Source organism: Rhizobacter koreensis (genome assembly GCF_013366375.1).
Lineage (GTDB): Bacteria > Pseudomonadota > Gammaproteobacteria > Burkholderiales > Burkholderiaceae_C > Schlegelella_A > Schlegelella_A koreensis.
In genome coordinates this window covers 1-181,464 of record NZ_JABWMJ010000012.1, presented here as the reverse complement: position 1 = coordinate 181,464, position 181,464 = coordinate 1, and the positions used below count along the sequence as shown (strand labels likewise).

The window sequence follows — 181,464 nt, the reverse complement described above, 5'->3', positions numbered from 1 at the left end:
GTACAGGGGCTCAACCGGGGCGCCTCCGGCGGCCTGGCAGGGGCCCGGGATTGAAGAACTTCAAACCGCAGCCAATCCACTTAACTCAGGCCGCTGCGTGTTCAAACCAGCGGAGCCGGCTCTCACGTTCGACGTGAACAAGCACATCGAACCCAAGTACATCCTCAGCGTGATGCAGAAATATCCGGCGCTGTTTGCCGACCTGCAGCCCATCCCTGCGGACGTCGCGATCAAGCCGGGTTACACGTTCAAGCCCTGAACGGGTTCTGCCCGGGACCGTCGGCCGTGCGGCGGGTCCTGGAAGGCATGCCGAGAAGCGGTGCCTGAAGATCGAAGGGGACGCCGAGGTTGGCGTCCCCTTTTCGCTCTTCTCACATGGGTATGCCGCCTGAACTCACGGCTGGTGCTGGCCAACTGGCAGCGTCCGGGTTCAGGCCCCTACCGCCAGCGAGATGCGAACTGGCATGGTCGTCATCGATGCATCGCCCATGGCGCCGTCCTGAAGAAAGCCGGCGCCGGCGTCGGGATGAGGCAGTGCTGCGGCACCCCGCAGCACTGCCTATGGACTGGATCCGACGGCAGGCCGTCGCGGCCCGACGCACAGGATCGGCGCAGCTGGTTCGATGAGAGCGTCCGACCGGCCCCGGACCGAGGACTTCGCGCGGCCGATCGACCCTCAGCGAATGAACTGGTCGATGTAGCCCTCGCCGAGGCCCACGGCGCGGTAGTGCGCGCGGCACTTGTCGATGCGCGTGAAGACATCGTCGTAGCCGGTGCAGCGCCCATCGGGATCGCAGTAGATCATCGCCCCGTTGACCTGGAACAGCGTGATCATCTCGTCCACGTGCGGATCGACGACCAGCGTGTGGGTTTCGCCGGGCGCTTCATAGACATAGCCTCCTTCGCGCGCAACCCAGTCGTGCTCCAGATAGCGCCACTCGCCTTTCAGCACGTAGCCGTGCACCGGCTGGGGATGCCGGTGCCGCGACAGAACGCCGGCGCGTCGAACGCGCAGCAGGTTCATCCAGTACCCGCGCGAGGCCGACAGACACAGCGGCCGGAACCACACGTTGTCCTCTACCGGGACCCAGATACGCTCGTCGTGCGGAATCACGTCGGGCACCAGCAACTCGGGCGGCGACTCCTTGGGCATCGGGTGTCGATAGGGTTGCCACTTGTCATCCATGAGAGCCGCTCCGTCGAAAGGTCGGTTGAAGAGTTTGGGAAAGGTCAAGCAATGAGGTAGCCGCCGTCGACCGGCAGCACGACGCCGGTGACGAAGCGCGCCCCGGTGCTCGCGAGGAACAGCACCGGCCCGGCGATGTCCTCGGGTGTGCCCCAGCGGCCCATCGGGGTGCGCGCCAGGATCGGCGCCGCTCGCGCCGGGTCGTCCTGCAGCGCCTGCGTCAGCGGTGTGGCGATCCAGCCGGGCGCAATCGCATTCACCCGAATGCCGTCGGCAGCGAAGGCGATCGCCAGGCTCTTCGTGAGCTGCGCAATGCCGCCTTTGCTGGCGCTGTAGCCGGGCACCAGGCCGCCGCCGAAGAAGCTGAGCATGGACGCGGTGTTGACGATGCAGCCGCGCCGCTGCGCCAGCAGCGGCCGCGCACTGCTGCAGCAGCGCATGGTACCGACCAGGTTAATGTCGACCACCTGGGCGAACACCGTGGGGTCGTGCTCGGCGCCGCGCCGGATCACGCCGGCACAGTTGACGAGCACGTCGAGTGATTCGAGGCCGCCGATGAGTGCCTCGACCGCAGCACCATCACGCACGTCGAGAGGCGCAAGCGACGCGCCGGCCAGCGCCGGCTCATCGCGCGCGGCCGCCACCTCGTCCGGCGTCGCACCGGTGATCGTCACCGCATCGCCTGCGGCGACGAAGGCCGCGCCGATGGCCGCGCCAATGCCGCTGGTGCCGCCGACCACCAGCACCCGGCGCGGGTCCGTCTTTTCGTTCAGCATCGTGATAGCTCCATTGTCGCTGCGCGTTTCATGATGCCGTACTTGAAGAGGTTGGACGGGTGAAGGTCCTGCGCCGGGTCCGCGGTCACGCCATCCGCGCTCGCGACTGGTCGAGCGAACATGCATCAAGCGGGGTGAACAGATGGCAGGCCTTAGCTGGGCGTGCATCTGAGATACAGCAGAACCGGCTCAACCGGTGGCGGCGCGCGGGCCGGCCTGACCGGCCAGGACGGTGCCCCGGGAACGTGCCGTGAGCCGAACATCCATTCGCCAGCGCGGCACCGTCGGCGGCTATGCCGCCCGGCCTCCCGGCCTAGCCGCGGCCGATGAACGGCATTTTCGTGGCCATGATGGCCATGGACTGAACATTCACATCGAGCGGCAGGTTGGCCATGTGCAGCACGGCTGCGCCGGCGTACTTCACGTCCATCATCGGCTCGGTGCTCATGCCCGTGGCCAGTTCGGTGAGCGCATTGCCGATGTCGATCTGACTTCCGGCGATGTCGTGATCGCGGCCATCGAGCGAGATGGACTTGGTCAGGCCAGTGACCGCATGCTTGGTGGCGCTGTAAGCCACCGACAGCGCCCGCGGCACGTGCGCCGAGAGCGACCCGTTGTTGATGATGCGGCCGCCCTTCGGGGTCTGCGCCTTCATGATGCGGATGGCGTGCTGGGTGCACATGAACATCGCCACCAGGTTGAGGTTCACCACCTCGCGGAAGGTCTCGATCGGCAGGTCTTCCATCGGTACCGCGGGAGCGCCCATGCCGGCGTTGTTGAACAGCACGTCAAGCCGGCCGAACTTGCTCTTCACTTTGGAAAACACTCGCTCGACGTCGGCATCCCGGGTGATGTCGGCGGCCAGCACCAGCGCGCGATCCTCCGCGCCGGATTCGGCCGCGGTCTTCTCGAGCATCTCCCTGCGCCGGCCCACCAGGCCGACGTGGTAGCCGTCCCTCAGCAGCGCGAGCGACGCGCACTTGCCGATTCCGCTGCCCGCGCCCGTAACGATGGCGACTCTTTTTTGTGTCATCACTGCTCCTCCATGAGTGTGGAAATCAGACGGCGGCAATCACTGTGCTAATCGTTGTGTAAAACGCCGCGGCGTCGCGGCCTTGCTCGCGGCGCCCGTCGATCGAACTTCGTGGCGACCGAAGCACTCGTGACGATCGGCGCCCCGTCGCCCGGTCGGTCACGATCGAGAGGTCAGACCGTTCGTCGCTTTGACCGGACTGCCGGTTGCCGGGAATGAGCGCTAGTTGTATCACGAGCCGGTCGTGATTCCGTCCGCCTGGCGCTTCCGGTTCATTTAACCTGCCGCCGACCGAGTGCGTTGCATGCTTCGCGCCCCAGCAGATGTCGTGCACTCTGTCGCTGTGCACGGCGTCTGGCGAGCGCGATGAGTCGCCACCCGCAGGGGAACGCAGTGCGCCCGCCTCGCGACCGCTCATCTGCGAACTGCTTCATCGACGGTCCCGAAGTGTGGATCGGACTGGCCATTCCAGGGTTGTGCAATGGTTATAGCGACATCACATCTTCTCAGTTGCGGCGCGGGCAAACACTGAGGCGCCCCGCGGGCACAGACGGCAACACTGCGAGCACTTGCTGTGGAGCAAGTCTCTACGGCGGTCACGATGGAAGCCCCTTGCCACCTTCGTGAACTGCCATGGACTTGTCAAACCTGCGCCGCTTCAGAAACTCAAAGAGGAGACCGTAAATGGAAGTCAACCGTCGCTCATTACTGAAGGGCGCTGCCGGCATCGCCGCCGCAGCAGGGGTGGGCAGCACCACCCTTGCGCCGAACCTTGCCCAGGCCCAGAGCGGCACCGCAAAGTACATGGCCGACGTGGTCATCTGCGGTGCCGGCGCAGCGGGCCTGGCCGCCGCGGTTCGCGCCAGAGAACTGGGCCTCTCGGTCGTCGTCCTCGAGGCGCAATCGCGATTCGGGGGACGCATGATCGTCAACTCGGGCAACATTCCGATCGGGGGCGGCTCCCCTGCCCAGATGTTGGCCGGCCTTGGGGACACGCCGGACATCCTGTATAGGGATCTGACCGACTGGACCGTCGTCCAGCCGAACGGCTTTCCGAGCTACCGCTACAACGACCACGAGGTCATCCGGTGGTATGCCAACTTCAACACCGGCCTGCAAGACTTCCTGAGCCGCAACGGGGTCGTGTTCACAAGAACCACGCCCGACAACACCGGCGGCAACGAAGTCGGCAACTCGTTCAACCGGATGATGCACACGGCCCTCCTGAAATACGAATCGGCGCGGACTGGACTGGTGGGAAGCGGGTCCGGAGCGACGACGTCGGAAGGGCCTGGGGCCGCTTATCCGCTCTACAACTCGGCCGTGGCAAAGGGCGCGACGATCCTGCTGAACTGCCGTTTGCTGACGCTGGACCGGGCCAAAGGGGCCGGGGGGGTGGCCGGGGTCACGGCTTCATATAACGGCGGCACCATCCAGATTCAGGCACGCAAGGGCGTCTTCATTGCGACCGGGGGCGGGCAAGGGAATCAGCATTACCGCCAGATGTTCGATCCACGTCTCGGGGCGGAGTACATCAGCGTCGCCGGCGAGCCCTGGTCGTTCCAAGACGCCAGCGGCATCTTCGCAGGGATGAACGTCGGCGCGGCCATCGCGGGCGCGTACAACCACATGGCCGAGATCGGCACCAACGTCACCAAGGCGGGCAAGGTCGGAACGCAGCATAACTACACGTTCCTCAATTGGGGGCTGCAGAGCAAACCCTTCTTGGAAGGAAAGGTGAAAGCCACGGGAATCACCGTGAACTTCCAGGACGGCATCTTGATCAAGGCCAAGGCGGGCCTTGATCCCCAGAACCAGAACCTCCGCTTCTACAACGAAATGGCCGGTCAGTTCCCGACGAACAGCGCCGGACAGGTTCCCTCGTACACGCAATGGGACTACAAGAACCTCGCGAAGCTCGCCTACAACCCCGAAGCGAACGCCTTTCTCGACGCCGCCTTGGCTTCACCCGGCGACGGCATGAACGGCGGCGGGCCGATCTGGTTCATCTTCGATGACGCTGCCCGGCAGCGCAGGAACATGAATGTGAATCCGCCTGTCGTCGATCCGGATGGATTCTTCTTTTCGGCAAACACGCTGGAAGAGCTGGCGGCGAAGATCGTCATGCCGCAGCAGCGGATTCCCGTCTCGCCGGCGGCCTTGGCCGCCACCGTGGCGCGGTACAACAGCTATGTGGGGGGTACGGACAACGACTTCGGCAAACCCTCCCCGCAATTCAGGATCGAGAGGGGCCCCTTCTATGCCGCCTGGGCGACGCCGACGCTCCACGATGCGAGGTCGGGCCTGCGCATCAATGGCAAACGCGAGGTCCTCGACTTGTCCGGCAAGCCCATTCCCGGCCTCTACGCCGGCGGCGAAGCGGCCGGCGGGTTCAGTCAGCACGGGATGGGTCGAGCAATGACGGATGCCTTGATCGCTATGGCGTCCGTCGCTACCCGTACGGTGTAGCAGGTTGCCAGCATGCCGGCCGTAAGGTCGGCATGCGGTAGCTGTTCGGCTGGGGGCCCGGCGAGCTTACAGGCGCGGATCGCAAAGGACTTGTCCCTTGCGCCGCGCTTTTGTTTTTGCTGCCCACGGCAGCCTCGTTTGAGTTCGGTCAAGCGCGACAAGCAGCCGCAAGGATATTCAAATGGACCGGGAGATGATCGAGCAGAGCGGTGGGCTCGTGCCTGGGTCGCGCAATCGTTATAGCGACATCACATCTTCTCAGTTGCGGTGCGGGCAAACACTGACTTGCTGCGCTAGCAAACTGCAACACTGCGAAGACCTGCAGCCGAGCAAGTCTCTACGGCGGTCACGATAAGGAAGCTGTACCTTCGACTGCCCTATCAATCAAGAGCCTCCATGGTGGGCCAGATCTGGGCGTGCGGTGATTCATTTTCAAGCAAGGAGAAGAGCGTGAGAAATATCTGGAAAGGTGGGTTGGCTATCCTGGGTGCGATAGCGATCAACACCGTGGCGATGACGCAAGCTCATGCCCAGAATTACTGGTCGCCAAGGATCGTGGCGTCGCCTTACGAGATCAATGGTTTCCTTAACAAGGAAGTTACGACGGTGGCTGACGTCAAGGCGGGTAAAGACCCCTTGGTAAGCTGGCGCCAGAAGGTCGTCGAAGGCCAGAACCTGAGAGCCTACTACGTGGGTTTGAAGGTAGGCGATTCGACGAGGAAGCGCTTGTCGTCGGATCACCGCATTGGCTTCATCGTCTGGGAGGGTTCGATTGAAGTCACCGTCCAGGGTCAGCCGACGCTTATGGCCAAGAAGGGGACCATGATCCAGGTTCCGGCCCGCCTGGAGTACCAGTTGAAGAACGTGGGCACGACGCCGTCGCTGCACTTCGAGGTCTTCCCCAAGGAAATGGAAGATTTCCCCACCCTGATTTACCCGGAAACCGCGGCAACGGTGTCCGCGCTGCCGCCAGGCCAGCAGTGGACCTTGAGTCAAATTGGTGCGCCCGATACGTTTACGCGATTGCCCGCCCAGAACGCGAACTTCAACTTTTTCCGCCACTATCTGGACAGCCCCTCCTCCGGGGAATTCGTCAGGGATGACCGGTTCTTCATGAACGCCATCCGCGAAAGGGGTAACGCGAACGCTCCGACGAACCCAGACATCGGACATTTCCACGTCTATGGTGAGGAGTTCTGGTTCGTCATCGAAGGTACGGTCGGCTTCTTGAAGGAAGGCTCCCCATACTCGTTCGCGGAAGCGGGCAGCATCATCTACAACCCGCCGATGCGCTGGCACAGGATGGGGACCCATGGGACCGACTTCGGGACGCGGATTGCCATCAACGGCTATCGCTACGGTGCTCATCACCTCCCACGGCCGAACAACACCGCCAGCACCAACCAGTTCGCATTCACGGTCGTCAACACGCCGCCGACGACCACGCCGATGCTTCCGAACCCGACGACGAACGGCTGGTACCTCCAGCCGACGGTAAAGCTGCCCGCCTATCCGGACGCGAACAGCACCGAAGATGGCATGGCCTACACCGAGTACTGGCTCGACGGTGCTCCGACACCCGTCCGGTATACGGGCCCGTTCCAGATCAGCGGCAACGGCCAGCACACCCTTGTGTACCGTTCGGTGGACCAGGCGGGCAATGTCGAGGATCCCAAGGCGGTGACGCTCGCCGTCGTCAATCTTCCGCCGCTCACCCTGCAAGTGGTGCCCAGCATCTTGAATCTTCGCGCCGGTGGACTCGTAACCACGGTCATCACCGTTCCTGCGGGCTACGACCTGCGCGCATGGGGGGTGGCTGACATCCGCGCGCAAGGCTCGCCTGCAGTGTCCGCGGCGTACTCAGCCGACGGCCGATCGATCGTTGCGACATTCAACAAGGCGGCCTTTGCAAGCGTCCCTGCCGGCAGTGGCGTCAACATCACGGTCACCGGGCAGTTCAACTACAACGGCGCGCAGGCGCCACTGGCGGCGAGCACTCTGGTGCAAGTAATTCGGTAGGCATTGATCCGTCGCCGGCCCTTGCCGGCTTGGATCGTCCGGACCCTCACCGCAGCGGCGGCGAACTGATTCATTTACGAAGTTAGGAGAAGAACGTGAGAAATTTTTGGAAAGGTGGATTGGCTATCCTGGGTGCGATAGCGATCAGCACGCTGGGGGTCACCGAGGCTCTTGCACAGGCCAGAGCCTGGACGCCAAAGCCGACAGTTCCGCCGCCGTACGTGAGCCCGCACAAGCCGTTGACGAAGGTGAGCGACGTCCTCGCGGACAAGAACCCGTCGGTAAGCTGGCGCCACCAGGTCGTCGATGATTCCAGCCTGAAAGCCGCGTGGGTGGGCTTGAGGCCAGGTGATGTGACGAGGACGAGGCGGGTGGCGGATCACCAAACCGCAATCATCGTCTGGGAAGGGTCGGTTCAAGTCGCCATCCCGGGTCAGACGACGTTTACCGCCACCAAGGGTCAAATCATTCGGGTTCCGTTGCGCAACAACTTTACCCTGACGAACGTGGGTTCAACGCCGTCGCTGCACTTCGAGATCTTGAATGCAAGGCGTGTCGTCATTTATCCGGCAGCCGACGGAAATAGTCTGCCACGGCCCCCTCAGGGCACCGAGTGGTACCAGACCGCCGAAAACTTCGGCTCGAATGCCCAAAGCTATGCGACACAGGGCCAGCCGGTTTCCCGCAACTTCATTACTACCCCAGGAAGCTTTCTGATGGTAAATGATCCTCAGTTGATCGTTCAGGCCATCCGCGGCATGCCTCCGCCCACAGACCCGGCGCACTTCCATCTGCATGGTGGTGAATTCTGGTTCGTCATGGAGGGTCAGATCGCCTCCTCGATCGAAGGCCTGAACCCCTTTGTCGCAGACGCGGGCGATATCGTCTATGTTCCGAAGGGCCGCTCGCACCAATGGTCCCACGCTGGTGCTGGGTTCTCGACGGCGGTGCAAATCAGCGGCTTCCCCGTGGGTTCACCCAATGTCCCAGTGAGCCCCCAACCCCCTGTCCCGCCACTGGAGCCTTGATCCGGAAACTGGACCAGGCAACTGTTCCAACCGGCGGCCCGCCCTCATCGCGAGGGCGGGCCGCTCGCGTCTGCTGCACCGGACTCGGCCTGCGGCTCATGAATCGTTCGAGACGAAATCCGTTCAAGCGACTCGCGGGCGGCCGTGCCGCGGCCGGTCTCGCCCAAGCGGCGCTCACCGCCAAGCCGGGCGACAAAGCCTTCGATCCATCGCTCAGGAACGGTCGGCTCGAGTCGACGAACAACACGTTGCGTGTGCGGCGCGGCGAGGGGACGAGCTGAGGTTCTCCACCGACCGCCCGATCCAGCTCCATCTGCACGGCTACGACATCAAAGCCGGCGCGTCCCCGGCGTGGTGGCTCTGCGGATGGTCCTGCCAAGGCGATCCAGAGCCAAGTTCCCATCCTCGCGCTGATGGTGGCGTATACGACGCTGGGCCCGTGGATTCTTGCTCAGCGGTGGTCGAATCAGGGAACAGCCGCGCAGTCAGCGCTTCGCGGCCGGCGGATCCTCTGACTGCCTCTGCCGCTGTATCTCCGCCTGGAAGTCCGGGTCGCTCGTCGACCAGTGGATGTGCACGATGCGAAAGTTCGCGCCGCTGCGGCGCAAGATCACCGTCTCGAGGGTGGTGTGGTCGATCGGTCTGCTGTCGACCGTCTTGCCCGTCACCCGGTAGGTGCTCAGTACCCAGCCATCGTTACCCTCGCCACCGGTGCGGCGCGATTCGAGCTTCCACGACGTCGCCCTGGCGAGGTCCATGTCATGAGGCATGTGACGCAGCCCGTAGGCCTCGACTGTCGGGTCCACCAGGCCGAACTCGTACACCACCAGTCCGCGATCCAGGAGTGAAAGGGCGCCCGCCGTGTCGAGGTTGCGCAGGGCTTTGTGGAACGCGTCGACCACGTCGGAGGGGGTGCGGCCGCCTTCTTGCGCCATCAGGCTCGAAGAAACGACGAGCAGGAACGCAGCGACCGTGCCGCTCCACTTCATTTGGTGGGTTCCCCCGAATTGTTGATGGGCTCCGCCGAGTTGATGTCCTCCACGATGAACATATCGTTAATCGCAACGCCGTCCAGCGGAACATCGAGCGCTTTCACCACGAACTCGTGGTCGGTGTTGCTCATCACCTCGAACGTCTTGGCAAAGCGCTCGCCTCCGACGAACGTCAGCCGCCAGCCGCGCAGCTTGCCCGGGGGGAAGTTGGCCGGCGCGTAGTAGGGGCCGACTTGCCGCGCGCGAAAGCGGTGGACGCCGCCGTTGCCGTCCGGCGCGCCGATCTCCGTCACCAGGCCGCCCAAGCGCGGCACCGCCGGGCTGAATGCGATGTCACTATGACTCGCATACAGGGTGCCGGAGGCAAGCAGCGCGATGATCATCGACGCTGCGGCGATTGCTCTTCCACGCTTCACTGAGGTCCTCTCCTGTCGAGGGCGAGCTTGGCCCCCGTTCAGGCGGCCGTATAGGCGGTCTTGACGGTCGTGTAGAACTCCGCGGCGTAGCGGCCTTGCTCGCGTGGTCCGTAGCTCGAGCCCTTGCGGCCGCCGAAGGGCACGTGGTAGTCCACACCCGCGGTCGGCAGGTTCACCATCACCATGCCGGCCTGCACGTGGCGCTTGAAGTGCGTGGCGTACTTGAGCGAGGTCGTGGCGATGCCGGCGGAGAGGCCGAACTCGGTGTCGTTGGCCAGGGCCAGCGCCTCCTCGTAGTTCTTCGCGCGGATGACGCTCACCACGGGCCCGAACACCTCTTCGCGGTTGATGCGCATCGGTGCCGTGGTCTCGGCGAACAGGGCAGGGCGCATGTAGTAGCCGGGCGCACCATCGCTGTTGCTGTCGATCGCCTCGCCACCCGCCACCAACCTGGCGCCTTCGGCCTTCGCGATCGCGACGTACTCGAGGTTCTGCGCGAGCTGCTTGTCGTCGACCACGGGGCCGATGTCGGTGCCCTTCTTTCGCGCGTCGTCGACCTTCAGCGCTTTCATCTTTTCGGCCATGGCAGCGATGAAGCGGTCGTGAATGCCTTCGGTGACGATCAGGCGAGAGGAGGCCGTGCAGCGCTGGCCGGTGGAGAAGAAGCCGCTGTTCAGCGCCGCGCTCACCGCGACGTCGAGGTCGGCATCGTCGAGCACCACCATCGGGTTCTTGCCACCCATCTCGAGCTGGAACTTGGCCATACGCGCGATACAAGCCTGCGCGATGCGCTGGCCGGTGGCGACCGAGCCGGTGAAGCTGATTGCGTTTACGCGCTTGTCGTTCAGCAGCACCTGGCCGACTTCGGAGCCGCGGCCCATCACCAGGTTCAATACGCCGGCCGGGAGGCCCGCGCGGTGCAGGATGTCGGCGATGGCCCAGGCACTGCCCGGCACGAGATCGGCCGGCTTGATCACCACGGCGTTGCCGCAGGCGAGGGCCGGAGCGATCTTCCAGGCGGGGATCGCGATGGGAAAGTTCCAGGGCGTGATCAGGCCCACGACGCCCATGGGCTCGCGGGTGACTTCCACGCCGACACCCGGGCGCACGGAAGGAACCACCTCGCCGCCGATACGCAGCGCTTCGCCCGCGAAGAACTTGAAGATGTTGCCGGCCCGTACCACCTCGCCGATGGCCTCGGGCAGCGTCTTGCCTTCCTCGCGGGCGAGCAGGTCGCCCAGTTCTGCCTTGCGCGCGAGGATCTCGGCGCCGGCGGCGTCGAGGATGTCGAACCGCTGCTGCGGCGTGGACAGGCCCCAGGCGGACTGCGCCTGAGTGGCTGCGGCGATCGCCTGTGTAGCTTGGGCCGCGTCGGCCTGCGCGAACTCGCCAACGACGTCGCGCGTGTCCGAGGGGTTGATGTTGCGCGAGACGCGAGCGCCTTCGACCCACTCGCCGCCAATGAGGTTCTTAAACATGTCCTGCTGCTTCCTTACATGCTCGCTTCGAGCATCGCTTCGTAATCGGTGTCGGACGCAACGCGTGGATTGGTCCGATGGCTGTGGTCCTTCAGGGCGCCCCGGACGATGTCGGGGAACATCGCCCGCGTCACGCCCAGTTGGGCCAGGCCCGTGGGCATGCCGAGCCGCTCGGTCATCGCGCGCACCGAGGGCCCCACCTCGGCCCCGCTGGCCAGGCCCATCGTCTGGGCCAGCCGGTCGAGCTTGTTTTCTTTACGCACCGAGTCGGCGGGCTCGTTGAAGGCAATCACGGCCGGCAGGAAGATCGCGTTCAGCGTGCCGTGGTGCAGCCGCGGATTGATGCCGCCGAGCGAGTGGCTCAGGCTGTGCACGCAGCCGAGCCCCTTCTGGAACGCCAGCGCGCCTTGCATCGACGCGCTCATCATGTTCAGCCGCGCGTCGCGGTCGCTGCCGTCGCGCGTTGCACGCTCGATGTGGCGCCATGCGCGCCACAGCCCATCGAGCGCGATGCCGTCCGCAGGGGGGTTGAATGCCGGCGCGAGGAACGTCTCGATGCAATGCGCGATCGCATCCATTCCCGTCGCCGCCGTCAGCTGCGGCGGCAGGCCCATCGTCAGCGCCGGGTCGCAGATCGCGACCTTGGGCACGACGAAGGGCGAGATCACGCCAACCTTGCGGCCGTCGTCGAGGATGAGGATCGCGCCGCGGCCCACTTCGCTGCCGGTGCCGGCCGTCGTCGGGACGGCGATGACGGGTGCCGTGCGCGAGGTGATGCGATCGAGCCCGCCTTCGATCACGGCAAAGCTTTGCAGCGGGCCGTCGTGTGTCGCGCACACGGCGACGCCCTTGGCCAGATCGATGGACGAGCCGCCGCCCACGGCGACGATGCCGTCGCAATTGCCCTCCCGGTACGCGGCCACCGCCTCGCGCACGGCAGCCTCGTTCGGGTTTGACGGCGTGCCGTCGTAAAGGGCGACCGGGCCCTCATGCGCGAGCGCGTCGAGGACCGTGTCGATGATGCCCGCCGCTTTCACGCCCCGGTCCGTCACGATCAGCGGACGGCGGATGCCGAACCGCTCGCATTCCTGTCTGAGCAGGCCGATGGCGCCGAACTCGAATTGGATCTGAGTGATGTAATTGATGAGTGCCATGGCAGTAAGTATTAGCAATGAGCGTTCCTTATAGCACGAGTCTGCCGAAACCACCATCAATTGCAGTCGCGTCGACCATCGCCTGGGCGAGTGCGTCGAACGGCCGATGCCGAATGCTTCAGGACCGGCGACTGAGCAATTCGTCGATCAGCAGTTTCGCGGCGGGCTGAGCCGGCGCCCCCTTGCGGGTGACGAGCTCATAGGGTTCGCTTTGCGATGTCAGGGCCAGCGGCAGGATGCACGACATCTCGTGGTGCGCGAAGAACTGCGCGACTTCGATCGACACCAGAGCCACGAACGACGGGTTGGCCTGCAGCAGCGCCAGCGTCGCGAACGCGGAGGTCGTCTCGAGCAGGTGCTGCGGAAACCGAATTCCGCAGTTGCGAAATTCGCCTTCGAGCAAGACCCGCATCGGCATGTTCGCGCGGTACATCACCCATCGGTATGGCGCCAGCTCGTGCAGGGTGACTTTCTTCGCCCGCCGCAGCGGATGGCCGACGTTGGCGATCACCGCGAGCGTTTCCTCCTGCAGCCTGACGCTGTCGTAGACCTGCGGTGCCTGAGTGATGGACGTGCGGCAGATCGCCAGGTCGAGCCGGCCGGCATCGATCTGTGCCAGCAGGGCGGCGCTGGTGTCCTCGACGATCTCGACGGACAGGTCGGGCTGCCGGCCAACGAGCACGGAAACGGCATTGGTGAGCAGCGGCACCGCGCCCATGATGACGCCGGCTGCCACACGACCGCCCTGGCCGCGCAGAACGCCGACGATCTCTTCGCGCAGGTGTGCGAGATCGGTCTGGATCAGGTGCGCATAGCGGATCACGCAATGCCCCACCGCATTGGGCTCGAGGCCCCGGTTGGTGCGAACGAACAGCGGTGTACCGAAGGTCGTCTCGATCTCCTGCAACGCCTTGCTCGCGCCCGGTTGCGTCAGCGCGACCTGCTGCGAAGCCTTCAGCAGCGAGCCGTGCTCGCCGAGCGCAACGAGAAGCCGCAGCTGTTTCACGTGCAGCCGGGAAATGATCGATTGGAGCGGTGGAATCATGCCTGGGTTGAGCAAATTTTATAGCGACATCACATCTTCTCAGTCGCGGCGCGGGCAAACACTGAGTCGCCGCGCGGGAGCCCACTGCAACACTGCGGGCACTTGCTGCTGCCCGATTTTCTACGGCGGTCGCAATGAGGAAGCCAGACCGGCCGCCCCGCAGCCATACAAGCCCGAATGATGGGCTAGGGCTGGGCGCGCGTTGATTTACAAGTTCGGAGGGGAACGTGAAAAATCTGTGGAAACGTGGTTTGGCTGTCCTGGGTGCGATAGCGATCAGCACGGTGGGAATGACGCAAGCTCATGCGCAGCAGACGTTCGGCTGGGCGCCGAAGCCCGCGCAGCTGACGCCCTACACGGGCGTGAACCAGCCGTTGACGAGGCTGAGCGACGTCATCGCCAACAGAGACCCCGCGGTCAGCTGGCGCCAGAAGATCGTCGACGAGCCCAACGTGTCCGCTGACTATGTGGGCATGGCGGTCGGTACTGAAACCAGGCCGAGTCTGTCGGCGGATCACCGCACCGCTTTCATTGTCTGGGCGGGCGACATCGAAGTCACCATCCAGGGTCAGCCGACGTTCATGGCCAAGAAGGGGACCATGATCCAGGTTCCGCACCGCAACGAGTACAAGCTGAAAAACGTGGGCACGGCGCCGTCGCTCCACTTCGAGATCTACGTTACGGACCATACCGACCTCTACCTTCAAAATTCGGCCACGCTGCCCCCGCCACCCGCGGGTGACGCGTGGTACCTGAGCCGCATCGATGCCCCGGATGTCTGGACGCGACCCGGCCAGCCGACTAAGCCGGTCTTCCGCCACTATCTGGATTCGCCCTCGGCTCAGGAATTCGTCAACAACGATCGCCTGTTCGTCAACGCCATCCGCGGGCAGTCGACATCCCTTCCCCCCGCGACGGACCTCGGCCACTTCCACGTCTATGGTGGTGAGTTCTGGTTCATCATCGAAGGCACGATGGGCTACCTGATCGAAGGCATGCCCTACTTCACCGCAGGCCCGGGCGATGTCGTCTATGCCGCGAAGGGCCGCTGGCACCGGGCGGGGAACCATCCCAATACCGGGCTGGGGACGCGAGTGGCCATCAATGGCTATCCCAGAGGTGCGCATCTCTGGCAGCAGACAAACCCACCCGCAGTGCCCCCGGTACAAGTCCTGCCGCCGTCGACGAGGGCGGCGCTCTCGTCGATTACATCGAATGGCTCATACCTCCAGCCGACAGTCACGCTCAGCGGGTACCCCCACGCGGACAGCCCCTCGGATGACTTGGAATATTCCGAGTACTGGCTCGACGGTGCCCCGCAATCGACCCGGTATGCGGGCCCCTTCCAGATTCGCGGCAACGGCGTGCACACGCTCAGCTACCGCTCGGTTGACAAGGCAGGCAACGTCGAGCCGCCCAAGACGCTGGCGGTCGGAGTCATCGATCTTCCGCCGCTCACCCTGCAAGTGGTGCCTAGCACGCTGAATCTTCGTACTGCCGCCGGCTTGGTCACCACGGTCATCAGCGTCCCTGCTGGCTACGATCTGCGGCAATGGGGAGTGAGTGATGTCCGCGCGGAAGGTACGCCTGCAGTGTCCGCGGCGTACTCAGCCGACGGCCGGACGATCGTCGCGACCTTCAACAAGGCGGCTCTCGGAAGTGTTCCTGCCGGCAATCAAGTCAAGATCACCGTCACGGGGCAGTTCAGCTACAACGGAGCGCAGGCGCCGATGGTAGCGAGCGCTCAGGTGCAAGTGATTCGGTAACACGGGTCCGCGTCCGGCCCCACCGGGCGCCGATCTTCGCCGCGGACAGTGCAGCGGGGCCGTCGCGGTCCCGCTGCCATTGAGGATGCCTGGATTGCCGCGTGCCAAGTGCGGGGTCACCGAGCCTTGGCAACTGCCCGTTGTGCCGACGACTCGAGGCGGTACTCGGTAAGACTTGTCGATTCAGGGCACCCAATGCACTTGCGGCACCTGGTTGATCCTGAGTCGTCGCTCGAAGAGTCTGTGCGGCCACTCGACAGCCGGTCAGGGCTGCGTTGCGCGATCGTCGAGACAGATGAAGGTTCGGGAGGCCCGTGCGAGGCTCGGGCAACTGCGCGACGGAAATGGTCCGACAATTTACAGCACGGATCGTGCACCCCGATGGCGGTTATGGGCGCTTTCGCAATGTACCGGGTCCGACTCGGCAGCCGCTGCCGATCTACGGGTCATGTCCAAATGCCGCTCTCACCCGTCATCAGTTAGTGCGTTTCAGGATTGCGCGCCTAGTCAGCATTCTCAGTCTCGCGCAATGCCGCAACGATCATGACCACCGAACGTGTGATTCATCGACGGGAAAGGTTTCTCTCGTCGTGGCTGCCTCTCCAGGGCGTACTTCGCCGTCTCGAACCTGCGTCGGCTCATCGTGGCCTTGCTGTAGATGCCTCGTCAGCCGCATGCGCGCTGGGCCTTCGCGTCAATCGATCAGCTCTCACTAGGGCAAACGTGATGTCGGTGAGTCTTACAGGTTCGACCGAGCTATCAGACTGGAACTAGAGCTTGTCGGTGTCTTGCCGGGCGTAGTCCGATGATGGCGTGGATTGGCATGGACATTGCGTTACGTATTTCATTGCAGCATTGGAGGCGATCATGAAGAAGATGTTGATGGTGGCAGGGGTCTTCTTGGCTCTTGTTCTGGACGGAGCGGCCGCGGCCCCGATCGTCTTCACGAACGCTCAGTACGACACCACCGCTGTCGCATTGACGAACGGCGGGATGGCAGACGTCAATTCCGCCGCAAGCCCATCTCCGCTCCCGCTCGTGAGTACGGCCACCGTCGTGGGGCCGAACGACTTTGCCAGTTCCGTCGGGCTCGCTGCAGATGGGCTGCTGGTGACGTCCGCGGAGGCTGACAGCTTCGCAGGCGCAGCCGGCGCAAGCGCCGTCGCCCAGGCGCACCTCGTCGGATCCTTCCTGGGAGGCGGCCCGCTCATTCTCTATTTCGATTTCGACAGCATCACGTCTGCGATAGGTGGTGGAACTGCGGCGGGGACCTTGTTCGTCACGGTCACGAATACGCTCGGCAGTTCGACGACGACCCTGTTCAACGACCTCTTCGCTGTCGGCGCGAACGACATCACGCTCGAGTTGTTCTCGGCCGGCGGCATGAACACGATCGACCTCTTGTTGTTCAGCGAGGCAGCCTCCACCGGTGCGGGCCAGGCGGCGCAGAACTTCGCGCAGGTGACCTTCAGCGGCACGATTCCACTGCCGTCGAGCATCCTGCTGGTGATCGCAGCGATGGCGGCGATGCTCATCGCGCGGAATAGGGCGGCGGGCGTTTGAAGTGGCACCCGTCGGAGGTACCGGCCGCTGGGGAGTGATGTTGGTGAGCTGCACGTCGAAGGCAGATCACGTCTTAGCCGGATGGTGACCGCGGCGCGCAGCGGGCGTTTCCGGCGCCCTGAACTGCGCCGCAGTTCTCGGGAACCGAGCCGGGCCTTCGGTGCCCGGCGACAAGCACAGCATGATCACGGAGCATTTACATGAAGATGAATCTTCCTAGCTTGGTGGCGTTCGTAGCGCTGACCCTTGGCGGGTCGCTCGATGCGAACGCCGGTTTTGTTGATGTCAACCTGGCCGGCTGGAAAGCACTCGGCGCTTTCGACGCGTCGGATGACAGCGAGAACACCAGGTTGGTGATCGATCTGGGACAGAGCGCCACCATCACCGGGTTCGAGTATTCGAATTTGAGACTCACAACCAGTGGCGATAGCTGGTTCAGCGAGTTCGTTATCTCGGTGAATAACACCGGCAATACGCAGTGGCTCGACTGGCGGCCCAGCACAACGGAGGCTGGCGGCAGCCTCGGCCCCATTTCAGGATCCTTTGGCGGCACAACGGGTCAGGGCGGGCCGTATGGGGCCGGTGGGCCGTTCACGCTGATCGACGGGAGGATCCTCGTCACTACCTACCTGTCGTACTTCATCGATCCGGTGGGCGTCACGGTTCAGTCTGGAAATCTGCGCGTCAACTTCATTCCCGAGCCGGCGACCTACGCGATGGTCGCTTTCGGACTCGTTTGTCTTGCCGGCCTAGCCGGGGTTCGCCGGTCGCAGCAAAGCAACTCTTAGGTCGCTGCCACGGGTCCCTGACGGGCGTTCCGATGCTGGTTGCGAGATCCAGCCGGTACGCGGATTCGAACAGTACCGGGACAGGCATGGCCACTGCGTTGGCCATGCGACCGATCACTGTGCGCGTTCGCCGCGGCGGTCGAAAGCGAAACTCTCCGACCGTTGCCCAGATGCCGGCGGCCTGGTGCGAACCGGCGCTGCCACCCGCGCCGAACCGTCGCCGTCGACGGGCCCGCGCCACCAACGGCGTGCTCACACGGCCCTCGAGGTGTGTGCGCGCCGCGTCGGACGGCGCCAGCGTTTCCGACTCGTCTCATCAGGGCCGGCTCCCACGAGTCGACGATCCACGTGGCTTGGCGACATCTTGTCCGCCGCGTGCCTCGGCGCTCGGCTCGGGGTCTGTACCACGAAGCCACCTTCAACGCTTCGTTGCCGAGGGCGGCTTCGTCCGGCAGTGGACGCCTTCAGCCACGAATGCACGAGCCTGGCGGTGAGCGGTAACCGGGACGTCCGCAAGTAGGGTTCGTCAGCCAAGCGCAATACGGCGCCTGCTCCGTGGATACGGCGATCGGTTCGTTGCGCGAGCGAACCGTATCGCAGCATCTGCGGAGCTGATGCGGCCTGGGCGAGCCGCCCCGACATCGCCCGGCAGTGGACTCGCGCAGAGCGCTGCATCGGATTGCCCGCAGATCCTGGTCGTCGATCAGCCGATCTCTCGACCGACGTTCAACCCCTTTCGAACACCATGCGCCATCGTCTCCTCATCCAAGAAGGCGCCTTGTCGCCGACCCTCCAGGCCCGTCTCCAGGAACGATACGAGACTCAGCAGCTACCCCGGCCCGGCGCGGAGCGGGACGCCTTCCTGGCTGCCAACGGGAAAGGCTGGGAGGCGATTGCGACCACCGCGGGCTACGGCTGCGATGCCCAGCTCGCCTCGTCGCTCCCGGACCTGAAGGTGGTCTCGAGTTTCGGGGTCGGGCTTGACAAGTTCGACCTCCCTGCATTGGCCGAGCGCGGCATCGTGGTCGGCTACACGCCCGATGTGCTCAACGATGCCGTGGCCGACCTCGCCTTCGCTCTGTTGCTGGCGCTTTCTCGCCGCATCGTGGAAGCCGACGCATTCGTACGGCGCGGCGATTGGCCGAGCAAGCCGTTTCCGATGGCGACCCAAGTGGCCGGCAAGAAGCTCGGCATCGTGGGTCTGGGCCGCATCGGCTCGGTCGTCGCGCGGCGCGCCTCTGGCTTCGACATGGAGGTGCGCTATCACAACCGCAACCCGGTCGCCGGCAGCCCCTTCGTGCATGAGCCGACGGCCCGGGGCCTGGCGCGGTGGGCCGACTTCCTCGTCATCATTGCAGCCGGCGGCCCGCAGGCGCGGCACCTGGTAACCCGCGAGGTGCTGGAAGCGCTGGGCCCTCGCGGCTACTTGATCAATGTGTCGCGTGGATCGGTCGTCGACGAGGCTGCGCTCATCGACCACCTGCAGCAAAAACGCATCGCAGGTGCCGGGCTCGACGTCTTCGAAACGGAACCTCAGGTACCGGAAGCCCTCAGGCAGCTCGACAACGTGGTGCTGGCTCCCCACATCGGGAGCCAGACCGAGGAAACGCGTGAGGCGATGGCTCAACGCGTCATCGACAACCTGGAGGCCTACTTCGCCGGCCGGGCGCTGCCGAGCGCGGCGTGAGTCCAAGCCTCTAGCCACATCGACGCTCCGAGCCCCTTGTATCGCTCGGCCGGATCCGCCCTCGCAGACGAAATGCTCAGGCCGCCGAGCCGCGATCGCTCACCGGACGCCGAGGCAGACCCGTCAATACGTCGCGCGCCCGCCCGACAGATCGAACACGGCTCCGGTGCTGAACGAGCACTCCTGCGACGCCAGCCAGGCCACCATCGCGGCGGCCTCGTCGACCTCGAGGAGGCGACCCATCGGGATCTTCGACAGCATGAAATCGATGTGGGCCTGGGTCATGGTCTCGAAGATCGCCGTCTTCGCTGCTGCGGGCGTGACCGCGTTGACCAGCACGCCGCGGGTGGCGAGTTCCTTGGCGAGTGACTTGGTCAGCGCGATCAGGCCCGCCTTCGACGCGCTGTAGTGCGAGGCGTTCGGGTTGCCTTCCTTGCCGGCGACCGATGCGATGTTGACGATGCGGCCGTAACCCGCGTCGATCATGTGCGGCACGACCGCGCGGCACGCGAGATACGGGCCCACGAGGTTGACGTCGATCACGCGGCGCCATACGTCGGGGGCGAGCTCCCAGGTCGGCGCGTTGCCGCCGGTGATGCCGGCGTTGTTGACGAGGACGTCGATGCGGCCGCGCGAGCCCATTGCAGCCGCGCTCGCGGAGACGAGCGCCTCGGCGTCGGTGACGTCGACCGCGCACGTGTCGACGCTGCCGCGCTCCGCCAGCGTCGCGCGCGCCGATTCGAGGCGCGCGGCGTCGGCGTCCCACAGCACGACGGTGGCGCCCGAGGCGAGCATGCGCTCGGCGATGGCGTAGCCGATGCCCTGGGCGCCGCCGGTGACGATGGCGACGCGGCCCTCGAGATCGATCCGGTTCACGCCGACCCTCCGTTCGCCGGCAGGCCTGCGAGTGCCGCGCTGCCGTCCGGTGAGGCGCGCTGATCGTCGATGTATTGCCGGATGATCGCGGCGAAGTCGTCATCCGGGTGCAGACCGAGCCGCGCGGCGCGGGTGGCCGTCGCGCCCGCCGGCCAGTTGGCGACGATGCCGGCGATCACCGGATCCGGCACGAAGCGAACGCGGTTGCGGACTTCGCGCCCGGCGACCGCTTCGAGTGCATCGAGCATGTCGGAGACGCGCGCGTTGACCGCCGGCAGATTGAGCGCGAGCCGCCCGCCCAGTGCTTCGCGGCTGGCTTCGTAGACGGCGATCAGCCCGTCGACCGTGCGAGCCGGCGAGGTGAGCGGGTGCGACACATCGGGGCCCACCGGGCAGATCGACTCCACGCCCGCGAGCGGCTCGCGAATGATCCCCGAGAAGAACGACGACGCCGCGCCATTCGGCCGGCCCGGTCGCACGGTGACGGTCATGAGGCGCGCCGAGCGGCCGTCGATGAAGCCCTTGCGCGTGTAATCGGCAATCAGGTACTCGCACATCAGCTTGTGCGTGCCGTACGAGGTCTGCGGCGCCGGCAGCGTGGTGTCGTCGACGCGCGCCGGCAGCGGCGACGAGGGATCCGGGCCGAACACGGCCACCGAGCTCGAGAACACGAGCCGCGGCACCGGCGCGCCGGCGGTCACGCCGCCGCGCAGCGCGTCGAGCAAAGCCCGCGTCGTGTCGAGGTTCGAGCGGAGCCCCAACTCGAAGTCGGCCTCGCACTCGCCCGATACCGCCGATGCGAGGTGGAACACGCCGTCGAAGCGGTCGGCGGCGAACCCGGGGCAGAGCTCCAGCAGCGGGCCGATGCGCGCGTCGACGCGCGGGTCGCGCGCGAGGTCCGGGGGAAGGGGCACCTGGTCGGTCAGCACCGTCTGGTCGATGCGCTGCCCTGCAAGCCGCTCGCGCGCGAGCAGCGCGCGGGCGAGTCGTGCCCCGATGAATCCGCCAGCGCCGGTGATGAGAAGCTTCACGAGACCTCCGGGTCGAGAATTGCGGGTCGTGGTGTGTCGAACGCGCTCGTGCGAGGCGTTCGCCAGCGCGGTTCAGCGGCCCCAGCGCAGCACGAGCGGATCGAGACGCCGCGCCACCTCGACGAGGCCGGCGCGGGTGGCGGGGTGGAGCGCCGGCAGCGGGTGGCGCGGCGCGTCGCACGCGATCACGCCGCCTTCCTTCATCAGCGCCTTGCAGGCGAGCAGGCCGCACTGCCGATTCTCGTAGTTGATCAGCGGCAGCCAGCGCTGGTAGAGGTCGAACGCCTCATCGCGCCGCCCTGCGGCGTAGGCGTCGACGATCCGGCGGATGCCGTCGGGGTAGCCGCCGCCGGTCATTGAGCCGGTCGCGCCGGCGTCGAAGTCGGGGATCAGCGTGATCGCTTCCTCCCCGTCCCAGGGGCCTTCGATCGCCTCGCCGCCGAGCCGGATCAGCTCGCGCAGCTTCGACGCCGCGCCGGCCGTCTCGATCTTGAAGTACGCCACCTGCTCGATCTCCGTGGCCAGGCGCGCGAGGAACGCTGCGCTCAGCGGCGTGCCCGCCACGGGGGCGTCCTGGATCATGATCGGGATTCCGATCGCGTCGGATACGCGGGCGTAGAACTCGTGGATCTGCGGCTCGCCGACGCGGATGGTCGCGCCGTGATAGGGCGGCATCACCATCACCATTGCCGCGCCGAGATCCTGGGCCTGGCGGCTGCGCTCGGCACAGACGCGGCTCGAGAAGTGGGTGGTGGTGACGATCACCGGCAGCCGGCCGGCCACGTGGGCGAGGATCGTGCGGGTCAGCTGCTCCCGTTCGGCATCCGAGAGGACGAACTGCTCCGAGAAGTTCGCGAGGATGCAGAGGCCCTGCGAGCCGGCGTCGATCATGAAGTCGACGCAGCGCTTCTGGCTTTCGAGGTCGAGCTCGCCCGACTCGGTGAACGTCGTCGGCACGACGGGAAAGACGCCCCGGTAGCGCGCTTGGGTCATGGCGAGTGCTCTCGAAGTGGGACTACGGGTCGTGGTCGATCGGAAGGCGCGCGGGTCGCCGGTTCGGTGCGCCGTTCGACGTGCGTCAAAGCTGCTGCAGCCGGTAGCGTTCGAAGATGTCGAGCAACTCCTGGCTCGCGCGCTCGCGGTGCGCACGGTTGACTTCGACGGCACCGGCGACGTCGCCCTTGCGCAGCATCTCGACGAGAGCCAGGTGCTCCTTGGCCGACGTCTCGAGGCGGGGCCGCAGGCGCACGGAAAACATGAGCGCCCGGTGCGCGCGGTCACGGTACTGTTGCAGCGCCTCGACGAGCAGGCGGTTGCCGGCAGCCTCGATCAGGTACTTGTGGAACGACTCGTCGGCCCGCGCCCATGCTTCGAGATCCTTCGCCTTCAGGGCCAGTGTCATCTCGCGGGTCGCGTCGACCAGCGGCTTCAACTCGGCCGGCGTCAGCCTGCGGCGCGCCACGAGCTCGACCGCGCACGATTCGAGCGCCGTGATGACTTCGTAGATCTCCTTCATGTCCGTGGCCGACACCGGCAGGACCCGCATGCCATGGCGCGGAATGATCTCGATCAGGCCTTCGTTCTGCAGCCGTATCAGCGCCTCGCGCAGCGGCGTGCGGCTGATCCCGAGTTCGGCGGCGAGGTCGCTTTCGAGCGCCTGCGCCCCGGGCTGGTAGACGTTCTCCAGGATGCGGCGGCGGATCGTGTCGTAAGCGTGGTCGACCAGCGACGGCGCGAGGGCGCTCGGAGCCGACTTGAGCCGAGGGTTCGACGGCCCGCTCACGACCAGCAGCGACTTCGACCGTTCCGGGTAATTCATGAGAACCACGCTCTACGAGACGGCGCCGAACGCGCCGTCCGTGATTGTGCTGGAGCCCTTGCGGCGCTTGCGATGACGAGGTCCAAGCGATCAGCGGCGGGTCGAAGTGCGTGACGCCGTTGGCAGCCCGCGACGCGACGCGTCAGCCGTTCCAGGCGACGACACGCTGGCGCTGCTGGCCGAGGCCGCCGATTCCGAGCGTCACGACGTCGCCCGGCACCAGCCAGCGCGGCGGCTTCATGCCCATGGCGACGCCCGGCGGCGTGCCGGTGGTGATGATGTCGCCCGGCAGCAGGGTCATGAAGCGGCTGATGTACGACACCAGCGTCGCGCAGCCGAAGATCATGGTCCGGGTGCTGCCGCGCTGGCGCGGCTCGCCGTTGACGTCGAGCCACATGTCGAGCGCCTGCGGGTCAGGCACTTCGTCGGTGGTCACGAGCCAGGGGCCGACCGGACCGAAGGTGTCGCAGCCCTTGCCGCGGTCCCATTGCGAGCCGCGCTCGAGCTGAAAGTCGCGCTCGGACACGTCGTTGACGACGCAGTAGCCGGCGACGTGTTCGAGCGCGCGTTCCTCGGGCACGTACTGCGCGCGGGTGCCGATCACAATGCCGAGTTCGACCTCCCAGTCGAGCTTGGTCGAGTCGCGCGGCTGCACCGTGTCGTCGTTCGGTCCGCACAGGCACGACGTCGCCTTCATGAAGAGGATCGGTTCCTTCGGACTCGGCATGCCCGACTCCGCGGCGTGGTCCGAATAGTTGAGGCCGACGGCGACGAACTTGCCGATGCCGGTGAAGGGCACGCCGAGCCGGGGCTCGCCGTCGACGAGCGGCAGCGAGGCCGGATCGATCGCGCGCAGGCGCTGGAGGCCGCGTGGCGAAAGCGCCTCGGCGTCGAGGCTTGCGACGTGGGCCGAGAGGTCGCGCATGCGGCCGTCGGCGTCGAGGATGCCGGGCTTCTCGGCACCGACAGGGCCGTATCGCAGAAGTTTCATCGTGGGTCCTGTTGAATGCGGATCGTGGTCTTACAGGGTCATCCCACCGTCCACGAAAACGGCCTGACCGGTCATGAACGACGACTCGTTCGACACGAGGAACACGAAGGTCTCGGCGATCTCCTCGGCGGTGGCCAGACGTCCCATCGGCTGGCGGTCGATGAAGTTCCGGCGCGCTTGCGCCGGGTCGGCGAACGCGTTGATGCGATCGCCGAGCGACGGCGTGTCGACAGTGCCGGGGCACACGCAGTTGCAGCGGATGTTCTGCTTGACGTGATCGACGGCCAGCGCGCGGGTGAAGCCCGCGACCGCCGCCTTGCTCGCTGCGTAGGCGAGCCGGTTCGGCGCTGCCTTGTTCGCGCCGAGCGCCGAGGCCATGTTGAGGATCACGCCGCCGCCCGCGGCGATCATCTTCGGCAGCATCGCCTTGGTCAGAACGAACATGCTGCGCACGTTGAGGTCGAAGCTGAAGTCCCAGTCCGCGGTGCTGCACTCGAGAATGGTTCCCTGGTGCACCGTGCCGGCGCAATTGAAAAGGATGTCCACGGCGCCGATGCGTTCGACCGCATCGACGACCGCTGCGTCGTCGAGGACGTCGAGGACCTGGATGGTCACGCCGTCGAGCGCGCCGAGCGGGTCGAGCAGCGCTCCGTCGCGGTCGGTCGCGATCACGCGCGCGCCTTCGCGCGCGAAGGCGCGCACGGCTGCGTTGCCCATGCCCTGGCCGGCGGCGGTCACGAGGGCGGTCTTGCCCTTGAGGCGGTCGCTCATGAAGCTTCAGTGGTTGTCGCGGGGAACGAACGCACCGCGCTTGCCGACCAGGAAGTCGAGGTCGGCGCCCTGGTCGGCCTGCAGCACGTGGTCGACATAGAGGCGCCAGTAGCCGCTCTCGAGGGGCAGCGGCGGGCGCTTCCAGGCCCGCATGCGCTCGGCGAGTTCCTCGTCGGAGATGTCGAGGTGCAGGCGGCGGTTCGGAACATCGAGTTCGATGAAGTCGCCGTTGCGCACGGCGGCAAGAGGCCCGCCGTCGGCGGCTTCCGGTGCGGTATGCAGCACGACGGTGCCGTACGCGGTACCGCTCATCCGGGCGTCGCTGATGCGCACCATGTCGGTGATGCCCTTGCGCAGCACCTTGGGCGGCAGCGGCATGTTGCCGACCTCGGCCATGCCCGGGTAGCCCTTGGGGCCGCAGTTCCGCAGCACCAGGATGCAGGTCTCGTCGACGTCGAGGTTCTCGTCGTCGATGCGCGCGTGGAAGTCGTCGATCGTGTCGAACACGACCGCGCGGCCGCGGTGCACCATCAACGCCGGCGTCGCGGCGCTCGGCTTGATGATCGCGCCGCGCGGGGCGAGGTTGCCGCGCAGCACGGCGATGCCGGCGTGGTCCTTGAACGGCGCTTCGAACGACTTGATCACCTCGGGGTTGTAGTTCTCGGCGTCGGCGATGTTGGCGCCGACGGTCTGACCGTTCGCGGTGACGGCGTCGAGATGCAGGTGCGCGGCGATCTCCTTCATCACCACCGGCAGGCCGCCCGCATAGCAGAAGTCTTCCATCAGGTGCTTGCCCGACGGCTGCAGGTTCAGCAGGCACGGCAGAGTGCTCGCGAGCCGGTCGAAGTCGGCGATCTCCAGCGGCACGCCGAGCCGGCCGGCAATCGCGATCAGGTGGATCACCGCGTTGGTCGAGCCGCCGATCGCCGCGAGTGTCTTGATCGCGTTCTCGAACGCTTCGCGGGTGAGGATCGTCGACAGCCTCTGGTCCTCGTGGACCATGTCGACGATGCGCCGGCCGGCATTGCGTGCGAGCACGTTGCGGCGGCCGTCGACCGCCGGATAGGCCGCGTTGCCCGGCAGGCCGAGACCGAGCGCCTCGACCATCGAAGCCATCGTGCTCGCCGTGCCCATCGTCATGCAGTGGCCGTGGCTGCGGTGCATGCAGCTCTCGGCCTCGAAGAAGTCCTGCAGCTTCAGGGTGCCGGCGCGCACCTGCTCGCTCATGCTCCAGACGCCGGTGCCCGAGCCGAGCTCCTGGCCGCGCCACTTGCCGTTGAGCATCGGCCCGCCCGAGACGCCGATCGTCGGCAGGTCGACGCTCGCGGCACCCATCACGAGCGACGGCGTGGTCTTGTCGCAGCCCATCAGCAGCACCACGCCATCGAGCGGGTTGCCGCGGATCGACTCCTCGACGTCCATGCTCGCGAGGTTGCGGTAGAGCATCGCGGTCGGCCTGAGCAGCGTCTCGCCGAGCGACATCACCGGAAACTCGAGCGGAAAGCCGCCCGCTTCGTAGACGCCGATCTTCACCTGCTCGGCGAGCACCCGGAAGTGCGAGTTGCACGGGGTGAGTTCGCTGAAGGTGTTGCAGATGCCGATGACCGGCCGGCCATCGAACTGGTCGTGCGGGACGCCCTTGCCCTTGACCCAGCTGCGGTACGCGAAGCCGTCGCGATCCTGCCGGCCGAACCATTGCTGGCTGCGCAGGTCCTGGGGTTTCTTCCTTGGTTTGTCTTGATTGCTCACGCAGTTTCTCCGTTATTCCTTGACTGAACCGGTCAGACCCGACACGTAGTACTCGACGAAGAACGAGTACACGAAGGCGACCGGCAACGAACCGAACAGGGCGCCCGCCATCAGCGGACCCCAGTGGTAGACGTCGCCCTCGACGAGCTCGGTGACCACGCCGACGGGCAGCGTCTTGGTCTCCGACGACGAGATGAACGTCAGGGCGTAGATGAATTCGTTCCACGATAGCGTGAACGCGAAGATGCCGGCCGAAATGAGGCCCGGCACCGCGAGCGGCAGCACGATCTTGGTGAGGATCTGCCAGCGCGTCGCGCCGTCGATGAGTGCGCACTCCTCGAGCTCGAACGGGATCGAGCGGAAGTAGCCCATCAGCAGCCAGGTGCAGAACGGGATCAGGAAGGTGGGGTAGGTGAGAATCAGCGCCCAGCGGGTGTCGAAGAGGCCGAGCTTGAACACCACGTCGGCGAGCGGAATGAACAGGATCGACGGCGGCACCAGGTAGGCGAGGAAGATCGCCAGGCCCGTCTGCTTGGAGCCCTTGAAGCGCAGGCGCTCGATCGAATACGCCGCGAGAACCGAGGCGAACAGCGAGAAGCCGGTCGCCACCACCGACACCAGCACGGTGTTCCACAGCCACTGCGGGAAGGCGGTGTTGAACAGCAGCTTCTCGAAGTGGGCGAGCGTCGGTGCGACGACCCAGAACGGGTTGCCTTCGCGGGACAGCAGCTCGGTGTTGGGCTTCACCGACGTGATCGCCATCCAGTAGAACGGGAACAACAGGACGACGACGAAGGCGAGCAGCGGCGCGTAGACCTTCACGACCCGCGACATGCGGGTATCGAGGAACCCCATGCCCCCCGTGTCGGTGGCCGAGCTCATCGGTCGGTTCCCCCTTGTTGCCAGGCGCGGCGCTGCAGCCCGAAGAAGCTGACCATGATGGCCGCGAGCAGGAACGGCACCATCGCGATCGAGATCGCCGCGCCCTCACCGAGCGCGCCGCCGGAGATGGCGCGCTGGAACGACAGCGTGGCCATGAGGTGCGTGGCGTTGAGCGGCCCGCCCCGCGTGATCACGTAGATGAGCTGGAAGTCGGTGAACGTGAACAGCACCGAGAAAGTCATCACCACCGCGATGATCGGGGTGAGCAGCGGCAGCGTGACGTAGCGGAACTGCTGCCAGCGCGTCGCCCCGTCGATCGCCGAGGCCTCGTAGTACGACGGCGAGATGGTCTGCAGCCCCGCGAGCAGCGTGATCGCGACGAAGGGCACGCCGCGCCACACGTTGGCGGCGATGACGGCGAAGCGGGCGTTCCACTCCTTGCCCAGGAAGTCGATGTAGGCGTCGATCCAGCCGAGCTTGACCAGCACCCAGCTGATGATCGAGAACTGCGAGTCGTAGATCCACCAGAACGCGATCGCCGACAGCGCCGTCGGAACGATGTACGGCAGCAGGATCACCGCGCGAAAGAAGGTCTTGAAGCGGATGTTGCGGTTGAGGAGCAGGGCCAGCCAGAGCCCGAGCCCGAACTTGAGGACGCTCGCGACCGTCGTATAGAAGAGCGTGTTGAAGAGCGCCAGCCGGGTCACGCTGTCGCCCCAGAGGAACTCGTAGTTCTCCAGCCCGACCCATTGCCCGGACCGGCCGACCTTGGCGTCGGTGAAGCCGAGCCAGGTGCCGAGCCCGAGCGGGTAGGTCAGGAAGATCAGCAGCAGCAACGCGGCGGGGCCCATGAAGATGAGGCCCAGGCCGTTGCGGCTGTTCTGGAGACGTTCGAGCATGCTTGAGCGCCTTCCCGCGTGGGGAAAGGTCGGGTGGTGAGCCAGCCTCGGCCGGCTCAGGGGCAGGAAAGCGGGACCGTCGGGTTGCACGTCGGCCTGACCCTCTGCCCGAGGGCGGAGGAAGGCGGACCGTGCAACGAGGCTGACGGCGCCCGGTGCGTCAGACCCGGTAGTACCGCTCGGCTCGCTTCTGCGCGCGCTCCATCGCTTCCTTCACCGACTTGGAGCCGCTGACCGCCTCGGCCACCATGTTGACGACGATGAAGTCGGCCGCCGCGCCCGCCGAGGCGTAGCCGAGCTTGCCCGCGTAGCCCGCCGGTCGCAGGTTCTTCACCGAGTCGCGATACGGCGTGTGCTTGGGGTCGACGGTCCAGATGTTGCCCTTGGCATAGGCGGCAAGCGCCGGCGCGACGTAGCCGCCGGCGCCGGTCTGCCAGGGGTCGAACTGCTCCTGCTCCATCATGAAGCGCAGGAACTCCTTCGCGGCCTGCGGGTACTTGGTGTACTTCATGATCATCTGGTTGAAGTACAGGTGCGACTCGGTCGGCGTGCCGACCGGCCCGATCGGGAACACCGCATGGTTGATGTCCGCGGACATCTCCTTGACCTTGGGGTCGGCCGAGTTCTTGGCCGCGTAGTAGATCGAGATGCCGTTGTTGGTGAGCGCGATCTGGCCGTCGAGGAAGGCCTTGTTGTTGTTCGGGTCGAGCCACGACAGCGTGCCCGGGATGAAGGTGGCGTAGAGCTCCTTGCCGTATTCGAGCGCGCGCGCGGTCTCGGGGCTGTCGATGACGACCTTGTTGTTCTGGTCGACGAGCTTGCCGCCGAAGGCCCAGACCAGCCAGTTGCACCACAGGCCGTCACCGGTGGCGTTGCCGAGGGCCATGCCGCCCGGCGTTCCCTTCTCCTTGAGCGCCTTCATCAGCTTGAGGAAGTCGTCGGTGTTCTTCGGGAACGTGTCGAAGCCGGCCGCCTTGACGGCGCTCTCGCGATAGACGACCAGCGAGCCGGAGGCGCCGAGCGGGATGGCGATCCACTTCTTGCCGTCGGGCTTGTTGAACTGCTGCGCGGCGGGGTACCAGCCGCCGTACTTCTTGCCGAGGTACTCGCCGAGGTCGGTCACGTCGAGCAGCTTGTCGGGGTAGAGGTTCGCGTCGTCGTTGGTCGACAGGATGATGTCGGGGCCGGCACCGGTGTTGGCGGCGACCGCCGCCTTGGGCCGCACGTCTTCCCAGCCTTCGTTGTCGACCCGGACCGGGATGCCGGTCTTCTCGGTGAACTTCTTGACGTTCGCCATGTAGGCGTCGATGTCGCCCTGCACGAAGCGGCTCCAGCGCAGCACCCGCAGCGTGGCGCCTTTCTCGGGCTTGTAGGTCAGCGTCTGCTGCGCCATGACGTGCGGCGCGAACAGCGTGCCGCCGGTGCCCAGGGCTGCCGCAGCGGCCACACCGGCCGAACCTTCGAGGAACTTGCGTCGATTGAAATCACTCACCGGGGTCTCCTTCCGTTTGCGTGTTCTGGGGTCGGGATCGGGTGGCGGTCGGGGCGTGATCACGCCGCGAGCCGGACGCCGCTGCCCGCATCGAAAAGATGCGCGCGACGGACGTCGGGTTGCAGGAAGATGGTTGAATCGGGTGCGAAGTCGTGGCGCTCGCGGAACACCACGGAGAGCTCCGCGCCTTCGTGCCGGCACGCGACGAAGGTGTCGGCGCCGGTCGGTTCCACGACGACGACCTTCGACGGGATCCCGCGATCGCCGAGCGTGAGGTGCTCCGGCCGCATCCCCATGATCACAGCTTGACCGTCGACGCCGCCGACATGCGCGGGCGCATCGAGGCGCGTGCCGTCGCCGAGTTCGACCCGCGCCGCGCCGGCCTCGTGGCGCAGCGTGCCGGGCAGGAAGTTCATCGCCGGCGAGCCGATGAAACCCGCCACGAAGGTGTTGGCCGGATAGTCGTACAGCTCGAGGGGGCTGCCGGTCTGCTCGATGCGGCCGTCCTTCATGACGACGATCTTGTCGCCCATCGTCATGGCCTCGATCTGGTCGTGCGTGACGTAGACCGAGGTGGTGGCCAGGCGCTGGTGCAGCTCCTTGATCTCGCTGCGCATCGCCACGCGAAGCTTGGCGTCGAGGTTCGACAGCGGCTCGTCGAACAGGAACACCTGCGGGTCGCGCACGATCGCGCGGCCCATCGCGACGCGCTGGCGCTGGCCGCCGGACAGCTGCCGCGGGTAGCGGTCGAGCAGGGGGGTGAGGGCGAGGATCTCGGCCGCACGCGCGACCTTCCTGTTGATCGTCGCCGCGTCCTCCTTGGCGAGCATGAGCGAGAAGCCCATGTTCCTGCCGACCGTCATGTGCGGATAGAGCGCGTAGTTCTGGAACACCATCGCGATGTCGCGCTCTTTCGGCGGCAACTCGTTGATGCGGCGCTCGTCGATGCGGATCTCGCCGGCGGTGATCTCCTCGAGCCCGGCGATCATCCGGAGCAGGGTCGACTTGCCGCAACCCGATGGGCCGACGAGCACCGTGAACGATCCGTCCGCGATGTCGATGTCCACGCCATGCAGGATCGGGGTGGCGCCAAAGTTCTTCCTGACTCCGCGAATCGTGACACTTGCCATCGGCTGCTGGGTCGCGCCTGCGGAGCGCGACTCGGGTTCTGGGGGCGATGGCGTGGGAGTATCGACAGCCACACCCTGCCACAACAGGGGGGAACCCCTAGACGACACTGCGTTCGACAGCGTATACATTGTTTCGCGCGTCGTGACGCACATGCGATGCGCCCGTCGCAGCTGGAACTTCGTCACTGGGGCCGACGCGGGAAGCGATCGGGTCCCTGATGCCGTGGCAGCTTCGCGATTCCACCAAGAGGAGACCACAAATGCACAGAGTGCATCAACGCATCTTGTCGTTCCTGATGCTCATGGTTCTGTCCATGAGCAGCTCGCTGACCCTCGCCTACACCGTGCCCGAACTCAAGGCCGCGATGCAGGATGCCAACGGGTTGCCGTCGCCCACGAACGTGGACGAGCGTGCGGCACGCGGCAACTACCTTCCGTACACCGGCTACTTCGAGGAGACCTACACCACCGGCGCGGCGGCCGGCCGCAAGGCGCGCTTCTACATCCCGCAAGGCAGCTTCGTGCGGAACTACTTCCTCGCGATCGCGCTGCCGAGCGGAACCGACGTCGAGACGTTCCTCGTCAACAGCGGCTGGATCGACGTGGCCGACGCCAAGCGGATGCCCCTGATCATCCTGATGCCGAACGGCCCGCAGTGGGGCACGTTCGCGCAGGAGCGCGGCTATGTCGGGCAGGTGCTCGACGGCTACACCTCGGGCCGTCGCTGGTACTCCGTCTACGGCGAGTTCTATCTCGTCGGCTACGGCAACGGCGGCGACATCCTTCAGCAATGGGCCGGCGAAAACCCGCTGTTCGTGATCAGCCAGGCCTACTTCGACTCGGCGGTCGATGCGAACGCGCTTGCAGCAGCCGGCGAATACTTCTACCTGCCCGGCAATCAGCAGGCGATCACCTCGCCGGCGCCGGGCGTCAGCGCGCCCGGGGCCGGGGTGCCTTGCGGCAACACCTTCCAGTGCGTGAAGAAGAAGGACATCCCGATCCCCACCGACCTGTATGGCCTCAACACGCCCGCCGGTGCGATCGCGTACTGGAAGTACGCCAACGAGTGCAGCGCCACCGTGATGGCCGGCGCCGGCCCGCTCGGCGCCGACGTCTGCCAGCAGAACAAGGTGAACTCGAAGGCCATCGCGACCGGGGTGAGCAGCGTGGTCTCGCGCGTGTCGGTGCTGAACGCCAACGTCAACTACGTCGACCCGCGCGTCACCCAGCAGGTCTACGACAGCCTGGCGCGGTATACGCGCTACACGAACTCGTCGGCGTGGAGCAACGCGCTCGGCTGGCGCTTCGATTGGCAGCAGAAGGGCATCGAGGTCGTCGACATCATGCGCCCGGAAGGGGGCCGCGACGTCAAGCGCCAGTACTTCGTCTACGTGCCGGCCAAGGCGAAGGACAAGACCGCGTACCCCAACGGCGCTCCCATCGTCTATGCGTTCGGCGGCAACGGCAACAACGCGTTCCAGTTCTTCGAGTCGAGCCAGTACGTCGAGCTCGCCGATACCTACGGCTTCAGCTTCGTCATGCCGAGCGAGCACACCTCGACCAACGGCGTGACCACGACCTGGAGCGTCAACGAGAACGACTATCAGTTCGTGCTCGCGGTCATGGCGCAGGTGAACGCCAAGTACGGCCAGTACATCGACGCAAAGCGCATCTTCGCCGTCGGCCACTCGCAGGGCGGCCAGATGACGAACTTCCTGTCGCAGCGCGACCCCAACCTGTTCACCGCCTACGCGGTGATGGCCGGCGTCGCGGTGAACTTCCCCGCGGGCACGCCACCGGCGCCGATGTACGGCATCTACGGCGAGTACGACTCCGTCAGCCCCACCGGCAACCGGACCAACTGGCTGCGGCGGAACGGTCTGAACGAGGCCGCCGGCATCGTCACCGACCCGTTCGACCTGCCGTCTCGATTCGACAACCCGATCCAGTACCTCATCTACCCGAACACCGCGCAGTACCCAGGCAACAAGTTCGTCACCACCACCTGGTACGACGCCAACGGCATTCCGATGTTCGCCGACACCCTGGCCTACGGCCGCGAGCACAACAACACGGTGCCCGACTTCCGGCGCATCTGGACCCAGTGGTTCTCGCGCTGGGGCCGCGATCAGAACGGCAACCGGAGCTACGCGCTCACCACGCCGCCGGAGTCGCTTGCGCTGCAGATCGTTCCGAGCACGTTGAACCTGCGCACGACCGCCGGTCTCGTCACCGTGCTGATCGCCGCTCCGGCCGGCAGCGACCTGCGTGAATGGAACATCAGCGGCGTCAGCGCCGGCGGCGCGCCGGCGGTGTCGACGGCCTACACGAGCGACGGCCGCTCGATGGTCGTGACCTTCAACAAGGCGCAGCTCGGCAGCCTGCCGACCGGCGACAACGTGCCGGTGACGGTGAACGGCCAGATGACCCGCTACGGCTTGCAGTGGCCGATGAGCGTGGCCGCCACGGTGCGGGTCATCCGGTAGCCGCAAGCGCGCGGGCCGCGGCGCCGGGGGTGCTCGTCACCCGCGCGCCGCGCGGCCGGGCGGAGCGGCACTTCGGCACCCGCAGGCGCGGGTCGGGTGGTCGACCGCTCCCCGACGGGGCGCGCGCGAAAGGCCCGTCACGAGCGAAGGCAGGAGAGCCGTTGCGTCTCCTGCACTTCAGCGAAGTTTCGACGCAACGACGTTCGACTCGTCGTCCCGCTGACGCTGATCGGCCGCTTCGACCGACGGTGAGTCGACCCGCATGGATGCCACGGCCGTCGCGGTCGTGAACGAAGGGGCACTGCTGATGAAGACACTCAGAACGATGACGACGGCCGCGCTGCTGGCATGCGCGGCGCTCGGCGCACACGCTGCGCCGCTGATCTACTCGAGCAGCCAGTTCGCGGCCGACGCGGTCGCCGTGGCCGGTACGGTGGCCGACGTCGATTCGAAGACGAGCCCGCCCGATGCGGCGCCGCTGGTCAGCTCCGCCGTCGCCACGAGCGGCGGCAACTTCGCATCGGCGCTCGGCTTCGCAGGTGGCGGCCTGCTGGTCGCGCAGTCCGAGGCGAGCAGCGGCGGGCAGGCCACCAGCGCGGTGGGCACGGCCTCGTTCGAGGGCCTGTTCAGCCTCGATCGCGCCGGGCACCTGAAGTTCTTCATCGACCTCATCGACGAAGACTTCACCGACGCAGGTCAGTTCTCCGACGCGTCGCTGTTCTTCACGCTGACGTTCGAGGGCACGACCTACGCGAACCTGCTGCTCACGGGAGCCGACGACCCGTTCTCGCTGCAGATCAATCTGCCCGGCGCGGGCACCGGCATGTTCAGCCTGCTGCTGGCCAGCGAGGCAAGCGCACTCAATGGCAATGCCGCCAACTTCGCGCAGGCCCAGTTCGTCGTGACCGTGCCCGAGCCCGGCACGATCGCGCTGCTGCTCGGGGCCGGGCTGGTCGGTTGGGTCACGCGGCGCCGCCGCGGCGAGCGGGCGCTGACGACGGCCTGATCGCGACGCGGTCGAGCGCGGCACGCCTGCGAAGGGCGCGCCGCGCGTTCAGCCGCGCGTTCATCTTGGTACTGCGCTGCGCAGCCGTGGGTCGGCGCCGGCGGCTGCTGGCCGGCGCAACGTCAAGCTGGTGTGCGGCCTGCTGTACATGCCGGCACGACCGGCGTAGGCTCCGCCGCCGGGGTCTGCGTCATGACGCAAGGCAAAGGGATCGAGGCCAGCCCCACCGGTCGCACGATCCTGCCGAACCCGCTCGCGCGGTTCGTGCGCGCCGGCCCGTGCGAGCCGGCAGCGTTCGAAGCCGGCGCCGGTTCCGCGTCCGCCCTTCAACGATCGGAGGCTCCGATGTTCCGTCTGCTCACCAGCATCTCGGCCGGCGAACTGTTCAAGCGACAGCTGCCGGTGTTCCTGGTGTCGTTCCTGATCGCGGAGCTCTTCTACAAGTTTCACAGCTTCACGCTCGAGTGCGCGGCGTTCCTGGCGACGTGGTTCGTGCTCGACGGCGCGCTGCAGCTCGTCACCGGTGCGCGCCGGCCGGAACGCTTCGAGCGCTGAGGTGATGCGGCCCGGCTCGCATCGTCGCGGGCGCCGCTGGCGAGAAGACGTGCAGAGCCGACGCGCGTACCGACGGCGCCTGTAGCAGCGGCGACCTCCGGACGCACTGCCGCTTGCGGTCCGGATGCCTTCCCGTCGTTTCGAGTGTGCGGCGCAGGAGCAAGGCTGATGGCCGACGGCGTCGTCCCCGAGTACGTGCAGTTCGTCGCCCGCGAGCGCGAGGCGGGCCGGCTCGCTGCGCCGCGCCCCGCGATGCGTGAGGGCGAGGTCTTCGACGCCGTGTTCGTCGAGCGCGCCAGGCTCGCCGAGTTCGCCCGTGTCGCCGCGCGCCGGAGTGCCGGGCTGGTGCGGCCGAGCGCTCGCCACGAGATCGTCTGGGTCGATGGCGCGAACCAGCTCGCGGTCGATCTGGCGAAGCTCGACGTGCGTCTCGACGAGGGGCAGATCCACGTGCGCGTGCCGGTGCGCTGCGACGAGGTCGGCTCCGCCGAGGTCGTCGTGCTGTTCGTCGTCGGCTCCGACAAGGAGCCGGCCGGCCTCTACGCGGCCACCAGCAAGCGCCCCGTAGGCCCCGAGCTGGTCGTCGACCTCTGGGGCGATGCGCTCGTCGCGTTCGCGTGGCAGTGCGTGCTCGGCATGGTGAGCGGCATCGCCGCGGCCACGGGCAAGGACGGTCGCGGCAACCTGCTGGTTCCGGTCGAGATCGTGGCCGGCCCGCGCGGCATCGGCATCGTGCCGATGGCGCGCCACCGCTTCGCCGGCTCGAGCGGGCTCAAGCCCGCCGCCGTCGCCCGCCGCTGAGGAGCCCGCGTGGCGGTCGGCAAGAGCGATCTCGGGGTACTCGGCGACCTCGCGGTCGCGCTCGGCATCTTCAGGGCCGACGGCAGCCCCGACCCCGACTGGCTGTCCGACCCGGCAGCAGCGCTGAAGTCGATGCTGTCGAACGGCGATCAGCGCCGCGCGTTGATCGCGTTCGTCGATGCGGCGCTCGGCGGCGCCGACCGCAGCACCGAAGCCGGCGTGATCTGGCTGCCGCTGATCGAGGTGCCCGATCCGCCGCTGCTGTTCGCGCTCATCCTCGACGAGGGCCGTGCCGACGGGCTGCACGTGGGGCTCGGCATCCGGGTGCGCACCGCGCCGCCTGCGCCGGTGTCGAGCACCACCCTCGCGGTGCCGCTGTTCCGGGTGACGAAGGAGGGCGGCCCGCCGGTAGGCGATCCGCTGCTGCTCGGCAGCAACGACGGCCGCATCCGCATCGCCACGCGAGTGACGCTCGACGCGGCCGCGCCGGTGCCGGGGCAGGCGCGGCTCGGCGGCATCGGCCTCGAGATCGACGTGCCGACCGGCACCGGCGGGTCGAACCGGCCACTGTTCGCGCTCGCGCTCGACGGCCTGCAGCTGCCGGGCGCGACAGCACCGCAGGACGTGCGACTCGCGGCCGACGGCGCCGGCGGCGGCGACGACGCGGTGCTGGCGCTCGTCCTCGGGCTCGTCAAGGCGCAGGCCGATGCCGCCGCCGCGTCGCCGCCCATCGCGGCGCTCGGCGGCCTGCTCGGCCTGCGCAGCGGCGACGCGGTGCCCGATTTTCCGGTCGCGGCGCTGCTCGCGCACGGACCCATCGCCCTTGCCGAGTGGGTGCGCGGCATCTTCAGCGCCGCGCCGAGCCGCGCCGACTGGCTGGGCCATCTCGCGAGCCTGCTCGGCGCGACGCCTTCATCCGATCGCGTGACGTTCACGCTCGGCAGCGCGAACGTGGTGCTCGGCCTCGAACTCGACGCCGGCCCGAGCGGCAACCCGCGCCTCACGCCGACGCTTGCCGTCGATCTCGGCAACGCAGCGACGCGCGTCGAGGCCCGTGCCGGGCTGTTCCGGGTCGATCTGGTCAGCGGCGCGGCCGTCGCGCTGCCCAGCCTCGGCGTGTGGGCCGCCGCCGGAAACGGGGCGAGCCCGGTGCTGGATCTCGCCACGCCGACCGTCGCGCGTGCCGAGACGCTGCGCATCGGCTTCGCGCTCGATGCGGCGAGAAAGCCCGTCTTCGTGCTCGCGGCCGACCGGGTGCTGCTCGGCAGCCAGGCTTACCCGACGCTCGACCTCAGCTCGCCCGACGCGGTGATGGACGCCGCGGGCGCCAGCGTCGAGGCGATCGCGAGCGACCTGCTCGGCGGGCTCGGCGACGCCCTCGGCATCGCGCGACGCCTGATCGGCCTGGACCCGCCCACCGGCGTCGCTGCGGTGACGCTGCCCGCGTTGATGGCCGACCCGGTCGACGCGGTCGCCGGCTACTGGCACCAGCTGATCGGCGTACCGGCCGCGGTGACCGAGGTGCTCGGCGAACTGCGCAGCGCGCTGGCCGACGCAAGCGAGGCCGCGGGAGCGGTGCGGGGCGCCGGCACCCAGGCCGACCCGTGGCGGCTCGCGCTGATCGGGCCGCTCGGCCTCGAGGTCGCGGTCGATGGTGCGACGCTGCACCTGGGCCTCGCGACGGTCACGAACGTCAACTCGCTCGGCGGCGGCTGCACGGTCGTCACGACGCGCTTCGCGGCGCGCCTCGCGCGCATCGACCTCGCGGCGCGCCGCGGCGAACTGCTGCCGGGCGTCGCGGCGTCGCTCACCGTGCGCGAGCGCGGCGTCAGCCCGCCCCAGGCTCGCCTGCAGCTCGGTGGCGGGCTGGCGCTGCGCGCCGACCACGTGGGCCTCGCCTTCGGCTGGTCGCCGGCCACGCGGCTGACGGCCGAGCTGGTCGCGCCGCACCTGGTGCTCGAAACCGACACGCTCGAGCTGCCGATCGCCTTGCCGCAGGTCGCCGCCGACGGATCGGTGACGCTGCCGCCGGAGGGCTGGGACGGCGTCGAGGCGCTCGTCGGCCCTCTCGGGCGCCTCGCGGGCGGGCTGCTCGGGCGCGTCGTCGACGCGTTCGGCTGGGCCGGTGACGGCGTTCGGCCGGGCGGCGATCCCGACCGCTTTGCGCGCCTGCGACTGGCGGACTTGGCGGTCGACGCGCGTGCCGCGCTCGCGGGCTGGCTGCCGCGACTGGCGCTCAGCGACCGTGTCGGCGACGCGATGGCGCTGCTCGCCGACCTGTTCGCGACCACCTCGGCCGGTGCCGGCCGCTTCGCGCGCGGCGTCGTCGAAGGCACCGGCCATCCGGACGATCCGTACCGCTTCGGCCTCGGCGCCCATCTGCCGAACGTCGCGCTCTGGTTCCCGCCCGCCGGGCTCGACCCGGCGCTGTTCGGTGCGCCCGTCAGCCTGCGCGACTGGCGCCCGGGTTTCGACGGGCTCGGACCGTCGGCGCTGGCCGCTGCCTTGCGCACCGAAGCGGCCGCGGCGCGCGACGTTCGCGAGCTGGTGTTCGGGCGCGACCTCGACGGCGGCCTCGCCGCGCTGGCGCAGCGCTGGCTCGGCGGCGACGGCCGCATCGTGCCGCCGGCCGTCGCACCCGACGGCATCGGCGTGCGCACGCTGGCGGTCGGTGCGGCCCAGCTCGTTTCGACGTTCGACGGCGAGCGCGAGCTCGGGCGCGTGCCGACGACCACCGTCTACGTCGCGCTGGCGCAGGACCGCATCGCGCCGCCTCCGGGCGCACGGGTGGTCGACCTCTCGACGCCGGGACTCGCGGCGTCGATGTTCCCGGGCCCGGCCGCGCTCGCTGCGGGCGACTGGTACGTGCAGCTCGGCTCCCGCGCCGACTGCCGGGGCGCCGACGGCGCGAGCGACGGCACGCCCGAGCAGGCGGCGCGCCTCGCCCGCGTGCTCGACGCGCTGGCGCCGGTGTCGGGCAGCGACATCGCCGTGGTCGCGTTCGCCGGCGCCGGCCACGCCGCTCGCCTGGCCGTCGACGCACAAGCCGCGGTCGCCGACCTGCTGCTGCTCGGCACGCCGCTCGCGGCGATTTCGCTCACCGCCGTCGCGATCCAGCCGACTGCCGACGCGCTGCGCCTGCTGCATCGGCTGCTGCCGGCGGTCGATCCCGACGAGCCCGACGACGCCGACCTCGCGCTCGGTCGTGCGCTGGTGCAGGCGCTGATGGAACTCGCGCCGCTGCCGGACCCGGGCGCCGACCTGCGCCCCGCGGTGCTGCCGGCGCCCGCCGTGCGCGCGGGCCTGCGTGTCCAGGCGCTTTTCGGCGAGGTCGATGCGGCCGCGATCGCGCGCGCGATGACGGCGATCGTCGCGGCGGGGCTCGCCGGGCGCGCGCGGGCGCGCAGCGCGAGCGAGCCGCCATCCGCCACCGGCGTCGAGGCGGGGCTGCGCTGGACGCTGCCCGAGGTCGCGAGCGGCAGCGTCGCGATCGGCGGCTTCGCGTCGCTCGCGTTGTTCGGATTCGACGCCGACACCGCTGCCATCAGCAGACCCGGCGACTTGCGCGTCACGCTGCGCATCACCGACCGCATCGGCTGGCTCGCCGCGTCGCCCGACCTGGAGCTGCGCGCGCTGACCCTCGAGTTCGCGGTGCTGCTCGCTCGCGGGGAAGGCGCCGCAGCGAGTGGCCGCACGCGCCTCGTCCTGCACGACGCGCGCGTGTTCGGGCAGAGCTGGGAAGCGCTGGTGGTCGGCGCCGGCGACCTCGGCGCTGCAGGTGTCGGCGAAGCGGTGCTGCCCGAGGCGCGGGTGCTGGTCTCGGCGGCGCTCCAGCGCGTGACGTCCGACTTCGAGGGCGCGGCGTCGCGCGCGCTCGCGGACCTGCTGCGCGTGCTCGGGCTCGTCGCGCCGAACGGCGGCGTGGTGGCGGGCGCGCTCGACCAGCTCGTCTTCGACCCCGCGGGGCTGCTGCGCCAGCGTCTCGCGATCGCCGCCGACGAGGTGCAGGCGGCGCTCGGGCTGCTGCTCGGGCCCGCGCTCGCGGCCGGCCTCGACCTCGCCAGTCGCCGCGTGCACGTGCAGGGCGGCGGCGCGGACGCGACCCGCGGCGGCGGCCGCTTCGGCTGGCAGGCGGACCTGACCGCGAGCTTCGACGGCGCGGCGCCGCGTCTGAGCGGCAGCTTCGCGATCGGACCGAGCGCTGCGTTGCCGACCACCGGCGGGCTCCAGCTGCGCGGCAGTCTTGCCGCCGGCCAACCGCCGGCGCTCACGCTGCACTGGCATGCCGCGGGCGGCGCCGGCTCGCGCAGCGCCGCGCTGTGGCCGCAGCCAGACGGGGCGGCGCTGCTGCGCATGCTGGCCGGAGCGGCGCCGGCGATCGGCGGGCACGTTGCGCTCGAAATGCTGCGCGGGCTCGACGCCAGCGCGCGCCCGCTGATCGATGCGGCGCTCGACGCCTTCGGCATGCTCGACGGGGCGGCGGGCGATGCGGAGCGGGCGCTGCGGCCGCTCGCCGGTCTGCTTGCCGACCCGGCGGGTTGGCTGTCGAGCGCCGGTTCGCTGGCGGCCAGCCCGCTGAAGATCCAGACGCTGTGCGACGCGCTGCGGCCCCTGACGGGCGCTGCCGGCTCGCCCGGCGGGCCGCTTCGCCTGGCGACCGGCGTCGCGCTCCGCGTCGTGGCCGACGGCGCCGGCGCGAGGCTCACCCTCGGAGTCGATCCGACCTCGTGGACGGCGGCACCGGGCGGGGCGGCGCGCCTTTCGGCCGGCGTCGCGGCAAGCCTGCGCATCGGCGTCGGCAGCGCGCCGGTGCCGGGCCTCGATCTGTTCGTCGGCGCACCCGGCGCCGGCGTCGAACCGGGCCGGTGCGCGGTGCACGTTCGCACCGGCGCCGGCGGGCTCGAGGTGTTCGCGCGGCCGACAAGCGGTGCGGACATCGCGCTGCTGCCGTTCGCGGGCTTCGGCGCGCTCAGTGCGGTCGCCGAGGCGGCGCTGCCGTTCCTGCTCGACAAGCTGGCCGCGACGCCGGCGCCGGTCGGCCCGCTTGTCGGCGAACTCGGCGACGCGCTGGCGTTGCGCACCGGCACGCCGCCGGGCTTCGACCGCGCGCGCCTGCAGGCGTGGGCCGCCGACCCGGCCGGCGCGCTCAGCGGTGCGGTGCCGACGCTCGCCAGCCACGGCCTGGCAGCCCTGGCAACGCGCGTGCAGCCGTTCGTTCCGGCGGGCGTCGCCGTGACGGCGAGCGCCGGCGCGCTCGGCGTCAGCGTCGCCGGGGTGTCGCTGAGCTGGTCGCCGACCGCCGGTAGCCTCGCGCTGGCCGCCGACGCGATCGCGGTGCCGGGCGTCGAGCACCTGGCGTTCAAGGTGGTGGCGAGTGCGGCGGGGCTCATGGAGTTCACGCTCGCGCTGGGCCCGGCCGACATCGACGCCGGCGGCGTGCGCATCCGGCCGTTCGTGGCGGTCAGCGCCGGGCTCGCGCCGCCGCTCGGGCGGCGCGTCGCAGTCGGCCTCGCGGTCGACGACACGCACCGCCTGGCGTCGCGCTGGTCGCTCGACAGCGGCAGCTTCGCGCTGACCGCCAGCGACGGCGCGCTCGCCGCGCCGGTCGACAGCGCCGACGCGGTGCAGGTGGCGTTGCGCACGGTGGAGGTCGCCGCCGACCTCGTCGCCACGGTCGCGCTGGCGCAAGCGCCGGTGCAAAGCCTGCTGGGTCGGCGGCTCGGGGCCACGCCCACGGACGACGTGCGCGCGCTGCTGCGCGGCGTGCTGCTCGTCGACCAGCCGAGCCCGAACGCGCTGATCGGCGGCGCGTTCGACCCGGCGGCATGGCCGGCGCGCCTGCGGCGACTGTTCGGCAACCTCGCGGGCCTCGGCATCGTGGTCGATCTCGGCGCGCTGACGATCGCGTTCGCCAAGGGCGGGAGCAGCAGCGACGTGATCGGCCTGCGCCTCGCGGTCGACGACCGCTTCGAGCTGATCTCCGGCGACACCGTGCTCTGGCTCGAGAACGACGATCGCTGGATCGTCCCCGACCCGAGCGCCTCGAGCGACGGGGGCCTGTTCGTCGGCTTCCTGCGCGACGGCGCGCTCGAGTTCAGGCCGACGCTCGTCGTCGAAGGCGTCGGGCTGCGCCTCGGACGACGCTCGGGGCCGCTGCTCGACGCCGGCGTGACGCTCGAATCGATCGCGCTGCACGCTTACGCAGAGATCGACGCGGCGGGCGGGGGCAGCCCGTTCAAGGGCGGCGGGCTGCAGATCCAGTTCTCGAACCTGGCGGTCGGCGCGGCGGGCGGGGGCGGCAGCAACCGCATTGCGCAGGGACTGCTGCGCGACACCGGGCCGAAGCCGCCGAGGCCGGCGTTCTCGCCGGCGCTCGCGATCCAGAAGCACGGCAGCGGCCCGCTCGCCGTCACGCTGTCGGCAGGCGAGGGCGCGGGCCCGTGGTGGGTCGCGATCCAGAAGGGCTTCGGGCCGCTCTATCTCGAGCAGGTCGGGTTCGGGGTCACTCATCCCGGCGGGCGCGTCGAGCGCGTCTCGCTGCTCATGGACGGCTCGGTGTCGCTGTTCGGCCTGACCTGCGCGGTCGACGACCTCGAGATCACCTACATCGTCTCGAACGGCGCGTTCTTCGATCCGAACAGCTGGTCGATCGACCTCGCCGGGCTCGCGGTCGCCGCCGACATGGCCGGCGTGTCGCTCACCGGGGGGCTGCTCAAGCAGAGCGGGCCGCAGGGCATCGAATACCTCGGCATGCTGCTCGGCCGTTTCGCGGTGTACGGCCTCACGGTGTACGGCGGCTACGGCGAAGGCAGGGACGCCCAGAACGACAAGTTCACCGCCTTCTTCGCGATCGGCGCGGTCAACGGGCCGATCGGCGGGCCGCCGGCGTTCTTCCTCACCGGCATCGGCGGCGGCTTCGGCATCAACCGCAAGCTCGTGCTTCCGGCCGACCTCGCGCGCTTCGGCGAATACCCGCTGATCCAGGCGCTCGACATCGCGGCCAGGCCCAGCGACCCGATGGCGCTGCTGCGCCAGCTCGGCAACCACTTCCCGATGAACAAGGGGACGTTCTGGTTCGCGGCGGGCCTCGCGTTCAACAGCTTCGCGCTCGTCGACGGCATCGCGGTGGTCGGAGTGCAGGTCGGCGACGGGCTCGACGTCAACCTGCTCGGCCTCGGCCGGATGGCGCTGCCGCGGCCCGAGGCCGCGCTGGTCTCGATCGAGGTCGCCCTGCTGGTGCGCTTCTCGAGCCGCGAGGGCGTGCTCTGGGTCCAGGGCCAGCTCACCGACAACTCGTGGCTGCTCTACCGCGACGTCAAGCTCACCGGGGGCTTTGCCTACGTGATCTGGTTCAAGGGCGAGCACGCGGGCGAGTTCGTGTTCACGCTCGGCGGCTACCACCCCGACTTCCGCCGCAACGGCTACCCAGTGGTGCCGCGCCTGGGTCTGCGCTGGAGCATCGGCAGCGCGATCACGATCAAGTCCGGCACCTACTTCGCCCTCACCAGCGAAGCGCTGATGGCGGGCGGCGACTTCGAGGCGTCGGCCAAGATCGGGCCCGGCTGGGCCGAGCTGACCTTCGGCGCGCACGGCATCGTCTTCTTCGACCCGTTCAGCTACGACGTCAAGGCGTACGTGCGCATCCGCGCCGGCGTCACGATCGACACCTGGCTGTTCGGTGTGATCACGATCTCGGTGAGCCTGGGCGCGCGCATCCACGTGCAGGGACCCGACTTCCGCGCCAGGGTCACCTTCGAGGTCGGGCCGGTCGAGCTGACGTTCCGCTTCGGCGACGCCGACCGCGCGCAGCTGGAGCCGCTCTCGGCGCAGGCGTTCGTCGCCAAGTACCTCGACGCCGCCGACAACGGCAAGGCGCGCCCGCACGCGGTGATGACGAATACCGGCGCGCTGCCGAGCAAGGGCGAGCAGAGCACGCCGGACGGCTCGGCGGCGCGCCCGTTCGTGGTGGTGGTGGAGTTCTCGATCACGCTGACCAGCCAGGTGCCGGCGACCGGCGTGCGCCGCGTCGGCGCGCCGGTGACCCGGCTCTTCACCTCGCACCCGCCCAGCCGGGCCCTCGGCGTCGCCCCGCGCAAGATCGGGAGCGTGGAGCCGGAGCTCAAGCTGACCTGGCTGCGCAACGGCGTGCCGCAAGCCTGGCCGTTCGTCGACAGGGTGCGCCCGTTCGGGCGCTTCCCGCTCGGCATATGGGGCCAGCCGCAGGACCCGAACCAGCCGAAGATCCCGAAGGGCGAGATGGTCGACGCGCTGTCGGAGCTCGACATCGCCTGCGTCGCGTCGCCCTCGGGTGGCGGGCCCGAGATCGCCTACCACCAGGTCGAGATCGGGCCGCGGAGGCCGCTGCCGTTCTCGCGCAAGCCTGCCGAGGTCAGCGCGATCCGCGGCGTCGCCGATGCGGTGAGCGCGCTGGTCGCGGTACCCGCCAGCGTCGACGCTGCCTTCTCGACGGCGACGCGGTTCCTCGGTCGAACGGCGTCGCCGACGGCACTCGCGGCGCTGCGCGGCGAGCGCCAGGCGCCGCCGCTCGTCGGCACGCTCACCGAAGGGCTCGAGTCCGCCGTCGCGACCGTGGTGCCCGCGATCGGCGCGGCGCGACCGGCCAAGGTGTTCGACCATTTCGTCGATCCGCCGGTCGCGGTGGCGCTGCTCGCGCCGGCGGCGCTGGCGCTCTCGGCGGCGCCCGAGCGCGCGCTCGCGCGCACCACCGTCAAGGGCTCGGACAAGGCGTGGCGGGTGGCGGCGCCGACGCTCGCGAAGGTCGAGGCCGAGCGCAGCCGGTCGATCGCCGCCAGGCTCGTGCGGGTCGACGATCCCGCGGTCCCCACCGGCGGCCTGGTGCCGGGCGCGGTGACCGCGATCCGGACCGGCACCCTGATCGCCGCGCGCCAGGTGCCGCCGACGGCGCCGGGTCACGCCCCGAGCGCGCTCGTCGCCCGACCCGGTGCGGCGCTGGCCGAGCCGCTGGCCGCGTTCGGCGCCGCGCTCGCGGCGCCGGCGCTGCGCGGCAAGCGGGCGGCGGCGCGCGCTCCCAACGCCGGCGCGACGCTCGCCGCGGGGCAGATCGCGGTGCTGGCGCTGCCCAACGCCCATGCCGACGCCGCGACGGACGCCGCCCGCCCGCGGCTCGTCGTGCGCGCGGCGCTCGCCCGCGTGGTGCTGGTCGACGCCGGCGGCGCGCGTCTCGCCGACGTGATCGCCGGGCCGGGTGCATCGACCGACGCCGTCGAAATCGTGCGTGGCACCGAGCGCATCGTCGCGATCGGGCTCGGCGCCGCGCCGTCGGCGCGCTCGGCCGACCGGGCGGCGACGCAGCGGGCGACGCGGGCACTGGCGGCGGTGCGCGCGGCGGCCGACGCGACCGCGGCGCTGGTCGGCTGGCACGCCGGCACCTCGATGCCGTATGCCGGCTCGGGTGTCGCGGTCGGGCCGGGCGTCGTCGTGCACGCGTCGGGCGAGCCCCTTGCGCTGCATCGCGAGCGGCGCGCCGCCGGGTGGGTCGGCGGCGTCGAGCTCGCGCAGGGCGTGAGCACCGTCGCGACGACCTTCGCGGCGCCGGTGCGCACGGTGCTGATCGCGCTCGACGACCCGAGCGCGGCGGGCGCCCCGCTCGCCGACCGGCAGCTGCTGCTCGGCCTCGACGGCGCGACCCGCGTACGCGACGCCGGCATCGAGCGTGCGCCGGTGCTGCTGAGCGCCGACAACCGCAGCGTGCTCGCCTACGACGTGCGGCCCGACGCCGCCGAGGCCGAGCGCGTGACCCAGCCCGTGGTGGTGACGGTGGCGAGCCGGCGTGACTGGTCGCTGGTCGGCGTCATGGGGTCGGCGTCGCTCGACGCCGCCGGCGCGATCGCGCTGGTCGCCGCGCGCGGCCTCGACGCGGCGCTCGACCCGCTGGTGCCGCCCGCACCGCCCGGCAGCGTCGCGCCGGCCAGCGTGCTCGCGTGGGACGGGCCGGTGCGCAGCGATGCCGAGCGTGCGCTCGCGCGCGCCCGCGCAACCGCGCGCGCCGCCCCCGACGCGCTGCCGCGTGCGCTCGGCGCCCGACGCGCCGCCCCCGACGCGCTGCCGCGTGCGCTCGGCGCCCGACGCGCCGCCCCCGACGCGCTGCCGCGTGCGCTCGGCGCCCGACGCGCCGCCCCGAACGACGCCCGTGCATCGCGGGCGCGCGCCCGCGCCATCAAGACCTGACTTCCTGCACCGCCATGCCCAAGACCGGTCACTTCATCCTGCATTCGAACGTCATGCCGCCGATCACCGCCGGCCGCTACGAGCTCGTCAGCGAGATGAGCGGGGTGCCGTTCGAGGTCGAGCCCGAGCACACGCACTTCCACGTCGCGGCGCCGCGCTACACCATGCCGCCCGAGCAGATCCTGTCGAGCTTCCCGCCGGCCAACGCCGAGGGCGCGTTCGGCGACCGCCTGCCGCAGATCGTGCTGAAGCGTCGCACCCTGCCGTGGGAGCGCAACCCAGCCGGCGGCGCCGGCCCGTCGCCGGTGCCGTGGCTCGCGCTCGTCGTCGTTGCCGAGGGCGAGGCCGAGCTCTCGGGAGCGACGCCGGTGGCCGACTGCGTCACGCCGGGTCTGCAGCCGCCGCTGCCCGACCCTGCCGACAAGGACGTCGAGCAGGGTCTGTACCTCGCCGTCACCGAGACGGTGGTGAAGAAGATCTTCCCCTGCGAGCAGGATCTGCCGCTGCTCGCTCACGTGCGCGAGGTCGACGTGCACGACACCGAACTCGCGAACGGCGACGACGACGGCTTCCTCGCGGTCGTGCTCGCGAACCGGCTGCCCGTGTTCGACGCGGCGAGCGGGCGCGCGGTGCGCTACATGGCGTGCCTCGTCAACGTCGAGGGTCAGCTCGCGGCGCTGCCGAAGCCACAGCCGCCGGTGCCGGTGTTCGAGTGGGCGCTCGCGCAGGACTGGAGCGTGCTCGCGCTGGCCGACGCCGCGGGCGGGCCCGACGTGCAGGTCATGGGCGGCAAGGGGCAGGGCGTGCCGCTCGAGGCGCTGCCGCGCGCCGGGCTCGCGCGCGCGGCAGCCGGCGCTGCAGGTCCCACGGCGCGCGACGCCCCGGCGGGCGTGCCGGGCTCGGCGTTCGCGCGCTTCGCCGCCGCCGGACCCGCCAGCCCGGTCGGGCAGGCGCTCGACGGCGCCGGCGCGCTCGACGAGCCGGCGATCGCCGCGCAGTGGACCTCACGCGGCGTATCGCCCGCGACCCAGACCATCGCCGCCGCCGCGCTCGACCCCGACGCGACCCGCCTCGTGCGCAGCACGATGGGCATCGGCTTTCGCTATCCGATCCAGATCCACGCGCGCGAGAAGGTGTTCCGCTTTCCGGTGCTCGCGCACTGGTCGTTCACCACCAACGAGGGCGCGACCTTCGAGACGCTGCTGCAGGACGTCGACGTCGGCCTGCTCGGCGCCGCGCCGAACCCGACGCCCGCCAAGGCGACCTTGCCCGGACAGCCCGAGCCCGCGTCGCCGCCGCCGCGGCCGGAAGGCCCGGAGGTCGTCGAGACCGGCCACATCGGACTCGACCACACGACGCGGCGCGGCGACGCGGTGCGCGCCTGGTACCGGGGCCCCTGCGTGCCGTTCCCGACGCCGCGTCACGCCGGCACGCAGCCCGACGCTGCGGCCGACGCGGCGCTGCCGCTCGCGCACAGCGCCGATCAGCTGCGCCGCACGATCCCCGACGGGCGCGAGGACCTCGCGCTCGCCGCGGCGTTCGAGATCGGCCGCCTGCTCGCGCTGTCGCAGCTCTCGGTCGTGTCGGCGCTGATGCGCTTCCGGGCCGAGCAGTTCGGCGCCGGGCGCGTGCGCGAGCTGCTGGCCGAGGTGCTGCCGTTTCCGCTGCCGCCGGTCGATGGCGTGGCGCACACGCGGCCGGACCTCGGTCGCTTCGTCGCGCTCGAGATGGTCGGCACGCTGGCACAGAATCCGTCGACCATGCTCGGCCCGCGCCGGCCGATCGCCGACCCGGGCCGCCCGCTCGAGGTCAAGGGCGAGCTCGACACGGTGATCGCCGCCGGCCTCGGCATCGACCTCGCCGCGTTGACCAGGCGCGCGGCCGGCGTCGGCGTGCTCGCCGCGCTCGAAGAGACCGCGGTGCCGCTGGCGCTGAAGCCGGAGCAGGCGACCGGTGGCGCGGCGACGCTGGCGGCCCTGAAGGGCGCGCTGCAGGGCGAGCTCGCGCGCACCCTGCGCGTCGCGCTTCCGCAGGCGGCGGCCGGGCCGGTGATCGGCGCCGGCGCGCCGGTGCGCGGCGCGCCGCGCACCGCGCCGGCCGATGCGCTCGACCAGCTGATCGCCGCGGCGATCGACGATGACGACGAGGAGGTGCAGCCATGAAGTCCGTCATCGGCGCGCAGGTGGCGCTCAAGGCCGCGACGCTGGCGTCCAAGCGCTACGCCGACGTCGCGATCGACGACGACCCCGACGACGGCCTGCACGTGGTGCCGGGCGAGCTGCGTCGCTTTCTCGCGCGCCTGCGCTTGCTCCACGGGGTGCCGTTCTCGTATCTGGTGCCCGACGCCGAGCTGCTGCCGCCCGAGTCGATGCGCTTCTTCTACATCGACCGCGCGTGGACCGATGCTCTCGTGCAGGGCGCGCTCTCGGTCGGCACGGTGTCGAGCGCCGATCGGGCGCTGCTCGAGGCGGTCTACCCGCACATCCGCGACGAGGTCGACGAGGCCGAGCGCACGCTGCGGCGCCCGGCCGGGCAGGAGCGGCTCGAAGGCGCCGGCGGCACCATCACGGGTTTCCTGATGCGTTCGCGCGCGGTCTCCGGCTGGCCCAACCTGCACGTGCGCGCCTACGCGGTCGACGTCGTCGCCGACGACGCGCTCACCACCGCGGCCGAATCCGACCCCAGCCGGCTCAAGGTGCTGCGCATGGAGCGCCTCGCGCCGGCGGTGCTGCTGGTGCTGATCGACGGCGTGCCTGCGGTGGTGCACGTCGAGGAGCCGCGCCAGGGCATCCAGTTCGGCGCCCGGCTCGACGCCGGTGCGCCGCCGTCGAAGCGCGCCGCGCGGGTGCGCTTCCGCGACAAGAACACCGGCAACCTGGTCGGCGCGCCCGATGCGCCGCTCACCGACGCCAACTCCGTGCCGGTGCCGTTCCGCGCCGGCGCGCCGGGTGTCATCGACCTCGCCGAGCTGAACAGGCGTCTCGCGAAGAAGGCGCCACCGGTGCCCGCCGAGGCCACGCCGACGCTCGCGCCCAACGAGTTCGCGCTGCAGATGCTGCGCTTCCCGTATCGGCAGGTGTTCGGCGACCCTGCCAACACGCAGGGGCGGCGGTTCTTCGGCCTCGACACGTTCAGGCCGAAGGTGTCGCTCGCGACCTGGCAGGCCGCGGTCAAGAGCAACCTGGGGCTGTGATGGCGACCCGCAAGCAGGCGGCCGGAAAAGGTCCGACCAAACCCGCGGCGGCGCCGAAGGCGGGCGCGGTTCCGGCCGAGGTCATTCGCGAGGCGGTGCGCGGCAAGCGCTTCCTCGCTGCCGACCGCACCGCCCTCGACGTCGCCGAGATCGCGACCTGGGACCGCTACCTGCTGCGCGAGAGCCGCCTCCTGGTGCCGATGGACGTCCAGGCGCTCTACGTGCCGCCCGGCGACGCTGAGCCGATGGTGCGCCTGCCGATGCTGGTCGCGAACGTCGACGGGGCGCCGGTCAGCGACCCGGAGGCGGGCTTGCCCGACCCGTTCGATCCGGGCCTGCCGCGCCCGCCTGGGGTGCATCTGCACTGGGCCATGCCCGACGCGTTGCTGCGCGGCAGCCTCGCCGAGCGCCCGGATGCAGGCACCAACCGGCTCGCGCTCCCGGTGCTGCCCGACCGCTTCGTCGTGCTGCGCATCCTGCTGCCCAGGGGCGGGTCGGAGCCGGTGCTGACCGGCTGGGTGATCGAGGCCGATCGGGCGGTCGCGGTGCCGCTCGCCGAGTGGCGCGAAGGCCGGGCGGCCGCGGCGGCGGCGCCTGCGGGCGCCCCGATCGCCAGGGCCGATCTGACCGGGACCGTGGGCGGCTCGCTCGCCTGGGCCGGCATCTACGACGCGGTGCTCAACCGCTTCGCGTTCCACGACCCGCTGGCCGACCTCGGCGTCGGGGCGCCGCAGGGCGTGCATGGCGACAGCGCGGCGTACGTCGTCGCGGGCTGGTGGAGCGACCCGGCCTTCGATCCGCTCGACGCCGCGCGCAGCGACGCCAGCCTGCACGAGCTGCTCGAAGGCCTGCGCTGGCGCCTGATGGCCGAGTGGGGCGACGCCAACGCCGAGCGGGCGCGCCAGCAGCAGCAGGACGAGCTCCGCCGCTCGCTCGGCCTGGACACCGCGACCCGCTGGGACATCGAGCGGCCGAGCAAGGTCGCTGCGCGCGCCGCGCCCACGGGCGCGCCGTTCGTGCCGGTCGACAAGACGCTGGTGGTCGCCGACACGATGAAGGTCGCGTCGGCATTCGCGGCGGACGCCGGCCGCCGCTTCGTCGCGCCGGCGTGGCAGCTGCGCTCGTCGCTGCTGCACGGCAGCGTGTACGGCGTGCCGGTCGCCGGCGTCGTCACGGTCGACCGGCGCCCGGCGCCTGGCGACGTCAGCGCGGCTTTGGGGCACCACGACGACGACCTGCTCGCCGCGTTCGCGTCGGCCGCCGGCGCGAGCGCCGAGCAGCGTCGCGCCACCGAGCGCCTGCTCGCCGCGTTCACGGCGCAGAAGGTCTCCGGCCTCGGCAGTGCCGACGGCCTCGTGGCGCTCGAGGAAGCCGAGCACGCCGGCGCGTTCGCCTCGCTGCCGTCGGGCAGCGCGGGCACCGATCGCTTTCTGCAGCGCGTGCAGACCGGCGGCGCGGGCGGTCTCGGCATCGGCCGGCGGCGCGCCGCCGATGTGGTCGGCCTCGCGATGCAGAGCGCCGCGCTCGGCAGGGCCGCCGCAGCGCCGGCTCCGTCGCCGGGCGCCCGCGGGCCGGCCCTCGCGCGCGACAGTGCCGCGTTCGCCGCCGACCTGGTGTTCGCGACCAAGGCCAAGCCGACGCTGATCGAAGCGGGTGCGGCGGTGATCGCCGATCTCGCGCGCTCGCGCGTCGGCGAGGTGCTCGCACCGACCGAGGCGCGCGTGGTGACGCGCCCGGCGCCGCGCTGGACCTTCCCGAGCGAGCCGATGGTGGCGCTGCGCGGTGCCGGGCGCAGCCTGCGCCACGGGAACGACGGCCGCGGATCGGCCGACGGCAAGCTCACCTGCCGCTGGCCCACCCACACGATCACCGAGATCAGCGGCGTGATCGCGCCCGACCGCTTCATCCGCTCGCTCGGCAACGGCAGCGTGCCGGGCGAGGTCCTGCTGCTCGCGCGCGAGGCGCTGCTGCACGACCCGTACCACGACGACTGGATCGCGGCCGCACTGGCGCCTGCCGGCGCGGCGCGGGCGAGCGTGCTGACGCGCCTCAAGGCCGAGTCGGCGCTGCGCTTCGGCGCCGACGGCATCTACGACGGCAGCACCGCGGCACTCGGCCCTAAGCCGCCGCGCGCCGGTCGCGGCAGCCGCGCTGCCGCTCAGCCGCCGGGCGCCGGCGTGCGCGAGCAGCAGACGCGCGTCGCCGACGAGCTGCGGCGCTTCTCGCTCTACCGCGGCGCCGATCCCGACCTGGTGGCGGTCACCGCCTGGGCGCAGCCGTGGGTGCCGCTCTGGCTCGAGTGGCAGGTCGCGGTCGACGGCGTCGACCCGGCGACGCTCGCCGGCTGGCGCCTCGGTGCGGTCGACGTCGAGCACACCGGCGCCCCGATCGACGGCGCGACCGTCACGCTGCGGGGGCGCGCGCTGCTGACCACCGGCGCGGCGCGGACCCTGCACGACGCGATCGATGACTGGCTGCTGAAGGAAGAGGCGCTCGACAAGCCCGGCGCCGGCGGCGGACTCGTCGACGAGGCGACCGAGCAGGCCTACCGCGACCTCGACACGGCGGTGCGCCATCTCGATCTCGTGACCGCGGCGCTCGACGGCGTGCGCACCCAGCTGCTCGGCCTGCCGGTGAGCGACGGCCTGCGCCGCTCGACGAGCGACGGCAGCCTCGTGAACCCGGCCCCGGTCGCTGCGCCGGCGCTGCTGCTCGCCGGCGCCTTGCGCCTCGAGCGCGCTCGGCTGGTCGACGCCTTCGGCCGCACGCTCGAACTGCCGGCCGGCGCGCTCGCCAACGCCATGGTGCCGACGCGGGCCACGCTCGCCGCGCACCCCGGCGCGCTCGCGATGCCGCCGCGCCTGCTGCGCCCGGCGCGCTGGCTGTTCCGGCTGGTCGACGCCGCGACGCCGGTCGGCGCCGAGGGCATCGAGGCACGCGTCGATCAGGTCGACTCGACGCTGCAGGTCAACCCGGTCGCCGGCTTCCTGCTGCCCGACCACCTCGACGAGAGCCTCGAGGTGTTCGGCCTCGACGGCGCGCCGCTCGGCGAGCTGCTGCACGAGGCGGTGAGCGGCGGGGTGGTGTGGGAGATCGCCGCCGGCCGCAGCGGCCCGGCCGACGCGGGCCCGCACCACGACCTGGCGCCGCCGCAGCGCGCGCTCGGCGACTTCGCCGCCGCGCTGGTGGCGGCCGACAGCGCCGCTCGCGGCGGTCGTGCGCTCGCCGGGAGCAGCCTCAAGGAGAGCGCGCTCTCGGCGCTGCTGCGCGCGATCGACACCACGCTCTGGACCGTCGACAGCATGGCCGCGCTCGGCAGCGAGCACGTCGCCGGGCTGGTGGGGCGGCCCATCGCGGTGGTGCGCGCGCAGCTTCGCCTCGAGCTGATGCCGCCGACCGACGTCGACCTCGGCGATCCGGCGCGTGCCGCCGAGTGGGCCGCCGCCGAGCAGGCCGCGCAGCGCCACGCCTTCGCGGTGCGCATCGGCGAACTCACGCGCAGCGACGACGGCGTGCTCGGCTTCTTCGTCGACGACGACTACACGCGGCTGCGCCTCGTCGACAAGGCGATCGCGGCGACCGCCACCGCGGCCGGGCGCAGCCGCGGCCAGCTCGGCCAGCATGCGAAGACGTCGGACATCGAGGTGCCCGATCCGATCGAACACCCGTACGTGTTTCGCGCCGACGAGGCCGACACGCTCGAGCTGCACATCGGGCAGACCGTGACGCTGACGATCCTCATGCATCCGTCGGGCAAGGCCACCCTGAGCTCCGGCATCCTGCCGCGCAAGGCGCTCGCGCTGGCCCGCGACTGGGTCGGCAAAGGCCTGGCCGCGATCGCCCCGTCGCTGCGCACCGGGCCGGTGCTGGTCGAGACCGACCTCGACGCCGAACGCCAGCTGCGCCTGCCGAAGGTGAGCGTGTTCGGCAAGGACCAGAACTTCCTGTGGCGCGACACGCCGGCGAGCTGGCGCACCGACGCCATCCTGGCGGCGACGCAGACGGCGCTGATGCCCGACGAGCCGCCGGCGCTGCGCGAAGGCTGGATCCGCGTCGCGCCGCCCAAGCCACCGGAGCCGGGAGGCTCGACGTGAGCCGCTACGACTGGCCGGCCGACGGCCGCGCCGGCGCGCGCAAGGACGACGACTCGAGCGGCCGGCGTCGCTTCATGGCGCGGCGGCGCCAGGACTTCGACCCCGACGGGGCCATCGGGGCGGCGCGCGGCGAGCGCTCGGCGGGTGGCCCCGCGAGCCGGGCGCCCGCCAGCTCGCGCACGCACCTGTGGATCCCGCTCGGCCCGCAGGTGGTGCTGCAGTCGAGCGCGGGATCGCCGCGCATCAGCGGCCGCATCAACGCGCTCGCAGTGCATCCGCAGGGCGAGCGGCTCTATGCGGCGTCGGCCAACGGCGGCGTGTGGTACTCGGGCGACGGCGGCGCGCACTGGCGCTCGCTCGCCGGTCTTGCCGCGACCGCCACCGCCGGCATCGTGCGGCCGGCGCACCGCAACTCGTGCCACGCGATCGCGGTGCAGTTCGGCGTCACCGAGCTGAGCGACGAGGTCTGGGTCGGCACCGGCGAGGTCAGCACGCCCCTCGACGGCCAGCCCGGCAGCTCGCTGGGCGGCGTCGGCATCCTGCACGCGCTGCACCCGGCCGTGCCCGACGAGCCCGACCCGTGGAAGATCGAGGCGACCAACCTTGCCGGCAGCGGCGTCTACCGGATCGCACTCGAGCCGGGCGGCAGCAGGGTGCTCGCGGCGACCCGCATCGGCCTTTTCCAACGCCCGGCAGGTGGCGGCCTGAACGCGCCATGGGAGCTGGTGCAGGCGGCGCCGTTCGACGCCTACCGCGGCGCGTGCAGCGACGTGCTGTGGACGCCGGCGGTGCCCGGCGGCGCGCCGGCGCGCGTCTGGGTGTGGATGATGAGCGGCAGCGGCGCCGGGCTCTATTGCCGCGACATGACGTCACCGCCCGCCGCTGCGTTCGCACGCGTCGCGTTCGCCGCCGGCAGCCCCGCGGGGACCGCGTACCAGGCGCTGCGCGGCGCGCTCGCGGCGTCGACGCCGCCGAGCCAGGTGTGGGCGGTCTCGGACGCTGGCAGCAACGTGCCGCCCGCCTTGTTCCGCGTGTCCAACACCGCGGCCGCGCCGGCTGCCGCGCCGATCGTCGTGACGCAGGACATCCTCGGGCGTCAGGGCGACTACGACATCGCGATCGACGTCGATCCGGCGGACCCGAACCGGGTCGTGCTCGGCGGCAGTTTTTTCGATTTCACGACGGCCGAGAACGTGAACGTGACCAACGTGGCCGCCGCGATCCTCGTCGGCCACGTGGCGGCGAGCGGCGGCGCGCTGCGGTTCGGCCAGCCGAACCCCGCGTCGACGCTCGGCCTCGGCACCCACCCGGACGTCCACGGCGTCTACTTCAGCAACGCAGGGGCGCGCCTGTGGGCCGCCACCGACGGCGGCGTGTCGCGCTCCGACCGCCACCAGGACGGCGCGGGCGGCGCGGCGCCCACGGTCGCGGCGTTCTACCCGCGCAACGAGGGCCTGCAGGTCGTCGAGAGCAACTACGTCGCGCACAACCCGGTCGCCGAGGGCTGCGTCGCCGCCGGGCTGCAGGACAACGGCAGCGTGCTGCGCCTCTCGAGCAGCGTGTGGAAGCCGGTGCCGCGCATGTCGGGCGACGGCGGCGGGCTGCTGCCGCGCCCGATCAACCCGGAGCACTGGATCTGCCAGTACACCAACGGCAACTGGTCGACCTCGGACAACGTGCTCTCCGATGGCGACATGCTGCGGCGCGGCGCGGTCTCGTCGAGCAACGAGCTGAACGGGTCGGCGTTCTATTCGACCGCGGCCGGCATCGCGACGACGCGCCCGTCGGCGGCCGCGACGCACCAGGTCGGCCAGGTGATCTTCGGCACGACGCGCGTCTGGTACACCGAAGAGACGCGTGCGCTCGCCGGCGCCCCGGCGCCGACCGCGCTCGGCGCGGCCTGGTTCACGCTGCCGACCGGCACCGACCCGCTGCCGGGCGATGCCAACGCGGGCCTGCGCGCCAAGCAGGACGATTTCGGCCAGCAGATCACGGTCTGCCGGTGGCAGGACCGCGACGTCGCCTGGGTGCTCGGCGAGGGCAAGCTGATGCGCTACGCGCGCGTGCCGGGCTCCGACGACGGCGGGCCGCCCGGCACCTGGAGCCGCGAGACCATCATCGTCAAGGACTCGGCGAGCTCGCGGCGCCGCGAGGACCCGCTGCGCGCGTCGGCGGTGTGGACCGATGTCGCGGTCAACCTCGACCCGCCGGCCGCGCCCGGCCAGCCACCACGCGCGCACGGCAGCAAGGGCGCGGTCTACCTCGGCAACATCGGCAAGCCCGGCGACGCCAACGTCGACACGCTGTGGTGGTACGACGGCAGCGGCAAGTGGTTCAAGACGGGGCTGCGCACCGACAGCGCGGGGGTGCCGGCGCCGGTGACCGCGATCGTCTGCGATCCGGCGTTTCCGGACGAGGTGTACGTCGGCACCACCGTCGGCGTGTGGCGCGGGCTGCGCACCCAGATCGACAACGCCGACCCGGCGTGGACCTGGAGCCAGCGCGTCAACGGCCTGCCGGAAGCCGCGGTCGAGGACCTCGCGATCTTCAACGATGGCCAGGTGCGCCTGCTGAGGGCAGCGATCGCGGCGCGCGGCGTGTGGGAGTTGCGCCTCGACCAGCCCGACGTCGTCGACCTGACCTACCTGCGCTGCCACCAGGACGACCTGCGTCACCGCCCGACCGCGGTGGCGCTGCAGAACGACGGCCGCACCGCGCGTTCGTGGCACGGCAGCCCCGACGTGCGGCCGCGTGCGGTCGCCACCGCGATCGCGCGACCGGCCAACCTGCCGTGGGGCCGCCAGGCCAGCGCGGCGCCGGTCATCAACGCGTTCCAGCGCCAGCCGCTGGCGCGCTTCCAGGCCGCGCTGCGCTCGGCGCGCAACGACCCGCGGGTGGTGCCGAACGGGCGCTGGGACAGCTACTTCAGCGAAGTACTGCGCGACCTTGGGGCGCCGGTGGTCGTGATTCCGGCCGCCGGCGCGACGCCGCAGCGCGCGGTGCCCACGATCGACAACGCGCTGTGGGACGCGACCATGGTGGCGCCGCATGCGACCCGGAACCCGTGGGGCGACGGCGCGCCGAGCGAGGCCGACCTGATCGACTTCCACGGCGAGGTACCCGAGGGCCAGGTCGGCGCGGCGTCGATGACGTTCGCGCGCAGCCGCGCAATCGTCGACGTGGTGGTGCATCACCGCGGGCTGCTCGAGCGCCCGGGCGCCGACGTGCGCGTGGTGCTGCTGCGCTGGAGCGGTCCGGCGGCCGCAGTCGCCGGCAACCCCGCGACCTGGACGCTCGGCGATGCCGCGGGCAACGTGCCGTGGACGCTCGCGGTGAACCAGGTCCTCAACAGCGACGCCGGCACCACGGCCATCGCGTTCGGCGGCGGCTGGAGCTTCGTGCGGACCGCCGGGCAGACGCGCCTCTGGAAGACCCCCGGCACGCAGACGCTCGACGCGCTGAACTCGGCGACCGTGCCCTTCGAGGTCGACCTGGTCACCGGCGTGCCGGCCGGCCGCGTGGTGGTGCTGGTCGCGGTGCTGCGTGCCGGCGTCGGCGCGTCGGCCGACGTCGCCTTGCCGGCCGCGATCACGCTGCCGCAGCTCGCTCTCACGAGCCCGAACGTGGCGGTGCGTTCGCTGCACCTCACGCCGTAGCCGGCGCGCGACGCTCCGCCAGGCGTCAGGCGGTCGCGTCGCCCCTGACCCAGCGCGCCAGCACGTCCGCCGGCAGCGGCGGGCTGAACAGGTAGCCCTGACCCTTGCGGCAGCCGAGCGCGTGCACGCTTGCCGCCTGCGCGGCGGTCTCGATGCCTTCGGCGACCGTTCCCATGTGCAGGCTCTCGGCGACACGCACGGTCGCCTCGATCAGCACCCGGTGGTGCGCGCTGTCGACGGCCTGGCTGACGAACGAGCGGTCGATCTTCACCACGCCGACCGGCAGCAGGTGCAGGCTCGCGAGGGACGAATAGCCGGTGCCGAAGTCGTCGAGCGCCAGGCTGAGGCCGAGCTCGCGCAGCTCGTGGAGGCTGGCCTGCACCGCCTGATCCTGTGCGGCGAGGCTCTCGGTCACCTCGAGCTGCAGCTGGCGCGGGTCGATGCCCGTCTCGCGCAGGATCGCCGCCACGCGCGCGGTGAAGCCCGCCTCGCGCAGCTGCCCGCGCGACAGGTTGACGGCGAGCAGCCGAGGCGCGTCGTCGGCGAGCTCGCGCTGCCAGGTGACGAACTGGCGGCACGCCGCTTCGAGGACGAACGCGCCGAGCTCGCCGATCAGGCCGGATTCCTCGGCGACGCCGATGAACTCGATCGGCGGCACCACGCCACGCGTCGGGTGCTGCCAGCGCACCAGCGCCTCGACGCCGGCGTTGCGCTCGACCGCGAGCGAGCCGGGCGGCCCCGCGAGCCCGACCACCGGCTGGTAGACGACGAACAGCTCGCCGAGCTGCAGCGCGCGGCGCAGATCGGCCTCGATCCCGCCGCGGCGTGCCGCGCGCTCGCGCATCGCCGGCTCGAAGCGAGCCGGCCGGCCGCCGCCGGCGCGCTTGGCCTCGACCATCGCGATGCTCGCGTCCTGCAGCACCGCATCGGCATCGCCGTGCGCGTCGGAGCCGGCGAGCACGCCCATGCTGAGCGCGCAGTGCAGCTGGCGCCCACCGAGCGGGTACGGGCGGTTCAGCGCATCGAGCAGCCGCTCGGCGATCGCGTCGAGGTCGCCGGCGCGCCGTACGCCGCGCACCAGCACGACGAACTCGTCTCCGCCGACTCGTGCGGCGACGCTGTCGCCGCGGGCGCGACCGACCGCGTCGCCTTCGCGCAGCGTGCTGCGCAGGCGCCCGGCAATCAGGTTCAGCAGTTCGTCGCCGGCAGCCGGGCCGAAGGCGTCGTTGATCTGCTTGAAGCGGTCGCAGTTGAGGAAGAGGACGGCGTAGCCGTCGCCCGCCGCGCCCATCGCCGCCTGGATGAGGTCGCGGATCGCGGCGCGGTTCGGCATCTGCGTCAGGGCGTCGACGCGGGCGGCGGCGCGCAGCCGCGTCGCCAGCACCTTCTGCTCGCGCTGCACCTCGCCGGTGATGTCGGTGATCATCGCCATCAGCCGTGCGTCGTCGAGCTTGAGCAGGCTGAACGACAGCACCTGCGGTTCGGCCGAGGCCGCGCCGGCGGCGACGCTGAGGCGCGTCGAGTCGCAGATGAGCCCGCTCGGGTCGCTGCAGCGGGCGACCGCGTCACCGAGGTCCGGCAGCACGTGACGGAGGGTCGCGAACAGGTTGTCGAGGCTGGCGTCGCGCGCGAGCGGCATCAGCAGGTTGGCCGCCATCGGGTTGATCATCTCGATCGAGCCGTCGCGCGCGAGCTGTGCCAGCCCCACCGGAGCACGGTAGAGAAACTGCATCAGCGCTTCGTGCGCGGCGTCGGCCGCCGCCGCCGCCGGCCCTTCGCTCGGGCTCAGGAGGTCGGTGATCACGTTGCCCAGCACTCGACCCGGTTGCGGCCGGCACGCTTGGCGGCGTAGAGCGCCTCGTCGGCCCGCCGCAGCAGCGCATCGACGCCGGTCACGTCGGGCGCCATCGTCGCGACGCCGACGCTCAGCGTGACCTGCACCGGTCCGCCCTCGGCCATGGTCGAGCGGGCCGCGACCGCGGCACGCAGCGCGTCGGCGGCGGTGACCGCGCCCTCGAGGCCGGTCGACGGCAGCAGCACGGCGAACTCCTCGCCACCGATGCGCGCCACCACGTCGACTTCGCGGAACAGGGTGCCGAGCGTGAGGGCGACGTCGCGCAGCACCGCGTCGCCGACCGCGTGGCCGCGCGCGTCGTTGACCGCCTTGAAGTGGTCGATGTCGACGTAGAGCAGCGACAGCGGGCGCGGTGCCCGCGTCCAGCGTGCGAACTCGAGCTCGGCGAGCTCGAAGAAGGTGCGCCGGTTGGCGACACCGGTGAGGTGGTCGCAACTGATCGCGCGTCGGTGCTCCTCGGCCTTCACCCGCTTGTCCGTGATGTCGCGCAGCACCAGGCAGTAGCCGGCGTCGTCGGCGGGAGCCGGGCGGTCGGTGCTGCCTGCGCTCTCGGGTAGCACCGCGAGCATGGCGCTGCACCAGAAGCGGCTGCCGTCGGCCTTGAGGCGCCAGCCGTCGTCGAGACTCCAGCCGTTCTCGTCGGCCTCGGCGAGGCGATCGGCGACTCGCTCCGGCGTCATCGAGCCGGGCGGGTAGAAGAGCGCGTACGACGCGCCGATCACCTGCTCGCGGCTGAAGCCGGTGACGCGGCCGATGCTGTCGTTCCAGTCGTCGATGCGGCCGTCGCGGTCGAGCGAGACCAGCGCGTAGTCGCTCACGCCGGTGAGGATGGCATTGAGCCAGGCCTCGTTCTGGCGGGCGAGCCGCTCGCGCCGTACCTGCTCGGTGATGTCGCTGAGCACGGCCATCAGCCGGTTCGAATCGAGCTTGACCAGCGTCAGCGCGAGCATCTGCGGGTCCGATCGACCCGGCACGCCGGCGCTCACCTGGATGCGCAAACCGTCGCAGATCACCCCGCGCGGCGCCGGGTAGGCGTCGACGCGGGCGCGCAGGTCGGGCGCGACGCCCTGCAGCGCGCCGAACAGGTTGCTCAGGTCGCCGAAGGGTGCGAGCGGCATCAGCAACTGCGCGGAGATCGGGTTGATCATCCCGATCTCGCCGTCGAGGCGCGTCTGCACCAGCCCGACCGGCGCGAGGTAGAGGAACTGGATCAGCGCCTCGTGGTCCTCGGCCGTGGCATCCGCCAGCGACATCACGCCGGCCGCAGGACCAGGACGTAGCGCAGCGCCGCGCCGGGCGCGGCGAGCAGGCGCAGCTTCACCTTGACCGGCTTCATGCGCAGCGTGAGCACGTAGTCGATGGTGACGTCGAGCGCCTCGCCGAGCATCATCGCGTCGTCGAGGCGCTGCGCGACCATGAAGTTGTTCATGCACGGGGCGACGCTCGTGAACATCGGCTGGCCGAGCACCCGGTGCGGACTGAGGCCCGCCATGCGCGACTCGGGCGCGTTGTAGCGCCGCACGGCACCGTCGGCGTCGATGCCGATGACGCCGAAGTCGAGGTCGTCCAGGGTGTCGTCGTTCATGGCGTCGATCGCCGGCAGGGCGTCGACGGCGTCGAATGCAAGGGTCAGGACCGCGCTCATCTTTCAACTCCGAAAAAGCCGTCGGCATGACGGCGCGCCCTGCCTTTCGGCCGATCGGGCGCGTTCTGGAGGTTGGGCGACGCGCGGCGAGACAAAACGCACGCGGCGTGCCGCGCGGGCGCGTGGCCGGCGCAGGTCGGGCTGGGCGCGGCGCCCGTCGAACGCCAGGATCGCGCTCGCGATCGGCGCCGGGCGGCAGGCGATGCCGGTCGCCGACGCCGCGACAGTCTTGCCGGCAGGGCCGGCGCAAGCGCTGCGCAGCGGATCGGCCGACGCAGCGTGCCGTGTTCGACGCCGGCGCCCGCGGCGAGCGCGCGCACGGTGGGGCGGGGGGACCCGCTCGCGTTCGGCGGCGCCCGCATCGAGGCGCCGATCTGGTCGGTGTTCCGGGCCTTCACGCGGCGATCGACCGAGCCGGGCGGCCGCTAACCTCGCTCCACCTCGCCAATCCGCGTTCCGCCCGGCGCGCCCGAACCCTTGAACTTTCTCGTTCCCAGCTACGACCCGTGGGTGGTGTTCGGCTCGATCGCCGTCGCCGTGCTCGCGTCCTACGTGGCACTCGACCTTGCCGACCGCATGCGCGGGCAGGAGCGCACGGCCGGCCTCGCATGGTGGGGCGGCGGCTCGGTCGCGCTCGGCAGCGGCATCTGGTCGATGCACTTCGTCGGCATGCTGGCGTACTCGGTGCCGATCGACCTGCGCTACACGTACGGGCTCACGCTGCTGTCGTGGATCGCCGCGGTCGCGGTGTCGGGTGTCGCGCTCTTCATCGCGAGCCGCGGGCGCCTGACGGTGCGGCGCCTGGTCGCCGGATCGACGGCGATGGCGGCCGGCATCTGCGCGATGCACTACACCGGCATGGCGGCGATCGACGTCGCTCCGGGCATCGTCTGGAACGTGCGCCTCGTCGCCGCGTCGATCGGCATCGCGATGCTGGCGTCGGCGGGCGCGCTGCTGGTCTTCTTCGGCCTGCGCACGTTCTCCGGGAACGAACGCCGGCTCCTCATGTTCGGCCTGCGCCTCGCCGCCGCGATCGCCTTCGGGCTCGCCATCAGCGCGATGCACTACACCGGCATGGCCGCCGCGAGCTTCGTCGAGGGCAGCATCTGCCGCAGCATCGACACCGTCGGCGGCGACGGCCTGGGTGCACTGGTCGTGCTCTCGTCGGGTCTCATCCTCGGCCTCACCCTGTTCACCTCGGCGCTCGACCGGCGCCTGCGCGACACCAGCGTGCGCCTCGCCGGCTCGCTGATGATCGCCAACGAGGAGCTGCAGCGCCTTGCGCTGCACGACGCCTTGACCGGTCTGCCGAACCGGGCCCTCTTCGAGGACCGCATGGCGCACGCGGTGGCGCGGCATCGCCGCGAGGCCACGCGTGCCGACGAACGCCATGCCGAGCGGCTGGTGGTCATGTTCATCGACCTCGACGGCTTCAAGCCGATCAACGACTCGTTCGGGCATGCCGCCGGCGACCAGCTGCTGGTCGAGGCGGCGAGCCGGCTGCGCGAGGGCGCGCGCGAGGGCGACACCATCGCCCGCATCGGCGGCGACGAGTTCGTGCTGCTCGCCGAAGGGGTGTTCAGCACCGACGACGCGGTGCGCACCGCGCGCCGCGTGGTCCATGCCATCGGCTTGCCGTTCAACCTGGGCGGTCGCCAGGTCAGCGTCTCGTGCTCGGTCGGGATCGCGGTCTATCCGGACCACGGCCCGCCCGAGCGTCTGCTCGCCAACGCCGACGCCGCGATGTACGCGGCCAAGCAGGGCGGCGGTTCGCGCCACGTGCTGTACGAGGCGCGCATGGAAAGCGACGCGCGCGATCAGGTCGAACTGCAGGCCGACCTGCGCAGCGCAGTCGCACGCGGCGAGTTCGAGCTGCATTACCAGCCCAAGGTCAACAGCCAGCGGCGTCGCATCGGCAGCGTCGAGGCACTGCTGCGCTGGCACCATCCGACGCGCGGCTCCATCCCGCCGAACGTGTTCATCCCGATGGCCGAGCGCTTCGGCCTCATCGGCGCGATCGGCGACTGGGTCGTCGACGAGGCCTGCCGGCAGATCGCCGCCTGGGCCGACCAGGGCCTGCGGATGCGCGTCGCGATCAACGTCTCGCCGCACCAGCTGCGCCAGGGCAACCTCGTCGAGCGCATCGAGGCGGCGCTCGCGCGCCACGCCGTGGACCCGGCGCAGCTGATGTGCGAGATCACCGAGTCAGCCGCGATGGAGGACGTGAGCGAGACCCAGCGCGCGTTCGACGGCCTGGCGCGCGCCGGCGTGTTCCTCTCGATCGACGACTTCGGAACCGGGTACTCGAGCCTGAGCTATCTGCGCCAGCTGCCCGCGCGTCAGCTCAAGATCGACCGCAGCTTCATCCAGGACCTCGAGACCAGCGGCGACGCTCGCGCGGTGGTCGACGCGGTGATCCGCCTCTCGCACGCGCTCGGCTTGCGCGTGGTCGCCGAAGGCGTCGAGACGGCGGGGCAGTCGGAGATCCTGATCGATCTCGCCTGCGACGAGCTGCAGGGCTACTTCTTCGCCAAGCCGATGAGCGCGGACGCGCTGGTGGGCTGGGCTCGCGGCGAGCGGCCGCGCGGAACGGTCGACTTCTCGCCGTCGATGCTGCTCGACCAGACGGTGTTCGGCTGAGCAGGCCGGGGGCGATGCGGGTGCGTCAGCGCAGCGGCGGGTGGCGGAGGGCGCGGGGTCGCGAGGCGCGGCGCCCGCGAGCGCTCAGCGCGGGCCGGCCGGCCGGAAGCCGTGGTCGCGCTCGCCCGGGGTGGTGTGCAGCAGATCGCCGGCGCGCACGCGGCGGACCGACCACATGTAGTCGCGCATCGCCAGATCCATGTCGCGGATCGCCTTGCGGATCGCGCCGAAGTCCGGGCGCGGCGTTCCCGGCTTGTCGAGCAGATCGAGAAGCCGGTCGACCTCGCTGCGCCACGCCGCGTAAGGCTCTTCCAGGCTTCGTCGGCGTACTTCCATGCCCATGCCTACCTCCAAACTGATGGGCCGCCTTTTACTGCGCCGTCCTTCGTGCGACGGCAGCGCAGGCAGCGCGAGCGTGGCAAATGTCTCACATGCGGGCGCCGCGGGAGCCCGGTCCGACCAATGGACGCGTGAACGCAACGCCGGCTGCAACAATCGGCTACACCCGTGCGGCGCGCCCCCTCGCTGCCGGCAGCGTGCGGAGGATGACGCCGCGTGACCGAAACGACCGCGATGGAACCGTTCACCTACAAGGGCTACCGGCTGACCGTGACGAGCGTTGCGCTCGACACCGGCTTCAAGGCATCGGTGGCGATCGTCGGGCTCGAGGGCGGTCGCCTGCGCTCGCAGCGCTTCCTCGACGTCGAGCCCTGCGACGAGGAAGCCGACGCCATCGCCTCCGCGGTGGTCGAGGCCGAAGCCTGGATCGACCGCGAGGGCGGCGCGGTGCGCAGCGGCACCCACACCGGCTTCCTGCCGCTCGACTGAGCGTTCCCGCCGGGCACCGTCAGCCGCGCGCCGGCAGCACCGTGCCGCGGCAGGCGCCGAAGCCGATGCGCGCCGCGCCCGGCGCTTCGCACCAGCCGCGCAGCTCGACCGTGTCGCCGTCTTCGACGAACGTGCGCGTCTCGCCGTCGGGCAGGGCGATCGGCTGCTTGCCGCCCACCGTGAGTTCGATCAGCGCGCCGGCCTGATCGAGCGTCGGCCCCGAGAGCGTGCCGCTGCCGAACAGGTCGCCCGGCTGCAGGTTGCAGCCGTTGACCGTGTGGTGGGCGACCATCTGGGCGATCGTCCAGTACGCGTGCCGGTAGCTCGTGCGTGCCAGCGAGAAGCCGACGGCACCGCTCTGCCGCATGCGCTCGGTCTCGAGCACGACCTCGAGCTGCAGGTCGATCGCGCCGTGCGCGCGGTTGGCCGGCGAGTCGAGATAGGGCAGCGGCTGCGGGTCGCCCTCCGGCCGCTCGAACGCCACCCGATACGGCGCGAGCGCCTCCAGCGTGACGATCCACGGCGAGATCGTCGTCGCGAAGTTCTTCGACAGGAACGGCCCAAGCGGCTGGTACTCCCAGGCCTGGATGTCCCGCGCCGACCAGTCGTTGAGCAGGCACACGCCGAACACGTGCGACTCGGCGCCTTCGATCGCGATCGGCTCGCCGCTCGCGTTGCCGGTGCCGACGAAGATGCCGAGCTCGAGTTCGTAGTCGAGGCGGCGGCTCGGCCGCAGCGCCGGTGCCGACTCGCCCGGCAGCATGGTCTGACCGATCGGGCGCGGGAAACGCTGGCCCGAGACGGCGATGCTCGACGAGCGGCCGTGGTAGCCGATCGGGACCCACTTGTAGTTCGGCAGCAGCGGGTTGTCGGGGCGGAACTGCCGGCCGATGTTGGTCGCGTGGTGGACCGACGTGTAGAAGTCGGTGTAGTCGCCGATGCGCGCGGGGACCGCGTATTCGGCATCGGCTTGCGCCACCAGCAGCGGCCCGAGCGCCGCCTCGCGTCCGGAGCCGACGCGCAGCGCGCGCGACAACGCCAGGCGCAGCGCCGACCAGGCGGCCGGGCCGAGTGCCATCAGCGCGTTCAGCGTGTCGCCGGCCGCGGCCTGCGCCGCATGCGCCGCGCTGCCCTCGAAGACGCCGGCGCTCGCCGCGGCGCCGAGGTCGACGATGCGGTCGCCGATCGCGACGCCGCCGCGAAACGGCTCGTCGCTGCCGGCGCGCCGGAACACCGCGAACGGCAGGTTCTGGATCGGAAAATCGGTGCCGGCGGCGTTGGCCGAGTCGACCCAGCTGGTGAGCGCCGGATCGTGGGTTTCGTTCAGTGCGTGCATGGGGGGCCTCGGTTCGGGTTCAGCGGCGCGTCGGGTCGAAGTGCTTCTCGAGCCCCTGCCAGCAGCGGAAGTACTCGTGCTGCAGCTGGGCCGATTCGAGCGCGTGGCGCGACACGCGGATCAGCTCGGGCGTCTCGAACATGAACGCCATGGTGTCGGACACGCGATGTGGCTGCGTGGTGTCGGAGCGGCTCGCCTTCTCGAAGGTGTCGGCGTCCGGCCCGTGGCCGCTCATGCGGTTGTGCAGCGACGCGCCACCCGGCACGAAGCCCTCGGCCTTGGCATCGTACGCGCCATGAATGAGGCCCATGAACTCGCTCGCGAAGTTGCGATGGAACCAGGGCGGCCGGAACGTGTTCTCGGCGACGAGCCAGCGCGGCGGAAAGATCACGAAGTCGAGGCTGTCGACGCCCGGGGTGTCGCTCGGCGCCTGCAGCACCAGGAAGATCGACGGGTCGGGGTGGTCGTAGCTGATCGAGCCGAACGTGTTGAAGCGGCGCAGGTCGTACTTGTACGGCGCGTAGTTGCCGTGCCAGGCGACCACGTCGAGCGGCGAGTGGCCGATGCGCGCGCGCCAGAGCGCGCCGTCGAACTTGGCGACGAGCTCGAAGTCGCCCTCGCGGTCCTCGTAGGCGGCGACCGGCGTCTGGAAGTCGCGCGGATTGGCCAGACCGTTCGAGCCGATCACGCCGAGGTCCGGCAGGCGCAGCAGCGCGCCGAAGTTCTCGCAGACGTAGCCCCGCGCGGCCTCGCCGTGCAGGTGGACCTGGAAGCGCACGCCGCGCGGGACGACGACGATCTCCTGTGGCTCGACCTCCAGCACGCCGAGCTCGGTCGCGATCGTCAGGGTGCCCTGCTGCGGCACGATCAGCAGCTCGGCGTCGGCGTCGTAGAAGAAGCGCTCCATCGATCGGTTGGCCGCGTAGAGGTGGATCGCGCAGCCGGCGTTGCCCCCCATCGTGACCAGGCCGTCGACGAAGTCGGTCGGCTCGGTCGGCAGCGGGAGCGGGTCCCAGCGCAGCTGGTTCGGCGGCGTCGCGACCTCGTCGAAGCGGTTGTGCAGCGCGCCCGACGGCAGCGGCTCGAACGGGAGGTGCACCGCCGCCGGCCGGATGCGATAGAGCCACGAACGACGGTTCGAGTGACGCGGCGCGGTGAACGCGGTGCCCGAGAGCTGCTCGGCGTAGAGCCCGTAGGCCGCGCGCTGCGGCGAGTTGCGGCCGATCGGCAGCGCGCCGGGCAGCGCCTCGGTGGCGAACTCGTTGGCGAAACCGCTCATGTACTGCAGCGGCTGGCGGTCGTTGAGGGTCATGGCGTCACCTCCGGAGTCAGGTTGCGGGCCGCCTCGTCGACGAGGCGCGACACCACGTCCGCGTCGCCGATGCGGACCGTGGCGAGCAGCGCGAACCGGGCGAGAAAGAGCGGGGCGTCGGCCTCGCCGAGCGCCGTCATCGTCGTGCAGAGGCGCGTGTAGATGGCGTCGAGTTCGTTATCGAGCATGGCAGGTCCTCGGTTCACGGATCGAGCGCGTGCTCGATCGCGGCAGCGACCTCGTCGGCGGGCGGCGCCTCATGCCAGCGCGCGAGCACGTGGCCGTCGGGCCGGACGAGGTAGAGCGTGCCGACATCGGCACCGTACATCGGAAAGAGTCGCCCGGTGTGATCCCAGGCGTGTTCCCCAGAGCCGGCCGCGCCGAGGTGGCGCGCCACCGCCACGACCCGCAACGGCACGCCGCGCGCGGCGAGGCGCTCGGCGAGCGCCGTCAGCTCGGCGGGCACGCGGGCGTCGTCGCCGAAGGCGAGGGCGGTGAAGCAGGTGCCGATCAGGTCGGTGAGGTGCCCTGCGCGCGGCACCGTCCGCTCGCCGTTGGCGAGCATGACCGGGCACTCGGGCAGCACCGCGCCCGGTTTCGGGCCGGCACTGAACGCCGCCGAGCGCCCGGGGGCCGCATTGAGCGGCGAGTCCGCGTAGGTGATGGCCGAGGTCTGGCGCGGGTTGATCAGCGAGCGCACCTCCGGGTGATCGATGGCGAGGCCGAGCACCGCCTTGCGCATGAGGTCGAACGCGAACGACGGCGGCGCCATGAACTCGGTGCTCTTGGTGCCGTAGCTCAGGTTCTCGTGGGTGGCGGCCACGCGCTCGTCGGAGTAGCTCTCGAGCAGGCGCTCGGAGGCGACGCCCTTGACCACGAGCGCGAGCTTCCACGCCAGGTTGTCGGCGTCGTCGATGCCCGAGTTGGCGCCGCGCACGCCGAAGATCGGCACCAGGTGGGCGGCGTCGCCGGCGAACAGGAAGCGGCCGTGCCGGTAGCGGTCGAGCGTCAGCGCATTGGCCTTGTAGATCGTGATCCAGATCGGCGACCAGGCGCTCGTCTCGCCCATCATGTCGAGCAGGCTCTGCACGCGCGGGAGCACGTTCTCGGGCTTGACGGCCTCGCCCGGGTCCTCGTCGTCGCGCACCTGGTAGTCGATGCGCCAGACGTTGTCGGGCTGCTTGTGCACGAGCACCGTCGAGCCCGGGTTGCACGGCGGGTCGAAGTAGGCGAGGCGCTCGGTCGGGCGGCTGCTGTCGAGCAGGATGTCGACGATCACGTAGCGGCCTTCGTAGCTCGTGCCCTGCAGCGCGAGGCCGAGCGACTCGCGCACGAAGCTGCGGCCGCCGTCGGCGGCGACCACCCAGTCGGCTTCGAGCCGATACTCGCCGGCCGGCGTCGCGATGGTCAGGCGTGCGCCGTCGGCGAGGCGCTCGACCGCGGTGACGCGGCTTTGCCAGCGAATGTCGATCAGCTCGCTCTGCTCGGCCTTGTCGAGCAGGATCTGCTCGATGTGGTACTGGGCCAGGTTCACCATCGGCGGCAGCTTCTGGTTCTCGTCCTGCGGCATCAGGAAGTGCAGCACCTCCTGGTCGCGGTAGAAGCTGCGCCCGCCGGTCCACGGCAGGCCGATCTCGAGGAACCCCTCGGCGGCGTCGAGGCGATCCATGATCTCGAGGCTGCGCCGCGAGATGCAGATCGCGCGGCTGCCGGAGCAGACCGACTCGTCGGCCTCGAGCAGCACCACCGGCACCCCGTGGCGGGCGAGACCGAGCGCGGCGGTGGTGCCGACCGGGCCCCCGCCGACCACCACCACGGGATGCCGGCGCGGCTCGACGCCGCCTTCGAGTGCCGGCAGCGCCGCGGCGTGCGGCACCGGCGTGAAGGGGTAGGGAACGAACTCGGGCTGCGCCATCGCGGCTCCTGGTTTGGTTGTGCGCGCAACCATTATTGGGCGTCTCGCCGCGCCGCGCAACGGGTCCGGCGCAATTCGTTGCGGCCGCAACCAACTCGGGGTACATTCGTGCAGCGCCGCCGCCCGCGGCGACCCTCCACCTTCGCACCAGGAGCCGAACCATGCATGCTCGACGAATCCTCCTCAAGACGCTCGCCGCGGCCGCCGTGCTGCCGTCGGTGGCGTTCGCCGCCTATCCCGAGCGCCCGATCGAGTGGGTCGTTCCATATCCGGCCGGCGGCGGCACCGACGTGGTCGCGCGCACGCTTGCCGAGCCGATGGGCAAGACGCTCGGTCAGACCATCATCATCAACAACAAGCCGGGGGCGGGCACCAACATCGGCGCCGACTACGCCGCCAAGGCCAAGGCCGACGGCTACGTGCTCCTGAGCGCCGACACCGCGACGCTGGCGGCCAATCCGTTCCTCTACACGAAGCTCACCTACAACGTCGAGAAGGACTTCGCGCCGGTCGGCCTGATGGCGCGCTTTCCGCTGATCCTGGTCGTCAACCCGAACGTGCCGGTCAAGAACCTCGCCGAGTTCACGGCGTGGGCCAAGCAGCAGCAGGCCGGCGTGAGCTACGGCACCCCGGGCGCGGGCAGCCCGCACCACCTGGCGACCGAGCTGTTCCGCGAGCGCACCGGCGTGCCGCTGGTCCACGTGCCGTACCGCGGCGCCGCACCCGCGGTGCAGGACGTCCTCGGCGGGCAGATCCCGATGATGTTCGTCGACACCGCGAGCGGCTACGCGCACATCCAGTCCGGCAAGCTCCGCCCGATCGGCGTCGCGAGCCCCAAGCGCGTCGCCGGCTTCGACAACATTCCGACGCTCGCGGAGCAGGGCCTCAAGGGGTTCGAGGCGTACGCCTGGCAGGGTCTCGTGGTGCCGGCCGGCACCCCGCAGGACGTGATCGCCAAGCTCAGCACGGCGATGCTCGACGCGCTGCGCAGCACGCCGGTGAAGGCGCGCTTCCAGACGCTCGGCCTCGAGGCGATCCCGAGCACGCCGGCCGAGATGGCCGCCTACGCCAGGAGCGAGCGCGAGAAGTGGGGCCGCGTCATCAAGGCCAGCAACATCCGACTGGACTGAGCGTGACGCGCAGGAAAGGTCCGGGCTTCGCGCTCGACCGCACGGTCACGCACCGCCTGCACACGCTGAACAAGCTGACCGACCAGGCGACCCAGCTCGCCTACACCGAAGCGACCGGCCTTCCGCTCAGCGATGCCCGCTGCCTGGGCGCCATCGGCGCCTTCGCGCCGCTGTCGGTGAACGAGCTCGCGCGGCGCAGCAACCTCGACAAGGGGCAGGCCAGTCGCGCCGCCCAGTCGCTGGTCGATCAGGGCCTGGTTCGCAAGGAACCGAGCCCCGACGATGCACGCAGCGTCGTGCTCTCGCTCACCCGCGAGGGCGGCAAGGTCTGGCAGCGCGTGATGGACGTGATCGCGCGCCGCAACGAGCAGATCACCGCCTGCCTCGACGACGCCGAGCGAGCCGCGCTGACCGACCTGCTCGACAAGCTGCTCGCGCACGCGCACGTGCTGGCGGCGTCAGGCGGCGGCGAGGAGGACTGACGGCGCCCTCGCGTTGGCGGCCATCGCGTGGCTGCCGCGAGGGTCGGGCCGGAGCAGGCGGGTACTCGAACCCGCTGGGTCATCGGGCGCCGCCACGGGCGGCACCTTGCCAGAGTCGTCACGCGAGCCCGCCCGCTTCGGAAAGGTCGGACCGCTGGCGAATCGCGCCGTCGGCGATCATGGCGAGCTCACCGTGGCCGGAGCGCGCTGCCGGGCAGGGGCACCGACTGAAGGATCAGCCGCGGTTCTCGAACACGCCGAGCTTGCGCTGCAGCGGGGTCTCGTCGGCCATGAAGAGGAAGGCGGGCTTGACGCGGTCGGGGTTGGCGAGCGTCACCGCCGAGTAGCCGGGCGCGCAGCAGGTGTCGGCCTCGGCGAGGCGGAACGAGCGGCCCTCGATCGTCGCGTCGACCGCGCCTTCGATCAGGTGGAATACCGCCGCCGGCGAGCGCACCGGCAGGCGCAGCTGCTGGCCCGGCCGCAGCATCAGCGCGTAGTAGCCGAGGATGTTCTGCACCGGCGCGCCGCTCTCCGGGTTCACGAAGGTGACCTGCACGCTCTCGAGCGCCGGCTGGTCGGCCGCGAGGGCCTCGAGGGCCGCGCGCGTGCGCTTCCACGGGTAGCGCAGCATGGGATAGGCGTTACCCGAGCGCTCGAACACCGTGGTCGGCACCACGCCACCTTGCGCGTAGCCGCGTTCGCTCGAGGCCTGCACGTCCTGGCGCGGCCCGTCGACGTGGTACGACGCTTCCATGTAGTAGACGAGCGGAAGGTCGAGCACGTCGAGCCAGACCACCGGCGCGTCGCCGTCGTGGCCGTGCTCGTGCCAGAGCCCGGTGGGTGTGAGGATCAGGTCGCCGCGGCTCATGGGGCACTTCTGGCCGTCGACCGTCGTGTACGCGCCTTCGCCCTCGACGATCATGCGCACCGCGTTCGGCGTGTGGCGGTGCGAGGGCGCCCACTCGCCGGGCAGCAGGAGTTGCATGCCGAGATAGATCGCCGAGCTCGCCTGCATCCTGTCGAGGCCGTGGCCCGGGTTGGCGAGCACCAGCACGCGGCGCTCGGCCTTCTCGATCGGCGTGAGCTCGCCGGCCTTCAGCAGCAGCGGGCGGATCGCCTCGTAGGCCCAGTGCGTGGGCTGGGTGCGCGGCTGCGGCGTGCCGGCGGGGATCAGCGCGCGCAGGCTCGGCCAGAGCGGCACCAGGTTCTGCTCGCGCATCGCCGCCACGTAGTCGGCGGGGAGGTCGGCGAGGCTGCCGAGTTCGTTCATCGCAGAATCTCCACAGGTTGGGCTCAGGTGGCGCCGCTCAGACAATTCGCGACGTTCCAGCCGTACAGCCATTCGAGCGCATCGTAGAAGCGCTCGGGCGACCGGCCCTTCCAGAGGTCGTTGCGCACGAGGCGCTCGACGCCCCGGGCGTGGAAGATGCGGCCCATCTCGCGAGACGACAGCACCACGCGGGCGGTGCGGGCGACGCGCGCGCGTTGGTAGAGGTCGAAGGCACGCGCGAAGTCGTCGTCCGCCACGCGCAGCGCTTCCCCGAGCGTCACCGCGTCTTCCATCGCCATGCAGGCGCCTTGCGCGAGGTATTGCAGCGTCGGGTGGGCGGCGTCGCCGAGCAGGGTGACGAGCCCGTGATTCCAGTTGTCGATCGGGTCGCGGTCGGCGGTGGCCCAGCGCTTCCAGTCCTTCGGCAGGTCGATCAGCTGGCGCGCGCGCGGGCAGATGCCATCGAAGTAGCTCTGCACCTCGTCGCGGCTGCCTTCGCGCACGCTCCACTCCTCGCGCTCGCGGCTGTGGAACGTGACCACCACGTTGTACTGCTCGCCGCCGCGCAGCGGGTAGTGCACGAGGTGGCAGTTCGGTCCGACCCAGATGCTCGCCGCGTTCCACTGCAGGTCGACCGGAAAGTCCTTGCGATCGACGACGGCGCGATACACCACGTGGCCCGACACGCGCGGCGGGTCGCCGACGAACTGCTGGCGCACCGCCGACTTCACCCCGTCGGCGCCGATCAGCGCGCTGCCGCGATGGCGCTCGCCGGCGCCATCGATCACCGTGACGCCGGCGTCGTCCTGCTCGACACGTTCGACGCGCGTCGACGTCGCGACCTGGATGCGATCGCTCGCCTGGGCGCCTTCGAGCAGCGAGCCATGGACGTCGGCGCGATGGATCACCGCGTAGGGGTTGCCGAAGCGTTCGCGGAACGCCGCACCGGTGGGGATGCGGCCGACCAGCGTCTCGTCGAGCGCGTCGTGCATCACCATCTCGTCGGTGTAGACCGCCCTGGCGCGCGCGATCTCGCCGACGCCGAGCGCGTCGAAGGCGGCGAAGCCGTTCGGCCCGAGCTGGATGCCGGCGCCGATCTCGCCGAGCTCGGCCGCTTGCTCGAGCACCTTCACCGTGAAGCCGCGCCGCACCAGCGCAAGCGCGGCGGCGATACCGCCGATGCCGCCGCCGGCCACCAGCACCGGCAGCGCGGCGTTCGTCGTTCCAGCCGTCATCGTGTCTCCTTCAGCCGGGCAACCGCAAGGCGACCACTATCGAGCGGGCGAGTGCCGGCGTCGAGCCCTCGGCCCATATACTGCCTATTGCAGAACGCAATAGACCTGCGCATGGCCAAGCTCGATCTCGATTGGCTCGCCGTCTTCGTCGAGGTCTACAAGACGCAGAGCGTGTCGCGTGCCGCCGAGCGGCTGGGCATGGCGCAGGCGAGCGCGAGCATCGCGCTCAACAAGCTGCGCCGCCACTTCGACGACCCGCTGTTCAGTCGCACCTCGCGCGGCATGGAGCCGACACCGCGCGCGCGCAGCATCCACCCCGAGATCGTCGAGGCGCTGCAGCGCCTCGAGCGCGCGCGCGGCGCGCCGGAGGCGTTTGCGGCCTCCGCGGCGACGCGCGAGTTCCGCATCGGCATGACGGACATCAGCGAGGTGGTGCTGCTGCCGACGCTGGCGAACCATCTGCAGCGACACGCGCCCGGGCTCACGGTCGAGGCCGAGAAGATGTCCGTCGAGAGCCGGCGCCGGCTCGAAGCCGGCGAGATCGACCTCGCGGTCGGGTTCGCCCCCAACCTCGAGGCGGGCTTCTACCAGCAGGCACTCTTCGAGCAGAGCTTCGTCTGCCTTGCGTCGGCCGATCACCCGCGCGTGCAGTCCGCGATCGACCGGCAGGCGTTCGTGGCCGAGAGCCACATCGTGGTCACCACGTCGGGCACCGGCCACACCATCGTCGACAAGCTGCTCGCGCGCGAGCGCCTCGAGCGTCGGGTCGTGCTGCGGGTGCCGAGCTTCCTCGGCGTCGCCCGCATCGTCGCTCGGACCGAGCTGCTCGTGATCGTGCCGCGGCTGCTGGGCGAGACGCTCGCGTCGCAGGAGCGCATCCAGGTGCTCGAGCCCCCGCTGCGCCTGCCGGCCTACAAGGTGAAGCAGCACTGGCATGAGCGCTTCAACGCCGACCCCGGCAACCGGTGGCTGCGCCGCACGATGGCCGAGCTGTTCTCGGGCGTGCAGGCGCACGCAGGCGCCGGCGCCGAAGGCGGTGGCCGCGGCGCTCGTTCTTCGGTCTGACCAACCCCCGTCGCCGGCAAACGCAATGATCTTGTCAAACTTCGCGGTTTGCGCGTGAGACTGCTTCCGATGAACGCGGCCCCGACGGCGGACCGCGGCAGGGTGCGAGAAGGCGCGCACGGCAGGCTCGTTCCGCGCGACCGATGGAGAAGGAAGTACCGGGCGTGACGTCCCGAAGCCCGCCACTCGCGCGTCACACCGAACGGCCTCAGTGGAAACCCTTGCACTCGCGGCGCGCGCCGGGGTGGCGCACCTGCCTGTCGCCCGAGCCGGTGCCGTTGCTCCGGCTCTGGCACGGATCATGCAGAAAACCGTCGTCGGTCGGACCAATCCACCGTCGACTGCAGGGGAGGGCACACGCACATGACCTGACACGATCGGCACGGCTTTCTCGCAGTACACACAAGACACGCATCCAATGCGCACCGGAGGATCTCAATTGAAGCACCCCTTGATCGTGGCAGCCGCGGCCGCGGCGCTGACGCTCGGCGCCATGTCGTCGCAGGCGGCGGTGATCACCAGCTCGTACAGCTCGCTGGGCGGCAATTCGTGGCTGGCCAACCTCACCGTGACGAACGACGGAAATCCGACGACCTTTGCCGGTTTCACCGTCGACTTTCCGAACGCGACCAACCTTGCGCTGGTCTCGTCGCCCGCCAACTGGGACAGCCTGATCTTCCAGGCTGATCCCAGCCTGCCCGACTTCGGGTATCTCGACAGCATGGCGCTCGGCAGCCTGCTCGCCGTAGGCCAGTCGGTCGGCGGCTTCGGCGTCTCGTTCTCGCTCGCCGGCGGCGCCAGGCCCGGCTCGCTGCCGTTCATGCTCTACGACGCCAACTTCAACCCGGTGGCGGCGGGCAACACGACGATCGCCGCGATCCCCGAGCCCGCGACGGCGCTGCTGGCCGCTCTCGGCCTGGCCTTCGTCGGCCTGCGCAACCGCCGCCTTTCGGTCAAGACCCGCCAAGCTGCCGAGGAGGTGACCGCATGAAGACCATGAAGTTCAAGCCCACCCTGATCGCTGCCGCCTGCATCGCGATCACCGCGTGCGGCGGCGGCTCGTCGAACGGCACCGTCAGCGGCGCCGCGGCCGACGACACCAAGACCGCGCTCGCCGTCATCGGCGGCGGCACGAGCACCGTGCTCGCCGATGGCCGCGAGGTGACGCTGAAGATGGTCAGCGAGACCCGCGTCAACCGCAACGTCTACGACTACGTCTACAACATCGTCCTGAAGAACAACGCCACGGCACTCACCAACGGCGTTGCGACTCTGACCGGCGCAGGCAACGGTACGACCGTTCTCAAGGGCACGGTTCCCCTCGGCGAGGTGGAAGCCAGCGGCACCGTGTCGCCGTACGGCACCATCACGCTGCGTCACGATCGTGCGGTGGCGTTCAACGCCGGCGCGCTGGTCTGGTCGGTCACCAACTCGACCGCACCGGTGAACCGCCTGAGCATTCCGACCGACGTCGCCTCGGCGGCGTCGAAGATCGCGAACGACCCGCAGGTGCGCGCGCTGCTCGACGAGCAGAGCACGCCTGCGATGACGAAGTATCGCTGGAACACCTTCCTCGAGCTGGTGCGCGTGCCGTCGCCTTCGCGCGAGGAGTACCGCTCGGCGGCAGAGATCCACAGCCGCATGGTCAACGAGTGGGGCTTCTCGCCTTCCGAGGTGATGACGCGCAACGACGGCTTCCTGGCGGGATCCGACGTCAACATCGTCGACGGCCTGCCGGTCTACAACGCGTGCGTGCAGATCAAGGGCTCGTACTCGAGCCGCCCGGACGCGCAAAGCTACAAGGGTCAGTTCCCGAAGGTGGTTCTCGAGGGCCACATCGATGTCGTCAACCCGGAAACCCAGCCTCCGGCAAGCGACCCGTGGAACCACATCAAGCTGCAGCCCTACGCGCAGGCTGTCGTCGAGACGCCCGCGCAGCTGGCCGCCATCCCGGCCGAGCTCGCGTTCAACACCGCTGGACGGATCGTCGAGGACGCGAACTACAACGTCGCGAGCCAATGGTTCGCGAACAGTACCGCCGCCCAGAACGGCGGCGGCGTCCGGATCTACGTGCCCGGCTACATCGACATGATGAGCAGCACCGTGAACGGTTTCCTGCTGGCCTCGGCGATGAAGCGGCACGGCATCAAGCCGGTCTACGACATCTGGGTCTGCGGCAGCGCAGGCGAGGAAGGCAAGGGCAACCTCGCCGGCATGAAGCAGCTGTACGGCTTCGAGCAGGACCTCGGCACCGGCTCCAACCCGCTCAACGTGGTGGCCAACTTCGGTCTCGAAGGCGGCGGCATCCTGAACTTCCTCGGGAGCTATCGCTACGAGATGAAGTTCAGCGCGCCGACCAACCCGGGCCCGAACCAGCCGAGCGCCGTCGAAGCGATGGCGGCGACGATCGCGCGGATCGCCGACGTCAAGACGCCGGACGAGCTGCGCCCGGGTGCCCCGCGCACGACCTACACGGTCGGGCGGGCGAGCTGCGAGCCGGTTCCGGCCGGCAGCACCGTGGTTCCCAGCTGCTCGCTCGAGGTCGACATGCGTTCGCCGAAGGTCGAGACGCTCAACGAGATTCGTGACGTCATCGTTCCGTTGTTCCAGGCCGGAGTCACGGCCGAGAACGCGCGCGTCGGTGTCGCCAACGGCACCCCGCAAGGCATCGGCCTGCAGCAGATGTGGTATGGCCTTCGCCCGGCGTACGTCGCGACCAGCTACGACAGCCCGGCCACGTATGCAGGTCTGCAGTCGGCGATCGCGACGGGACAGAGCACGTCGACGACGGTGAGCACGGGTTCGTCGAGCATCAACGACAACGTGCCGGCCAACACCGGTATTCCGACGTACCAGTTCAGCTTGAACTCGACCGCTGCCGGAGCGGGTACCCACGCCTTCTGGGAGTGGGCCACGCGCGGCAACCCCGCGACCGAAGTGTCCAAGATGCACCGCGTCCTGACCGGCATCCTGACGGTCGCCGGCTTCCATGCTGCCGACGGCACCATCGTTCAACCGGCAACGGGCCCGATCGGGCGCCGCACGCGCGAAGCGGCGCGCTGAGCCAAGGAGTCAACACATGAGAAAAGCACTTCGTTCGTTGGTGTTCGCCGGGCTTGCCGCGGCAAGCCTCTCGGCCTTCGCGCAGCAGACCGGCGGGCTGCGGGTCGACTTCCTCGGCCCCGGCGGCCACAGCAGTGGCAACTACGGCCGTACCAGCGCGCTGCACGCCGCAGCACGCTCGGTGATCCTGATGCAGCAGGCGCTGCCGGCCGGCAGCTATCGCTTCACCAACCTCACCGGTGGCAACTCGGTCAACAGCATCGCCTCCGACGGCTTGATCGAGATGCGGCTGACCGCGGCCAATGCCTCGGCGTACCAGTCGCTGGTGACGGCGGCGACCAACGCCGCCAATGCCGGCGCGGCGGCCGAGAACGCGTTCCGCAACGTCAAGGTCGGCGACCTGACGAGCGGCGCACCGGCCTGGATCCGCGTCGAGGTGACGCCCCAGCCGTAAGCGGCTAGTCCGCTGAAACGAACAGGCGTGGGTCACCCCCACGCCTGTTTTCCTTTCCGGCGCGGAAATCGTTCCGGGCCCGCCAGCGCGCCGCGCCCCGCCGTGCAAGGCCGCCGCCACGGCGGAGCGATTCGGCAATCCCGTCGACCGGCTCGCGGGCGCGCTGCCGGCCGCTCACAAGCGAAAGCCGAGCGCCCTCAGCTCGCTCTGCGCGGCGGGGTCGGCGAGCAGCGCGAGGAAGGCCTGCACGCCGGGCCGCTCGAGCCGGGCTCGCGGCACGATGAAGTCGTAGTGCTCCTCCTGCATCGGGATGAAGCCGAGCCCGTACTGGCGCGCCACCGTGTCGATCGCCACGCCCCAGTCGGCGCGGTGCTGCTGCACGGCGGCGGCGACGGCGTTGTGCGACCTGGTCTGCACGCCGAAGCCGGGCGGCCGCCGTGCGCCGAGCAGGCGGTCGACGAGCACGCGCGTGCCGCTGCCGGCATTGCGGTTGACCATCGTGCAGTCCGCATCGGCGAGCGCCGCCGCGACGGCATCGTCGACGCCGCGACCCTCGAAGCGCGTGTCGCCGGGGCGGAACACGATGCCCTGGAGGCGCCGGTAACCCGGGATCAGCGTCACCGTGTCGTCGAGCAGGTGCCGGTTGTAGCCGCTCCCCTGCGGGTCCATCAGGTGCACGCTGGCGACGTCGCATTCACCGCGCGCCGCCGCCCTGGCGCCGCCCATGCTGCCGACGTTCAGCGTCTTGGCCCGCAGCCCCTGGCGGACCAGGCGGCCGACGAGCGCATCGAGCCCGACGCAATGACTGCCGATGACGACGAGGTCGGCCGCCTCGAGCTCCTTGCCGAGCAGCTGCACCGCCACCGCGCTGCCGCTCTCGACGATCTCGGTGTGCTGGTCGATGGTGATGAAGCCGTCGGCGTGGCTGAAGGTGGTGACCGAGCCCGAGCCTTTGCCCATCGGGTAGGCGGCCAGGCCGTCGTCGCGCTGCACCAGGCCGACCAGCAGGTACTCGGTGCGCCCGCGCTCGGAGTTGACGCGCATCGGCAGCGTCGACTCGACGCTGTGCCGGCGCTCGGGCGGCAAGCCGCCGAAGGCACGGATCACCGGCGCGACGAACTCGTGGAAGGTGAAGATTGCCGAGGTCGGAAACCCGGGCAGGATCACCACCGGCTTGCCGTGGCTCACCGCCAGGCAGATCGGCTTGCCCGGCTTGAGCGCGACCCCGTGAGCCACGATTCCGGGCGACCCGAGCCGGCTCGCCACCCGGTACGACAGGTCGCCGGCGCCCTTGGAGGTGCCGCCGGACAACAGCACCATGTCGTGCGCCAGCGCGGCGTCGAGCGCGGCGACGAGCGCCGCCTCGTCGTCGCGCACCACGCCGAGCGGCACCGGCTCGCCGCCGAGCTCGGCGACTGCCGCGGCGACGATCGCGCCGTTCGAGTCGTAGATCGAGCCCAGCGGCAGCGGCGCCCCGGGCGCGACGATCTCGTCGCCGGTCGAGATGATCGCCACGCGCGGACGCCGCCACACCCGCACCTCGGCGATGCCGATCGCGGCGAGCACGCCGATCTCGCGCGACGTCAGCGGCTGCCCGGCACGCAGCACGGTCTCGCCGCGCGCGATGTCGGTGCCGGCGTAGCTGACGTTCTCGCCCGCGGTCACCGGCCGCGCGACCGCGACCCGGCGCGTGCCGTCGGCGTCGCTCGCGACGTCGGTGTGCTCGACCATCACGACGGCATCGGCGCCCCGCGGCAGCATCGCGCCGGTCGCGATCACGCTCGCGCGGCCGGCGCTCACCACCGCGCGAGACACCACGCCGGGCGAGAGCACCTCGCGATTGAGGACGAGCCGGCGCACGTCCTCCTCGCCGGCACCGAAGGTGTCGGCCGCCTGCACCGCGAAGCCGTCGACGTTCGAGCGGTCGAAGCCTGGCACGTCGACGTCGGCGATCACGTCCGCGGCGAGCACGCGGTTCAGCGCGCCGGCGAGCGTCACCGTCTCGTGGCCGAGCGGCTCGAGCCTCAGGTGACGGCGGAAGCGCTCGGTCGCCTCGTCGCGCGTGATGACGGTGAGGAACTGAGTCTGCCGGCCGTCGGCCGTGCGTGGCGGATCGAGGTCGCTCATCGAGGCTCAGGTCGGGTCGTAGAGGAAGACGTCGACATCGGCGCCGGGCGCGATCCCTTCGCTCTCGGCCGGGACGACCACGAAGCCGTCCGCACGCGTGGTCGACGACAGCACCGACGCGCCGCTCAGCGCCAGCGGCTCGACCTCGCCCGCGCGGATGCGCACGCGGCAGTAGTCGACCCGGCCGATCGCGGAGACGATCTTGCGGGCGACGTGCAGGCGTCGCTGCGGGTACGGCCATGCTGGCGCACGTCCGCCGAGCAGGCGGACCGCGCGGCCGGCGAAGAAGTCGTACGCGGCGAGGCACGACACCGGGTTGCCGGGCAGCAGGAACACCAGCGCGTCGCCCACGCGTCCGCAGCCTGCGGGGCTCGACGGCCGCATCGCGACGCCGTGGATCGCGAGCTCGCCGGCTTCGGCGACGAGGCGAGGGGCATGGTCCTCGGTGCCGACGCTCGAGCCGCCCGAGACCAGCACGACGTCGGCGCCCGGCGCGGTGATGGCGTCGCGAATCGCCATCGGGTCGTCGCCCGTGCGCAGGTGGCGCTCCAGGGCGCCGCCGTCGCGTGCGACCAGCCCGCGCAGCATCGCGGAGTTGGCGTCGAAGATGTCGTGGAGGCCCTTGTCGCGACCGGGCGCGACGACCTCGTTGCCGGTGACGACGATGCGCACGCGCGGCGCGCGGTGCACCGTCACCGCGCCGATGCCGAGCGACCCCAGCACGCCGGCATCCTGCGGCCGCAGGCGTCGCCCGGCGCGCAGTACGACCGCACCGCGGGCGATGTCCTCGCCGACGCGGCCGACGTGCTTGCCGGGCCCGAACGCCATCGACGTCTCGATGCCTTCGGCCGTGTCGCGCACGTACTCGGCGGGGATGACGGCGTCGGCGCCCGCTGGCAGCGGTGCGCCGGTCATGATGCGGACCGCGTCGCCGGTCTGCACGGTGCCGGCGTACGGTTGGCCGGGCAGCGCGCGGCCGATCACGCGGAAGGCGAGCGGGTTGTAGTCGCTCGCGCCGACCGTCTCCTCGCCGCGAACGGCATAGCCGTCCATCGCCGAGCGCTCGAACGCCGGCACGTCGACCGCGGCGACGACGTCGGCCGCGAGCACGCGGCCGCTCGCATCGTCGACGGCGACCGGCTCGGCGGCCAACGGCTGGGCCGAGCGGTCGATCCATTGCCACACGTCGCCGACTTCTGCGCGCCGCGTGAAGCCGCGCATGCGGACGTCGTCGGGTCGCGCGGCGGTGTCGCCGCGGGCTGCAGGGCCGGTCATGGTCGTGGAAAGCGGGCGTGCGTGGTCAGCCGAGCAGTCTAAGGAATCGCTGCCGGCGCGCGAGAGTGGTTCCACGCAGGCGCTCAACGCAGGCACCCCTCGGGGCCAGGCGCCACGCGCCCGCACGCGAGCGGCGCGCGCGTCCCGTGCTTGAACGCCGCACGGCGGGCGGCGATCGCACGCTGCGGCACGGCGCGCCACGAACGCACCGGCTGTCGCGCCGCGCGCAACAGCCGCACAATGGTCGGGCCGTTCACTGCCTCTCGAGTCCATGCTGCCGATCCGACGCGCGCTGCTGAGCCGCCTGTTCGCCTTCCTCTTCGCCGCGGCGTGGGCCACGGCGGGTGCGACTGCGCACGCCCAGGAGCGCTTCATCGTCATGGCGTCGACGACGTCGACCGAGCAGTCGGGGCTGTTCGGGCATCTGCTGCCGGCGTTCAAGCGCGCCACCGGGATCGACGTGCGCGTCGTTGCGGTCGGTACCGGACAGGCGCTCGACGCCGCACGGCGCGGCGATGCCGACGTGGTGTTCGTGCACGACCAGGCCGCCGAGGAGAAGTTCGTCGCCGAAGGCTTCGGCCTGAAGCGGCTGCCGGTCATGTTCAACGACTTCGTCCTCATCGGCCCGAAGGCCGACCCGGCCGGCATCCGCGGCAACGACACGGTCGCGGCGCTCAGGAAGGTGAGCGCAAGCGGCGCGCCGTTCGTCTCGCGCGGCGACAAGAGCGGCACCCATGCGGCCGAGTTGCGCTACTGGCGCGAGGCGGGCATCGACATCGGCGCTGCCAAGCCGGCGGGCTACAAGGAATGCGGCTGCGGCATGGGGCCGGCGCTCAACATCGCCTCGTCGACCGAGGCCTACCTGCTCGCCGACCGCGGCACCTGGCTCAACTTCAGGAATCGCGGCGACCTCGCGATCCTGGTCGAGGGCGACAAGCGGCTCTTCAACCAGTACGGCGTGATGGTCGTCAACCCGGCCCGGCACCCGCACGTCAAGAAGGACCTCGCGCAGGCGTTCGCCGACTGGGTGGTATCGCCCGCCGGCCAGGCGGTGATCGCGAGCTACCGGATCGGCGGCGAGCAGGTGTTCTTCCCGAACGCCGGCGGATGAGCGACGCGGCGCCTGCGCTTGCAGGGCCGCACGCGCGAACCACGCGCCATGAAGGCGTCACGGCTCGGCCGCGGGGTTCCACGTCGCCGCATCGGCTCGAATTTTGCCGCGGCGCCGGCGCGAGGCGAGGGGCAGCAAGCGCAGGAGGGTGGCGCGTGAAACGGGTGGGAGCCGCGGCAGTGGCCGCGATGATGGTCTGGGCGCCGGCGGCGGTTGCCGCCGACAGCGCCGACGTGCGAACGGCGTGGTTCGTCGAGGGCGGCACGAACCCCGACGCGCAGAGCCTGCGCGTCGGTCTGATGCGCGACTGGACGAGCCAGTGGCGCTTCGGTGGCGTGCGGCTTTCCGGCTTCACCGAGGTCGCGATCGGGCGCTGGCGGGTCGAGCGCGAGGCGCGCGCCGGTCGCGCCGGGTTCACCGTCGGCGGCATCACGCCGACGCTGCGGCTCTGGTTCGGCGACAGCGCCGGGGCGTTCGTCGAGGGCGGCATCGGCGCGAACCTCATCGGCCCGCGCTACCGCAAGCGCGACGACCGCTTCAGCACCGTCTTCAACTTCGGCGACCACCTCGGCGTGGGCTGGCGCTCGGCAGCGCCCGAAGCCTGGGAGGTGTCGCTGCGCTACGAGCACTACTCGAACGGCAGCATCAAGCAGCCGAACCCGGGCGAGAACTTCGTTCAGCTGCGCGTCGGCCGCGCGTTCTAGCTCGCCGCGGCGGGACCCAACGTCAGGCCGCGAGCTCGACCACCAGCCGCCGCACGTCGCCCGGCAGGAAGGGCTTCTCGATCAGGTGACGCCCGCTCGCGCCGACGAAGTCGCGCAGCGACGCGGTCAGCATGTCGCCGGTGATGAAGACCACGCGCGCGGCCTGCGCGGGCCAGCGCCGCTCGATCTCGCGATAGAGCGCGCGCCCGTCGAGGTCGGGCATCCGCATGTCGGCGAAGATCACGTCATAGCGCTCGGCCGCCATGCGGGCGAGCGCCTCGCGTCCGGTTGCCGCCGTCACCACGCGATGGCGCGCCTGGCTCAGGATGTCGACCAGCGTCTCGCGCACCTCCTCCTCGTCGTCGACGATCAGGATGCTGCGCGCGCCCGCGTCCTCGCGCGTGAGCGAGGGCGCGCTCGAGCGCTCGCCGGCCGCGTCGCCGAGCGGCAGCGTGATCAGGAACGCCGCGCCGGCGCCATCGGGCGCCTCGATCGTGAGGCTGCCGCCGTGCGCCTCGACGATGCCCTGGCTCACCGCGAGGCCCACCCCGGTGCCGGTGCCGACCGCCTTGGTGGTGAAGTACGGCTCGAACACGCGGGCGCGCAGCGCCTCGGGAATGCCGGGGCCGCTGTCGGCGACGCGCACCAGCACCCGCGCTCGTGCCGCGTCGAAGCGCGACTCGATGCGGATGCGCCGCGAGCCGGCGTGGTCCTGCAGCGACTGCTGGGCGTTGATCACGAGGTTGAGCAGCACCTGGTGCAGCTGATCGGCGTCGGCGTGGATGGCAGGCACGTCGTCGGCGAGCGCGAGCTCGAGCGTGATGCCGCTCGCGCGCACCGCGTAGCCTGCGATGTCGAGCGCCGCACCGATCACCTCGTTGATCGCGACCGGGCCGCGCTGCGGCGGCTGCTGGCGCGCCATCGCGAGGAAGGTGCGGACGATGCGCGCGCAGCGTTCGGCCGCACTGCGGATCTTGGCCGCCGCCGTACGGATCGACGGGCTGCCTTGCTCCTCGAGCAGCACGGCGCGTGCGACCACCACCGAGAGCGGGTTGTTGAGCTCGTGCGACACGCCGGCGAGCAGCGAGCCGAGCGCGGCGAGCTTCTCGCGCTGGTACGACGATTCGCGCTCGCGCGCCAGCTCGGCTTGCGCGCGCTTTTTCTCGGTGATGTCGCGCGCCAGCGTGAGCAGGCGATCGCGACCGGCAATCGTGACGCGCTTGCCATGGACCTCGTGCCAGCGCAGCTCGCCGCTCGCCGTGCGGCAGTGCCAGTCGATCGACATCGGCTCGCCGGCGGCGGCGCGGGCGAAATGGCGCATCGCGCCTTCGTGCGTGTACGGCGGTTCGCCCGCGCTGAGGTCGCCCAGGCGCAGCCGCAGCATCGCCTCGCGCGGATAGCCGAAGTCGGCGCAAGCCTTGGCGTTGACGTCGACGATGCTCGCGGTGTCGATGTCGTGCACGAAGATGGCGTCCTCGGCGGCGTCGAAGATGGCGCGGTAACTCGCCTCCGACGCGCGCAGGGCGGCGTCGGCGCGCTGGCGCTCCGTGATGTCGGTGGCGATGCCGCAGACCGCGTACGCCGCGCCGTCGGCGTCGTGCAGCGGGAACTTGATCGAGATGTAGGTGTGCACGCCGTCGTCGAGCGGCACCGCCTCCTCGAACTCGAGGGTTTCGTTGCGCTCGAGCACCTGGCGGTCGTGCGCGCGATACGCCGCAGCGCGCTCGGCTCCGCGCACCTCGGCGTCGAGCCGTCCCACCACGTCGGCCGACCTGAGCCCGAACACGCGTTCCCACTGCCGATTGACGAAGAGATAGCGGCCCTCGGCGTCGCGCGCGAAGATCACCGCGGTCGAGTTGTTGAGGATCTGCTGCAGGCGCTCGTCGCTCGCCTCGAGCTCGCGCTGCACGCGCGCACGCTCGGCGAGGTCGTCGCGCAGGCGCGTCTGCGTTTCGGCGACCTGCACCGCCATCGCGTCGAACGCACGGCCGAGGCGGCCGAGCTCGTCGTCGCCCGAGAGGCCGCTGCGCACGTCGAGGCGGCCCGCGGCAAGTGCCTCGGCGGCGCGCATCAGGCGCGCCGTGCGCCGCGTCAGCAGGAAGTGGAACACCGCCCACATCACGAGCGCGAGCGCGGTCACCCAGCCGGCCCAGTAGAGCGCCTGGCGCATCACCTGCTCGCGCGCCTCGGCCTTGTAGCGGACGAGGTCGTAGGCGACGAGCAGGCTCCCGCTGCGCGACGGCCGCAGCTCCTCGCCGCGGCTGCCGAGCAGGATCGCCGCGTGGCCGAGCAGCGAGCGTCCGCCCGGTCCGGTCTCGATGCCGGCGCGGCGTTCGCTGAGCGCGCCCAGCACTTGGCCGAGGCCGATCTGCGGCAGCACCTCGGCGATCGGCCGGCCGAGCCAGGCGCGCCGCGTCGCAGTGGTGACGCGGTCGTGCTCGTCGGTCAGCACGGCGACGATCACGTCGTGGTTGTGCGCGAGCACCGCGATCTCGTACTGCGCCGAGGGGGCGTCGCCCTTGAGCAGCAGGTACTCGAGCGTGCTCTGCAGCCGCGAGAGCTCCTGAGCGAGGCGCTTCCTGCTGTCTTCCTGCGCCACCTGCTCGGCCTGCGGCACGTGCACGAGCAGGTTCACCGCCGACAGCACCGCCGCGAACAGCAGCAGGATGAGCGGCACGGTGAACTTGAGCGAGGTCATGGCGGCGGCCGCGGCAGACGGGTCAGCGGCCCGGGTGCGAGCAGGCTCTCGATGTCGACCGGCGCGCGCAGCAGCTTGGCGTCGAGCATCAGCGTCATCAGCCGGCGACCGCTGGCGGCGAGGCTCGGCGTCGGCCCGCCGAGCATGGCGAGGTTTTCCTCGCGCGAGGGCACGTGCAGGCCGCGCTGGCCGGCGAGGAACTGCTCGGCGCTGGTCTGCTGGCGGATGCCCATGCGCCGGGCCGCATCGCCGGGCTCGCGGCGCATGAAGTCGACCGCGCCGAACCAACCGGTCAGCAGCGCCTGCACCGCCGGCCCGCGCTCGTCGAGCACGCCCTTCCTGATCGCGATCAGGTCCACGATCTCGCCCGGGATGCGCGTGCTGTCGAACAGCGTTCGGCCGCCCGCCCGCAGCAACTGCGTCCGATACGGATCGAACGTGACGGCGGCGTCGACGAGGCCCTTCTCGAACGCCGCCGGCTGCTCGTTCGATTCGAGGTGCACCACCTTCACGTCGCCGGCCTGCATGCCCGAGAGCGCGAGCGCGCGGCTCAGCACGAAGGCGGGCAGGGCACCGCCTTCGACCGCGATCGACTTGCCGGCGAGGTCGCGCATCGTCTTCATGCCGGCGCGGCCGACCACCGCATCGGCGCCGTGCGAGACGTCGACCACCAGCACGGCCCGAGGGTCGAGGCCATCGACGGCGAGTCCGAACAGCTCGTCGAGGCTGATCACCATGCCGTCGATCGCCTGGTTGCGATAGGCGCGCAGCACCTCGCTCGCCGACGGGTACTCGACCAGCTGCACGTGCAGCGGGTCGAGCGTGCCGAGCTCGCGCGCGAGGTAGAGCGGCTCGCTGCCGATCCACACGTTGGTGCCGATGCGCAGCGCCGGCGGCTGCGGGCGCGTGCATGCCGCGAGCAAGGCGAGCAGCAGCGCGCCGAGCAACGCGGCGCAGAGCCGCGCCAGCGGGGGCGTGCGCGCGCTCACCTCAGGTGCCCTCCGGCACGAAGACGTAGCCCTCGTTGCGCACCGTGCGGATGAAGCGCGGGTGCTCGGGGTCGGGCTCGATCTTCTTGCGCAGGCGCATCACGCGCAGGTCGACGCTGCGGTCGAACGGGTCCCATTCGCGCGGCCGGCCGAGATTGAGGATGCGCTCGCGCGAGAGCGGACGGTTCGGGTGGCGCGCCAATGCCTGCAGCAGGTCGAACTCGAGCGGCGACATCGCGACCTCGGCGCCGCTCTCGTCGGTGAGCCGATGGGCGGTCAGGTCGAGCACGCAGCGACCGACGCGCACGCGCTCGGCACCGATGTCGGCGCGGTGCGCGGCGGCCGTGCGCCGCAGCACGCTCTTGATGCGCGCGGCGAGCTCGCGCGGATCGAACGGCTTGGCCACGTAGTCGTCGGCGCCGACCTCGAGGCCGACGACGCGGTCGATCACGGTCGAGGCCGACGTCAGCATGATGATCGCGACGTTCTCGTAGCGCTCGCGCAGGTGGCGCGCGAGGCTGAGGCCGTCCTCGCCCGGCATGTTGATGTCGATCAGCGCCAGATCGATCGGGTGCCCGGCGGCGTGCGCGCGCGCCGCGCTCGCGTTCTCGGCACCGACCGTCGCGTAGCCGTGCGCGGTGAAGTACTCCTCGAGCACGTCGCGCACGTCCGGCTCGTCGTCGACGACCAGGATCGTTGCCTTGGGATCTGCCTCGTGCGCCTGCATCCGCTCCTGCTCCGCTGAGGTGTCGACCGCCACGGCGCCTTCGAATCTTCCGAAGGAGCCAGACCGCTGCGGCGTCGGCGCGAGCATAGGACGGCGCCCGCCGCGTGGATAGACGCCGCGGGCGCCGCTGATACGAACGAAACAAATCGGCCGCTCCCCCTTCTGCGGGGCGCTGCTGAAACAGACGAAACACGCAGCCGCGGGACGCGACACGCGGCTGCGACGTCGGCTGCCTAGATTGACGGCACGCCGCACCCATGGCAGCGCGGCACGCATCGCGAGCGGTTCCGTCGCTTCATCGACCAGCGCCCGCGGTGCGCCACCCACGTCATCGGAGTCATGTCCCGTGAGCACGCACGATCCCCGCGGCTGCCCCGTCTCCGGCAGCAATCCGATCGCCCGTCAGGCCTACGAGCGCGCGCTCGCCGCGTTCGTGGCGTGGCGCACCGACAGCGACGATCCGCTCGCCGCAGCGCTCGAGGGCGCGCCGCGCTTCGTGATGGCACACGTGCTCGCCGCGTGCAAGCTGGTCGGCAGCCGCGATCCGCGCCGGGTCCGCTCGGCGCGCCCGGTGCTCGAGCTCGCGGCCGCGTTGCCGGCGAACCCGCACGAGCGTCTGCACATCGCCGCGCTCGAACGCATCCTCGACGACGACTACGAAGGCGCCGCCGGCGTGCTCGGGCAGGCACTCGACGCCCGGCCGCGCGACGTGCTCGCGCTGTCGATGGCGTGCGGCATCGACTACCTGGGTGGCGCGACCACGCGCATGCGCGAACGCGTCGAGCGCGTGCTGCCGGCGTGGCCCGACGACCTGACCGGCGCGCATGCGGTGCGCGCGATGCACGCGTTCGCGCTCGTCGAGTGCGGCGAGAACGCGCGCGCCGAGGACGCCGCGCGCCACGCGATCGCGCTCGAGCCCGGCAACGCGCGCGCGCACCACGCGATGGCCCACGTCTTCGAGATGACCGATCGACCCGAGGCGGGCGCGCGCTGGTTGAACGCGCACGCCGCACTCTGGAGCGAGCGCACGGTGGTCGCGACGCACTGCTGGTGGCATCTGGCGTTGTTCCATCTCGCATCCGGAGATGCCGGCGCGGTGCTCGCGCACTACGACCGCCGCATCCGCGCCGGCGGGCTCGTCGACGTCGCCGACCTCATCGACGCCGCGGCGTTGCTCTGGCGGCTGCGCCTGAAGGGCATCGACGCCGGTGCGCGCTGGCGCGAGCTGGCTGCGGCGTGGGAGTCGCACGTCGACGACGCGTTCTGCAGCTTCAACGACCTGCACGCGATGCTCGCGTTCGTCGGCGCCGGCGATTGGTCGCGCGCGCGTTGTCTCGAGCAGGCGCTCGCGCGCCGCCAGTGGCTGCCGACGCGGCACGGCGAGAGCACACGGCAGCTCGGCCTGCCGGCGTGCCGCGCGTTGATCGCATTCGGCCGCGGCGAGCACGCGCTCGCGATCAGCCTGCTCGCGAGCCTGCCGGCGCACCTGCATCGGCTGGGCGGCAGCCACGCGCAGCGCGACGTGCTGCACCTCACGTTGCTGCAGGCGATCGAGTCGATCCGCCGTCCGGCGCCGCGCGCGCAACACACGAAACAGGAGCGGCCGCCGCGCGACATCCGCCTGCCATACGCGCTGCCTAGATTGGTCGTACCGAACGAAGTCGCCGAGGCCACGCCATGAAGACCACCACCTGCTGCCGACGCTCTCGACCGTCGCGCTGGCGTGTGCGTCGGCCGCGCTGCTGGTCGCGAGCCCGCCCGCCGACACACGCGGGCCCGGCGAACGCCTTGCGCTCACCCGCATTTCCGCCCTGACGTCCGAGGAGGAACCGACCATGGATGCACGCACGATCGACCCGACCCACGAGCGCATGGTCTCGCTGCGCAACGACGAGCTCGCCCGCATGAGCGGGGCGGCGCGGCTGTGCGTGACGCGTGGCCTGCTCTGGCTCACGCTCGACCGCCAGCCCGACGACCACATGCTGCGGCCCGGCGACCGCTTCACGCTGCCTCGCGGCGCGCATGCGCTGCTGCAGGGGCTCGCGGCCGACACGCGCGTGCTCGTCGTCGAACCGGCGCCGTCGGCGCTGCAGCGCGCGGCGAGGACGCTGCAAGTGGCGATGCTGCGTGTCGCCGGAGCGACACCGTGAGCGCCCGCATCGAGATGCCGGCGACGCGCGCCCGCTACCCCGGTGCGCTGATCGACCGCCTCATGCTCGCCGACGACCGCTGCGTGGTGGTGCGGCCGGTGCTCGCGATCGACGCGCCGGCCGAGCAGGACTTCGTGCGTGCGCTGTCCGTCGACTCGCGCCACAAGCGCTTCCTTGCCGCGCTCGTCGAGCTGCCGCCGACGCTGCTGCGCCAGATGACCGACGTCGACCACGAGGCGCATGTCGCGATCGTCGCCGAGGCGCTCGACGAGGCCGGCGACTCGATCGGCATCGTCGCCGACGCACGCTACGTGTGCGACGGCGACACCGCCGAGTTCGCGATCGCGGTCGCCGACGCGTGGCAGGGCGTCGGCCTCGGCCGTGCGCTGATGCAGCGCCTGCTGCGCTACGCGGCACGTCACGGCGTCGCCACGCTGGTCGCCGACATGCTCGTCGGCAACACCGCGATGTCGAGCCTGGCCACATCGTTCGGCGGCCGCCTCGTGGCGTCGCCGTATGGACCGGGCGTGACGCGCGCGCGCATCGAACTCGCCCGCGCCGCCCGTGCGTTCGCGCCGACCGCGGTGGCTGCACGCGCGGGCCGCGCGCCCTCCGGGGCGACTGCGGCGGCGTGACGCGGCTCCCGATGACCCCGGCCGGCGGCCAGCCATGTCCCGCAGCATGGCCGCCGGTTTTCGACTCGACGCTGCGGGACTGCTTTCCCGAACTGAAGGATCTGACCATGAAGCGCTATGTGATCGAACGCGACATTCCCGGCGTGGGCCAACTCGACCGCGCCCAGCTCAAGGACGCCTCGGCGACTTCCAACGCCGCCCTCGAAAAGCTCGCCGGCAAGGTGCAGTGGGTGCAGTCGTACGTCGTCGACGACAAGACCTTCTGCATCTACCTCGCCGACCACGAGGCGTCGGTGTACGAGCACGCCCGGTTGAGCGGCTTTCCCGCCAGCAAGGTGAGCGAGGTGCGCAGCGTCATCGAGCCGATGACCGGCTACTGAGCGCCCGCCGCCCCGCCTGACGCCGCGGCCGTCGGTCGTGGCGGGCGGGCCGGCCCTTCCGCCTTCACGGAGACCACCATGAGACTTCCTGCAACCCTGTACGGCGGCGTCGCCTACACGATCTTTCTCGTCACCTTCCTCTATGCGATCGGCTTCGTCGGCAACGTCGTCGTGCCGAAGTCGATCGACGCCGGCCTGCCGGCAAGCGCGGCCGAGGAGTCGCTCGCGCTCTCGCTGCTCGTCGACGTGCTGCTGCTGGGCGTCTTCGCGATCCAGCACAGCCTGATGGCGCGGCCGGCGTTCAAGCGCTGGTGGACCCGCGTCGTCCCGCCCGTCGTCGAACGCAGCACCTACGTGCTGCTGGCGAGCCTGGCGCTGCTCGTGCTCTTCCTCGAATGGCGGCCGATTCCCGGCACGCTCTGGGATCTGCGCGCGACGCCGCTCGGCTGGGCCCTGGCCGGAACGAGCGCGCTCGGCTGGGCGCTGGTGCTCGCGTCGACGTTCCAGATCGACCACTTTGAGCTGTTCGGCCTCAAGCAGGTGTGGCGTCATTGGCGCGGGCGCGCCGCCGCCGAGCCCGAGTTCCGCGTACCGCCGTTCTACCGGCACGTGCGGCATCCGATCTACGTCGGCTTCATGCTCGCGTTCTGGAGCACGCCGGTCATGAGCGCCGGGCACCTGCTGTTCGCCGCCATGACGTCGGCCTACATCCTGGTCGGCATCGCTTTCGAGGAGCGCGACCTCGTTGCCCAGTTCGGCGATCGCTACCGGGCATATCGCCGCGAGGTCGGCATGCTGCTGCCGCGGCTCGGCGCCGCCGGTGCTCCGGTGCACGAGCGTGCCGAGCCGCACCCGCCGGCGCGCGACGACCTGCGCGAGGCCCGCACGTGGATCAGGTGGTGGCTCTGAGACGTGCCTTCAGCAGCGTCGGGAACGCGCGTGCCCAGCGCGCGTTCGCACCCGACGGATGCGGCACCGGGCAGAGCGTCAAGCGGCGCACGGTCGCGTCGGGCATGTCGAGCACCACGTCGAGTTCGGCCTCGTACGTGTCGGCGCGGGTCCGGAACGCGTCGAGCTCGCGCCGCAGCGTGGCGTCCCCGAGTCCGAACCAGCCGAACGCTGCCTCGCCGAACGCGATCACGCGCCGGCCCTGCCAGCCGGCGAGCAGTTCGAGCAGTGGCGGTCGGCAGCGGCGCCGTACCGCCAGGCTCCACGGCCGGTTGCCGAGCGGCTTGAACGGCACCGTGTTCATCCAGTAGACGTCGGCCGCATCGGCCCCGAGCTCGCTCAGCACCGCACGAATGTTCTGACCCGCCGGCCCCACGAACGGCTGCTGCAGCCGCACTTCCTGCTCGCCCGGGTCGCGCCCGAAAAAGCACCAGCGAGCCTGCGGCGCGCCGAGGCCGAGCACCGGCTCGTGCGGGTGGCGATCGTGGCGGCGGTAGCACTCGACGTCGATGCCGTCGAGCGTGGCGGCGATCGCGCGCAGGTCGTCGAGCGGGCCGGGCGATGGCATGCGCGATTCTGGCGCGCGCTCGGCTGCGCACTGCGCGGGACGGTCCGGATCACGGTGGGCGAGCGCACCCGGCTCGCGGGGCGGACGAATGGTCCTGGCGAGTCTGGGCAGGTCGGCAGCACGAGCGGTGACGTCGCCGCGCCCGGCGCACACCGACGCTGCGACCCGCCCGAGCCGGTGGCTGCGCCGGCGATGGCGTTGGGATGCGTCGCGACGCTCGCCAGCCGGCGAGGGGACAATGGCGCCGCCCGCGAACCCGCGGCTCCGCGTCACCCCGCGGTCTGCACCGCGCCACATCGGCGTCGCTCGTCGCCCGGCTTGCCCTGCGCTCGGGCGGCAGCATGCGCAGCCCGCTCCGCGAGCCCTCGCTTTCCTGCATGAAACCGCCCCTCCCATCCGCGCCGCTGGCGTCGGCGCTTCCTGCCGACGCGGTGACGCCCGTGGCGCCGGCTCCGCTGGCGCACCCGACCTCGCGTGCGGCCGCCTTCCTGCGCAGCTTCTGGCCCGCTCCGGTCCACGTCGACGCGCGCGAGCGCTGGCGCACGATCGCCGGCGCCGGTGTCGGCATCGCGTTCGTGGCGATCGGGATTGCGCTGCTCGGGCGCGCGGGCTTCGGGCTCTTTCTCGTCGCGCCGCTCGGCGCGAGCGCGGTGCTGGTGTTCGCGACGCCGGCCAGCCCGCTCGCGCAGCCGTGGAGCGTGGTCGGCGGGAACGGCATCGCGGTGCTGGTCGGCGTCGCCTGCGCGGCGTGGATCCCGGAGCCGCGACTCGCGGCTGCGTTCGCGGTCGCGCTCGCGATCGCCGCGATGTTCGCGCTGCGCTGCCTGCACCCGCCGGGCGGTGCGATGGCCCTCTCGATGGTGCTTGCTCACAGCACGCACTGGACGGCGCGCGATCGCGCCGGTGCTGACCGGTTCGTTGCTGCTCGTGCTCGCCGGCATCGCCTACAACCACGCGACGGGTCGCCGCTACCCGCACGCCCAGCAGCCGGCGGCTCCGGCCGCGTCACGCGCGCCCGGCATGCGCCTCTCGGCCGAGGACCTCGACGCTGCGCTCGCGCGCTACAACCAGGTGCTCGACGTCAGCCGCGACGACCTGGAGGACCTGCTGCACGAGGCCGAGCAGAACGCCTACCGGCGCAGCCTCGGCGCGCTGCGTTGCGCCGACGTGATGACGACGCCGCCGGTCACGGTGAGCGCGGCGACGGCGCTTGCCGACGCGCGCCGGCTCATGCGAGAGCGCCGCATCAAGGCACTGCCGGTGGTCGATGCGCGTGGCGCCATCCTCGGCATCGTGACCGCCGCCAACCTTGCCGATGGCGCCGAGACGCGCATCGCGCGCGGGCGCGTCGGCGAACGTCTGCGCGGCATGCTCGGCCGCTGGAGGCCGGCCGCGCCGGAGCCCGAGGGCGTGATCGGCGACGTGATGACGCGCACGGTGCGCGTCTCGAGCGCCGATCGGTTCGTGGTCGATCTGCTTCCGCTGTTCGCGGCCGGCGGGCACCACCACCTGCCGATCATCGATGCCGAACGTCGCGTCGTCGGCGTGATCACGCAGAGCGACCTGGTGCGCACGCTGGCGCGATCGCTCGCGCTGGTCGACGGTGCGCGCTGACGCCGGGCGCCTGTCGCCGCGTCAGAGGAAGCGGCGATAGAGCAGCTCGACGCGACGGCCTTCGGGCACCGAACCGAAAACCGAACGCGAGTTGCCGCCGTAGTGCAGGTACTGCAGCGCGACCTCGTTGCTGCCCCAGTGGTAGCGCGCCTCGGTCCACATCTCGCGGCTGTGCGTCTCCCACTCCTGGCGCACGAAGCCCGACACGTCGAAGTTGCGCATGCCGAGGTCGCGCCAGTTCGCGTACACGAAAAGGGCGCGGCGAACCGGTAGCTCCTGGTCGCGCTGGCTCGTGCCGAGCAGTGCCAGCGCATTGAACGGGCCGGCGCCGCGGTAGGCCCGCCACTGGCCGCGCCGGGGAGCCGCGCTGTTGTACTCGGCCTCGGCCGTCAGCGAGAGGTTGAAGCTCGTGGTGTAGGTGAGGCCGGCAGCCGCACGCTGCTGCAGATGCTTGTGCGCACGGTCGTCCTGCACCTCGTCGATGAGGGAGCGCGAACGCCCGGCCGCGTACTCGAAGAACGCGACCGTCGAGCTGTTCACCACGCTCGAGAGGTTGAGGCCCACCTGCACCGGCTGGTCGTCGCCGCCGTGCAGCAGCACCTGCGGGCTGAACTGCGAGCCGAGCTTGTACGAGCCCGCCAGCAGCCACCGGTTGCGGAAGTTGGTCGAGCCGGCGTCGATCGCGAACGTCGAGTCGTTCGGCTTGTCCGAGAGATACGGCGAATACACCGCCGACAGCGAGCCGTCGCTCCAGAGCTTCTGCCCCTGCAGAACGAACGTGCCCTGGCGGTTTTCGCGCAGGCTCACCGGGTCGCGGGTGACGATCGAGCGCTGCGCGCCGAAGCGGAAGAAGTCGGTCGGGTTGTAGCCGAGCGCCGCTCCGTAGCGCAGGTTGACGCGTCCGAGGTCGGCGACCACGTCCGGGCGCACCTGCCAGCTCAGGTACGCCTCGCGCAGCGTGTTGATGTTGGTCTTGCGGGGCGGCACCGACGAACGCCCGAGGTCCAGTCGGTCCGAGAACACGGCGCGCAGACCCGGCGCCAGCGTGCCGTCGTAGCGCAGGTCGAGCGAGAGTCGGCCGCCTTCGGTGCCCGACTCGTGCCCGGGCTCCCAGCTGCGCGAGACGCCTGCCTCGCCGAACACGCGCCAGCTGCGCTGCGGCTTGGCCGCGACCTCCTTGGTGTTGTCGGCGAGGTCGAGCGCGTCGGCGTCGGCGCCGCCCGGCGCCGGCGCCGGCTCGGCCGCGAGGGCCACGGTGGTGGCGAGGGTGAGGGCGCCCAGCGCCGCGGTGGTTCGAAGCATCGTCATTCCGGTTTGAAGCGCGGCAGATAGTCGCGCTGCAGCCACGCGTCGGGGACGTTGCGCGACGCGAAGTCGCTGTAGCGCATCACGGTCACCCAGTTGGGATCGAGGCCGTCGATGATGACGACCTCCGTCGGCCGCTCGGCGCCGAGCTGCGACTGGAACTTGCGGTAGTACGCGGTCTTGAGCTGGCGGCCGCTCTCGGCGTAGTAGAGCGCCTTCACGGGGCGCGCGGTGCCGACCTCGATCCACATCTCGATCTGGTTGTAGGTGACGTCGGGCGAGCGCTCCGTCAGGCGCAGCTTGTAGCAGCGCCGGTTCACCTTCTCGCCGTCGACGAGATCCTCTTCGCCGATCAAGGTGGCGGTGTAGTCCTTGGCCAGGTTCACCGTCACGATGTCGCCGTTGGCGGCCTGGCCGAGCAGGCGCTGCTGCGGCGAGAGCCGGATGCTGGCCTTGCTGGCCGGGTCGTAGAACCAGAGGTCGTTGCCGTTCTTGAGCAGCAGCTTGTCGGCGTCGCGCGTCGGCTCCACGAAGCGAATGAGGCTGCGGAACTGACCGCTCGCCGGATCGGACTTCGAATAGACCTCGAGCGTGTTGCCTTCGGTTTGCTTCTTGTTGCGGTATTCGATCAACTGGACCGTCACGCCGAACGGCTTGGGCGGGTTGCGGACGTTGTCGCTGGCGGCGAGGATGGCCTGCGCGTCGACCGCGGCGAACGCGGTGGCCGATGCACAGGCCACCGAAACGCCGAGCAGTGTCGTGCGGGCGTGGCGAAGGGCCAGGGTGAGGAGCTTGCTCATGATGGTTCAGACGTGTCGAAGGGCGTCGACGATGTTCATGCGCGAGGCGCGGGTCGCCGGCAGCAGCGCCGAGAGCGACGCGACGGCGATCAGGCCGAGGGCGCTCCCGAGCATCATCATGTGCTCGCCGGCGACCTGCGCGGCAAGCGGCGAGGGCTCGACGCCGCCGGGCGGCATCCAGGTCAGCCCCATGAAGTTGATCACCCACGCGAGCGCGACGGCCGCGCTGAGTCCGACCACCGAGCCGATCGCGCCGAGCACCATCGCCTCGGTCAGGAACAGCTTGCGGATGCCGGCGCGGCGCAAGCCCAGCGCGCGCACGGTGCCGATCTCGACCGTGCGCTCGACCACCGTCATGCTCATCGTGTTGCTGATCGTGAACAGCACCACCGCGCCGATCAGCGCCGAGATGAAGCCGAAGATCGCCGCGAACATCCCGAGCGTCTGGCCGTAGAAGGGGTTGAGCGTTTCGTAGTCGATGATCTCGAGCGGGTTGTCCTTGAACGTGGTCTCGAGGATCTGCTGCAGGCGCTCGCGTGCCGCCGGCACCTGCCGGGTGTGATGCAACTGCAGCGCGATCGCCGTGGCTCTCGGTGCGGACTGACCGAACACCAGCTTCTGCGCCTGCGCGAGATGCATGGTGACGTGCACGTCATCGAGCTCCTTGATGCCTTGGAACTCAGCGCGGACCACGTTCACCGCGGCAACGTTCGGGGCACCGCGTGCACCCGCGGCGAGGATCTCGATGCGCGGTACGCCGCTCGCCGCCGCCGCGGGCCCGGCTGGCTTGGCGGCCGGTGCCGAGAGGCCGGCGATGTCGTCGGGAAGGTCCGCCCCCTTCGCCGCGGCCGGCGGCGGCGCGCTGTCCGACGGCGGCGCGGCGACACAGTTTGGCACCTCGAGCGCACCGCAGAGCTGCAGCACGCGGGCGACGCCGGTGCCGATCACCGCCGAGTCGGGCCCGGAGCCGGAGAGAGCGAGTCGGCTCGGCACCAGTCGCAGCCGGTAGTCGTTCCACTCGCGCATCAGGTTCTGACCCTGCACCTCGTAGCCGCTCACGAACACGGTGCGCGACACGCCCGCGGCGAAGTTGCCGGCGATGCCGCCGAAGTTGAGCACCGGCGTGCCCACGATCAGCATCGGTGCGAGCACCGGGTCGGCGCGGACCGTCTTCAGGATGCGTTCGTAGTCGGCGATGCCGTACGCTGCCGGGTCACCGCTGCCGTACAGGAAGTAGCCCTTGCGCTGGATCTGAAGGTGCCCCGAGCGCTGCACGTATCCCGACTGCAGCTGATACGTGATGTCGCGGACGAAGCCGCCGAACAGCAGCACCGCGACCATGCCGAGCACCATCGCGAGCAGCGTCATCAGCGAACGGCGCCGGTTGCGCATCAAATTGCGCAGAGCGAGCGAGAACGTGTTCATGCGCCGAGCTCCCGCTGTAGCGTGCGTCGCTCGATGCCGGTGATGCGGCCGTCCTGGATGTGGATCGCGTCGTCGGCGGCGTCGAGCAGCTTCGGGTCGTGCGACGAGAAGACGAACGACACCTGGTAGCGCCGCTGCATCTTGCGCATCAGCTCGAGGATCTCGACGCCGGTCTTGCTGTCGAGGTTGGCGGTCGGCTCGTCGGCGAGCACGAGCTGGGGCTTGCGCGCGAGGGCACGCGCGATCGCGACGCGCTGGCGCTGGCCCCCCGAGAGTTGCCCGGGCCGGTGCGCTCCCTTGTCGGCAAGACCCACCGCGTCGAGCAGCTTCCTGACGCGGCGGTGCCGCCGCTCCTTGGGCATCTTGGCCATCAGGAGCGGGTACTCGACGTTCTCGAACGCGCTCAGCACCGGCAGCAGGTTGAAGTTCTGGAAGATGAAGCCGAGCTGCTTGGCGCGGAAGTCCGAGAGCGTGTCGTCGTCCATGGTCTGCACCGCCTTGCCGCCGACCATGATGGTTCCGCTGTCCGGCCGGTCGATGCAGCCGATCAGATTGAGCAACGTCGTCTTGCCGCTCCCGGACGGGCCCGACAGCACCGTGAAGCGGTTCGGCAGGATCACCAAGTTGATGTCGGTGAGCGCCGGCACGTCGACGGCATCGAGCTGGTAGGTACGGGCGACGTTTTTCAGGACGACAGGATGCATCGAGCTTTCGGCGGCAGTCCGATTCGAACAACTGCGAAGTAGAACATCATCCGGCGCGGCTTCGCCGCCCGCAGTAGGCGGAAAAGGCACTCGACACGCCGGGGTGCAACAAGCTGTGTCGATGCGGCCGTAGCGCAGCTCGGCTCGGACTGCAGAAGCGCTACAGCTCGGCGCCGCATCGGGCGAGGGCTGGCGTGCGCAACGCGCGGGCGAGCGCCTGCACGAATGCTGTATATTCATACAGTATGGACGCGCGAGATCGCCTGCCGCCCGAACCGTCGCCCGAGCCCCGGCTGCCCCGCGCCAGCCCGCTGAAGGGGCGTGGCACCGCGTGGCTGATCGAGCACCGTTTCAAGCCCGAGCATGCGGAGCGCTTCGACGACGGCTGGGGCACGCTCGACCAGGACGCGAGCGAGGAGCGGCTCGCCCCGGACACCACGGTTGTCGAGGAACGCGTCAACAGCATCGTCTCGAGCAACGACTCGCCCGACCTCGCGTTCGACCTCTCGGTGAACCCGTATCGCGGCTGCGAGCACGGCTGCGTGTACTGCTTCGCGCGGCCGACCCACAGCTACCTCAACCTCTCGCCGGGCCTCGACTTCGAGACGCGGATTATCGCCAAGGTGAATGCGGCCGAACGCCTGCGCGAGGCGTTCATGAAGCCGTCATACGTGGCCAAGCATCTCAACGTCGGCTCGGCGACCGACGCCTACCAGCCCGTCGAGCGCCGGCTCGGCATCACGCGTTCGGTGATCGAGGTGCTCGCCGAGTGCTCGCACCCGTTCTCGCTGGTCACCAAGTCGTCGGGCATCGAGCGCGACCTCGACCTCATCGCGCCGATGGCGGCGCGGAAGCTCGCCGCGGTCTACGTGTCGCTGACCTCGCTCGACCCCGCGCTCGCGCGCATCCTCGAGCCACGCGCGGCGGCGCCGCATCGGCGCCTGCGCACCATCGAGGCGCTCGCCAGGGCAGGCATTCCGGTCGGTGTCAGCGTCTCGCCGATCATTCCGTTCATCAACGAGCCCGAGATCGAGCGGCTGCTCGAAGCCGCGGCGTCGGCGGGTGCGCGCGCCGCGTTCGGCATCGTGCTGCGCCTGCCGTGGGAGGTGAACCCGATCTTCCAGCGCTGGCTCGACGAGCACTTCCCCGACCGCGCGGCGCGCGTCATGGCGCGCGTGCGCGAGATGCGCGGCGGCAAGGACTACGACGCGCGCTGGGGCAAGCGTATGAAGGGCGAGGGTGTGTGGGCCGAGCTGCTGCAGCAGCGCCTGAAGAAGGCGATCGCGCGCAATCGGCTCGACAGCTCGCGCATCGAGCTCGACGTCACGCAGTTCCGCCGGCCGACCCGGGCCGCGCCGGCAGGCAAGGCAGGGGCGCAGCAGGATCTGTTCGGCTGAACGCCGATGTCTCGCGCGCCGGCAGTCGCTCGAAGCGGCGTCGCGGCGAGCGCGAACACATCCGACCTCAACGGATCGGCGTGAGCCGCTGCGAGCGGGCCCTCGTCAGGCCTTGAACAGGTCCTTGACGCGATCGCTCCAGCTCTTGGCGCTCGGCGAATGACGATCGCCCGACTTGCGGAACGACTCGTCGAGCTCCTTCATCAGCTTCCTCTGGTGCTCGGTCAGCTTGATCGGCGTCTCGACGCTGATGTGGCAGTACAGGTCGCCGGGATAGGTCGAGCGCACGCCCTTGATGCCCTTGCCGCGCAGGCGGAACGTCTTGCCGTGCTGCGTGCCTTCGGGCAGCTCGACCTCGGCGCGGCCGCCGAGCGTCGGCACCTCGACCGTGCCGCCGAGCGCCGCGGTGGTGATGCCGACCGGAACCGTGCAGTGCAGGTCGTCGCCGTCGCGCTCGAAGATGTCGTGCTGCTTGACGCGGATCTCGATGTAGAGGTCACCGTTCGGGCCGCCGTTGGGGCCGGGCTCGCCGTTGCCGCTCGAGCGGATGCGCATGCCGGCGTCGATGCCGGCCGGGATCTTCACCTCGAGCGTCTTGTTCTTCTTGATGCGGCCCTGGCCATGGCAGGTCGGGCACGGCTCGGGGATGATCTTGCCGCTGCCGTGACACTGCGGGCATGTCTGCTGGATGCTGAAGAAGCCCTGCCGCATCTGCACCGTGCCGCTGCCGTGGCAGGTGGTGCAGCTGATCGGGCTCGTGCCGGGCTTGGCCCCGCTGCCCTTGCACGTGTCGCACGGGTCATAGGCCGGGATGCGGATCTGGGTTTCCTTGCCCGCGGCTGCCTCCTCCAGCGTGATCTCCATCGCGTAGCTGAGGTCTGCACCGCGGTAGATCTGCTGGCCGCCGCGGCGCTGTCCGGCGGCGCCTCCGAAGATGTCGCCGAAGATGTCGCCGAAGGCCTCGGCAAAGCCGCCGAAGCCTTCGGCACCGCCCCGCCCCATGCCGAGGTTGGGGTCGACGCCGGCGTGACCGTACTGGTCGTAGGCCGCGCGCTTTTGCGGATCGGAGAGCATCTCGAAGGCTTCCTTGCACTCCTTGAACTTCTCCTCGGCCGCCTTCGAGCTTTCACCCTGGTTGCGGTCCGGGTGATGCTTCATCGCCAGCTTGCGATAAGCCTTCTTGATGTCGTCGTCGGAGGCGTTGCGCGGCACCCCCAGCACTTCGTAATAGTCTCGCTTGCTGCTCATCTGCAATCACGCTCCGGATGATCGTGGCCCCAAGGGCATGTCGTTCGCTGGTGCGCAAAAAGCCGGTTCGGGCTTCGGCGCATGCCCAAGCCCGAACCGGCTCCCGCGAAGGAAAGGGACTCAGCCCTTGTTGACTTCCTTGAAGTCGGCGTCGACGACGTTGTCGTCGTTCGCCGGCCGCGCCGATCCGGCACCGGCTGCGCCAGCGGCCCCCGCCGCCTCAGCGGCACCGGGCTGGCCGGCCGCGCCAGCCTGCGCCGCCTGCTCGGCGTAGACCTTCTCGCCGAGCTTCTGGCTTGCGGCCATCAGGGCTTCGGTCTTGGCCTCGATCACCGACTTGTCCTCTTCCTTGAGCGATGCCTCGGCATCCTTCAGGGCCGACTCGATCTTCTCGCGGTCGCCCGCCTCGAGCTTGTCGCCATGCTCGCCCAGGCTCTTGCGCACGCTGTGGATCGCGGCGTCGGCGGCGTTGCGCGCCTGGATCAGCTCGATCTTCTTCTTGTCGTCGGCCGCGTTCAGTTCGGCGTCCTTGACCATCTGCTCGATCTCGGCTTCCGACAGGCCCGAGTTCGCCTTGATGGTGATCTTGTTCTCCTTGCCGGTCGCCTTGTCCTTCGCGCCCACGTGCAGGATGCCGTTGGCGTCGATGTCGAACGTGACCTCGATCTGCGGCATGCCGCGCGGCGCCGGAGCGATCCCTTCGAGATTGAACTCGCCCAGGCTCTTGTTGCCGGACGCCATCTCGCGCTCGCCCTGATACACCTTGATCGTCACCGCCGGCTGGTTGTCCTCGGCGGTCGAGAAGGTCTGCGAGAACTTGGTCGGAATGGTCGTGTTCTTCTGGATCATCTTCGTCATCACGCCGCCGAGCGTCTCGATGCCGAGCGACAGCGGGGTGACGTCGAGCAGCAGCACGTCCTTGCGGTCACCGGTGAGCACCTGGCCCTGGATCGCGGCGCCGACGGCGACCGCCTCGTCCGGGTTGACGTCCTTGCGCGGCTCCTTGCCGAAGAACTCCTTGACCTTCTCCTGCACCTTCGGCATGCGGGTCATGCCGCCGACCAGGATGACGTCGTCGATCTGGCTCGCCGACACGCCGGCGTCCTTGATCGCGGTGCGGCACGGCGCGATGGTGCGCTCGATCAGGTCCTCGACCAACGCTTCGAGCTTGGCGCGCGTGAGCTTGATGTTGAGGTGCTTCGGGCCCGACGCATCGGCCGTCACGTACGGCAAATTGATGTCGGTCTGCGAGCTGTTCGAGAGCTCGATCTTGGCCTTCTCGGCGGCTTCCTTCAGGCGCTGCAGCGCGAGCACGTCCTTCGACAGGTCGACGCCTTGCTCCTTCTTGAACTCGGTAATGATGTAGTCGATGATCCGCTGGTCGAAGTCCTCGCCGCCCAGGAACGTGTCGCCGTTCGTGGACAGCACCTCGAACTGCTTCTCGCCGTCGACGTCGGCGATCTCGATGATCGACACGTCGAACGTGCCGCCCCCGAGGTCGTACACCGCGATCTTGCGGTCGCCCTTGTGGGTCTTGTCGAGGCCGAACGCCAGCGCGGCCGCGGTCGGCTCGTTGATGATCCGCTTCACATCGAGGCCGGCGATGCGGCCGGCGTCCTTGGTCGCCTGGCGCTGCGCGTCGTTGAAGTACGCCGGCACCGTGATGACGGCCTCGCTCACGGCCTCGCCCAGATAATCCTCGGCGGTCTTCTTCATCTTGCGCAGGATCTCGGCCGAGATCTGCTGCGGCGCGAGCTTCTGGCCGCGCACCTCGACCCACGCGTCGCCGTTGTCGGCGGCGACGATCTTGTAGGGCATGAGGTCGATGTCCTTCTGGACTTCCTTCTCCGTGAACTTGCGTCCGATGAGGCGCTTGACCGCGTAGATGGTGTTCTTGGCGTTGGTGACGGCCTGGCGTTTGGCCGAGGCGCCGACCAGGATCTCGCCGCCTTCCTGGTACGCGATGATCGACGGCGTGGTCCGCGCACCTTCGCTGTTCTCGATCACCCGAGTCGTGTTGCCTTCCATGATCGCCACGCACGAGTTGGTCGTGCCGAGGTCGATCCCGATGATCTTGGCCATTTGTTGTTCTCCTAGAGATGAATGTCGAATGCGTTCGAAGTAGGGCAGCAGGTCGGCTTTTTCAAGCGGCGCCGCCGGCGCGTCAGGCGGCTCCGCTGACCGTGACGAGGGCCGGCCGCAGCACCCGGTCGGCGATCAGGTAGCCCTTCTGCAGCACGCTGACCACGGTGTTGGCTTCCTGGGCGGCAGGCACCACGCTGATCGCCTGGTGCTGGTGCGGGTCGAAGCGGGTGCCGGCGGTCGGGTTGATCTCGACGACCCGGTTGCGCTCGAGCGCGCTGGTCAGCTGGCGCAGCGTGGCGTGAACGCCTTCGAGCACCTGTTCGGACGTCGCGTTGGGGATCGCCAGGGCCGCCTCGAGGCTGTCGCGCACCGGCAGCAGGCTCTCGGCGAAGGTCTCGACCGCGAACTTGCGCGCCTTGGCCACCTCTTCCTCGGCGCGGCGGCGGATGTTCTCGGTCTCGGCCTTGGCGCGCAGGTACGCGTCGGACAGCTCGGCCAGGCGGGCGTCGAGGTCGACGGTCGGTTCGGCCTGAAGCGCGGCGTCAGTCGGCGGTGCTTCGCCTTCGGCGGCGGGGTTGGGTTGGTTGAAGTCGTTCATCCGGCCGACGTGAGGCGGATCCCCTTGCTTTCAAGAGGGGCATGACACGAAATTTTCCGGCTCGGCTCGAGAGGGCCGGGGCACGCCTCAGTCGGGGTCGACCGACGCGCTCCAGCGATTCCAGTCGGCGAGCTGGCGCCGGTCGCGCTTGGTCGGACGGCCGCTCTCGAACGCCGCCGCGGGCTCCGGCGCGAGCTTGCGCGCGGCGACGTACGCCTCGCGGGCGGCGATGCTCTCGGGCGTCTCGGCATAGAGCGTCTGCGCAACCGGCGCCGGGCCGCGCACCGCCGACACCGCGGCGACGACAAACGTCCGGGTGAGCGCGCCGTCGCGCAGCTCGATGCGGTCGCCGGCGCGGATCTCGCGTGCCGGCTTGGCGAGGATGCCGTTGACCCACACCCGGCCCTTGTCGACCACCTCGGCGGCGAGCGAGCGCGTCTTGAAGAAGCGCGCCGCCCACAGCCACTTGTCGAGTCGCACGCCGGAGGAGGGTTCTGCCGCTGCCATCGCGCGATTTTCGGGCAAGCGGCAGACCCGTTCCCGGAGCGGGCGTCGTTCGCGTTTTCACCTAGAGGTGACCCTCTGGTGAGCAGGGTGGCCGGCTGGAGAATGGGCCGATCCCAACTTCGCGACTCCACCATGCGTCGAGACACCTTCCTGCGCACCCTGGTCGCGCTGGGCGCCGCCGGCACGCTGCCCGGCCTGGCCCGCGCCGCCGCCAACCTCAAGATGATGATTCCGGCGAACCCGGGCGGCGGCTGGGACCTCACGGGCCGCGCGCTGGGCAAGGCGCTGCAGGACGCGGGCGCGGCGTCGGTGACTTTCGACAACAAGGGCGGCGCCGCGGGCGCGCTCGGCCTCGCGCAGTTCCTCAACTCGAAGGGCGACCCGAACGCGTTGATGACCATGGGCGCCGTGATGCTCGGCGGCATCATCACCAGCAAGCAGCCGGTGACGCTGACGCAGGCGACGCCGCTGGTGCGCCTGACGAGCGAATACAACGTCTTCGTGGTGCCGGCGAATTCGCCGCTCAGGAACATGAAGGACGTGGTCGAGCAGCTCAAGAAGGACCCCGGCAGCGTCAAGTGGGGCGGCGGCTCGCGCGGCTCGACCGAGCACATCGCCGCGGCGATGCTGGCCCGCGAGGTCGGCGTCGACCCGTCGAAGATCAACTACGTGGCGTTCCGCGGCGGCGGCGAGGCGATCGCGGCGATCCTGGGCGGCAACGTCACGGTCGGCGGCAGCGGCTACAGCGAGTTCGCCGAGTACATCAAGAGCGGCAAGATGCGGCCGATCGCCGTCACGTCGGAGACCCGCATCAAGGGCATCGACGTGCCGACCATGAAGGAGCAGGGCTACAACGTCGTGATCGGCAACTGGCGCGGCGTGTACGGCGCACCCGGCATCACGCCGCAGCAGCGCAAGGAGCTGATCGACCTGATCGTCAAGGCGACCCGGCAGAAGAGCTGGACCGAGGCCGTCGACAAGAACGGCTGGACGCCGGCGCTGATGACCGGCGACGAGTTCGAGCGCTTCGTCGACAACGAGTTCGCCAGCCTGCGCGCGGTGATGGCCAAGTCGGGAATGATTTGAACGCGCCGCTTGCGATCGGCATCGGCACGCTGGCGGCGGCCCTCGCGATCGGCGTCGCCGCGAGCACCATCTCGTCCGAAGCGGTCTATTCGGGCGTCGGCCCGAACTTCCTGCCGTGGGTGGTGGCGGCGATGCTCGCCATCAGCGGCGTGCTGCTGATCCGCGAGGCGCTGACCGGCGGCTTTCGCAATCGCGAGGAACCGTCGGGCGCGGCGCACGGCTACTGGCCGGGCTTCGTCTGGGTCTCCGTCGCCGTGCTGGTGACCGCTGCGCTGATCACGCGGATCGGCTTCATCCTCAGCTGCACGCTCTGCTTCGTGCTGGCGGTCCGCGGCTTCAAGGCGGCCGAAGGGCGGCTCGACCTGGGCGTGCGCGCCTGGCTCGTCGATGCCGCCGTCGGTTTCGCGATCGCGGCCCCGGTGTTCTGGATGTTCACGCAGCTGCTCGGGCTCAACCTGCCCGGGCTCACGTCCACCGGCTGGATCTGACCGGCACCTTCACTTCAGGGCACGACCGTGGACGTCTGGAACCAGCTGCTGCAGGGCTTTGTCACCGCCGGTACGCCGATCAACCTGATGTGGGCGCTGCTCGGCTGCACGCTCGGCACGGCAGTGGGCGTGCTGCCCGGCATCGGCCCGGCCACCGCGGTGGCGATGCTGCTGCCCATCACCGCGAAGGTCGACCCGACGGCGTCGATGATCTTCTTCGCGGGCATCTACTACGGCGCGATGTACGGCGGCTCGACCACGTCGATCCTGCTCAACACGCCCGGCGAGTCGGGTTCGCTGGTTACCGCGATGGAGGGCAACAAGATGGCCAAGAGCGGGCGCGCCGGCGCCGCGCTCGCCACCGCCGCGATCGGCTCGTTCGTCGCCGGCACCATCGCCACCATCCTCGTCACGCTGTTCGCCCCGGTGGTCGCCGCCTTCGCGATCCGCCTCGGCCCGCCCGAGTACTTCCTGCTGATGGTGCTCGCCTTCACCACGGTGAGCGCGGTGCTCGGACAGAGCACGCTGCGCGGGATGGTCGCGCTCGCGATCGGCCTGTTCTTCGGCCTGATCGGGCTCGACCAGATCTCGGGTCAGCCGCGCTACACCGGGGGCGTTCCGGAGCTTATGGACGGCATCGAGGTGGTGCTCATCGCGGTGGGCCTGTTCGCGGTCGGCGAGGCGCTCTACATGGTGCTCTACGAGGGGCGCACGGTCGAGACGCAGAACCCGCTGAGCAAGGTCCACATGACCGCACTCGAGTGGCGCCGCTCGTGGCCGGCATGGCTGCGCGCGACCGCGATCGGGTTCCCGTTCGGCACCATTCCGGCGGGCGGCAGCGAGATCCCCACCTTTCTCAGCTACGCCGCCGAAAAGAAGCTCTCCAAGCACCCGGAGGAGTTCGGCACCAAGGGCGCGATCGAGGGTGTCGCCGGGCCCGAGGCCGCCAACAACGCGGCGATCACCGCCACGCTGATCCCGCTGCTGACACTGGGCATCCCGACCTCCAACACCACCGCGATCCTGCTCGGCGCATTCCAGAACTACGGCATCCAGCCCGGTCCGCAGCTGTTCGACACCAACGCCGCCTTGGTGTGGGCGCTGATCGCGTCGCTCTACATCGGCAACGTGATGCTGCTGGTGCTGAACCTGCCGCTGGTCGGCATGTGGGTCAAGCTGCTGAAGATCCCCAAGCCCCAGCTCTATGCCGGCATCCTGATCTTCGCGACCGTCGGGGTGTACGGCATGCGCCAGTCGGCGTTCGACCTGGTGCTGCTCTACGGCATCGGCCTCCTGGGCGTGCTGATGCGCCGCTTCGACTTTCCGACCGCGCCGGTGGTGGTCGGCATGATCCTCGGCCCGCTCGCCGAGGCGCAGATGCGCAACGCGCTCTCGATCGGCGAAGGCCATTGGGGCGTGTTCGTGCAGCGCCCCGGCTCGCTCGTGCTGCTGGTGATCATCGCAGCGGTCGTGCTGCTGCCGCGCCTGATACGCGTCGCGCGTGGAAGAGGGCGCGCGGCGGCGCCGCTCGACGTGCCGAAGGCCGGCCCCGAAACCTAGTCGGCGGCGCCGAGCGCGAGCGCGCGCTCTCGCGAGCGCGCCAGTTCCGCGGCCGCCGGAACCGCGGTCGGCCAGCCGCCGAGGTGGGCGATCGCGACGTCGGCGAGCGCCGCGATCCACGGGTGCCGGTCGTTGAGACAGTCGATGTAGTGGAACTCGCTGCCGCCGGCGCCGAGGAACGCCGCGCGCACTTCCTGGTTGATCTCCTCGAGGGTCTCGAGGCAGTCGCTCGTGAAGCCCGGGCACATCACGTCGACACGGCGCACGCCGCGTCGCGCCAGCTCGACGAGGGTCGGCTCGGTGTACGGCTGCAGCCACTCGGCGCGCCCGAAGCGGCTCTGGAAGGTGACGACCAGCTCGTCGGCGCCGAGCTCGAGCCGCTCGCCGAGCAGGCGCGCGGTCTTGTGGCACTCGCAGTGGTAGGGGTCGCCGCGCAGCAGGGTGCGCCTGGGGACGCCGTGGAAGCTGAGCACCAGCTTCTCGCCGCGCCCGGCGCTGCGCCAGTGCTCGGCGACGCGCGCTGCGAGGGCGCCGATGTAGCCGGCATCGTCGTGGTAGCGGTTGACGAAGCGCAGCTCGGGAAGCGCGCGCACGTCGCGCGTCCACGCAGCGACCGCATCGACGACGCTCGCCGTGGTGGTGCCCGAATACTGCGGGTAGAGCGGCAGCACCAGGATGCGCGTCGCCCCGAGCGCCTTCAGCTCGTCGAGCACGCGGGGAATCGACGGACTGCCGTAGCGCATCGCGGGGCGCACGGTCACTGGGTGACCGCGCTCGCCGAGGTAGCCGCCGAGCAGCGTCGCCTGCTTCTCGGTCCACACCTTGAGCGGCGATCCCTCGGGCGTCCAGATCGTCCGGTACTTGGCGGCCGAGCGCTTGGGGCGCACGCGCAGCACGATCCCGTGCAGGATCGGCCACCACGCCAGGCGCGGGATCTCGACGACCCGTCGGTCGCTCAGGAACTCGGCCAGGTAGCGCCGCACCGCGGCCGGTGTCGGCTCGTCGGGAGTGCCGAGGTTACAGAGGACGATGGCCGTGCGCGCTGCGCTGCCGTGCCGGAACGCCGGCTCGCTCGACCCGCTCATCGGGCCGTCACTTGACGCCGAACTCGAATGACGGCTGCGGCTGCGTGTCGGCGAACTTGAGCACCTCGAAGCGCACGCTCGGGCTGGCGAAGTCGGACGGCGGGGTGCCGAGCCCGATCACGCCGCTGCCGTGCAGGGTGCAGGTGCCGCGCCTGAGGCTGATCATCTCGGGGTCGTTGTCGAAGCGCACGTAGGTGCCGTTGTAGCTGAGGTCGGTGAGCTGGAACGTGCCGCCGTGCCAGTCGATGCGCGCGTGCGAACGCGACACGCGGTCGTCGTCGATGATGTAGGTCGCCTGCGGGCTGCGGCCGAGCACCACCGGCAGCGCGGTGCCCGCGAAGATGCGGTTGAGGTCAAGCCAGACCAGGCGGATCGCCTCGGGCTCGGGTGCGCTCGGCGGGATGTCGCCGAAGGCGGTCGCCGCGCTGTCGCCGAAACGGCGTGCCGCCTCGAGGCGGTGGACGTGCACCGGCTCGACGCGGCCGCGCAGCTGCATGCGGTCGAGGCTGCGAAAGCGCGCGCGCTCCCATTCCTCGAGCCCGGCGACGACGCCCGCGGTCGCGAGCGTTTCGTTGTCGCCGGCATGGTCGAGCAGGCGCGCCGCGACGTTGACGGCGTCGCCGAAGACGTCGCCCGACATCTCGACGACCTCGCCGTGGGCAAGCGCGACCTGGAGCTTGAGCGGCACCGTGCGCCAATCCGGGTCGGTACTGCCGCTTTCTCCGGTCGCGCCGATGCGGGCCAGCGAGTCGTGCATGTCGTCGGCCGCCGCGACGCCGGCCGACGCGGTGGGGAAGGTCGCCATCAGACCGTCGCCGAGGGTCTTCACGACGTGGCCGCCGTGGACCCGCACGATGCGGCCGAGCAGCGCGACGCTCTGGGTGACCACCGCGGTGGCGTCGGTGTTGCCGAGCGTCTCGTACATCGCCGTGCTGCCGCGCAGGTCGGCGAACAGGACGCTGCACTCGAACACCCGGGTCATCTCAGTGCGCGTGAGGAAGGCATTGCGGTCGAGTTTATCGCGCCGCCCGTGACGGATGTCGCAATCGGCGTGCCCGCAAACCCCACCAACGCAGACGGCGCCATCCGGCGCCGTCTGCCTTACAGCGTGTCGAGGTACGTGCGCAGCTTGTCCGAGCGGCTCGGGTGCTTGAGCTTGCGGATCGCCTTGGCCTCGATCTGGCGGATCCGCTCGCGCGTCACGTCGAACTGCTTGCCGACTTCCTCGAGCGTGTGGTCGGTCGACATCTCGATGCCGAAGCGCATCCGCAGCACCTTGGCCTCGCGAGGCGTCAGCGAATCGAGGATGTCCTTGACCACGTCGCGCAGGCCGGCCTGCATGGCGGCCTCGATCGGCGCAGTGTTGTTGGTGTCCTCGATGAAGTCGCCCAGATGCGAGTCGTCGTCGTCGCCGATCGGCGTCTCCATGGAGATCGGCTCCTTGGCGATCTTCATGATCTTGCGGATCTTGTCCTCGGGGATCTCCATCTTCTCGGCGAGCGTCGGCGCGTCCGGCTCGAAGCCGAACTCCTGCAGGTGCTGGCGCGACAGGCGGTTCATCTTGTTGATCGTCTCGATCATGTGGACCGGGATGCGGATGGTCCGCGCCTGGTCGGCAATCGAGCGGGTGATGGCCTGCCGGATCCACCACGTCGCGTAGGTCGAGAACTTGTAGCCGCGGCGGTATTCGAACTTGTCGACCGCCTTCATGAGGCCGATGTTGCCTTCCTGGATCAGGTCGAGGAACTGCAGGCCGCGATTGGTGTACTTCTTGGCGATCGAGATCACGAGGCGCAGGTTCGCCTCGATCATTTCCTTCTTGGCGTCGCGCGAGGCCTTCTCGCCCTCGTTCATGCGCTTGTTGATCTTCTTGAGGTCATCGAGCGGTACGACGGCCTTGACCTGCTGGTCGCAGAGCTTCTTCTGCAGCTCCTGCACCGCCGGCAGGTTGCGCGACAGGACCGCGCTGTAGCCCTTCCCGGACGACGCTTCCTTCTCGGCCCATTTCAGGTTCAGCGCGTTCGGCGGAAAGTGCTTGATGAAGTGCTCCTGCGGCATGCCGCACTTGTCGACCAGGATCTTGCGCAGCTCGCGCTCGTAGCGGCGCACGTCGTCGACCTGCGAACGCAGGATGCCGCACAGCTTCTCGATCGTCTTGACGGTGAAGCGGATGGTGCGCAGCTCGGACGAGATCGCCTGCTGGGCGCGCGCGTAGGCGGCCGAGTCGTAGCCTTCCTTCTCGAAGGCCTTGCGCATCTTGTCGAAGTTCGCTTCGAGCGAATCGAACTTGACGAGCGCGGCGGTCTTGAGCTCCTCGAGCTTCTTGGTCAGCGCCTTGCTGCCGCCCTGGCCGTCGTCGTCGTCTTCCTCGTCGAAGAAGTCGACGTCTTCCTCCGCCACGTAGTCGTCGGCTTCATCCTCCGAGACGAAGCCGTCGACGACCTCGGAGATCTTCATCTCGCCGCTGCGGATCTTGGCGGCGTAGGCCAGGATCTCGGCGATGGTCGTCGGCGACGCGCTGATCGCGTACATCATGGCCTGCAGGCCGCCCTCGATGCGCTTGGCGATCTCGATCTCGCCCTCGCGCGTGAGCAGCTCCACCGTGCCCATCTCGCGCATGTACATGCGCACCGGGTCGGTGGTGCGGCCGAACTCGGAGTCGACGGTCGAGAGCGCCGCCTCGGCGGCTTCCTCGGCCTCCTCGTCGGTCGCGGTGGTCGCGCCGCCGCCGGCGATCAGTAGCGTGGCCGCATCGGGCGCCTGCTCGTAGACCGCGATGCCCATGTCGTTGAGCATCGAGACGATCGCCTCGAGGATCTCGTGGTCGACCAGTTTCTCGGGCAGGTGATCGTTGATCTCCTGGTGCGTCAGGAAGCCGCGCGTCTTGCCCATCTTGATGAGCGTCTTGAGCTCCTGACGGCGCTTGGCGACTTCCTCTTCGGTGAGCGCGGTCTCGTCGAGCCCGAACTCGCGCATCAGCGCGCGCTCCTTGGCACGCGACACCTTCATGCGCAGCGGCTTGGCCTTGGGCTCGGCCTTGGCGTCGGCGGCGACTTCGGCCACCGCCTCGACGACCTCCGGCTCGCCTTCAAGGTCGCCCTCGATGTCGGCCAGGTCGACGTCCCCGAGGTCGGCCTTCGGCAGCGTCTCTTCGACGGGCTTGCCCTTCTTCGCCGGCTTGGCCTTGGCCTCGGCCTTGGCGGCCTTGGCCGGCGCCTTGGCCGCCTTCGGCTCGGCCTTGGCGCTCGCCGCCTTCGTCTCCTTCGTCTCCTTGCCGTCGACCGGCTTGGCGGCCGCGGCCGACGGGCCGGACTTCGACGGGGTCGTGGCGGCGGACGTGGGAGCGGCGGTCTTCTTGGCGGTCATGCGGATTCCTCGAGCGGTGGCGGCGTGCGGGCACGCCGGGTCAATCGGCTAGGTGCGCGCGGTTGGGCGCAATTCAAGTCAGCGGGTCGGCGACGAACGGCAGGGCAGCGCCGCGCGTGGCGCAGCGTCGGGCCATTCGGCGGCGTGACAAGCTGGCGTGCGCCAGCCGTTGGATGCAGTCCTTGCGGGAAAGGGTGGCCTTGGGATGCAACCTTCGTTCGGAAGGTGGCCGGGGCCCGGAGGTGCTGCCGTCACTCGTGCCGCGAAAAGCCGAGGATTATACCTCGCGGCGCAGGATTCATGCCTGCGAGCGCGGTAGCGGAGCGCGGCCCCGCGCCGCGACGAGTCGCGACGCCGGACGACGTGTCGGCGAGGCGCTGTGGCGAGCCACACGACGAGCCGGCAACGGAGGACGGCGCCGCCCGTCGACCCGGCCCGGCAGGCTGCGTCTGCAAGGGGCACGGCAGCGTTGCGAGGCTTGTCCCGGCGGCAGCTTGGACAAGCCTCGCGCCTCGCCTGCTGCCCCTCGCCGGCCCGACGCGGGGAGCCTCTCTGCCGCCCAGGCTCCTAGAGCCTGCCCAGGAGACGCAGCGCCTCCCGGCTTTCCGCCGCGCGCCGGATTTGGCCGATCGAGCTGCGCAGGTCGTCGAGCAACGGCTCGATCGAGGGATCCTCGGTGTCGACTAGGGCGAGGGCGGCGGCGCCCCAATCCTGCTCGGCGACGCGCTCGCGCAGCACCGCCCACGATTCCGGCCCGTGCTCGGCGAGGTTGCGATCCACGAAGCGGAACGCCTCGCCGTGCCAGCCGGGCTGTGCGCACAGCAGGTCGCGGTCAGCAGCGCCGAGCAGGTCCCACCAGGCGCTCTCGAGAAGCAGCAGCCACACCACGCGGTCGTGCGGCTGGCGCATCACAGAGCGCGGACGCGGCGCGCGGCCGCGCGGCGGGGTCCACGCGGGTGCCGGCCTCGTGACCGACGCGGGAGGCGCCGACGCGCGCGGCAGGCGCCACTCGGCGGCGAGTTCGTCGAGCGGCATCGAAGCGGCCGCCGCGATCTCGGCGAGCACCTGGCGCCGCAGCACGCCCGCGGGCAGCAGCGCCCACAGCGGCTTGGCGTTGGCGACGAAACGCGCCCGACCCTCCGGGGTGTCGAGCGTCGTGCCGTCGCGCGCCTGCTCGAGCAGCTGCTTGGAGAGGGGCACCGCACCGGCGACCTGCTCCTCGAACGCCGCGGCGCCGTGCTCGCGCACGTAGCTGTCGGGGTCGTGCTCGGCCGGAAGGAAGAGAAAGCGCACGGTGCGGGTATCGGTCGCGTGCGGCAGGCTCGCCTCGAGCGCGCGCGCGGCCGCGCGCCGGCCGGCGGCGTCGCCGTCGAAGCTGAACACCACCGAATCGGTGAAGCGGAACAGCTTGATCAGGTGGTCGGCGGTGCATGCCGTGCCGAGCGTCGCGACCGCATTGCCGAACCCCACCTGCGCCAGCGCGACGACATCCATGTAGCCCTCGACCACGAGCGCGTAGCCGCGCTCCCTGAGCGCCGTGCGCGCCTCGTGCAGGCCGTACAGCTCGCGACCCTTGCTGAAGATCGGCGTCTCGGGAGAGTTGAGGTACTTCGGCTCGCCGTGGTCGATGACGCGGCCGCCGAAGCCGATGATCTCGCCGCGCACCGAGCGGATCGGAAACATGATCCGGTCGCGGAAGCGGTCGTAGCGCTTGCGCGCGGCGGAATCGTCGGCGTCGCCCTGCGCGATCACGAGGCCGCTCTCCTCGAGCAACGGGTCGTCGTACTCGGGAAACACGCTGGCAAGGCTGCGCCAGCCTTCGGGGGCGTAGCCGAGCCCGAACCGGGCGGCGATCTCGCCCGAAAGGCCGCGCCCCTTGAGGTAGTCGATGGCACGCGGGCTGGCGCGCAGGTGGCGCCGGTAGCTGTCGGCGGCGCGTGCCAGCACCTCGCTCAGCGTCGCCTGGCGCTTCTTGCGCGCCTGCGCCTCCTCGCGCTCGGCGGGGCTGGCGTCGTCCTCGGGAACGCTCATGCCGACCTGCTGGGCGAGATCGCGCACCGCATCGATGAAGCCGAGCCCGACGTGCTCCATCAGGAAGCCGACGGCGTTGCCGTGCGCGCCGCAGCCGAAGCAGTGATAGGTCTGGCGCGTCGGGCTGACCGTGAAGCTCGGCGACTTCTCGGCGTGGAACGGGCACAGGCCCTTATGGTTGACGCCCGCCTTCTTGAGGTCGACCGAGCGGCCGACCACTTCGACGATGTCGACGCGGGCGAGGAGGTCGTGGACGAAGCCGGGCGGGATCACCGCCGAAGTCTAGGTCGCGCGCCGGCGGGAGCGGCTGGGCTCGACGGGCCACGAGGCGCGGCGCGGTGCCGCGCGGCCGGCGGCACCCGTTCGACGCGCGCCGCGGATCAGACCGCGAAGTCGCTCAGCTTGCGGCCGGTGGCGAGCGCCGCCTTCAGCCACTTCGGTTGCAGACCGCGACCGCTCCAGGTCTCGCCGGTGGAGGCGTTGCGGTACTTGGCGGCGACCTTGGTGCCGCTGCGACTTGCCGCCTTGGGCGTGCCGCGACCTTTCAGGTCGGCGTCGGTGAGCCCATATTCGGACATCAGTTCGCGGACTTTCTGGATTGCCGCGGACCGCTCCTCTTTCTTGGTCTGTTCGATTTCCCGATCGAGGGCTTCCTTCTGGGCAAGCAATTCCTTGAGAGTCGTCACGGTGTTTCCTTGGAGTCGTGGGTGCGATCGGGGCGCAATTCTAGTCAAACCGCGCCGTCGCGCAAACTCCCGCAAATCGATCCGTGCCGCCAATCACGCGCTCGGCGGCACATAGCCGGCGGGCTGTTCGGCGCCGCCGCCGAAAAGGAAATTCTCCATCTGACGCGCCAGATACTGGCGGGCCCGCTGGTCGGCGAGGTTGAGCCGGTTCTCGTTGACCAGCATCGTCTGATGCTTCATCCACATCTGCCAGGCTTCCTTGCTGATCGACGCGTAGATGCGCTTGCCGAGCTCGCCCGGGTAAACCAGCGTGTCGAGCCCTTCGGCTTCCTTCTTCAGCAGGGCGCACTGCACCATTCGAGCCATTTCGTTCTCCAGACCGGCGGCAAATCGCCGCCAAAGCGCCCGATTATCGGCGTTCAGCCGAGCTTCTTCACGAGTACCTGCGAGCGCCGGTCCCAGTTGTATTTGCGCTTGCGCGCCTCCGGCAGCCAGTCGGCGTCGACCTGCACGAAGCCGCGCTTGATGAACCAGTGCATCGTGCGGGTGGTGAGCACGAATATGCTGTCGAGGTTCATCGCCTTGGCGAGCTGCTCGATCCGCTTCAATATCCGCTCGCCGTCGCCCTGGCCCTGAACCTGCGGAGATACCGTGAGCGCCGCCATCTCGGCGGTTTTCGACTCGGGATACGGATACAGCGCCGCGCAGCCGAATATCACGCCGTCGTGCTCGATGACGGTGTACTTCTCGATGTCGCGCTCGATCTCGTTGCGGTCGCGCTTGACGAGGGTGCCGTCGCGCTCGAACGGCTCGATCAGGTGCAGCACGCTGCTCACGTCGTCCGGCGTCGCCTGGCGCAGGCTCTCGAGCTTCTCGTCCACCACCATGGTTCCGATGCCGTCGTGCGTGAACACCTCCATCAGCAGCGATCCGTCGACCGCGAACGGCAGGATGTGCGAGCGCTCGACGCCACCCCGGCAGGCGCGCACGCAGTGCTGCAGATAGAACGCCGGGTCGGTCGAACGCTCCGGACGCGGCAGCAGCGAGAGCAGGCGTTCGGCGTCGGCCAGCGCGAGTTCGGTGTCGATCGGCGTCGACGGATCGTCGACCACCTCGTGGATGCCCGGGATCTCGGTCACGAACAGCAGCTTGTCGGCCTGCAGCGCGACCGCCGTGCTGGTGGCGACGTCCTCCATCTGCAGGTTGAACGCCTCGCCGGTCGGCGAGAAGCCGAACGGCGACAGCAGCACCATCGCGCCGATGTCGATCGCGCGGCGGATCGCGCCCGAGTCGACCTTGCGCACGATGCCGCTGTGCATGAAGTCGATGCCGTCGACCACGCCGACCGGCTGCGCGGTGAGGAAGTTGCCCGACACCACGCGGACGATCGCGTTCGCCATCGGTGTGTTGGGCAGCCCCTGCGAGAACGCCGCCTCGATCTCGAAGCGCAGCTGGCCGGCGGCCTCCTGGGCCGAGTCGAGCGCCACCGGGTCGGTGATGCGCACGCCGTTCTTGAAGCGCGACTCGTGACCCTTTTCCTTGAGCTGCGCGGTCACCTGAGGGCGAAAGCCATGCACCAGCACGAGCTTGATGCCCATCGCCTGCAGGATCGCGAGGTCCTGGGCGAAGCGGGCGAGCTTGCCGGCGGCGATCAGCTCTCCGGCGATCGCGACCACGAAGGTCTTGCCGCGGTACGCGTGGATGTGCGGTGCCACGGTACGGAACCACGGCACGAACGTATGGGGGAAAACGAGGTTCACGGCACGTGCTCCGGGCCCGAGGCGAGCGCGGATTCTGGCACGCGCAAATCGGTGCCGAGGGCAGCCGTGCCGGCTGCGCGACCTGCACGGGCAGGCGGCGCCTGCCGCCTGCCGCGCACGCTCGATGCGGCTACTTGTAGAGCACCTGCGGCAGCCAGAGACCGATGCCGGGGAACGCGTAGAGCAGCACGATCGCAAGGATCTGGATGCCCATGAACGGCAGCATCCCCGCGAAGATCTGGTTCAGCGTGACGTGCTTGGGCGCGACCCCCTTCAGGTAGAACGCCGACATCGCGACCGGAGGACTGAGGAACGCGGTCTGCAGGTTCAGCGCGACCAGCAACCCGAAGAACAGCGGATCGACGCCGAACTTGTCGAGCAGCGGGATGAAGATCGGCATGAAGATGACGATGATCTCGGTCCACTCGAGCGGCCAGCCGAGCACGAAGATGATGACCTGGCTCAGCACCAGGAACTGCGTCTTCGTGAGGTTCATGCCGAGCACCCACTGCTCGACGAGCGCCTGCCCGCCGAGCAGCGCGAACGCGGCTGAGAAGATCGCCGAGCCGACGAACAGCCAGCACACCATCGCCGAGGTCTTGGCGGTGAGGAACACCGACTCCTTGATCATCCCGAGGTTGAGCTGACGGTACGCGGCGGCGAGCAGGAAGCCGCCGAACGCGCCGACCGCCGCCGCCTCGGTCGGCGTCGCGAGGCCGAACACGATCGAGCCGAGCACCGCGAGGATCATGATGAGCAGCGGGAAGAACGACGCCAGCAGCATCTTGAAGATCTCGAGGCGCGACAGGCTGAGGAGGGCGTAGTACGCGATCAGCGCGGCCGTCGCGGCACCGAGGCCGATCCAGTAGCCGGTGCCCGGCCCCTGCGCCGTGCCGGCCGCCCGAGCGTCGCCCATCCCGCTCGTCCGGCCAGCGCCGCCAGGCTCGGCGAGGCCGCCGTTGTCGGCGCTCGGTGCCGTGGCGCCCGCCGCGCCGGGCGGCTGGGCGAGCCCGCCAGACGAGGGCGTTTCGGCCACGCTAGCGGACGGCGGCTCGGCAAGGCCTCCGCCGGCCGGGGGCTCGGCCAGCCCTCCCGATGGCGGCTCCGCGAGACCGCCGCTGGCCGGCGGCTCGGCGAGACCTCCCGAATCTGTGGCCGACGGCTCCTGCAGCCCACCGGCATTGCTGCCGCTGCGGCGTTCCTCGCCGATCTGCTGCAGGCCGCCCGTTTCGGCCGCCGGCGGCGCGGAGACCGCGACCTCGTAGCTCATGAGCGCAGCGATCACGAACAGCAGCAGCGGCAGCAGCGCGACCAAGAGCTGGCGCAGCAGGTAGCTCAGCGGCACGTTGTGGTTGCGCCGCCCCTTGATCGCGCGCATGAGCGCCGGCAAGGCGCGCTGCTCGCCGCGGCCGCCCGCTTCGACGGTCGGCGCCGGCAGCGGCACGTGGCGCTGCTCGGCGGTGAGCGGCGGCGCGAGGCTGGGCTTGATCTTGGCCACGATGATCACGTAGACGATGTAGAGCCCGGCGAGCATCAGCCCGGGAAAGAACGCACCGGCGTAGAGCTGCACCACCGAGACGCCGGCGGTCGCGCCATAGACGATCAGCAGCACCGACGGCGGGATCAGGATGCCGAGGCAGCCGCCGGCGGTGATGGAGCCGGCGGACACCCGCACGTCATACCCTGCACGCAGCATCTGCGGCAATGCCAACAGGCCCATCAGCGTGACGACCGCGCCGACGATGCCGGTGGCGGTGGCGAACACCGCGCAGGTGACGAGCGTCGCCACCGCGAGCGACCCCGGCACGCGCGCAAGCGCCAGGTGCAGGCTCCCGAACAGCTTCTCGATGAGGTTGGCGCGCTCGACCAGATAGCCCATGAACACGAACAGCGGGATCGCGATCAGCACGTCGCTGCTCATCACCGAGAACACGCGCTGCACCATCAGGTCGAGCGTCTGCGTCATCGCCCCGCTCGCCGTCTGCCCTCCGGAGTGGTAGGCGAAGTAGGCGAACAGGATTCCCATGCCCATCAGCGTGAACGCCGTGGGGAAACCCAGCATGATCGCGACCACCACCAGCGAGAGCATCAGCAGCCCGATGTGGCCGTTGGTGATCACGGGCGCCGTGAGCATCATCGTGACGGCGCCCGCCACGATGATGCCCATCAGGATGAAGCCGAACCAGAGTTCCTTGCGCAGCTTCATCACGCACCCTCCTGCCGCTGGGCGGGCGGAACGTAGCGCTCGATGGCGTCGACGTCGACGTCCTTGGCGTGGACCATCTCCTTGAGCTTGTCGACGTCGACTTCCTCGACGTCCTCGTCGCGAGACGGCCAGTCGCCGCGCTGCAGGCAGAGCACGCAGCGCGCGATCTCGACCAGCCCCTGCAGCAGCAGCACGGCGCCGGCGAACGGAATCACGAACTTGAATGGATAGACCGGCAGCGGGTCCGCGTTGAACGTCTGCTCGCGCATCGCCAGCGAGTCGTTGGCGTAGTGCCAGCCGGCCCAGGTCATGGCCACGAGCCCTGGCAGGAAGAACACGATGTAGAGCGTGAAGTCGATCGTCGCCTGGGTGCGCGGACGGAAGAACCCGTACAGCACGTCGCCGCGCACGTGTCCGCTCTTGCTGAGCGTATAGGCGCCCGCGAACATGAAGAGGGTGCCGTACAGCATGATCTGTGCATCGAGCACCCACGCATGCGGCTTGTTCAGGACGTAGCGGGAGAACACCTCGGCGGAGATCAGCAGCGTCAGCAGGACCACGGTCCAGGCGAAGAGCTTGCCGATCCACGTCGAGAATCGATCAACGGTAAGCAGGAGTTGCTGCATCGAACGGTTCCGGCAGAAGTGGATGCGAAAAAAAACGGGGGCGCCGCGCGGCGCCCCCGCTGTTCGCGCGAGGCGACGGAAATCGGGCGATCAGGCCTTCTTGCCGCCGCGGGCGAAGTAGTGGTTGTAGGCCATGCGGTAGTCGACCGTGTAGTCGCTGTGCCAGGCGCCGGCACGCTCGGCGAACGCGCGCTGCGAATCGATCACGCGCTTGAACAGCGGGTTCTCCTCGCCCTTCTTGGCCACGATCTTGTCCCACGACGCGAGCTGCGCGCGCAGGATCGAATCGGGCGTCTTGTAGAACTTGACGCCGGCCTTCTTGAGCTCTTGATAGTCCTGCGAGTTGCGATGCACGGCCTTCCAGCTCATGTCGGCGCTCGCGGCCTGCACGGCGTAGTCGATGATCGACTTCAGCTCCTGCGGCAGCGCGTTGTACTTGCCGCGGTTGAACAGCACCTCGAACTGCTCGTTGCACTGGTGGAAGCTCTGCAGCATGCAGTTCTTCGCGACGTCGGGAAAGCCGAGCACGCGGTCGCTGGACGCGTTGTTGAACTCGGCGCCGTCGATGAGGCCGCGATCCAGTGCCGGAACGATCTCGCCGCCCGGCAGCGGGTTCACCGCCGCGCCCATGTCGGTGTACATGTCGACCGCGAGACCCACCGTGCGGAACTTGACGCCCTTCAGATCGCTGGCGTTCGCGACCGGCTTCTTGAACCAGCCGAACGGCTGAGTCGGCATCGGGCCGTACAGGTACGACACCACGTCGATGTTGATGCTCTTGTAGATTTCCTCGAGCAGCGCCTTGCCGCCGCCGTAGTTGTGCCAGGCGAGCAGCATGTTGGCGTCCATGCCGAAACCCGGGCCCGAGCCCCAGAGCGCAAGCGCCGAGTTCTTGCCGTAGTGATAGGCGACAACGCCGTGACCGCCGTCGAGCGTGCCCTTGGCGACGGCCTCGAGCAGCTGGAACGCCGGGACGACCGCGCCGGCAGGCAGCACCTCGATCTTGAGCCGGCCGCCGGCCATGTCGTTGACCTTCTTGGCGAAGTCCTGCGCGTACTCGTGGAAGATGTCCTTCGACGGCCAGGTGCTCTGGAAGCGCAGGCTCGTGGTCTGCGCGCGCGAGACCATCGGCGCGGCAAGCGCTCCAGCGGCGCCGGCGCTGACGGCGGCCTTCTTCAGGAAGCGGCGACGCGGCGCCGGCGCGGTGGTTTTCTCGGTCACGTGGATTCCTTGTCTCGTACGGGGAAGAAGCGCGCCGGGCAGTCGCCTGGTGCGGGCGGGGTCTTGCAGGACCTGCCGACTCGAACGGCCCACACGCGTGGAAAAGTTGTATGCAGCAGCGTGGGCACGTGCGCAATGTCGGGCAGCCGATGCGCGCCCGCAATCAGGGAAAAGCCTCCTCGGCGTCGTCGACGCGCCGTCGGTCACGATCGGCATGGAGAACCACCCCCGGGATAATGCGGACCCATGTCCGCGTCCGATTCGAGCGTTCCTTCCGCCGCCGCGGGCGCGGTCGACGTTGCCGACGGCAGTCCGCGGGCAGGCGTGCGCCGGCGTCGTGACCCTGCGGCCGGCAGCGACGCTGCGCCGGCTGAGCGCGCCGCCGTGCCGCGCCGCGCGTCGCTGCCGCGCATCGAGTTTCCCGACGCACTGCCGGTCTCGCAGCGACGCGACGAGATCGCGGAGGCCTTGCGCGAGCATCAGGTGGTCATCGTCGCCGGCGAAACCGGCTCGGGCAAGACGACGCAGCTGCCGAAGATCGCGCTCGCGCTCGGCCGCGGCGTCGCCAACACCGGCAAGCTGATCGGCCATACGCAGCCGCGCCGCATCGCCGCATCGAGTGTCGCCAAGCGCATCGCGGACGAACTGCAGACGCCGCTCGGCGAGGTCGTCGGCTACAAGGTGCGTTTCCAGGACCGGCTCGCCGGCGACGCCAGCGTCAAGCTGATGACCGACGGCATCCTGCTCGCCGAGACGCAGAGCGACCCGCTGCTGCGCGCCTACGACACGATCATCATCGACGAGGCGCACGAGCGCAGCCTCAACATCGACTTCCTGCTCGGTCACCTGCGGCAGATCCTGCCGCGTCGCCCCGACCTGAAGGTGGTCGTGACGTCGGCGACGATCGACGTCGAGCGCTTCGCCGAGCACTTCGCCTCCAGCGCCGGGCCGGCGCCCGTCATCCAGGTGTCGGGACGCATGTTCCCGGTCGAGGTGCGCTGGCGGCCGTTCGAGGAGCGCCGCGACTTCGACCTGGCCGATGCCATCGTCGAGGCCGTCGACGAGCTCTGGCGCGCCGACGCGGCCGGGGCGCGCGGCGGCGACGTGCTCGTCTTCCTGCCGGGCGAGCGCGAGATCCGCGACGCTGCCGAGCGCCTGCGCAAGCATCACCCGCCGGGCGTCGAGATCGTGTCGCTGTTCGCGCGCCTCAGCCAGCAGGAGCAGGACCGCGTGTTCGAGCCGCATGCGGCGCGCCGCATCGTGCTCGCGACCAACGTCGCCGAGACCTCGCTCACGGTGCCGGGCATCCGCTACGTGGTCGACTCGGGACTGGCGCGCGTCAAGCGCTACAGCTACCGCAACAAGGTCGAGCAGCTGCTGGTCGAACCCATCAGCCAGTCGTCGGCCGGCCAGCGCGCCGGCCGCTGCGGGCGCGTCAGCGAAGGCATCTGCATCCGCCTCTATGGCGAGGACGATTTCGCCAAGCGGCCGCGCTTCACCGACCCCGAGATCATGCGGGCGTCGCTGGCGGGCGTGATCCTGCGCATGAAGTCGCTCGGCCTCGGCAGCGTCGAGGACTTCCCGTTCGTCGAGCCGCCGCCGCGTCGTGCGATCGCCGACGGCTACCAGCTGCTCAACGAGCTCGGTGCCACCGACGAGCTCAACGAGATCACGCCGGTCGGCCACGAGCTCGCGCGCCTGCCGCTCGACCCGCGCGTCGGCCGCATGATTCTCGAGGCGCGCCAGCGCGACGCGCTGGCCGAGGTGCTGGTGATCGCCGCCGCGTTCAGCGTGCAGGACGTGCGCGACCGCCCGCTCGAGCAGCAGGCGGCCGCCGACCAGGCCCACCGGAAGTTCGACGACGAGCGCTCCGAGTTCGTCGGCGACCTGAAGCTCTGGGCCTGGCTCGAGCAGTCGCGCGGGCGGCGCGCCGAGTTCGCCGGCGCCCTTGCGGCGAGTCTCGCCACGGCGATGCCGCCCGGTCGCAACGGCGCAGCGGGCGCAGACGAGCGACGCCCGCCGTCACGCGCCCGTGCCGACGCACCGCCGCGCCATGCCGGGACTGCCGCCGCAACGGCGAACGTCGACGCGCCGCAGCACAAGCTCTCGAACCGCCAGCAGGAGCAGCTGCTGCGCGAGCACTTCATCTCGCCGCGTCGCGTGCGCGAGTGGCGCGACATCCACTCGCAGCTGCAGACGGTGGTCGCCGAGCACCGCTGGCGCATCAACGCGAGCCCGGCGACGTACGAACAGATCCACCTGTCGATGCTGTCGGGGCTGCTCGGCAACGTCGGCGTCAAGAGCGACGAGGACGATTCGTACCTCGGCACGCGCGGCATCCGCTTCCATCGCCACCCGGGCGCGAATCTCTCCAAGAAGCCGGGCCGCTGGATCGTCGCCGCCGAGCTGGTCGAGACGACGCGCCTGTTCGGGCGCGGCATCGCGGCGATCGAGCCGCAGTGGCTGCCGCAGATCGCCGGCCACGTGATCAGGAAGCAGCTGCTCGAGCCGCACTGGGAGAAGAAGGCGGGCGAGGTGGTCGCGCTCGAGCGCGCGACGCTGTACGGCCTCGTCATCTACAACAACCGGCGCGTCAACTTCGGCCTCGTCGACCCGGTGGCGGCGCGCGAGATCTTCATCCGCGAGGCGCTGGTCGAGGGCGACTGGGAGACGCGTCTGCCGTTCTTCGCGGCCAATCGCAAGACCATCGCGCAGGTCCAGGAGCTCGAGCACAAGTCGCGGCGCCAGGACGTGCTGGTCGACGACGAGCTGATCTTCGCGTTCTACGACCAGCAGCTGCCCGACAACGTCTACAGCGGCCCGACGCTCGAGCGCTGGTACCGCGACGAGGTCAAGCGCCGCCCGGACCTGCTGGTGCTGAGCCGCGACGAGCTGATGCGGCACGAGGCCGCCGGCATCACGAGCGCCGCGTTCCCGAAGACGATCCGCCTCGGCGGCATCGACTGCAGCGCGACCTACCTGCACGAGCCGGGCGACCCGAAGGACGGCGTCACCGTGACGCTGCCGATCTACGCGCTCAACCAGGCGAGCGAGGAACGCGTCGAGTGGCTGGTGCCCGGCATGCTGAAGGAGAAGGTGCTCGCCCTCTTCAAGAGCCTGCCGCAGCGGCCGCGCGCGCGCCTCCTGCCGCTGCCCGAGAGCGCCGAGGCGTTCATCGCCGCGAACCCGTTCGCGACCGGCAGCCTGGTGGACCGGCTGCTCGAGTTCGTGCGCGACAAGACCCAGCTCGACGTCAAGCGCGCCGACTTCAAGCAGGAGCAGCTCGCGCCGCACCTCTTGATGAACCTGCGCGTGGTCGACGAGAACGGGCGCCAGCTCGGCACCTCGCGCAACCTCGCCGCACTCAAGAGCGAGCTCGGCGGCGCAGCGCGCTCGGCATTCCAGGCGCTGGCGGCGCTGAAGCTGCAGGGCACGGCGGCGTTGCCCGCAGCGAGCGCGGGCGCCGGCGGGCTTCAGGCGCCCGTCAAGACCGCGGCCACGCCCGGTGCCCGCCCGACGCCCGGTGCCGTCCGAACGCCGCCGCCCGGCCGCACCGCGCCGCCGCCGCGTGACGGCCCCGCGGCGTCCGCAGCGCCGGCGACCCCGCACGCGCCGGCAGCCGGCGAGCCGGCGCGCTATACGTCGTGGACCTTCGGCGAACTGCCCGAGCTCATGGAACTGCGCCAGCGCGGCCAGGTTCTGGTCGGCTTTCCCGCGCTGATCGACCATGGCACGCACGTCGAGATCGAGGTGTTCGACGAGCCGGAGGTCGCCGCGGCCCGGCACCGCGCGGGCCTGCGGCGCCTGGTCGCGCTGCAGATCCGCGACGTGCTGAAGACGGTCGAGAAGAACGTGCCCGGCCTGCAGCAGATGGCCGTCGCCTACATGCCGCTCGGCACCTCGGACGAGCTGCGCACGCAGATCATCGAGCGCGCGCTGGACCGTGCCTTCCTCGGTGATCCGCTGCCGACCGATGCCGCGGCGTTCACGCGACGCATCGCCGAGGGGCGGCCGCGGCTGACGCTCATCACCAACGAGATCGCGCGCAGCGTCGCCGAGATCCTGACCGAGTTTGCGACCGCCCACCGCAAGCTGAAGGACGCGCGGCCGCCCAAGGACGTCGCCGACGACATCGCGGCGCAGCTCGGCCGGCTGGTCGGCAAGCGCTTCGTGCTCGAAACGCCCTGGGAGCGCCTGGCCCATCTGCCGCGCTACTTGCGGGCGATCGTGATGCGACTCGACAAGCTGCGCGCCGATCCGGCGCGCGACGCCGAGCGGCTGGCCGAGCTGCGGCCGATCGAGCAGCGCTACCTGCGCTACGCGGCCGACCGCCGCGGCGCGCGCGATCCGCGCCTCGAGGAGTTCCGCTGGCTGCTCGAGGAACTGCGCGTGAGCCTCTTCGCGCAGGAGCTGCGCACGCCGCAGCCGGTGAGCGTCAAGCGCCTCGACAAGGCGTGGGCGCAGCTCACGTCGTAGGCTTGCGTCGATGAACGCGCCCAAGCTCCCCGTGCAGTGGCAAGCCCGTGCCGGCGGTGCGCTGCAGGCGCTGCGCGACGCAGTGCGGCCCGAGGTCGCGCGCCATGGCGCGATTCCGACGACCGCGTCGGAGCTCGACGCGGTCGCGCAGCGCTGCCAGGCCATGGTGCGGCGCCGTGCGCTGGTCGCCGCCGGCGTCGCGGTGGTGCCGGTGCCGGGGCTCGACTGGCTGGTCGACGTCGGCACCGTGGCCAAGCTCAGCCGCTCGATCAACGAGGCGTTCGGCCTCGGCCCGGCGCAGATCGCGCGCCTCGCGCCGAACCGCCGCGAAGCCGTTTACAACGCGATCTCGGCCGGCGGCGGTCTGCTGGTCGGCAAGCTCGTCACGCGGGGGCTGGTCCTGAGGATGCTCAAGCTCGTCGGCGTTCGTCTCACCACGCAGCAGGCCGCCAAGTGGGTGCCGATCGCGGGACAGGCGGTCTCCGCGGCGCTCACCTACAGCGCGCTGAAGGCGGTCTGCGACGAGCACATCCGCCAGTGCATCGAGGTGTCGCGGCAGCTCGCGCAGCTGCCGGCGCCGCCCGCGGGCGACGCCGCGGCTCGCGCCGACGGGGCTCCGGACGAGACGAACCCGTGAGGGCACGGCGGTCGTGAGCGGTGCGCGTCGCGGCGTCGCCGCGCGCGGAGCCGACCGTCTCGCCCAGCGGCTCAGCGCCGCTCAGAACGGCAGCAGCGCGACGCCTGAACTGCGCTCGACGAACCACGCCGCGGCCAGCAGCATCGCCGCGCACGATCCGCCGCCGATCACGACACGCCGGTAGCCGTCGCGCGCGCGCAGCGTGAACAGCAACGCGGACGTCACGGCGACGATGAGCAGCTGACCGGACTCGAGCCCCAGGTTGAATTGCAGCAGCGCCAAGGCGAAGCCGGGGCCCGGCAGGTCGAGCTCGGCCAGCACGCCGGCAAAGCCGAAGCCGTGGATCAGCCCGAACACGAAGGCGACCACCACGCGCCGCACCGGGAAGATCGGCACCACGTTGTCGAACGCCGCCAGCACGATGGTGAGCGCGATCGCGGGCTCGACGAACGACGCTGGCAGGGTGACGTGGCCGAGCGCGGCGAGCGCCAGGGTGATCGAGTGCGCGAGCGTGAACGCCGAGACGATGCCGACGATCGGCCACAGCGCCTCGGACAGCCGCTCGACCGGCTGCCAGCCGTGCTCGCGACTGCGCCGCATCACCGCCGGCAGCAGCAGGCAGAGCAGGAACAGCACATGGTCGTAGCCGGTCAGGATGTGCCGGATGCCGTCGGCGAAGAAGCCGCCCGGCGCCGCTGCCCGCGTCGTGGCCCACGCCGTCGCAGGGGCGGCGAGGACAGCGGCAAGGATCGTGAAACGGGCGGCGGGCACGGACCGATCGATCATGGCGCCGCACGTGCGCTGGCGCGAACGAGCGACGTCGAAGGAGGTTGCAGGCTCCCGCAGCAGCTGTGTGGCCGGGCGGCGGCTTGCGAGCGATCGAGTGATGGTCGGGGCGGCGGGATTCGAACTCGCGACCTACTGGTCCCAAACCAGTTGCGCTACCAGGCTGCGCTACGCCCCGACGAAGCGGCGATTGTAGGCGCCGCCTCTGCCGCGCCGGGCGGCGCTGCCGTTCGCGGCCGCGCGTGTGGCCGCTTCCGCTCCTCTCTCTGGGGACATGAGCTGGAAAAACCGCTGCCCCGACCGCGACGCGCACCTCACGCGGTGTGCGGCTCCCGCAGCTCGTGGCCGGCCTGCCGCGCCACGCTCGCGGCGCCGGTGAGAGCGAGCAGCGCCATCACGACCGCCACCCCGATGTCGGGCCAGGCGGTGCCGGTGCCGACCACGCCGAGGGCAGCCAGCAGGACGGCGACGTTGCCGATGGCGTCGTTGCGCGAGCAGAGCCAGACCGAGCGCATGTTGGCGTCGCCCGTGCGGAAGCGGTAGAGCAGCCAGGCGACCCCGACGTTGGCCGCGAGCGCCGCGAACCCGACCACGCCCATGGTCGCGGGCTCCGGCACCACCCCGGTCTGCAGATTCCACACGGCCTTGCCGAGGACGAACACGCCGAAGCCGGCCATGCATGCGGCCTTGAAGAGCGCCGCCTTGGCGCGCGCCGAGAGCGCCATGCCGAGCACGAACAGCGACAGCGCGTAGTTGCCGGCGTCGCCGAAGAAGTCGATCGAATCGGCGAGCAGCGAAATCGATCCGGAGCTCCACGCCGCCAGCAGCTCGGCGATGAACATCGCGGCGTTGACGACGAGCGCGATTACGAGGGCCTTGCGGTAACGCGGATCGACGCCGGGAGAGGGCGGGGCGGAGCAGCAGTGGGCGGACATGGCAGTGCAGGGCGAGTCGGAGTGGCACCATTGCAAACCCTGTAGCCGATACGGGGTCAAGCAGCAGGGGTTTCGTGATGAGGATCGGGGAGCTGGCGAGCCGGGCGGGGTGCGATGTCGAGACGGTGCGCTTCTACGAGCGTGACGGTCTGCTCGAGGCGCCGGCGCGCGACCCCTCGGGCTATCGCCGCTACGACCGGCGCCACCTGCAGCGCGTGCAGTTCATCCGCCACTGCCGCTCGCTCGACATGCCGCTGGCGGAGATCCGCCGCGTGCTCGGGTTTGCGGCGACGCCTGACGCCGCCTGCGGGCACGTGGACGAGCTGCTCGATGGGCACATCGCGCGGGTGCGCGAGCGGCTCGAGGCGTTGCGCGCGCTCGAGGCGCAGCTGGTGGCGCTGCGCAGCCGTTGCGACGGCGACGCCTCGCACACCTGCGCGATTCTCGAGTCGTTCCAGTGCGACGCGGCGCTGCACGGGGCGGCGTGCGGTGGCGGCGCCGCCGCCACGAAGCGGGTCGCTGCCGACGATGCAGCGCAAAGCTCGACGCCACGCACCTGACCGGGTGAGCGCCACCGCCGGCGTCTCCTACAAGGCTTTCGACCACGAGAAGCAACCGAGCGCGACCGCCGAGTTGCTGACCAGCAGCGCGCCGCTGCCGTAGAGCCTCCAGGCGGCGCGCGGCTCCTTCATCGAGACGGCCCAGAGACCGCCCGAGCGGTCGACCCAGCGCACGCGCGCATCGACGCGTGCCAGCGCGTCGAACGCCGCCACCGGGCTGACGCCGGGTGCGAACAGCACCATCACCTGGTCGCCGTCTCCGGTCGGCAGGGCCGCGACCGGGCCGGCAACAACCGCCGCGAACGCGAGGGCGGTGGCGGCTCGGCGTCCGCCGGCCGACGAGCCGGTGTCGCCGCGGCGCACGGCGAGCCAGCCCAGCACCATCGGCAGCACGCCGAACACGGCGAACCAGGCCAGATCCCACAGCAGCGGGTCCGGCGAGTCGACGCGGATGCGGTGGATGCCGGTGATCCAGTGGGAGAGCAGCGCGTCGACGACGTGCCAGAGGCCGAATCCGATCAGCGCCTGGGCCCACAGCGAGCGGCCGACGCCGGGCGCGTCGAGCACGCGCCGGCGCCGCCAAAGCGCGACCAGGGCGCCGGCCGCGATCAGGTACATGAGGGCGTGGAAGAGGCCGTCGGCCAGCACCTGCGTTCGCATGTCGCGCACGGCGTCGACGTTCGACAGCAGGTGGTGCCACTGCAGGATCTGGTGCAGCAGGATGCCGTCGAAGAAGCCGCCGATCGCAACGCCGAGCAGCAGCGCCGGCCAGCGCGTCGCCGTGGGGGTCGGGGTCGAAGTCGAGCTCATCGCGGCACTCCAGGGTGGAACGCCCGGGCGCGGCAATCGGTACGCCCGCGCACCACGGTCGGGTCCGTTCGTGCTCGGCGCTCTCCGGGCTCGGCACGAGCGCGACGCCGCGGCGATCCCCGGTCGCGCACCTCCGTGCGGCCGCGCCGGCTACGGCTGCCCGAACAACGCGTGCAGGATGCGCGCGAAGTCGGTGTTGTCGTGATACCCGCGAAAGCGCTCGGCGCCCGGCCCGATCGCGCCGACCACCACCGGCTCGGTGGTGTGGCCCGAGGTGCCCCAGTAGATGCCGCTCTGCCGCGCCACCATGCGGCCGAGCGCGTTCTGCACCGGGTAGCTGTGGTTGCGCTCCAGGAGCTGGCGCTTGACGATCGCCTCGCGCAGGTCGTCGTCGAGCCGGAAACCCGGGAAGTGCTTGCCGACCAGCTTGTCAATGTCGGCGGGGCTCGGCGCCTGGCCGAGCGTGTCGAGCGCCTTCTCGAGCGAGATCGTGACGCCGGCGAGCAGCTTGAGGTGCTCGTTCGCGGAGTAGAAACGGTTGCGCGAGGTCACGTCCCTGAGGTCGCGCTGCGCGTAGGTGACGCTGAGGCCGCCCGTCTCATGGTCCCCGGTGACGACGATCAGGGTGTCGGGGTGGCGCTTCTGGAATTCGAGCGCGACCCGCACGCCTTCGTCGAACGCCCAGAGGTCGCGCATCAGCGCGGCGGCGTCGTTGCGGTGGCCGGCGGTGTCGGTGTTCTCGTTCTCGGCGAACAGGAAAAAGCCCCGCGGGCTGCCTTCGAGCGCCTTCAGCGCCGCGGTCACCATGTCGGCGTACGACGGCTGCGTGGTCGGGGCGCGGTCGATCTCGAAGTCCATCGCGTCGTCCGAGAAGAGGCCCAGCACGCGCGAACCCTGCACGCCGCGCAGGTCGGCCGCGGTGCGCGCGACCGCGTAGCCCTTGCCGACGAACGCGGCGAGCACATCGCGGCCGTCCTTGCGCTTGCCTCCCGGCGCACGCTCGGGCAGGAACTGATCGCTGCCGCCGCCGAGCATCACGTCGGGTTCGAGCGCGAAATACTGGTCGACGATGTCGGCGTGGTTGGCGCGGTTGCGGGTGTGCACCGAGAACGCCGCCGGTGACGCGTCGTAGATCTCGGCGGTGGTGACGAGGCCGATCCGCTTGCCCGCGGCCTTGGCCACTTCGGCGGCGGTGCGCTCGGGCTTGCCGTCGGGGCCGACGCCGATTGCGCCGATCGTCGTCTTGACCCCGGTCGACATGGCCGACGCGGTCGCCGCCGAGTCGGTGGCGAATGCTTCGTGGGGATGTGTTGTCAGGAAGCCGGTGCTGCCCTGCGCGAACACCGTGTCGGTGACCGCGAAGCCGGCGTTGCGCAGCACGCGGCTCGAATAGCGCCCGAACTCCCACTGGGTGGCGGCGACGCCGTCGGCGTAAAGGACGATCACGTTCTTCGGCCCGCCGGCGCTGCCGGTCGGCGTTGCACACGAGACGAGAACGCTGGCCACGGCGACGAGCAGCCACCGCACGATGGGGATCGAGAACGTCATGCTGGGTCTCCTGATGTCTTGTTGTGATGCGCGACGGCGCGGTCGGGCGCTGCGTGCGGCGCCGCGCCGGCACCGAGCCGTTCGACGCCGGACCATTCTGGCGCCGCTCCGGGCGCGCGCAAGCCGCGGCACACCCTCGGGGAGCGCTCGCCGATCGGGGTCGTCGTGGCGATCACCCGAGCATCGGCGGCGGCGACGGCCATGCCAGGTCGGGGCAAGGCGAACCCATAGCCTGGCGTATCCTGCGACATCCATGCGATTGGCCGAGTTCATCGATCAGGACAGGGAGCAGATCCCGGGCGAACGGGAGTCGTTCGCGGCCACGCTGCCGCCCTCGGCCAGGGGACTCGACTCGAAGGTGCTGCGCGATGACCCGTCGCAGATCCTCGACGCCGGCGTGCTCGACCTGAAGCCGCCTCGGACCGCCGAACAGGCCGACGAGAGGCCGCAGGGCAGGGCGGTGCAAGCTCGTGCGACGGACGAACGGTGTTCAAGGTCCTGCCGCGGACGCCAGCCTCATGACGCTCCCGGCCGGCGTGGCCAGGGTGGCGCCGCATCGGGGCGGCTCTCGCTAACCTGACCACTAGAACAAGACCCTCGCGCTTTGAACGGCACGACCCTCGACCGACCGGTTGCCCCGTACGGGACGTGGCGGCGCTTCGTCGCGCAGATCGCCGCACTCGGCGCCGGGCTGGCGGGCGTCAGCGTGCTGCTCGGCTGGGCGTTCGACGTGCCGGCGCTGCGCAGCGTCATCCCGGGTGCGGTCCAGATGAAGGCCAACACGGCGGTCGCGCTGCTCGCCTCCGCCATCGCCCTGGGAGGGGCGCTGCACGAAGGGCGGTCCGCGCGCCGCGCCGCGGCGCTCGTGCTTTCGGGCTTCGTCGTGCTGGTCGGTGCACTCACGCTCTGGCAGTACCTGGCGGGCGTCGACCTTCGCGTCGACGAGTTGCTGGTACGTGATACCGGCAACGCCTACAACCCCGCCAAGGGACGCATGTCGCCGTACACGGCGGGAGCGTTCGTCGCGCTCGGTGTGGCGACCGGCCTGCTCGCGCTGCGCCGGGGCCCCCGCATCGTGCAGGTCGCGTCCGGGCTGGTTTCCGGCGTCGGCGTGACCGCGATCACGGGCTATGTATGGAACGCCAGCGACATCGTGACCGACCGGGTGGCGCCGCCGGTGGCGCTCAACACGGCGCTCGCGTTCGTCCTGCTTGGCGTGGCCACGTTCCTGCTGGCGACCCGCGCGCGCGGCCAGCCCAGCCGTCAACGCGCCCGCATCGAGGCGCTGCTCTTCGCCGCGTTCATCCCGGCGCTGCTGCTGGTGTTCGTCGGCGGCGGCGTCACCTACCGTGCGGCGGCCGACTTCGCGAGCACCGCGGCGCTGGTCGCCCATACCCAGCAGGTGCGGGGCGAGCTCGGCCGCCTGCTCGCGGTGATCACCGACGCCGAGGTCGCGGCGCGCAACTTCCTGGTGACGCGCGACCCGTCGTTCCAGCGCCGGCTCGACTCGACCTCGCTCGAGGCGCGCTCGCGCGGGTCGGCCCTGCGCGAAATGGTCGCCGACAACCCCGCGCAACAGGCACGCGCCGAAGCGCTGCAGGGCTGGCTCGACCTGCACCTGGGCGCGCTGCGCGAGCGCCTGGGCACGGCGGCCAACGACGACGCGGCGGTGCGCGAGCGCCTCGCCTCGTATGCGCGCTCCGACGTCGACCAGCGGGTGCGCCGACTGATCCGCACCATGGACGATGTCGAGCACGGCCTGCTCGAGAGCCGCCTCAGCCGCTCGGAGGCACAGCGCGCCGCCGCCGTGCAGATGCTGCTCGCGACCACGCTGCTCGCGGGGCTGGTGGTGCTCGTGCTGTTCCGCAGCATCCGCCGCGAGATGGACGCCCGCCGCATCGCCGAGGACGAGCTGCGGCAGTCGAACACCGACCTCGAGAAGGCGCGCCTCGACTCGGAGGCGGCGAGCCGTGCCAAGTCGGCGTTCCTGGCCAACATGAGCCACGAGATCCGAACGCCGATGAACGCCATCATCGGTCTGACCTATCTGATGCGGCGCGAGGCCAGCGACGCGACGCAGCGCGACCGCCTCGAGAAGGTCAACGACTCGGCGCAGCACCTGCTGCAGCTGATCAACGACATCCTCGACATGTCCAAGGTCGAGGCCGGCAAGATGGCGCTCGAGCAGACTGAGTTCAGCCTCGAGGCGCTGGTCGCGTCGGCGACCGAGATGGTCGGCGGCAAGGCGCGCGAGAAGGGCCTCGAGCTGATCCTCGACACCGCCGACCTGCCGATGCGGCTCGTCGGCGACCCGACGCGCCTCTCGCAGATCCTCATCAACCTGCTCTCGAACGCCGTCAAGTTCACCGAGCATGGCTGGGTCCGGCTGCGCGCCAGCGTGGTCGCCGAGGAGGACAGCTCGATGCTGGTCCGCTTCGAGGTGCAGGACACCGGGCCGGGCATCCCCGCCGAGCGCCAGGCCGTGCTGTTCAAGCCGTTCGAACAGGTCGACAGCTCGATCTCGCGCCAGCACGGCGGCACCGGCCTCGGCCTGGCGCTCACGCGCGAACTGGCGCGCGCGATGGGCGGCGATGCGGGGGTGAGCAGCTCGCCCGGCGCCGGCAGCACTTTCTGGGTGACGGTGCGGCTCGGCCGCGGCAGCGCGGGTGCATCGGGCGGCGTGGTGTCGCTGCGCGGTCAGCGCGTGCTGCTCGTCGACGACTTGCCGGAGTCGCTGGTCGTCATCGGCGAGCGGCTGCGCTCGATGCAGGTCGAGGTCGAGGCGTGCGCGAGCGGCATTGAGGCGATCGAGCGGGTCCAGCAGGCGCGCGCCGAAGGACGGGGCTACGACGCGCTCGTCGTCGACTGGCAGATGGAGCCGCTCGACGGGCTCGAGACGCTCGGCCGGCTGCGTCGGGTGTGGGGCGGCTCGACGCCGCCGGCGCTGATGATCACCGCGTTCGACGATCCGTCGCTGGTGCGACGCGCGGCGGCGGCGGGCTACGAGCAGGTGCTGCTCAAGCCGATCACCGGCTCGGCCTTGCACGATGCGCTCGCCGAACTGTTGCGCCGCAGGGTCGTGCCACGTCACGCGCTCGCTCCGACCTCGAGCGCCGAGACGCGGCTGCGCGAGGAGCACGCCGGCCGGCGCATCCTGCTGGCCGAGGACAACCCGCTGAACCGGCTGCTGGCCGAGGAGATCCTGCGCGGCGTCGGCCTCGTCGTCGAGACCGCGGGCGACGGCGTGCGGGCGGTCGAGATGGCGACCGCCGGCGACTACGACCTCGTGCTGATGGACATGCAGATGCCGCGCATGAGCGGGCTCGAGGCTACGCGCGCGATCCGCTCCGCGCCCGGCCTCGCAATGCCGATCATCGCGATGACCGCGAACGCCTTCATGGAGGATCGAGAGGCGTGCCTCGCGGCCGGCATGGACGACCACGTCACCAAGCCCGTCGACCCCGACACGCTGTTCACCACGCTGCTGCGCTGGCTGCCGGCGCCGCAGCGCGACACCGCGCGCGGCGACGACTCGGTGCGGCCTGACGCCGCCAAGCGGTCGCTGGCGCGCCGCCTCGAAGGAGTCGACGGCCTCGACGTCGCGGCCGGGCTGCGCCACGTGTCGAACCAGCCGGCGGTGCTCGAGCGCGCGCTGCAGTATTTCGCCGCGTCGTATCGCGGCGGCCTGCCCGAGTTGCTCGACGGCAGCGGCGACGACACCGAGGTGCGGCTGCGCTGGCAGGCCGTGTGTCACTCGATGCGCAGCGCGTTGCAGAGCGTCGGTGCGTCGGCGCTCGCCGAGCAGATGATGCGTCTTGAGGCCGATCTGAAGGCGAGCGTCGCACTCGAGCGACTCGCCGACCGCGCACGCGCGATCCACGAGGCCGTGAGACGCCTGGCCGACGAGCTCGCGACGCGGCTCTGACGCATGCTTCAGGCAGGCGGCATCCGGAGCGCCGCCGCGGTTCGGTCAGACCAGCTGGCTTGCGACCAGCCGGGCGACGCCGGTGTACAGAGCCTCCAGTTGCGCCGCGGTCGGCGCGCCTGCGCGCGTGTAGACGCTCACCACGAGCGGCCCTCCCGACGCCGGCCAGATCACGGCAATGTCGCCGCTCGCGTCCTTGCCGTTGCTGCCGGTGCGGTTCGCGATCGGCCAGCCCGGCGGCAGGCCGGCGCGCAGGCGGTTGGCGCCGGTGCGGCAGTTCAGCATCCACTGCGTGAGCCGCTCGCGCGAGGGCGGCGCGAGCACGTCGCCCAGGACCATGCGGCGCAAGGTCGTCGCCATTGCCGCCGGTGTGGTGGTGTTCTCCGGTCGCCCCGGCGGCGTGCGGTTCAGCAGCGGCTCGCCGTCGTCGAGCCGCGAGACCGTGTCGCCGATGGCGCGCCAGAACGCCGTGAGCGCCGGCGGTCCGCCGACCCGCGCGAGCAGGAGGTTGGCGCAGGTGTTGTCGCTGAGCTCGACCGCGCCCCGGCACAGCTCGGCGATCGAGAGCGCGCCCTTGGCGAGGTTCTCGCGCGCGAGCGGCGCGTGCTCGTGGAGATCGGCCGCGCCGTACCGAATGGTCTGCTCGAGCGTCATGCGCTTCGCGTCGACGCGCTGGAGCACGAGGGCGGCGAGCGAGGCCTTGAACGTGCTGCACATGAGAAAGCGCTGGTCGGCGCGCCACGCGAGCGTGGCGCCGCTGGCGAGGTTCTCGGCATGCATGCCGACGCGTCCCCCGGTCGTGCGTTCATAGGCCTCGAGTTCCGAGGCCACCGCCGCCCACGCCGGCCAGCTCGCCAGAGAAGGCAGGGCGGCCAGACAGGTGCGGCGACTCAACATCGCCGGACCCTCCGGGGAGGCGACGCGCGGCGCGCGCGAGCAAGGAGTCGCCGCATCGCTATCCCTTCACCTGCACCGACTTCACGTTGACGAATTCGCGAATGCCGAAGTCGGCGCACTCGCGGCCGAAGCCCGAGTGCTTGACGCCGCCGAACGGCATCCGGGAATCGGAGCGAACGTTGTCGTTGACGAAGCTCATGCCGGCGTCGAGTTCCTCCGCCGCGATGCGCTCGCCGCGCGCCAGGTCGCGCGTCAGCACGCCCGAGCCGAGGCCGAACTCGCTGGCATTGGCGATCCGGATGGCGTCAGCCTCGTCGGCGGCCTCGATCACCGCGGCCACCGGGCCGAACACCTCCTCGTCGTGCGCCGGCTGGCCGGACCGCACGTCGGTGAGCACCGTCGCCGGGTACCACGCGCCCGGGCGATCGGGCACCTGTCCGCCGAGCAGCAGCCGGGCGCCGCCGGCGACGCTGCGCTGCACCTGCTCGTGCACCTGGTCGCGCGCATCGACGCTTTGCAGCGGGCCGAGCCGGGTCGCCGCATCGCGCGGGTCGCCGATCACGTAGCCGCGCATCGCCTCGACGAGAGCCGCCTCGAACGCCTCGCGCAGCGGCTTGACGACGATGAAGCGCTTGCCGGCGATGCAACTCTGACCGGCGTTCACCATCCGCGCCGCGGCGCAGACCTTCGCAGCGGCCGCGGCGTCGGCGTCCTCGAGCACCAGGTAGGCGTCGGAACCGCCGAGCTCGAGCACGCACTTCTTGAGCCGACCGCCCGCGATCGCGGCGACGCTGCGGCCCGCCGCCACGCTGCCGGTCAGCGTGACGGCGGCGATGTTCGGGTCGCCGATCAATGCCTCGATCGCCTCGCTCCGGACCAGCACCGTCGCGAACAGGCCCTCCGGGAAGCCGGCCTCGCGAAAGACGGACTCGATCGCGAGCGCACAGCCCGGCGCGTTGCTCGCGTGCTTGAGCACGCCGCCGTTGCCCGCCATCAGCGCGGGCGCGGCGAAGCGGAACACCTGCCAGAACGGGAAGTTCCACGGCATCACGGCGAGCACCACGCCGAGCGGGTTGAAGGTGACGAACGCGTTGGTGCCTTCGATGTCGACGGGCTGGCGCGCCAGGTACCGCTCGGCATGGGCTGCGAAGTGCTCGCAGGCCCCCGCGCACTTCTCGACCTCGGCGCGACCGTCGGTGACGGTCTTGCCCATCTCGCGCGTCATCAGATCGGCGTACTCGTCGCGGCGCTTGCGCAGCACCGCGCCGGCCGCGCGCATCAGCCGCGCACGCTCGTCGAACCCGGTGCGCCGCCAGGCCCGCTGCGCCGCGGCGGCGCGTGCCGCTGCTTCGGCCGCCTGCTGCGCGCTGTGCCCCGGATACGAGCGCCCGGGCTCGAGCGTCGCGGGGTCGACGGTCCTGAACTCGTGGATCGCATCGCTCATCGTTGCTCCTTTCGTCGTGCGCGAGCGCACGGCAAGCAGCCGGCCCGCGCGTCCGTTCGCACGAGCCGAGACGGGCGAGCGCGTCGCTACTGCATCGAATGCAGCCCGATCATGTTGCCCTCGGTATCGGTCACCAGCGAGATGAAGCCGTACGGCCCGATCGACATCTTGGGCTTGTGGACCTGACCGCCATTGGCGGCGGCGCGGCCTTCCTCGATCGCGCAGTCGTCGCACATGAAGTAGACGATCGTGCTGTTGCCGCCCGCGGGCATGCCGTCCATGCGGACCAGCGCGCCGGCGGCGCCCGTCGCCTCGCGGCTGCTGGGGAATGCCCACATCTCGATCTCGGGGCTCGGCAGCTGCTCGAGCGTCGTCCCGAGCACGGCCTCGTAGAAGGCGCGGGCGCGCCCGCTGTCCTCCACGTAGATCTCGAACCAGCCGACAGGGTTGCTCTTCATCGTTGACTCTCCGGGGGTGAAACGCGGCAGCGCCGCAACGGGGAAGCGGACCGATCAGCGCCGGCGCGGCGTCTTCGCGTCGTGCTTGCGCCAGTAGACGAACTCGTCCTCGTGGACCTCGAAGTCGAGCTCGGCGACACGCGCGTGCAGGCGCTCCTGCACGTCGGCGACGGCCTTGTTGTAGATGCTGGGGCCGATCTCCTCGAGCATGAAGCCGAGCAGTGCGCCCGCGGTGACGTTGCCGGCCGGCTCGTCCATGTTCTCGCGGAACCAGCGTTCGATCGAGAGGATGGCCTGCTGGCGGTCTTCCTTCGTGAGTTCGATGCTCATCGCGAGTGTCCGAAGGGTGGGTGTGGAGCGAACGCGCGGATCGCTCGCATCGAGCAGGTTCGACGCTCAGGACGCCTGCACCGCGGCCGTGAGTCGCGCACGTTCGGCGGCGTCGATCACCTGCGGCTCGCGCGCGGGCACGCCGCTGTCATCGAAGAACGGGTTGCGGCGCCAGCGCCCGCTCCAGCGCGCGGGGACCATGACGCGCAGCAGGCGCAGCATCGCGACGGTAGCGGCAACCGGCGTCGCCGTCACCTTGCGGCGTGCCGACCCTGTGTTGATGCGCACCCGCGCCGCTCCGAACGCGGCATCGAGCGGCTGCTCGTCGAGGCAGCTGTGCACGAGGCCGAGGTAGTGCACGCGCGCGTCGCGCGGCGTGTTGCCGATCGGCGTCATGCAACAGCCCGCGTACCAGCGCAGCAGGCCGCGCGGCGAGAGCGACATGCACGCGAGGCGCTCGAGGCCCTGCTCGAGGCGCACGCGCGAGGGCGCGATCGCGACGATGTCGCTGCCGCCGGCGGCGTCGAGCACGCGCCCGGGATCACCGAGGAAATGCGCATAGGCCTGGCAGTCCTTGCAGTAGCAGACGGCGCGCGCGGCGGTCGCCGGCAGCACGAGGTGCCCGCGCAAGGCGCCGCAGCGACAGCGGAGCGGATGGTTCATCGGCGCGAGCGTAGCGTGAGGATGGGCGCAGCGCACGGGGCGCTGCGTTCGTCGAACAAGTGGTCGAGCCGCCAGCTCGGCGCTCCGAACGACGGCGACCTAGAATCGCCCGCTGGCTTTCGGGGTCGGCGCGAGTCGACGCCGCGGCGACGTCGGCCGCCCCGGTCACCGCCATCGGCGCCGAGAGGCTTCCCGACCCGTTCCTGCACAGCCCGTAGCTCAACTGGATAGAGCACCGACCTTCTAAGTCGGATGTCGGGGGTTCGAGTCCCTCCGGGCTGGCCACCATCCACCCTCGGCCGCTCAGCGCCGCGTCACCGTCCCGTCGATGCATTCGGTGCCGATGCCGAGGTCCTCGAGGTGCACCCGCGGTGGGCGCCATGGCCGACGCGCGTCGTCTGCAACAGCGGCCGAGGCTGCCCGCGGCCGGTGCGCGATGATGCACGCATGAACCCGCATCCCCGCCGCTTCGTACTTGCCGGGCTCGCGGCCGGCGCCGCGGCCGCGGCGCTCGCCGCGAGCGGCTGCGCGAGCGTGCCCGCGCGGTCGTGGGAGTCGCGTCTTAGCGGTGACGCGATCGTGCTGCTCGGCGAGGTGCACGACAACCCCGCGGGGCATCGGCGCCGTCTCGAGGTGCTCGAGCGCGCGTTCGCGGCCGGCTGGCGCCCGGCGCTCGCGATGGAGCAGTTCGATCGCGAGCGGCAGGGCGACATCGACTCGGCGCGCCGCGAGCGTCCGGGCGACGCCGCGCACCTGATCGCGCGTGCGACGGGCCCGGGCGAGCCGGGCTGGGACTGGGCGCTGTACCGGCCCCTGGTCGAGCTCGCACTCCGCCACGACGTGCCGCTGATCGCCGCGAATGTTTCCAACGCCGACACGCGCCGCATCGTGCGCGAGGGTTACGGCGCGGTGTTCGGCGCGGCCGAGCGTGCGGCCGTCGGCCTCGACGCCGCGCTTGCGGCCGACTTGCAGCAGGGCCAGGAGCGCGCGATCGACGCCGGCCACTGCAACGCCTTGCCGGCCGCGCTGCTGCCGGCGATGGCACGCGCCCAGTTCGCGCGCGACGCGGTGATGGCTGCGTTGCTGCGTGCGCGGAACGGCGGCGTCGTGCTGATCGCCGGCAACGGCCACGTGCGGCGCGACCTCGGCGTGCCGCGCTGGCTCGGTGCGAGCGGGCGCGACGTCGTCAGCGTCGGCTTCCTCGAAGCCGGCGACGCGGCAACGCCGGCGCAAGCGTTCGACGCGGTGGTGCGCTCGCCGGCCGCCGAGCGCAGCGATCCGTGCGCGCGCTTTCGGGCCGCGCCGCCACGCTAGACGGAACTCGCCGCATCAGATTCGCGGGCGGTTGCAGCAGGTTGACGACACCACGCTGCGTTGCCGCAGCCGCATGGTCACCACGGTCGTCACCGCGTCCGAACTGCGCAGCACCGTCCCAGGTATTCGCGCCTCGGCTCGACGGACAACCCCGAGCGACCGCGACTCAGCGCCGCTCGTACTGCTTCGCCCCGAACAGCACCTCGCGTTCGGCGTCGGTCCGCGTCGGCTTGCGGCGGTCGGCGAGCACGGCGACGCCGCGCTGCACCGCCGGGCGCGCGGCGATGCGGTCGAACCATTCGCGCAGGCGCGGGTAGTCGGCCCAGTCCACGCCCTGGTTCTCGGCCGAGCGCAGCCACGGGAAGATCGCGATGTCGGCGATCGTGTAGTCGGGCCCGGCGATGAACGCGCTGCGCTCGAGCCGCTTGTCCATCACGCTGTAGAGGCGCCTGGCTTCGTTCGTGTAGCGGTTCACCGCGTAGGTGATCGACTCGGGCGCGTAGAGGCGGAAGTGGTGCGCCTGGCCGAGCATCGGGCCGACGCTCGCCATCTGGAACATCAGCCACTCGAGCACCTCGTAGCGCGCCCGTTCGCCGGTGGGCATGAAGCGCCCCGTCTTGGCCGCGAGGTACAGCAGGATCGCGCCCGACTCGAACAGGGCGATCGGCTCGCCGTCGGGGCCTTCCGAATCGATGATCGCCGGGATCTTGTTGTTCGGGCTGATCGCCAGGAACTCGGGCCGGAACTGGTCGCCGGCGCCGATGTCGACCGGCGTCACCACGTAGGGCAGCCCGCACTCCTCGAGCATGACGTGGACCTTGTGGCCGTTCGGCGTCGGCCACGAGTGCACTTCGATCATCGGCGGCTCCCCGCGCGGGCGACGGCCCGCGGCGCGGTCACTCTAGCGGACGCGCGGCGGATCGGCAGCGCCGTGCCGAACGGCTCGGCTCAGGCCGGCGCGTACTTGCCCAGCTCGAGCTTGGCGATCGCGTTGCGGTGCACCTCGTCGGGGCCGTCGGCGAAACGCAGCGTGCGCGCGCTCGCGTAGTAGCCCGCGAGCGGGAAGTCGTCGGAGACGCCGCCGCCGCCGTGCACCTGCATCGCCCAGTCGATGACCTGGCACGCCATGTTGGGCGCGACCACCTTGATCATGGCGATCTCGGCCTTGGCGCCCTTGTTGCCGGCCATGTCCATCATCCACGCCGCCTTCAGCGTGAGCAGGCGCGCCATGTCGATGCGGCAGCGCGCCTCGGCGATGCGCTCGCGGGTGACGCCCTGCTCGGCAACGGTCCGACCGAACGCGACGCGCGACGACGCGCGCCGGCACATCAGCTCGAGCGCCCGCTCGGCCAGACCGACGAGCCGCATGCAGTGGTGGATGCGCCCGGGGCCGAGGCGCCCCTGCGCGATCTCGAAGCCGCGTCCCTCGCCGAGCAGGATGTTGCTCGCCGGCACCCGCACGTCCTTGAAGTCGACCTCCATGTGGCCGTGCGGCGCGTCGTCGTAGCCGAACACGTTGAGCGGGCGCAGGATCGTGATGCCGGGTGTGTCGGCCGGCACCAGGATCATCGACTGCTGCTGGTGGCGCGGCGCGTCGAAGTCGGTCTTGCCCATGAAGATGAAGATGCGGCAACGCGGATCGCCGGCGCCGCTGGTCCACCACTTGCGCCCGTTGATGACGTACTCGTCGCCCTTGCGCTCGATGCGCGACTCGATGTTGGTCGCGTCGGACGAGGCGACCGCCGGCTCGGTCATCGCGAACGCGCTGCGGATCTTGCCTTCGAGCAGCGGCTCGAGCCACTGCTGCTTGTGCTCGGCGCTGCCGTAGCGCTCGATCGTCTCCATGTTCCCGGTGTCGGGCGCCGAGCAGTTGAAGACCTCGGAGCTCCAGGGCACCCGCCCCATGATCTCGGCGAGCGGCGCGTAGTCGCTGTTCGAGAGGCCGAAGTCGCGGCCACTCGCCTGGCCGTGCTTGCCCCCGGCGGTCGGCGGCAGGAACAGGTTCCAGAGCCCCTGCTCGCGTGCCTTCGGCTTGAGTTCCTCGAGCAGCTGCAGAGGCGTCCAGCGCTTGCCGGCCTTGGTGTTGGCCTCGATCTCGGCTTCGTAGCGTGCCTCGTTCGGATAGACGTGCTCGTCCATGAAGCGCAGCAGGCGCTCGCGCAGTTCCTGCGAACGCGGCGAGTAGTCGAAGTCCATGGCGTGTCTCCTCCTTCGGTGTGCTGCGGGCGCTGCGGCGGCTGCGCCCGCTAAGCCTGTTGTGCGATGCGCCAGCCCATTTCGGCCAGCGGACGGGCCCCTGCCGCCGACTGGCGTGCCTGCGCGCTCGACGCGGTGCCGATCTCGACCCGCTTGGCGATGCCCTGCAGGATGCCGGCCATGCGGAACAGGTTGTAGGCGAGATAGAAGTTCCAGTCGGCCATCACCGCGTCGGGGTCGGCGCGGCCGGTGCGCTCGCAGTAGCGCCGCACGTACGCCTTCTCGGTGGGGATGCCGAGCGCGTCGAGGTCGAGCCCGCCGATGCCGCGGAACGATCCGGGCGCGATGTGCCACGACATGCAGTGGTAGCTGAAGTCGGCGAGCGGATGGCCGAGCGTCGACAGCTCCCAGTCGAGCACCGCGACGATGCGGTTCTCGGTGGGGTGAAAGACGACGTTGTCGAGCCGGAAATCACCATGCACCACCGAAACCTGCGAGGTGTCGCGCGCGCTCTCGGGGATGTTCGCCGGCAGCCACTCGATGAGGCGGTCCATCGCGTCGATCGGCTGCGTGATCGACGCCTGGTACTGCTTGGTCCAGCGCGCGATCTGGCGCTCGAAGTAGTTGCCCGGCTTGCCGTAGTCCGCGAGGCCGATCGCGTCGACGTCGGCGTTGTGCAGCGCCGCGATGGTGCGGTTGAGCGCATCGTAGATCTCGCCACGCGCCGCCTTGTCGTAGGCCGGCAGCGACTGGTCCCAAAGCACCCGGCCTTCGATGTACGACATCACGTAGAACGCGCGTCCGATCACGCTCTCGTCCTCGCAGAGCAGCAGCATCTCGGGCACCGGCACCTCGGTCGCGCGCAGCGCCCGCATCACGCGGAACTCGCGCTCGATCGCGTGCGCCGACGGCAGCAGCTTCGCCACCGGCCCCGGTTTGCTGCGCATCACGTACGATCGCGCCGGCGTGATCAGCTTGTAGGTGGGATTGGACTGACCACCCTTGAACTGCTCGACCGTGAGCGGCCCGAAAAAGCCGTCGAGGCGCTCGCCCAGCCAGGACTCGAGCGCGCCGACGTCGAACGCGTGCGACTCGGCGACCGGCTTGGTGCCGGCGTTCGCTTCAGGCGCTGGCGCCGGCTGGTTCATGTCGCCTCCACATCGGGCTGGGCCTCAGGGCGACGAGAACTCGGGCGGGCGCTTGGCGATGAACGCCCGCAGCCCCTCGTCGCCATTGGGATGGAACAGGTTGTCGATGAAGTGCTCGCGCTCGCAGGCGAGCTGCTGGTTCAGCGTGCGGCCCGGCGCCTGGTTGACGAGCTCCTTGGCGCTCGCCAGTGCGTTGGGCGCCATCGCGCACAGCCGCTCGGCGATCGCCATGCTGTCCGTGAGCGCCGAGCCCGGCTCGGCCACCGCGTTGACCAGGCCCATCGCGTGCAGCGTGGCGACGGGAACCGGGTCGGCGAGCCAGACAAGCTGCTGCACCAGTGCGCGCGGCAGCGACTGCAGCAGGTGCCAGCTCGTGCCGGCGTCGGGCGAGAGGCCCAGCTTGGCGTAGCTCAGCATGAAGCGCGCCTCTCGCGAGGCGACGATCATGTCGGCGGCGAGCGCGAGGCCGAACCCCGCGCCGGCGGCAGCCCCCTCGACCGCCGCGATCACCGGCTTCGGAAACACGCGGATCGCCTCGACCAGCTGGTGCAGGCGATCGATCATCTGGCGCTGCGTGTCGCGCCCCGCGGCGCGTCGCTCGATCAGACCCGAGACGTTGCCGCCGGCGCAGAAGTGATCGCCGGCGCCGCGCAGCACCACCACGCGCACCGCGGGGTCCGATTCGGCGACGCCCAGCGATTCGATGCCGGCCGAGATGACCTGCGCCGAGAGGGTGTTGCGAGTGGCCGGATCGCTGATCGTCAGCACCAGCACCGGCCCGATGCGCTCGGTCAGCAGTTCGGAAGGCATGCCGGGTCGCTCGGGAACGAGCCGCGCGAGCATCCGCGCGACGGTGAAGGAACGGCGAGGTCCATCGGAACATTGTGGCATCGCGACCCCCGCTCACGCCCTCGGGCTACCCCGCGGCGTCGGCTCTCGGGCGCGCCGGGGGTGCGTGTTAGAGTCTTTTCGGGCCAGCCCTCGACGATGCGCAACGCTTCGCTATTCCTCACGCTGGGATTGATCGCCTGCTGCGGGTTGCCTCACGCGGCAAGTGCCGTCGGCGCCGCTCCACCCGCGTTCGCAAGCCCCGCTGCACTCGAAGCACCGGCCCGACTCCCGCGAGCCGCAACCGACGAGCCATCCGTCTACCGCGTCGCGCAGGCCGCACCGGCGGCTGACCCGGCTGCTCCGGACCCGAGCCGCGCCACGAGGAGTGCGACCGACGCGATCGACGCGACGCGCATCCGCGATCTCGAAGCCGAGGTCGCGCGCCTGCGCCGCGACCTTCAGGCGGCGACCGGCACCCTCGAGGAGCTGCGCGGCCACGCCGGAACCGGCGACGCCGGTTCGGGCTTGTTCCAGCTCATCGGCGGGTTGGTCCTGCTGTGCGCCGCGGTCGCGGTCGGCTGGTGGCGCGGCCGCCGTCAGATGGTTCGCGACGCGGTGGCGAGCGGCGCACATACGGTGCCGCGCACGACTGCGACGACGAAAGCCGCCGACCTGAGCGCGGCCCCGGCGTCCGCACCGACTCCACTGCCGACGCCGGCCGCAGCGCCGCGCGACAGCGCGGCTGCCACCGAGCCCGGGCCGGCGTCGAGCGGTCCCGTCGATCTCGGTACCTCGCCCGGCCGCCTGATCGCGCCGGCTGCGGGCGAACGCGCATCGCGCCGCGGCGAGCTGGCCGAAGAAGCGCCTGCGGCGAACGAGGCCACGCCCGCCAAGCCGAAGCGCGGCCGCGTCAAGGTCGGCGACCCGAGTCCGGCCGCTCGCGCGGAGGCACGCGCGCTCGCCGAGCGCTACCGCGCGAGCATCGAGAGCCAGCGCAACGAGGCGCCGTCGTCCACGAGCCCGGCGACGCTGAGCGGCGGCGCCTCGACCTTCGCCGCCACGGGCGCGCTCGACACCGGCACCGATCCCGCGCTCGACGAATGGATCGACCTCGAGCAGCAGGCCGAGTTCTTCGTCGTGCTCGGCGAGGACGCCACCGCGATCCAGCTGCTCGACGACCACATCGCGGCGAGTGGCGACAGCCCGCTGCCGTACCTGAAGCTGCTCGAGATCCACCGGCGCCGCAACGATCGCGAGTCGTACGAGCGCACCCGCGAGGCGTTCAATGCTCGCTTCGAGGCGCTGGCTCCCGGCTGGTCGGTCGACGGCAGCTCCGGCCGCGCGCTCGACGAGTACACCGACACCCTGGGCGAGCTGCAGGCGGTGTGGAGCGACCCCGTCGCTGCGGCGGGCCGGCTCGACGAGATGCTGTTCCATCGCAGCAGCAGCGACGGCGAGGCGTTCGACTTTCCGGCATACCGCGACCTGCTGTTCCTTCACGCGATCGCGCGCGATCTCGCCGGTCCGCGCGCTCCCGAGCGCCGTTCTTCCGCGTCGCGCGACGAAGTTGTCGCGTCGCCTTCCGAGCCGCTCGAGATCGATCTCCTGCTGCCGCTCGACGAGGATGCGGCGGTGATCGCGAGCGGGCCGATCGAGCCGGTGCTGTCGACCGATGCGGCGGGCGGCCACACCGCCACCGAGGCGCGCGCCGACGGTGCCGCCAAGCCGCGCGACGACGGCGCGCTCGACCTCGACGTCTCGGGCTGGGGCGAGGACGGCGGCCAGGCGCAGGTGCTGCACACCCACCGCGCGACGGGCGCCGATCGCGCGCGCTGAGCCGGCGCTACAGCGCCGCGAGCCGGTCGAGCGCGAGCTGCAGCGTCTCGTCGCGCTTGGCGAAGCAGAGCCGGACGATCTGCTGCTCGAAGGCGTCGGCGTAGAACGGCGCGAGCGGGATCGCCGCGACGCCGATGTGCTCGGTCAGCCAGCGGCAGAACGCGACCTCGTCGAGATCGCTCACCGCGCGGTAGTCGACGCACTGGAAGTAGGTGCCCGCACTGGGCAGCGGCACCAGGCGCGTGCGCGCGAGGCCGGCGCGGAACAGGTCGCGCTTGTGCTGATAGAACGCCGGCAGCTCGAGGTGATGGCGCGGCTCGGCCATGTAGCGGGCCAGGCCGTGCTGCATCGGCGTGTTGACGCAGAACACGTTGAACTGGTGGACCTTGCGGAACTCGTCCATGAGGGCCGCCGGCGCCACCGCGTAGCCGATCTTCCAGCCGGTCACGTGGTAGGTCTTGCCGAAGCTCGAGATCAGCACGCTGCGCTCGGCGAGTCCCGCGAAGCGCGCGACGCTCTGATGCGCCGCACCGTCGTAGACCATGTGCTCGTAGACCTCGTCGCTGATGACGAGCACGTCGGTCGGCGCGAGCAGGTCCTCGAGGCGCTGCATGTCGGCCGCGCTCCACACCGTGCCGCTCGGGTTGTGCGGCGAGTTGACGACGATGGCGCGCGTGCGCGGCGACAGCGCGGCGGCGATCGCGTCGAAGTCGGGCGCGAACGTTCCGGCCGCGAGCTTGACGTGCACCGGAACACCGCCCGCCATCGTGACGGCCGGGTCGTAGCTGTCGTAGCACGGGTCGAGCACGATCACCTCGTCCCCGGGGTGTACGAACGCGAGGACCGCGGTCAGGATCGCCTGCGTCGCGCCCGCCGTGATCGTGATCTCGCGCCCCGGGTCGTAGCTGCGGCCGTAGCAGTCGGCGACCTTGCGCGCAACCGCCTCGCGCAGCTCGGGAATGCCGGCCATCGGCGCGTACTGGTTGAGGCCGCCGTGCAGCGGGGCGCTCACCGCGTCGAGCAGCGCCGGGTCGGCGTCGAAATCCGGAAAGCCCTGGCCGAGGTTGACCGCACCGCGCTGCTGCGCGAGCGCCGACATCACGGTGAAGATGGTCGTGCCGACGTTCGGCAGACGGCTCGTGAAGGCTGGCGTTCGCGCGGGGAAAGCCCGCGATTCGGGTGTGGTGCTGCTCACAGCTGGTAGTTCTCCGGGTCGCCGTTCATCGCCCGCGTGACGAGGGCACGCGTCAGCCGGTCCGACATCATCTCGGCGAACGCATAGACGAAGTTGCGCAGGTAGGCGCCGCGCTTGAACGCGATCTTGGCGACGTTCTGGCCGAACAGGTGACCGGCCGGCCGCGCGACGAGGTCGCCGCCGGACGGCTCGTCGCGCATCGCGATCTCGGCGACGATGCCGACGCCGAGGCCGAGCCGCACGTAGGTCTTGATGACGTCGGCGTCGATCGCCTCGAGCACGATGGTCGGCTTGAGCTGGCGCGTGGCGAACGCCTGGTCGACGCGCGTGCGGCCTGAGAACGAGGGGTGGTACGAGATCAGCGGCTCGGCGGCGAGGTCCTCGAGCGTCACGCGCTCCTGCTGCGCGAGGCGATGGCCGGCCGGCAGCACGATGACGTGCTGCCACTCGTAGCAGGGCAGGGTGACGAGGTCCTCGAAGTTGCCGAGCGACTCGGTGGCCAGGCCGATGTCGGCGACCTCCTCGACCAGCATCCGGCCGACCTGCTCGGGCGTGCCCTGGTGCAGGCTGATGTTGACCTTGGGGAAGCGCTTTCGCATCTGCGCCACCGGCACCGGCAGGAAGTAGCGCGCCTGGCTGTGGGTGGTCGCGATCGACAGCGTGCCGGCGTCCTGCTTCGAGAACTCGTCGCCGATGCGCTTGAGGTTGCCGACCTCGCGCATGATGACCTCGATCGACTTCAGCACCTCGCGGCCCGGCTCCGTGATGCGGCGCAGGCGCTTGCCGTGGCGCGCGAAGATGTCGACGCCGAGCTCGCCTTCGAGTTCGAGGATCGCCTTCGAGACGCCGGGCTGCGACGTGAAGAGCGCCTTGGCCGTCTCGGTGAGGTTGAGGTCGCGGCGAACCGCCTCCTGGACGAACCGGAACTGATGAAGGTTCATATTCCCCGCGGGTGAGCGCTTGCCGGCGACGGTCGCGGGCGATTATTCATCAGCCTCGGGCGGCGCCGTGGGCTCGGCGAGGTCGCGCCGGCCGCTCGCCGCGGCGCCGAGCGCGGCCGCCGCGATGGCGTTGATCACCGACGGCAGCTCGCCCACCGGCGGGTGCAGCCGCCAGTGCTGGGTCGGCAGTTCGGCTTCGAGCTGCGCCAGCAGCTGCGGGAGGTCGCGCCGGATGTGGCCGCCTGCGCCGAGGAAGAGCGGCACGATGTCCACGTCGGTGCAGCCGCGCGCCGCGAGCTGCCGCCCGGCCTCGAGCAGGCTGGGCGCCATCAGCTCGAGATAGGCGAGCACGACGTCGAGCGCGGGGTCTGCGGCGCGGGCGCGTGCCGCGACCGCTTCGAACGGCTCGGCCCAGCGCGGGTCGCGCGCGCCGTGCGCGAAGAGGACGAGGCCGCGGCTCATCGATAGCGCACCAGGAACCAGAACGCGAGCATCGAGAGCGTCAGGTACGCAAGGCCCGGCGTCACGCCGACGACCCACGGTTCCCAGTTGCCGAGCATGCCGAGGTGACGGAACACGTTATTGACGAGGATGAAGCTGATGCCGAGCATGATGCCGCCGAACACCTTGAGACTGACGCCGCCGGCACGCACGCGCAGGTAGGCGAACGGCAAGGCGAGGCCCATCATCACCAGGCACGCGAACGGGTAGAGCGCGCGCCGCCAGAACTGGATCTGGTGCGCCTGCGCGGCCTGCTCGTTGGCCGACAGGTGGCCGATGTAGTGGTAGAGGTCGAGCGTCGACATCGTGCTCACCGGCAGCACCGCGGCGGCGACGACGTCCGGCCGCAGCGTGCTCGCCCAGCGCAGCTCGGCGACCTTCTCGGCGTGAACGCGACCGCGCTCGGCGGCGTCTTCCCAGCGCGTGACGGCGACGTCCTCGAGCACCCAGACGCCGTCGCGACCCACGCTCGCGCGCGCTGCCGCGTAGCGCCGCAGCAGGCGGCCGTCGGCGTCGAACTCGAACACGCGGACGTCGCGCAGGCGCGAGCCACCCTCGGCCTGCCGGACGTTGATCGAATAACTGCGTGCGCCCTCGGCGGTGTCGGCGTGCTCCTTCAGCCAGGCCCCGCTGCCGCCGAGCCCCATCCTGCCGGTGCGACTGGCGCGGAAGTCGCTGGCGAGCCGCTCGCTCGGCGGCGCGACGTAGTCGCCGATTACGAAGGTGAGCACGCCGAAGGCCATACCGAGGCTGGCGAGCAGCCAGAGCGCGCGCCCGGGGCCCAGACCGCTGGTGCGCAGGATCGTGTACTGCGATGTCTGCGCGAGCCGCGCAAGCGCGTAGATGGTGCCGATCAGCACCGCGATCGGCGCCAGCTCGTAGAGGTGCGCGGGCAGCTGCAGCAGCGAGTAGAGCGCCGCGCCGCCGACCGTGAAGCCGCGCGCGTCGGTCGAGCGCAGCTCGTCGACGAAGTCGATGAAGAAGAACAGCGACGCGAACGCGGCGGCGACGAAGGCCACCGCCGAAACGATGTCGCCGTTGAAAAGACGCCGGACCGTCTTCACGCAGCGCCTGCCGCCGCGCCGGCGCGCGCGCGCGCGTGCATGCGCGGCAGCAGCGGGCGCCGGCTGTTGCGGTGCTCGCGCCAGCCCAGCACGAGGAGCGCGATCACGAACGCACTGCCGTGCGCGGCGGCGAGCGTGACGCCGAGCGAGGCCTTGCCCGACGCGATCCAGGCCGTCGTCAGGTTGATGAGGTTGTAGTAGACGAAGAACGTGAGCAGCGCGAACAGCAGGTTCCAGTTGCTCGCGTGACGCGGGTTGGCGGCGGACATGCCGATGCCCAGCAGCACCAGGTTGAACGCGCCGAACAGCAGACCCAGGCGCCAGGCGAGCTCGCCGAGGTTGCGCGGCGTCGGCTCGCGCACCAGGTCGAGCGACGCGCGCGCGCGCACCGGCAGCTCGGTCGCGCTTGCCGGGATGCGCTCGCCGGTGAGCGCCCGGTAGTCCTCGAAGCGCGCCAGCGTGGCGTCGCCGGTGCGCGTGTTCTGCTCGTTGCGCTGGCCGCGCGTCAGCACGATGTAGCGGCCATCACGCTCGACCTCGATGCGGCCGGTGTTGGCGGTGGTGACGGACTCCACGTCGTCGCCGTGCGCGAGCACGAACACGTTGCGGCCGGCGTTGACCGACTCGGCCGGACCCTCGTAGAAGAACACGCGCGAGCCGTCGCCCGACGTCTGGAACTGACCCGGCGCGACGCGCGAGATGTCGGGTCGCTGCTCGAAGCGTTCCTTCAGCAGCGCGCTGCGCTCGTTCTGCCAGGGCCAGACGAAGAGCGCGAGCAGCGCGATCACCACCAGCACCGGCGCGCTCATCGCGAGCACCGGGCGCACGAAGCGCGCGAGCGAGACGCCGCTCGCGAACCAGATCGTCATCTCGCTGCTGCGGTACATGCGGCCGAGCGTGCCGACCACCGCGATGAAGAGCGAGAGCGCGAGCATTGTGGGCAGGTGGCCGAGCGCGACGTAGCCGAGCAGCAGCACCACGTCCTGCGCCGCGACCTTGCCGACGGCAGCCTGCCCGAGCGTGCGGATGAACATGATCGTCAGCACGATGGTGAGGATCACGACGAGGGTCGCGCCGAAGGTCTGGGCCAGCTCTCGGCGCAGGGAGGAATCGAATAACATCGCCCGCTCTTTGACTGCGCGGGCGATTATGGACTTCCGTCACCAGATCACGCAGCCGGCAGCCCTTGCGGGTCTGACGCTCGATACGCTGGTGCTGATCGTCCGCGGCGATGGAGTCGATCCCGCGCTGCCGCCCGCCTTGTCGACGCTCCTGAACGACGCGATCGAGCAGGGCGACCTGCAGCTCAAGAAGGGCAAGTCCATCTACATGCACCGCCCCGCGGGCGTGAAGTCGCCGCGTGTGGTGTTCGCGGTCGCCGGCGACACGTCCGCCAAGGCGTTCAAGGCCGCCGTCGCGAAAGGTCTTTCCGAGCTCGCGTCGAGCGGCGCCGTGCACGTGGGCATCGGCTGGGCCGGCGAAGGCGAGCTCGGCGAGGCGCACGCGGAGGCGCTGATCGCGGCGGCCGGCGACGCCACCTACGTGTACCGCGAGACCAAGCCGAGCGCTCCGCCGGCGCGTCCGCTCAAGAGCATCACGCTGCTCTGCACCAGGGGCGACGCGAAAGCCGTGCAGCAGGGACTGCGCCGCGGTCGTGCGATCGCGGCCGGCGTCGCGCTCGCCCGCGAGCTCGGCAACCGTCCCGCGAACCACTGCACGCCCACGGTGCTGGCGAACGAGGCGACGCGCATCGGCACCGAGTTCGAGCTCAAGGTCGAGGTGCTCGATCAGAAAGCGATCGAGAAGATCGGCATGGGCTCGTTCCTGGCGGTGGCGCGCGGCTCGGCCGAGCCGCCGCGCTTCATCGTCGCGCGCTACGACGGTGCGCCGAAGGGCGAGGCGCCGATCGTGCTGGTCGGCAAGGGCATCACCTTCGACAGCGGCGGCATCTCGATCAAGCCCTCGGGCGAAATGGACGAGATGAAGTTCGACATGAGCGGCGCCGCGAGCGTGCTCGGCGCGTTGCGCGCGATCGCCGAGCTCAAGCCGCGCCTCAACCTCGTCTGCCTGGTGCCGACTTGCGAGAACATGCCCGACGCGCGCGCGATGAAGCCGAGCGATGTCGTGACGAGCCTTTCCGGTCAGACCATCGAGGTGCTGAACACCGACGCCGAGGGGCGCCTCATCCTGTGCGACGCGCTGACCTACGCCGAGCGCTTCAAGCCCGCGGCGGTGGTCGACGTCGCGACGCTGACCGGCGCCTGCGTGGTCGCGCTCGGCTCGCATCATTCGGGGCTCTTCACGCCCGACGAGGAGCTTGCCGCGCGCCTCGTCGACGCGAGCCGCGCGGCGCTCGACCCGTGCTGGCGCATGCCGCTCGACGACGAGTACGACGATGCGCTCAAGAGCAACTTCGCGGACGTCGCCAACGTCGGCGGTCGGCCGGCCGGCGCGGTGACGGCGGCGATGTTCCTGCGCCGCTTCGCCGGCAACTTCCGCTGGGCGCACCTCGACATCGCCGGCACGGCGTGGAAGGGCGGTGCCGGCAAGGGCTCGACCGGCCGCCCGGTCGGGCTTCTCACGCACTTCGTGCTGTCGCACGCGTCCTGAGACCTGCGCGGCAGGGCCGCGACGCGATGACCGAGATCACGTTCCACTTCAATGCCGCCGATCGCACGTCATACGCCTGCCGGCTGCTCGACGAGCTGCTGAAGAAAGGCGGCCCGGTGGTGGTGTGCGCGCCGGCGCCGCTGCTCGATCGCTTCGACCGCCAGCTCTGGACCTTCGACCCGGAGGCCTTCGTGCCGCACCAGCGTGCCGATCGTGCCGACGCGGTTCCCGAGCCGCTGCAGGCATCGACCGTGTGGCTGCTCGAGGACGCCCGGCTGGCGACGCGCCACGAGACGCTGCTCAATCTGCACGACCGCACGCCGCCCGGTTTCGAGAGCTTTGCGCGTGTGGTGGAGGTCGTGTCGCAGGAAGCGGACGACCGCGCGGCCGCGCGCGAGCGCTGGAAGCACTACGCGAGCCGCGGCTACCTGATCGCCCGACGGGAGGTGGCTGCATGAGCCCGCGGCGTCCGCCGGTGCCGCGGGGCGTGCCGACGCTGACCGACGTGGTCGAGTGGCCGGCGGGCCCCCCGGCGGAGGCGACGACGTCGGCCGAGCCGGTGCCCCGGCCCGAGGCAGGGCTCGAAGGCGCGTCGTCCCCGCAGGCCGCGGTGCCGCCGGGCGACGTGCCGACGCTGACCACACCGCTGGCGAACGCCGCCGACCTTCCGCTGCGTGTCGGGCAGCCGGAGGCGGCAGGCGGGGCGCCGGAGGCCGCGGCCGCATCGCGGACGGACGCGTCGGCGCGGACGGAGCCAGGATCGGCCGCGGACCTTCCGGCGTCGAGCCCTCGAAGCGCCACAGGCGCTGCCGAGTCGGCGCCGGGGCCGTCAGGGCTCGCGTCCGAGCGATCCGCCGCCGACGCCGAAGCCGGTTTCGTCGAGCGTCGCCGCCTCGAGCGCCGGCACGCCGACCGCCGCGCCGGCGCGCCCGAGAGCGCCGGCTGGGGTCGGCGCGGCACCGACAGCGCCTTCGGGGCGCTTGCCGCACCGGACGATCCGCTCGTCGTGCGCGTGCTGGCCGAGGTGGAGGCGCAGGTGGAGCTGATGCTCGAGGTGCGCCTGCGCGAGGTGCTCGCGCCGATCGTCGCGCGTGCCGGCGACGCCCTGGTGCGCGACGCGCGCCAGCAGCTGGCGCAGACCTTGCGAGAGGTCGTCGAGCGGGCGGTCGCCAGCCAGCGCGGGCGCTACTGACGAGCCGTTTGCCCGGCGCGGCGCGGCGCCGTCGATCAGGGTCGATCTGCAGCTGTCAACGGGACCTTTTCGGTTATCGTTTTCCGCTTCGGTCGTGGCAGACGGCGCGCCCGGAATCCATTCCAATCGGAGGTATCGAATGCAGATGAAGTTCAACGTTCTGTGCGCCGCGGCTGCGCTGATGCTGGCCGGCGCCGCGTCGGCGCAGGACCTGGTGGTTCGCATCGGCCACGTCGGCCCCACCAGCGGCGGCATCGCGCACCTCGGCAAGGACAACGAGAACGGCGCCCGCATGGCCATCGACGAGCTCAACGCCAAGGGCGTGACGATCGGCGGCAAGAAGGCGAAGTTCGAGCTGCTCGCCGAAGACGATGCGGCCGACCCGAAGCAGGGTTCGGCGGTCGCCAACAAGCTGGTCGACTCGCGGGTCAACGGCGTCATCGGCCACCTGAACTCGGGCACCACCATTCCGGCGTCGAAGATCTACAGCGCGGCCGGCATCCCGCAGATCTCGCCGTCGGCGACCAATCCGCAGTACACCCGCCAGGGCTTCAAGACCGCGTTCCGCGTGGTCGCCGACGACGTGCACCTGGGCGGTACGCTCGGTCGTTACGCCGTGCGCGAGCTCAAGGGCAAGTCGATCGCGGTGATCGACGACCGCACCGCTTACGGACAGGGCGTCGCCGAAGAGTTCGCCAAGGCGGTCAAGGCGTCGGGCGGCAGCATCGCGAGCTCGCAGTTCACCAACGACAAGGCGACCGACTTCACCGCCATCCTCACCGCCGTCAAGGCGACCAAGCCCGACGTCGTGTTCTACGGCGGCATGGACGCGGTCGCGGGCCCCATGCTGCGCCAGATGAAGCAGCTGGGCATCAACGCCAAGATGCTCGGCGGCGACGGCATCTGCACCAGCAAGCTCCCCGAGCTCGCCGGCGGCGCAATGGCCGACAACCAGGTCATCTGCGCCGAGGCGGGTGGCGTCGAAGGCACCCAGAAGGCCGGCATGGACGCTTTCCGCGCCGCCTACAAGAAGAAGTTCGGGATCGACGTGCAGCTCTACGCGCCGTACGTCTACGACGCCGTCAACGTCATGGTCGCCGCGATGGTCAAGGCCGGCTCGGCCGACCCGAAGGCCTATCTGCCGGTGATGGCCAAGACCGACGGCTACAAGGGCGTGACCGGCACCATCTCGTTCGACGAGAAGGGCGACATCAAGAACGGCGCGCTCACGCTGTTCACGTACAAGGGCCCGCAGCGCACCGAGATCAAGGTCGTCCGCTGATCGACCCGTCGAGCGCCTTCGGGCGCTCCCTGCGAAAAGGCGCCCCACGAGGCGCCTTTTTTCTTGCCGCCGAGATGCGCCTGCCAGGCCCATCACGGCGAAAGGAGGAGCCCGGGGCAGGGTGCCGGGCGAGCCGCTCGCGTCAGAGCGCGGCGTCCTTCAGCTTCTTCATCGCGCGCACCTTCAGCTTTACCGACGCGGGTTTGGCCTTGAAGGTGGTCTCTTCCTTGGTGAAGGGGTTGATGCCCCTGCGCGCCTTCTGGGCCGGGGTGGCGACGGCGGTCACCTTCAGCAGGCCCGGCAGCACGAAGCTGCGCGCGCCCTTCTTGCCGATCGACGCGATCATCGCGTTCTCGAGCGCCGCCATCACCGCCTTCACGGCACGCGGCTCGACGCCCGTGGTCTCCGCCAGGTGATTGGTCAGACCAGTCTTGTTGAACGCCGCCTTGATCGGCTTCATCGCGCCGCTGGCTGCCTTCGGCGCAGCCGTCTTCGACGCGACCGGCGCGCTCGCCTTCTTGGCTGTCGCCCGCGGACCAGCCGCCTTCGTCGCGACCTTGGTGGCAGTTGCCTGCTTGCGCGATGCGGTCTTGCTCGCGGTCTTGATGGGCGCCTTCTTTGCAGTTGCCATGGTGTGCCGTGAATCCGTCGGGATCGTTGAGGGATCGCGATTCTAGGTTCCGCACGCGAGGCTTCGTGCGCACCGCAGCGCGCGGCCCCCGAGCGCTGCGTCGGACGTCATCGCCCAGCGTCATTGACCCGTGCTGACGATCACGTCGCGGCTCCACGCGAGACCTGGCGAAACCGCGGCCGCAAGCTGCGCCACGCACGCGGCGCGACCGAACAGTCAGGCCTTCGAAGGCACCGACCTCGGCGCGCGCCTGGGCATGCTGGAGATCACGAGGTACACGCCGCCTGCGATCGCAACCCCGAAGAACCAGCCGTACACGCCCCACCATGCGGGCAGGAGCGACGTGAAGTTGGGCAGGATGCTCGAGAACAGCGCGCCGATGCCGGTCGCGACGAGCGCCTTGATGTTCCACCCGCCCTGATAGCGGTACTCGCCGTCCTCGCGATACAGCGCCTCGACGTCGACGTTGCCCTTGGCGATGAGGTAGTAGTCGACCAGGATCACGCCGAGCAGCGGGCCCATCGTGGCGCCGATCGCGCCGACGAACGCGGCGGCGTTGCCTTCCCACGGCGCGAACGGGTAGAGCACGAGCGCGATGCCCGCGGCGATGTAGCCGCCCTTCTTGAAGTCGATGCGGCGCGGAAAGACGTTCGCGAAATCGAACGCGGGCGAGACGAAGTTGGCGACCACGTTGATGCCCAGCGTCGCCACCGCGAACGTGAGGGCGGCGAGCAAGGCGAGGAACCAGCTGTCGAACTTGGCCGAGATCTGCTCGGGGTGCAGCAGCACCTCGCCGTAGACCTTGTAGGCCGCGATCGTGGTCACCCCGGCGACCAGCGAGAAGAGCAGCAGGTTGATCGGCAGGCCCCACAGGTTGCCCTTGCGGACGGTCGCCTTGTCCGGGGCGTAGCGGGCGAAGTCGCAGAAGTTGAGATACAGCGCCGCAAAGTAGGTGACCCAGGTCGCGGCGACCGCGAGCAGGGCGCCGAGCGAGCCCGGCGCGCCGGTCACGCCTGCATCCTTGGTCTTGGCGACCAGCACCTCGGTCGGGATGGCGTGATCGAACGAGAACCCGCCGGCCTTGATGCAGAGCCCGACCGCCAGCACCAGCATCGCCACCCAGACGGCCGGGCCTGCCCAGTCCTGGAACTTGCGGACCGTCTCCATGCCGTTCTGGATGATCAGGAGTTGCAATGCCCAGACGACGACGAAGCAGGCCACCTCGAGTCCCGAGTGACCGAGAAAGCGCGTCGACGTGTGGAACGCCATGAAGCTGTCGGTGCGGGTCAACAGCGCGACGATCGCGCCCGAGGCGGCAGCTGTCTGCGCGCCGTACCAGAAGCACGCGACGATCGCGCGCACCAGTGCCGGCAGGTTGGCGCCCCACACGCCGAACGATGCGCGCGCGAGCACCGGGTAGGGAACGCCGGTCTTCACGCCGGCGTAGCCGACGAGGTTCATCAGGAAGAAGATCACCAACGAGCCGAGGCCGATCGCGACGATGAAGTTGGTGAAGCTTCCGCACAGCAGGAACAGGCTCGCGGCGAGGTAATAGCCCCAAAGACTGTGAACGTCCGAGGTCCACACGTTGAAGATGCTGAAGGCGCCCCAGTTGCGCTCCTTCACGGGCGCGAGGTCCTCGTTGTAGAGGTCGGGTGACGGATTGCGTACTTCCATGTTTCCTCCTCGTTGATCGACGTGCGAGACGGCGCCACCCTGCACGCCGCGGGCAAGGGCCCGCTGGCAGTGCGAGGTTGCTGAACGACAGCGTCGAGAGTGTCGTCCGGCCGCAGCCGGTTGGCACGCAAGATCGGGACCCGGCAGCTGCGCTCGTGCGGCCGCGCGCGTTGTCGTCACTGCCGTGAGCGGGACGATCGGCGTGAGCGCGCGCGGTCACGCCGCAGCGAGTGCGCGGGAATGCCGCGAGGGGAGGACGTGCAGCGAGGGAAGGGAGGCGCGCGAGGGAAGGGAGGCGCGCGAGACGCGATCGGCGGCGGCGACGCGCCAGCGCTGGCGGAGAGGGCGACAGTCACATCGTGCAGCACTCCTCCTATGTGCCGCGTGCGGGCGGGAAAGGATGAGGTAGCCACATACCCCCAGCTGTACCCCCTTCCTCTTTGCCATGCGTGGGGCACCCGCGAGCAATCTGGAGGGCTCCATGCCGAGAGGGGCTAGGGGGTCACCAGCCCTTACTTGGTCGACGGTCTGCAAGTACCGGCCAGGGTATATACCTACCGTCAAATCAGGCCGACTACGTCGGCGTGAACTGAGGCGGCCCTTCCCGTGCCAAAGGATCGCGGGCCTGATGTCCGTCGCGGGTACACGACCGACGCCCGCTTGACGACCTGGCCGGCGCGTCGCGCGCAGCGCTGCGCGTTGCTTCCTCCCGCGCCGGCCAGATCGTCACCTCCGGCACCCGCCACGCCCGCAGCCGGGCCGCCTTCTTGGAAGTGCTCGCCCCAGCTCGTCCGCCGCGCCAGTCGCTCTCGCTTGGTGTCACGTCGGCCGCGGAGTCGCCGGCGCTCCGGATCATGGGCGGGCGCCTGCGCGCGGCCGCTCTGCGCCAGGGGACCTGTCACAGCGTCCGCTTCTGCTGCGGGCCTCTGTTCTTGTACCAGCCGTTCGCGCCGGGCTGACCCACCGCGCTCCCCCAGCTGCGCCCCCGTCCCGTTGTGAGGGGGACTGGTGGGGGATCTTCAATGCGGTGGGCCGGGTAGCCGGCTCATCGCTTCGGCTGCTTCTTCCCCCACCCATCCCCAACCCCTTCCCGTGAGGGAAGGGGCCATGCCCACCCTCCGCCCGCCCGTGGGCGGGAACGAGAGGTTTCCAAGCAAAGGTGGATCGTTTGAAGAGCCGGGCACCGGGTCTGGCTCGCGCCGCCTTCGTTCGAGGAGATCAGCATGGCATTCGTCAGAGTCGAACAGAGGAACGCCCGCCTGGCTTCGGCCATCCGGCTCGAGCAGGTCAACGGCCGCGACGGCCTCGTCGCGCGTGGGACCGTCAACGTCATCAGCAACGTGCGGCGCGGCAGCGAGCCCGAGGAGGCGACCGCCATCCCGTGGACGCTCTGGGGCAAGCAGGCCGAGAACGCGGCCGAGTACCTCGGCAAGGGCTCGCGCGTGAACGTCGTCGGGCGCCTGCGCAACAACAACTACACCGACGCCAGCGGGATCACCGTCTACGGCTACGGCATTACCTGCGAGGAGATTGACTACCTCGACAGCAAGGCCGAGGCGGAGGCGCGCCGCGCCCGGCAGGCCAGCACCCCGCCCAAGGCACCTGCGGGGCCCGCCACCCCGAGCGACGACGACATCCCGTTCTGAACCCCAGGGGGCGAGTGATCTCGCCCGCGCACCAGGAGCCATCCATGAACACCACGCCCAGCCTTGCGACCCGCTTCACTCGCAGCGCCCAGGTCGTCCGCAGCGACCAGCCGCTTTCCGAAGACACGATGCGCCGCGCAGCCCCGTCGATCTTTGCCGAGGGCAAGCACGCCAGCCGGTCCGAGCGCTACACCTACATTCCGACCATCGAGGTGCTCCGCGGCCTGCGACGGGAGGGTTTCGAGCCCTTCATGGTCGCTCAGGGCCAGAGCCGGATCGAGGGCAAGACCGAGTTCACCAAGCACTTGATTCGGATGCGCCACGCCGGCCAGGTCAGCACGCGGCCCGAGGCCAATGAGGTCATCCTCATCAACAGCCACGACGGCGCGAGCGCGTACCAGATGCTCGCCGGCGCCTTCCGGTTCGTCTGCTGCAATGGCCTGGTGGTCGGCAGCGTCACCAATGACATCCGGATCCCGCACAAGGGCAACATCCAGCACGAGGTGATCGAGGGCGCGTTCCGGGTGCTCGACGATTTCCAGGCCGTGGATGCCTCGATCGACGGCATGAAGGCGCTCGAGCTGAGCCGCGAGGAAGAGCGAGCTTATGCGACCGCGGCGCTGACGCTGCGTTTCGGTGAGCGGAGCGAAGGCCAGCCGCCCGCGCCGGTGACACCCGACCAGTTGCTCGAAGCACGGCGGCCGGAGGACGTGGGCCACAGCGTATGGTCGGTGTTCCAGCGCACGCAGGAGAACACGATGCGAGGCGGGCAGACAGGGCGGGGCGACGCAGGACGACGGCTGCAGACGCGCGCGGTCCGCAGCATCGATCGCAGCGTGAACCTGAATCGCGCGCTGTGGGTGCTGGCTGAGGAGATGCGCAAGCTCAAAGGCTGATCAGGTGGGGTGCCAGACTCCGACTTGAGTGCGGCACCCCTGCAAGCCGACGGGCGCTCGCCGGCGCTGCCGGCTGGGCCGGCCAGGCGCGCAGCCATCGAGGGTGCGGAGCCTGGCTGCTGTCATTCGGGTGCTCGGCGCAGCGGTCGGCGGAGCCGACGTCGGCTCGAGTCACCGGGATGCGGGTTCGCAGGGCTGATGCGCGTCGATGGCACCACCACGCGCGACTCAGGTCCCCGCTCCGCCGGGTCCGCACGCATGCGCGACGAGCGCCCACGTGCCGGCAGAGGCTGCCGCCGCCGTGGCCGCGTGCGTCAGCCAGCGTAGCCACGGTCGCCCCGCTTGTTGCTCCAGCCGGCGCAGCGGAGCGGCTGCGCCGTGCAGCGCGGGCTCGAGCTCCGAACGAAAGAGCTCCCGTGCGGCTGCGCTCATCGCGCGGATCTGCGCTTCGGTTGTGCGATTCGCGGCTTCGTCGGTGCGCGCCAGTATGTATTTCACGGTCTGGAGCTTGGCCTTTTCGGCCAGGGCGACGATGTGGCTGTCGAACGCGGCAAGCTGTGCGAGGAGGGACGCCTGGGCAGCGGTCATGTTGTCGGTGGACTCGGTGAACGTCGGTCGCAGCGCCTCGACGCGGTCAAGCAATCGCGCCACATCACCGACAAGGTCGGCGAGCAGTGCTTCGCGAAGGGTCGCCGGGTGGTTCATGGCGCCGCCAGCGGCTGGGTCTGCTTCGTAGAAGGGGCGCCCTGATCCTGCTCGAGCCCGAGCGCGGCGAAGCACGCATCGAGCTGAGGCATGACGCCGCAGGCGAGTCGGCGGGTGGCTAGCTTCTGTGCCAGCGCAAGCCGTTCGGGGGCCTGTTTCGCCTGAACGATGAGCGCCTTGTAGTCCGTTTCGTCACAAGCGAGCCGATACAGATCTGCGCTGGACCCGTCGATCCGTGCGTAGATCTCGTTCGTGCCAAGGGCGCAGGCGATGTTCGCCGTGGCGATCGGCTGCTCCCTGAGGAAGGCGAGGAGGGTATCGAATGCGGGCGCGACGGCGGTCTCGTCCTCGACCATATTGAAGACCAGCTTGAGGCGGGAGGCGGCAACGCCGATTCCCGCCAGCTCAGCCAACGTGGCGATGGTGTCCTGCTGCTGCTTGAGAGCAGGCACCGTCGGAACAACGAAGCAGTCGAAGTCCTCGTGACTGCCGCGATAACGGTGCATCAAGCCGAGCAGCTCCTCGACGTTGCTGGCGCCGACGTCCACCACTGCGCTCGGGACGGTCTGCAGATACTCCTGCAGCTCGCCGAACTGCCTGCCTCGCAGCGCCTGACCTGCGCCTTCCCCCGCGTTCAGGCTCTCGACCATGATGAGCTCGGCGCCCGCAATCCGCGGCAGCAGCAGATGCCTGGCGATGGTCGTCTTGCCGACGTTGCCTGAAAAGTTCATGACGGCGATCTTCATGACTGATTCTTTGAGCGAAATAGTTGGTTGGTGATTCGGTTGCGCATGAAGTCCTCCGCGATCTCCTTTCCGCTGCGCCGATCAGCGAAGGCGCCGCCGACTAGTGCTGCAGCAGAGTTGTCAGACGCCTGGTGCGACTGGGAAGCGGATGCGGGAGTGCTTAACCGTGAGGTGGGGTGCGCTTCGCGCCGGGCAGCTTCTCTTTGGACCGTGCTTAGGCTTACGACGACACCGGCGCTGGCCAGCGCCGCGCGAATCGCCTCGAGCGTGTAGCCCTGCGCGCGAAGGTGCGCGATCTCCGCCGCGAACTCCCGCGCCTTGCGCGTACTTCGCCCAGGCGGTTGAGCGGGAACAAGCCGCACGTCACCGCTCCCCCTCGTTTCGGGTGCATCGCTTTGTCGGTCGCAGTTCACCTCCGTGCGGCGGCTGTTCGGTCTCAGTTCGCATGTGTTCGCTCCTTGATCGCTTGGCGAACGGTCTCGGTGCGCTCGCTGTTCAGCTCTGTTCGGACCTGTGTCGGTCTCTGTTCAAGTGGCGCAATCTTGGATGCTCTTGATGCCAAGTCGAGCGCTGAAATTGATCCCCAAATCAGCGCGCCAAGGGCGTGGGTCTGACTCAACACTGACTACATTGGTGAGTGCAGGATAGGCGCCAGTGGCGCCAGTTGTCCGACACGCTCACGCCGTCGGGAGGTTCGGATGCAAACGTTGCCGCGCGACCGAATCACGATCGATCTTCAGGGGCTCAGGGCCGCGCTTGTGGAGCGCGCCAACGCCGCAGGTCAGTCGCCCTCCGAGTTGGTCCGCCAGCTGCTAGCCGCTGCTCTGGGGCGCGGCGGGCCGGCGGACATTGCTGCGCCGGCGCTGCCTGAGCATCACGCTCGCCGAGCGCGCGCGCGCGTCTTCCTTCGGATGAGTTGCGACGACGCGGTTCTCCTGCGAGACCGCGCCAGGCGGGCAGGGATGCCGCCCGGTGAGTACGTTGCAACGCTGATCGCTGAAGTGCCTGCGGTCGCCGCGGCTACAAGCTGCACCGATCAACGTGCCGCTCTGATCGCTTCGACGGCCGAGCTCGCCACGCTCAGCCGGAGCCTCAGCCAGCTGAACGCCGTGCTTCGGCGTGGCAGCGTGCCGGCGCTACAGGAGTACCGCGCGGCGCTCGAGGCGTTGCTTGTCGACGTCCGCCGCCACCTCGCGCTCGCTTCGGGCGCGCTCGCGGGCTTGGAGCCGCCGCGCGGCAGGCGCGGCGCAGCCTCTGCCAATCAACTGACCTGAAGGAGGCGTCATGACCCAGCCAGCCAACGTCGACGGCGTCCTGATCCAGTGGGGTGACCGGCTCTTCTACCCGGGGAACCGCACCGTCCCCGCACGCCGGGAGCCGCGTCTCAGAGGGGGCGCCCACCAAGGCGCCGCGGCGATCCGTCAACGCATCGAGGCAACGGCTCTCCGCCGCGCGCCCCAGGTGATGGTCAAGGTCACGGGAGGTGGACGTGGCATGTGCGCGATCGCCGCGCACCTGCGCTACATCAGTAAGAACGGGCGCCTGGAGATGGAAGACGAGCGGGGTGAGCAGATGCAGGGGAGGGAGGCGCTGCGCGAGGTCGCCGACGACTGGCGCTTCGGCGGGTCCTACATCCCGGACGTCGCTGAGCGACGCGAGGCGTACAACATCATGCTCTCCATGCCGCGCGGAACAGACCCGCTAAGCGTGCAGTGGGCGGCGCGCGAATTCGCACGGGTGGAGCTGGCCGATCACAAGTACGTGATGGTGCTCCACGATCACCAAACCAACCCTCACGTGCACATCAGCGTCCGCGCCGAGTCCAAGCACGGCAAGCGCCTGAACCCTCGCAAGGCGGACCTGCACCGCTGGCGCGAGACCTTTGCCGAAAAGCTGCGCGAGCGAGGGATCGAGGCCGAGGCGACGCGCCAGGCCACTCGGGGGCACAGCCGGAACTATGAGCCGATCTGGCGTGTCAAGGCGGCCGAGGAGGGACGCCTGCGGGTCGGCAGGGCTGTGTCGAAGTCGAGCGCTCCGGCCAAGAACACCCGTGCTGAGGCACTGAAGGCTTGGATGCAGATTGGGCGGGCGCTAGCCGAGACGCGCGAGCCGCGCGATCTCAGGCTGGCTGCATCGATCAAGTCGTTCCTCCAGGGCGTGCCGACATGGTCGAGCAGGCGGCCAGACGAGCCGACGCGGGTGCCTTCCGCGCCATTCCGTGCCCCGGCTAGTCAGGGCCGAGATGCGCCTCTCGATCGCGGCGAGCGCTGAAGCGCCTGTCGTGGAACGCCGCGGGCGGCTCCGTGCGTAGGCTGGCCTGCCTCCAAGCTGCCGCTCACCAACGTCTCAGAACGGCCATGAGGAGTCACTCGACGTTGCGCCGGTAAGCTGCCTCTCGGAAGCCCGATCGACCCTTAGCAGCCCATTGCCTTCGACCAGAGCAGTCGTCGACGTTTCTGGAGCTGACCGCGACTTGACCATCCGCAAAGCAGACCCAATCGGCGACTGCACATTACGTGTTGCTGCGGTCGGCGGCCTCTTCGACGCCTCATCTTGACGAAATCTTGATGGCGGCGCCGCCAATCTTGGCAACCTCTTGACGCCGTACGGCCGAGCATTCGAACGTACGAATCGGAGGGTGCATGGACATCGCTTATCTCATCGCTGCAGGCGCCTTCTGGGCGGCCATCGTCGCCGTCGCAAGGGGTTGCGAGCGCCTGCGGAGCCGCAAGGGGGCAGCATGACTGGCTGGGATGTCGCGGGTGGCCTGATCGCCATCGGCCTGCTGATCTACCTGCTCGCCGTGTTGCTGCGGCCGGAGGACTTCTCGTGAACGCGCCCGCCTGGATGCAGTTGATCGCCTACTTGGCGACGCTGCTGCTGCTGGCCTGGCCGCTTGCCCGGCTGATCGAAGCGGTGATGCAAGGCCGCTTCGCCTGGGGCCGGCGCATCGAGGCCCCGCTGTTCCGTGTGGCCGGTGTCGACGCCGAGCGCGAGCAGCCGTGGCTTTCCTATGCCATCGGGCTGCTCGTGTTCAACGGCATCGGCGTGCTCGCGGTCTATGCGCTGCAGCGTCTGCAGGCCGTGCTGCCCCTGAACCCCCAAGGCATGGCCGGGGTGTCGCCGGACTCGGCCTTCAACACCGCGATCAGCTTCGTCACCAACACCAACTGGCAGGGCTACGGCGGCGAGTCGACGATGAGCTATCTGACGCAGATGCTGGCGCTGACGGTGCAGAACTTCCTGTCCGCGGCGACTGGCATCGTCGTCGTCGTCGTCCTGATCCGCGGCTTCGCGCGCCACTCGGCGCGGGCCATCGGCAATGTCTGGGTCGATCTGACGCGCGCCACGTTGTGGATCCTGCTGCCGCTCTCGTTCGTCTTCGCGCTCGTCCTCGCCGGTCAAGGCGTGATCCAGAACTTCAAGCCCTACGAGACCGTGCAGACGATCGCGGTGCAGGCGTGGCAAGAGCCCAGGCTCGGCGCCGGCGGCCAGCCGATGAAGGACGCCGCGGGCCAGCCGGTGATGGAGGACAAGGCAGGACAGACGCAGACGCTCGCGATGGGGCCGGTCGCGTCGCAATTGGCCATCAAGATGCTGGGCACCAACGGCGGCGGCTTCTTCAACGCCAACTCCGCGCACCCGTACGAGAACCCGACCGCGGTGACCAACTTCCTGCAGATGCTGTCGATCTTCCTGATCCCGGCAGCGCTGGTGTTCGTGTTCGGGCGCGTGGTGGGTGATCCGCGCCAGGGCTTCGCGGTGCTGGCGGCGATGACGCTGGTCTTCGTCGCCGCCGTGGTCGCCACCACCATGGCCGAGCAGCAGGGCAACCCGGCCCTCGCCGCGCTCGGGGTCGACGCCTCGGCCGGCAACATGGAAGGCAAGGAGGTGCGCTTCGGCACCAACGCCTCGACGCTGTTCGCCGTCATCACCACCGCCGCGAGCTGCGGCGCGGTGAACTCTATGCACGACAGCTACACGCCGCTCGGCGGTCTCGTGCCGATGGCGATGATGCAACTCGGCGAAGTGATCTTCGGCGGCGTCGGCGCGGGCCTCTACGGCATGCTGGTGTTCGCCATGCTGGCGGTCTTCATCGCAGGCCTGATGATCGGCCGCACGCCCGAGTACCTCGGCAAGAAGATCGAGGCGTACGAGATGAAGATGGTCTCGATCGCCATATTGGTCACGCCGTTGCTCGTGCTGGTGGGCACCGCGGTCGCAGTGATCGCCGAATCCGGCCGCTCCAGCATCCAGGATCCGGGGCCGCACGGCTTCTCCGAGGTCCTCTACGCCCTCTCGTCCGCAGCCAACAACAACGGCAGCGCTTTTGCCGGTCTGTCCGCCAACACCCCGTTCTACAACATGCTGCTCGCCGTCGCGATGTGGTTCGGCCGCTTCGGCGTGATCGTGCCGGTGCTCGCGATCGCCGGTGCGCTGGCCGCCAAGAAGCGACTCGAGGTGACCGGCGGCACGTTGCCGACGCACGGCCCCTTGTTCGTGCTGCTGCTCGTGGGCACGGTGCTGCTGGTCGGCCTCTTGAACTACGTGCCGGCCCTGGCCCTGGGACCCGTCGTCGAGCACCTGATGCTGCACGCCGCCAAGTGAGACACGCGCCATGACCCGCAAGACCCTGACCCTGTTCGACCCGGCGCTGATGGCCCCGGCCGTCGCCGACGCCTTCAAGAAGCTCGACCCGCGCGTGCAGTGGCGCAACCCCGTGATGTTCGTCGTCTATGTCGGCAGCGCCTTCACCACGGCGCTGGCCGCGGCCAGGCCCGACGTCTTCACGATCGGCGTGGCGGTGTGGCTGTGGTTCACCGTGCTGTTCGCCAATTTCGCCGAGGCGCTGGCGGAGGGCCGCAGCAAAGCGCAGGCCTCGTCGCTGCGCGGCTTGAAGAAGCAGACCTGGGCGAAGAAGCTCGAAGGCGAGTACCGCCGCGGCGAGCCGCGCACCTCAATGCACTGGCACCCGACCGAGGCCGACAGCCTGCGCAAGGGCCACATCGTGCTCATCGAGGCCGGCGACACCATTCCCGCCGACGGCGAAGTGATCGACGGCGTCGCCTCGGTCGACGAAAGCGCGATCACCGGTGAATCGGCGCCGGTGATCCGCGAATCGGGCGGCGACTTTTCGGCGGTGACCGGCGGCACCCGGGTGCTGTCGGACTGGATCGTCGTACGCGTCGTCGTCAACCCGGGCGAAACCTTCGTCGACCGCATGATCGCGATGGTCGAGAACGCGAAGCGACAGAAGACGCCCAACGAGATTGCGCTGACCATTCTGCTGGTCGCGCTGACCATCGTCTTCCTCGGGGTGGTCGTGACGCTGCTGCCGTTCTCGGCGTTCGGCGTGCAGGCCGTCGGCGCCGGCCAGCCGGTCAGCCTCGTGATTCTCGTCGCCCTGCTGGTCTGCCTGATCCCGACGACGATCGCCGGGCTGCTGAGCGCCATCGGCGTGGCCGGCATGAGCCGGATGATGCAGGCCAACGTCATCGCCACGTCGGGCCGCGCGGTTGAAGCCGCCGGCGACGTCGACGTGCTGCTGCTCGACAAGACCGGCACCATCACGCTCGGCAACCGCCAGGCCAGCGCGTTCATCCCCGCCGCAGGCGTCAAGGAAGCGGCCCTTGCCGACGCGGCGCAGCTCGCGTCGCTGGCCGACGAAACTCCCGAGGGTCGCAGCATCGTCGTGCTGGCCAAGCAGAAGTTCCAGCTGCGCGAGCGCGACGTCGCCGCACTCGGCGCGAGCTTCGTCCACTTCACCGCACAGACGCGGATGAGCGGTGCGGACCTGCAGGACTCGGCCGGCCGCGCGCGCCTGCTGCGCAAGGGCGCGGCCGACGCGATCCGCAAGCACGTGGAGTCGCTGGGCGGCAGCTTTCCGCCGGCACTACAGGCCACCGTCGACGACGTCTCGCGCCGCGGCAGCACGCCGCTCGTCGTGGCCGACGATGCGCGCGTGCTCGGCGTGGTCGAGCTCAAGGACATCGTCAAAGGCGGCATCAAGGAGCGCTTCGCCGAGCTGCGCCGCATGGGCATCAAGACCGTGATGGTGACCGGCGACAACCGTCTCACGGCCGCGGCGATCGCGGCCGAGGCCGGCGTCGACGACTTCCTCGCCGAAGCCACGCCCGAGGCCAAGCTCAAGCTGATCCGCGAGCATCAGGCCGCTGGCCGGCTGGTCGCGATGACCGGCGACGGCACCAACGACGCCCCCGCGCTGGCGCAGGCCGACGTCGCGGTGGCGATGAACACCGGCACCCAGGCCGCCAAGGAGGCCGGCAACATGGTCGACCTCGACAGTAACCCCACCAAGCTGATCGAGATCGTCGAAACCGGCAAGCAGATGCTGATGACGCGCGGCTCGCTGACGACGTTCTCGATCGCGAACGACCTTGCGAAGTATTTCGCCATCATCCCGGCAGCCTTCGTCGCCACGTACCCGCAGCTCGGCGCGCTCAACGTGATGCAGCTCGCGAGCCCGACGTCGGCGATCCTGTCGGCGGTGATCTTCAACGCGCTGATCATCGTCGTGCTGATCCCGCTCGCCCTGAAAGGCGTGACCTATCGCGCGGTCGGCGCGGCCACGCTCCTGCGCCGCAATCTGCTGGTCTACGGACTCGGTGGCGTGATCGTGCCGTTCATCGGAATCAAGCTGATCGACGTCGTGCTGGCCGCACTCGGCCTGTCGTGACGGCGCGCTCGGCCGTCCCAGATCTTCTCGAAAGCCCCACATGCCGTTCACCCTGCCGCGTTCGCTGGGCATCGCCGGCGCCGCCCTGCTGCCTAGCGCAGCCTCCGCCGATCTGACCTTCAACGTCGGCGCCGTCAGCGACTACCGCTATCGCGGCATCTCGCAGACGCGCCTGAAGCCGGCCCTGCAGGCCGGTGTCGACTGGAGCCACGCGAGCGGCTTCTACGTCGGCGCGTGGGGCTCGACGATCAAGTGGATCGACGACGCCTACGGCGACGCGAAGGTCGAGATCGACCTCTACGGCGGCTACAAGGGGGAACTCGTCAAGGGCCTGAACTTCGACGTCGGCGTGGTGCAGTACGTATACCCCCGCGCGCGCACGCGCCAGTGGAACGCGGCGTTCAAGAACCCGAACACCACCGAGGCCTACGGCGCGCTCGCGTTCGGCCCGGCCACCGCAAAGCTGTGGGTCGCCACCACCAACCTTTTCGGCAACTACGACTTCGCCAACGGCCGCGACACCAAGGGCAGCTGGTACCTCGACCTGAGCGCGAGCTTCGATGCCGGTGGCGGCGTCATGGTGACGCCCCACGTCGGCCGGCAGAAGGTGCGCCACCTCGACTTCGCCAGCTACACCGACTGGTCGCTCACCGTCAGCAGGGACTTCAACGGCATCGTGCCGAGCATCGCGCTCGTCGGCACCGACGCCGACAAGGACTTCTACGTGCCCGGCGGCAGCGCCAACAGCACCCGGTTTCTGGGCAGGACCGGTGTCGTGATCGGCGTCAAAGCCACGTTCTGATTGCCTTCAGGAAGGCTTCGGCCATGAACAACACTCTCAATACCCATTCCCTCGCGGCGGCTGCCGATGCGAAATCAGTCGAGCGCCGCCCTGCGCTGCTGCGGCCAGCGCTCACGCTGTTCGTTGTGCTTTCAGCCGTGACCGGATTGCTGTACCCGATCGCGACCACCGGCGTGGCGCAACTCGTGTTTCCGCATGCCGCCAACGGCAGCCTGATCGCCCGCGACGGCAAGGCTGTCGGTTCGGAACTCATCGGCCAACCGTTCAACGACCCGGGATTTTTCTGGAGCCGCCCGTCGGCCACGGTGCCGATGCCGTACAACGCCGCCAACTCCGGCGGCTCGAACCTCGGCCCGAGCAATCCGGCGCTGGCCGAGGCGGTGAAGGCGCGCATCGGCGCGCTGCGAGCGGCCGATCCGGGCAACACCGAACCGGTGCCCGTGGACCTGGTTACCGCCTCGGCCAGCGGGCTCGATCCACACATCAGCCGTGCCGCCGCGGATTACCAAGTCGCGCGCGTGGCCCGCGTACGCGGGCTGCCCGCCGCACGCGTGCATGCGCTCGTGGAGCAGCACACCGAACGGCCGGTGCTCGGCTTCATCGGCGAGCCGCGCGTGCACGCGTTGAAGCTCAACCTGGCGCTCGACGGCGTGCGCGGCACGGGCCAATAAGACCTGCGGCGTCGAGCACCTGTACGCCCCTCCATGGACGACTGGATCGGCGCTTTGCTGTCGCTGCTGACGGTCTTGGCACCGCTGCTCCTGGCGTGGTGGCTGATCGGGCGCGGCGCGCGCGAGCGGCAGACACCCGGCGCCGGCCGCCGCCGACGCCGCACTCGGGGCACGCACGACGCTCCTGGACGCGGCGCGCGCGGCCGCCCGGCCGCCGCAGCGGCCGCGCCGCGCAAGGCCGGACGATGAGGTGTTCAGGAGCCCCCGCCGACGCTCACCAGCGGCGGGCGGGCCAAGCCCAGGGCCCAACGACGGTAGATCCGGCCCGCCGCAGCGTGCACGGCGGGCAGCACGTGCGGCAGCTGCGCCAGGATGGCATCACGTTGCTGCACGGCGGGTCCGCTGGCTGCCAGCAGCTCGTTCGCCGAGCCGTCGAGCCATTCGCGCACGATGTCCTCGGTGACCTCGAAGTGGCACTGGAAAGCCAGGTGTTTGCCGATCGCAAAGGCCTTGTTCATGCAATGCGCGCTGGTCAGCAGCCGTTGCGCGCCGGGCGGAATCGCGAACGTTTCGTAATGCCAGTTGAACGCCCAAACCTCGGGTTGTGCGAACACTCCCCGCCCGGCCGGCACCGCGCGCAGCCGCGACCACCCGATGTCGGGCCAGGCATTGCGGCAGACCACCGCGCCGAGCGCGCGCGCCATCAGCTGCGCACCGAAGCAGTGACCGAGCACGGGAATGTCGGCGTCCATCGCCGCCCGCACCAGGCGCGCTTCGCGTTCGATCCAGGAGAGCGGATCGTTGACGCTGCGGTTGCTGCCGAGCAGCACGATGCCGCTGAAGTCGCGCGCATCGCGCGGCACGTAGCCCGGGTCGGCCTCGGGAACGAAGGTGCGCTGTTCGATGCCCAGCTCCTCGAGCGTCTGCTTCAGAAAGCCCGGACGCTGCGTGTCGTCGTGCTGGAAGATCGCGATCGGTTTCATGCGCAAGGCGCGCGACGGTGGCGCGTCGTCGGTGGCGGAACGATCAATCTAGGCGCGCCGCCGTCAAGCCGCCGTCAAGTTTCGTCGCCGGGCAATCAAGAACGCGTCAAGTCGGCGCCGCGGGTCCTGCCGGCGCCGCAGCGGCCATGGGAAGATGCCGCGCTATCCACTTCGGCTCACCACCTGGCGACTTCCGCATGCTGATCAACTGCGTCGCCTACGAGGACGGCCGCAAGTTGGCCGACATTCCCATCGACGACATCGAGGAGTGGGTGGCGAGGCCGCGCTGCTTCGTCTGGGTCGCACTGCGCGATGCCACCGATGACGAGCTGCGCCAGCTGCAGCACGAGTTCGACCTGCACGAGCTCGCGATCGAGGATGCGCGGCACGGACATCAGCGGCCCAAGATCGAGGAGTACGGCGACACGCTCTTCGTCGTGATGAAGCTGCCCGAGGCTCGGTCCGACGGCCTGGAGATGGGCGAGGTGGCCATCTTCGTCGGCGCCAACTTCGTGCTCTCGGTGCGCAATCACAGCGCCCACGGCTTCCTCGGCGTACGCGAGCGCTGCGAGCGCGAGCCGGAGCACCTGAAGCAGGGCTCCGGCTTCGTGCTTTATGCGCTGATGGACTCCGTGATCGACCGCTACTTTCCGCTCATCGATGCGATGGATAGCGACCTCGAGGAGATCGAGGGCGCCATCTTCGATCGTGGAGCGGCGCGCTGGAACATCCAGCGCCTGTATGCGCTGAAACGGCGCGCGACGGTGCTGCGCCATGCGGTGGCGCCGCTGCTGGAGGTGACGGGCAAGCTGCACGGCGGCCGTGTGCCCGCGGTCTGCGCGCACAGCCAGGAGTTCTTCCGCGACATCGAGGACCACCTTGCGCGCATCAACACGGCGGTCGACGCGATCCGCGACACCATCGGCACCGCGATCCAGGTGAACCTGTCGATGGTGACGATCGAGGAGTCGGAGACCACCAAACGGCTGGCGGCGTGGGCGGCGATCTTCGCGGTGTCGACCGCGCTGGCCGGCATCTGGGGCATGAACTTCGAGCACATGCCCGAGCTGAAGTGGGCCTGGGGCTATCCGATGGCGCTGGGCGCGATCGCCGGCGCCGCGGGCATCCTGTTCTGGCGCTTCAAGCGCGCGGGGTGGCTCTAGGAATGACCGGCGACGACCGCCCCGACCCCGACCAGCTCCTGCAGCAGGTCCAGCGAGACGAGGCCCGCGAGCGGCGCGGCCGGCTCAAGATCTTCTTCGGCGCGTCGGCGGGCGTCGGCAAGACCTACGCGATGCTCGCTGCGGCGCGCGCCGCCCGGAGCCAGGGCGTCACGCTGATCGTCGGGCTGGTCGAGACCCACGGCCGCGCCGAGACCGAGGCGATGGCGCGCGACCTGCCACGCTTGCCCCTGAAGAGCGTGACCTACCGGGACCGCACGCTGCAGGAGTTCGACCTCGATGCGGCGCTGGCATGGGCGCGCGCCCAGGCCGATCCGCTGGTGCTGCTCGACGAACTCGCGCACCACAACGCGCCCGGATCGCGACACCGCAAGCGCTGGCAGGACGTGGAGGAACTGCTGGCCTCCGGCGTCGACGTCTGGACGACGATGAACGTCCAGCACCTGGAGAGCCTGAACGACATCGTCAGCGGCATCACCGGCATCCGGGTCTGGGAGACGGTACCGGACCGGGTGTTCGACGAGGCCGACGAAGTCGTGGTGGTCGATCTGCCGCCCGACGAGCTGCTTGGGCGGCTCAAGGCCGGCAAGGTCTACATCCCCCAGCAGGCCGAGCGCGCCTCGGCCAACTTCTTCCGCAAGGGCAACCTGCTGGTCTTGCGCGAGCTGACCTTGCGCCGCACCGCCGACCGCGTGGACGACCAGATGCAGGCCTGGCGCCGCCGCAGCTCGGTCGAGGCGGTGTGGCCCAACCGCGAGGCGCTGCTGGCCTGCGTGGGCGTGGGCGCGAGCGGCGAAAAGGTGGTGCGCGCCTGTGCCCGGCTGGCGGCGCAGCTCGACGTGGCATGGCATGCCGTGCATGTGGAGACACCCGCCGTGCAACGTCTTCCGGCCGGGCGTCGCAAGCAGGCCTTGCGCGTGCTCAAGCTGGCCGAGGAACTGGGGGCGACCGCGGCGACTCCGTCCGCCCCCGAAGCGCCCGCCGCGCTGGTTCGCTATGCCCGCGAGCACAATCTCGCGAGGCTCGTGATCGGTCGTACCACCCGGCGCTGGCCATGGCAGCGCTCGACGTCGGATCGCATCGGCGCGCTTGCCGAGGACCTCGACGTGGTGCAGGTGGCCCCACCCGCCGGCGCCCGCGACAATGTACCGCGCGCCGAGGCGTCCGCGGACATCGGCGAGTTCCCGTGGCGCGGGTACGCCACCGCGGTGCTCGCCTGCGGGGCCACCGCCCTCCTGGCGACGCCGCTGCTCGGCTGGCTGGAGTTGACCAACATCGTGATGATCTTCCTGCTCGCCGTGGTCGGCGTCGGGTGGGTCCATGGGCGCGGACCTGCGGTGGTGGCGGCGTTCGTCGGCGTCGGGCTGTTCGACTGGTTCTTCGTGCCGCCACGCTTCTCGTTCGCGGTGAGTGACGTGCAGTACCTGGTCACCTTCGCGGTGATGCTGGTAGTGGCACTGGCCATCAGCCAGCTCACCGCCGGGCTCAAGGTACAGGCCCAGGCCGCAACGCAGCGCGAGCACCGCATGCGCGGCCTGTACGAGATGTCGCGTGACCTTTCGGCCGCGCTGCTGCCCACGCAGGTGGCCGAGATCGGCGCCCGCTTCCTCGCGGCCGAATTCAAGGCACGCGCCACCTTGCTCGCGGCCGACGAGCACGATCGACTGGTCGCCCTGCCCGGCGGCTGCGCGGCGGTGGACAACGCGGTGGCGCAGTGGTCGTTCGACCGCGGCGAGCCGGCCGGCTTCGGCACCGACACCCTTGCGGCGAGCGCCTGCCTGGTGCTGCCGCTGAAGGCGCCCATGCGGGTGCGCGGCGTGCTGGCCGTGGAGCCGGAGAATCGCGCCACCCTGGGACCCGACCAGCGCCGGCTGCTCGACACGTGCGCCTCGCTGCTGGCGATCTCGCTGGAACGCATCCACTACATCGACGTGGCGCAAGAGAGCACGGTGCAGATCGAATCGGAGCGGCTCCGCAATTCGCTGCTGTCGGCGATCTCGCATGACCTGCGCACACCGCTCGCGGCGATGGTCGGGCTCGCCGACGCGCTGACGATGACGGCGCCGACGTTGCCGGCACCACAAGCCGAGGTCGTCCGTGCCATTCGCGATTCGGCGATGCGCATGAGCGAGATGGTCGGCAATCTTCTCGACATGGCCCGGCTCGAGGCGGGTGCAGTGCCGATGCGTCGCGAGTGGCAGCCGCTGGAAGAGGTGGTCGGCAGCGCGCTGGCCGCCTGCGCTCCGGCGCTGCAGGCTCGCCCCGTGCGGGTGGCTCTTGCCGACGACCTGCCGCTGGTCCAGGTGGACGCGGTCCTCCTGGAGCGCGTGCTCGTCAACCTGCTCGAGAACGCCGCCAAGTACACACCGTCGGGCAGTCCGATCGAGCTGACCGCATCAGCCTCGTCTTCGACCGTGACGATCACGATCGACGATCACGGCCCCGGCCTGCCACAGGGGCGCGAGGAAGCGCTGTTCGACAAATTCGAGCGCGGCAGCAAGGAGAGCGCGACGCCGGGCGTCGGCCTCGGGTTGGCGATCTCGCGCGCCATCGTGCAGGCCCATGGCGGCACGATCCGTGGCGAGAACCGTTCGGGCCCCGCAGGCATCGAAGGCGCGCGCTTCGTGATCGAGCTGCCGCGCGGCGAGCCGCCCGCCGACGACGGCAGCACGACAGCCACCGGCGCGGTCTAGGATGCCGCCATGGAACTGCGCGCCCGCATCCTTGTCGTCGAAGACGAACCCCAGATCCGCCGCTTCGTGCGGATGACGCTCGAATCGGAAGGCCACGACGTCTACGAGGCGTCGACTCTGCAGCGTGGGCTCATCGAGGCAGGCAGCCGGCGCCCGGACTTGGCCATCGTGGACCTCGGTCTGCCGGACGGCGATGGGGTCGACCTGATCCGCGACCTGCGTGGTTGGTCGCAGGCGCCGGTCATCGTGCTGTCGGCCCGCAGCGGCGAGGCGGAGAAGGTCGCCGCGCTCGACGCAGGGGCCGACGACTACCTCGTCAAACCGTTCGGCGCGGCAGAGCTGCTGGCGCGGGTGCGGGCCCAGCTGCGGCGTCAGGCGCTTGCCCCGGCCTCGGCGAACGCGGTGCTGCGATTCGGCCGCACGACGCTGGATCTGGCGAGGCGGCTGGTGGAGCGCGATGGCGAGCCGCTGCACCTCACCCCGATCGAGTACCGGCTGCTCACGCTCCTGGCCTCACAGCCCGACCGCGTCGTGACTCACCAGCAATTGTTGAAAGCGGTGTGGGGTCCGGGGCATGCGGATGACACGCATTACGTGCGCGTGCACATGTCCAACCTGCGCAAAAAGCTCGAGGACGACGCGTCGATGCCGCGGCACTTGCTGGCCGAGCCGGGGATCGGATACCGGTTCCGGCCCTGAAGTCTCCGTCGCCAGCGGGAAGGCCGCGTTGTCGATCTGGATCGATGAAGGCCTCGTCCGCAATGACTTTGAACGTCGGCTATCTAGAGGCTCGCCGACTGACTGCTTATGTCCGGCAGTGAAGTTCGCGGATGACCGCTTCCCAAAGGCCGCTACGACAGCAACGGGTCGAGTTCCGCCGAAGTAGCGCCTCGGCAGCCTTCCGGCAAGCAGGCCTTCATCGTTGGACTTCCCCGCAGCAGCCATTCGCTGGCGGCTCTGAACGGCCATCTGCAGACGTTCAGTACCGGCAGCATTCGGGCACTTCATTGAGCTGCACCACGCGGCGCCGATCAGGCACGTGCACGCAACTCCCTCACGCCGCGGCCCAGCTTGCGTCGCAACAGGTTGCGAAGGGTCACACCGTCGGAATAGCCGATCTGTGCGGCGATTTGGTCGACGCTCTCGCTGCCGGTTCGCAGCAGATGCACCGCACGCTCGACGCGCAGATCCTGGATTGCCAAGAAGCTGCACGGAGACGTGGCGTTCCGTGTGCTGGGCGCAGGCAACTTCCTGCGCACCGCACGATCCGCGACTTCCGGGCCTTCCACCTCAAGGAGCTGTCGGAGTTGTTCGTGCAGGTGGTGCGCCTGGCGCGCGAGATAGGTCTGGTCAAGCTGGGCACGATTGCGGTGGACGGCACCAAGATCAAGGCCAACGCCAGCCGTCACAAGGCCATGAGCTACGGCCACATGCTCAAGGCCGAGGCCGAGCTCAAGGCACAGATCGAAGCCCTGCTCAAGCGTGCGCAGCAGGCGGACGAGGCCGAGAAGAGCGAACCGGAACTGGACATTCCCGCCGAGATTGCCCGGCGCGAGGCTCGACTGGCCGCCATCACCGAGGCCCGTCAGCGCCTGGAGCAACGCCAACGCGACGCCGAGTTCGAGCGCGGGCGTGACCCTGACGAACCGCCGCGCGGCGGGCGCTACAAGCGCGAGTTCGGCGTGCCCGAGGACAAGGCGCAGGACAACTTCACCGATCCGGACAGCCGCATCATGAAGCGCGCCGGTGGGGGCTTCGATGCCAGCTACAACGCACAGACGGCGGTGGACGATGCGGCGCACATCATCGTGGCCGCAGAGTTGACCAACAGCGCCAGCGATGCGGGCGAACTGCCCACGATGCTGGAGGCGGTACAAGACAACCTGGGCGAGTTGCCCGAGCAGGCCCTGGCCGACACCGGCTACAAGGCCGAGGCGGTGTTCGAGGCGCTGGCTGGCACAGGGTGTGAGCTGGTGGTGGCCGTGGGTCGCGAGGGCAAGCAGGCGCTGCGCTTCGATCCGCAGCGATCACCCCATACAGCGGCGATGGCGGCCAAGCTGCAGACTGACGAAGGCAAGGCCGCGTACCGACGCCGCAAGTGGATCGCCGAGCCACCCAACGGCTGGATAAAGAACGTGCTTGGCTTCCGCCAGTTCAGTCTGCGCGGGCTGCACCGTGTCCAGGCTGAGTGGAAACTCGTGTGCATGGCGCTAACTCGGATCTTTCATGAAGCCCCGCGGCCGTCTGCCGCACGGTGCTGAGGCGGGGCTCCTCGCTGTTCCTCACTGACGTGAGCAATTCCGCAGCACGGCCGAAGCTGCTGCGGCACTTTGCTGACGCACTGCCCCCTTACCTCCGCCGTTTGTCATCGTGCCGGGGAAGCACTGGATGAGGTCTATGGCGCCAAGGCATGCGCGGCGCTGGCGAAGACCGCGCGCATCGGATGGCTCGAGGCGAGCATCACGCGCACGCGGCGGGTGTTGCGCACGATCGCCGCAGCGATCTTGAGCAACTGCACGCGGCTGGTGGCCGTGCAGGCGCTGGCCAATGCCGTGCCGGCCAGCGCATGGCGGCGCAGGTTGACCATCAGCGTGTAAGCCAGCGCGGCCATTCAACACCAACCTCATTGGACGGCGTTTGAAAGGCAAGTCCGCTGACGGGCCTTTCAAATACCGGCATCAGGGGAACCTGGCCACCATCGGCCGCAGCCTGGCCGTGATTGACATGGGGCGGGTTAAGCTGCGTGATGGATCTGGAAGCTCGCGCATATCTACTTTCTGATCGGTACGCGAAATCGTCTCAGCGTCGCTTTGAGCTGGGTATGGAACCACAGCATCGGCTACCGCGGCTCTCGCATCATCATGCATGCGATGGCCGACAAAGAGCCCACGGCGTTGGATAAATCCGGCTCTCTGGATTGAGGTGCCCACCTTATCGGAACGTCAACTATCAGAAGTGCCAGGGAGAGGAACTTGACCGATCTATTCACGACAAAGCCCAAGCCTCCCTTGGCCGAACTCCTGCGGCCCAAGACGCTGGACGAATTCGTCGGGCAACGGCACTTGCTCGGCCCCGGCAAGCCGCTGCGTCTCGCGTTCGAGGCGGGCAAGTTGCACTCGTTCATCCTCTGGGGGCCGCCAGGCGTGGGCAAGACCACCCTAGGGCGCCTGGCCGCCAGTGCGACCGACAGCCGATTCATCGCCATCTCGGCCGTGCTGGCCGGGGTGAAGGACATCCGGCAAGCCATCGACGAGGCCCAGGCCGAACTGGACAACCATGGTCGATCGACGGTGCTTTTCGTCAATGAGATCCATCGCTTCAACAAGGCGCAGCAGGATGCCCTGCTGCCGCATGTCGAGTCGGGGCTCCTGACCCTGGTGGGGGGGACGACCGAGCATCCGGGGTTGGCGGTCAATTCCGCACTCCTCTCGCGTGCGCAGGTCTATACCCTCGAACCGCTGTCCAGCGACGAACTGAACCAGCTCTACGAACGCGCACTGCCGCATCTCCAGGGCGTCACGTTGGACGCGGACGCGCCGGACCTGCTAAAGGGCTTTGCCGATGGCGATGGCAGGGCGTGGCGCGGCCGGGCTGGTACCAGCCAACGGACAGGGGCGTCGAGCGAAGGCTGGGAGAAAGGCTTACTTGGCTGCGCTCGCTCGATGACGCGACGCCGCCAAGCCCGGACGCTTGACCGACATCCCCCCGAAATCGGCCCATCGCTACCTCACGAACTACAGGATAAGAACATGCCAGACGCTTCTCTCGGTGAATCCTCGGCGAGTATCCGACGAAGACGAGTTGCCCGCTATCTGCACACGGAGTCTGGTGCTGCGGTGCTGCTGGTGATCGTCACGGTCGTGGCGCTGGCGTGGGCGAACTCGCCGCTATCCGATGCCTATTTCGAGTTGTGGCACCTGGACGTCGGGTTTGACTTCGGGCCGCTGGGCCTGCACATGGATCTGCATCACTGGGTCAACGACGGCCTGATGGTCGTCTTCTTCTTCCTGATCGGCCTGGAGGTGCGTCAGGAATTCGCCCACGGGTCGCTCAGGGACCGCAGCCGTGCCCGTCTCGCTCTGATCGCGGGGGTCGCGGGTGTCGTGCTTCCCGCGCTGGTGTATGTCCTGATCGTGGGGCTGGCCGGAAGTGAGGGCCTGCACGGGTGGGGGGCGGTGGTCGGTACCGATACGGCGTTCATGCTGGGCACCCTGGCGATCGTCGGCCCGCGGCTATCCGGTCAGTTGCGCGTGTTCTTGCTCACCCTGACGTGGTCGATGACTTCCTCGCCGTGTCCATCATCGGCATCGTCTATAGCGAGGAGATCCGGGTCGTCCCGTTGCTGATCGCCCTCGCCAGTCTCGTCGGGTTGTGGTTGCTAGGGCGCAACCGCCAGTGGCGGGCAACGCCCTATGTGCTGATCGTGATCGTGCTGTGGCTCGCGACCGTGTACTCCGGCATCCATGCCTCCCTCGCCGGGATGGCCGCGGGGCTGCTGATCCCCGCCTACGCAACGCAACGTCACAAGGTCGTCGCGGCAAGACAGTTGTTCCGTGACTTCTGGCAGTCTCCAAGTGCCGCATCGGCTCGCGCAGTGGACTGCGGGCTGTCCCAGGGTGTCTCGGTGAACGAGCGGCTGCACGAGTTCCTGCGGCTGCCGACAGCGCTGCTGATCGTGCCGGTGTTCGCCTTGGCGAACGCCGGGGTGGACCTGCGTGGTGGGCTGCTCGCTGAGGCCTTCGGCTCGCCCGTGACCTGGGGCGTCATCGCGGGGCTCGTGCTCGGCAAGCTCCTGGGCATCGGGCTCATCACACTTGCCGCGGTCCGCCTCGGCCTGGGGCGCCTGCCGGCGGGTATCGGAATGGGGAGCGTGTTCGGTGGTGCGGCACTGTCCGGAATCGGGTTCACCGTGTCGCTGCTCATCATCGGGCTCGCGTTCGGCACGACCTCCGACCTGGGCCGCCGGGCGACGGTCGGCGTGCTCGTGTCGATGATGCTCGCCACGTTGCTCGGGCGGCTCATCTTCAAGGTTGCCGCTCGCAGGTGGGGTGAGGAGACCGCCGATCTGCCGATGTTGCTTGAGCCGCCGGTCGATCCCGAGGTCGATCACATTCGCGGGCCAGAGGACGCGCAGCTCACGCTGGTGGAGTACGTGGACTTCGAGTGCGCGTACTGTGCGCACGCTACCGGTTCTTGGGAGGATCTGCGCGCCCACTTCGGGGACGACCTGCGGTATGTGGTGCGCCAGTTGCCGCACCACCCGCATGGGCCGATCGCCGCGCGTGCGTCCGAGGCGGCATCGAATCAGGGGATGTTCTGGCCGTGGCTGGACTTCGTGTTCACCCGTCAGCACGCGCTGGAGCGCGAGGATCTGATCGGCTACGCCGTAGAGCTTGGGCTCGACGTCGATCGGTTCATCGCGGATCTCGACAGCCATGCGGTGATCGAGCGTGTCGAGCGCGACCTCGCCAGTGCGGTCGCCAGCGGTGCGCATGTCACGCCGACGTTCTTCGTCGAGGGTCGCCGCCTGCGCGGCAGCTACGACGCCCGCACTCTCACCGCAGCGCTCGAAGCCAGCCGCCGCGGCACCCGAACTCAGGAACTCCCGTCCTGAGCGGGACGAACTACAGGATAAGAACATGCCAAACAATTCTTTCGGTGAATCCTCTTGTACCGCTGCGGCCAGCGGCCTCGTGCAGGTGCGTGGCGCGCGCGAGAACAACCTCAAGGAGGTGGACGTCTCCATCCCGCGTAACGCGCTGGTGGTGTTCTCGGGTGTCTCCGGCTCCGGGAAGTCCTCGCTGGCCTTTGGCACCATCTATGCGGAGGCCCAGCGGCGCTACTTCGAGTCGGTGGCCCCCTATGCGCGGCGACTGATCGACCAGGCCGGCGTGCCGGACGTCGATGCGATCGACGGCCTGCCGCCGGCGGTGGCGCTGCAACAGCAGCGGGGCTCCAGCAACGCGCGTTCCTCTGTGGGCAGTGTGACCACCTTGTCCAGCCTGGTGCGGATGATGTATTCGCGCGCCGGCGCCTACCCAGCCAACCAGCCGATGCTGTACGCCGAGGATTTTTCGCCCAACACGCCGCAGGGAGCGTGCCCGACCTGCCACGGCCTGGGCCATGTGTACGAGGTGACTGAGGCCATCATGGTGCCCAATCCCTCCCTGAGCATCCGCGAGCGGGCGATCGCCTCCTGGCCCCCCGCCTGGCAAGGCCAGAACCTGCGCGACATCCTGGTCAGCATGGGCTACGACGTTGACCGACCGTGGAAGGACCTGCCGAAGAAGGATCGCGACTGGATTCTGTTCACCGAGGAAACACCGACGGTGCCGGTGTACGCCGGCTTCACGCCCGCCGAAACCCGCGCCGCGCTCAAGCGCAAGATGGAGCCGAGCTACATGGGCACCTTCACCGGCGCCCGGCGGTATGTGCTGCACACCTTTGCCAACACCCAGAGCGCGCTGATGAGAAAGCGCGTGTCCCGGTTCATGGAGGGCAAACCGTGCCCCACCTGCCACGGCAAGCGGCTCAAGTCCGAGGCGCTGTCGGTCACCTTCGCCGGCGTGGACATCGGCGCGTTCATGCAGATGCCGCTGGACCAGTTGGCGGCCTTGCTCGAACCCATCGCCCAGGGCGATTTCCGCGCCCATGCAGCGGGGGCGGCTACGGACAAGGAAGCGACCCGACGCGACCGTGCCGAACGCGCGGCCTCCGGTCGCGCCGTCCATGCGGTATCGCCCGACGTGCGCCGCACCTCGGCGCTATCGGAAGAAAAGCGCCTCGCCGCGCAGCGCCTGGCCGGTGGCGTGATGGCACGCCTGCGCCAACTGCGTGGGCTGGGCCTGGGCTACTTGAAGCTGGACCGGGCAACGCCGACGCTTTCGGCCGGCGAGTTGCAGCGCCTGCGGCTGGCCACGCAATTGAGTTCCCTGCTGTTCGGTGTCGTGTACGTGCTCGACGAGCCCTCCGCGGGCCTGCACCCCTCCGATAGCCAGGCCCTGTACGACGCACTCGACCGGCTGCGCGACGCCGGCAACTCGGTGTTCGTGGTGGAGCACGACTTGGACCTGATGCGCCGCGCGCAATGGCTCGTGGATGTCGGGCCGGATGCTGGGGAGCGTGGCGGCCGCGTGCTCTACAGCGGCGAGCCGGATGGCCTGCGCAAGATTGCCGAATCGCGTACTGCACGCTACCTGTTCGATGAGATCCCCGCGCCGGGAAGCCGGGCACGCGAAGCGACCGGCTGGCTGGAGCTGCAAGACATTCACCGCCACAACCTGCATGGCGTGAATGCGCGCATTCCGCTGGGCGTGCTGACGGCCGTCACCGGCATCTCCGGCTCGGGCAAGTCCAGCCTCGTCGCGCAGGCCCTGCCGGAGCTGGTGCTGCTGCACCTGGGCCACGAGCCGGAAGACGATGTAGCCGAAAGCGCCACCAGCGAAGGGCCGGCAGTGATCGAAGCGACCGGCGGCCATCTGGCGGGCGACGTGGACGCCGTACAGCGTCTGGTGCAGGTGGACCAGAAACCGATCGGGCGCACGCCGCGGTCGAACCTGGCCACCTATACGGGCCTGTTCGACCATGTGCGCAAGCTGTTCGCTGCCACGCCCGATGCGCGACGCCGCCGCTACGATGCCGGGCGGTTCTCGTTCAACGTCGTCAAGGGGCGCTGCGAGACCTGCGAGGGCGAGGGCTTCGTCAGCGTGGAACTGCTGTTTATGCCCAGCGTGTACGCGCCGTGCCCGACGTGCCATGGCGCACGCTACAACGAGGCCACGCTGAAGGTGCAATGGAACGGGCGCAACATCGCCGAGGTGCTGCAGATGACCGTGGACGAAGCCAGCGAATTCTTCGCGGGTGAAGACGCTGTGACAAGGCCACTGCAACTGCTGCGCGATATCGGACTGGGCTACCTGCGCCTGGGGCAACCGGCCACAGAGCTTTCCGGTGGCGAGGCGCAGCGTATCAAGCTGGCGACCGAGCTTCAGCGCAGCCAGCGCGGCCGAAGCCTGTACGTGCTCGACGAGCCGACTACCGGGCTGCATGCGTCGGACGCCGACCGGCTGCTGGTGCAGTTGCAGCGCCTGGTCGATGCCGGCAATACCGTAGTGATGATCGAACACGATATGCGCGCGGTGGCCCAGGCCGATTGGGTGATCGACGTGGGGCCTGGTGCAGGCGCTGCCGGCGGCAGCATCGTGGTGGCGGGCTCCCCTCAGCAGGTGGCCCAAACGTCTGGCAGCAGAACCGCTCCGTTCCTTGCACAGGAGTTGGCGCGGGCCGAGTAGCTCAGTTCGCCAAATGTTGCCAATTTTCGCGGGGCATTGATCGTCGCCACACGACGGTGGCGATCAATGCCCGAATCGCGTCATCCTTCCTGAGTCAGAGCAAGATAGGGGTTGTTGGGCGGTATTTCGGCGAGTGCCAAGGACCCATCTTCGAGGAGGTAGCCATGCAGTCGGCGGGACTTCCTCGGGCCCATGACTTCACAGGTCCAAATGTTCAGGCCATTGGGCTGCTTTCGATGTAGCTGCAGCTTCTCGAAGCGCTTCTGCACCCACGTTTTGGATGCGCTGGAGCAGGCGCTGTACGCCCGCTGACCCGAGCGTGATGGGTCGTTGACCCACCACTCCGACAGAGGGTCTCAATACGTCGGAATTCGCTACACCGAGAGGCTGGCAGAGGCCAAAATTGCACCCTCGGTGGGCAGTCGCGGTGACAGCTACGACAACGCCTTGGCCGAGACCATCAACGGCTTGTACAAAGCCGAGTTGATTCACCGCCGGGCACCGTGGAAAACGAAAGAAACTCTGGAACTGGCCACCCTCGAATGGGTGTCCTGGTTTAACCACCACAGGCTCCTTGAGCCCATGGGGCACATTCCGCCCGCAGAAGCTGAGGCAAACTACTACCGGCAACTCGCCAGTCAGGCCACCTCGGTGGCGACCTGACTTAAACCAAACTGCCTCCACGAAACCCGGTGCGGTTCACTCGGTAGATGCCATCGATTCACAGCTTCGCAAGATCGAAGGGCAGAGCCTTGGGTATAAATGACCTGCCCCCTTCCGGCGTACCAGTGTTTCGGAAGGAGTCCGGGTTGAAGGTTACGTGATCTCGTTGGTTGCCGTGGACTGGTGAGCAGCACCGCCGGCATGCCGGCGGTGCTGCTCGGCG

At 70.0% G+C, this 181,464-nt stretch carries 140 protein-coding genes, 2 tRNA genes and 8 pseudogenes; 70 read left to right on the top strand and 80 right to left on the bottom strand.

Features of this window, described 5'->3' with window-relative positions:
* Positions 1 to 259: hypothetical protein (locus HQN59_RS25855; RefSeq protein ID WP_217704249.1), on the top strand; the 259-nt coding region annotated here is incomplete at its 5' end.
* 417 nt (positions 260 to 676) lie between these two features.
* Here HQN59_RS25855 and HQN59_RS21760 read toward each other — a convergent pair.
* The 3 genes from HQN59_RS21760 to HQN59_RS21750 form a co-directional block, all read right to left on the bottom strand.
* Positions 677 to 1,186, bottom strand: coding sequence for a 2,4'-dihydroxyacetophenone dioxygenase family protein (locus HQN59_RS21760; RefSeq protein WP_176071219.1), 510 nt, complete (start codon positions 1,184 to 1,186; stop codon positions 677 to 679).
* A 44-nt stretch (positions 1,187 to 1,230) separates the two neighbouring features.
* The gene (locus HQN59_RS21755; protein ID WP_176071218.1) at positions 1,231 to 1,962 is read right to left on the bottom strand and encodes an SDR family NAD(P)-dependent oxidoreductase; all 732 of its coding nucleotides are present in this window, start codon (positions 1,960 to 1,962) and stop codon (positions 1,231 to 1,233) included.
* 313 nt (positions 1,963 to 2,275) lie between these two features.
* A complete protein-coding gene (locus HQN59_RS21750) occupies positions 2,276 to 2,995 on the bottom strand; it encodes an SDR family oxidoreductase (protein ID WP_176071228.1) in 720 nt (239 codons plus the stop codon).
* A 684-nt stretch (positions 2,996 to 3,679) separates the two neighbouring features.
* Between HQN59_RS21750 and HQN59_RS21745 the strand changes: the two genes are divergently transcribed.
* From HQN59_RS21745 to HQN59_RS26915, 3 genes are all read left to right on the top strand, one after another.
* The gene (locus tag HQN59_RS21745) at positions 3,680 to 5,464 is read left to right on the top strand and encodes an FAD-dependent oxidoreductase (protein WP_176071227.1); all 1,785 of its coding nucleotides are present in this window, start codon (positions 3,680 to 3,682) and stop codon (positions 5,462 to 5,464) included.
* 396 nt (positions 5,465 to 5,860) lie between these two features.
* Positions 5,861 to 7,483 carry an OmpL47-type beta-barrel domain-containing protein gene (locus HQN59_RS21740; RefSeq protein ID WP_176071217.1) on the top strand — a complete coding sequence of 541 codons (1,623 nt, stop codon included), beginning with the start codon at positions 5,861 to 5,863 and terminating at the stop codon, positions 7,481 to 7,483.
* A gap of 95 nt (positions 7,484 to 7,578) precedes the next feature.
* On the top strand, positions 7,579 to 8,511 hold the full coding sequence (locus HQN59_RS26915) for a cupin domain-containing protein (protein ID WP_176071216.1): 933 nt from the start codon (positions 7,579 to 7,581) through the stop codon (positions 8,509 to 8,511).
* Between the two features lie 485 nt (positions 8,512 to 8,996).
* Here the strand turns inward: HQN59_RS26915 and HQN59_RS21730 are convergent, their stop codons facing one another.
* From HQN59_RS21730 to HQN59_RS21710, 5 genes are all read right to left on the bottom strand, one after another.
* Positions 8,997 to 9,500, bottom strand: coding sequence for a nuclear transport factor 2 family protein (locus HQN59_RS21730; RefSeq protein WP_176071215.1), 504 nt, complete (start codon positions 9,498 to 9,500; stop codon positions 8,997 to 8,999).
* Complete coding sequence (locus HQN59_RS21725) at positions 9,497 to 9,886, bottom strand: hypothetical protein (RefSeq protein WP_176071214.1); 390 nt, start codon at positions 9,884 to 9,886, stop codon at positions 9,497 to 9,499. The genes HQN59_RS21730 and HQN59_RS21725 overlap by 4 nt, the downstream gene beginning before the upstream one ends.
* 71 nt (positions 9,887 to 9,957) lie before the next feature.
* Positions 9,958 to 11,397 (bottom strand): aldehyde dehydrogenase family protein, encoded by a 1,440-nt coding sequence (locus HQN59_RS21720; RefSeq protein ID WP_176071213.1) that lies wholly within the window; start codon positions 11,395 to 11,397, stop codon positions 9,958 to 9,960.
* 14 nt (positions 11,398 to 11,411) lie between these two features.
* Complete coding sequence (locus HQN59_RS21715) at positions 11,412 to 12,551, bottom strand: iron-containing alcohol dehydrogenase (RefSeq protein ID WP_176071212.1); 1,140 nt, start codon at positions 12,549 to 12,551, stop codon at positions 11,412 to 11,414.
* Between the two features lie 118 nt (positions 12,552 to 12,669).
* The gene (locus HQN59_RS21710) at positions 12,670 to 13,596 is read right to left on the bottom strand and encodes a LysR family transcriptional regulator (RefSeq protein WP_176071211.1); all 927 of its coding nucleotides are present in this window, start codon (positions 13,594 to 13,596) and stop codon (positions 12,670 to 12,672) included.
* Between the two features lie 227 nt (positions 13,597 to 13,823).
* Between HQN59_RS21710 and HQN59_RS21705 the strand changes: the two genes are divergently transcribed.
* The 4 genes from HQN59_RS21705 to HQN59_RS21690 all read left to right on the top strand — a co-directional run bounded on the left by HQN59_RS21705 (position 13,824) and on the right by HQN59_RS21690 (position 19,400).
* Entirely contained in the window at positions 13,824 to 15,362 is a 1,539-nt protein-coding gene (locus HQN59_RS21705; protein ID WP_176071210.1) for a cupin domain-containing protein, read from the top strand.
* An 867-nt stretch (positions 15,363 to 16,229) separates the two neighbouring features.
* The gene (locus tag HQN59_RS21700; RefSeq protein ID WP_176071209.1) at positions 16,230 to 16,925 is read left to right on the top strand and encodes a hypothetical protein; all 696 of its coding nucleotides are present in this window, start codon (positions 16,230 to 16,232) and stop codon (positions 16,923 to 16,925) included.
* Positions 16,926 to 17,125: 200 nt separating this feature from the next.
* A complete protein-coding gene (locus HQN59_RS21695) occupies positions 17,126 to 17,713 on the top strand; it encodes a PEP-CTERM sorting domain-containing protein (RefSeq protein WP_176071208.1) in 588 nt (195 codons plus the stop codon).
* Between the two features lie 745 nt (positions 17,714 to 18,458).
* Positions 18,459 to 19,400 (top strand): 2-hydroxyacid dehydrogenase, encoded by a 942-nt coding sequence (locus tag HQN59_RS21690; RefSeq protein ID WP_176071207.1) that lies wholly within the window; start codon positions 18,459 to 18,461, stop codon positions 19,398 to 19,400.
* A 123-nt stretch (positions 19,401 to 19,523) separates the two neighbouring features.
* Here the strand turns inward: HQN59_RS21690 and HQN59_RS21685 are convergent, their stop codons facing one another.
* The 11 genes from HQN59_RS21685 to HQN59_RS21635 all read right to left on the bottom strand — a co-directional run bounded on the left by HQN59_RS21685 (position 19,524) and on the right by HQN59_RS21635 (position 31,040).
* On the bottom strand, positions 19,524 to 20,276 hold the full coding sequence (locus HQN59_RS21685) for a glucose 1-dehydrogenase (RefSeq protein ID WP_176071206.1): 753 nt from the start codon (positions 20,274 to 20,276) through the stop codon (positions 19,524 to 19,526).
* A complete protein-coding gene (denD, locus tag HQN59_RS21680; RefSeq protein ID WP_176071205.1) occupies positions 20,273 to 21,307 on the bottom strand; it encodes a D-erythronate dehydrogenase in 1,035 nt (344 codons plus the stop codon). Before denD ends, HQN59_RS21685 begins: the two co-directional genes overlap by 4 nt.
* 72 nt (positions 21,308 to 21,379) lie before the next feature.
* Positions 21,380 to 22,300 (bottom strand): dihydrodipicolinate synthase family protein, encoded by a 921-nt coding sequence (locus HQN59_RS21675; RefSeq protein WP_176071204.1) that lies wholly within the window; start codon positions 22,298 to 22,300, stop codon positions 21,380 to 21,382.
* A gap of 85 nt (positions 22,301 to 22,385) precedes the next feature.
* The gene (locus HQN59_RS21670; RefSeq protein ID WP_176071203.1) at positions 22,386 to 23,126 is read right to left on the bottom strand and encodes a GntR family transcriptional regulator; all 741 of its coding nucleotides are present in this window, start codon (positions 23,124 to 23,126) and stop codon (positions 22,386 to 22,388) included.
* 142 nt (positions 23,127 to 23,268) lie between these two features.
* Positions 23,269 to 24,117, bottom strand: coding sequence for a fumarylacetoacetate hydrolase family protein (locus HQN59_RS21665; protein WP_176071202.1), 849 nt, complete (start codon positions 24,115 to 24,117; stop codon positions 23,269 to 23,271).
* A 30-nt stretch (positions 24,118 to 24,147) separates the two neighbouring features.
* Positions 24,148 to 24,888, bottom strand: a complete 741-nt coding sequence (locus HQN59_RS21660; protein WP_176071201.1) for an SDR family oxidoreductase — start codon at positions 24,886 to 24,888, stop codon at positions 24,148 to 24,150.
* Between the two features lie 6 nt (positions 24,889 to 24,894).
* A complete protein-coding gene (locus tag HQN59_RS21655) occupies positions 24,895 to 26,637 on the bottom strand; it encodes a dihydroxy-acid dehydratase (RefSeq protein WP_176071200.1) in 1,743 nt (580 codons plus the stop codon).
* Between the two features lie 12 nt (positions 26,638 to 26,649).
* Positions 26,650 to 27,519, bottom strand: a complete 870-nt coding sequence (locus tag HQN59_RS21650) for a carbohydrate ABC transporter permease (protein WP_176071199.1) — start codon at positions 27,517 to 27,519, stop codon at positions 26,650 to 26,652.
* Positions 27,516 to 28,418 carry a carbohydrate ABC transporter permease gene (locus tag HQN59_RS21645; RefSeq protein ID WP_176071198.1) on the bottom strand — a complete coding sequence of 301 codons (903 nt, stop codon included), beginning with the start codon at positions 28,416 to 28,418 and terminating at the stop codon, positions 27,516 to 27,518. Before HQN59_RS21645 ends, HQN59_RS21650 begins: the two co-directional genes overlap by 4 nt.
* A 160-nt stretch (positions 28,419 to 28,578) precedes the next feature.
* Positions 28,579 to 29,910 (bottom strand): extracellular solute-binding protein, encoded by a 1,332-nt coding sequence (locus HQN59_RS21640; protein ID WP_176071197.1) that lies wholly within the window; start codon positions 29,908 to 29,910, stop codon positions 28,579 to 28,581.
* Positions 29,911 to 29,969: 59 nt separating this feature from the next.
* Complete coding sequence (locus HQN59_RS21635) at positions 29,970 to 31,040, bottom strand: ABC transporter ATP-binding protein (protein ID WP_176071196.1); 1,071 nt, start codon at positions 31,038 to 31,040, stop codon at positions 29,970 to 29,972.
* Between the two features lie 260 nt (positions 31,041 to 31,300).
* Between HQN59_RS21635 and HQN59_RS21630 the strand changes: the two genes are divergently transcribed.
* The 9 genes from HQN59_RS21630 to HQN59_RS21590 all read left to right on the top strand — a co-directional run bounded on the left by HQN59_RS21630 (position 31,301) and on the right by HQN59_RS21590 (position 57,040).
* Positions 31,301 to 33,526, top strand: coding sequence for a CE1 family esterase (locus HQN59_RS21630; protein WP_176071195.1), 2,226 nt, complete (start codon positions 31,301 to 31,303; stop codon positions 33,524 to 33,526).
* A 262-nt stretch (positions 33,527 to 33,788) separates the two neighbouring features.
* Positions 33,789 to 34,532: a PEP-CTERM sorting domain-containing protein gene (locus HQN59_RS21625; RefSeq protein ID WP_176071194.1), complete on the top strand. Its 744-nt coding sequence runs from the start codon at positions 33,789 to 33,791 to the stop codon at positions 34,530 to 34,532.
* 345 nt (positions 34,533 to 34,877) lie between these two features.
* A complete protein-coding gene (locus HQN59_RS21620) occupies positions 34,878 to 35,087 on the top strand; it encodes a hypothetical protein (RefSeq protein ID WP_176071193.1) in 210 nt (69 codons plus the stop codon).
* Positions 35,088 to 35,255: 168 nt separating this feature from the next.
* Positions 35,256 to 35,888 (top strand): hypothetical protein, encoded by a 633-nt coding sequence (locus tag HQN59_RS21615; protein WP_176071192.1) that lies wholly within the window; start codon positions 35,256 to 35,258, stop codon positions 35,886 to 35,888.
* A 9-nt stretch (positions 35,889 to 35,897) separates the two neighbouring features.
* A complete protein-coding gene (locus HQN59_RS21610; protein ID WP_176071191.1) occupies positions 35,898 to 46,097 on the top strand; it encodes a DUF6603 domain-containing protein in 10,200 nt (3,399 codons plus the stop codon).
* A 14-nt stretch (positions 46,098 to 46,111) separates the two neighbouring features.
* Positions 46,112 to 48,259, top strand: a complete 2,148-nt coding sequence (locus HQN59_RS21605) for a hypothetical protein (protein ID WP_176071190.1) — start codon at positions 46,112 to 46,114, stop codon at positions 48,257 to 48,259.
* Positions 48,256 to 49,290: a hypothetical protein gene (locus tag HQN59_RS21600; protein ID WP_176071189.1), complete on the top strand. Its 1,035-nt coding sequence runs from the start codon at positions 48,256 to 48,258 to the stop codon at positions 49,288 to 49,290. The genes HQN59_RS21605 and HQN59_RS21600 overlap by 4 nt, the downstream gene beginning before the upstream one ends.
* Complete coding sequence (locus tag HQN59_RS21595) at positions 49,290 to 53,384, top strand: hypothetical protein (protein ID WP_176071188.1); 4,095 nt, start codon at positions 49,290 to 49,292, stop codon at positions 53,382 to 53,384. Before HQN59_RS21600 ends, HQN59_RS21595 begins: the two co-directional genes overlap by 1 nt.
* Entirely contained in the window at positions 53,381 to 57,040 is a 3,660-nt protein-coding gene (locus HQN59_RS21590; protein WP_176071187.1) for a hypothetical protein, read from the top strand. The genes HQN59_RS21595 and HQN59_RS21590 overlap by 4 nt, the downstream gene beginning before the upstream one ends.
* A gap of 25 nt (positions 57,041 to 57,065) precedes the next feature.
* Here the strand turns inward: HQN59_RS21590 and HQN59_RS21585 are convergent, their stop codons facing one another.
* Genes HQN59_RS21585 through HQN59_RS21575 form a run of 3 tightly spaced genes read right to left on the bottom strand, consistent with a single transcriptional unit; the run spans position 57,066 to position 60,540 of the window.
* Positions 57,066 to 58,844, bottom strand: a complete 1,779-nt coding sequence (locus tag HQN59_RS21585) for a putative bifunctional diguanylate cyclase/phosphodiesterase (protein ID WP_342451274.1) — start codon at positions 58,842 to 58,844, stop codon at positions 57,066 to 57,068.
* On the bottom strand, positions 58,841 to 60,148 hold the full coding sequence (locus HQN59_RS21580; RefSeq protein WP_176071186.1) for a sensor domain-containing diguanylate cyclase: 1,308 nt from the start codon (positions 60,146 to 60,148) through the stop codon (positions 58,841 to 58,843). The genes HQN59_RS21585 and HQN59_RS21580 overlap by 4 nt, the downstream gene beginning before the upstream one ends.
* Complete coding sequence (locus HQN59_RS21575; protein WP_176071185.1) at positions 60,148 to 60,540, bottom strand: PAS domain-containing protein; 393 nt, start codon at positions 60,538 to 60,540, stop codon at positions 60,148 to 60,150. Before HQN59_RS21575 ends, HQN59_RS21580 begins: the two co-directional genes overlap by 1 nt.
* A gap of 477 nt (positions 60,541 to 61,017) precedes the next feature.
* On the opposite strand from HQN59_RS21575, the gene HQN59_RS21570 reads away from it, so the two are divergent.
* Complete coding sequence (locus tag HQN59_RS21570) at positions 61,018 to 63,180, top strand: putative bifunctional diguanylate cyclase/phosphodiesterase (RefSeq protein WP_246295076.1); 2,163 nt, start codon at positions 61,018 to 61,020, stop codon at positions 63,178 to 63,180.
* A gap of 84 nt (positions 63,181 to 63,264) precedes the next feature.
* Here the strand turns inward: HQN59_RS21570 and HQN59_RS21565 are convergent, their stop codons facing one another.
* On the bottom strand, positions 63,265 to 63,522 hold the full coding sequence (locus HQN59_RS21565; protein WP_176071184.1) for a hypothetical protein: 258 nt from the start codon (positions 63,520 to 63,522) through the stop codon (positions 63,265 to 63,267).
* Between the two features lie 213 nt (positions 63,523 to 63,735).
* Here HQN59_RS21565 and HQN59_RS21560 point away from each other — a divergent pair, with 213 nt between their 5' ends.
* Positions 63,736 to 64,008: an HlyU family transcriptional regulator gene (locus HQN59_RS21560; RefSeq protein ID WP_176071183.1), complete on the top strand. Its 273-nt coding sequence runs from the start codon at positions 63,736 to 63,738 to the stop codon at positions 64,006 to 64,008.
* Positions 64,009 to 64,027: 19 nt separating this feature from the next.
* Here the strand turns inward: HQN59_RS21560 and fahA are convergent, their stop codons facing one another.
* From fahA to HQN59_RS21540, 4 genes are read right to left on the bottom strand one after another with little or no spacing between them, the layout of a single operon-like run.
* Positions 64,028 to 65,344 (bottom strand): fumarylacetoacetase, encoded by a 1,317-nt coding sequence (gene fahA / locus HQN59_RS21555; protein ID WP_176071182.1) that lies wholly within the window; start codon positions 65,342 to 65,344, stop codon positions 64,028 to 64,030.
* Positions 65,345 to 65,363: 19 nt separating this feature from the next.
* Positions 65,364 to 66,656: a homogentisate 1,2-dioxygenase gene (hmgA, locus tag HQN59_RS21550; RefSeq protein ID WP_176071181.1), complete on the bottom strand. Its 1,293-nt coding sequence runs from the start codon at positions 66,654 to 66,656 to the stop codon at positions 65,364 to 65,366.
* Positions 66,653 to 66,844: a hypothetical protein gene (locus HQN59_RS21545; RefSeq protein WP_176071180.1), complete on the bottom strand. Its 192-nt coding sequence runs from the start codon at positions 66,842 to 66,844 to the stop codon at positions 66,653 to 66,655. The genes hmgA and HQN59_RS21545 overlap by 4 nt, the downstream gene beginning before the upstream one ends.
* 14 nt (positions 66,845 to 66,858) lie before the next feature.
* Positions 66,859 to 68,571: an FAD-dependent oxidoreductase gene (locus HQN59_RS21540; protein WP_176071179.1), complete on the bottom strand. Its 1,713-nt coding sequence runs from the start codon at positions 68,569 to 68,571 to the stop codon at positions 66,859 to 66,861.
* Between the two features lie 161 nt (positions 68,572 to 68,732).
* Here HQN59_RS21540 and HQN59_RS21535 point away from each other — a divergent pair, with 161 nt between their 5' ends.
* Together HQN59_RS21535 and HQN59_RS21530 are read left to right on the top strand one after the other, a co-directional pair.
* Positions 68,733 to 69,701: a Bug family tripartite tricarboxylate transporter substrate binding protein gene (locus HQN59_RS21535; protein WP_176071178.1), complete on the top strand. Its 969-nt coding sequence runs from the start codon at positions 68,733 to 68,735 to the stop codon at positions 69,699 to 69,701.
* A gap of 2 nt (positions 69,702 to 69,703) precedes the next feature.
* Positions 69,704 to 70,183, top strand: coding sequence for a MarR family transcriptional regulator (locus HQN59_RS21530; RefSeq protein WP_176071177.1), 480 nt, complete (start codon positions 69,704 to 69,706; stop codon positions 70,181 to 70,183).
* A gap of 235 nt (positions 70,184 to 70,418) precedes the next feature.
* Here HQN59_RS21530 and HQN59_RS21525 read toward each other — a convergent pair whose 3' ends face one another.
* Positions 70,419 to 71,453 carry a cupin domain-containing protein gene (locus tag HQN59_RS21525; protein WP_176071176.1) on the bottom strand — a complete coding sequence of 345 codons (1,035 nt, stop codon included), beginning with the start codon at positions 71,451 to 71,453 and terminating at the stop codon, positions 70,419 to 70,421.
* 23 nt (positions 71,454 to 71,476) lie between these two features.
* Positions 71,477 to 72,688: a 3-hydroxybenzoate 6-monooxygenase gene (locus HQN59_RS21520; protein WP_176071175.1), complete on the bottom strand. Its 1,212-nt coding sequence runs from the start codon at positions 72,686 to 72,688 to the stop codon at positions 71,477 to 71,479.
* A gap of 111 nt (positions 72,689 to 72,799) precedes the next feature.
* Between HQN59_RS21520 and HQN59_RS21515 the strand changes: the two genes are divergently transcribed.
* From HQN59_RS21515 to HQN59_RS21500, 4 genes are all read left to right on the top strand, one after another.
* Entirely contained in the window at positions 72,800 to 73,753 is a 954-nt protein-coding gene (locus HQN59_RS21515; RefSeq protein ID WP_176071174.1) for a LysR family transcriptional regulator, read from the top strand.
* A gap of 439 nt (positions 73,754 to 74,192) precedes the next feature.
* Positions 74,193 to 74,744 (top strand): PEP-CTERM sorting domain-containing protein, encoded by a 552-nt coding sequence (locus tag HQN59_RS21510; protein WP_176071173.1) that lies wholly within the window; start codon positions 74,193 to 74,195, stop codon positions 74,742 to 74,744.
* Positions 74,741 to 76,816, top strand: a complete 2,076-nt coding sequence (locus HQN59_RS21505) for a zinc-binding metallopeptidase family protein (protein WP_176071172.1) — start codon at positions 74,741 to 74,743, stop codon at positions 76,814 to 76,816. The genes HQN59_RS21510 and HQN59_RS21505 overlap by 4 nt, the downstream gene beginning before the upstream one ends.
* A gap of 16 nt (positions 76,817 to 76,832) precedes the next feature.
* The gene (locus HQN59_RS21500; RefSeq protein WP_176071171.1) at positions 76,833 to 77,270 is read left to right on the top strand and encodes a peptidase M20; all 438 of its coding nucleotides are present in this window, start codon (positions 76,833 to 76,835) and stop codon (positions 77,268 to 77,270) included.
* A gap of 174 nt (positions 77,271 to 77,444) precedes the next feature.
* On the opposite strand, the gene HQN59_RS21495 is transcribed toward HQN59_RS21500, so the two are convergent.
* Both HQN59_RS21495 and HQN59_RS21490 read right to left on the bottom strand, forming a co-directional pair.
* Positions 77,445 to 79,397, bottom strand: coding sequence for a molybdopterin biosynthesis protein (locus tag HQN59_RS21495; protein WP_176071170.1), 1,953 nt, complete (start codon positions 79,395 to 79,397; stop codon positions 77,445 to 77,447).
* Positions 79,398 to 79,403: 6 nt separating this feature from the next.
* Positions 79,404 to 80,672 carry a molybdopterin molybdotransferase MoeA gene (locus HQN59_RS21490; RefSeq protein WP_246295075.1) on the bottom strand — a complete coding sequence of 423 codons (1,269 nt, stop codon included), beginning with the start codon at positions 80,670 to 80,672 and terminating at the stop codon, positions 79,404 to 79,406.
* Positions 80,673 to 80,943: 271 nt separating this feature from the next.
* Between HQN59_RS21490 and HQN59_RS21485 the strand changes: the two genes are divergently transcribed.
* Together HQN59_RS21485 and HQN59_RS21480 are read left to right on the top strand one after the other, a co-directional pair.
* Complete coding sequence (locus HQN59_RS21485; RefSeq protein WP_176071169.1) at positions 80,944 to 81,783, top strand: ABC transporter substrate-binding protein; 840 nt, start codon at positions 80,944 to 80,946, stop codon at positions 81,781 to 81,783.
* A gap of 155 nt (positions 81,784 to 81,938) precedes the next feature.
* Complete coding sequence (locus HQN59_RS21480; RefSeq protein WP_176071168.1) at positions 81,939 to 82,487, top strand: acyloxyacyl hydrolase; 549 nt, start codon at positions 81,939 to 81,941, stop codon at positions 82,485 to 82,487.
* Positions 82,488 to 82,509: 22 nt separating this feature from the next.
* Here HQN59_RS21480 and HQN59_RS21475 read toward each other — a convergent pair whose 3' ends face one another.
* Genes HQN59_RS21475 through HQN59_RS21465 form a run of 3 tightly spaced genes read right to left on the bottom strand, consistent with a single transcriptional unit; the run spans position 82,510 to position 86,934 of the window.
* The gene (locus HQN59_RS21475; protein ID WP_176071167.1) at positions 82,510 to 85,185 is read right to left on the bottom strand and encodes a hybrid sensor histidine kinase/response regulator; all 2,676 of its coding nucleotides are present in this window, start codon (positions 85,183 to 85,185) and stop codon (positions 82,510 to 82,512) included.
* Positions 85,182 to 86,174 (bottom strand): ABC transporter substrate-binding protein, encoded by a 993-nt coding sequence (locus HQN59_RS21470; protein WP_176071166.1) that lies wholly within the window; start codon positions 86,172 to 86,174, stop codon positions 85,182 to 85,184. The genes HQN59_RS21475 and HQN59_RS21470 overlap by 4 nt, the downstream gene beginning before the upstream one ends.
* A gap of 1 nt (position 86,175) precedes the next feature.
* Positions 86,176 to 86,934 (bottom strand): response regulator, encoded by a 759-nt coding sequence (locus HQN59_RS21465; protein WP_342451273.1) that lies wholly within the window; start codon positions 86,932 to 86,934, stop codon positions 86,176 to 86,178.
* A 313-nt stretch (positions 86,935 to 87,247) separates the two neighbouring features.
* Here HQN59_RS21465 and HQN59_RS21460 point away from each other — a divergent pair, with 313 nt between their 5' ends.
* The 5 genes from HQN59_RS21460 to mddA all read left to right on the top strand — a co-directional run bounded on the left by HQN59_RS21460 (position 87,248) and on the right by mddA (position 90,975).
* Positions 87,248 to 88,582, top strand: a complete 1,335-nt coding sequence (locus HQN59_RS21460) for a tetratricopeptide repeat protein (RefSeq protein WP_176071165.1) — start codon at positions 87,248 to 87,250, stop codon at positions 88,580 to 88,582.
* Between the two features lie 154 nt (positions 88,583 to 88,736).
* Complete coding sequence (locus HQN59_RS21455) at positions 88,737 to 89,051, top strand: DUF2917 domain-containing protein (protein ID WP_176071164.1); 315 nt, start codon at positions 88,737 to 88,739, stop codon at positions 89,049 to 89,051.
* Complete coding sequence (locus HQN59_RS21450) at positions 89,048 to 89,686, top strand: GNAT family N-acetyltransferase (protein ID WP_176071163.1); 639 nt, start codon at positions 89,048 to 89,050, stop codon at positions 89,684 to 89,686. Before HQN59_RS21455 ends, HQN59_RS21450 begins: the two co-directional genes overlap by 4 nt.
* Before the next feature lie 107 nt (positions 89,687 to 89,793).
* Positions 89,794 to 90,066 carry a DUF4242 domain-containing protein gene (locus tag HQN59_RS21445; protein ID WP_176071162.1) on the top strand — a complete coding sequence of 91 codons (273 nt, stop codon included), beginning with the start codon at positions 89,794 to 89,796 and terminating at the stop codon, positions 90,064 to 90,066.
* Between the two features lie 78 nt (positions 90,067 to 90,144).
* Positions 90,145 to 90,975 carry a methanethiol S-methyltransferase gene (mddA, locus tag HQN59_RS21440; protein ID WP_176071161.1) on the top strand — a complete coding sequence of 277 codons (831 nt, stop codon included), beginning with the start codon at positions 90,145 to 90,147 and terminating at the stop codon, positions 90,973 to 90,975.
* Here the strand turns inward: mddA and HQN59_RS21435 are convergent.
* A complete protein-coding gene (locus tag HQN59_RS21435; protein WP_176071160.1) occupies positions 90,959 to 91,582 on the bottom strand; it encodes a uracil-DNA glycosylase family protein in 624 nt (207 codons plus the stop codon). The genes mddA and HQN59_RS21435 overlap by 17 nt on opposite strands.
* Positions 91,583 to 91,785: 203 nt before the next feature.
* Between HQN59_RS21435 and HQN59_RS26910 the strand changes: the two are divergent.
* Positions 91,786 to 92,397: pseudogene (locus tag HQN59_RS26910) on the top strand (HPP family protein); the annotation flags it as partial.
* An 88-nt stretch (positions 92,398 to 92,485) separates the two neighbouring features.
* Complete coding sequence (locus tag HQN59_RS26905) at positions 92,486 to 93,196, top strand: CBS domain-containing protein (protein ID WP_342451272.1); 711 nt, start codon at positions 92,486 to 92,488, stop codon at positions 93,194 to 93,196.
* 21 nt (positions 93,197 to 93,217) lie between these two features.
* On the opposite strand, the gene HQN59_RS21425 is transcribed toward HQN59_RS26905, so the two are convergent.
* Genes HQN59_RS21425 through HQN59_RS21410 form a run of 4 tightly spaced genes read right to left on the bottom strand, consistent with a single transcriptional unit; the run spans position 93,218 to position 97,430 of the window.
* Positions 93,218 to 94,498: a hypothetical protein gene (locus tag HQN59_RS21425; protein WP_176071159.1), complete on the bottom strand. Its 1,281-nt coding sequence runs from the start codon at positions 94,496 to 94,498 to the stop codon at positions 93,218 to 93,220.
* A 2-nt stretch (positions 94,499 to 94,500) separates the two neighbouring features.
* Positions 94,501 to 95,301 (bottom strand): outer membrane lipoprotein-sorting protein, encoded by an 801-nt coding sequence (locus tag HQN59_RS21420; protein ID WP_176071158.1) that lies wholly within the window; start codon positions 95,299 to 95,301, stop codon positions 94,501 to 94,503.
* 6 nt (positions 95,302 to 95,307) lie between these two features.
* Positions 95,308 to 96,726 carry an ABC transporter permease gene (locus HQN59_RS21415; protein ID WP_176071157.1) on the bottom strand — a complete coding sequence of 473 codons (1,419 nt, stop codon included), beginning with the start codon at positions 96,724 to 96,726 and terminating at the stop codon, positions 95,308 to 95,310.
* Complete coding sequence (locus tag HQN59_RS21410; RefSeq protein WP_176071156.1) at positions 96,723 to 97,430, bottom strand: ABC transporter ATP-binding protein; 708 nt, start codon at positions 97,428 to 97,430, stop codon at positions 96,723 to 96,725. Before HQN59_RS21410 ends, HQN59_RS21415 begins: the two co-directional genes overlap by 4 nt.
* A gap of 245 nt (positions 97,431 to 97,675) precedes the next feature.
* Between HQN59_RS21410 and HQN59_RS21405 the strand changes: the two genes are divergently transcribed.
* Positions 97,676 to 98,827 carry a PA0069 family radical SAM protein gene (locus tag HQN59_RS21405; protein ID WP_176071155.1) on the top strand — a complete coding sequence of 384 codons (1,152 nt, stop codon included), beginning with the start codon at positions 97,676 to 97,678 and terminating at the stop codon, positions 98,825 to 98,827.
* 105 nt (positions 98,828 to 98,932) lie between these two features.
* On the opposite strand, the gene dnaJ is transcribed toward HQN59_RS21405, so the two are convergent.
* The 4 genes from dnaJ to HQN59_RS21385 all read right to left on the bottom strand — a co-directional run bounded on the left by dnaJ (position 98,933) and on the right by HQN59_RS21385 (position 103,265).
* Positions 98,933 to 100,075, bottom strand: coding sequence for a molecular chaperone DnaJ (dnaJ, locus tag HQN59_RS21400; protein WP_176071154.1), 1,143 nt, complete (start codon positions 100,073 to 100,075; stop codon positions 98,933 to 98,935).
* 120 nt (positions 100,076 to 100,195) lie between these two features.
* Positions 100,196 to 102,157 (bottom strand): molecular chaperone DnaK, encoded by a 1,962-nt coding sequence (gene dnaK / locus HQN59_RS21395; protein WP_176071153.1) that lies wholly within the window; start codon positions 102,155 to 102,157, stop codon positions 100,196 to 100,198.
* An 82-nt stretch (positions 102,158 to 102,239) separates the two neighbouring features.
* A complete protein-coding gene (gene grpE / locus HQN59_RS21390; protein ID WP_176071152.1) occupies positions 102,240 to 102,758 on the bottom strand; it encodes a nucleotide exchange factor GrpE in 519 nt (172 codons plus the stop codon).
* 87 nt (positions 102,759 to 102,845) lie between these two features.
* A complete protein-coding gene (locus HQN59_RS21385) occupies positions 102,846 to 103,265 on the bottom strand; it encodes an RNA-binding S4 domain-containing protein (RefSeq protein WP_176071151.1) in 420 nt (139 codons plus the stop codon).
* A gap of 132 nt (positions 103,266 to 103,397) precedes the next feature.
* Between HQN59_RS21385 and HQN59_RS21380 the strand changes: the two genes are divergently transcribed.
* From HQN59_RS21380 to HQN59_RS21370, 3 genes are all read left to right on the top strand, one after another.
* A complete protein-coding gene (locus HQN59_RS21380) occupies positions 103,398 to 104,351 on the top strand; it encodes a Bug family tripartite tricarboxylate transporter substrate binding protein (RefSeq protein ID WP_176071150.1) in 954 nt (317 codons plus the stop codon).
* Positions 104,348 to 104,839, top strand: a complete 492-nt coding sequence (locus tag HQN59_RS21375; RefSeq protein WP_176071149.1) for a tripartite tricarboxylate transporter TctB family protein — start codon at positions 104,348 to 104,350, stop codon at positions 104,837 to 104,839. Before HQN59_RS21380 ends, HQN59_RS21375 begins: the two co-directional genes overlap by 4 nt.
* An 87-nt stretch (positions 104,840 to 104,926) precedes the next feature.
* Positions 104,927 to 106,399 carry a tripartite tricarboxylate transporter permease gene (locus HQN59_RS21370; protein WP_176071222.1) on the top strand — a complete coding sequence of 491 codons (1,473 nt, stop codon included), beginning with the start codon at positions 104,927 to 104,929 and terminating at the stop codon, positions 106,397 to 106,399.
* Here HQN59_RS21370 and hemH read toward each other — a convergent pair.
* From hemH to HQN59_RS21320, 10 genes are all read right to left on the bottom strand, one after another.
* Entirely contained in the window at positions 106,396 to 107,484 is a 1,089-nt protein-coding gene (gene hemH, locus HQN59_RS21365) for a ferrochelatase (RefSeq protein ID WP_176071148.1), read from the bottom strand. The two genes, HQN59_RS21370 and hemH, sit on opposite strands and share 4 nt — an antisense overlap.
* Positions 107,485 to 107,491: 7 nt before the next feature.
* A complete protein-coding gene (locus HQN59_RS21360; protein ID WP_176071147.1) occupies positions 107,492 to 108,466 on the bottom strand; it encodes an adenylate/guanylate cyclase domain-containing protein in 975 nt (324 codons plus the stop codon).
* A gap of 119 nt (positions 108,467 to 108,585) precedes the next feature.
* Entirely contained in the window at positions 108,586 to 110,850 is a 2,265-nt protein-coding gene (rpoD, locus tag HQN59_RS21355; protein ID WP_176071146.1) for an RNA polymerase sigma factor RpoD, read from the bottom strand.
* A gap of 567 nt (positions 110,851 to 111,417) precedes the next feature.
* On the bottom strand, positions 111,418 to 113,154 hold the full coding sequence (gene dnaG / locus HQN59_RS21350) for a DNA primase (protein ID WP_176071145.1): 1,737 nt from the start codon (positions 113,152 to 113,154) through the stop codon (positions 111,418 to 111,420).
* 107 nt (positions 113,155 to 113,261) lie between these two features.
* Positions 113,262 to 113,567: an H-NS family nucleoid-associated regulatory protein gene (locus HQN59_RS21345; RefSeq protein WP_176071144.1), complete on the bottom strand. Its 306-nt coding sequence runs from the start codon at positions 113,565 to 113,567 to the stop codon at positions 113,262 to 113,264.
* Positions 113,568 to 113,660: 93 nt separating this feature from the next.
* Entirely contained in the window at positions 113,661 to 113,933 is a 273-nt protein-coding gene (locus tag HQN59_RS21340) for an oxidative damage protection protein (protein ID WP_176071143.1), read from the bottom strand.
* Positions 113,934 to 113,986: 53 nt separating this feature from the next.
* Positions 113,987 to 115,327, bottom strand: a complete 1,341-nt coding sequence (argA, locus tag HQN59_RS21335; RefSeq protein ID WP_176071142.1) for an amino-acid N-acetyltransferase — start codon at positions 115,325 to 115,327, stop codon at positions 113,987 to 113,989.
* A 130-nt stretch (positions 115,328 to 115,457) separates the two neighbouring features.
* Entirely contained in the window at positions 115,458 to 117,533 is a 2,076-nt protein-coding gene (locus tag HQN59_RS21330; RefSeq protein ID WP_176071141.1) for a TRAP transporter large permease, read from the bottom strand.
* Positions 117,533 to 118,159, bottom strand: a complete 627-nt coding sequence (locus HQN59_RS21325; RefSeq protein ID WP_176071140.1) for a TRAP transporter small permease subunit — start codon at positions 118,157 to 118,159, stop codon at positions 117,533 to 117,535. The genes HQN59_RS21330 and HQN59_RS21325 overlap by 1 nt, the downstream gene beginning before the upstream one ends.
* Before the next feature lie 90 nt (positions 118,160 to 118,249).
* The gene (locus HQN59_RS21320) at positions 118,250 to 119,380 is read right to left on the bottom strand and encodes a TRAP transporter substrate-binding protein DctP (RefSeq protein WP_176071139.1); all 1,131 of its coding nucleotides are present in this window, start codon (positions 119,378 to 119,380) and stop codon (positions 118,250 to 118,252) included.
* A gap of 246 nt (positions 119,381 to 119,626) precedes the next feature.
* On the opposite strand from HQN59_RS21320, the gene hrpA reads away from it, so the two are divergent.
* Positions 119,627 to 123,856, top strand: a complete 4,230-nt coding sequence (hrpA, locus tag HQN59_RS21315; RefSeq protein ID WP_176071138.1) for an ATP-dependent RNA helicase HrpA — start codon at positions 119,627 to 119,629, stop codon at positions 123,854 to 123,856.
* Positions 123,857 to 123,866: 10 nt separating this feature from the next.
* Complete coding sequence (locus HQN59_RS21310; RefSeq protein ID WP_246295074.1) at positions 123,867 to 124,493, top strand: hypothetical protein; 627 nt, start codon at positions 123,867 to 123,869, stop codon at positions 124,491 to 124,493.
* A gap of 81 nt (positions 124,494 to 124,574) precedes the next feature.
* Here the strand turns inward: HQN59_RS21310 and HQN59_RS21305 are convergent, their stop codons facing one another.
* The 3 genes from HQN59_RS21305 to HQN59_RS21295 form a co-directional block, all read right to left on the bottom strand.
* A complete protein-coding gene (locus HQN59_RS21305) occupies positions 124,575 to 125,279 on the bottom strand; it encodes a HupE/UreJ family protein (protein ID WP_176071137.1) in 705 nt (234 codons plus the stop codon).
* Positions 125,280 to 125,380: 101 nt separating this feature from the next.
* Positions 125,381 to 125,457, bottom strand: a tRNA-Pro gene (locus HQN59_RS21300).
* A 136-nt stretch (positions 125,458 to 125,593) separates the two neighbouring features.
* Positions 125,594 to 126,214 carry a cation efflux transmembrane domain-containing protein gene (locus tag HQN59_RS21295; RefSeq protein ID WP_176071136.1) on the bottom strand — a complete coding sequence of 207 codons (621 nt, stop codon included), beginning with the start codon at positions 126,212 to 126,214 and terminating at the stop codon, positions 125,594 to 125,596.
* 77 nt (positions 126,215 to 126,291) lie between these two features.
* Between HQN59_RS21295 and HQN59_RS21290 the strand changes: the two genes are divergently transcribed.
* Entirely contained in the window at positions 126,292 to 126,774 is a 483-nt protein-coding gene (locus tag HQN59_RS21290) for a Cd(II)/Pb(II)-responsive transcriptional regulator (protein ID WP_176071135.1), read from the top strand.
* A 27-nt stretch (positions 126,775 to 126,801) separates the two neighbouring features.
* Here the strand turns inward: HQN59_RS21290 and HQN59_RS21285 are convergent, their stop codons facing one another.
* Both HQN59_RS21285 and HQN59_RS21280 read right to left on the bottom strand, forming a co-directional pair.
* Positions 126,802 to 127,584 (bottom strand): DUF2243 domain-containing protein, encoded by a 783-nt coding sequence (locus HQN59_RS21285; protein ID WP_176071134.1) that lies wholly within the window; start codon positions 127,582 to 127,584, stop codon positions 126,802 to 126,804.
* Positions 127,585 to 127,734: 150 nt separating this feature from the next.
* Positions 127,735 to 129,132, bottom strand: a complete 1,398-nt coding sequence (locus HQN59_RS21280) for an alkaline phosphatase (RefSeq protein WP_176071133.1) — start codon at positions 129,130 to 129,132, stop codon at positions 127,735 to 127,737.
* 259 nt (positions 129,133 to 129,391) lie between these two features.
* Between HQN59_RS21280 and HQN59_RS21275 the strand changes: the two genes are divergently transcribed.
* Positions 129,392 to 129,712 (top strand): hypothetical protein, encoded by a 321-nt coding sequence (locus tag HQN59_RS21275; RefSeq protein WP_176071132.1) that lies wholly within the window; start codon positions 129,392 to 129,394, stop codon positions 129,710 to 129,712.
* A gap of 24 nt (positions 129,713 to 129,736) precedes the next feature.
* Positions 129,737 to 133,057 carry a response regulator gene (locus tag HQN59_RS21270; protein WP_176071131.1) on the top strand — a complete coding sequence of 1,107 codons (3,321 nt, stop codon included), beginning with the start codon at positions 129,737 to 129,739 and terminating at the stop codon, positions 133,055 to 133,057.
* 45 nt (positions 133,058 to 133,102) lie between these two features.
* Here the strand turns inward: HQN59_RS21270 and bla are convergent, their stop codons facing one another.
* The 5 genes from bla to HQN59_RS21245 all read right to left on the bottom strand — a co-directional run bounded on the left by bla (position 133,103) and on the right by HQN59_RS21245 (position 136,849).
* Entirely contained in the window at positions 133,103 to 133,954 is an 852-nt protein-coding gene (gene bla / locus HQN59_RS21265) for a class A beta-lactamase (protein ID WP_176071130.1), read from the bottom strand.
* A 58-nt stretch (positions 133,955 to 134,012) separates the two neighbouring features.
* Positions 134,013 to 135,398 carry an NAD-dependent succinate-semialdehyde dehydrogenase gene (locus HQN59_RS21260; protein ID WP_176071129.1) on the bottom strand — a complete coding sequence of 462 codons (1,386 nt, stop codon included), beginning with the start codon at positions 135,396 to 135,398 and terminating at the stop codon, positions 134,013 to 134,015.
* Between the two features lie 86 nt (positions 135,399 to 135,484).
* On the bottom strand, positions 135,485 to 135,856 hold the full coding sequence (locus tag HQN59_RS21255; RefSeq protein ID WP_176071128.1) for a VOC family protein: 372 nt from the start codon (positions 135,854 to 135,856) through the stop codon (positions 135,485 to 135,487).
* Positions 135,857 to 135,910: 54 nt separating this feature from the next.
* Entirely contained in the window at positions 135,911 to 136,186 is a 276-nt protein-coding gene (locus HQN59_RS21250; protein ID WP_176071127.1) for a DUF2164 domain-containing protein, read from the bottom strand.
* A gap of 66 nt (positions 136,187 to 136,252) precedes the next feature.
* Complete coding sequence (locus HQN59_RS21245; protein WP_176071126.1) at positions 136,253 to 136,849, bottom strand: DUF6151 family protein; 597 nt, start codon at positions 136,847 to 136,849, stop codon at positions 136,253 to 136,255.
* A gap of 208 nt (positions 136,850 to 137,057) precedes the next feature.
* Here HQN59_RS21245 and HQN59_RS21240 point away from each other — a divergent pair.
* Positions 137,058 to 137,134 (top strand) — tRNA-Arg (locus HQN59_RS21240).
* Between the two features lie 162 nt (positions 137,135 to 137,296).
* On the top strand, positions 137,297 to 138,163 hold the full coding sequence (locus HQN59_RS21235; RefSeq protein WP_176071125.1) for a ChaN family lipoprotein: 867 nt from the start codon (positions 137,297 to 137,299) through the stop codon (positions 138,161 to 138,163).
* A 166-nt stretch (positions 138,164 to 138,329) separates the two neighbouring features.
* On the opposite strand, the gene HQN59_RS21230 is transcribed toward HQN59_RS21235, so the two are convergent.
* From HQN59_RS21230 to HQN59_RS21215, 4 genes are all read right to left on the bottom strand, one after another.
* Positions 138,330 to 139,022, bottom strand: a complete 693-nt coding sequence (locus HQN59_RS21230; RefSeq protein WP_176071124.1) for a glutathione S-transferase C-terminal domain-containing protein — start codon at positions 139,020 to 139,022, stop codon at positions 138,330 to 138,332.
* Between the two features lie 89 nt (positions 139,023 to 139,111).
* The gene (locus HQN59_RS21225) at positions 139,112 to 140,359 is read right to left on the bottom strand and encodes an acyl-CoA dehydrogenase family protein (protein WP_176071123.1); all 1,248 of its coding nucleotides are present in this window, start codon (positions 140,357 to 140,359) and stop codon (positions 139,112 to 139,114) included.
* Positions 140,360 to 140,409: 50 nt separating this feature from the next.
* Positions 140,410 to 141,507 (bottom strand): phosphotransferase, encoded by a 1,098-nt coding sequence (locus tag HQN59_RS21220; RefSeq protein WP_176071122.1) that lies wholly within the window; start codon positions 141,505 to 141,507, stop codon positions 140,410 to 140,412.
* A 24-nt stretch (positions 141,508 to 141,531) separates the two neighbouring features.
* Positions 141,532 to 142,317, bottom strand: a complete 786-nt coding sequence (locus HQN59_RS21215) for an oxepin-CoA hydrolase, alternative type (RefSeq protein WP_176071121.1) — start codon at positions 142,315 to 142,317, stop codon at positions 141,532 to 141,534.
* A gap of 177 nt (positions 142,318 to 142,494) precedes the next feature.
* Here HQN59_RS21215 and HQN59_RS21210 point away from each other — a divergent pair, with 177 nt between their 5' ends.
* Positions 142,495 to 144,174 carry a hypothetical protein gene (locus tag HQN59_RS21210; RefSeq protein WP_176071120.1) on the top strand — a complete coding sequence of 560 codons (1,680 nt, stop codon included), beginning with the start codon at positions 142,495 to 142,497 and terminating at the stop codon, positions 144,172 to 144,174.
* Positions 144,175 to 144,181: 7 nt separating this feature from the next.
* On the opposite strand, the gene HQN59_RS21205 is transcribed toward HQN59_RS21210, so the two are convergent.
* The 5 genes from HQN59_RS21205 to lptF are packed head-to-tail and all read right to left on the bottom strand — an operon-like array spanning position 144,182 to position 148,996.
* Complete coding sequence (locus HQN59_RS21205; protein WP_176071119.1) at positions 144,182 to 145,369, bottom strand: methionine aminotransferase; 1,188 nt, start codon at positions 145,367 to 145,369, stop codon at positions 144,182 to 144,184.
* Positions 145,366 to 146,310: a CysB family HTH-type transcriptional regulator gene (locus HQN59_RS21200; RefSeq protein WP_176071118.1), complete on the bottom strand. Its 945-nt coding sequence runs from the start codon at positions 146,308 to 146,310 to the stop codon at positions 145,366 to 145,368. The genes HQN59_RS21205 and HQN59_RS21200 overlap by 4 nt, the downstream gene beginning before the upstream one ends.
* Positions 146,311 to 146,352: 42 nt before the next feature.
* On the bottom strand, positions 146,353 to 146,772 hold the full coding sequence (locus tag HQN59_RS21195) for a sirohydrochlorin chelatase (protein WP_176071117.1): 420 nt from the start codon (positions 146,770 to 146,772) through the stop codon (positions 146,353 to 146,355).
* On the bottom strand, positions 146,769 to 147,875 hold the full coding sequence (lptG, locus tag HQN59_RS21190; protein WP_176071116.1) for an LPS export ABC transporter permease LptG: 1,107 nt from the start codon (positions 147,873 to 147,875) through the stop codon (positions 146,769 to 146,771). Before lptG ends, HQN59_RS21195 begins: the two co-directional genes overlap by 4 nt.
* Positions 147,872 to 148,996 (bottom strand): LPS export ABC transporter permease LptF, encoded by a 1,125-nt coding sequence (gene lptF / locus HQN59_RS21185; RefSeq protein ID WP_176071115.1) that lies wholly within the window; start codon positions 148,994 to 148,996, stop codon positions 147,872 to 147,874. Before lptF ends, lptG begins: the two co-directional genes overlap by 4 nt.
* Positions 148,997 to 149,024: 28 nt before the next feature.
* Between lptF and HQN59_RS21180 the strand changes: the two genes are divergently transcribed.
* The 4 genes from HQN59_RS21180 (at position 149,025) to HQN59_RS21165 (ending at position 152,959) form a co-directional block, all read left to right on the top strand.
* Positions 149,025 to 150,485 carry a leucyl aminopeptidase gene (locus HQN59_RS21180; RefSeq protein ID WP_176071114.1) on the top strand — a complete coding sequence of 487 codons (1,461 nt, stop codon included), beginning with the start codon at positions 149,025 to 149,027 and terminating at the stop codon, positions 150,483 to 150,485.
* Positions 150,486 to 150,511: 26 nt separating this feature from the next.
* Positions 150,512 to 150,943, top strand: a complete 432-nt coding sequence (locus HQN59_RS21175; RefSeq protein ID WP_176071113.1) for a DNA polymerase III subunit chi — start codon at positions 150,512 to 150,514, stop codon at positions 150,941 to 150,943.
* A complete protein-coding gene (locus HQN59_RS21170) occupies positions 150,940 to 151,677 on the top strand; it encodes a ferredoxin reductase domain-containing protein (protein WP_176071112.1) in 738 nt (245 codons plus the stop codon). The genes HQN59_RS21175 and HQN59_RS21170 overlap by 4 nt, the downstream gene beginning before the upstream one ends.
* Before the next feature lie 139 nt (positions 151,678 to 151,816).
* The gene (locus HQN59_RS21165; protein WP_176071111.1) at positions 151,817 to 152,959 is read left to right on the top strand and encodes a branched-chain amino acid ABC transporter substrate-binding protein; all 1,143 of its coding nucleotides are present in this window, start codon (positions 151,817 to 151,819) and stop codon (positions 152,957 to 152,959) included.
* A 142-nt stretch (positions 152,960 to 153,101) separates the two neighbouring features.
* Here HQN59_RS21165 and HQN59_RS21160 read toward each other — a convergent pair whose 3' ends face one another.
* Entirely contained in the window at positions 153,102 to 153,419 is a 318-nt protein-coding gene (locus tag HQN59_RS21160) for an HU family DNA-binding protein (protein WP_342451270.1), read from the bottom strand.
* Between HQN59_RS21160 and HQN59_RS26900 the strand changes: the two genes are divergently transcribed.
* The gene (locus tag HQN59_RS26900; protein ID WP_342451269.1) at positions 153,406 to 153,636 is read left to right on the top strand and encodes a hypothetical protein; all 231 of its coding nucleotides are present in this window, start codon (positions 153,406 to 153,408) and stop codon (positions 153,634 to 153,636) included. The two genes, HQN59_RS21160 and HQN59_RS26900, sit on opposite strands and share 14 nt — an antisense overlap.
* Before the next feature lie 170 nt (positions 153,637 to 153,806).
* On the opposite strand, the gene HQN59_RS21155 is transcribed toward HQN59_RS26900, so the two are convergent.
* Complete coding sequence (locus HQN59_RS21155) at positions 153,807 to 155,267, bottom strand: NCS1 family nucleobase:cation symporter-1 (RefSeq protein ID WP_176071109.1); 1,461 nt, start codon at positions 155,265 to 155,267, stop codon at positions 153,807 to 153,809.
* A 1,223-nt stretch (positions 155,268 to 156,490) separates the two neighbouring features.
* On the opposite strand from HQN59_RS21155, the gene HQN59_RS21150 reads away from it, so the two are divergent.
* Positions 156,491 to 156,913 (top strand): single-stranded DNA-binding protein, encoded by a 423-nt coding sequence (locus HQN59_RS21150; RefSeq protein ID WP_176071108.1) that lies wholly within the window; start codon positions 156,491 to 156,493, stop codon positions 156,911 to 156,913.
* A gap of 44 nt (positions 156,914 to 156,957) precedes the next feature.
* Positions 156,958 to 157,809, top strand: coding sequence for a DUF932 domain-containing protein (locus HQN59_RS21145; RefSeq protein ID WP_176071220.1), 852 nt, complete (start codon positions 156,958 to 156,960; stop codon positions 157,807 to 157,809).
* A gap of 228 nt (positions 157,810 to 158,037) precedes the next feature.
* Here the strand turns inward: HQN59_RS21145 and HQN59_RS21140 are convergent, their stop codons facing one another.
* Both HQN59_RS21140 and stbB read right to left on the bottom strand, forming a co-directional pair.
* Positions 158,038 to 158,514 carry a hypothetical protein gene (locus HQN59_RS21140; RefSeq protein WP_176071107.1) on the bottom strand — a complete coding sequence of 159 codons (477 nt, stop codon included), beginning with the start codon at positions 158,512 to 158,514 and terminating at the stop codon, positions 158,038 to 158,040.
* Positions 158,511 to 159,260, bottom strand: coding sequence for a StbB family protein (gene stbB, locus HQN59_RS21135; protein WP_176071106.1), 750 nt, complete (start codon positions 159,258 to 159,260; stop codon positions 158,511 to 158,513). The genes HQN59_RS21140 and stbB overlap by 4 nt, the downstream gene beginning before the upstream one ends.
* 698 nt (positions 159,261 to 159,958) lie before the next feature.
* Between stbB and HQN59_RS21130 the strand changes: the two genes are divergently transcribed.
* The 8 genes from HQN59_RS21130 (at position 159,959) to HQN59_RS21095 (ending at position 167,679) form a co-directional block, all read left to right on the top strand.
* Positions 159,959 to 160,534 carry a hypothetical protein gene (locus HQN59_RS21130; RefSeq protein WP_176071105.1) on the top strand — a complete coding sequence of 192 codons (576 nt, stop codon included), beginning with the start codon at positions 159,959 to 159,961 and terminating at the stop codon, positions 160,532 to 160,534.
* Positions 160,535 to 160,544: 10 nt separating this feature from the next.
* A complete protein-coding gene (locus HQN59_RS21125) occupies positions 160,545 to 161,531 on the top strand; it encodes a relaxase/mobilization nuclease domain-containing protein (protein ID WP_176071104.1) in 987 nt (328 codons plus the stop codon).
* A gap of 469 nt (positions 161,532 to 162,000) precedes the next feature.
* Entirely contained in the window at positions 162,001 to 162,093 is a 93-nt protein-coding gene (kdpF, locus tag HQN59_RS21120) for a K(+)-transporting ATPase subunit F (protein WP_176070780.1), read from the top strand.
* Positions 162,090 to 163,868: a potassium-transporting ATPase subunit KdpA gene (kdpA, locus tag HQN59_RS21115; RefSeq protein ID WP_176071103.1), complete on the top strand. Its 1,779-nt coding sequence runs from the start codon at positions 162,090 to 162,092 to the stop codon at positions 163,866 to 163,868. The genes kdpF and kdpA overlap by 4 nt, the downstream gene beginning before the upstream one ends.
* 10 nt (positions 163,869 to 163,878) lie before the next feature.
* Positions 163,879 to 165,957 (top strand): potassium-transporting ATPase subunit KdpB, encoded by a 2,079-nt coding sequence (kdpB, locus tag HQN59_RS21110; RefSeq protein WP_176071102.1) that lies wholly within the window; start codon positions 163,879 to 163,881, stop codon positions 165,955 to 165,957.
* A gap of 40 nt (positions 165,958 to 165,997) precedes the next feature.
* Entirely contained in the window at positions 165,998 to 166,759 is a 762-nt protein-coding gene (locus HQN59_RS21105) for a TorF family putative porin (RefSeq protein ID WP_176071101.1), read from the top strand.
* Positions 166,760 to 166,782: 23 nt separating this feature from the next.
* Entirely contained in the window at positions 166,783 to 167,430 is a 648-nt protein-coding gene (kdpC, locus tag HQN59_RS21100; protein WP_176071100.1) for a potassium-transporting ATPase subunit KdpC, read from the top strand.
* 33 nt (positions 167,431 to 167,463) lie between these two features.
* On the top strand, positions 167,464 to 167,679 hold the full coding sequence (locus HQN59_RS21095; protein ID WP_176071099.1) for a hypothetical protein: 216 nt from the start codon (positions 167,464 to 167,466) through the stop codon (positions 167,677 to 167,679).
* Between the two features lie 5 nt (positions 167,680 to 167,684).
* Here HQN59_RS21095 and HQN59_RS21090 read toward each other — a convergent pair whose 3' ends face one another.
* Positions 167,685 to 168,413 (bottom strand): type 1 glutamine amidotransferase, encoded by a 729-nt coding sequence (locus tag HQN59_RS21090; RefSeq protein ID WP_176071098.1) that lies wholly within the window; start codon positions 168,411 to 168,413, stop codon positions 167,685 to 167,687.
* A gap of 197 nt (positions 168,414 to 168,610) precedes the next feature.
* On the opposite strand from HQN59_RS21090, the gene HQN59_RS21085 reads away from it, so the two are divergent.
* Genes HQN59_RS21085 through HQN59_RS21075 form a run of 3 tightly spaced genes read left to right on the top strand, consistent with a single transcriptional unit; the run spans position 168,611 to position 172,986 of the window.
* Positions 168,611 to 169,576, top strand: a complete 966-nt coding sequence (locus HQN59_RS21085) for a magnesium and cobalt transport protein CorA (RefSeq protein WP_176071097.1) — start codon at positions 168,611 to 168,613, stop codon at positions 169,574 to 169,576.
* 2 nt (positions 169,577 to 169,578) lie between these two features.
* Positions 169,579 to 172,287: a DUF4118 domain-containing protein gene (locus tag HQN59_RS21080; protein WP_176071096.1), complete on the top strand. Its 2,709-nt coding sequence runs from the start codon at positions 169,579 to 169,581 to the stop codon at positions 172,285 to 172,287.
* A gap of 9 nt (positions 172,288 to 172,296) precedes the next feature.
* The gene (locus HQN59_RS21075; protein ID WP_176071095.1) at positions 172,297 to 172,986 is read left to right on the top strand and encodes a response regulator; all 690 of its coding nucleotides are present in this window, start codon (positions 172,297 to 172,299) and stop codon (positions 172,984 to 172,986) included.
* A 332-nt stretch (positions 172,987 to 173,318) separates the two neighbouring features.
* Here the strand turns inward: HQN59_RS21075 and HQN59_RS21070 are convergent.
* A pseudogene (locus HQN59_RS21070) lies at positions 173,319 to 173,483 on the bottom strand (helix-turn-helix domain-containing protein); the annotation flags it as partial.
* On the opposite strand from HQN59_RS21070, the pseudogene HQN59_RS21065 reads away from it, so the two are divergent.
* Positions 173,482 to 174,548: pseudogene (locus HQN59_RS21065) on the top strand (transposase); the annotation flags it as partial. The pseudogenes HQN59_RS21070 and HQN59_RS21065 sit on opposite strands and share 2 nt — an antisense overlap.
* Positions 174,549 to 174,682: 134 nt before the next feature.
* On the opposite strand, the pseudogene HQN59_RS21060 reads toward HQN59_RS21065, so the two are convergent.
* Positions 174,683 to 174,898 (bottom strand): annotated as a pseudogene (locus HQN59_RS21060) (transposase); the annotation flags it as partial.
* Positions 174,899 to 175,259: 361 nt separating this feature from the next.
* Here HQN59_RS21060 and HQN59_RS26895 point away from each other — a divergent pair.
* From HQN59_RS26895 to HQN59_RS21045, 4 genes and pseudogenes are all read left to right on the top strand, one after another.
* Positions 175,260 to 175,910: pseudogene (locus HQN59_RS26895) on the top strand (AAA family ATPase); the annotation flags it as partial.
* A 39-nt stretch (positions 175,911 to 175,949) separates the two neighbouring features.
* Positions 175,950 to 177,247, top strand: a pseudogene (gene nhaA, locus HQN59_RS27110) (Na+/H+ antiporter NhaA); the annotation flags it as partial.
* Positions 177,248 to 177,277: 30 nt separating this feature from the next.
* Positions 177,278 to 177,901, top strand: coding sequence for a DsbA family protein (locus tag HQN59_RS27105; RefSeq protein ID WP_425342760.1), 624 nt, complete (start codon positions 177,278 to 177,280; stop codon positions 177,899 to 177,901).
* 25 nt (positions 177,902 to 177,926) lie between these two features.
* The gene (locus HQN59_RS21045) at positions 177,927 to 180,578 is read left to right on the top strand and encodes an excinuclease ABC subunit UvrA (RefSeq protein ID WP_176071093.1); all 2,652 of its coding nucleotides are present in this window, start codon (positions 177,927 to 177,929) and stop codon (positions 180,576 to 180,578) included.
* 80 nt (positions 180,579 to 180,658) lie between these two features.
* Here the strand turns inward: HQN59_RS21045 and HQN59_RS21040 are convergent.
* Positions 180,659 to 180,850 (bottom strand): annotated as a pseudogene (locus HQN59_RS21040) (conjugal transfer nickase/helicase domain-containing protein); the annotation flags it as partial.
* Between the two features lies 1 nt (position 180,851).
* On the opposite strand from HQN59_RS21040, the pseudogene HQN59_RS21035 reads away from it, so the two are divergent.
* Positions 180,852 to 181,241, top strand: a pseudogene (locus HQN59_RS21035) (integrase core domain-containing protein); the annotation flags it as partial.
* Positions 181,242 to 181,464: the final 223 nt, after the last annotated feature.

What these genes read in the sequence shown, in the direction of transcription:
- HQN59_RS21760 (WP_176071219.1), bottom strand. Translation starts at nt 1,186, where the DNA reads ATGGATGACAAGTGGCAACCCTATCGACACCCGATGCCCAAGGAGTCG.
- HQN59_RS21755 (WP_176071218.1), bottom strand. Translation starts at nt 1,962, where the DNA reads ATGCTGAACGAAAAGACGGACCCGCGCCGGGTGCTGGTGGTCGGCGGC.
- HQN59_RS21750 (WP_176071228.1), bottom strand. Translation starts at nt 2,995, where the DNA reads ATGACACAAAAAAGAGTCGCCATCGTTACGGGCGCGGGCAGCGGAATC.
- HQN59_RS21745 (WP_176071227.1), top strand. Translation starts at nt 3,680, where the DNA reads ATGGAAGTCAACCGTCGCTCATTACTGAAGGGCGCTGCCGGCATCGCC.
- HQN59_RS21740 (WP_176071217.1), top strand. Translation starts at nt 5,861, where the DNA reads ATGGTGGGCCAGATCTGGGCGTGCGGTGATTCATTTTCAAGCAAGGAG.
- HQN59_RS21730 (WP_176071215.1), bottom strand. Translation starts at nt 9,500, where the DNA reads ATGAAGTGGAGCGGCACGGTCGCTGCGTTCCTGCTCGTCGTTTCTTCG.
- HQN59_RS21725 (WP_176071214.1), bottom strand. Translation starts at nt 9,886, where the DNA reads ATGATCATCGCGCTGCTTGCCTCCGGCACCCTGTATGCGAGTCATAGT.
- HQN59_RS21720 (WP_176071213.1), bottom strand. Translation starts at nt 11,397, where the DNA reads ATGTTTAAGAACCTCATTGGCGGCGAGTGGGTCGAAGGCGCTCGCGTC.
- HQN59_RS21715 (WP_176071212.1), bottom strand. Translation starts at nt 12,551, where the DNA reads ATGGCACTCATCAATTACATCACTCAGATCCAATTCGAGTTCGGCGCC.
- HQN59_RS21710 (WP_176071211.1), bottom strand. Translation starts at nt 13,596, where the DNA reads ATGATTCCACCGCTCCAATCGATCATTTCCCGGCTGCACGTGAAACAG.
- HQN59_RS21700 (WP_176071209.1), top strand. Translation starts at nt 16,230, where the DNA reads ATGAAGAAGATGTTGATGGTGGCAGGGGTCTTCTTGGCTCTTGTTCTG.
- HQN59_RS21695 (WP_176071208.1), top strand. Translation starts at nt 17,126, where the DNA reads ATGAAGATGAATCTTCCTAGCTTGGTGGCGTTCGTAGCGCTGACCCTT.
- HQN59_RS21690 (WP_176071207.1), top strand. Translation starts at nt 18,459, where the DNA reads ATGCGCCATCGTCTCCTCATCCAAGAAGGCGCCTTGTCGCCGACCCTC.
- HQN59_RS21675 (WP_176071204.1), bottom strand. Translation starts at nt 22,300, where the DNA reads ATGACCCAAGCGCGCTACCGGGGCGTCTTTCCCGTCGTGCCGACGACG.
- HQN59_RS21670 (WP_176071203.1), bottom strand. Translation starts at nt 23,126, where the DNA reads ATGAATTACCCGGAACGGTCGAAGTCGCTGCTGGTCGTGAGCGGGCCG.
- HQN59_RS21665 (WP_176071202.1), bottom strand. Translation starts at nt 24,117, where the DNA reads ATGAAACTTCTGCGATACGGCCCTGTCGGTGCCGAGAAGCCCGGCATC.
- HQN59_RS21660 (WP_176071201.1), bottom strand. Translation starts at nt 24,888, where the DNA reads ATGAGCGACCGCCTCAAGGGCAAGACCGCCCTCGTGACCGCCGCCGGC.
- HQN59_RS21650 (WP_176071199.1), bottom strand. Translation starts at nt 27,519, where the DNA reads ATGAGCTCGGCCACCGACACGGGGGGCATGGGGTTCCTCGATACCCGC.
- HQN59_RS21645 (WP_176071198.1), bottom strand. Translation starts at nt 28,418, where the DNA reads ATGCTCGAACGTCTCCAGAACAGCCGCAACGGCCTGGGCCTCATCTTC.
- HQN59_RS21635 (WP_176071196.1), bottom strand. Translation starts at nt 31,040, where the DNA reads ATGGCAAGTGTCACGATTCGCGGAGTCAGGAAGAACTTTGGCGCCACC.
- HQN59_RS21630 (WP_176071195.1), top strand. Translation starts at nt 31,301, where the DNA reads ATGCACAGAGTGCATCAACGCATCTTGTCGTTCCTGATGCTCATGGTT.
- HQN59_RS21625 (WP_176071194.1), top strand. Translation starts at nt 33,789, where the DNA reads ATGGATGCCACGGCCGTCGCGGTCGTGAACGAAGGGGCACTGCTGATG.
- HQN59_RS21620 (WP_176071193.1), top strand. Translation starts at nt 34,878, where the DNA reads ATGTTCCGTCTGCTCACCAGCATCTCGGCCGGCGAACTGTTCAAGCGA.
- HQN59_RS21615 (WP_176071192.1), top strand. Translation starts at nt 35,256, where the DNA reads ATGGCCGACGGCGTCGTCCCCGAGTACGTGCAGTTCGTCGCCCGCGAG.
- HQN59_RS21605 (WP_176071190.1), top strand. Translation starts at nt 46,112, where the DNA reads ATGCCCAAGACCGGTCACTTCATCCTGCATTCGAACGTCATGCCGCCG.
- HQN59_RS21600 (WP_176071189.1), top strand. Translation starts at nt 48,256, where the DNA reads ATGAAGTCCGTCATCGGCGCGCAGGTGGCGCTCAAGGCCGCGACGCTG.
- HQN59_RS21595 (WP_176071188.1), top strand. Translation starts at nt 49,290, where the DNA reads ATGGCGACCCGCAAGCAGGCGGCCGGAAAAGGTCCGACCAAACCCGCG.
- HQN59_RS21580 (WP_176071186.1), bottom strand. Translation starts at nt 60,148, where the DNA reads ATGTCGCTGGCGGATGCCACGGCCGAGGACCACGAGGCGCTGATCCAG.
- HQN59_RS21575 (WP_176071185.1), bottom strand. Translation starts at nt 60,540, where the DNA reads ATGAGCGCGGTCCTGACCCTTGCATTCGACGCCGTCGACGCCCTGCCG.
- HQN59_RS21565 (WP_176071184.1), bottom strand. Translation starts at nt 63,522, where the DNA reads ATGGGCATGGAAGTACGCCGACGAAGCCTGGAAGAGCCTTACGCGGCG.
- fahA (WP_176071182.1), bottom strand. Translation starts at nt 65,344, where the DNA reads ATGCACGCACTGAACGAAACCCACGATCCGGCGCTCACCAGCTGGGTC.
- hmgA (WP_176071181.1), bottom strand. Translation starts at nt 66,656, where the DNA reads ATGACCCTCAACGACCGCCAGCCGCTGCAGTACATGAGCGGTTTCGCC.
- HQN59_RS21545 (WP_176071180.1), bottom strand. Translation starts at nt 66,844, where the DNA reads ATGCTCGATAACGAACTCGACGCCATCTACACGCGCCTCTGCACGACG.
- HQN59_RS21540 (WP_176071179.1), bottom strand. Translation starts at nt 68,571, where the DNA reads ATGGCGCAGCCCGAGTTCGTTCCCTACCCCTTCACGCCGGTGCCGCAC.
- HQN59_RS21535 (WP_176071178.1), top strand. Translation starts at nt 68,733, where the DNA reads ATGCATGCTCGACGAATCCTCCTCAAGACGCTCGCCGCGGCCGCCGTG.
- HQN59_RS21525 (WP_176071176.1), bottom strand. Translation starts at nt 71,453, where the DNA reads ATGAACGAACTCGGCAGCCTCGCCGACCTCCCCGCCGACTACGTGGCG.
- HQN59_RS21520 (WP_176071175.1), bottom strand. Translation starts at nt 72,688, where the DNA reads ATGACGGCTGGAACGACGAACGCCGCGCTGCCGGTGCTGGTGGCCGGC.
- HQN59_RS21515 (WP_176071174.1), top strand. Translation starts at nt 72,800, where the DNA reads ATGGCCAAGCTCGATCTCGATTGGCTCGCCGTCTTCGTCGAGGTCTAC.
- HQN59_RS21505 (WP_176071172.1), top strand. Translation starts at nt 74,741, where the DNA reads ATGAAGACCATGAAGTTCAAGCCCACCCTGATCGCTGCCGCCTGCATC.
- HQN59_RS21500 (WP_176071171.1), top strand. Translation starts at nt 76,833, where the DNA reads ATGAGAAAAGCACTTCGTTCGTTGGTGTTCGCCGGGCTTGCCGCGGCA.
- HQN59_RS21495 (WP_176071170.1), bottom strand. Translation starts at nt 79,397, where the DNA reads ATGAGCGACCTCGATCCGCCACGCACGGCCGACGGCCGGCAGACTCAG.
- HQN59_RS21490 (WP_246295075.1), bottom strand. Translation starts at nt 80,672, where the DNA reads ATGACCGGCCCTGCAGCCCGCGGCGACACCGCCGCGCGACCCGACGAC.
- HQN59_RS21485 (WP_176071169.1), top strand. Translation starts at nt 80,944, where the DNA reads ATGCTGCCGATCCGACGCGCGCTGCTGAGCCGCCTGTTCGCCTTCCTC.
- HQN59_RS21475 (WP_176071167.1), bottom strand. Translation starts at nt 85,185, where the DNA reads ATGACCTCGCTCAAGTTCACCGTGCCGCTCATCCTGCTGCTGTTCGCG.
- HQN59_RS21455 (WP_176071164.1), top strand. Translation starts at nt 88,737, where the DNA reads ATGGATGCACGCACGATCGACCCGACCCACGAGCGCATGGTCTCGCTG.
- HQN59_RS21445 (WP_176071162.1), top strand. Translation starts at nt 89,794, where the DNA reads ATGAAGCGCTATGTGATCGAACGCGACATTCCCGGCGTGGGCCAACTC.
- mddA (WP_176071161.1), top strand. Translation starts at nt 90,145, where the DNA reads ATGAGACTTCCTGCAACCCTGTACGGCGGCGTCGCCTACACGATCTTT.
- HQN59_RS21435 (WP_176071160.1), bottom strand. Translation starts at nt 91,582, where the DNA reads ATGCCATCGCCCGGCCCGCTCGACGACCTGCGCGCGATCGCCGCCACG.
- HQN59_RS21425 (WP_176071159.1), bottom strand. Translation starts at nt 94,498, where the DNA reads ATGCTTCGAACCACCGCGGCGCTGGGCGCCCTCACCCTCGCCACCACC.
- HQN59_RS21420 (WP_176071158.1), bottom strand. Translation starts at nt 95,301, where the DNA reads ATGAGCAAGCTCCTCACCCTGGCCCTTCGCCACGCCCGCACGACACTG.
- HQN59_RS21415 (WP_176071157.1), bottom strand. Translation starts at nt 96,726, where the DNA reads ATGAACACGTTCTCGCTCGCTCTGCGCAATTTGATGCGCAACCGGCGC.
- HQN59_RS21410 (WP_176071156.1), bottom strand. Translation starts at nt 97,430, where the DNA reads ATGCATCCTGTCGTCCTGAAAAACGTCGCCCGTACCTACCAGCTCGAT.
- HQN59_RS21405 (WP_176071155.1), top strand. Translation starts at nt 97,676, where the DNA reads ATGGACGCGCGAGATCGCCTGCCGCCCGAACCGTCGCCCGAGCCCCGG.
- dnaJ (WP_176071154.1), bottom strand. Translation starts at nt 100,075, where the DNA reads ATGAGCAGCAAGCGAGACTATTACGAAGTGCTGGGGGTGCCGCGCAAC.
- dnaK (WP_176071153.1), bottom strand. Translation starts at nt 102,157, where the DNA reads ATGGCCAAGATCATCGGGATCGACCTCGGCACGACCAACTCGTGCGTG.
- grpE (WP_176071152.1), bottom strand. Translation starts at nt 102,758, where the DNA reads ATGAACGACTTCAACCAACCCAACCCCGCCGCCGAAGGCGAAGCACCG.
- HQN59_RS21385 (WP_176071151.1), bottom strand. Translation starts at nt 103,265, where the DNA reads ATGGCAGCGGCAGAACCCTCCTCCGGCGTGCGACTCGACAAGTGGCTG.
- HQN59_RS21380 (WP_176071150.1), top strand. Translation starts at nt 103,398, where the DNA reads ATGCGTCGAGACACCTTCCTGCGCACCCTGGTCGCGCTGGGCGCCGCC.
- HQN59_RS21370 (WP_176071222.1), top strand. Translation starts at nt 104,927, where the DNA reads ATGTGGGCGCTGCTCGGCTGCACGCTCGGCACGGCAGTGGGCGTGCTG.
- hemH (WP_176071148.1), bottom strand. Translation starts at nt 107,484, where the DNA reads ATGAGCGGGTCGAGCGAGCCGGCGTTCCGGCACGGCAGCGCAGCGCGC.
- HQN59_RS21360 (WP_176071147.1), bottom strand. Translation starts at nt 108,466, where the DNA reads ATGACCCGGGTGTTCGAGTGCAGCGTCCTGTTCGCCGACCTGCGCGGC.
- rpoD (WP_176071146.1), bottom strand. Translation starts at nt 110,850, where the DNA reads ATGACCGCCAAGAAGACCGCCGCTCCCACGTCCGCCGCCACGACCCCG.
- HQN59_RS21340 (WP_176071143.1), bottom strand. Translation starts at nt 113,933, where the DNA reads ATGGCTCGAATGGTGCAGTGCGCCCTGCTGAAGAAGGAAGCCGAAGGG.
- HQN59_RS21330 (WP_176071141.1), bottom strand. Translation starts at nt 117,533, where the DNA reads ATGAAGCTGCGCAAGGAACTCTGGTTCGGCTTCATCCTGATGGGCATC.
- HQN59_RS21325 (WP_176071140.1), bottom strand. Translation starts at nt 118,159, where the DNA reads ATGCAGCAACTCCTGCTTACCGTTGATCGATTCTCGACGTGGATCGGC.
- hrpA (WP_176071138.1), top strand. Translation starts at nt 119,627, where the DNA reads ATGTCCGCGTCCGATTCGAGCGTTCCTTCCGCCGCCGCGGGCGCGGTC.
- HQN59_RS21310 (WP_246295074.1), top strand. Translation starts at nt 123,867, where the DNA reads ATGAACGCGCCCAAGCTCCCCGTGCAGTGGCAAGCCCGTGCCGGCGGT.
- HQN59_RS21305 (WP_176071137.1), bottom strand. Translation starts at nt 125,279, where the DNA reads ATGATCGATCGGTCCGTGCCCGCCGCCCGTTTCACGATCCTTGCCGCT.
- HQN59_RS21295 (WP_176071136.1), bottom strand. Translation starts at nt 126,214, where the DNA reads ATGTCCGCCCACTGCTGCTCCGCCCCGCCCTCTCCCGGCGTCGATCCG.
- HQN59_RS21290 (WP_176071135.1), top strand. Translation starts at nt 126,292, where the DNA reads ATGAGGATCGGGGAGCTGGCGAGCCGGGCGGGGTGCGATGTCGAGACG.
- HQN59_RS21285 (WP_176071134.1), bottom strand. Translation starts at nt 127,584, where the DNA reads ATGAGCTCGACTTCGACCCCGACCCCCACGGCGACGCGCTGGCCGGCG.
- HQN59_RS21280 (WP_176071133.1), bottom strand. Translation starts at nt 129,132, where the DNA reads ATGACGTTCTCGATCCCCATCGTGCGGTGGCTGCTCGTCGCCGTGGCC.
- bla (WP_176071130.1), bottom strand. Translation starts at nt 133,954, where the DNA reads ATGTTGAGTCGCCGCACCTGTCTGGCCGCCCTGCCTTCTCTGGCGAGC.
- HQN59_RS21260 (WP_176071129.1), bottom strand. Translation starts at nt 135,398, where the DNA reads ATGAGCGATGCGATCCACGAGTTCAGGACCGTCGACCCCGCGACGCTC.
- HQN59_RS21255 (WP_176071128.1), bottom strand. Translation starts at nt 135,856, where the DNA reads ATGAAGAGCAACCCTGTCGGCTGGTTCGAGATCTACGTGGAGGACAGC.
- HQN59_RS21250 (WP_176071127.1), bottom strand. Translation starts at nt 136,186, where the DNA reads ATGAGCATCGAACTCACGAAGGAAGACCGCCAGCAGGCCATCCTCTCG.
- HQN59_RS21245 (WP_176071126.1), bottom strand. Translation starts at nt 136,849, where the DNA reads ATGAACCATCCGCTCCGCTGTCGCTGCGGCGCCTTGCGCGGGCACCTC.
- HQN59_RS21235 (WP_176071125.1), top strand. Translation starts at nt 137,297, where the DNA reads ATGAACCCGCATCCCCGCCGCTTCGTACTTGCCGGGCTCGCGGCCGGC.
- HQN59_RS21230 (WP_176071124.1), bottom strand. Translation starts at nt 139,022, where the DNA reads ATGATCGAAGTGCACTCGTGGCCGACGCCGAACGGCCACAAGGTCCAC.
- HQN59_RS21225 (WP_176071123.1), bottom strand. Translation starts at nt 140,359, where the DNA reads ATGGACTTCGACTACTCGCCGCGTTCGCAGGAACTGCGCGAGCGCCTG.
- HQN59_RS21220 (WP_176071122.1), bottom strand. Translation starts at nt 141,507, where the DNA reads ATGAACCAGCCGGCGCCAGCGCCTGAAGCGAACGCCGGCACCAAGCCG.
- HQN59_RS21215 (WP_176071121.1), bottom strand. Translation starts at nt 142,317, where the DNA reads ATGCCTTCCGAACTGCTGACCGAGCGCATCGGGCCGGTGCTGGTGCTG.
- HQN59_RS21210 (WP_176071120.1), top strand. Translation starts at nt 142,495, where the DNA reads ATGCGCAACGCTTCGCTATTCCTCACGCTGGGATTGATCGCCTGCTGC.
- HQN59_RS21200 (WP_176071118.1), bottom strand. Translation starts at nt 146,310, where the DNA reads ATGAACCTTCATCAGTTCCGGTTCGTCCAGGAGGCGGTTCGCCGCGAC.
- HQN59_RS21195 (WP_176071117.1), bottom strand. Translation starts at nt 146,772, where the DNA reads ATGAGCCGCGGCCTCGTCCTCTTCGCGCACGGCGCGCGCGACCCGCGC.
- lptF (WP_176071115.1), bottom strand. Translation starts at nt 148,996, where the DNA reads ATGTTATTCGATTCCTCCCTGCGCCGAGAGCTGGCCCAGACCTTCGGC.
- HQN59_RS21180 (WP_176071114.1), top strand. Translation starts at nt 149,025, where the DNA reads ATGGACTTCCGTCACCAGATCACGCAGCCGGCAGCCCTTGCGGGTCTG.
- HQN59_RS21175 (WP_176071113.1), top strand. Translation starts at nt 150,512, where the DNA reads ATGACCGAGATCACGTTCCACTTCAATGCCGCCGATCGCACGTCATAC.
- HQN59_RS21170 (WP_176071112.1), top strand. Translation starts at nt 150,940, where the DNA reads ATGAGCCCGCGGCGTCCGCCGGTGCCGCGGGGCGTGCCGACGCTGACC.
- HQN59_RS21165 (WP_176071111.1), top strand. Translation starts at nt 151,817, where the DNA reads ATGCAGATGAAGTTCAACGTTCTGTGCGCCGCGGCTGCGCTGATGCTG.
- HQN59_RS21160 (WP_342451270.1), bottom strand. Translation starts at nt 153,419, where the DNA reads ATGAAGCCGATCAAGGCGGCGTTCAACAAGACTGGTCTGACCAATCAC.
- HQN59_RS21155 (WP_176071109.1), bottom strand. Translation starts at nt 155,267, where the DNA reads ATGGAAGTACGCAATCCGTCACCCGACCTCTACAACGAGGACCTCGCG.
- HQN59_RS21150 (WP_176071108.1), top strand. Translation starts at nt 156,491, where the DNA reads ATGGCATTCGTCAGAGTCGAACAGAGGAACGCCCGCCTGGCTTCGGCC.
- HQN59_RS21145 (WP_176071220.1), top strand. Translation starts at nt 156,958, where the DNA reads ATGAACACCACGCCCAGCCTTGCGACCCGCTTCACTCGCAGCGCCCAG.
- HQN59_RS21140 (WP_176071107.1), bottom strand. Translation starts at nt 158,514, where the DNA reads ATGAACCACCCGGCGACCCTTCGCGAAGCACTGCTCGCCGACCTTGTC.
- stbB (WP_176071106.1), bottom strand. Translation starts at nt 159,260, where the DNA reads ATGAAGATCGCCGTCATGAACTTTTCAGGCAACGTCGGCAAGACGACC.
- HQN59_RS21130 (WP_176071105.1), top strand. Translation starts at nt 159,959, where the DNA reads ATGCAAACGTTGCCGCGCGACCGAATCACGATCGATCTTCAGGGGCTC.
- HQN59_RS21125 (WP_176071104.1), top strand. Translation starts at nt 160,545, where the DNA reads ATGACCCAGCCAGCCAACGTCGACGGCGTCCTGATCCAGTGGGGTGAC.
- kdpF (WP_176070780.1), top strand. Translation starts at nt 162,001, where the DNA reads ATGACTGGCTGGGATGTCGCGGGTGGCCTGATCGCCATCGGCCTGCTG.
- kdpB (WP_176071102.1), top strand. Translation starts at nt 163,879, where the DNA reads ATGACCCGCAAGACCCTGACCCTGTTCGACCCGGCGCTGATGGCCCCG.
- HQN59_RS21105 (WP_176071101.1), top strand. Translation starts at nt 165,998, where the DNA reads ATGCCGTTCACCCTGCCGCGTTCGCTGGGCATCGCCGGCGCCGCCCTG.
- kdpC (WP_176071100.1), top strand. Translation starts at nt 166,783, where the DNA reads ATGAACAACACTCTCAATACCCATTCCCTCGCGGCGGCTGCCGATGCG.
- HQN59_RS21095 (WP_176071099.1), top strand. Translation starts at nt 167,464, where the DNA reads ATGGACGACTGGATCGGCGCTTTGCTGTCGCTGCTGACGGTCTTGGCA.
- HQN59_RS21090 (WP_176071098.1), bottom strand. Translation starts at nt 168,413, where the DNA reads ATGAAACCGATCGCGATCTTCCAGCACGACGACACGCAGCGTCCGGGC.
- HQN59_RS21085 (WP_176071097.1), top strand. Translation starts at nt 168,611, where the DNA reads ATGCTGATCAACTGCGTCGCCTACGAGGACGGCCGCAAGTTGGCCGAC.
- HQN59_RS21080 (WP_176071096.1), top strand. Translation starts at nt 169,579, where the DNA reads ATGACCGGCGACGACCGCCCCGACCCCGACCAGCTCCTGCAGCAGGTC.
- HQN59_RS21075 (WP_176071095.1), top strand. Translation starts at nt 172,297, where the DNA reads ATGGAACTGCGCGCCCGCATCCTTGTCGTCGAAGACGAACCCCAGATC.
- HQN59_RS27105 (WP_425342760.1), top strand. Translation starts at nt 177,278, where the DNA reads ATGATGCTCGCCACGTTGCTCGGGCGGCTCATCTTCAAGGTTGCCGCT.
- HQN59_RS21045 (WP_176071093.1), top strand. Translation starts at nt 177,927, where the DNA reads ATGCCAAACAATTCTTTCGGTGAATCCTCTTGTACCGCTGCGGCCAGC.